193 protein-coding genes, 2 tRNA genes, 1 other RNA gene and 4 pseudogenes (1 of these 200 running past the window's edge) are annotated in these 229056 nt (G+C 66.6%); 76 read left to right on the forward strand and 124 right to left on the reverse strand.

All coding sequences use genetic code 11. From position 1 onward, the window contains the following. From truB to tpiA, 23 genes are all read right to left on the reverse strand, one after another. Nucleotides 1–507, reverse strand: the 5' portion of a protein-coding gene (gene truB / locus ACCQ04_RS12940; protein ID WP_226427600.1) for a tRNA pseudouridine(55) synthase TruB. 420 nt of this gene lie to the left of the window's left edge; only the first 507 of its 927 coding nucleotides appear in the window; it begins with the start codon at nt 505–507; its stop codon lies off the left edge, out of view. An 80-nt stretch (nt 508–587) separates the two neighbouring features. After that, entirely contained in the window at nt 588–980 is a 393-nt protein-coding gene (gene rbfA / locus ACCQ04_RS12945) for a 30S ribosome-binding factor RbfA (RefSeq protein ID WP_024937968.1), read from the reverse strand. A gap of 141 nt (nt 981–1121) precedes the next feature. After that, nucleotides 1122–3821, reverse strand: coding sequence for a translation initiation factor IF-2 (gene infB / locus ACCQ04_RS12950; protein ID WP_226427599.1), 2700 nt, complete (start codon nt 3819–3821; stop codon nt 1122–1124). A 95-nt stretch (nt 3822–3916) separates the two neighbouring features. Further along, on the reverse strand, nt 3917–5428 hold the full coding sequence (nusA, locus tag ACCQ04_RS12955; RefSeq protein WP_024937970.1) for a transcription termination factor NusA: 1512 nt from the start codon (nt 5426–5428) through the stop codon (nt 3917–3919). Between the two features lie 4 nt (nt 5429–5432). Further along, nucleotides 5433–6023 carry a ribosome maturation factor RimP gene (gene rimP / locus ACCQ04_RS12960; RefSeq protein ID WP_226427598.1) on the reverse strand — a complete coding sequence of 197 codons (591 nt, stop codon included), beginning with the start codon at nt 6021–6023 and terminating at the stop codon, nt 5433–5435. A gap of 210 nt (nt 6024–6233) precedes the next feature. Continuing rightward, a tRNA-Met gene (locus ACCQ04_RS12965) sits at nt 6234–6310 on the reverse strand. A gap of 202 nt (nt 6311–6512) precedes the next feature. Then, complete coding sequence (gene nuoN / locus ACCQ04_RS12970; RefSeq protein WP_024937972.1) at nt 6513–7973, reverse strand: NADH-quinone oxidoreductase subunit NuoN; 1461 nt, start codon at nt 7971–7973, stop codon at nt 6513–6515. A gap of 36 nt (nt 7974–8009) precedes the next feature. Further along, nucleotides 8010–9512 carry an NADH-quinone oxidoreductase subunit M gene (locus ACCQ04_RS12975; RefSeq protein ID WP_039526502.1) on the reverse strand — a complete coding sequence of 501 codons (1503 nt, stop codon included), beginning with the start codon at nt 9510–9512 and terminating at the stop codon, nt 8010–8012. 20 nt (nt 9513–9532) lie between these two features. Further along, complete coding sequence (nuoL, locus tag ACCQ04_RS12980) at nt 9533–11707, reverse strand: NADH-quinone oxidoreductase subunit L (protein ID WP_226427597.1); 2175 nt, start codon at nt 11705–11707, stop codon at nt 9533–9535. Between the two features lie 7 nt (nt 11708–11714). Then, complete coding sequence (gene nuoK, locus ACCQ04_RS12985; RefSeq protein WP_006450557.1) at nt 11715–12020, reverse strand: NADH-quinone oxidoreductase subunit NuoK; 306 nt, start codon at nt 12018–12020, stop codon at nt 11715–11717. Next, nucleotides 12017–12679, reverse strand: a complete 663-nt coding sequence (locus ACCQ04_RS12990; protein WP_172837831.1) for an NADH-quinone oxidoreductase subunit J — start codon at nt 12677–12679, stop codon at nt 12017–12019. Before ACCQ04_RS12990 ends, nuoK begins: the two co-directional genes overlap by 4 nt. Before the next feature lie 4 nt (nt 12680–12683). Further along, on the reverse strand, nt 12684–13172 hold the full coding sequence (nuoI, locus tag ACCQ04_RS12995) for an NADH-quinone oxidoreductase subunit NuoI (protein ID WP_002810206.1): 489 nt from the start codon (nt 13170–13172) through the stop codon (nt 12684–12686). A gap of 3 nt (nt 13173–13175) precedes the next feature. Then, nucleotides 13176–14267 carry an NADH-quinone oxidoreductase subunit NuoH gene (nuoH, locus tag ACCQ04_RS13000; protein WP_039522183.1) on the reverse strand — a complete coding sequence of 364 codons (1092 nt, stop codon included), beginning with the start codon at nt 14265–14267 and terminating at the stop codon, nt 13176–13178. Continuing rightward, entirely contained in the window at nt 14264–16498 is a 2235-nt protein-coding gene (gene nuoG / locus ACCQ04_RS13005; RefSeq protein WP_226427596.1) for an NADH-quinone oxidoreductase subunit NuoG, read from the reverse strand. Before nuoG ends, nuoH begins: the two co-directional genes overlap by 4 nt. Beyond that, a complete protein-coding gene (nuoF, locus tag ACCQ04_RS13010) occupies nt 16495–17829 on the reverse strand; it encodes an NADH-quinone oxidoreductase subunit NuoF (RefSeq protein WP_024937978.1) in 1335 nt (444 codons plus the stop codon). The genes nuoG and nuoF overlap by 4 nt, the downstream gene beginning before the upstream one ends. A 3-nt stretch (nt 17830–17832) precedes the next feature. Continuing rightward, nucleotides 17833–18360 (reverse strand): NADH-quinone oxidoreductase subunit NuoE, encoded by a 528-nt coding sequence (nuoE, locus tag ACCQ04_RS13015; protein ID WP_016902996.1) that lies wholly within the window; start codon nt 18358–18360, stop codon nt 17833–17835. Continuing rightward, nucleotides 18357–19664: an NADH-quinone oxidoreductase subunit D gene (locus tag ACCQ04_RS13020; protein WP_016902995.1), complete on the reverse strand. Its 1308-nt coding sequence runs from the start codon at nt 19662–19664 to the stop codon at nt 18357–18359. Before ACCQ04_RS13020 ends, nuoE begins: the two co-directional genes overlap by 4 nt. Next, nucleotides 19661–20413: an NADH-quinone oxidoreductase subunit C gene (locus ACCQ04_RS13025; RefSeq protein ID WP_016902994.1), complete on the reverse strand. Its 753-nt coding sequence runs from the start codon at nt 20411–20413 to the stop codon at nt 19661–19663. Before ACCQ04_RS13025 ends, ACCQ04_RS13020 begins: the two co-directional genes overlap by 4 nt. Before the next feature lie 36 nt (nt 20414–20449). Then, nucleotides 20450–21004, reverse strand: a complete 555-nt coding sequence (locus ACCQ04_RS13030; protein WP_016944318.1) for a NuoB/complex I 20 kDa subunit family protein — start codon at nt 21002–21004, stop codon at nt 20450–20452. Next, nucleotides 20995–21351, reverse strand: coding sequence for an NADH-quinone oxidoreductase subunit A (locus ACCQ04_RS13035; protein WP_003485539.1), 357 nt, complete (start codon nt 21349–21351; stop codon nt 20995–20997). Before ACCQ04_RS13035 ends, ACCQ04_RS13030 begins: the two co-directional genes overlap by 10 nt. A gap of 102 nt (nt 21352–21453) precedes the next feature. Next, a tRNA-Leu gene (locus ACCQ04_RS13040) sits at nt 21454–21538 on the reverse strand. Between the two features lie 49 nt (nt 21539–21587). Continuing rightward, complete coding sequence (secG, locus tag ACCQ04_RS13045; RefSeq protein ID WP_024937981.1) at nt 21588–22061, reverse strand: preprotein translocase subunit SecG; 474 nt, start codon at nt 22059–22061, stop codon at nt 21588–21590. A 33-nt stretch (nt 22062–22094) separates the two neighbouring features. Further along, the gene (gene tpiA, locus ACCQ04_RS13050; protein ID WP_016902991.1) at nt 22095–22850 is read right to left on the reverse strand and encodes a triose-phosphate isomerase; all 756 of its coding nucleotides are present in this window, start codon (nt 22848–22850) and stop codon (nt 22095–22097) included. A 113-nt stretch (nt 22851–22963) separates the two neighbouring features. Between tpiA and ACCQ04_RS13055 the strand changes: the two genes are divergently transcribed. Then, nucleotides 22964–23764 (forward strand): SDR family NAD(P)-dependent oxidoreductase, encoded by an 801-nt coding sequence (locus ACCQ04_RS13055; RefSeq protein WP_226427595.1) that lies wholly within the window; start codon nt 22964–22966, stop codon nt 23762–23764. A 281-nt stretch (nt 23765–24045) separates the two neighbouring features. Here ACCQ04_RS13055 and ACCQ04_RS13060 read toward each other — a convergent pair whose 3' ends face one another. The 10 genes from ACCQ04_RS13060 to trpB all read right to left on the reverse strand — a co-directional run bounded on the left by ACCQ04_RS13060 (nt 24046) and on the right by trpB (nt 34458). After that, entirely contained in the window at nt 24046–24474 is a 429-nt protein-coding gene (locus tag ACCQ04_RS13060) for a group I truncated hemoglobin (RefSeq protein WP_016902989.1), read from the reverse strand. After that, nucleotides 24474–25346 (reverse strand): DUF3034 family protein, encoded by an 873-nt coding sequence (locus ACCQ04_RS13065; protein WP_180969708.1) that lies wholly within the window; start codon nt 25344–25346, stop codon nt 24474–24476. The genes ACCQ04_RS13060 and ACCQ04_RS13065 overlap by 1 nt, the downstream gene beginning before the upstream one ends. Then, nucleotides 25343–27709, reverse strand: a complete 2367-nt coding sequence (locus ACCQ04_RS13070) for a putative bifunctional diguanylate cyclase/phosphodiesterase (protein ID WP_226427594.1) — start codon at nt 27707–27709, stop codon at nt 25343–25345. The genes ACCQ04_RS13065 and ACCQ04_RS13070 overlap by 4 nt, the downstream gene beginning before the upstream one ends. Continuing rightward, on the reverse strand, nt 27706–28398 hold the full coding sequence (locus ACCQ04_RS13075) for a methylamine utilization protein (RefSeq protein ID WP_226427593.1): 693 nt from the start codon (nt 28396–28398) through the stop codon (nt 27706–27708). Before ACCQ04_RS13075 ends, ACCQ04_RS13070 begins: the two co-directional genes overlap by 4 nt. 200 nt (nt 28399–28598) lie before the next feature. Continuing rightward, nucleotides 28599–29537, reverse strand: coding sequence for an isopenicillin N synthase family dioxygenase (locus tag ACCQ04_RS13080; protein ID WP_016902985.1), 939 nt, complete (start codon nt 29535–29537; stop codon nt 28599–28601). Nucleotides 29538–29660: 123 nt separating this feature from the next. Then, the gene (gene glmM / locus ACCQ04_RS13085; protein ID WP_024937989.1) at nt 29661–31010 is read right to left on the reverse strand and encodes a phosphoglucosamine mutase; all 1350 of its coding nucleotides are present in this window, start codon (nt 31008–31010) and stop codon (nt 29661–29663) included. An 82-nt stretch (nt 31011–31092) separates the two neighbouring features. Further along, entirely contained in the window at nt 31093–31977 is an 885-nt protein-coding gene (gene accD / locus ACCQ04_RS13090) for an acetyl-CoA carboxylase, carboxyltransferase subunit beta (protein WP_016902982.1), read from the reverse strand. A 207-nt stretch (nt 31978–32184) separates the two neighbouring features. Next, a complete protein-coding gene (trpA, locus tag ACCQ04_RS13095; protein WP_046343351.1) occupies nt 32185–32991 on the reverse strand; it encodes a tryptophan synthase subunit alpha in 807 nt (268 codons plus the stop codon). A 40-nt stretch (nt 32992–33031) separates the two neighbouring features. Further along, nucleotides 33032–33241, reverse strand: coding sequence for a hypothetical protein (locus ACCQ04_RS13100; RefSeq protein WP_016903690.1), 210 nt, complete (start codon nt 33239–33241; stop codon nt 33032–33034). Next, nucleotides 33241–34458, reverse strand: a complete 1218-nt coding sequence (gene trpB / locus ACCQ04_RS13105; RefSeq protein WP_016903691.1) for a tryptophan synthase subunit beta — start codon at nt 34456–34458, stop codon at nt 33241–33243. Before trpB ends, ACCQ04_RS13100 begins: the two co-directional genes overlap by 1 nt. Before the next feature lie 106 nt (nt 34459–34564). Here trpB and ACCQ04_RS13110 point away from each other — a divergent pair, with 106 nt between their 5' ends. Continuing rightward, the gene (locus ACCQ04_RS13110) at nt 34565–35485 is read left to right on the forward strand and encodes a LysR family transcriptional regulator (protein WP_102253853.1); all 921 of its coding nucleotides are present in this window, start codon (nt 34565–34567) and stop codon (nt 35483–35485) included. Nucleotides 35486–35632: 147 nt separating this feature from the next. On the opposite strand, the gene ACCQ04_RS13115 is transcribed toward ACCQ04_RS13110, so the two are convergent. The 9 genes from ACCQ04_RS13115 to prmB all read right to left on the reverse strand — a co-directional run bounded on the left by ACCQ04_RS13115 (nt 35633) and on the right by prmB (nt 44366). After that, a complete protein-coding gene (locus ACCQ04_RS13115; protein WP_016903693.1) occupies nt 35633–36301 on the reverse strand; it encodes a phosphoribosylanthranilate isomerase in 669 nt (222 codons plus the stop codon). Then, nucleotides 36298–37071, reverse strand: a complete 774-nt coding sequence (gene truA / locus ACCQ04_RS13120; RefSeq protein ID WP_016903694.1) for a tRNA pseudouridine(38-40) synthase TruA — start codon at nt 37069–37071, stop codon at nt 36298–36300. Before truA ends, ACCQ04_RS13115 begins: the two co-directional genes overlap by 4 nt. 38 nt (nt 37072–37109) lie before the next feature. After that, nucleotides 37110–37496 (reverse strand): VOC family protein, encoded by a 387-nt coding sequence (locus tag ACCQ04_RS13125; RefSeq protein ID WP_065031771.1) that lies wholly within the window; start codon nt 37494–37496, stop codon nt 37110–37112. Continuing rightward, on the reverse strand, nt 37493–39466 hold the full coding sequence (locus ACCQ04_RS13130) for a motility hub landmark protein FimV (RefSeq protein WP_372358539.1): 1974 nt from the start codon (nt 39464–39466) through the stop codon (nt 37493–37495). Before ACCQ04_RS13130 ends, ACCQ04_RS13125 begins: the two co-directional genes overlap by 4 nt. Before the next feature lie 220 nt (nt 39467–39686). After that, nucleotides 39687–40712: an aspartate-semialdehyde dehydrogenase gene (locus ACCQ04_RS13135; protein WP_039510062.1), complete on the reverse strand. Its 1026-nt coding sequence runs from the start codon at nt 40710–40712 to the stop codon at nt 39687–39689. 87 nt (nt 40713–40799) lie between these two features. Further along, a complete protein-coding gene (locus ACCQ04_RS13140) occupies nt 40800–41876 on the reverse strand; it encodes a 2-hydroxyacid dehydrogenase (protein WP_226427158.1) in 1077 nt (358 codons plus the stop codon). Continuing rightward, nucleotides 41869–42972 carry a chorismate synthase gene (aroC, locus tag ACCQ04_RS13145; protein ID WP_226427159.1) on the reverse strand — a complete coding sequence of 368 codons (1104 nt, stop codon included), beginning with the start codon at nt 42970–42972 and terminating at the stop codon, nt 41869–41871. The genes ACCQ04_RS13140 and aroC overlap by 8 nt, the downstream gene beginning before the upstream one ends. After that, nucleotides 42962–43450 (reverse strand): hypothetical protein, encoded by a 489-nt coding sequence (locus ACCQ04_RS13150; protein WP_226427160.1) that lies wholly within the window; start codon nt 43448–43450, stop codon nt 42962–42964. The genes aroC and ACCQ04_RS13150 overlap by 11 nt, the downstream gene beginning before the upstream one ends. Continuing rightward, a complete protein-coding gene (gene prmB, locus ACCQ04_RS13155) occupies nt 43440–44366 on the reverse strand; it encodes a 50S ribosomal protein L3 N(5)-glutamine methyltransferase (protein WP_226427161.1) in 927 nt (308 codons plus the stop codon). Before prmB ends, ACCQ04_RS13150 begins: the two co-directional genes overlap by 11 nt. A gap of 80 nt (nt 44367–44446) precedes the next feature. On the opposite strand from prmB, the gene ACCQ04_RS13160 reads away from it, so the two are divergent. Then, the gene (locus ACCQ04_RS13160; protein WP_054592520.1) at nt 44447–45097 is read left to right on the forward strand and encodes an SCO family protein; all 651 of its coding nucleotides are present in this window, start codon (nt 44447–44449) and stop codon (nt 45095–45097) included. Beyond that, entirely contained in the window at nt 45094–45942 is an 849-nt protein-coding gene (gene asd, locus ACCQ04_RS13165; RefSeq protein WP_102581415.1) for an archaetidylserine decarboxylase, read from the forward strand. Before ACCQ04_RS13160 ends, asd begins: the two co-directional genes overlap by 4 nt. Nucleotides 45943–46584: 642 nt before the next feature. Here the strand turns inward: asd and ACCQ04_RS13170 are convergent. After that, entirely contained in the window at nt 46585–48168 is a 1584-nt protein-coding gene (locus ACCQ04_RS13170; protein ID WP_226427162.1) for a transglycosylase SLT domain-containing protein, read from the reverse strand. 285 nt (nt 48169–48453) lie between these two features. Between ACCQ04_RS13170 and ACCQ04_RS13175 the strand changes: the two genes are divergently transcribed. Next, nucleotides 48454–49959: a helicase HerA-like domain-containing protein gene (locus tag ACCQ04_RS13175; protein WP_226427163.1), complete on the forward strand. Its 1506-nt coding sequence runs from the start codon at nt 48454–48456 to the stop codon at nt 49957–49959. A 51-nt stretch (nt 49960–50010) separates the two neighbouring features. Here the strand turns inward: ACCQ04_RS13175 and nudK are convergent, their stop codons facing one another. Continuing rightward, nucleotides 50011–50631 (reverse strand): GDP-mannose pyrophosphatase NudK, encoded by a 621-nt coding sequence (gene nudK / locus ACCQ04_RS13180; RefSeq protein WP_167709163.1) that lies wholly within the window; start codon nt 50629–50631, stop codon nt 50011–50013. Between the two features lie 356 nt (nt 50632–50987). Here nudK and ACCQ04_RS13185 point away from each other — a divergent pair, with 356 nt between their 5' ends. After that, the gene (locus tag ACCQ04_RS13185) at nt 50988–52262 is read left to right on the forward strand and encodes a hypothetical protein (RefSeq protein WP_226427164.1); all 1275 of its coding nucleotides are present in this window, start codon (nt 50988–50990) and stop codon (nt 52260–52262) included. Nucleotides 52263–52673: 411 nt separating this feature from the next. Here the strand turns inward: ACCQ04_RS13185 and ACCQ04_RS13190 are convergent, their stop codons facing one another. Further along, nucleotides 52674–54140 carry a rhomboid family intramembrane serine protease gene (locus tag ACCQ04_RS13190; protein WP_226427165.1) on the reverse strand — a complete coding sequence of 489 codons (1467 nt, stop codon included), beginning with the start codon at nt 54138–54140 and terminating at the stop codon, nt 52674–52676. Nucleotides 54141–54246: 106 nt separating this feature from the next. Here ACCQ04_RS13190 and greB point away from each other — a divergent pair, with 106 nt between their 5' ends. Continuing rightward, entirely contained in the window at nt 54247–54753 is a 507-nt protein-coding gene (greB, locus tag ACCQ04_RS13195) for a transcription elongation factor GreB (RefSeq protein WP_226427166.1), read from the forward strand. Nucleotides 54754–54878: 125 nt separating this feature from the next. Here greB and rimO read toward each other — a convergent pair whose 3' ends face one another. Then, nucleotides 54879–56252, reverse strand: a complete 1374-nt coding sequence (gene rimO / locus ACCQ04_RS13200; RefSeq protein ID WP_226427167.1) for a 30S ribosomal protein S12 methylthiotransferase RimO — start codon at nt 56250–56252, stop codon at nt 54879–54881. Between the two features lie 180 nt (nt 56253–56432). Here rimO and ACCQ04_RS13205 point away from each other — a divergent pair, with 180 nt between their 5' ends. The 4 genes from ACCQ04_RS13205 to ACCQ04_RS13220 all read left to right on the forward strand — a co-directional run bounded on the left by ACCQ04_RS13205 (nt 56433) and on the right by ACCQ04_RS13220 (nt 58396). Next, nucleotides 56433–57095: a dienelactone hydrolase family protein gene (locus ACCQ04_RS13205; RefSeq protein ID WP_016905084.1), complete on the forward strand. Its 663-nt coding sequence runs from the start codon at nt 56433–56435 to the stop codon at nt 57093–57095. Then, nucleotides 57092–57529 carry an HIT domain-containing protein gene (locus ACCQ04_RS13210; RefSeq protein WP_102596849.1) on the forward strand — a complete coding sequence of 146 codons (438 nt, stop codon included), beginning with the start codon at nt 57092–57094 and terminating at the stop codon, nt 57527–57529. The genes ACCQ04_RS13205 and ACCQ04_RS13210 overlap by 4 nt, the downstream gene beginning before the upstream one ends. Before the next feature lie 27 nt (nt 57530–57556). Then, nucleotides 57557–57724 carry a LiaI-LiaF-like domain-containing protein gene (locus tag ACCQ04_RS13215; RefSeq protein WP_006452352.1) on the forward strand — a complete coding sequence of 56 codons (168 nt, stop codon included), beginning with the start codon at nt 57557–57559 and terminating at the stop codon, nt 57722–57724. A 486-nt stretch (nt 57725–58210) separates the two neighbouring features. Then, nucleotides 58211–58396, forward strand: a complete 186-nt coding sequence (locus tag ACCQ04_RS13220; protein ID WP_024939537.1) for a LiaI-LiaF-like domain-containing protein — start codon at nt 58211–58213, stop codon at nt 58394–58396. Nucleotides 58397–58418: 22 nt separating this feature from the next. Here the strand turns inward: ACCQ04_RS13220 and dcd are convergent, their stop codons facing one another. Next, nucleotides 58419–58988 (reverse strand): dCTP deaminase, encoded by a 570-nt coding sequence (gene dcd / locus ACCQ04_RS13225; protein WP_010366727.1) that lies wholly within the window; start codon nt 58986–58988, stop codon nt 58419–58421. Between the two features lie 96 nt (nt 58989–59084). Continuing rightward, nucleotides 59085–59936 carry an iron-sulfur cluster carrier protein ApbC gene (gene apbC / locus ACCQ04_RS13230; RefSeq protein ID WP_024939536.1) on the reverse strand — a complete coding sequence of 284 codons (852 nt, stop codon included), beginning with the start codon at nt 59934–59936 and terminating at the stop codon, nt 59085–59087. A gap of 340 nt (nt 59937–60276) precedes the next feature. On the opposite strand from apbC, the pseudogene ACCQ04_RS13235 reads away from it, so the two are divergent. From ACCQ04_RS13235 to ACCQ04_RS13245, 3 genes and pseudogenes are all read left to right on the forward strand, one after another. Continuing rightward, nucleotides 60277–63268 (forward strand): annotated as a pseudogene (locus ACCQ04_RS13235) (TonB-dependent receptor plug domain-containing protein). A 380-nt stretch (nt 63269–63648) separates the two neighbouring features. Further along, the gene (locus tag ACCQ04_RS13240) at nt 63649–66732 is read left to right on the forward strand and encodes a TonB-dependent receptor (protein WP_226427169.1); all 3084 of its coding nucleotides are present in this window, start codon (nt 63649–63651) and stop codon (nt 66730–66732) included. 295 nt (nt 66733–67027) lie between these two features. After that, nucleotides 67028–67393 (forward strand): DUF6289 family protein, encoded by a 366-nt coding sequence (locus ACCQ04_RS13245; RefSeq protein ID WP_146009970.1) that lies wholly within the window; start codon nt 67028–67030, stop codon nt 67391–67393. Between the two features lie 178 nt (nt 67394–67571). Here the strand turns inward: ACCQ04_RS13245 and ACCQ04_RS13250 are convergent, their stop codons facing one another. Further along, on the reverse strand, nt 67572–69167 hold the full coding sequence (locus ACCQ04_RS13250) for a phytoene desaturase family protein (RefSeq protein ID WP_226427170.1): 1596 nt from the start codon (nt 69165–69167) through the stop codon (nt 67572–67574). 339 nt (nt 69168–69506) lie between these two features. Here ACCQ04_RS13250 and ACCQ04_RS13255 point away from each other — a divergent pair, with 339 nt between their 5' ends. From ACCQ04_RS13255 to ACCQ04_RS13265, 3 genes and pseudogenes are all read left to right on the forward strand, one after another. Continuing rightward, nucleotides 69507–71609, forward strand: coding sequence for a M13 family metallopeptidase (locus ACCQ04_RS13255; protein WP_054591555.1), 2103 nt, complete (start codon nt 69507–69509; stop codon nt 71607–71609). A gap of 140 nt (nt 71610–71749) precedes the next feature. Then, nucleotides 71750–72001, forward strand: a pseudogene (locus ACCQ04_RS13260) (M13-type metalloendopeptidase); the annotation flags it as partial. A gap of 171 nt (nt 72002–72172) precedes the next feature. Further along, nucleotides 72173–74185 (forward strand): M13 family metallopeptidase, encoded by a 2013-nt coding sequence (locus tag ACCQ04_RS13265; RefSeq protein WP_226427171.1) that lies wholly within the window; start codon nt 72173–72175, stop codon nt 74183–74185. 212 nt (nt 74186–74397) lie between these two features. Here the strand turns inward: ACCQ04_RS13265 and ACCQ04_RS13270 are convergent. From ACCQ04_RS13270 to ACCQ04_RS13300, 7 genes and pseudogenes are all read right to left on the reverse strand, one after another. Continuing rightward, nucleotides 74398–74544: pseudogene (locus ACCQ04_RS13270) on the reverse strand (rhomboid family intramembrane serine protease); the annotation flags it as partial. A 445-nt stretch (nt 74545–74989) separates the two neighbouring features. Then, the gene (locus ACCQ04_RS13275; protein WP_026064941.1) at nt 74990–75688 is read right to left on the reverse strand and encodes a rhomboid family intramembrane serine protease; all 699 of its coding nucleotides are present in this window, start codon (nt 75686–75688) and stop codon (nt 74990–74992) included. Nucleotides 75689–75728: 40 nt separating this feature from the next. Continuing rightward, nucleotides 75729–76136, reverse strand: coding sequence for an MGMT family protein (locus tag ACCQ04_RS13280; RefSeq protein WP_184625414.1), 408 nt, complete (start codon nt 76134–76136; stop codon nt 75729–75731). Between the two features lie 467 nt (nt 76137–76603). Continuing rightward, nucleotides 76604–77974 carry a glutathione-disulfide reductase gene (gorA, locus tag ACCQ04_RS13285; protein WP_046343417.1) on the reverse strand — a complete coding sequence of 457 codons (1371 nt, stop codon included), beginning with the start codon at nt 77972–77974 and terminating at the stop codon, nt 76604–76606. Beyond that, entirely contained in the window at nt 77971–79221 is a 1251-nt protein-coding gene (locus ACCQ04_RS13290; RefSeq protein ID WP_226427172.1) for an NAD(P)/FAD-dependent oxidoreductase, read from the reverse strand. The genes gorA and ACCQ04_RS13290 overlap by 4 nt, the downstream gene beginning before the upstream one ends. Before the next feature lie 7 nt (nt 79222–79228). Continuing rightward, nucleotides 79229–80473: a DUF418 domain-containing protein gene (locus tag ACCQ04_RS13295; protein ID WP_226427173.1), complete on the reverse strand. Its 1245-nt coding sequence runs from the start codon at nt 80471–80473 to the stop codon at nt 79229–79231. A 216-nt stretch (nt 80474–80689) separates the two neighbouring features. Then, the gene (locus tag ACCQ04_RS13300) at nt 80690–81169 is read right to left on the reverse strand and encodes an FKBP-type peptidyl-prolyl cis-trans isomerase (protein ID WP_024939526.1); all 480 of its coding nucleotides are present in this window, start codon (nt 81167–81169) and stop codon (nt 80690–80692) included. A gap of 73 nt (nt 81170–81242) precedes the next feature. Between ACCQ04_RS13300 and ACCQ04_RS13305 the strand changes: the two genes are divergently transcribed. Both ACCQ04_RS13305 and ACCQ04_RS13310 read left to right on the forward strand, forming a co-directional pair. Next, the gene (locus tag ACCQ04_RS13305) at nt 81243–81824 is read left to right on the forward strand and encodes a C40 family peptidase (protein WP_039512201.1); all 582 of its coding nucleotides are present in this window, start codon (nt 81243–81245) and stop codon (nt 81822–81824) included. A gap of 109 nt (nt 81825–81933) precedes the next feature. Continuing rightward, complete coding sequence (locus ACCQ04_RS13310) at nt 81934–82683, forward strand: C40 family peptidase (protein ID WP_016903983.1); 750 nt, start codon at nt 81934–81936, stop codon at nt 82681–82683. Nucleotides 82684–82880: 197 nt separating this feature from the next. Here the strand turns inward: ACCQ04_RS13310 and ACCQ04_RS13315 are convergent, their stop codons facing one another. The 3 genes from ACCQ04_RS13315 to ACCQ04_RS13325 all read right to left on the reverse strand — a co-directional run bounded on the left by ACCQ04_RS13315 (nt 82881) and on the right by ACCQ04_RS13325 (nt 85665). Next, the gene (locus ACCQ04_RS13315; protein WP_104607864.1) at nt 82881–83372 is read right to left on the reverse strand and encodes an acyl-CoA thioesterase; all 492 of its coding nucleotides are present in this window, start codon (nt 83370–83372) and stop codon (nt 82881–82883) included. Between the two features lie 106 nt (nt 83373–83478). Further along, a complete protein-coding gene (locus ACCQ04_RS13320; RefSeq protein WP_226427174.1) occupies nt 83479–84315 on the reverse strand; it encodes a class I SAM-dependent methyltransferase in 837 nt (278 codons plus the stop codon). Between the two features lie 9 nt (nt 84316–84324). Beyond that, nucleotides 84325–85665 carry a dicarboxylate/amino acid:cation symporter gene (locus ACCQ04_RS13325; RefSeq protein WP_039522251.1) on the reverse strand — a complete coding sequence of 447 codons (1341 nt, stop codon included), beginning with the start codon at nt 85663–85665 and terminating at the stop codon, nt 84325–84327. Nucleotides 85666–85807: 142 nt separating this feature from the next. Between ACCQ04_RS13325 and ACCQ04_RS13330 the strand changes: the two genes are divergently transcribed. The 5 genes from ACCQ04_RS13330 (at nt 85808) to ACCQ04_RS13350 (ending at nt 91675) form a co-directional block, all read left to right on the forward strand. Then, nucleotides 85808–87514, forward strand: a complete 1707-nt coding sequence (locus ACCQ04_RS13330) for an alkaline phosphatase family protein (protein WP_226427556.1) — start codon at nt 85808–85810, stop codon at nt 87512–87514. A 91-nt stretch (nt 87515–87605) separates the two neighbouring features. Beyond that, nucleotides 87606–88901: a tRNA lysidine(34) synthetase TilS gene (tilS, locus tag ACCQ04_RS13335; RefSeq protein WP_372358540.1), complete on the forward strand. Its 1296-nt coding sequence runs from the start codon at nt 87606–87608 to the stop codon at nt 88899–88901. Between the two features lie 31 nt (nt 88902–88932). Further along, nucleotides 88933–89196: an exodeoxyribonuclease VII small subunit gene (locus ACCQ04_RS13340; RefSeq protein WP_016903977.1), complete on the forward strand. Its 264-nt coding sequence runs from the start codon at nt 88933–88935 to the stop codon at nt 89194–89196. A gap of 1 nt (nt 89197) precedes the next feature. Beyond that, the gene (locus ACCQ04_RS13345; RefSeq protein ID WP_065032482.1) at nt 89198–90073 is read left to right on the forward strand and encodes a polyprenyl synthetase family protein; all 876 of its coding nucleotides are present in this window, start codon (nt 89198–89200) and stop codon (nt 90071–90073) included. Nucleotides 90074–90577: 504 nt separating this feature from the next. Beyond that, nucleotides 90578–91675, forward strand: a complete 1098-nt coding sequence (locus ACCQ04_RS13350) for a M35 family metalloendopeptidase (RefSeq protein ID WP_054591517.1) — start codon at nt 90578–90580, stop codon at nt 91673–91675. A gap of 70 nt (nt 91676–91745) precedes the next feature. On the opposite strand, the gene ACCQ04_RS13355 is transcribed toward ACCQ04_RS13350, so the two are convergent. Both ACCQ04_RS13355 and pmbA read right to left on the reverse strand, forming a co-directional pair. Beyond that, nucleotides 91746–92216, reverse strand: coding sequence for a DUF4870 domain-containing protein (locus ACCQ04_RS13355; protein WP_226427176.1), 471 nt, complete (start codon nt 92214–92216; stop codon nt 91746–91748). A gap of 97 nt (nt 92217–92313) precedes the next feature. After that, complete coding sequence (gene pmbA, locus ACCQ04_RS13360) at nt 92314–93681, reverse strand: metalloprotease PmbA (RefSeq protein WP_065032483.1); 1368 nt, start codon at nt 93679–93681, stop codon at nt 92314–92316. 52 nt (nt 93682–93733) lie between these two features. Between pmbA and yjgA the strand changes: the two genes are divergently transcribed. Then, nucleotides 93734–94315 carry a ribosome biogenesis factor YjgA gene (gene yjgA / locus ACCQ04_RS13365; RefSeq protein ID WP_104568237.1) on the forward strand — a complete coding sequence of 194 codons (582 nt, stop codon included), beginning with the start codon at nt 93734–93736 and terminating at the stop codon, nt 94313–94315. Nucleotides 94316–94466: 151 nt separating this feature from the next. Here yjgA and tldD read toward each other — a convergent pair whose 3' ends face one another. Then, a complete protein-coding gene (gene tldD / locus ACCQ04_RS13370) occupies nt 94467–95912 on the reverse strand; it encodes a metalloprotease TldD (protein WP_047128976.1) in 1446 nt (481 codons plus the stop codon). Between the two features lie 99 nt (nt 95913–96011). Between tldD and ACCQ04_RS13375 the strand changes: the two genes are divergently transcribed. Then, complete coding sequence (locus ACCQ04_RS13375; RefSeq protein ID WP_226427177.1) at nt 96012–96767, forward strand: DUF6065 family protein; 756 nt, start codon at nt 96012–96014, stop codon at nt 96765–96767. Nucleotides 96768–96890: 123 nt separating this feature from the next. On the opposite strand, the gene ACCQ04_RS13380 is transcribed toward ACCQ04_RS13375, so the two are convergent. The 3 genes from ACCQ04_RS13380 to ACCQ04_RS13390 all read right to left on the reverse strand — a co-directional run bounded on the left by ACCQ04_RS13380 (nt 96891) and on the right by ACCQ04_RS13390 (nt 103032). Continuing rightward, nucleotides 96891–100817 carry a YhdP family protein gene (locus ACCQ04_RS13380; protein ID WP_226427178.1) on the reverse strand — a complete coding sequence of 1309 codons (3927 nt, stop codon included), beginning with the start codon at nt 100815–100817 and terminating at the stop codon, nt 96891–96893. 143 nt (nt 100818–100960) lie between these two features. After that, a complete protein-coding gene (gene rng, locus ACCQ04_RS13385) occupies nt 100961–102460 on the reverse strand; it encodes a ribonuclease G (protein WP_016903751.1) in 1500 nt (499 codons plus the stop codon). Next, nucleotides 102460–103032, reverse strand: a complete 573-nt coding sequence (locus tag ACCQ04_RS13390) for a Maf-like protein (protein WP_226427179.1) — start codon at nt 103030–103032, stop codon at nt 102460–102462. The genes rng and ACCQ04_RS13390 overlap by 1 nt, the downstream gene beginning before the upstream one ends. A gap of 122 nt (nt 103033–103154) precedes the next feature. Between ACCQ04_RS13390 and ACCQ04_RS13395 the strand changes: the two genes are divergently transcribed. Continuing rightward, nucleotides 103155–103889 carry an SIMPL domain-containing protein gene (locus tag ACCQ04_RS13395; protein WP_016903753.1) on the forward strand — a complete coding sequence of 245 codons (735 nt, stop codon included), beginning with the start codon at nt 103155–103157 and terminating at the stop codon, nt 103887–103889. Between the two features lie 233 nt (nt 103890–104122). Here the strand turns inward: ACCQ04_RS13395 and ACCQ04_RS13400 are convergent, their stop codons facing one another. Next, nucleotides 104123–104362: a hypothetical protein gene (locus ACCQ04_RS13400; RefSeq protein ID WP_180969204.1), complete on the reverse strand. Its 240-nt coding sequence runs from the start codon at nt 104360–104362 to the stop codon at nt 104123–104125. On the opposite strand from ACCQ04_RS13400, the gene ACCQ04_RS13405 reads away from it, so the two are divergent. Beyond that, a complete protein-coding gene (locus ACCQ04_RS13405) occupies nt 104250–104858 on the forward strand; it encodes an energy transducer TonB (protein WP_506191517.1) in 609 nt (202 codons plus the stop codon). The genes ACCQ04_RS13400 and ACCQ04_RS13405 overlap by 113 nt on opposite strands. A 237-nt stretch (nt 104859–105095) precedes the next feature. Here ACCQ04_RS13405 and rlmH read toward each other — a convergent pair whose 3' ends face one another. Continuing rightward, complete coding sequence (gene rlmH / locus ACCQ04_RS13410) at nt 105096–105566, reverse strand: 23S rRNA (pseudouridine(1915)-N(3))-methyltransferase RlmH (RefSeq protein ID WP_016903756.1); 471 nt, start codon at nt 105564–105566, stop codon at nt 105096–105098. Between the two features lie 121 nt (nt 105567–105687). On the opposite strand from rlmH, the gene ACCQ04_RS13415 reads away from it, so the two are divergent. Continuing rightward, nucleotides 105688–107229 (forward strand): alkaline phosphatase PhoX, encoded by a 1542-nt coding sequence (locus ACCQ04_RS13415; protein ID WP_226427180.1) that lies wholly within the window; start codon nt 105688–105690, stop codon nt 107227–107229. Nucleotides 107230–107450: 221 nt separating this feature from the next. On the opposite strand, the gene ACCQ04_RS13420 is transcribed toward ACCQ04_RS13415, so the two are convergent. The 7 genes from ACCQ04_RS13420 to ACCQ04_RS13450 all read right to left on the reverse strand — a co-directional run bounded on the left by ACCQ04_RS13420 (nt 107451) and on the right by ACCQ04_RS13450 (nt 115295). After that, entirely contained in the window at nt 107451–108566 is a 1116-nt protein-coding gene (locus ACCQ04_RS13420) for a J domain-containing protein (RefSeq protein ID WP_226427181.1), read from the reverse strand. An 11-nt stretch (nt 108567–108577) separates the two neighbouring features. Continuing rightward, nucleotides 108578–108988 carry a ribosome silencing factor gene (rsfS, locus tag ACCQ04_RS13425; RefSeq protein WP_024939731.1) on the reverse strand — a complete coding sequence of 137 codons (411 nt, stop codon included), beginning with the start codon at nt 108986–108988 and terminating at the stop codon, nt 108578–108580. Nucleotides 108989–109045: 57 nt separating this feature from the next. Further along, complete coding sequence (gene nadD, locus ACCQ04_RS13430; protein WP_372358541.1) at nt 109046–109894, reverse strand: nicotinate-nucleotide adenylyltransferase; 849 nt, start codon at nt 109892–109894, stop codon at nt 109046–109048. Further along, nucleotides 109891–110919 carry a DNA polymerase III subunit delta gene (holA, locus tag ACCQ04_RS13435; RefSeq protein WP_047126816.1) on the reverse strand — a complete coding sequence of 343 codons (1029 nt, stop codon included), beginning with the start codon at nt 110917–110919 and terminating at the stop codon, nt 109891–109893. The genes nadD and holA overlap by 4 nt, the downstream gene beginning before the upstream one ends. Before the next feature lie 185 nt (nt 110920–111104). After that, nucleotides 111105–111746 carry an LPS-assembly lipoprotein LptE gene (locus ACCQ04_RS13440; RefSeq protein ID WP_024939734.1) on the reverse strand — a complete coding sequence of 214 codons (642 nt, stop codon included), beginning with the start codon at nt 111744–111746 and terminating at the stop codon, nt 111105–111107. 222 nt (nt 111747–111968) lie between these two features. Beyond that, on the reverse strand, nt 111969–114611 hold the full coding sequence (leuS, locus tag ACCQ04_RS13445; RefSeq protein ID WP_226427182.1) for a leucine--tRNA ligase: 2643 nt from the start codon (nt 114609–114611) through the stop codon (nt 111969–111971). 72 nt (nt 114612–114683) lie between these two features. Further along, nucleotides 114684–115295 (reverse strand): DUF998 domain-containing protein, encoded by a 612-nt coding sequence (locus ACCQ04_RS13450; RefSeq protein WP_039522279.1) that lies wholly within the window; start codon nt 115293–115295, stop codon nt 114684–114686. Between the two features lie 189 nt (nt 115296–115484). Here ACCQ04_RS13450 and trxA point away from each other — a divergent pair, with 189 nt between their 5' ends. The 4 genes from trxA to ACCQ04_RS13470 all read left to right on the forward strand — a co-directional run bounded on the left by trxA (nt 115485) and on the right by ACCQ04_RS13470 (nt 118384). Continuing rightward, nucleotides 115485–116342, forward strand: a complete 858-nt coding sequence (trxA, locus tag ACCQ04_RS13455; RefSeq protein ID WP_039522282.1) for a thioredoxin — start codon at nt 115485–115487, stop codon at nt 116340–116342. 121 nt (nt 116343–116463) lie between these two features. Further along, nucleotides 116464–116913: a DUF4442 domain-containing protein gene (locus ACCQ04_RS13460; RefSeq protein WP_372358542.1), complete on the forward strand. Its 450-nt coding sequence runs from the start codon at nt 116464–116466 to the stop codon at nt 116911–116913. Between the two features lie 171 nt (nt 116914–117084). Then, nucleotides 117085–117327: a DUF378 domain-containing protein gene (locus ACCQ04_RS13465; RefSeq protein ID WP_226427184.1), complete on the forward strand. Its 243-nt coding sequence runs from the start codon at nt 117085–117087 to the stop codon at nt 117325–117327. A gap of 151 nt (nt 117328–117478) precedes the next feature. Then, nucleotides 117479–118384, forward strand: coding sequence for a peptidylprolyl isomerase (locus ACCQ04_RS13470; protein WP_039523066.1), 906 nt, complete (start codon nt 117479–117481; stop codon nt 118382–118384). Between the two features lie 37 nt (nt 118385–118421). On the opposite strand, the gene ACCQ04_RS13475 is transcribed toward ACCQ04_RS13470, so the two are convergent. Next, nucleotides 118422–119309 (reverse strand): DMT family transporter, encoded by an 888-nt coding sequence (locus ACCQ04_RS13475; RefSeq protein ID WP_039522286.1) that lies wholly within the window; start codon nt 119307–119309, stop codon nt 118422–118424. 170 nt (nt 119310–119479) lie between these two features. On the opposite strand from ACCQ04_RS13475, the gene ACCQ04_RS13480 reads away from it, so the two are divergent. The 4 genes from ACCQ04_RS13480 to ACCQ04_RS13495 all read left to right on the forward strand — a co-directional run bounded on the left by ACCQ04_RS13480 (nt 119480) and on the right by ACCQ04_RS13495 (nt 122886). Then, nucleotides 119480–120415: a LysR substrate-binding domain-containing protein gene (locus tag ACCQ04_RS13480; protein WP_065032495.1), complete on the forward strand. Its 936-nt coding sequence runs from the start codon at nt 119480–119482 to the stop codon at nt 120413–120415. Nucleotides 120416–120732: 317 nt separating this feature from the next. Next, nucleotides 120733–121047 carry a metalloregulator ArsR/SmtB family transcription factor gene (locus ACCQ04_RS13485; RefSeq protein WP_024939743.1) on the forward strand — a complete coding sequence of 105 codons (315 nt, stop codon included), beginning with the start codon at nt 120733–120735 and terminating at the stop codon, nt 121045–121047. Nucleotides 121048–121077: 30 nt separating this feature from the next. Continuing rightward, nucleotides 121078–122511 carry a DUF2867 domain-containing protein gene (locus ACCQ04_RS13490; protein ID WP_102581381.1) on the forward strand — a complete coding sequence of 478 codons (1434 nt, stop codon included), beginning with the start codon at nt 121078–121080 and terminating at the stop codon, nt 122509–122511. Between the two features lie 81 nt (nt 122512–122592). Then, nucleotides 122593–122886, forward strand: a complete 294-nt coding sequence (locus ACCQ04_RS13495; protein ID WP_005994696.1) for a hypothetical protein — start codon at nt 122593–122595, stop codon at nt 122884–122886. Nucleotides 122887–123090: 204 nt separating this feature from the next. Here ACCQ04_RS13495 and ACCQ04_RS13500 read toward each other — a convergent pair whose 3' ends face one another. Then, nucleotides 123091–123900 (reverse strand): DUF4349 domain-containing protein, encoded by an 810-nt coding sequence (locus ACCQ04_RS13500; RefSeq protein ID WP_179465506.1) that lies wholly within the window; start codon nt 123898–123900, stop codon nt 123091–123093. After that, a complete protein-coding gene (locus tag ACCQ04_RS13505) occupies nt 123897–124304 on the reverse strand; it encodes an aldehyde-activating protein (RefSeq protein ID WP_226427186.1) in 408 nt (135 codons plus the stop codon). Before ACCQ04_RS13505 ends, ACCQ04_RS13500 begins: the two co-directional genes overlap by 4 nt. Before the next feature lie 46 nt (nt 124305–124350). On the opposite strand from ACCQ04_RS13505, the gene ACCQ04_RS13510 reads away from it, so the two are divergent. Continuing rightward, nucleotides 124351–126156 (forward strand): DUF885 domain-containing protein, encoded by a 1806-nt coding sequence (locus ACCQ04_RS13510; protein WP_226427187.1) that lies wholly within the window; start codon nt 124351–124353, stop codon nt 126154–126156. A gap of 254 nt (nt 126157–126410) precedes the next feature. On the opposite strand, the gene ACCQ04_RS13515 is transcribed toward ACCQ04_RS13510, so the two are convergent. The 6 genes from ACCQ04_RS13515 to ACCQ04_RS13540 all read right to left on the reverse strand — a co-directional run bounded on the left by ACCQ04_RS13515 (nt 126411) and on the right by ACCQ04_RS13540 (nt 135712). Then, nucleotides 126411–128243 (reverse strand): ABC transporter ATP-binding protein, encoded by a 1833-nt coding sequence (locus ACCQ04_RS13515; protein WP_102253798.1) that lies wholly within the window; start codon nt 128241–128243, stop codon nt 126411–126413. A gap of 177 nt (nt 128244–128420) precedes the next feature. Next, entirely contained in the window at nt 128421–129017 is a 597-nt protein-coding gene (locus ACCQ04_RS13520; protein WP_226427188.1) for a plasmid pRiA4b ORF-3 family protein, read from the reverse strand. A 188-nt stretch (nt 129018–129205) separates the two neighbouring features. Further along, nucleotides 129206–132277, reverse strand: coding sequence for an efflux RND transporter permease subunit (locus ACCQ04_RS13525; protein WP_226427189.1), 3072 nt, complete (start codon nt 132275–132277; stop codon nt 129206–129208). Further along, nucleotides 132274–133374 (reverse strand): efflux RND transporter periplasmic adaptor subunit, encoded by a 1101-nt coding sequence (locus ACCQ04_RS13530; protein WP_226427190.1) that lies wholly within the window; start codon nt 133372–133374, stop codon nt 132274–132276. The genes ACCQ04_RS13525 and ACCQ04_RS13530 overlap by 4 nt, the downstream gene beginning before the upstream one ends. Nucleotides 133375–133402: 28 nt before the next feature. Next, nucleotides 133403–134221: a MipA/OmpV family protein gene (locus tag ACCQ04_RS13535; protein WP_372358783.1), complete on the reverse strand. Its 819-nt coding sequence runs from the start codon at nt 134219–134221 to the stop codon at nt 133403–133405. A 36-nt stretch (nt 134222–134257) separates the two neighbouring features. Beyond that, the gene (locus tag ACCQ04_RS13540) at nt 134258–135712 is read right to left on the reverse strand and encodes an efflux transporter outer membrane subunit (RefSeq protein WP_372358543.1); all 1455 of its coding nucleotides are present in this window, start codon (nt 135710–135712) and stop codon (nt 134258–134260) included. Between the two features lie 106 nt (nt 135713–135818). On the opposite strand from ACCQ04_RS13540, the gene ACCQ04_RS13545 reads away from it, so the two are divergent. Both ACCQ04_RS13545 and ACCQ04_RS13550 read left to right on the forward strand, forming a co-directional pair. After that, complete coding sequence (locus tag ACCQ04_RS13545; RefSeq protein WP_104543368.1) at nt 135819–136508, forward strand: response regulator; 690 nt, start codon at nt 135819–135821, stop codon at nt 136506–136508. Then, nucleotides 136505–137698, forward strand: a complete 1194-nt coding sequence (locus tag ACCQ04_RS13550; protein ID WP_184550991.1) for a sensor histidine kinase — start codon at nt 136505–136507, stop codon at nt 137696–137698. The genes ACCQ04_RS13545 and ACCQ04_RS13550 overlap by 4 nt, the downstream gene beginning before the upstream one ends. A 62-nt stretch (nt 137699–137760) precedes the next feature. Here ACCQ04_RS13550 and ACCQ04_RS13555 read toward each other — a convergent pair whose 3' ends face one another. From ACCQ04_RS13555 to rraA, 3 genes are all read right to left on the reverse strand, one after another. Beyond that, the gene (locus tag ACCQ04_RS13555; protein ID WP_102581360.1) at nt 137761–139026 is read right to left on the reverse strand and encodes a cation:proton antiporter; all 1266 of its coding nucleotides are present in this window, start codon (nt 139024–139026) and stop codon (nt 137761–137763) included. 329 nt (nt 139027–139355) lie between these two features. Further along, nucleotides 139356–140948 carry a serine hydrolase gene (locus tag ACCQ04_RS13560; protein WP_226427193.1) on the reverse strand — a complete coding sequence of 531 codons (1593 nt, stop codon included), beginning with the start codon at nt 140946–140948 and terminating at the stop codon, nt 139356–139358. Nucleotides 140949–140970: 22 nt separating this feature from the next. Next, nucleotides 140971–141471 carry a ribonuclease E activity regulator RraA gene (rraA, locus tag ACCQ04_RS13565; RefSeq protein WP_024939752.1) on the reverse strand — a complete coding sequence of 167 codons (501 nt, stop codon included), beginning with the start codon at nt 141469–141471 and terminating at the stop codon, nt 140971–140973. A gap of 279 nt (nt 141472–141750) precedes the next feature. On the opposite strand from rraA, the gene ACCQ04_RS13570 reads away from it, so the two are divergent. Together ACCQ04_RS13570 and ACCQ04_RS13575 are read left to right on the forward strand one after the other, a co-directional pair. Next, the gene (locus ACCQ04_RS13570) at nt 141751–142584 is read left to right on the forward strand and encodes a DUF72 domain-containing protein (protein WP_226427194.1); all 834 of its coding nucleotides are present in this window, start codon (nt 141751–141753) and stop codon (nt 142582–142584) included. Nucleotides 142585–142621: 37 nt separating this feature from the next. After that, a complete protein-coding gene (locus tag ACCQ04_RS13575; RefSeq protein ID WP_016903967.1) occupies nt 142622–143569 on the forward strand; it encodes a DMT family transporter in 948 nt (315 codons plus the stop codon). An 88-nt stretch (nt 143570–143657) separates the two neighbouring features. On the opposite strand, the gene ACCQ04_RS13580 is transcribed toward ACCQ04_RS13575, so the two are convergent. The 4 genes from ACCQ04_RS13580 to ACCQ04_RS13595 form a co-directional block, all read right to left on the reverse strand. After that, nucleotides 143658–144782 (reverse strand): GGDEF domain-containing protein, encoded by a 1125-nt coding sequence (locus ACCQ04_RS13580; protein WP_202397395.1) that lies wholly within the window; start codon nt 144780–144782, stop codon nt 143658–143660. A gap of 74 nt (nt 144783–144856) precedes the next feature. Next, entirely contained in the window at nt 144857–145579 is a 723-nt protein-coding gene (locus tag ACCQ04_RS13585) for a pseudouridine synthase (protein WP_016903964.1), read from the reverse strand. A 48-nt stretch (nt 145580–145627) separates the two neighbouring features. Then, complete coding sequence (locus ACCQ04_RS13590; RefSeq protein WP_226427559.1) at nt 145628–148033, reverse strand: putative bifunctional diguanylate cyclase/phosphodiesterase; 2406 nt, start codon at nt 148031–148033, stop codon at nt 145628–145630. A 272-nt stretch (nt 148034–148305) separates the two neighbouring features. Continuing rightward, nucleotides 148306–150222, reverse strand: a complete 1917-nt coding sequence (locus tag ACCQ04_RS13595) for a DEAD/DEAH box helicase (RefSeq protein ID WP_184456384.1) — start codon at nt 150220–150222, stop codon at nt 148306–148308. Nucleotides 150223–150394: 172 nt separating this feature from the next. On the opposite strand from ACCQ04_RS13595, the gene ACCQ04_RS13600 reads away from it, so the two are divergent. From ACCQ04_RS13600 to ACCQ04_RS13615, 4 genes are all read left to right on the forward strand, one after another. Continuing rightward, nucleotides 150395–150895 (forward strand): RNA polymerase sigma factor, encoded by a 501-nt coding sequence (locus ACCQ04_RS13600; RefSeq protein ID WP_047126836.1) that lies wholly within the window; start codon nt 150395–150397, stop codon nt 150893–150895. Between the two features lie 27 nt (nt 150896–150922). Further along, nucleotides 150923–151570: a hypothetical protein gene (locus ACCQ04_RS13605; protein ID WP_226427195.1), complete on the forward strand. Its 648-nt coding sequence runs from the start codon at nt 150923–150925 to the stop codon at nt 151568–151570. Nucleotides 151571–151722: 152 nt separating this feature from the next. Beyond that, the gene (locus ACCQ04_RS13610; RefSeq protein ID WP_024939760.1) at nt 151723–151965 is read left to right on the forward strand and encodes an RNA-binding S4 domain-containing protein; all 243 of its coding nucleotides are present in this window, start codon (nt 151723–151725) and stop codon (nt 151963–151965) included. Then, a complete protein-coding gene (locus tag ACCQ04_RS13615; protein WP_104569780.1) occupies nt 151962–152282 on the forward strand; it encodes a hypothetical protein in 321 nt (106 codons plus the stop codon). Before ACCQ04_RS13610 ends, ACCQ04_RS13615 begins: the two co-directional genes overlap by 4 nt. 212 nt (nt 152283–152494) lie before the next feature. On the opposite strand, the gene ubiM is transcribed toward ACCQ04_RS13615, so the two are convergent. The 6 genes from ubiM to ACCQ04_RS13645 form a co-directional block, all read right to left on the reverse strand. Continuing rightward, nucleotides 152495–153673, reverse strand: a complete 1179-nt coding sequence (gene ubiM, locus ACCQ04_RS13620; protein WP_372358544.1) for a 5-demethoxyubiquinol-8 5-hydroxylase UbiM — start codon at nt 153671–153673, stop codon at nt 152495–152497. A gap of 31 nt (nt 153674–153704) precedes the next feature. Continuing rightward, nucleotides 153705–153780: non-coding RNA, sX9 sRNA (locus ACCQ04_RS13625), on the reverse strand. Between the two features lie 200 nt (nt 153781–153980). Then, nucleotides 153981–154382 (reverse strand): MAPEG family protein, encoded by a 402-nt coding sequence (locus tag ACCQ04_RS13630; RefSeq protein ID WP_102253783.1) that lies wholly within the window; start codon nt 154380–154382, stop codon nt 153981–153983. A gap of 25 nt (nt 154383–154407) precedes the next feature. Continuing rightward, nucleotides 154408–154917 (reverse strand): DUF4019 domain-containing protein, encoded by a 510-nt coding sequence (locus ACCQ04_RS13635; RefSeq protein WP_047126840.1) that lies wholly within the window; start codon nt 154915–154917, stop codon nt 154408–154410. Nucleotides 154918–155067: 150 nt separating this feature from the next. Next, a complete protein-coding gene (locus ACCQ04_RS13640; RefSeq protein ID WP_226427197.1) occupies nt 155068–155316 on the reverse strand; it encodes a hypothetical protein in 249 nt (82 codons plus the stop codon). Between the two features lie 64 nt (nt 155317–155380). Further along, nucleotides 155381–156550, reverse strand: a complete 1170-nt coding sequence (locus tag ACCQ04_RS13645) for a COG3904 family protein (protein ID WP_226427198.1) — start codon at nt 156548–156550, stop codon at nt 155381–155383. 148 nt (nt 156551–156698) lie between these two features. Here ACCQ04_RS13645 and ACCQ04_RS13650 point away from each other — a divergent pair, with 148 nt between their 5' ends. Genes ACCQ04_RS13650 through ACCQ04_RS13665 form a run of 4 tightly spaced genes read left to right on the forward strand, consistent with a single transcriptional unit; the run spans nt 156699 to nt 161405 of the window. Next, nucleotides 156699–158162 (forward strand): AlkA N-terminal domain-containing protein, encoded by a 1464-nt coding sequence (locus ACCQ04_RS13650; protein ID WP_226427199.1) that lies wholly within the window; start codon nt 156699–156701, stop codon nt 158160–158162. Beyond that, nucleotides 158159–158701, forward strand: coding sequence for a methylated-DNA--[protein]-cysteine S-methyltransferase (locus ACCQ04_RS13655; protein ID WP_102596843.1), 543 nt, complete (start codon nt 158159–158161; stop codon nt 158699–158701). The genes ACCQ04_RS13650 and ACCQ04_RS13655 overlap by 4 nt, the downstream gene beginning before the upstream one ends. A 36-nt stretch (nt 158702–158737) precedes the next feature. Further along, complete coding sequence (locus ACCQ04_RS13660) at nt 158738–160018, forward strand: alkaline phosphatase family protein (protein ID WP_226427200.1); 1281 nt, start codon at nt 158738–158740, stop codon at nt 160016–160018. Between the two features lie 43 nt (nt 160019–160061). Then, entirely contained in the window at nt 160062–161405 is a 1344-nt protein-coding gene (locus ACCQ04_RS13665) for a chloride channel protein (protein WP_054591548.1), read from the forward strand. Between the two features lie 256 nt (nt 161406–161661). Here the strand turns inward: ACCQ04_RS13665 and ACCQ04_RS13670 are convergent, their stop codons facing one another. Both ACCQ04_RS13670 and ACCQ04_RS13675 read right to left on the reverse strand, forming a co-directional pair. Then, nucleotides 161662–161844: a 30S ribosomal protein THX gene (locus tag ACCQ04_RS13670; RefSeq protein WP_016904806.1), complete on the reverse strand. Its 183-nt coding sequence runs from the start codon at nt 161842–161844 to the stop codon at nt 161662–161664. A 135-nt stretch (nt 161845–161979) separates the two neighbouring features. After that, complete coding sequence (locus ACCQ04_RS13675) at nt 161980–162396, reverse strand: MerC domain-containing protein (protein WP_024939915.1); 417 nt, start codon at nt 162394–162396, stop codon at nt 161980–161982. A gap of 163 nt (nt 162397–162559) precedes the next feature. Between ACCQ04_RS13675 and ACCQ04_RS13680 the strand changes: the two genes are divergently transcribed. The 5 genes from ACCQ04_RS13680 (at nt 162560) to ACCQ04_RS13700 (ending at nt 169801) form a co-directional block, all read left to right on the forward strand. Then, entirely contained in the window at nt 162560–164626 is a 2067-nt protein-coding gene (locus tag ACCQ04_RS13680) for a TonB-dependent receptor (protein WP_104543386.1), read from the forward strand. Between the two features lie 416 nt (nt 164627–165042). Next, nucleotides 165043–165471, forward strand: a complete 429-nt coding sequence (locus ACCQ04_RS13685) for a MarR family winged helix-turn-helix transcriptional regulator (RefSeq protein ID WP_226427201.1) — start codon at nt 165043–165045, stop codon at nt 165469–165471. Then, nucleotides 165468–166691, forward strand: a complete 1224-nt coding sequence (locus ACCQ04_RS13690) for an MFS transporter (protein ID WP_226427202.1) — start codon at nt 165468–165470, stop codon at nt 166689–166691. The genes ACCQ04_RS13685 and ACCQ04_RS13690 overlap by 4 nt, the downstream gene beginning before the upstream one ends. A 411-nt stretch (nt 166692–167102) precedes the next feature. Continuing rightward, the gene (locus ACCQ04_RS13695; protein ID WP_226427203.1) at nt 167103–169478 is read left to right on the forward strand and encodes a TonB-dependent receptor; all 2376 of its coding nucleotides are present in this window, start codon (nt 167103–167105) and stop codon (nt 169476–169478) included. 74 nt (nt 169479–169552) lie between these two features. Then, nucleotides 169553–169801, forward strand: coding sequence for a hypothetical protein (locus tag ACCQ04_RS13700; RefSeq protein ID WP_226427204.1), 249 nt, complete (start codon nt 169553–169555; stop codon nt 169799–169801). 7 nt (nt 169802–169808) lie between these two features. On the opposite strand, the gene ACCQ04_RS13705 is transcribed toward ACCQ04_RS13700, so the two are convergent. Beyond that, nucleotides 169809–170840: an aldo/keto reductase gene (locus ACCQ04_RS13705; RefSeq protein WP_226427205.1), complete on the reverse strand. Its 1032-nt coding sequence runs from the start codon at nt 170838–170840 to the stop codon at nt 169809–169811. 153 nt (nt 170841–170993) lie between these two features. After that, complete coding sequence (locus ACCQ04_RS13710) at nt 170994–172205, reverse strand: MFS transporter (RefSeq protein ID WP_184609013.1); 1212 nt, start codon at nt 172203–172205, stop codon at nt 170994–170996. A gap of 100 nt (nt 172206–172305) precedes the next feature. On the opposite strand from ACCQ04_RS13710, the gene ACCQ04_RS13715 reads away from it, so the two are divergent. After that, nucleotides 172306–173220 carry a LysR family transcriptional regulator gene (locus ACCQ04_RS13715; RefSeq protein WP_104543398.1) on the forward strand — a complete coding sequence of 305 codons (915 nt, stop codon included), beginning with the start codon at nt 172306–172308 and terminating at the stop codon, nt 173218–173220. Nucleotides 173221–174161: 941 nt separating this feature from the next. On the opposite strand, the gene ACCQ04_RS13720 is transcribed toward ACCQ04_RS13715, so the two are convergent. Next, the gene (locus ACCQ04_RS13720) at nt 174162–174365 is read right to left on the reverse strand and encodes a hypothetical protein (RefSeq protein WP_024939907.1); all 204 of its coding nucleotides are present in this window, start codon (nt 174363–174365) and stop codon (nt 174162–174164) included. A 233-nt stretch (nt 174366–174598) separates the two neighbouring features. Between ACCQ04_RS13720 and ACCQ04_RS13725 the strand changes: the two genes are divergently transcribed. After that, a complete protein-coding gene (locus ACCQ04_RS13725) occupies nt 174599–175507 on the forward strand; it encodes an AraC family transcriptional regulator (RefSeq protein ID WP_043088272.1) in 909 nt (302 codons plus the stop codon). A gap of 113 nt (nt 175508–175620) precedes the next feature. Here ACCQ04_RS13725 and ACCQ04_RS13730 read toward each other — a convergent pair whose 3' ends face one another. Then, on the reverse strand, nt 175621–176094 hold the full coding sequence (locus tag ACCQ04_RS13730; RefSeq protein WP_226427206.1) for a (R)-mandelonitrile lyase: 474 nt from the start codon (nt 176092–176094) through the stop codon (nt 175621–175623). A gap of 169 nt (nt 176095–176263) precedes the next feature. Here ACCQ04_RS13730 and ACCQ04_RS13735 point away from each other — a divergent pair. Next, a pseudogene (locus ACCQ04_RS13735) lies at nt 176264–176912 on the forward strand (LysR substrate-binding domain-containing protein); the annotation flags it as partial. 802 nt (nt 176913–177714) lie between these two features. Here ACCQ04_RS13735 and ACCQ04_RS13740 read toward each other — a convergent pair. From ACCQ04_RS13740 to ACCQ04_RS13755, 4 genes are read right to left on the reverse strand one after another with little or no spacing between them, the layout of a single operon-like run. Then, nucleotides 177715–178398 carry a TetR/AcrR family transcriptional regulator gene (locus tag ACCQ04_RS13740; protein ID WP_226427208.1) on the reverse strand — a complete coding sequence of 228 codons (684 nt, stop codon included), beginning with the start codon at nt 178396–178398 and terminating at the stop codon, nt 177715–177717. Beyond that, nucleotides 178391–179887 carry an efflux transporter outer membrane subunit gene (locus ACCQ04_RS13745; protein ID WP_226427209.1) on the reverse strand — a complete coding sequence of 499 codons (1497 nt, stop codon included), beginning with the start codon at nt 179885–179887 and terminating at the stop codon, nt 178391–178393. Before ACCQ04_RS13745 ends, ACCQ04_RS13740 begins: the two co-directional genes overlap by 8 nt. 1 nt (nt 179888) lies before the next feature. Continuing rightward, nucleotides 179889–183032 carry an efflux RND transporter permease subunit gene (locus ACCQ04_RS13750; protein WP_226427210.1) on the reverse strand — a complete coding sequence of 1048 codons (3144 nt, stop codon included), beginning with the start codon at nt 183030–183032 and terminating at the stop codon, nt 179889–179891. Between the two features lie 16 nt (nt 183033–183048). Then, entirely contained in the window at nt 183049–184275 is a 1227-nt protein-coding gene (locus tag ACCQ04_RS13755) for an efflux RND transporter periplasmic adaptor subunit (RefSeq protein WP_102584917.1), read from the reverse strand. Nucleotides 184276–184405: 130 nt separating this feature from the next. Between ACCQ04_RS13755 and ACCQ04_RS13760 the strand changes: the two genes are divergently transcribed. Next, a complete protein-coding gene (locus ACCQ04_RS13760; RefSeq protein WP_039526278.1) occupies nt 184406–185023 on the forward strand; it encodes a TetR/AcrR family transcriptional regulator in 618 nt (205 codons plus the stop codon). A 158-nt stretch (nt 185024–185181) separates the two neighbouring features. On the opposite strand, the gene rtcA is transcribed toward ACCQ04_RS13760, so the two are convergent. From rtcA to ACCQ04_RS13775, 3 genes are all read right to left on the reverse strand, one after another. Further along, complete coding sequence (rtcA, locus tag ACCQ04_RS13765; protein WP_226427211.1) at nt 185182–186357, reverse strand: RNA 3'-terminal phosphate cyclase; 1176 nt, start codon at nt 186355–186357, stop codon at nt 185182–185184. 30 nt (nt 186358–186387) lie between these two features. Further along, nucleotides 186388–187608, reverse strand: coding sequence for an RtcB family protein (locus tag ACCQ04_RS13770; RefSeq protein ID WP_039526275.1), 1221 nt, complete (start codon nt 187606–187608; stop codon nt 186388–186390). A gap of 561 nt (nt 187609–188169) precedes the next feature. After that, nucleotides 188170–189720: a VWA domain-containing protein gene (locus tag ACCQ04_RS13775; protein ID WP_226427212.1), complete on the reverse strand. Its 1551-nt coding sequence runs from the start codon at nt 189718–189720 to the stop codon at nt 188170–188172. Between the two features lie 187 nt (nt 189721–189907). On the opposite strand from ACCQ04_RS13775, the gene rtcR reads away from it, so the two are divergent. Then, nucleotides 189908–191518, forward strand: coding sequence for an RNA repair transcriptional activator RtcR (rtcR, locus tag ACCQ04_RS13780; protein ID WP_184456420.1), 1611 nt, complete (start codon nt 189908–189910; stop codon nt 191516–191518). Nucleotides 191519–191726: 208 nt separating this feature from the next. Here the strand turns inward: rtcR and ACCQ04_RS13785 are convergent, their stop codons facing one another. From ACCQ04_RS13785 to creD, 7 genes are all read right to left on the reverse strand, one after another. Beyond that, entirely contained in the window at nt 191727–192221 is a 495-nt protein-coding gene (locus tag ACCQ04_RS13785) for a Fur family transcriptional regulator (protein WP_167763960.1), read from the reverse strand. Nucleotides 192222–192236: 15 nt separating this feature from the next. Next, nucleotides 192237–193640 carry a glutamate--tRNA ligase gene (gene gltX / locus ACCQ04_RS13790; RefSeq protein ID WP_065032529.1) on the reverse strand — a complete coding sequence of 468 codons (1404 nt, stop codon included), beginning with the start codon at nt 193638–193640 and terminating at the stop codon, nt 192237–192239. A 67-nt stretch (nt 193641–193707) separates the two neighbouring features. After that, nucleotides 193708–194799: a DUF3616 domain-containing protein gene (locus ACCQ04_RS13795; protein ID WP_054592982.1), complete on the reverse strand. Its 1092-nt coding sequence runs from the start codon at nt 194797–194799 to the stop codon at nt 193708–193710. Nucleotides 194800–194971: 172 nt separating this feature from the next. Then, nucleotides 194972–195856 carry a carbon-nitrogen hydrolase family protein gene (locus ACCQ04_RS13800; protein ID WP_046343534.1) on the reverse strand — a complete coding sequence of 295 codons (885 nt, stop codon included), beginning with the start codon at nt 195854–195856 and terminating at the stop codon, nt 194972–194974. Nucleotides 195857–195902: 46 nt separating this feature from the next. Further along, nucleotides 195903–196514: a GNAT family N-acetyltransferase gene (locus ACCQ04_RS13805; protein WP_372358545.1), complete on the reverse strand. Its 612-nt coding sequence runs from the start codon at nt 196512–196514 to the stop codon at nt 195903–195905. A gap of 35 nt (nt 196515–196549) precedes the next feature. After that, nucleotides 196550–196972 (reverse strand): hypothetical protein, encoded by a 423-nt coding sequence (locus ACCQ04_RS13810; protein WP_226427214.1) that lies wholly within the window; start codon nt 196970–196972, stop codon nt 196550–196552. Nucleotides 196973–196979: 7 nt separating this feature from the next. Continuing rightward, a complete protein-coding gene (gene creD, locus ACCQ04_RS13815) occupies nt 196980–198299 on the reverse strand; it encodes a cell envelope integrity protein CreD (RefSeq protein WP_179465477.1) in 1320 nt (439 codons plus the stop codon). Nucleotides 198300–198734: 435 nt separating this feature from the next. Between creD and ACCQ04_RS13820 the strand changes: the two genes are divergently transcribed. Then, nucleotides 198735–199547, forward strand: coding sequence for a C1 family peptidase (locus ACCQ04_RS13820; RefSeq protein ID WP_104590091.1), 813 nt, complete (start codon nt 198735–198737; stop codon nt 199545–199547). Between the two features lie 262 nt (nt 199548–199809). Here the strand turns inward: ACCQ04_RS13820 and creC are convergent, their stop codons facing one another. Beyond that, nucleotides 199810–201258: a two-component system sensor histidine kinase CreC gene (gene creC, locus ACCQ04_RS13825; protein WP_226427215.1), complete on the reverse strand. Its 1449-nt coding sequence runs from the start codon at nt 201256–201258 to the stop codon at nt 199810–199812. A 48-nt stretch (nt 201259–201306) separates the two neighbouring features. After that, the gene (gene creB, locus ACCQ04_RS13830) at nt 201307–202011 is read right to left on the reverse strand and encodes a two-component system response regulator CreB (RefSeq protein WP_180969196.1); all 705 of its coding nucleotides are present in this window, start codon (nt 202009–202011) and stop codon (nt 201307–201309) included. 34 nt (nt 202012–202045) lie between these two features. Between creB and ACCQ04_RS13835 the strand changes: the two genes are divergently transcribed. From ACCQ04_RS13835 to ACCQ04_RS13880, 10 genes are all read left to right on the forward strand, one after another. Continuing rightward, nucleotides 202046–202954, forward strand: coding sequence for a 23S rRNA (adenine(2030)-N(6))-methyltransferase RlmJ (locus ACCQ04_RS13835; RefSeq protein WP_016902309.1), 909 nt, complete (start codon nt 202046–202048; stop codon nt 202952–202954). Nucleotides 202955–203146: 192 nt separating this feature from the next. Further along, a complete protein-coding gene (locus ACCQ04_RS13840) occupies nt 203147–203689 on the forward strand; it encodes a GNAT family N-acetyltransferase (RefSeq protein WP_039526258.1) in 543 nt (180 codons plus the stop codon). A gap of 570 nt (nt 203690–204259) precedes the next feature. Then, a complete protein-coding gene (mfd, locus tag ACCQ04_RS13845; protein WP_166770708.1) occupies nt 204260–207730 on the forward strand; it encodes a transcription-repair coupling factor in 3471 nt (1156 codons plus the stop codon). Between the two features lie 505 nt (nt 207731–208235). Beyond that, complete coding sequence (locus ACCQ04_RS13850) at nt 208236–208565, forward strand: STAS domain-containing protein (protein ID WP_016905011.1); 330 nt, start codon at nt 208236–208238, stop codon at nt 208563–208565. Between the two features lie 16 nt (nt 208566–208581). Continuing rightward, nucleotides 208582–210588, forward strand: coding sequence for a chemotaxis protein CheA (locus ACCQ04_RS13855; protein WP_102581329.1), 2007 nt, complete (start codon nt 208582–208584; stop codon nt 210586–210588). A 68-nt stretch (nt 210589–210656) separates the two neighbouring features. Continuing rightward, nucleotides 210657–212813 (forward strand): methyl-accepting chemotaxis protein, encoded by a 2157-nt coding sequence (locus tag ACCQ04_RS13860; protein WP_226427216.1) that lies wholly within the window; start codon nt 210657–210659, stop codon nt 212811–212813. 10 nt (nt 212814–212823) lie between these two features. Further along, the gene (locus tag ACCQ04_RS13865; protein WP_226427217.1) at nt 212824–213351 is read left to right on the forward strand and encodes a chemotaxis protein CheW; all 528 of its coding nucleotides are present in this window, start codon (nt 212824–212826) and stop codon (nt 213349–213351) included. 28 nt (nt 213352–213379) lie between these two features. Further along, the gene (locus tag ACCQ04_RS13870) at nt 213380–214663 is read left to right on the forward strand and encodes an EAL domain-containing response regulator (RefSeq protein ID WP_039519918.1); all 1284 of its coding nucleotides are present in this window, start codon (nt 213380–213382) and stop codon (nt 214661–214663) included. 1 nt (nt 214664) lies between these two features. Further along, nucleotides 214665–215471: a CheR family methyltransferase gene (locus ACCQ04_RS13875; protein ID WP_016904063.1), complete on the forward strand. Its 807-nt coding sequence runs from the start codon at nt 214665–214667 to the stop codon at nt 215469–215471. Further along, the gene (locus ACCQ04_RS13880; protein WP_026064711.1) at nt 215468–216595 is read left to right on the forward strand and encodes a protein-glutamate methylesterase/protein-glutamine glutaminase; all 1128 of its coding nucleotides are present in this window, start codon (nt 215468–215470) and stop codon (nt 216593–216595) included. The genes ACCQ04_RS13875 and ACCQ04_RS13880 overlap by 4 nt, the downstream gene beginning before the upstream one ends. 25 nt (nt 216596–216620) lie before the next feature. Here ACCQ04_RS13880 and ACCQ04_RS13885 read toward each other — a convergent pair whose 3' ends face one another. From ACCQ04_RS13885 to gpmA, 4 genes are all read right to left on the reverse strand, one after another. Beyond that, a complete protein-coding gene (locus ACCQ04_RS13885) occupies nt 216621–218183 on the reverse strand; it encodes a phospholipase D family protein (protein WP_104609052.1) in 1563 nt (520 codons plus the stop codon). Nucleotides 218184–218334: 151 nt separating this feature from the next. Beyond that, a complete protein-coding gene (locus ACCQ04_RS13890) occupies nt 218335–220434 on the reverse strand; it encodes a M13 family metallopeptidase (RefSeq protein ID WP_226427218.1) in 2100 nt (699 codons plus the stop codon). A gap of 249 nt (nt 220435–220683) precedes the next feature. Beyond that, the gene (locus ACCQ04_RS13895; RefSeq protein WP_226427219.1) at nt 220684–221001 is read right to left on the reverse strand and encodes a hypothetical protein; all 318 of its coding nucleotides are present in this window, start codon (nt 220999–221001) and stop codon (nt 220684–220686) included. Between the two features lie 165 nt (nt 221002–221166). Next, nucleotides 221167–221916: a 2,3-diphosphoglycerate-dependent phosphoglycerate mutase gene (gene gpmA / locus ACCQ04_RS13900; protein WP_016904068.1), complete on the reverse strand. Its 750-nt coding sequence runs from the start codon at nt 221914–221916 to the stop codon at nt 221167–221169. A gap of 103 nt (nt 221917–222019) precedes the next feature. Here gpmA and nfi point away from each other — a divergent pair, with 103 nt between their 5' ends. From nfi to ACCQ04_RS13915, 3 genes are all read left to right on the forward strand, one after another. Beyond that, on the forward strand, nt 222020–222733 hold the full coding sequence (nfi, locus tag ACCQ04_RS13905; protein WP_226427220.1) for a deoxyribonuclease V: 714 nt from the start codon (nt 222020–222022) through the stop codon (nt 222731–222733). 424 nt (nt 222734–223157) lie between these two features. Continuing rightward, nucleotides 223158–224048 (forward strand): pirin family protein, encoded by an 891-nt coding sequence (locus tag ACCQ04_RS13910; RefSeq protein ID WP_104553971.1) that lies wholly within the window; start codon nt 223158–223160, stop codon nt 224046–224048. A gap of 251 nt (nt 224049–224299) precedes the next feature. Next, nucleotides 224300–224761, forward strand: coding sequence for a hypothetical protein (locus tag ACCQ04_RS13915; protein ID WP_054592994.1), 462 nt, complete (start codon nt 224300–224302; stop codon nt 224759–224761). Nucleotides 224762–224852: 91 nt separating this feature from the next. Here the strand turns inward: ACCQ04_RS13915 and ACCQ04_RS13920 are convergent, their stop codons facing one another. Together ACCQ04_RS13920 and ACCQ04_RS13925 are read right to left on the reverse strand one after the other, a co-directional pair. Next, on the reverse strand, nt 224853–225284 hold the full coding sequence (locus ACCQ04_RS13920; RefSeq protein ID WP_226427221.1) for an OsmC family protein: 432 nt from the start codon (nt 225282–225284) through the stop codon (nt 224853–224855). Nucleotides 225285–225318: 34 nt separating this feature from the next. Beyond that, the gene (locus tag ACCQ04_RS13925; protein WP_184613420.1) at nt 225319–226176 is read right to left on the reverse strand and encodes a pirin family protein; all 858 of its coding nucleotides are present in this window, start codon (nt 226174–226176) and stop codon (nt 225319–225321) included. Between the two features lie 229 nt (nt 226177–226405). On the opposite strand from ACCQ04_RS13925, the gene ACCQ04_RS13930 reads away from it, so the two are divergent. Together ACCQ04_RS13930 and ACCQ04_RS13935 are read left to right on the forward strand one after the other, a co-directional pair. Next, nucleotides 226406–228478 (forward strand): carbon starvation CstA family protein, encoded by a 2073-nt coding sequence (locus ACCQ04_RS13930; RefSeq protein ID WP_226427222.1) that lies wholly within the window; start codon nt 226406–226408, stop codon nt 228476–228478. Beyond that, the gene (locus ACCQ04_RS13935) at nt 228478–228702 is read left to right on the forward strand and encodes a YbdD/YjiX family protein (RefSeq protein WP_016904074.1); all 225 of its coding nucleotides are present in this window, start codon (nt 228478–228480) and stop codon (nt 228700–228702) included. The genes ACCQ04_RS13930 and ACCQ04_RS13935 overlap by 1 nt, the downstream gene beginning before the upstream one ends. Nucleotides 228703–229056: the final 354 nt, after the last annotated feature.

Consider the following 229056-nt stretch of genomic DNA (forward strand, 5'->3'; position numbering starts at 1 on the left):
CTGCAGCCGCGGCGCGGCGTAACCGAGCACATCGATCGCATGCACATCGACCTCGCGCACCGGCGCCTCGATCACCTCGCCACGGCGAGCCTTGGCGTACAGCGGCTCGCCACCCTGCTTGAGCGCAGAATAGATCGGCGCCTGTTGGCGGATGCGCCCGATGAAGGGCGTCAGCGCTGCACGCAGCGCGTCTTCGCCCAGTGCCGGCACCGCACGCTCGCGCAACACCTGACCATCGGCATCGTCGGTATCGGTGGTGACACCCAGCACGATCTCGGCGTCGTAGGCCTTGGCCGAACCGAGCAGCAGGCCGGCAATCTTGGTGGCCTCGCCCAGACACAGCGGCAGCAAGCCGGTGGCCAGCGGATCCAGGCTGCCGGTGTGGCCGCCCTTTTCGGCACGCAACAAACGGCGCGCGGACTGCAAGGCCGTGTTGGAGCTGACTCCAGCCGGCTTGTCGAGCAACAGGATGCCGTGCAACGGGCGATAGACGATACGGGGTTTCAACAGATCGGTGCTCGAATCGGGCACTGTGCGTGCCCGTTGAAATCGGGGCCGCTGATCGACAGGCGGCGGGCCGGCAGCGCTCAGCGCTGCTCGGCGTCCTCGTCGCTGGATGCGGCCTCGGGGCCGACATCGTCCAGGTCACGCAGCAGGTTGTCGATACGCTCGCCGCGGTCGACCGAATCGTCGTAATGGAAATGCAGCTCGGGCACGTGGCGCAGCTTCATCGCGCGCGCCAGCTGCGTACGCAACTGACCGGCGATTTCCTTGAGCCCCTTGACCGCTTCGGCCGAACGCTCCTGCTGCAGCGCGGTGACGAACACCTTGGCATGCGCCAGGTCGCGGCTGATTTCGACGTCGGAAACGCTGACCGACGGCAGGCCGTGATCGCGCACGGCCGCGTGCACGATCGTGCCGAGGTCGCGACGCACCTGCGCCGAAACGCGGTCAGTGCGATGGAATGATTTGGTTGGCATGGTCATGGACCTGGTTGATTCGGAGGGCCAGTTGGCACCGAAGCCAAAAACGGACGCGGGCGGCCATGCCGCCCTCGCCTTGCAGAACTTGCCTTGCAACTCCGCCTGGCGGAGTCCGGGGCCCGCAGGCCCCGGCAGCCGTTACAGCGTACGGGCGACTTCGATACGCTCGAAGCACTCGATCTGGTCGCCGGCCTTGACGTCGTTGTAGGCCTTCACGCCGATACCGCACTCGGTACCGTTGCGCACTTCCTCGACGTTTTCCTTGAAGCGACGCAGCGATTCCAGCTCGCCCTCGAACACCACGACGCTGTCGCGGAGCACGCGGATCGGCTTGCTGCGCTTCACCACACCTTCGATGATCATGCAGCCTGCAACCGCGCCGAACTTGGAGCTGCGGAACACGTCGCGGACCTGCGCGATACCGATGATCTCTTCGCGGATTTCCACGCCGAGCAGACCGGAGGCCACCTGCTTCACCTGATCTATCACGTCATAGATGATCGAGAAGTAACGCAGATCGATACCGTTGGACTCGACGATCTTGCGCGCCGAGGCATCCGCACGCACGTTGAAGCCGATGATCGTCGCCTTGGAAGCAGCAGCCGAATTGGCGTCCGATTCGGTGATGCCGCCCACGCCGGAGTGGATCACGTTGATGCGGATGTCGTCGTTGGACAACGCCACCAGCGACTGCTTGAGTGCTTCCACCGAGCCCTGCACGTCGGCCTTGATCACCAGGTTCAGCACCTGCTGGCCTTCGCCCTTGCCCATCTGGGCCAGGATGTCTTCCATGCGGTTGCTGGCCGAGGCTACCAGACGCGACTCGCGGCGCTTGGTTTCGCGCTGCTGCGCCACGTCCTTGGCCAGACGCTCGTCGTCGACGACCACGAAGTCGTCGCCGGCTTCCGGCACGCCGGACAGGCCGAGCACCTGCACCGGGATCGACGGGCCGGCCGAAGCCGGCTGGTGGCCGGTCTCGTCGAACAGCGCACGCACGCGGCCGTACTGGATGCCGCACACCAGGTAATCGCCACGCTTAAGCGCGCCCTGCTGCACCAGCACTGTGGCCACCGGGCCGCGGCCCTTGTCCAGCGAGGATTCGATCACGGTGCCGCTGGCGCGGCCTTCGGCCACTGCCTTGAGTTCCAGCACTTCGGCCTGCAGCGAAATCGCGTCCAGCAGCGTGTCCACACCAGTACCGACCTTGGCCGACACTTCGATGAACTGGGTATCGCCGCCGAACTCTTCGGCCACCACGTTTTCGGCCAGCAATTCGTTCTTGACCCGCAGCGGATCGGCACCGGCCTTGTCGATCTTGTTCACCGCCACGATCAACGGAACGCCTGCCGCCTTGGCATGCGCCACCGCTTCCTTGGTCTGCGGCATCACGCCGTCATCGGCTGCAACCACCAGCACCACGATGTCGGTGATCTTGGCGCCACGGGCACGCATCGAGGTAAACGCGGCATGGCCGGGCGTATCCAGGAAGCTGATGACGCCACGGGCGGTTTCGACGTGGTACGCACCGATGTGCTGGGTGATGCCGCCGGCTTCGCCGGAGGCGATCTTGGTGCGACGGATGTAATCCAGCAGCGAGGTCTTGCCGTGATCGACGTGACCCATGATGGTCACCACCGGCGGACGCGGCGTGGCATCGCCCTGCGCATCCTCGGCATGTGCCAGCAGCGCATCCTCGAAGTCGGCATTGTCGGCACGCACGGCCTTGTGGCCGAGTTCTTCGGTCACCAGCGCGGCGGTGTCATGGTCGATGCTCTGAGTGATGGTCGCCATGACGCCCATCTTGAACAGCGCCTTGACCACGTCGCCGCCCTTGAGCGCGAGCTTCTGCGCCAGATCAGCCACGGTGATGGTCTCGCCGATCGCCACTTCGCGCACCACCGGTGCGGTCGGACGTTCGAATCCGTGCGGACCGCTGTTGCCCTGGTTGCCACCACGGCCATTGTCGTTGCCACGACGCGAGGACGACGAGCCCGGACGACCGGTCGGCTTGCCGCGCACGTTGGAACGGCGCGCACGATCTGCCGCGGACAGGTGCAACTGCCCGGCAAAACGCTTGGTCGCATCGTCGTCCTCGACACCGGCCACCATGACGTGCGAACCGCGCGTCTTGTGCTTGGCGGCATTGGAGCGGTCGTCCGGGCGCGCCGGCGTGGCCGGACGCGATGCCGGCGATGCGCCAGCCGGACGGGCCGGACGCGGCGCAGACGACGGCGACGGTGCGCGTGCGGCAGGCGCTGCGGGCGCAGCAGCCACCGGCGCCGGCGCACTGGCAGCCGCAGCGGCTTCCTCGGCAGCCTTGCGCTCGGCTTCGGCGCGGTCGCGCGCAGCCTGTTCCTCTTCACGCTTGCGCTGGATCGCTTCGTCGCGCAGGCGGTCGCTTTCGGCCAGTGCCTGCTGCTCGTCGAGATTGCGCTGACGCGAAGCGGCGAGCTTGGCCAGGATGTCGGCGCGCTCTTCGTCCGGCGTCATCGGCGCAGGACGGCCGCCGCCTTCGTTTTCGGACTTCACATAGGTGCGCTTCTGCCGCACTTCCACGTTGACCGTGGTCTTGGTGCGGCCGGCGCTGACCGTGACTTCCTGCAGCTTGCGCCGGTTGAGGGTGATCTTCTTGGCTGCTTCGCTCGCCGCTTCGGCAGGCGTCTCGGCCTTGCCATGCGTGCGACGCAGGAAGCCAAGCAGTTTCATCTTCTCGGTGCTGGTCACGACCTGGTCGGGACCGCTGAACTTCATTCCGGCCTCGGCCAGTTGAACCAGCAGTTTATCGACCGGCGTATTGACCAGTTCGGCAAGCTTGCGGATGGTGGTTTGCTGCGACATTCGGATCCTATGATCTGGTTGGCGCCCCCTCGCCCAGAGCAAGGGAAACGCTGATTCTAAGCCCTGATGGGGTCAGGGCGCGGTTCATTGCCGGCTCATTCGCCGCGCTCCAAACGGGCGATCTCCTCGGCGCGGGCCGCCAGGATCAGCGCCGCGGCGCGCTCCTGGGTCAGACCCTCGATGCCGAAGTCGACGATCTCGTCCGCTGCCAGGTCGGACAAGTCCTCGCTGGTGCGCACGCCGTGCTCGGCCAGAGCAAAGGCCGTTTCCTCGTCCATCCCCTCCAGCGCCAGCAGGTCCTCGGTGGGCTGAGTTCCTTCCAGGCCTTCTTCTTCTGCCAGCGCGGCGTTGAGCAACGCATCGCGGGCACGGGCGCGCAACTCTTCGACGATGTCTTCGTCGAAGCCTTCCACCGCCAGCAACTCGCCGACCGGCACGTAGGCGATTTCTTCGACCGTATTGAAGCCTTCGGTCACCAGGATCGCTGCGATTTCCTCGTCCACTTCCAGGCGATCCATGAACAACTGGCGCGCGGAGGTCTGCTCGGCTTCGGACTTGGCGGCCACCTGGTCGGCGGTCATCACGTTGAGCTGCCAACCGGTCAGGCGGCTGGCCAGACGCACGTTCTGGCCGCCCTTGCCGATCGCCTGGGCCAGGCGATCTTCCGCCACGGCCAGATCCATCGAGTGCTTGTCTTCATCGACGATGATCGACTGCACTTCGGCCGGCGCCATCGCATTGATGACGAAGTTGGCCGGGTTCTCGTTCCACAGCACGATGTCCACGCGCTCGCCATTGAGCTCGTTGGATACCGCCTGCACGCGCGAACCACGCATGCCGATGCACGCGCCGATCGGATCAGTGCGGGTGTCGTGCGCGATCACCGCGATCTTGGCGCGGTCGCCCGGATCGCGTGCGCATGCCTTGATCTCGACCAGGCCCTGGCCCACTTCCGGCACTTCGAGCTTGAACAGCTCGATCATGAATTCCGGCGCGGCGCGGCTGATGAACAGCTGCGGGCCACGTGGCTCCGAACGCACTTCGGCCAGATAGCCGCGCACGCGGTCGCCGGGGCGCAGCACGTCACGCGGAATGCCCTTGTCCTTGGGAATGAAGGCTTCGGCATTGCCGCCCAGATCGACAAAGATGTTGCCGCGCTCGGCGCGCTTGACCACACCGGTGATCAACTCGCCGACGCGATCCTTCCAGGCATCGACCACCTGCTGACGCTCGGCCTCGCGCACACGCTGCACGATCACCTGCTTGGCAGCCTGCGCCGCGATACGGCCGAAGTCCGGGTTTTCGATCTGTTCTTCGATGTAGTCTCCCACCTCGACGCCGTCGGCTTCGTCAACGGCATCCATCAGACGCACCTGGCGATCCGGGGATTCCATCACGACATCGTCGGCAACCACTTCCCAACGACGATAGGTTTCGTAGTTACCGTCCTTGTGGTCGATGGTCACGCGCGTCAGCACGTCCTGGTCGGGATAGCGCTTCTTCGCTGCGGAAGCCAGCGCGGCCTCGATCGCATCGAAGATCACTTCGCGCGGCACGCCCTTTTCGTTGGCCACCGCATCCACTACCAGCAAAAGTTCCTTGCTCATTTCGTCACTCCGCGCGCGGCTTGCCAGCCGCCGACTCGTTGGATGGTTTCTTCTTGTCGTGCCCGGGTTTTTTCGGGCCGGGCTTGTTCGGTTTTTGCGGGGCCAGGCCCAGGGCGACCCAATCCGGCAGGATGCGCGCCTTGTCGATGTTGTCGAAGCCGATCTGCACATCCTTGCCGTCGACGGCGAACACCACCGCATCCGTCTCGGAGTCGATCCGCACGATCTGGCCCTGGAAGCGGCGCCGGCCATCCTGCGCCAGCTTCAGCACGATCTTGGCGGACTCGCCAACGTGACGGGCGAATTGCTCCAGCGTGAACAACGGACGGTCCACACCCGGCGAGGACACCTCGAGCGTGTAGTTGCCGGTGATGGGGTCTTCGACGTCGAGCTGGGCCGAGACTTCGCGGCTCACACGCTCGCAGTCGTCGACGTTGATGACACGCTCGGGCTGTTCGGCCAGCGGCACATCGATGTACAGGCGCAATGTGGCGCCACCTGGAGCGGGAAGATATTCCACACCCAGCAGTTCCAAGCCCAAGGACTCAACCGTTGGACTCAGCAGATTCGCGATTTCGGTCGCTTTTTCGCTCACAGACTGCCCTGATCAGATGATTGCCAGTAGAACTCCGGCAACCGGCAGCAAACTTTCCGGTTCCGGAAAAAACAAGGGGCCCGATGGGCCCCTTGCGTGAAAAAAGCCCGACCTCTCAGGGTCGGCGCAAAGACGGGAACATGCGTCTTTGCGATCCAAGAAGCTGAAGGACTGCCCTAAGGCGTTGCATTAAAGCAGTACTTCAAAACTTGGTAGCGGGGGCAGGATTTGAACCTGCGACCTTCGGGTTATGAGCCCGACGAGCTGCCAGACTGCTCCACCCCGCAGCAGAAGCGGAATTATGAAGAACTTGAGCGGCAATTGCAAGCCCTAGTTTTTCATCGATTGAAAACCCCGGGGGGTCTTCAACGTCGCGGCAAATGATAACCGCATTGCAACAAAAACGAAACAGCAATCACGACTTTATTTCAGTCGGCCCATCAACAGTGCGTGTGCACATGTGCCGCGAGGTCATGCCACGACTGTGACTCAGGCAAGGCCTGCAAATGCACGCTGGCACCACACCATGATCGGGCTCCAGGCCAGGCCAAGCGCAAGCAACGCAAGCGCGTTGACACCGAGCACGGTACCCAGCACACGGTCGTTGTTGGCCGGCAACGGCTCGCCCACCGGCTCATCGAAGTACATGACCTTGATGACGCGCAGATAGTAGAAGGCGCCGATCACCGCGCAGAGCACACCGACCAGGGCCAGCCACAGCATGTCGCCATTTACCGCGGCGCTGAGCACCGCCAGCTTGGTCCAGAAGCCCAAGAACGGCGGGATACCCGCAAGCGAGGCCATGATGCACAGCACCAGGCCGGCCATCCACGGATTGCGTGCGTTGAGTCCCTTGAAGTCGTCAATGTTCTCGGCTTCGAAGCCGTTGCGCGACAACGCGATGATCGCGCCAAACGCGGCGGTCGACATGATGGTATAGCTCACCGCGTAGAACATCGCCGCGGCATAGCCTTCCTCGCCACCACCGGCCACGCCCATCAACAGAAAGCCGATGTGCGAGACGGTCGAGTACGCCAGCATGCGCTTGAGGTTGCTCTGCGCAATCGCCATCAGGTTGCCGATCACCAGCGACACCGCAGACAGGCCGCCGATCAACAGATGCCATTGCGGCGACAGCGGCCCCATGCCAACCTCGAGCAGGCGATACGCCATACCGAAGGCAGCGAGCTTGGGCGCAGAGCTGATGAACAAGGCGATCGGCGCCGGCGCACCCTGGTACACGTCAGGCAACCACATGTGGAACGGGGCAGCACCCAGCTTGAAGGCCACGCCGGCGATCATGAAGATGGTGCCGGTCAGCAGCAGCGTGCGCTCGTTGGAGCCTTCGATCGCGTCGTGGATGCCGCTCAGGCTCAGCGTACCGGTGGCGCCGTAGACCAGCGACATGCCGTACAGCAGCAGGCCCGAGGCCAGCGAACCGAGCACGAAGTACTTCATCGCCGCTTCGGTGGCCAGGCCGTTGTCGCGATTGGAGGCGACCAATGCGTACGAGCACAGCGCGAGCAGTTCCAGGCCCAGGTACACCATCAGCAGGCTGCCGGCCGAGGTCAGCAGCATCATGCCGGCGGTGGCGAACAACACCAGCACCGGGATCTCGCCCTGGTAGAGATTGCGTTCGCGCAGGTAGGTCCAGCCGTAGACCAGGCTCAGGCCACTGACCAGCACGATCACCGTCTTCATCACGTCGGCCGCAGTGTCGCGCACGAACATGCCGTGGAAGATCTCGCCCTGCCCGCCCGTACCGGTCGCCAACAGCGCGAACACCACCGCGAGCACGGCGACGGAGAACAGGTGGGTCCAGACCTTGTTCCGCTGGCTCACGAACAGGTCGAGCATCAGCAGTGCAAAGGCGCCGCCGATCAGCACCAGCTCCGGAACAAGCGGAGCCAGGTCAGCGGTGGTCAACGGCGCGAGCGTTGGCGTGGTCATCATCAAATCCTGGAAATCAAAACGTACGGCAAGCTGTTACAGCTTGGACGCGGCAATCTGGGTAGCCAGCTTGGCGATCGATGGTTCCATCAGATCGGTCAGCGGCTTCGGATACAGGCCCAGGGCCAGCACGCCAACGGCGAACACCCCCAGCACGAACGCCTCACGGCCATTGATGTCCTTCAGCTCGGCCACATGGGCATTGGCCACTTCGCCGAAGAACACGCGCTTGTAGAGCCACAGCGTATACGCGGCGGTGATCACCAGCGTGGTGGCGGCAGCGAAGGCAACCAGCGGATGCTTCTGGAAGCTGGCCAGGATCACCATGAACTCGCCGACGAAGCCACTGGTACCCGGCAGGCCGGCATTGGCCATGAAGAACAGCATGGAGAACGTCGCGAACCACGGCATCACGTTGACCACGCCGCCGTAATCGGCGATGCGGCGGGTATGCATGCGGTCGTACAGCACGCCGATGCAGGAGAACATCGCACCGGACACGAAGCCGTGCGAAATCATCTGCACCATCGCACCCTGCAGGCCCAGACGGGCAGCGTCGGTGCTGCCGTACTCACGCACCAGGGTGAAGGCGATGAAGGTGCCGAGGGTGACAAAGCCCATGTGCGCGATGGACGAATACGCCACCAGCTTCTTCATGTCGTCCTGCACCAGGGCCACCAGACCGACGTAGACCACCGCGATCAGCGACAGCGTGATCACCAGCCAGGCGAACTCGTGGCTCGCATCCGGCACGATCGGCAGGTTGAAGCGCAGGAAGCCGTAGCCACCGATCTTCAACGCGATCGCAGCCAGGATCACCGAGCCGGCGGTCGGCGCCTCGACGTGCGCGTCCGGCAGCCAGGTGTGCACCGGGAACATCGGCACCTTGACCGCAAACGCGATCAGGAAGGCGAAGAAGATCCAGGTCTGCTCCTTGGCGGTCAGCTGCAACGCGTACAGGTCGGCCAGCTGGAAGCTACCGCCCTTCAGGTACAGATAGACCAGGCCCACCAGCATCAGCACCGAGCCGAGGAAGGTGTACAGGAAGAACTTCATCGCCGCGTAGATGCGCCGCGGACCGCCCCAGACGCCGATGATCAGGAACATCGGGATCAACATGGCTTCGAAGAAGACATAGAACAGCATCGCGTCGGTCGCGGCAAAGATGCCGACCGTGACGCCTTCCAGGATCAGGAAGGCGGCGACGTATTGATTGACGCGCTTGTCGATCGAGCGCCAGGCGCCAATCAGGGCCAGCACCGTCACCAGCGTGGTGAGCACGATCAACGCGACCGCGATGCCGTCCACGCCCAGGTTGTAGCCAATGTTGTATGCCGGGATCCAGGCATGCAGTTCGATGAACTGCATGGCGTCATTGGCCGTGTCGTAGCCCAGCAGCGGCAGACTCAGCACAAAGGTCGCCACCGCCACCGCCAGCGATGCCCAGCGGGCAGTCTCGGCGTTGCGCAACGCAAGGATCAAGGCGCCACCGATAATCGGCAGCCAGATCAAGATAGACAGTAAAGGCCAGTTCGACACGTTTTCTTATTCCGTACAGGTCAACGCCAGAAATGCATCAGTACCGCCAACAAGGCGATCAAACCGATGATCATTGCGAAGGCGTAGTGATAGAGGAAACCGGATTGCGTGCGACGCAGCAGATTTGCAGCCAGGTCGATCAGTCGGGCAGAACCATTGACGACGACACCGTCGACCACATGGGTATCGATGGCACGTGACGCCTTGCCAAGGACCACGCCGCCACCGGCGAAGCCATTGATCCAGAGCTTGTCGAAGCCGTACTTGTTTTCCAGCAGCCACACCACCGGCGCGAACGCCTTGCGCGACTTGGTGGCCAGTTCCGGCTTCCACAGATAGAACAGCGCAGCCAGCAGCAGGCCGGCGACCGTCAGGAAGAACGGTGCCGCCATCATGCCATGCACCGCGAAGGCGACCGGGCCATGGAACTCTTCGGCCAGTGCGCCGACGGTGTCACGCGCCGGATCGTAGAAATCGACGATGCCGGTGAAGAACGACACTGCCTGCCCCTTGAGCGCATGCGCGGCGTGGTGGCCCTGCCAGTCGGTGCCGAACAGCATCGGACCGATGGTGAAGAAACCGATCGCCACCGACGGGATCGCCAGCAAGATCAACGGCAGCGTCACCACCCACTTGGATTCGTGCGGCTCGTGGGCACCATGGTGGCCATGACCATGGTCGTCGTGGCCGTGCGTATCGTGTGCATGCACGTCGTGCGCATGACTGTCGTGCGCGTGGACCTGCGCCTCGGCATCGGTGTGCGCACTGTCGTGGTGTGCATGCGCATCGTGCGCATGGGCATCGCGGAAGCGTTCCTTGCCGTGGAAGGTCAGGAACAGCAGGCGGAAGCTGTAGAAACTGGTCACCAGCACGCCGCCGAGCACTGCCCAATAGCCATAGGTCGCGATCCAGCTATGCGACTCGTGGGCATGGTGTGCGGCTGCCTCGATGATGGTGTCCTTGGAGTAGAAGCCGGAGAAGAACGGCGTGCCGACCAGTGCCAAGGTACCGATCACGCTGGTCCAGTAGGTCACCTTCATGTACTTGCGCAGGCCGCCCATCTTGCGCATGTCCTGCTCGTGGTGCATGCCGATGATGACCGAACCGGCCGCCAGGAACAGCAGCGCCTTGAAGAAGGCATGCGTCATCAGGTGGAACACGGCGGCCGAATACGCCGACACGCCCAGCGCCACGGTCATGTAGCCCAGCTGCGACAGCGTGGAATACGCAACCACGCGCTTGATGTCGTTCTGCACGATGCCGATCAGGCCGGTGAAGAAGGCCGTAGTCGCACCGATGAACAGGATGAAGTTCAACGCGGTTTCCGACAGCTCGAACAGCGGCGACATGCGCGCGACCATGAAGATGCCGGCGGTCACCATCGTCGCGGCATGGATCAGTGCCGAAATCGGGGTCGGGCCTTCCATCGAGTCCGGCAGCCACACGTGCAACGGCACCTGCGCCGACTTGCCCATCGCGCCGATGAACAGGCAGATGCAGATCAGCGTCATCACGCTCCACTCGTGGCCTGCGAACAGCTGCACCTTGGCACCGGCCATGGTGGTCGCATTGGCGAACACGGTGGAGTAATCCAGCGAGCCGAACCACAGCAGCACACCGGCAATGCCGAGAATGAAGCCGAAGTCGCCGACGCGATTGACCAGGAACGCCTTCATGTTGGCGAACACGGCGGTCGGGCGCTTGAACCAGAAACCGATCAACAGGTAGGACACCAGACCCACTGCTTCCCAGCCGAAGAACAGCTGCAGGAAGTTGTTGCTCATCACCAGCGTGAGCATGGAGAAGGTGAACAACGAGATGTAGCTGAAGAAGCGCTGGTAGCCCGGGTCTTCTTCCATGTAGCCGATGGTGTAGATGTGCACCAGCAGCGACACGAAGGTCACCACCACCATCATCATCGCGGTCAGGCGATCGACCATGAAGCCGACATGCGCCGAGTAGTTACCGACATCGAAGAAGGTGTACAGGTTCTGGTTGAACGGGCTGGCGCCCTGCTCCACCAGTTGATACAGCGTCAGGCACGACAGCACGCAGCTGACCGCCACGCCCAAGATGGTGACGTATTGCGCGCCCTTGCGCCCTACCTGGCGACCGAACAGGCCGGCGATGATGCTGCCGACCAGCGGTGCAAGCACCACCGCGATCAACAGACTCTTGGAGAGAGTGATTTCCATCTACAGGTCAGCCCTTCAACGTATCGACTTCGGCCACATTGATCGTGCGGCGCGTGCGGAACAGAGTCACCAGGATCGCAAGGCCGATCGCAGCCTCCGCGGCGGCAACGGTCAGGATGAAGAACACGAACAGCTGACCGGCGGGGTCGCCAAGCTCGCGCGAGAACGCAATGAAGTTGACGTTGACCGACAGCAGCATCAGCTCGATCGACATCAGCAGCACGATGACGTTCTTGCGGTTGAGGAAGATGCCGGCCAGGGAGATGCAGAACAGCACCGCGCCCAGTCCCAGCAGGTGGCCCAAGGTAATCAAGACTTCGCCTCCTGTCCGTCGGCCGCATCCAGCTTCGGCGCGACCTGTACCGGCTTTTCAACCGCCATTTTGACCATGCGCAGACGATCGCCCGCCTTCACCCGCGACTGCTCGCCCGCATTCTGGTGCTTGATGCCGGTGCGCTTGCGCAGGGTCAGCATCACCGCGGCCACCACGGCCACGGTCAGGATCACCGCGGCGAACTCGAACGGCAGCAGGAACTGGGTATAGAGGGTCTTGGCCAGCCAGGTCAGGTTCGACACGTCGGCGGCCTGCGCAGCGGCGTTATCGGCCGGGAACGGTGCGGCACTGCGCGCCTTGACCCCGATCAGGGTGACCATCTGCGCCAGCATGGCAACCGCCACGATGACACCGACCGGCATGTACTTGACCCACCCTTCGCGCAGGCGGCTGGTGTCGATGTCCAGCATCATCACCACGAACAGGAACAGCACCATCACCGCGCCGACGTAGACCAGCACCAGCGTCACGCCGAGAAACTCGGCGCCGACCAGCAACCAGATGCATGCCATCGAGAAGAAGGTGAGGATCAGGCACAACACGGCGTACACCGGGTTGCGCACGCTGATCACCGCACCGGCGGACACGACCGCGACGGCGGAGAAGGCGTAAAAAGCAATAGTGACCCAGTCCATCATGACCTCAACGGAAGGCGGCATCGGCAGCGCGACGCTCGGCGATCTCGGTTTCGAACCGGTCTCCGATCGCCAGCAGCTGCGGCTTGTTGACAATGTTCTCGCCACGCTTCTCGAAGTGGTACTCGAGGATGTGCGTCTCGACGATCGAGTCCACCGGGCAGCTTTCTTCGCAGAAGCCGCAGAAGATGCACTTGAACAGATCGATGTCGTAGCGCGTGGTGCGGCGCGAGCCGTCCTCGCGCTTGGCCGAGTCGATGGTGATCGCCAGTGCCGGGCACACCGCCTCGCACAGCTTGCAGGCGATGCAGCGCTCTTCGCCGTTGGGATAGCGACGCAATGCGTGCAGGCCACGGAAACGCGGCGACTGCGGGAACTTCTCCATCGGGTACAGCACGGTGTACTTGGGCTTGAACGTGTATTTCAACGTCAGCCACAGGCCGCCTAGCAGTTCGAGCAGGAGCAGGCTCTTGAAGTAATGGGTGATCTTGTTCATCAGTTACACGCCCTTCTGGATCACGCCGTAAAACACCATCAACGCCGTCACTGCGATCCACACGATCGTGAGCGGAATGAACACCTTCCAGCCCAGACGCATGATCTGGTCATAGCGGTAGCGCGGGAAGCTGGCACGGAACCAGATGTAGGCGCTGGCGAAGAAGAACACCTTCATCAGCAGCCACGGCCAACCGCCCTTCCACAACCAGTCGATCCACGGCGAGATATCCGCATTGACCCAACCCTGGATCGGGCTCAACCAGCCGCCCAGGAAGAAGATCGAGATCAGGAAGCTGACCAGGATCATGTTGGCGTATTCGGCCAGGAAGAACAGCGCGAACGCACCGCCCGAGTACTCCACCATGTGGCCGGCGACGATTTCCGATTCGCCTTCCACCACGTCGAACGGCGCGCGGTTGGTTTCGGCGACGCCGGACACCCAGTACACGATGAACAACGGGAACAGCGGAATCAGGAACCAGTCGAAGAAGCCGGAGCTGCCCGCCTGCGCGAACACGATCTGGCTCAAATTGACGCTGCCGGAAGCAATCATCACGCCGACCAGCGCAAAGCCCATCGCGATTTCGTAGCTGACCACCTGCGCGGCCGAGCGCATCGCACCCAGGAACGCGTACTTGGAGTTGGATGCCCAGCCGGCCAGGATGATGCCGTACACGCCCAGCGAGGTCATCGCCAGCAGATACAGCAAACCGACGTTGGCGTTGGACAGCACCAGCTGCGCGTCGAACGGCACCACCGACCAGGCCGCGAAGGCCGGCGCCAGCGTCAGCAGCGGCGCGATGATGAACATCGCCTTGTGCGAGCTGCTCGGTTGCACGATCTCCTTGAACAGGAGTTTGAACACGTCGGCGAAGGCCTGGAAGATGCCCATGCCCACGTACATCGGCCCATGACGCACATGCATCCAGCCGATCAGCTTGCGCTCCCAGACCACGTAGAAGGCCACCGACACGATCACCGGCACGGTGATCAGCAGGATCTTCAGCACGGTCCACAGCACTACGCCGCCATCGCCCAGACCGACAAACCACTGGTGCAAGGGATCGACCAGGTTCAACAGCAATTCGTTCATGCAGCCACCACCGTTACACGACCGGCACCGAGCGGCGCGGTTGCGCCATGGCCGGATTCGATCCACACCGTGCCCGGTGCGACGCGCTTGTCCAGCACTACCGGCAACGTCGCCTTACCGGCGTCGGTACCGACCTTGACCATCTGACCAGCGCCGACCTGCAACTGCGCGGCCTGCTCCGGATGCATCGCCACACACGGCGCGATGTTGAGCGGATGCGACTGCAGCGCGGCGGCGCGACGCACCACCGCATCGGTGCGATAGATCGCAGCGGTGGCGGCAACTTCCAGCCCGTCGCTGGCCGCAGCCGGCTGCGCCGAGGCGACAGGGCTGACGGAACGGTTCTGCATGCCGGCACGCAGGCCGACCAAATCGATGAATTCGAAACCGCCCAGACCCAGCTCGCCACCAAGTGCACGCAGTACGCGCCAGCCTTCGCGGGCTTCGACCGGCAGGCGACCGGCGGCACGTGCGGTCTGCACGCGGCCATCCAGATTGGTCAGCGATGCGTCGATTTCCGGCAGCGCACCGATCGGCAGGATCACATCGGCCACGTCGCGCGTCGAGGCGCAGGCGAACTGACTGAACGCGACCACCTTGGCACCCGCCAGGGCGCTGCGTGCGGCGGCGGCATCGGCGAAATCCAGACCCGGCTCGATGCCATACAGCACGTAGGCCTGGCGCGGCTGCGCCAGCATACCGGCGACATCGCGTGCGGTCGGCAGCACACCCTGCGACACCAGACCGACCGCGTTCGCACCCTGCGGGATGCGGCACAGCGAGGCGCCGGTTGCAGCGGCAAAGTCGCGTGCAGCGGAACGCAATGCGGCAGCCTGCGGGTGGTTTTCAGCCAGTGCGCCGACCACGATCACAGCGCGCGTGGCGCCCTTGACCGCATCGCGCAACGCCGCATCGTCCAGGGCACCGGCCAGCTGCGATGGCGCAACGACCGTGCGGCTTGCCTGGGTGAAGGCAAAATCGAAATCGACCGGGTTGACCGAATGGATCTGCGTTCCGTTCTGGATGCTGGCCTTGCGCAGGCGTGCATGCAGCAACGGCAGCTCGTGACGTACGTTGGTGCCGAACAGCACCACTACATCGGCGCGCTCGATCTCGGCCAGCGGCGTGGCGAACGCTTCGGCCACCGCGGCATCGGAGAAATCACGGTTGAGCAGGCGGTGATCCAGATTGCCGCTGTTCAGGCCTTCGGCCAGACGTGCGAGCAAGGCGCCCTCTTCGTTGGAGGTGGACGGATGCACCAGCACACCGAGCTGATCGCCGGCGTTGTCACGCAGGATCTGCGTCGCGGCGGCCAGACCTTCGGCCCAGCTCACCTCGGTCCACTGCCCGTTGACCTTCTTCAGCGGCTTGACCGCACGGTCTTCGGCATACAGGCCCTGATGCGAATAACGATCGCGATCGGACAGCCAGCACTCGTTGACCGCCTCGTTCTCGCGCGGCACGGTGCGCAGCACTTCGCCGCGACGCACGTGCAGGAACAGATTCGAGCCCATCGCATCGTGGTAGCCGAGCGACTCGCGCGCCATCAGCTCCCACGGACGCGCACGGAACTGGAACACCTTGTTGGTCAGCGCGCCGACCGGGCAGACGTCGATGACGTTGCCGGAGATTTCGGTGGTCAGCGGCTTGCCGTCGTAGGTGCCGATCTGCAGGTTCTCGCCGCGATACATGCCACCCAGCTCGTAGGTGCCGGCAATGTCTGCGGTGAAACGCACGCAACGGGTGCACTGGATGCAGCGGGTCATTTCGGTGGCAACCAGCGGACCGATGTCCTCGTCCGGCACCACGCGCTTGCGCTCGTTGAAGCGGCTGACCGAACGGCCGTAACCAAGCGACACGTCCTGCAGTTCGCACTCGCCGCCCTGATCGCAGATCGGGCAGTCCAGCGGATGGTTGATCAGCAGGAATTCCATCACGCTGCGCTGGTACTTCAGCGCCTTTTCGCTACGCGTGGTGACCTTCATGCCGTCCATCACCGGCGTGGCGCAGGCGGGCGACGGCTTCGGGGATTTCTCGACGTCCACCAGGCACATGCGGCAGTTGGCCGCGATCGGCAGCTTCTCGTGGTAGCAGAAGCGCGGGATCGGGATGCCGGCCTTGTCGGCCGCCTGAATGATCATCGAACCCTTCGGCACCACCAGGGACTGCCCGTCGATCTCGACGGTGACATGGTCCGGTGGCACGTTGGGGTTCACTGGTTGGGCGCTCATGCGGCCACTCCGACGTGCGTGTCGACGATCGAACGACCGTTGACGATGTAGTACTCGAACTCGTCCCAGAACTGGCGCAGGAAGCCTTGGATCGGCCACGCCGCCGCCTCGCCGAAGGCGCAGATGGTGTGTCCTTCGATCTGGCCGGCAACGGTGCGCAGCTGATGCAGGTCTTCCATCGTGGCCTTGCCGGCAACGATGCGCTCCAGCACGCGGTGCATCCAGCCGGTGCCCTCGCGGCACGGGGTGCACTGGCCGCAGGACTCCTTGTGGAAGAACTGCGAGATGCGGCAGGCGAAGCGCACGCAGCACACGCTGTCATCCAGCACCACGATCGCACCCGACCCCAGGCCGGTGCCGAGCGCACGCAAGGTGTCGTAGTCCATCTGCAGCCCGGCGACCTGGTCGGCCTTCAGCACCGGCATCGACACGCCGCCAGGCACCACGCCCTTGAGCTTGCGACCCGGACGCAGGCCACCGGCCATTTCCAGCAGTTCGTCGAAGGTGGTGCCGAGCGGCACTTCGAAATTGCCGCCCTTCTGCACGCAGCCGGACACCGAGAAAATTTTTGGGCCGCCGTTCTTGGTCTTGCTCAGCCCCAGGAACCACTCCGGGCCGTTGCGAATGATCGCCGGTACCGACGCATAGGTCTCGGTGTTGTTGATGGTGGTCGGCTTGCCGTACAGGCCGAAGTTGGCCGGGAACGGCGGCTTGTAGCGCGGCTGGCCCTTCTTGCCTTCCAGCGATTCCATCAGCGCGGTTTCTTCGCCGCAGATGTAGGCACCGGCACCCAGCGCACCGTAGATATCGATATCCACGCCGCTACCGAGGATGTTCTTGCCCAGCCAGCCGTTGGCATAGGCATCGGCCAGCGCCAGCTCGAAGTTCTCGAACGGCTCGTGATGGAACTCGCCACGCAGATAGTTGTAGCCCACGGTCGAGCCGGTGGCGTAGCAGGCGATCGCCATGCCCTCCACCACCGAGTGCGGGTTGTAACGCAGGATGTCGCGGTCCTTGCAGGTGCCCGGCTCGGATTCGTCCGAGTTGCACAGGATGTACTTCTGCATCGTGCCCTTGGGCATGAACGACCACTTCAAGCCAGTCGGGAAGCCTGCGCCGCCACGGCCGCGCAGGTTGGACGCCTTGACCATCTCGATGACGTCGGCCGGCGCGATCTTCTCTTCGAGGATCTTGCGCAGCGCGGCGTAGCCACCGGTTTTCAGATAGCTCTCGTACGACCACGGGGTGTCGTAGTGCAGCGTCGTGTAGACGACCTGATGCGGCAACGGCGCCGGACCGACCGGGCCTGAGGGTGCGTGATGATGTGCCATGTCTTACTCCAGCCCGTCCAGCAGCGCGTCGACCTTCTCTTTCGTCAGGTGCTCGTGGTAATGGCCGTTGATGACCATCATCGGCGCTGCAGAGCAGGCCGCCAGGCACTCTTCTTCGCGCTTGAGGTAGACGCGGCCATCGGCTGTCGACTGCCCCAGCTTGCAACCCAGTTTCTTTTCCGCGTGCGCCAGCAGATCTTCGGCGCCGTTGAGCCAGCAGCTGATGTTGGTGCAGAACGCCACGTTGTGGCGGCCGACCTTCTCGGTCTCGAACATCGAGTAGAAGCTGGCGACCTCGTAGGCCCACACCGGCGGCAGGTCCAGATACTTGGCAACGCCGACAATCAGCTCGTCGGTCAGCCAGCCCTGGTTCTGCTCCTGCGCAGCGTGCAGGCCCTGCAGCACGGCCGAACGCTTGCGATCGGGCGGGAACTTGCTCAACCAGTGATCGATGTGCGCTCGCGTCTTGTCGCTCAGCACCACCTGCGGATCGACGTCGCGCGCCGCTTCGAAATTACCCGTCGCCTTCATCGGTCAACCTCACCGAAAACCAAATCGTAAGTACCGATCATCGCCACGACGTCGGCCAGCAGATAGCCACGCACCACTGCGTCCATCGACGACAGATGCGCAAAGCCCGGCGCGCGCAGATGCACGCGGAACGGCTTGTTGGCGCCATCGGACATCAGATAGCAGCCGAATTCGCCCTTGGGCGCTTCGACCGCGCAATAGGTTTCGCCAGCCGGCACGCAGTAGCCTTCACTAAACAGCTTGAAGTGATGGATCAGCGCTTCCATGTCGTCCTTCATGCCTTCGCGGCTTGGCGGAGCGACCTTGAAATTGGTGACCATGACCGGGCCGGGGTTGGCCTTCAGCCACTTCACGCATTGCTTGATGATGCGGTTGGACTCGCGCATCTCGGCCACGCGCACCAGATAGCGGTCGTAGCAATCGCCATTGGTGCCGACCGGCACGTCGAACTCCACCGCGTCGTACTTGGCGTACGGCTGCTTCTTGCGCAGGTCCCATTCGATGCCCGAGCCACGCAGCATCGGGCCGGTCATGCCCCAGGCACGCGCCAGATCCGGGCTGATGATGCCGACGTCGACGGTACGCTGCTTCCAGATACGGTTATCGGTCAGCAGCGTCTCGTACTCGTCCACACGCGACGGGAACGTATTGGTGAAATCCTCGAGGAAGTCCAGCATCGAGCCTTCGCGCGCTGCATTGAGCTTCTTCAGTGCCCCGCCCTTGTGCCAGCGGGATTCCTTGTACTTGGGCATGCGATCGGGCAGATCGCGATACACGCCACCGGGACGGTAGTAGGCAGCGTGCATGCGCGCACCACTGACCGCCTCGTAGACGTCCATCAATTCTTCGCGCTCGCGGAACGCGTACAGCATCACCGCCATCGCGCCCAGGTCGAGCGCGTTGGAACCGACCCACATCAGGTGGTTCTTGATGCGGGTGATCTCGTCGAACATGGTGCGGATGTAGTGCGCACGCTCGGGCACTTCGATGCCCATCAGGGACTCGATCGCGCGCACATAGGCGTGCTCGTTGCACATCATCGACACGTAATCCAGGCGGTCCATGTACGGAACCGACTGGTTGAACGGCTTGGATTCGGCCAGCTTCTCGGTGCCACGGTGCAGCAGGCCGATATGCGGATCGGCACGCACCACGGTCTCGCCGTCCATTTCCAGGATCAGGCGCAGCACGCCGTGCGCCGCAGGATGCTGCGGGCCGAAGTTCATCGTGTAATTGCGGATTTCCTGCTTGCTTTCGACAGGATTGCTCGCGAAGGCATCGGTTGCCTGGCGGAACTCACTCACTTGGCGGTCTCCGACTTGCCCACTTCACCAGCGGCAGTCTCATAACGGGCGTCGTCGCGGATCACGCGCGGCACACCGACGCGCGGCTCGACCGAGGTCACCGGCTCGTACACGACACGCTTGCGCTCATCGTCGTAACGCACTTCGACGTTGCCGATCAGCGGGAAATCCTTGCGGAACGGATGGCCGACAAATCCGTAGTCGGTCAGGATGCGGCGCAGGTCCGGATGGCCATCGAAGACGATGCCGAACAGGTCGAAGGCTTCGCGTTCGAACCAGTTCACGCCGGGCCAGATATCGGTCAACGAGGCCACCATCGGTACCTGCTCGTCCGGTGCGTAGCAACGCACGCGCAGACGCTGGTTGTGCTGGTAGGAGATCAGCTGCGCGACCACCGCAAAACGCTGCTTGGGCATGTGCTGCGGATGGGCGCCGTCGGAGCTTTCCTGGCTGGGAAATTCGCCCCAGGCGAAACGACCGACGGCCTTGCCCTCGACGCCGCGGCTGAAGCCCTGCGACGACACGTCGGCGGTATCCCACTCGTCGCTGCCGTAGCCCAGGTAATCGACGCCGCACAGGTCGCTGAGCTGTTCGAAACCGAGCTCGTCGCGCAGGGCCAGACAGGTGGCGTGCCAATCGGCCGCAGCGACTTCCAGCGTCACTTCGCCGCGCGGCAATGCCACGGCGATCTGCGCACCGGCGAAACGTGCCGCAAGTCGGTCAGTGAAGGAAGATGCTTGCTCTGCCATGGGGGCTTGGCTGCTCTCAGTAGAAGAAGACGGGTGTCAGCGCGCGATGGTCTGGGTACGCCAGATCTTCTTCTGCAGCTGCAGGATGCCGTATACCAGCGCCTCGGCGGTCGGCGGGCAACCGGGGACGTAGATGTCCACCGGCACGATGCGATCGCAACCGCGCACCACCGAATACGAATAGTGATAGTAGCCGCCGCCATTGGCGCAGCTGCCCATCGAGATGACCCACTTCGGGTCCGGCATCTGGTCGTAGACCTTGCGCAGCGCCGGGGCCATCTTGTTGACCAGCGTGCCGGCCACGATCATCACGTCGGACTGGCGCGGCGACGGGCGGAACACCACGCCGTAGCGGTCCAGATCCAGACGCGCGGCGCCGGCATGCATCATCTCGACCGCGCAGCAGGCCAGGCCGAAGGTCATCGGCCACATCGAGCCGGTGCGCGCCCAGTTCAGCAGCGCATCGACGCTGGTGGTCACGTAGCCCTTCTCGAGCAGCGGGTTTTCGCCTTCCGGGCGCAGGATGTCTTCCACCCGGCCTTCCGGCATCGGGTTGGTCATCAGACGATCCAGGGTCTGAATCACTCCCATTCCAGCGCTCCCTTCTTCCACACGTAGATAAAGCCGAGGAACAACATGCCGACGAACAGGCCCATGGTGACCAGCGAACGTGCGCCGATCTCCATGAACACCTGTGTCCACGGCACGATGAAGATGATTTCCAGATCGAACACGATGAACTGGATCGCGATCAGGTAGTAGCGCACGTCGAACTTCATGCGCGCGTCTTCGAAGGCTTCGAAGCCACACTCGTAAGGCGAGAGCTTGCGCGGGTCCGGACTACGCGGACCGAGGAATCGACCGACCAGCATCAGCACGATGCCGATACCGGTGGCGACGATCAGAAACAGCAGACTCGGCAAATATTCGGCCAGCACAGCGATTCTCTCTTGCCTCTGCCCGCACGCGCCGCGTGCCGGCATGGGGTATAGGCAGACCCCGCGCGCGACCAGCGATGCGCAGGAACTGCAGCCAAACAATGGTGCCCAAGAGGGGACTCGAACCCCTACGACCTAAGTCGCTACCACCTCAAGGTAGTGCGTCTACCAATTCCGCCACCTGGGCATACGTTGCGCCGCTGGGCATCCCAGTGCGCAGCGTATTGTAACCGGCTTCAGCGTTTTTGTGCTGGTTCTGAAGCGTTTTCTTCGCGTGCCGCGGGCACCTGCTGTGCCGGTGCGGACTGCGCCGGCGTTGCAGCCGGAGTTGCGGCGGGCACTGGCTGCGAAGGAGCGGTCGGGACTGCGCCAGCGGCCGGTGCCTGCGGCAACGGCTGAGTCAGCTCGCCCGCGGCGGCGGGCGCCGGGGTGGCCGACTGCGACATCACGCCCAGGTTCTGGTCGGTCGGACGTGCGCCGTGGGTGGCGTACCACGCCATGAACAGGCTGATGCTGAAGAACACCACCGCCAGCCACTTGGTCGATTTGGACAGGAAGTTCGACGCGCCCTGCGAGCCGAACACGGTGCCCGATGCGCCGGCGCCGAAGCCGGAACCGGCTGCCGCACCCGCACCACGCTGCATCAGGATCAGCGCAATCATCGCCAGCGCGACCAGCACGTAGACCACATTGAGGATCAACATCAGCATTTCGAAATCCGTCCCCGGACAAAACTTAATGGGTTAACAAGCGGCCGCCGCACGCGCGATGGCCAGGAAATCCTCGGCGACCAGCGAGGCGCCTCCGACCAGCCCGCCATCGACGTCGGGCTGGGCAAACAGCTCGCTGGCGTTATCGGGCTTGACACTGCCCCCGTACAGGATGGGCAGAGAATCGGCGATTCTAGCATCCGCCTTCGCGACTTCGCCACGCAGGAACGCGTGCACCGCCTGCGCCTGCTCCGGGCTGGCGGTGCGGCCGGTGCCAATGGCCCAGATCGGCTCGTAAGCGAGCACGGCGCGGGCAAAGCCCGCGCTGCCCACCAGCGCCAGCACCGGCTCGAGCTGGGCGCGCAGCACCGCCTCGGTCTGGTCGGCCTCGCGCTGCTCCAGCGACTCGCCCACGCACAGCACAGGAATCAGCCCGGCATGCATGGCGGCGGCGAATTTATGCGCCACCAGCTCACTGCTCTCTCGATGGTACTGGCGCCGTTCGGAGTGGCCGACCAGCCCGTACTCGGCGCCGACATCGACCAGCATCGTGGCCGAGACTTCCCCGGTGTAGGCGCCCTTCTCGTTACTGCTGACGTCCTGGGCACCGAAACACAGATGGTGTTCCTCGAAATCCTCGATCAGGTCGCCCAGGTAAGGCAGTGGCGGCAGGATGACGACATCGACACCCTCCAGGGGCATGTGCGCGGCGATCTGGGCCACCAGTTCGGTGGCGAAGGCGCGGCTGCCATGCAGCTTCCAATTTCCGGCAACGATCTTTCGACGCATCAGGCGCAGGTTCCTGAGTGGAAGACAGGCGACAGAATAGCCCATGCCCTGTCGGCAGCCGGCACACTTCTGTCCATTGCCTGTCCTTCCCCCTCCTCCACCAGGAACCTGCCATGTCCGTTTCGCCTGTCTTCGCGCTGGTCACCGGCGCCTCCAGCGGCATCGGCCGCGAGATTGCGCGTGCCTATGCAAGGCGTGGCGTGCCGCTGATCCTGACCGCGCGCCGGGTCGACCGGCTGCAGGCGCTGGCCGAGGAGTTGCGGCCCTTGGTGCAGGTGGAAGTGGTGCCGGCCGATCTGGGCGATCCCGCCGCGGTCGAAGCATTGGTTGCGCAGATCCAGCGCAATGGCTGGACGGTGGGCACCCTGGTCAACAACGCCGGCTACGGCGTGCCGGGCCGCTATCTGCACAACGACTGGGCCATGCACGCACGCTTTCTGCAGGTGATGGTGGGCGCGGTGTGCGAACTGACCTGGCGGCTCTTGCCGATGATCCGCGCCAGCGGCCAGGGCCGCATCCTCAATGTGGCCTCGTTCGCCGCACTGACGCCGAGTGCCGACGGGCAGACGCTGTACGCAGCCAGCAAGAGCTTCCTGCTGCGCTTCAGCGAATCGCTGGCACTGGAGAACGCCGACTGCGCGGTCAAGGTCTGCGCGCTGTGTCCCGGCTTTGCCTGGTCGGAGTTTCACGATGTCACCGGCACCCGCGCGGCGATGTCCAGCCTGCCCCGCTGGGCGTGGCTGCAGGCCGACGACGTAGCCGAGTACGGCATTGCCGCACTGGAACGCGGCCAGGTGCTGGCCGTACCGGGCTGGCGCTATCGCCTGGTCAATGCGGCCTTGCGCGTGATGCCGCATGCGCTCGCACTGCGCCTGATGGCGCGCGGATCGCAGCGGGTGCGTCCGTTGCGGTGAGGCGGCTGCGCATCGGCTACCTGCGGCATCACGGGTGCGCAGCCACGCACCCGCGACTGCGCGGCGTTTGCAGCAGCCAGTTGGCCCGTTGCCATGGCCACGACCGATACCGGCCGCGGCCTCGCTCCTGTCTGCGGCGCAGGGCGACTGGCAACACGTCGCGAGCGGACGTCAGATGCCATGGACGCCTTCGCCAGAGCCGCAGTCCGTGGCTGTAAACATGTTGTTACGAGGAGCAACCATGCGCGCCCATCGCTGCGCGCAGCAGCGGTGCGACACCCTCAGTGATTGACGATTTCGCCATGCATGGCCGCCAACCGCGCCAGCAGACGGTTCTGCGTGCGGCGCGGAATCTTGCGCTGATCCATCGCCCAGTTCAGATCCTCCACCAGCGCATTGAAGTCGCCTTCGCGAATGGCCAGGTGCGCGTGCGCCTGCTGCATCGACTTGGCGGTATCCGGGCACGGGCCGTCGGCGACATGGCAGAACTTCTGTACCAGGCGCTCGTTGAGCATCACGATGTTGACGCGCGCGAACTTGTCGACGATGCGTTGGTCGTCGGCGATGCGCGACAACATGGTTTCCACCAGCGCTTCGATCCCGGCCTGCCCGCCGAGTTCATCGTAGAGCGTGGGGCGCGGTTGCGTGGTGGCGCAGGCACTCATCAGCGCCAGCATGCACAGCAAGGGCCAGCGCAGCCGTCGATTCATCAGAACGCCACCTGCAGGGAAAGATAGGGACCGCGCTGGTCGGTGAGCGTGGCGATGTCGCCAAGCTCGGCCCAGGCCGCGGTCAGGGACACATGCTTGCTGGGAAACCAGGCCACGAATGCATCCGCCCAGGCCTGCTCGCGGGCGAAGCCGAGGTTGTCGGGCTTGTCGCGATATTCCACGCCGACCACCCACGCCGGCGACAGCACCACGGCGGCGCTGGCTTCGCCGACCAGCCGATAGGCGTTGCGGCGATCGCCACCGAAACCGAGCAAGCCGGTCTGATTGGCGCGGGTCGCGCGCAGCGTGCCGTTGAGCAGCAGTTGATAGCCGCCCGCGGCCTGCAGGAACAAGCGGCTGGCACTGACATACACATCGGTACCGTGATCGTCGCGCGCGCCGATCGCCAGCGGCAGCGTGCCATTGCGCAGGCGTTTGTACTGCACGCCCACGCTGACCTGCGGCGCATGTCCGTAGACCAGATCGCCGTAGACCCGCAGCTTGGCGCCGAACACGTCCTGACCAAGCGCATTCCATGGCAGGCCCAGCCGATCCTGCAGGGTGCCCAGATCCAGCCGTTGCCGCGCCAGCGAAAGTTCCAGCCGGTTGCCGACCGTCAGCGCGGCACCTTGCGCGTCGAGCCGATAATCGCCGCTGTCCACATGCGTGGCGAACAGCACGCTGCCCAGTTCGTCGCGGGTGCCGTAGCCCGACAGCGTGGCCCACGGCACGATGCCGCCACCGCTGCTGCCTTCGATCATCGACACGCCACCGGTGGCGAGCAGGCGCCCGTCGCCGGCGATCGCCGACGCGGGTGCGCTGGCCAGCCCGGCCAGTGCCACAGACAGCAGCGCGCCCCGCCATTTGCTCATCGATGCACTCCTGCCTGCGCCGCCGGCGCCAGATCGAGTTGCCGCATGCACCAGGCGACCAGCGGCACTTCTTCCAGTGGCGGCGAATACAGATAGCCCTGCACCATGTCGCAGCCGTAACCGCGCAGCAGCCCCAGCGCGGTGGCGTTCTCCACGCCTTCGGCGATCACGCTCAAGCCCAGGTTGTGCCCCAGATCGATCGTGCTGCGCACGATGAACGCATCGTCGGTGCCCTCGGCCAGTTGCATGACGAAGCTCTTGTCGATCTTCAATTCGTTCACCGGCATGCGCTTGAGTTGCGCCAACGAGGAATAGCCGGTGCCGAAGTCGTCGATGGACAGACGCACGCCGACGCTGCGCAGCTGGTGCAGCATGTGCAGCGCCGATTCGACATCGCGCATCAGCGCGCTTTCGGTCAGTTCCAGCGTCACCGACTGCGCCGGCACCGCGTGATGCTCCAGACGGCCACGCACGTAATCCGGCAGGCCGGGATCGGACAGATCCAGTGCGGAGAGATTGATCGCCATGCCCAGTTCCAGCCCCTGCCTGCGCCATTGCGCCTGGCAGCGCAGCGCCTCGTCCAGCACGAAGCGGGTCAAGGGATGGATCACGCCGGAGTGCTCGGCCAGCGGGATGAATTCGTCCGGGCCGATCGCCCCGAGCACCGGATGCTGCCAGCGCACCAGCACCTCGACCTGTTCGACGCGATCGTTGCGCAGGCAGATCTTGGGCTGGAAGCGCAAGGTCAGTTCGTTGCCGCCGATGGCCTGACGCAGATCGCCGGTCAGGCGCAGCCGGCGCAGATGCTGCTCGTCCTGGCCCAGGCGATACACGCTGGCGCCGACGGTGGTGACGTTGCCGCCCTGGCGCCGTGCGATGTCCGCGCGCCGCAACAAGGTGTCCGGATCGGCGCCGTGTTCGGGAATCAGGGCGATGCCGATGCTGGCCTCCAGCTGGATGCGCGCCTGCGGCAACGCCAGCGGGCGGCGCAACTGCAGCAGCAAGCGCTGTGCGTCCTGCTGCACGGTGGTGACGTCGGTCTGCGCCACCACCACCATGAATTCGTCGCTGCCCAGCCGCCCGACGAGATTGGGTTCCTGCACCACGTCGGCAAGGCGGCGGCCTGCTTCGACCAGGACCTGGTCGGCGAAATCGTGGCCCAGGCTGTCGTTGAGTTCCTTGAAGCGTTCCAGATCCAGGATCAGCACTGCCGCCGTGCCGCCGGAGGCCACGGTCTGCTCCACCACGTCCTTCAGCCGCTCCAGCAACCAGATGCGATTGGGCAGACCGGTCAGGGCATCGTGGCGCGCCTGATGCAGGATGTGCTGCTCGCGGCTGGCGATCTGCTGCTGCATGCGCCCGAAGCTGTCGGCCAACTCGGCCAGTTCGCGCCCGGAGGGCACCTCGACCGCGGTGTGGTAGTCGCCACGCTGGATGCGCCGCGCTGCCTGCACCAGCTGCGCGACCGGCCTGCTGACGCTGCGCGCCAGGAAGATCGCCACACCCAGCGCCGCAGCCGTGGCCAGGCCCGCCAGCAGCAGGATGCGCAACTTGAGCACGCGGTACGGCGCCACCGCGCGATCCAGCGAGGCCTGCAGCGCGACCCGCACATGGCTGTCGCCCTGGATCGACTGCAGTTTGACCAGGTAACGCGATTCGGCCAGCGTCAACGCGACCGCCGCGCCCTGCGCGCGTTCGGCAGTCGGCAACTGCTGCGCGAACTCGGCGCGCGCGGCCGGCTCCAGCGTGGACGCCAGCACCCGCACCGGCGGACCATCGGTGAAGAAGGTCGCATCCAGCCCGGTGGTGGAACGGAAATCCTGCGCGAGACCGTCGCCGGATTCGTTGCCGATCGCGATCCAGCCCACCCGGCTCGGTGCCAGTACCTGCACCACCGCCAGCCGCACGATGCGTCGGTCCAGTGCGACCACGCCCACCGCACGCCCATCGCGCTGCGCCTGCTGCAGCAGGGTCTGCACTGCGCGCAGCTGTTCGGTTTGCGGCAGATCGGCAAGCCCGGTCAAAAATTCGCCATCCGGGGCCAGCAGCAGCGCGGTCTGCGCCGACATGCGCGCGGCGTGGTTGCGCAATGCCGATTGCATGGTCGGCACATCGCCGCTGGCCACGGCCGCACGGAAACCGAAGTCGTCGGCCAGCACCGAGGCCGACTGCAGCAGTTGTTCGTCGCGGCGCAGATTGATGCGTTGCCAGACGCGTTCGCCGATCTGCAGCTCTTCGCCGAGCTGCGCCTTGACGCTGCGCTCGGTGGCGACCTGCACCACGATGAAGGTCAACGCCTGCGTGGCGAGCACGACCAGCACCAGAAACGCCGCGATGCGGGTATGCAGGCGCATGGCCTTCATGGCTTGGGCTTCTGCGGGTCGGCGCGGCGGAACTTGTCCTGCAGCGCGCGCACGCGCGCATCCGGAGGTGCCACCGCCGGTGCGGCGCCCGTGGTCTGCAAGGTCACGCGCCGTTGCACGGCCTCGCGCGCAAGCGCCACCGGCTCGGCGAGTGCAGCGCCCTTGATGCGCGGATGCCAGACCCGCAAGGTGTAGTTCCCCGCCGGCGCGTCCAGCTGCACGCGACCGTCGCTGCCGGTCTTGCCGAAATACGGCGTGTCCAGCACCACGATATAGCCCAGCATCCAGTCGTGGATATTGCAGCCCACCGTCACCAGACCAGCCTGGTCAAAGCGCACCGGCGCGGCAGTGCTGCCCTGGAACAGCGGCAACTCAAAACGCTTTGCGGCAGAGAACGAATAGACCTGATGGCGAATCTGGTCGTTGTTGGGAAACCGCACCAGCGTGCCGGTACGCACCGCCAGCACCGCAGGCACGAACTGCGAATTGACCTGGTCCATCTCGACGGTTCTGGGCGCCCCGCTAGCGGCCACCGGACGTGCCGGCTCCAGACTCACCACCGCATCGACCAACATGCCGTTGGCATCGACGACGGTCACGCTGAGCGGCGTCGCCAACGCACAGCTTGCGGCGCTGTACGCCAGCGCCCCCGCAACCGGGCCGATCCGTTTGAACCACTGCGTCCGCATGCGCCCCCCAAGCCTAGTGCAATCGGCAGCGGGCGCCAGGCGAATCCGACGTCGCGCTAGCGATCAGACTGGGTTATCGGCTGAGGTGAATGCAAGCTTTAACCGGCCGCCAGCAGAATTTTATGAACCAAACTGTGGCGGAGGTCATCGCCGATGCTGCGAGCGCAGCCGCTGGCGGCGCTGCTGCGCCTGCGAACGGATTACTTCAGCTTGATCTCGCGCAGACGTTCTTCCAGAAAACCGTGCGCGGTAATCGGCTCGGGGTAGCGGCTCGGATTGTCGGCGGTGATGCACGAAGGCAGCACGTCGATGAGGAAATCCGGATTGGGGTGCAGGAAGAACGGCACCGAATAGCGCGGCTTGCGCGCCTGTTCGCCCGGCGGATTGACCACGCGATGGATGGTGGACGGATACACGTGGTTGGTCAGGCGCTGCAGCATGTCGCCGATGTTGACCACGATGGTGTCGGCGTCGGCAGTGAACGGCACCCACTCGCCATCGTTTGAGCGCACTTCCAGCCCGGCCGCGCTGGCGCCGACCAGCAGGGTGATGAAATTGATGTCGCCGTGCGCACCGGCGCGCACGTTGGGGATGTCGTCGCTGGTGATCGGCGGGTAGTGGATCGGCCGCAGGATCGAGTTGCCGTTGTTGGTCTTGTCGACAAAGTAGTCCTGCGGCAGGCCGATATGCAGCGCCAATGCCGACAGCACACGCGAGCCCAGCTGGTCCAGCTGCTGGTACAGCCGGTAGCCGCGCTCACGGAAACCAGGCACCTCTTCGGGCCACAGGTTCGGCGCCATCACCGCGCGGTACGGCGAATCGTCCGCAATCTCGCGACCGATATGCCAGAACTCCTTCAGATCGAAATGCTTGGAATCCTTGGCGGTCTCCACGCCGAACGCGGTGTAACCGCGCGCACCGCCGCTGCCTTCCACGTGATAGCGACGCTTGACCTCTTCGGGCAGGGCGAAGAACGCCTTGAACACGTCATACGCCGCGTCGATGTCGGCCTGCGCGATGCCGTGGTTGCGGATGCCGGCAAAGCCCCACTGCCGATAGGCCGCGCCGAGCTCGGCGACGAAGGCGTCGCGGTCGCTGTCGAAACGGGTGATGTCCAGGGTCGGGATGCGGGCGCTCATACGGATATCTGCAGTTGAAGTCGGAAGTCGAAAGGAAGGCCTGCCGCTCAGGACAGCAGGCGATACAACAGGTAGAACGTCGCGGCCTTGGCAAAGACCACGCACACACCAATGATCAGCGACTCACGCCGCGTCACGCACGGCTCCGGAAAGACGGTCGAGCGTGTCCTGCATCAGGCCGGCGTCGTCGGCTTCCACGGTCACGCGCACCACCGGCTCGGTGCCGGACGGACGCAGGAACGCGCGCCCACGGCCCTGCACGGCGGCCTGCGCCTGCTGCAGCGCCTGCTGCACGCCGGCGGCCTCCACGATCGCCTTGGCCGCCCCGCCTCCCAGCCGCACATTGACGGTCTTCTGCGGCACCTTGCTCAGGCTGCCCAGGGCCTCGCGCAGGCTCTGCCCGTCGCGCCCCAGTGCCTCGAGCACCTGTAGCGCACTGACGATCCCATCGCCGGTGGTGGCGCGATCCAGGCACAGCAGGTGGCCGGAGGTTTCGCCGCCCAGCGTGCCGCCGCCCTCGACCAGGGCCTGGTGCACGTAGCGGTCGCCGACCTTGGCGCGCTGGAACGGGATGTGCAATGCGGCCAGCGCCTGTTCCAGACCGTAGTTGGTCATCAAGGTGCCGACCACGGTGCCGGTGAGCCGGCCGCTGGCCTGCCAGGAGCGCGCGAGCACGTAGAGCAGATCGTCGCCATCGACCGGGTTGCCCTGGTCGTCGGCCATCAGCACGCGGTCGCCATCGCCATCGAAGGCGATGCCGAGCTGCGCACCGCTCTCGCGCACCTTGGCGGCGAGGTTGTCGATATGGGTGGAGCCGACACCGGCATTGATATTGAGCCCGTCCGGTGCGGCACCGATGACGACCACGTCCGCACCCAGCTCGCGGAACAGCATCGGCGCGATGTGATAGGTCGCGCCATGCGCGCAGTCCAGCACCATCTTCAGGCCGTGCAGGGTGAACCCGCGCGCCACGCTGGCCTTGCAGAATTCGATGTAACGGCCGATCGCATCGCGGGTGCGGATCGCCTTGCCCAGGCGCTCCGATTCCACGGTGTGGAACGGCTCGTCCAGCGCGGCCTCGATCGCCGCTTCGGTGGCGTCGTCGAGCTTCTCGCCTTCGGCAGAAAAGAACTTGATGCCGTTGTCGTAGTGCGGGTTGTGCGAGGCGCTGATCACCACGCCGGCGTCGGCGCGCAGGGTGTTGGTCAGGAAGGCGATGGCCGGGGTCGGCATCGGGCCGATCAGCTGCACGTCGGCGCCGGCGGCGACCAGGCCGGCTTCCAACGCGGCTTCGAACATGTAGCCGGAGATCCGGGTGTCCTTGCCGATCAGCACCAGCGGGCGCTTGCTGCGGCCCTGGGTGAGCACCCGACCGAGCGCATTGCCCAGCCGCAGCACGAAATCGGCCGAGATCACGCCCTGCCCGACCCGACCGCGGATGCCGTCGGTTCCAAAATACTTGCGACTGCTCATGCGTTGCGGTGTTCCTGCCTACGGGTGGACGCACGCGCAGCGGCGCGTGCGACGGTGTCGCGCATGCGCGCAACCACTGGCCTCATGCGGCCGCGTCCTGCGGATGCGGTTGGCGCATCATCATCGCGGTCAGATCGGCGATGCGGTCGCGCAGGTCGCGGCGGTCGCAGATCTGGTCGATGGCACCGTGGTCGAGCAGGAACTCCGAACGCTGGAAGCCTTCCGGCAGGGTCTCGCGCACGGTCTGCTCGATCACGCGCGGGCCGGCGAAGCCGATCAGGGCATGCGGCTCGGCGATATTGATATCGCCCAGCATCGCGAACGAGGCCGACACGCCACCGGTGGTGGGATGGGTCAGCACCGAGATGTACGGCAGACCGGCTTCGCGCAGGCGACCGAGCGCGGCGGAGGTCTTTGCCATCTGCATCAGCGAGAACAGGCCCTCCTGCATGCGCGCCCCGCCGCTGGCGGAAAAGCACACGAACGGGCAGCCGACTTCCAGCGCCACTTCGGCCGCGCGTGCGAAGCGCTCGCCGACCACCGAGCCCATCGAGCCGCCCATGAAGGCGAAGTCGAAGGCGGCGGCGACCAGCGGATTGCCCTTGAGCGTGCCGCGCATGGCGATCAGTGCGTCGTACTCGCCGCTGCTCTTCTGGCTGGCCTTGATGCGCTCGCCGTAGCGCTTCTGGTCCTTGAACTTGAGCACGTCGACCGGGCCCAGCTGGGCGGCGATCTCGGTGGTTGCGGTGTCGGGATCGAACAGCGAGTTCAGGCGCGCGCGCGCGCGGATCGCCATATGGTGGTCGCACTTGGGACACACCTCGAGGTTTTCCTCGAGCTCGGGGCCGTACAGCGCGCTGCCGCAGTTGCTGCACTTCTCCCACAGGCCCTCGGGGACGCTGCGCTTCTTGGCCGGGGTGTTCTCGGTGCGGATGCCGGAGGGCATCAATTTGCTGAGCCAGCTCATGCGTGTATGACAATCCATGCAGGGCGGCCATGTGGGCCGCAGAGGGGCGACAGTCTAACGCGCCGCGGGAAAGCCGAGGTAGCGCGGAGGCTAAATGCGGGGCCTGCATGGCCCGGCCAGCGCCTGCCGCGCCGGCGCTTGAGGGCAGGCGCGCCACATGGCGCGCAGGCCGCGCCGTCTCCCCCGGAGCAGAGAGCGGCGTTGGCTTCAGGCCTGGTCGAGCGCCTGGCGCAGTGGGGCCAGGAAGGCTTCGGCGCGTTCGCGGGCGCTGCGGACGTCGGTGGCTTCGGCCAGCGCAGCGACCAGGGCGCTACCAACCACCACCCCTTCGGCGTCGACGGCCATCGCGGCGGCGCTGGCGGCGTCCTTGATGCCGAAGCCGGCCACCACCGGAGCGCCGGCACGCCGGCGCAGCTGGCGCAGGCGGTCGCTGGCGGCATGGGTGTCGAGCAGATTCGAGGCGCCGGTGACGCCGGCGAAGCTGACGTAATACAGATACCCCTGGGCACTGCTGCACAGCATGTCCAGGCGCTGCTCGCTGGTGGTCGGCGAGGCCAGCGCGATCAGGGCCAGACCGACCTCGGTGAAGATGGTGCGGGTCTCGGCCGCTTCTTCGGGTGGCAGATCGACCAGGAGCAGGCCATCCACACCGGCAGCGACGGCGGCTTCGGCGAAGCGCCGGGTGCCGTGGATCTCGATCGGGTTGAGGTAGCCCATCAACACCACCGGCGTGGCGGCGTCTTCGCGGCGGAATTCGTGCACCGCCTCCAGCACGTAGGCCAAGCCGGCACCACGGCCCAGCGCACGCTCGGAGCTGCGCTGGATGGTGGGGCCGTCGGCCATCGGGTCGGAGAACGGCACGCCCAGCTCGATGACGTCGGCACCGGCACGTACCAGCGCGTGCATGACCGGTACGGTGGCTTCCAGCGACGGATCGCCGGCGGTGATGAAGGGGATGAGCGCCTTGCGGCCATCGGCGCGCAGGCGCTGGAAGGTTTCGTCGATACGACGCATTGAAAGACCTTGCAAGAAAGTTAGAGGCGGTGCGACCGCTTCAATGGATGTCCTGGTACATGGCAGGCGGCAGTTCGGTCAATGCCTGGGCCTCGACCTCGAGGTCGAAACTATCCAGGCAGCAGCCGCAGCCGCTGTTTTCCGAGCAGCTGCGGATCTGCGGCGCCCAGCGGTCGAGCCAGGCGAACAGCAGCTCCTGCTCGCCCGGTTGGTCGGCCAGCGCGGTCACCGTGACGCGCCGCAGTGGCATCAGACCTGCACGCCTTCGCGCGCGGCGATGGTGTGCACGTCCTTGTCGCCGCGGCCGGACAGGTTGCACAGGATCAGCGCGTCCTTGGGCATCTCGCGCGCGAGCTTGATCGACTGCGCCACCGCGTGGCTGGATTCGAGCGCGGCCAGGATGCCTTCGGTATGCGCCAGCAGATGGAAGGCGGCCATCGCTTCGTCGTCGGTGATGCCCTGATAGACCGCGCGGCCGCTGTCGGACAGGAACGAATGCTCCGGACCCACGCCCGGGTAATCCAGCCCGGCGGAGATCGAATGGGTTTCGGTGATCTGGCCATCGTCGTCGCAGATCACATAGGTACGGTTGCCATGCAGCACGCCGGGGCGCCCGGCCGCGATCGACGCCGCATGACGGCCGCTGGCGATGCCGTCGCCGGCCGCTTCGGCACCATAGATCTTGACGCCCGGGTCGTTGAGGAAGGCATGGAACAGGCCGATCGCATTGCTGCCGCCGCCGACGCAGGCGCTGATCGCATCCGGCAGACGGCCGAAGTCTTCCAGCATCTGCGCGCGCGCTTCGCGGCCGACAATCGCATTGAAGTCGCGCACCATGCGCGGATACGGATCCGGGCCGGCCACGGTGCCGATGATGTAGAAGGTGTCCTGCACGTTGGTGACCCAGTCGCGCATCGCCTCGTTGAGCGCGTCCTTGAGCGTGGCCGAGCCGGAGGTCACCGGGATCACCGTGGCGCCCAGCAACTTCATGCGGTAGACGTTGATCTTCTGCCGCTCGATGTCGGTGGCACCCATGTAGACCACGCACTCCAGGCCCAGCCGCGCGGCGACCGTGGCACTGGCCACGCCATGCTGGCCGGCGCCGGTCTCGGCGATGATGCGGGTCTTGCCCATGCGGCTGGCCAGCAGGGCCTGGCCGATGGTGTTGTTGATCTTGTGCGCGCCGGTGTGGTTCAGGTCCTCGCGCTTGAGCAGGATCTGCGCGCCGCCCACCTCGCGGCTCAGGCGCTCGGCGTGGTAGATGGGGCTGGGCCGGCCGACGTAATGCTTGAGATCCTTGTCGTACTCGGCAATGAAGGCCGGATCCTGGCGCGCCTGGTCGTAGGCGGCAGCCAGTTCCTGCAACGGGCCGATCAAGGTCTCGGCGACGAACCGGCCGCCGAACTTGCCGAAGTGGCCGGCAGCGTCCGGATAGGCGTGAAAGTCACTGATGGGCTGGGCCGACATGGGAATCCTCTGCAGCGATGCGGTCATACAAGAAGCATTACTGTAGCGCAGCCACGGCGCGCGATAAATCGATAAGATTGCCGCAACCTGTGACCTGGACTCACATATGAGCACCCTGCTTCCCCCGCTGGCAGCGCTGCGCGCGTTTGAATCCGCCGCGCGTCTGCAGAGCGTCAGCCGGGCCGCGCAGGAGTTGCACGTGACCCATGGCGCCATCAGCCGGCACGTGCGCTCGCTGGAACAGGCCCTGGGCGCGGCGCTGTTCACCCGCCAGGGTCGCGGCCTGGTGCTGACGCCTGCCGGCGTCCGGCTGCGCGATGCGACCGGTGAGGGCTTTGCGCTGATCGGTGACACCTGGGCGGCATTGCGGCGCCCCAGCAGCGAGGCGCCGCTGGTGCTGGGTTGCTCGGGCAGCCTGCTGGCGCGCTGGGTCATCCCGCGGCTGGGCCGGCTGCAGCGGGATCTGCCGCAGGTGCGCCTGCACCTGTCGGCCAACGAGCAGGCGCCCGGCCCGGATCTGGACGGCCTGGATGCGGCACTGCTGCTGGACACCCCGCCCTGGCCAGGCGACTGGCAGGTGCACGAGCTGGGGGTGGAGTGGATTGGTCCGGTGCTGAGTCCGCAGTTGGCATCGGCAACGCAGCTCGCTGGCAGAGCGCCTGCCGCCCTGCTCGATCACGCCTTGCTGCATACCCGCTCGCGCCCGCAGGCCTGGCCGGAATGGGCGCAAAGCCACGGCGTGGCAGCCGAAGCGCTGCGCTTCGGCACCGAATTCGAACATCTGGTCTACCTGCTGGAAGCCGCCGCCGCCGGCCTGGGCGTGGCGATCGCACCGCAACCGCTGGTTGCCGCGGACCTGGCCGCCGGACGCCTGCTGGCGCCCTGGGGCTTCACGCCAACCCGCGGCCGCTGGGTGCTGTGCGCCGCAAGGCGCAACCCGGACCCGCGTATCGAACAGCTCGCCGGCTGGTTGCGCAGCGCACTTTCAGAAGATCAGCAGCGCACCACGGATGCCGCAAGCGTCTGATTGGAACGCTCAGTGATCGGAGAGACTACGACTAAGCAATCAATCATTGGAGGACACGAAAAATCTAGGGCAATTAAAACAACGAAGCAGACTGCCTACTCCGATTCCCCAATCCCCAATCCCGATTCTCGAATCCCGATTCCCAACTCACCCCATCTCGTGACAATCGGCCCGGCGCACTTCTTCGACGAACTTGCGCATCATGTGGCCGTCCTTGATCCCGGGCGCCAGCTCCACGCCGCTGGACACGTCCACGCCCCACGGCAGCGTTGCCACGATCGCGTCGAACACATTGTCGGCGGTGATGCCACCGGCCAGCAGAAACGGGCGATGCAGGCCGGTCGGCAGGCGCGACCAATCGAAGGTCTTGCCGGTACCGCCGCCTGCACCGGGCGCATGGCTGTCGAACAGGAAACCGGCGGTATTGGGGAAGGCGAGCTGCAAGGTTCGCGCGTTGGCGTCCTCGCCGTTCATCCCGCCGCTGCCCATCGGCACCGCCTTCAGATACGGCAGGTTGAAGCTGCGGCAGAACGCGTCGTCTTCCTCGCCATGGAACTGCAGCAAGGTCGGGCGTACGGTGCGCACCACTTCGCGCACTTCTTCCTTGGAATTGTTGCGGAACAGCGCCACCACATCGACCATCGGCGCAGTGGCCTGGCGCATCGCGCGCGCTTCGGCTGGCGCCACGCGGCGCGGGCTGCCATGCGCAAAGATGAAACCTACCGCGTCCACACCCAGCTCGCCGGCCAGTCGGATATCACCGGCGCGAGTCATGCCACAGAACTTGATACGGGTGCGGTACAGCGATCGATTCATTGGGTTACCTCAGCGGGCAGATGCCACTCTGCGGGATACAGCGGCCCGACGAAGACCAGGCCTTGTGGCGGCGCTGTCGGCCCGGCCACCGTGCGGTCGCGACCGGCCAGCAACGTCGCGATCCAGTCGCCCGGTTGTTCCCCGGTTCCGATCAGGATCAGCGAGCCAACAATATTCCGCACCATGTGATGAAGGAATGCATTGGCCTGGACCTGCACCTCCACCACCTCGCCGATGCGTTGCACGCTGATGGCCTGCAGGTTGCGGCGTGCATGCAGGGCCTGGCACTGCACGCTGCGAAATGCGCTGAAGTCGTTCTCGCCCAGCAAGGCCTGCGCGGCTGCGTGCATGGCATCGGCGTCCAGCGGGCGCCGTTCCCAGCTCAAGGTCTGGCGATACAGCGCCGGGCGTATCTGCCGATTCAGCAGGCGATACCGGTAGCGGCGTGCGCGTGCGGAAAACCGCGCATGGAAGTCGGCGGCCGCCGGCACGCACCAGCGCACCGCGATCGAGGGCGGCAGGCGCGCGGTGGTGCCCAGCATCCAGCCACGCGGCTCGCGGCGCGCATCGCTGTCGAAATGCACCACCTGGCATTCGCCGTGCACGCCGGCATCGGTGCGGCCTGCGCACACCACCTGCACCGGGGCATCGGCCACCGAGGACAGCGCCGCCTGCAGGCTGGCCTGTACGCTCGGCCCGCCATGTTCCCCCAACTGCTGCCAGCCCTGAAACTCGCTGCCGTCGTACTCCACGCCCAGCGCGTAACGCATCGGAACCTGCCTGTTATCGAATCGATGGAGCGCGCGGACTAGCCGACCGTGCGCTCGGACCACACTGCCAGCGTGTTACCGCCCGGCTCGCGAAAATGAAAGCGGCTGCCGCCGGGAAAGCCGAATACCGGCTTGACGATCTCGCCACCGGCCGCGCGAACGCGCTCGGCCATGGGCTCCAGCGCGTCGGCATACAGCACGACCAATGGGCCAGCGTCTGCCGGCGCTACCGCGGTGGCGCGATAGAAACCGCCGTCCAGACGACCGTCGTTGAAGGCCAGATAATCCGGGCCATAGGCCTGAAACTGCCAGCCGAACACGGCTTCGAAAAAGGCGCGGCTGGCCTCCAGATCGAGCGAGGCGAATTCCACGTAATCGATGCGGCGCTCGCGCGCGGCGGCCATGCTGTCCAGCGCCGGGCTCATGCCAGGCGTTCCAGCAGTTCGGCGGCCTCGGCGCGGCTGGCCTCGTCGCCGGTTGCCGCGACTTCCAGCAACAGGCCGCGTGCGGTGTCCGTGTCGCCAAGGTCCATGTAGGCCACGGCCAGCTCCAGACGATCGCGCCCTGCCGAGACGAACTCCCTGCTGTTCACCGCGCTGGGCGCAGCGGCCGGCGCGATGGGGGCCGGATCGACATCCAGGCGGTCCTGCGTGGCGACCGACGCGGACGGCATGCCCGGCGGCAAATCGCTGCTGGCATGCGCAACGTCACCGTACGGCAGCGGGCCGTCTTCCGGCTGCGCGTGCGCGGACCTCGGCGGCTCCGGCACCGCGTCCTCGGGCGCGACGAACGCCGGCTGCTCTACCGGAGGGGCTGGCGGCGTTGCGCGCAGCGAGCGCCAGTCATCGCTGGTGACCACCGGCGGCGCGGCGGCAGGCTCGGACAACAACAGCGGCTCGCGGCGCAGCACATCGGACAGCGGTTGCTGCGTCTGCTGGGCGCGTTCTTCTTCGCGCAGATCGGCTTGTTCGAATTCGGGGTCGTGCAGCACATCGTGCTCGCTGGGCACGGTGGCCTGCGTATCGTCCTGCGGTTCGGCGGAGTCTGCCGCGGCACCGACCGGCACGAAATCGAACTGACGCCGCGGCAACGGCGGCAGCGGCGAGGGTTTGCGCCGGCGCGCCGCCAGCCAGGCGACGACCGCCGCGACGATCAACACCAGGCCACCGATCAGCCACAGCGGGAACCCGCTGCCCTGCTGTGCCGCAGCCGGCGTCTCCGACAGCCGCTTCTGCGCGGCCGCCAGGTCGGTGTCCTTCATGGCGATCAAGGCCTGTTGTTGCTGCTTGAGCTTTTCCAGATCGGCCACGCGGGTGCGCAGATCCTGTAATTCCGCATCGCGGGTGGCGATGTCTTCCCTGGCCTGTTGCAACTGTTGGTTGGCCGCCATGTCGCCCTCGCCTTCGGCACTGGTGCCGGACGTGGCGCCGGCGGTGTTGGTTTGACTCGCCACTGCAGGGGCGATCTCGAGCCGCGCGCCGGCACCCGCCGATGCCGCCGCTGCGGCAGGCGCGGGCGTTGCGGCCGCAGCGCCGGCCTCGGCAGGCTGCGGCATCGCCGAGCGCGCCTGCCGCCACTGCGCGGCCTGCTCGCGCACCATCACCGCCGCTTCGGCGGCGCCGACCTGCGCCAGCGCATCTTCCTGCGGGGTGCGCAGCACTGCGCCCTGCTTCAATCGATTGATGTTGCCGCCGATGAAGGCGTCCGGGTTGGTACGCAGCAGCGCCAGCATGGTCTGGTCGAGCGAATACCCGCTGGAACGGGCCACCGCGGCAGCGATCTCCGACAAGGTCTGGCCCGAGCGCACCGCCGGCAACGCATCGCCGGCCGGCACCGGCGCGGCAGCGCGCGTGCTGGAACGTGCGCCAGGCGCCGCCGCGTCGGCGGCCTGTCCGGCGCGTTCGGCGGCGGTTGCGGGCGCGGCGGCCGGCGCGCGTGCGATGGCATTGCTGGCCCCGGCGCGCGGCGCCTCGATGCCTGGCTCGGCGATCGCCGCGGCGGTGTTGGGCGCATCGACCAGTGCGGAATACTCGCGCACCAGCCGGCCCTGGCCCCACTCCACCTCGATCAGGAAGTTGATCGCCGGCTGCTCCACTGCCTGGCTGCTGGTCACACGGATCACCGCACGCCCGCGCGCGTCCTGCGCGAACTGGAACTGCAGGTTGCTGACCAGGCCCTGCGGGCGCTCCAGGCCGACCCGTGCAAACGTGGTGGCCGATGCCAGCGCCACGCGTGCGTTGTCGAGTTCGCCCGGCTCGTTGGAAATGACCGGGATCTCGGCCACCAACGGCTGCCCGGGCCTGGACAGCACCCGGATATCGCCCAAGCCCAATGCCATGGCAGCGCCGCTGCAGGCCATCAGCAGCAGCGCACCTATCCCTTGTATCGGACGCATCGCGCCCCCGCCCCTATGTTTCATGGGCATCAATATAGCCGCTGCATGAGCGAAAAAGTCGGCGACCCGACGCAGAGCGCAGATGCCGCCGCGATGCCGCGATGCGACATCCATGCTGCAGCTCATCGGCAACGCATTGGTAGGAGCGCGCTTGCGCGCGATGAGGCTTCACTGGGAGAGCTTCATCGCGCGCCAGCGCGCTCCTACGGGACTACGGCGATCAGCCTTCCTGTGCGACCAGCTCGGCCAGCTGCACGGCATTGAGCGCGGCGCCCTTGCGGATGTTGTCCGAGACGATCCACAGATTCAGGCCGCGCGGATGCGACAGGTCCTCACGGATACGGCCGACGAACACCGCGTCCTTGCCGGAGGCATGCGTGACCGGCGTCGGGTAGCCGCCAGGCTTGCGCTCGTCCACCACTTCCACGCCGGGCGATGCGGCCAGCAGCGCACGCGCGTCTTCGACGCTGATCTTGTCGCGGGTTTCGATCGCCACCGCTTCGGAGTGACCGTAGAACACCGGCACGCGCACCGCGGTGGGATTCACCTGGATGGAGTCGTCGCCCAGGATCTTGCGCGTCTCCCAGACCAGCTTCATCTCTTCCTTGGTGTAGCCGTTGTCCTGGAAGTCGTCGATATGCGGAATCAGGTTGAAGGCGATCTGCACCGGGAAACGCTGCGGGTCGATCTGCTGGAAGCTCAGCAGCTCGCTGGTCTGCTTGCCCAGCTCTTCCATCGCCGAACGCCCGCCGCCGGAGACCGACTGGTAGGTCGCCACATTGATGCGCTCGATGCCGTACTTGCGGTGGATCGGGCCGAGCGCGACCAGCATCTGCATGGTCGAGCAATTGGGGTTGGCGACGATGCCGCGCGGGCGCTGCTTCAGCGCTTCGGGGTTGACCTCCGACACCACCAGCGGCACGTCGTCGTCGTAGCGGAACGCGGAGGAATTATCGATCACCACCGCGCCGGCGGCGGCGAACTTGGGGCCGTACTCCTTGGACACGCTGCCGCCTGCGGAGAACAGCGCGATGTCCACGCCGGTGGGATCGAAGTCGGCCAGGTCCAGCACATCGACCTTGCCGCCATTGAACTCCACCTGCCCGCCGGCCGAGCGCGCCGAGGCCAGCGCGTACAGGGTGGCGACCGGGAAGTTGCGCTCGGCCAGGATGCTCAGCATGGTCTCGCCGACAGCGCCGGTGGCGCCCACGACCGCGACGTTGAAACGACGGTTTTCGTTGCTCATGAGATTGTCTTTATCGAATAAGAAAAGAGGGGGAACGCGCTTGCGCAGTGGGTTCGGGGAACCTCCAAAGCTGGCCGCGGAGGTTCCCTATCGTTTGGTCGTGATGGCTTTGCCGGTGCCGGTGCTGGTCGCTCCGCCAGCGCGCGCGCCGCCCTGTTTGGCAGCAGCCACCGCATCGGCATTCAGCGCGCTCGGCGGATGGCCGGCATTGGCGCCTTTGCCCAGCGCGGCAATCAGGTTGTCCACCGCCAACTGCACCATCGCGCGGCGCGTGGCCAGGCTGGCGCTGCCGATATGCGGGGTGAGCACGACGTTGCGCAGGGCCAGCAGCTCGGGACGGACGGACGGCTCGCCTTCGTAGACATCCAGGCCGGCACCGGCCAGGCGCCCGTTGGCGAGCGCATCGGCCAGCGCGATTTCATCGACCAGGCCGCCGCGCGCGATGTTCACCAGCGTGGCGGTAGGGCGCATCTTGCCCAGCGCCGCGGCATCGATGATGTGGTGCGAGTCCCTGGTGTACGGCAGCACCAGCACCAGGTGATCGGACTGCGCCAGCAACGTGTCGAGGTCCACGTACTGCGCGCCGAGCGCCTGTTCGGTGGTGGCCGGCAGCTGGCTGCGGTTGTGGTACAGCACGCGCATGCCGAAGCCATGCGCGCCGCGGCGGGCGATGCCCTGCCCGATCCGGCCCATGCCCAGGATGCCCAGCGTGCTGCCGTGAATATCGGCGCCGAGCATGGTCTTGAACGACCACTGCCCCCACTGCCCGTCGCGCAGCCAGCGCTCGGCTTCGGTGATGCGGCGTGCGGTGGCCATCAGCAAGGCAAAGCCGAGATCGGCGGTGGTCTCGGTCAGTACATCCGGGGTGTTGCTGGCCAGGATGCCGGCTGCGCTGAGCGCATCCAGATCCAGGTTGTTGTAGCCCACGCCGACGTTGGCGATCGCGCGCAGCTGCGGCGCAGAGGCGATTTCCGCCGCGCCGATACGCTCGTTGAGGGTGATCAGCGCACCGTCCAGCGATGCCAGCCGCGCAGCCAGCTCGGCCGGCGAATACGCGGTGACGCGCGCGGTGGTGGTCAGCTCGAAATGCTCGCCCAACTGCGCGACGACATCGTCGAACAGCGGCTGGCTGACCCACACCTTGGCGCGGGGCGACTCAGACATCGGCCTGACCGGGAATGCGTGGCGCCACCTCGCCGACATCGCCGCACTGGGCGCGATGACGCAAGGCCTGGTCCATCAACACCAGCGCCATCATCGCCTCGGCGATCGGGGTGGCGCGGATGCCGACGCAGGGATCGTGGCGGCCGGTGGTGATCACATCGACCACCGCGCCGTCCGCGTCTACGGTCGCGCCGGGCAGGCGCAGGCTGGAGGTCGGCTTGAGCACCATCGAGGCGGTGATCGCCTGGCCGGTGGAAATGCCGCCCAGGATGCCGCCGGCATGATTGCTGAGAAAGCCTTCCGGGGTGATCAGGTCGCGGTGTTCGGTGCCCTTCTGCGCGGCGCTGGCGAAGCCGTCGCCGATTTCCACGCCCTTGACCGCATTGATGCTCATCAAGGCGGCGGCCAGTTGGGCATCGAGCTTGCCGTAGATCGGCTCGCCCCAGCCCGCCGGCACGCCACCGGCCACCACGTCCACGCGCGCACCGACCGAATCGCCGGACTTGCGCAGCGCGTCCATGTAAGTCTCCAGCTCCGGTACCTGCTCGGCATGCGGCCAGAAAAACGGGTTGTCCTCGACCGCATTCCAGTCGAAACCGGTCGGGCGGATCTCGCCCAGCTGCGATAGAAATCCGCGCACCAGCACGCCGTAGCGCTGCCTGAGCCACTTCTTGGCGATCACCCCGGCGGCCACGCGCATGGTGGTCTCGCGCGCGGACGAACGCCCTCCGCCGCGCGGATCGCGGATGCCGTACTTCTGCCAATAGGTGTAGTCGGCGTGCCCGGGACGGAACTGCTGGGCGATGTTGCTGTAGTCCTTGCTACGCTGATCGGTGTTGCGGATCAGCAGGCCGATCGGCGTGCCGGTGGTCCGGCCTTCGTAGACGCCGGACAGGATCTCGATCTCGTCGGCTTCGCGGCGCGCCGAGGTGTGCCGGCTCTTGCCGGATGCACGCCGCTGCAGATCGTGGGTGAATTCTTCCGGCGCGATCTCCAGGCCCGGCGGGCAACCGTCGACCACGCAGCCGATCGCCGGCCCGTGCGACTCGCCGAAGGTGGTGACCGTCAACAGGCGGCCGAAACTGTTACTGCCCATGACGGCATCCTCTCAACATTGCAGCAGGTGGCGTGGCGCGCAGGATGCGCGGCAGATGACGTGCCGCCACCAGCATCGGTGCCACCGCCAACAGGCCGCTGAACACCAGCGCAAAGACATCCAGCTTAATGCGCCCACTCAGCAGCCAATCGGCGAGCAGGTGCAGCGCAACGCCAGTTCCGACCAGCAGGCCGAGTGCCACAATGAGCGTGCGGCACCGATGCGCACGCAAGGCCGCATCCGAACTGACCACCACGATCCACGCCGAAACCAGGCCGAAAAACGCCATCAGGCCGAAGCCGATCTCCGCCCCCGCCCTAAACAAGCGCTGTGGCAAGGGACCGCCGTACATCGGGTCGAACAGGCGGTACACCACGTCGATCAAACTGAGCGGAATGCCGACGCCGAAGATGGACACCGGCACCAGCAACAGCAGATCGCTCAGCTGCGGCCGCGCGATGGACGATTCAGCGCGCACTAGCCAGCTCGGCGATGCGCGCGCCGTGCGCGATTAGCTCGCGGCATTCGACCGCGAAGATGCCCATCTGCCCCACCTTGAACTCGACCCAGGCCAGATCCACTTCCGGCAGCAGCTTGATCAGGTGCTGCTCGGACTCGCCCACTTCGCAGATCAGCAGGCCATCTTCGCTGAGATGCTGCGACGCATCGCGCAGGATCTTCAGCACCAGATCCAGGCCGTCGTCGCCCGCACGCAGACCCAGCTCCGGCTCGTAGGAATACTCCTGCGGCAGCGCGTCGGTTTCGTCGTTGGTGACATACGGCGGATTGGTGACGATCAGGTCGTACTGGCGGCCACCCAGCCCGGCGAACAGGTCCGACTTGAGCAGGGTGACATTGTCGGCATGCAGGCGCGCCTTGTTTTCAGCGGCCAGTGCCAGCGCGTCGTCGCTGATGTCCACGCCGTCCACGTCCCACTGCGGGTTGTAGTGGCCCATGGCGATCGCGATGCAGCCCGAACCGGTGCACAGGTCCAGCGCGCGGGTGACTTCGCGGCCGCCCAGCCAGGGTTCGAAGCCGGCCTCGATCAGCTCGGCGATCGGCGAACGCGGCACCAGCGCGCGTGCATCGCTCTTGAAGCTCAGCCCGGCGAACCAGGCCTCGCCGGTCAGGTACGCCGCCGGCACGCGCTCGTTGATGCGGCGCTCGAACAGGCCCAGCACCTGCTCCTTTTCCGAGCGCAGCAGGCGCGCCTGGCCATAGGCCGGGCCCAGATCGTGCGGCAGATGCAGGCTATGCAGGACCAGCTGGGTGGCCTCGTCCAGCGCATTGTCGTAGCTATGGCCGAAGGTCAGACCGGCTGCATTGAAACGGCTGGTGCCGTAGCGGATCAGGTCGATGATGGTGTGCAGTTCGTCGGCCGCGGCGGCAGTCATGGCAACAACTAAAGAGGAATCGGCCCACGATTATAGAGGTCGGATCGGTATCATGAGCGTCCGTTGCACTGGAAACCGCCATGTTCAATCGCAATACCGGCATCGTGCTGCTGGTGGCGCTGGCCGCCGGCCTGGGGCTGTTGCTGGGCCAGAAGTTTCTTGGCGCCGCGCCCAGCTCGCCCTGGCCGCCCACCCGCACCATTACCTTCTATCCGCAGCCACGCACGCTGCCGCAGTTCAGCCTGCGCCAGTCCGATGGCACCCAGCTGGTACCCGGTGAGCTGCAGGGACATTGGACGCTGGTGTTCCTGGGCTTCACCTTCTGCCCGGACGTCTGCCCGACCACGCTGACCGATCTGGCGGTGGCGCAGCAGCAGTGGGAAAGCATCCCCGATGGCCTGCGCCCGCGCGTGCTGTTCGTGTCGGTAGACCCGCAGCGCGACCCGCCGGCGCGCCTGGGCGAATACGCGCATGCCTTCCACAAGGACACCCTGGCCGCCACCGCCGAGGTGCCGGCGTTGCAGCGCTTTGCCACCGCGCTGGGCTTCGTGTTCCAGAAAGTGCCGGGCAAGGGCTTTGCGGACAATCCCAACGACTACAGCATGGATCACTCGGCCGGCATCGCCGTGCTCGACCCGCAGGGCCGTCTGGCCGGGCTGATCCGTCCCCCGCTCGACCCCAAGGCGATCGCCGCCGACCTCCAGCAACTGACCAAGGTAACCGCTCCGTGAGTCTCGTCACTTCCCTGACCTACGTGCTGCCGCACCGGTTGCTGTCCTCGCTGGCGCGTGCGCTGGCCTATTCCGATACGCCGTCCACCAAGCAGTGGTTGATCGACACGGTTACGCGCAAGTTCGGCGTGGACCTGGGCGAGGCACTGGAACCGGACCCGCGCGCCTATCCCACCTTCAATGCATTCTTCACCCGCGCCTTGAAGCCGGGCGCACGCGTGCCCGACGCCGATCCTGCGGCGCTACTGATGCCCGCCGACGGCCGCATCAGCCAGCTCGGCCCGATCGAGAACGGCCGCATTTTCCAGGCCAAGGGGCAGTCGTTCACTGCCGCCGAATTGCTCGGCGACGCCGAAGCGGCGCAGCCGTTCAACGACGGCCTGTTCGCCACCGTCTACCTCTCGCCCAAGGACTACCACCGCGTGCATATGCCGTGGACCGGCACCCTGCGCGAGACTGTGCACGTACCCGGCCGCCTGTTCAGCGTCGGCCCGGATGCGGTGCGCAATGTGCCTCGGCTGTTCGCGCGCAACGAGCGCCTGGTCTGCCACTTCGACACCGACTTCGGCCCGATGGTCTCGGTGATGGTGGGTGCGCTGCTGGTGTCGGGCGTGGAAACGGTGTGGAGCGGCGTGGAGATCCCGCGCTACGGCGACCGCATCACGCGCAAGGACTATCGCGGCAAGGGCATCGTGCTGGAGCGGTTTGCGGAGATGGCGCGCTTCAATTACGGCTCGACCGTGATCGTGCTGCTGCCGCCCGGTGTCGCAAAGCTCGATGGCGGACTTGCCGCGGAGACATCGGTGCGCCTGGGACAGGCGCTCGCCCGTCGCCAGGTGGGCTGATCACCGCCGCGCGCCTGCGATGACCGCTTCGGTTGCAAGTGATGCAACAGCGACGCCCTCGTAGGAGCGGGCCTGACCGCGACAGGGCCTTCTCGACGACGTTCAATGCGCAGGCGCATGTCGCCCTCCCAGCTTTCGATGCAGAGCGTCTCGCCTACGTTGGAACTACCCGGACTGGTTCGTCGCGGCCAGGTCCGCTCCTACCACGGCGCAGCCCGGCGCAGTGCCCCGATGCGGTGCGCCTGCCTGCGCTGGCCGACGATCTCCGCTGATCAGTTCGATGGCCTACTCCGATGCAGGAGCATGGGTCTGCGACGAAAACGCCGCCGCGACGGTGTCATTGCCGCCAGGCTCGCTCGCTACAAGACCGATGCCCACTCCGGCTCCCAACAAGACGATGCGGGCGTAGGAGGGGGCCCGACCGCGACGTGGCATGCGCAGTGAGGCTGGGGGCTTGCGCCTTTGGCACGCCCAGCCCCCGATTCGGAGCCGCCTTGCCTGTGCTGGGGCTACCCGGACTGCTTCGTCGCGGCCAGGTCCGCTCCTACGGGGCGGCCTACCGCTTCCAACGGAGCGCGGCCCAGCGCAGCTTGCCGAAGCAGCTGGCCGATGCTCTAACCCACGCGGTACGGCAAGCGCTGCTCAGCGATCGCAGCCGGCCAGCTTGATGCTCTGCCCTGGCTTGAGCGCATACGACGGTGCCTTCAGGCCATTGGCCTTGGCCAGCTCCTTGATCTCGCACTGATACTTCTGCGCGACGCGGCCGAGCGTGTCGCCCCTGGCGATGGTGTAGCTGCGCGCCTGCTTGGCCTTGGGCTTGGCGATCGCCGGCTGGCCGGTGGCCACGGTGGTCGGCACGCCGGCCATCGGGCTGACATCGCCCACCGCCACACTGGGCACGTACTCGGGGGCGTTGCTGCTGCGCACGATCGCGCTGTTGAGATCGGCGGTGATCAGCGTGCGTGCCAGGTCCGCGCGCGGGCCGTTCACGCAGTAGCGCGTGTACAGGCTGGCGATGCGGTTGGTGGCGTTGATGACGGTGCCGGCCGGGATCCAGCCATCGGATTCATAGCGCGGGTTGAGGTTGCGCAACGCACGCATGTAACCGTCGCGCGTGCCCATGCTGCCCAGGCAGATGGTGAGTTCGTAGATGGTGGTCGACTTGGCCAGCTTCAGCGTGGCCGGCTGCGCGTCGAGCTTGGCGAAGTCCACACCGTACTGGCGCGGGTGCAGGAAGATCCACGCCGCAGCTATCACCATCGGCACATAGTCCTTGGTTTCGGCCGGGAACTGGTTGTAGACATCCTGCTCCCAGAACCCGCGCCCGCCGCTCTGCGAGAACACGCGCGCGGCACGACCTTCGCCACCGTTGTAGGCGGCCAGCGCCAGTTCGATGTTGCGGTTGAGCCCGGCCATGCGCTCGTTGAGGTAGGCAGCGCTGGCTTCGGCGGCGCTGCGTGCATCGAAGCGCGTGTCGAAGCCGGTGCCATCCGGGCCCAGCCCGAAACGGCGCCCGGTGGCGGGCATGAACTGCATCAGCCCGGCCGCACCGGCACGCGAACTGGCGTGCACCTTGCCGTTGGATTCCTTGGCCATGATGCCGAACAGCAGTGCCTCGGGCAGGCCGCGCTTCTGCCATTCCGGCCACATCACCCCGCGCAGGTTGCTGTAGTTCTCGTAGCTGGTCAGCAGCGCCGGGCGCATGTCGGTCAGCCAGCGGCGGATGCCGGCCTGCACGGCAGGGTTGTACTGCACCATCTTGTCGAAATCGTGGCGCTGGTCGTTGAGCAGCGTGGCGGCACGCGCCGCCTCGGGCACGCCGTTCGCCGCCGGGCCGAGGTGGTCCGGGTCGGCCTGCAGCAGGGTGTCGTCGTCCTGCGGATCTTCGGCAGCCGGCGCTTCGGCATCGGCGCGCGCCTTCAGCAGGCGCTTGTAGGCGGCCAGCTGATTGGCGACCAGGCAGCCGCGCTGCTTGATGCAGGCGTCGATGACATCTTCCATGTCCTCCAGCGCGGCATCGCCTTCGGCGGTGCCCTTGGGGTCGGAGTTGTTCACCAGCACCAGCGCATCGCGGTAACGCTTTTCGGCGGCGGCCATGCGGGCATCAAGCACGGCGGCCTTCTCCGTGTCGCGTTTGGAAATGGCGTGGGCAGCGGGGACGACAGACATCAGCGCCACCACGACCAGAACCGGCCATGGGCGCAAACCAAAATGAGCGAGCGGCATCGTAGGCAGTACAGCGGAAAGGCAGGCAGGGTAGCCGCCGGGGCGACACCGGGGCAAGGCGGCGGGGCCGGCAGGGTCAGTGGGCCGTTAGCTTGGCAGTGGCGCAGCGGGCCTGGAATGCCTGGGCAAACGGCGGCAAGCGGCTGGCACACCGGCTGCGTCATTGCACCGCCTGTCGGCCGCCGGCAGCCGGACAGCGCGGTCGAAATCCGGGGTCAAGCGCCCGCCCGGTTTGTCCGGCCGAATTGCCCGCTAGAATCCGGCGTTTCCCACCGGATCTGCGCTATGGCCTCGTTCCTGCTCGGCAAAGGCGTCACCGACGACATCCCGGTCGTGCTGGAAGGGCGCTTCGGCAATCGCCACGGACTGGTGGCCGGCGCCACCGGCACCGGCAAGACCGTGACCTTGATGACCCTGGCCGAAGGCTTCTCGCGCATGGGTGTCCCGGTGTTCCTGGCCGACGTGAAAGGCGATGTCGCCGGACTGGCGGTGGCAGGCGACGGCGCCGCCGGCGTGCTGCAGCGCGCCACGGAGATCGGCACCGCCGATTACGCGCCGGCCGCCAGCCCGGTGGTGTTCTGGGATCTGTACGGCCAGCTCGGCCACCCGGTGCGCACCACCGTCAGCGAGATGGGCCCCACCCTGCTGGCGCGCATTCTGGAACTCAACGACACCCAGTGCGGCGTGCTCGACATCGTGTTCAAGCTGGCCGACGACCGCGGCCTGCTGTTGCTGGACCTGGACGACCTGCGCGCGCTGCTCGGATTGGTGGTGGAAGAACGCAAGGAACTGTCCACCAGTTACGGGCTGGTCTCCAGCCAGTCGGTGGCCGCGATCCAGCGCGCCCTGCTGCGGCTGGCGCAGGACGGTGGCGAGCACTTCTTCGGCGAGCCGGCGCTGGAGCTGGCCGACCTGATGCGCGTGTCTGCGGACGGCCGCGGTGTGATCGGCATCCTGGCGGCCAATCAACTGGTGCTCAAGCCGAAGCTGTATTCCACCTTCCTGCTGTGGCTGCTGTCGGAACTGTTCGAGCGTCTGCCCGAGGTGGGCGACCTGGAACACCCCAAGCTGGTGTTCGTGTTCGACGAAGCGCATCTGCTGTTCGACGATGCGCCGGCTGCGCTGGTGCAGCGGATCGAGCAGGTGGTCCGGCTGATCCGCTCCAAGGGCGTGGGCGTGTATTTCTGCTCGCAGTTTCCCGACGACATTCCGGACAACATCCTCGGCCAGCTCGGCAACCGCGTGCAGCATGCCCTGCGTGCGTTCACCCCGCGCGACCAGAAGGCGGTCAAGACTGCGGCGCAGACCTTCGTGGCCAATCCCAAGCTCGATGTGGCCACGGCGATCTCCAGCCTGGGCACCGGCGAGGCGCTGGTGTCGCCGCTGCAAGGCAAGGGCATGCCGGCACCGGTGCAGCAAACGCTCATCGCCCCGCCGCGCTGCCGCATGGGCGCCATCAGCGAGACCGAACGCGCGCAGGTGCGCGCGGCCAGCCCGGTCGGCACCCGCTACGACACCGCGATCAACCGCGAATCGGCTGCCGAGCTGCTGGCGCGCCGGGTCGAACGGGCCGCCGAACACAACGCCGCACCGCCGGCACGCACCCGCGAGGACGAGGAAACGCAGGACAGCGGTTTCGGAAAAGCCGTCAAGGATGCCGTGTTCGGCACCGGCCGCCGTCAGGGCATGCTGGAAACGATGGCAAAGCAGACCTCGCGCACCATCGGCAGCAAGATCGGCCAGCAGATCGTGCGCGGCATCTTCGGCAGCATTTTTGGTGGGAAGCGTTGATCAGCTTGACCGCCGCTGACACGTCTCGATGACACCGTCGCCCCTGAAGGGCTACCGCGTGTTGGCGTGGACGGACTCCAACACACCATGCAACTTGGCGTACTGCAACAGCATGATGGTCTTGGCATCGGCGATTTCGCCCGAGCCGATCATCGCCAGCGCTGCATCCAATGACAGTTCCAGCACTTCGATCTCTTCGCCGTCTTCTTCAAGCCCACCGCCCTCGCTGACCTTGTCGCCGTCGAAGTATTCGCCAACGAAGAAATACAGACGCTCGGTCACCGAACCCGGGCTCATGAAGGCCTCGAACACCTTGCGCACGTTGTCGATGCGGTAGCCGGTTTCTTCTTCGGTTTCCTTGCGGATGCAGGTCAGCGCATCGTCCTGGTCGAGCAGGCCGGCGCAGGCTTCGATCAACATGCCGTCGGGATTGCCGTTGAGCAGCGTGGGCAGTCGGAACTGGCGGGTGAGCATCACCGTCTGTTTGGCGCGGCTATACAGCAGGATGGTGGCGCCATTGCCACGATCGTAGGCTTCACGTGACAGGGTCTGCCAGCGGCCGTCCTTGCGCTGGAAATCGAACGTGACCTTGCGCAGCACATACCAATTGTCCGAGAGCACATCGATGCTGCGAATGCGGACCTGCGGGTTGCCGGTGGCAGAAGGATTCAAGCGACACTCCCTGTGATGCGAGCGACGGCAATGCCAGGGGCGCGGCGCGCCCGGTCACTCGTATGGGCCGCAAGATTGCGGCGGGCCATTATTTTACCTATCGCCTCCTCCGGTGCGTCGGACAGATCACGCACGCAACGCATCGGTGGTCTGTCGCTGCGCGTCCGATGCTATCGGACACAGCGAGCTTCGATGCAATGCCGGCACTGATGCACGGCCTGGCCAGCAGTATCCGGACCATGCCCGCGACATGTCCCCGGTCGCCGGCGATCCAGGTTAGTCGGCGTCCCTCCCCCAATTGCGTGACGGCACGCACCACCGCACAATCCGGTCACATCACACGCCTGGGGAGCGTCATGGAAGACCGTTTTCGCGCACGCAAGGTTGCCGCGCAGGCCGCGCCGGCACCGTTCTGGACCCGCATTCCCGCCATTGCCACCTATCCGCTGCGCGGCTCGGCGCTGTACGCATTGATCGCGCTGACGCTGTGCAGCGCGCTGCTGGTGCTGCCCGGCATTCTGAAACTGGTGGTCGCCGGCGTGCTGGGCATGGCGACCTACACCTATGCCTTCGACATCCTGCGCCATACCGCCGACGGGCAAGCCGACGCGCCCCGGCTGGGCTACAACAGCTTCGACAGCGCGGTGCTGCGGCTGATCCTGCTGGCGCTTGCGCTGGGCATCGTCATTGGTGCCGCTGGCGTGCTGGCGGGCAAGCCTGGCCTGACCATCGCCTATCTGGCAGTCCAGCTGCTGCTGCCGGGCATGATGATTGCGCTGGCCATCGATGGCAGCCTACGCCGCGCCCTCAATCCGGCCGTGTCGATCGACATGGCAGTGCGCATCGGCTGGCCGTACCTGGCTGCATACGGTTTGCTGTACGTGATCCAGGGCAGCGCCACTGCGGCGATCTTCATTGCGGTGAAGTATCTGCCGCCGATCGTGCGCGAGGCGACGATGGTGATCGCCTCGATCTGGAGCCTGTTCGCCAGCTTCCACCTGATGGGGTATCTGGTCTACCAGTACCACGAAGACCTCGGCTACGTGCCCAGCGGCGATGCCGCGTTCGAGCGCGAAGACCCCGATCAACGCCTGCTCGACGAAGCCGACCAGTACCTGCGCGACGGACATTCCGACGAGGCGTTCCAGGCCCTGCGCGGGGCGGTGCGTTCGCGTGCGGTGAGCCTAGCGGTGCACGAGCTGTATCAACGCCTGCTGCGTCAACACCATCGCAACGACGAACTGCGCGAGCACACCCGCCAGTACATCAACCGCCTGCTGCAGGAAAAACAGGAGCGTCGCGCTCTCGCATTGCAGCGCGAAGCGCTGGACGGCGACTCCACGTTTACCCCGCTGACGCCAGAGCACGCCACCTTGCTAGCCGAGCGCGCCAAGATGGCCGGGCAATTCCAGCTGGCGACCGACGGCTTGCTTGCGGCAATCGCCGCATGGCCGCGCGATCGGATGATGCCGGCCTGGTCGCTGGATGCCGGCCTACTGTTGGGCGAACGGTTCGGCCGCGATGAGCAGGCGCGCGCAGTGCTGCAAAACGCACTGGCTCAATGCGACGACGATGCACTACGCGCGAAGCTGGAAGCCGCGCTGAAAGCGGTGGCGATTCAACCAGCTTGAGCAGCCAACTAACTTTCTAAGGCGCAGATCAGATGCTCCACCATCGGTCCGTCGTGCGACGTGCACTGCTCGCAGCCCTGCACACCGACCATCCCGACTGGTCCTTGCCCGCCCACCGTCGCAGGACCTTACGCGGCATGGATGCCGCGTAAGAGCCTACATGGACGTACTTGCGGCGTGTCCTGCGATGGTGGGCGGGCAAGGACCCTGCAGCAAGGTCGAAGATCGACTGCTCTGCAATTGATCCATCCGCGCTAGACAATTCTGCTCGCGGCAGAAGAAACAACAGCAACCCGGAACTCGCGTAGCAGTGTCTTTCAAGTCCAGTCAAATGCCAGTCAAAAGCTCGGTGAGTCGAGCGCGCGGTGCCCTCACCGCTTGCTTTGGCAACACGGATCAAGCAGAAACCACTCATCCGTTCTCGAGCAAAAAGCGCGCCTTGCTGGCCTGTGCCTGCTCGGGAAACTGCTCCAGCAGCTGACGCAGCAAGCGCGCACGCTGCGCGCCGTCCTGCAGCTCGCCGTGCCGCAGCGCCAGCACGAACCAGTGGTGCGCCAGCTCGGCGCGCGGCATCCCCGACTCGCCTTCCTTCAACAGACGTTCGGCATCGGCCAACAATCCCGTGCGCAGGCATGCGCCGATCAGTGCCATGCGTGCCGATGACGCGTACCCGATCCCGGCCTTGCTCAGTTCGGCAGCGACTGTCAGCTGGATGCGCGTCTGCTCGACGTGGTGGGTGTGCAGTTGCAACAGCGTCTGCGCGTGCTGCAGGCTGTCCTGGTTGCGGCCGGCATTGCGCGCGGTGCGGTAGCGCGCCAGCGCCACGTCCAGGTTATGCGGTTGTTCGCTGGCCAGCTCCGCCAACAGTCGCTCGGCTTCCACGTTCTCCATGCGTCCCAGGTGCCGCTGCGCGCGCTCCCAGCGATCGTCCACCAGCACTGCCTCGCTCTCCTGCATGAAGGCCGGGCGCGTGCGCCGCAACAGCACCAGTACGACACCGAGCACGGCGCCACTGACCAGCCCACCGGCGTGTGCCTCGAAGGCGACGCTACCGTTGTCGCTCCATAGCAGGCTGTACAGCTCCCAGCCCAGCCACAGCGGCAGCAGCAGGATCGCCGGCCCGCGGACGTAATCGAATACCACAAAGAACCAGTAGAAGAAGCGCACCTTGCGCCTGCCCCAGACCACGCAGAACGCGCCCATCAAGGCAGCGATCGCACCGGAGGCGCCCAGGCCGCCGCCCGGCGCGCCCCAGCGCCACCACAGGCTGGCCGCGCTGGCACCGAACCCGCCGAGCAGATACAGCAGCAGGAACCAGCCGCTGCCGATCGCACCTTCCAGCAAGGTGCCCAGCGCCAGCAGAAACAGCATGTTGCCCAGCAAATGATCGAAGCTGCCATGCAGGAAGGTGGCCGTCAGCATCCTCGCAGGTGACCACTCGGAGCTACGCTGCAGATGCCGCAACGTGAACACCTTGGACAGGCGCGCATCGTAGGGCACGCGCAATGTGCGCCATTCGCGCAGACGCTGCTCATCCTTGAACAACGCGCCGCTGCGCAATGCCTCTGTAAAGGCCAGGTCGTGCATCGTCAGCTGCGCCAGATACGCAAGGCGTTGCCGCGCAGGCACGCTGCCCAGCCTGGCCTGGCGCGCAGCGCGCAACCTGGTGTCGTCGGTCTGCTGCAGATAGCGCTCGTGGGCTTGCGCCTCCACTGCACCGAGGCCGGACTCGACGTAGTAGCGCACCGCGTTTTCGACCAGCGCGTCGTCCTTGCGCTGATAGCCCAGGTACACCACCACATTGACCAACACCAGCAGCAGCGTCACGCAGGGAATGTTCTGGCGCGACCAGGGTTTGTGCAGCGGCATCAGCAACATGACAACGTCCGTGTCCCAGAAAACGCAAAGCTTCGCCGTGCGACGGCAGATGCGCAAGCCGGCCATGCGCGCTAGCATCGCGGCCCCGCTGCCCGATACACCGCCCATGAGCCGCTGGCGCCCGCCCGCCGAAAAAAGCACCGCACTGATCACGCCCGACGGCTATGCCCGGCTCAAGGCCGAGCTGGAAGAGCTCTGGCGCGTGCGTCGGCCGGAGGTGGTGCGTGCGCTGGCCGCCGCAGCGGCCGAAGGCGACCGCTCGGAAAACGCCGAGTACACCTATCGCAAGAAGCAGCTGGGCGAGATCGACCGCCGCGTGCGTTATCTGAGCAAACGGCTGGAAGCGCTACGTGTGGTGGATACCGCACCGACCGATCCGCGCGCGGTGTTCTTCGGGGCACAGGTCGAACTGGAGGACGCCGACAGCGGCGAGCTGCTGCACTACCGCATCGTCGGCCCGGACGAAACCGACGCCGGACGTGGCTGGATCAGCATCGACTCGCCCTTGGCACGCGCGCTGCTGAAAAAACGCGTGGACGACGAGTTCGAAGCGCAGTTGCCGTCGGGCAAGCACACCTTCGTGGTGGTGTCGGTGAAATACGCCAGCCAGTAGGCGAGTGATCGCACTCTGCTGACCTGCATGTAGGAGCGCGCTTGTGCGCGATGGGGCGTTATCGATAAGGCCTCATCGCGCACAAGTGCGCCCCTACGGACAGGTGTGCAAGAACCAGCGTCCAGTTACACCATCTGCAGATTCAACGGACGTCCCTGCTGGATTGTGACATTGGCCGGCAATGCATCGCCGAACAGATCGTGCTCGTCGCTGTCGGTGATTTCCACATCGACCAGGTCGCCGACCTTCAAGCCGCGCTCGCCGCCATTCTGGATATGCACCAGGCCGTCGATTTCCGGTGCGTCCGCGCGTGAGCGCGCCACCGCGATATCGTCCTCGATCAGGTCGACCAGGCATTGCTGCACGCTGCCGATCTTGGCCTCCAGCCGCGCGGCGGAAATCTCCGCCTGCCTGGCCATGAAGCGCGCCAGACGCTCCTGCTTCACTTCTTCCGGCACCGGGTCCGGCAACGCGTTGGCGCTGGCACCTTCCACCGGCGAATACGCAAACGCGCCGACGCGATCGAGCTGGGCCTGATCCAGGAAGTCGAGCATGGATTCGAATTCGGCATCGGTCTCGCCGGGGAAGCCGACGATGAAGGTGGAGCGCACCGTGATCTCCGGGCACATCGCCTTCCAGCGCTGCACGCGCTCGAGGGTTTTTTCCACCGCACCGGGCCGCTTCATCAGCTTGAGAATGCGCGGGCTGGCGTGCTGGAACGGGATGTCCAGGTACGGCAGCAGCTTGCCTTCGGCCATCAGCGGAATCACATCGTCCACGTGCGGGTACGGATACACGTAGTGCAGCCGCGTCCACACGCCCAGCTCCGACAGGCCTTCGCACAGCGCCTTCATGCGGGTCTGGTACATGCGATCGCGCCACGGGCGCTCGGCATATTTCAGGTCCACGCCGTAGGCCGAGGTGTCCTGCGAGACCACCAGCAATTCCTTGACCCCGCCACGCACCAGGCGTTCGGCTTCGCGCAGCACCTCATCGACCGGACGCGAGGCCAGATCGCCGCGCATCGAGGGAATGATGCAGAAACTGCAACGGTGGTTGCAGCCTTCGGAGATCTTCAGGTACGCGTAATGGCGCGGGGTCAGCTTGATGCCGTAGTCGGGCACCAGATCCACGAACGGGTCGTGACGCGGCGGCAATGCGGCGTGCACCGCCTCCATCACGCTCTGGTAGTCCTGCGGGCCGGACACCGCCAGCACCTGCGGGTAGGCCTCGCGGATCTGTTCCGGGCGCTTGCCCAGGCAGCCGGTGACGATCACCTTGCCGTTGGCGTTCATCGCCTCGCCGATCGCATCCAGCGACTCGGTCACCGCCGAGTCGATGAAGCCGCAGGTGTTGACCACCACCACGTCGGCAGCGTCGTAACTGGGCACGATGTCGTAGCCCTCCACGCGCAACTGGGTGAGGATGCGTTCGGAGTCGACGAGCGCCTTCGGGCAGCCAAGGCTGACGAAGCCGACTTTAGGGTTCAGCTGGGACATGGAAGCAGGAGCCTGGGAACGGAGCGGCCTGGGGCCTGAGTGGAGCAATTATAGCGGCGCGCGGGCAGCGCTCTGAACCGCGCTGCAGGCAGGCAAGGTCATCTTAGCGAGACCCTCACCTGCAGCGCCGCCGATCCGGTCGATAATGCGCGCCTTCCCCCTACCGCAGCAGGAGTTCCCATGGGTCACTGGACCACGCTCGACACCCCCGACGGCCAGGTCGCCGCCTGGCACGCCACCCCGACCTCCAGCCCGCGCGGCGGCCTGGTGGTGATCCAGGAGATCTTCGGCGTCAACGAACATATCCGCGCGGTGGCCGACGATTACGCCGCACGCGGCTACGAAGTGCTGGCGCCGGCCTTCTTCGACCTGGAAGAGAAGGACGTGCAGCTGCCCTACGACCAGGAAAGCCTGCAGCGCGGCCTGGCACTGGCCAATGCGGTCGGCCTGGAGCGCGCGGTGGAGGTGGTCAAATCCGCCGCCACCCTGCTCGGCCGCGCCGGCAAGGTCGGCACCGTGGGCTATTGCTGGGGCGGCTCGGTGGCGCTGCTGTCGGCGATCCGCCTGGGCCTGCCCTCGGTGAGCTACTACGGCGGCCGCAACACCCAGTTGCTGGACGAAACCCCGAAGGCGCCGGTGATGTTCCACTTCGGCGAGCAGGACACCAGCATTCCGCCCGAGGCGATCCAGGCCCACCGCGAGAAGCTGCCGCAGATGGAAACTTTCGTGTATCCGACCGGCCACGCCTTCAATCGCAGCATCGACCCCACCCACTACGACGCCGACAGCGCCGAGCGCGCCCTGGAGCGCACCCTGGGCTTTTTCGAAGCGCATCTGGGATGAGCGGGACTGCAGCCGGCATGTCCGGGGCGAGCGGCTTCCAGCTCGATGCGCGGCTGGCCGCAGACAGCGTGTTCGTCGCCGACGGACCGCTGTCACAGGTGCGGCTGATGGACGACAGCCGCTTCCCGTGGCTGGTGCTGGTGCCGCGCGTGGCCGATGTCAGCGAGTGGATCGATCTGGATGGCGGCCAGCAGCGTCTGTTGCTGGCCGAGATCAATCAGCTCTCGCAGTTGCTGCGGGTCGAGCCCGGGGTCGCCAAGCTCAATATCGGCGCGCTGGGCAACATCGTGCGGCAGCTGCACGTGCATCTGGTCGGCCGGCATCCGGGCGATGCGGCCTGGCCTGGCCCGGTCTGGGGCAGCGGCAGCGCGCAGCGCTTCGAGGCCGACGCGCTGCACCAGCATGTCGCTGCATGGGCGCAGCGGCTACGATAGGCGCCCGTCTCACAACCACCTGTCCGCATGAAATCCAATGTCGTCGCCGCGCTGATCCTGATCCTCGTCGGCCTGCTGTTCCTGGCCAACAACCTGGGCTGGACCAATGTCAGTCTTGGCCGGCTGATCGCCACGTGGTGGCCGGCGGCGCTGGTCGCCTGCGGTGTGGGGATGTTGTTTGGGCGGGGCAAATAGCCGGGAATCGGGAATCGGGATTGGGGAATCGTAAGAGCGCGCTTCTGGCGCTGTTGGTTCCCTAACTATCCGGCCGTAGCTGCTGATCTGTCATTGATTGAATGCGGCAATGCGCCTTGAGGCGCGGCTCTCGCCCGTGCGCGTGATGGGCGCTAGCGCCCATGAATATGGAATGGAGCGATTCCAGCAGTCGATCAGCCCCAGCGCCGGGTCAGAGCGCCGACATCCCTTCTCCCATCGGGAGAAGGTGCCCCGAAGGGGCGGATGAGGGTACGCACAAAACCTAATGCGCTAGCCGACTGCACCCCCGCCCGCAGAAAGCCAGGGCTTCTGTATCCCCGGGACTGCCAGCGAACACGACACGGCCCCCAATGCAGCCATGACCTGGCCGACATGACGTTTGTCATCTGCAAGTGTTGACTTCCGGCACCTGATCGGTGGGTGTATTGCGCGCAGCATGGGCGCACACCTACCGAGGACATCGCCATGCACTATCGCCTGATTCCCGCCCTGTTCCTGATCACGCTGGGCACGCTGTTTCTGCTGGACAACCTCGGGCTGGCCCGTATCGACCTGGGCAACCTGGTGTCGACCTGGTGGCCGGCGTTGCTGATCGCCGCCGGCGTGCGCCAACTGCTGCGCTACCGCGAACGGGCCACCGCAACCTGCTGAAGGCCGCGGCTGCTCCACTGCATCAGGTGCGCGGCAGGGTCACGCCGGTCTGGCCCTGGTACTTGCCGCCGCGGTCCTTGTACGAGGTCTCGCAGACTTCGTCGGACTGGAAGAACAGCATCTGCGCCACGCCTTCGTTGGCGTAGATGCGCGCCGGCAGCGGCGTGGTGTTGCTGAATTCCAGCGTGACGTGGCCTTCCCACTCCGGCTCCAGCGGGGTCACGTTGACGATGATGCCGCAGCGCGCATAGGTGCTCTTGCCCAGGCACACCACCAGGGTGTCGCGCGGGATGCGGAAGTATTCCACCGTGCGTGCCAGCGCGAAGCTGTTGGGCGGGATGATGCACACATCCGATTCGATATCGACAAAGCTGCCCGGATCGAAGTGCTTCGGGTCGACGATGGTCGAGTTGATGTTGGTGAAGATCTTGAACTCGCGCGAGCAGCGCACGTCGTACCCGTAGCTGGAAGTGCCGAAGCTGACGATGCGCTGGCCGGCGGCATCGTGCTTGATCTGGCCGGGTTCGAACGGCTCGATCATCGCGTGCTGTTCGGCCATGCGCTTGATCCAGCGGTCGCTCTTGATGCTCATGCGGTGTTCCTTGAAGACGGAAGGCGGCAGGCCGAGCGGCCCGCGCGAAAGGCAGCGAATTCTAGCAAGCGGCCGGCACCAGCGCCGGCCTGCGCGCTACAGCAGCGACGCCGAAATCGGGATACTGGCGCGCGGCCGCTTGCCCAGCTCCTCGGACAGGCGCGCGGCAGCGGCCAGATAGGCCTGCGCTGCCGCCGACTCCGGCGCGGCCACCACGATCGGCTGGCCTGCATCGCCCTGCTCGCGGATCGCGATCGCCAGCGGCAACGACCCCAGCAAGGGCACGCCGTACTGGGCGGCCATGCGCTCGCCGCCGCCTTCGCCGAACAGGTGCTCGCGGTGGCCGCACTGGCTGCAGGTGTGCACCGCCATGTTCTCGACGATCCCGAGCACCGGCACCTCGACCTTTTCGAACATCTTCAAGGCCTTGCGCGCATCCAGCGTGGCGATGTCCTGCGGCGTGGTGACGATGACCGCGCCGGCCACCGGGATCTTCTGGGACAAGGTCAGCTGGATGTCGCCGGTGCCCGGCGGCAGGTCGATCAGCAGGTAATCCAGGTCGTCCCACAAGGTGTCGTTGAACAGCTGGGTCAATGCCGAGGTCGCCATCGGCCCGCGCCAGATCATCGGCGTGTCCTGATCGACCAGCAAGCCGATCGACATCGCTTCGATTCCGAACGCGCGCAAGGGCTCGATCGACTTGTTGTCCGGGCTGTCCGGCCGCCCGCTCAGGCCCAGCATCGCCGGCACGCTCGGCCCGTAGATGTCCGCGTCCAGTACGCCGACGCGCGCGCCCTGCTGACGCAAGGCCAGCGCCAGGTTCACCGCGGTGGTGGACTTGCCCACCCCACCCTTGCCGGAGCCCACCGCGATCACATTGCGGATGCGTGGATGCGGCGCCAGCGCCCCCTGCACCGCATGCGCGGGGATTCTGCGCTCGCCGCTCATGCGCGTGCGCTCCGGGAGGGGTCGATCGCCTTGCTTGAAGCGTATTGCACCATCGTCGTCATTGCCTGCCTGATTCGTCGTGCGCTGCCAACACAGCGATGGCTGCATCGCCAGCCGCAGCGCATGGGAAGACCGGCAGTTTACCGGCTCGGCCACAGGCAGATGCGTTTCAAGCTGCCACCAGACATCGGCGCTGCTCGCTTACTTATGTGTCAAATGGCGACAAATTTCACAAATGTGGACACATGATTAAGGAATTGTTACGTTCGGGATTCAGTTCAGCCAGCGCTCAGCGAGCACAGCTGTGCCGCAAAATCCCCCGCAAGGAATCTGCAAGCGCATGTCGAGTCGCCTTCTGCAACCCACCCAGCGTCATCGTCTGAGCACCGCGCTGTTTGCCGTGCTGGCCGCTTCTGCCGGCCACGCTGCCGCGCAGTCAGAAAACGGGGTCGCACCCGGCACCACCGATCTGGACAAGGTTACTGTCACCGGCTCGCGCATTGCGCGTACCGGCTTCGTCACGCCCTCGCCGGTCACCGCGATCAGTGCCGAGGAAATCCGCGCCACCGGCGCGACCACCATCAGCGACCTGATGGCGCGCATGCCGGCGCTGGCACCGAGCTACACGCTGGGCAATTCCACCCGCTTCATCGGCACCGCCGGCCTGGGCCTGCTCGACCTGCGCGGCATGGGCGTGGACCGCACCCTGGTGCTGGTCAACGGCCGTCGCCACGTGGGTTCCAGCCCGGGCTCGACTGCGGTGGACGTCAACACGATTCCGGTGGAATGGGTGGAACGCGTCGAAGTCATCACCGGTGGTGCCTCGGCCGTCTACGGCGCCGACGCAGTGGCCGGCGTGGTCAACTTCATCCTCAAGAAGACCTTCACCGGATTCGAGACGCGCGCGCAGACCGGTCTGGCCGATGAGGGCAACTACAACCGCTCCTTCGCCAGCTTCTCGGCAGGCAGCGACTTTGCGGACGGCCGTGGCAACATCGCGGTGTCGGGCGAATACAGCAAACAGGACCGCTTCGGTCGCGGCAACCGCGCCATCGGCCGCGAGTACCTGGTGTCGGTTCCGAACCCCGCGTTCGATCCGAGCCAACCGCCGAGCGAGCGCAATCCGCAGAACGTGCTCAGCGGCCCGGGCGGCAATCATTCCACGTCCTACGGCGGCACCTTCAACCTGGGCACCTTCGATTTCCGCAACCCGGCCAGCTATGGTAACCGCTACCTGTTCAATCAGGACGGCAGCTTCCGCCGCAACCGCTACAACGGCACGGTGGTCAGCAACACCTCGTGCGTGGACTGCGATTTCGTCGATCTGAATGCGGTCGCCGACCTGCAGCCCGGCTTCGATCGCAAGAGCGTCAATACCATGATCAACTTCGAGCTCAGCGAGAACCATCGCCTGTTCTTCGAAGGCAAGTACAGCGAGACCGATTCGGAATTCTTCGGCCAGCCGGCCTTCGACAGTTCGCTGCGCGTGCGTCGCCAGAATCCGTATGTCAGCCCCGAACTCGGCGCACTGATGGATTCGCGCGGTGCCACGCAGATCCTGATGAACCGCTTCAACGTCGATGCCGGCCGTCGCGGCGAGAACATCGAACGCAAGACCTATCGCGCAGTGCTCGGTGCCGAAGGCAACTTCACCGACAACTGGAGCTATGACGTATCCGCCAACTACGGCAAGACCACGGTCGACCGCCTGAACCTCAACAACCGCATCAACGAGCGCTGGCAAGCCGGTATCGATGCCGCACGCGATGCCAGCGGCAACATCGTCTGCCGCACTGCGCTGGATCCGAACGCGATCAATCCGCACACCAATCGCGTCTATTCGGCGCTGGCGCGCGAAGGCTGCGTGCCGTTCAGTGTGTTCGGCAATGGCGCGGTGACCCCGCAAGCAGCGGCATGGTTCAACACCACCGCGCGCTCGCAGGCCAAGATCCAGCAGACCGTGTTCAGCGCATCGGTGGCCAACAGCAACCTGCTGTCGCTGCCGGCCGGTGACATCGGGTTTGCCGGTGGCGTGGAATACCGCAAGGAACAGAGCGAGGAAATCACCGATCCGCTGGCGGCCTCGGGCGCGACCTTCCTCAACGCCATCCCCAACAGCGGTGGCGAATATACCGTCAAGGAAGTCTTCGTCGAGAGCACCATTCCGTTGCTTGCCGGCCTGCCGGGCGTGGACCGGTTGGCACTGGATGTGGCAGGACGCTATTCGGACTACGACAGCATCGGCTCGACCAAGACCTGGAACGTGGGCCTGGACTGGACCATCATCCCGTCGCTGCGTCTGCGCGGCACCGTGGCACAGGCAGTGCGTGCGCCCAGCATCGGTGAGCTGTACGACTCGCAGAGCGAAAACTTCGCGACCATCAACGACCCCTGCAACTACCTGCCGACCAACACCAACCGCCCCGGCACCGCAGGCGATGTGGCATTGCGCCAGGCCAACTGCAGTGCGCTGGGTGTGCCGGTGGGCTGGATCGATACCTTCACCTCCACCCGCCCCGGCGTGAGCGGCGGCAACCCGGAACTGAAGCCGGAGCGCGCGCGCAGCCTGTCCTATGGCCTGGTGTGGCAGCCGGAGTTCTTCGACGGCTTCGGCATGTCGATCGACTACTGGCGCATCGACCTGCAAGATGCGATCGGCACCGTGACCGCAGAGACCAATGCCACGCGCTGCGTGGACAACCCAGGCGGCATCAACAACAGCTTCTGCGGCTTCGTGCAGCGCGCCCCGCTGGGTGGATTCACCGACCCGCAGGGCCGGCATCTATCCCGAGCACAGCATCATCGGCTGGCAGGCGCTCAACGAAAACCTGTCACGCTCGCGGCGTGTGGGCGTGGATCTGGAAATGGACTATCGCTTCCAGCTCGGCGAAGGCAACACCGTGCTGCGCCTTGTCGGTACGCGCCTGATCCAGTCGCGCGAATGGGTGTTCCAGGACTTCCCGGCAGAGTACGACGAGTACGTGACATACGTGACCGACCCGCGCTGGCGCGCGCAGTTCCAGACCAAGTACAACTGGAACGAATGGCGTGCCTCGTGGGACATGAACTATGTGGACGGCAACCTGCGCGTGACGCCGGAAAGCTACAACAGCAATCCGGGCTCGGCCAGCCCGATCAAGAACGGCTCGTACACCTACCACAACGTCCAGTTCGGCTATCAGTTCCCCGGCTCGAAGATCGACGTCTACCTCGGCATCGACAACGCCTTCGACAAGGATCCGCCGCGCAACTACTTCGGCTCGGACTTCACCTCCGCGCTGTACGACAACATCGGCCGGTTCTTCTACCTGGGTACGACTGTCAGGTTCTGAGCGCTGTTGACGATGCATCGAAAAGACCCCGTTCGACGGGGTCTTTTTTTGACTTCATGTTTCATATGAAACCAGTAACTCTGGACGCGACACTCTCAAGATGAACGCGGCGCCATGTAGCGTTCGGTTAATCGGCGCAATGTCATGCCGCATCGCACGCACTGACAAAAATGAATACTCGTGCCGCACACGTCCGCGATTGTTCGCATGCCCTGCAATTTGTGCGCAGATCCGCATATTTGATGCGGATCTCGCCCTTTTCATTAACCAATCATTCAAACCGCTTGCGACCCAGACCACACATTCATTACGTTCGGGTTAAGGCCATCTGACTCTCCGGTGACCGCCACTTCTCCCGATACCCAGCTGAAAGGTTAGGAATGAGCAATCAAATTCGTCGCCATGTCCTCAAGCGCACCGCTCTGGCTGTTGTGCTCGGCGCCTGTCTCGCCAATGGCGCGGTCTACGCACAAAGCACCACCGGCAGCATCTACGGTAGCGCTCCCTCGGAAGCCGGCAGCACCATCGTCGTTCAAAGCGACACCGGTCTCAGCCGGACGATCACCATCGACGCCAACGGCCGTTACAACCTCGGCTCGTTGCCGGTCGGCGCTTACACCGTCACCTTGAAGCGTGGCGATCAAGTCGTCGACACCCGCAAGAACGTGCAGCTGCGCGTGGGATCCGGCACCGAGGTGTCGTTTGCTGGCGCAGCTGCCAGCGGCAGCACCGATGCAACCACGCTCGGCGCGATCACGGTCACTGCCGCCAATGCACCGAAGATCGACGTCAGCTCCACCAGCTCGCGATCGGTGATCACGTCCGAACAGCTGGCAACCCTGCCGCTGGGACGCAGTGCAGAAGCGATTGCGCTGCTTGCTCCCGGTGCTGTCTCGGGTGCCGGCGCATTCAACAACGGTTCGCGCTCCGTCGTGTCTTTCGGCGGCTCGGGCGTTACCGAAAACGCGTATTACATCAACGGCTTCAACGTCAGCAATCCGCTGAGCAACTTGGGCGGCGTCAGCCTGCCCTATGGCGCCATCGACCAGCAGGAAACCTATACCGGCGGCTATAGCGCCAAGTACGGCCGCTCCACAGGCGGCGTGATCAACCAGCTCGGCAAGCGCGGCACCAATGAATGGCATTTTGGTGTGCAGACCGTTTGGGAGCCAGATTCTCTGGCGAGCTCGCGTGGTGACGTGTGGTATCCCAATGCAGCGCTCCCAGATGGGTACGAATACGATACGCCAGACCAACCGGGCACCTTGTACCGCGCCGGCAAGGACAACAAGCAAACGCGCACTGTCTACAGTGCCTACGCTGGCGGCCCGCTGATCGAGGATAAACTTTTCATTTTTGTGGCTGGTGAAAGTGAAAAAGTTGACGGAGTAGGCACGAACGCCAGCAATGCAAGCATCCAGGCCCGTAATAATTACGAATACAGCACTCCAAAGTTTTACGGAAAAGTCGACTGGAACATCAACGACAGCAACATCCTTGAATACACGCGCGTTCAAAATACTGATCGCCGTAGTGGCTACTACACCTCGTTTGATTACGATGGCCTAGTGAGTGGCGATCGCACCGGAACCTATCCAGATACATTCAAGATCAAAGACAGCTACGACATCTTCAAGTACACAAGCTACTTGACGGACGATCTGACCTTGAACGCTACATGGGGACGCAGCAACCAGCATAATCAGCAATTCAACCCATTTGTTTCCGACCTGCCGTTCCTTGGGAGCGTCACTAGCCAGAACCCTGCACTGAACGGCGGTACGCCGATCCGCAACAATCAGACGACCAACCGCGCGAAGGCAGAGGATCCGATCAACAAGACTCGCAGCCTGCGTCTGGAGTTGAACTATCGATTGGGTGACCATGACATCACCGCCGGCGTGGACAACATGTACTTCAATGCCTATGACGAGGGCGTACGCACCACCGGCCCCGGCTACCAATGGATCTATGGACGCGCCCTCACAGAGCAGACACCAGTACGTCCAGGACTGGGCGTCGGTGCTCCCGGAGCTGGCTCCAACGGGTTCTACGCCCAACAACGTATTTTCACCACCACCACAAGCATGGCAGTGGAGCAAAAAGCGTATTACTTGGAAGATCGCTGGCAGGTTAACGACAACTGGCTGCTGACGCTGGGCATCCGCAATGACCAGTTCACCAACTTCAACAGTGATCATGTCGCCTACGTGGATAGCGGTGACCAGTGGGCTCCGCGTCTCGGAGCGAGCTGGGATGTCTTTGGCGACTCATCTTTGAAGATATTCGCTAATCTCGGCCGTTACTACCTGGCGCTTCCTAATAGCGTTGCCATCCGTGGCGCGTCGGCATCGACCTATACCGATCAATATTTCACCTATACCGGCATCGACGCCAACGGCGAACCAACTGGCTTGACGCCGTTCGGGCCGGGACCGGTTTCAGCCAACGGCGAGTTTGGCCAAGCACCCAACCCAGGAGCATTTGCTCCAAGCGACTTGAAGTCGCAGTACCAGGATGAGTTGATTCTTGGCTTTGAAAAGACGATTGGTGAAAGTTGGAACTCCGGCGCCAAGGCAACGTATCGGAAGCTGGAAGCGGCAATCGACGACGTCTGCGACATGCATAACGATGACTACACCGCACGTGGCGACCTGAAACTTGCATCGCAAGGAATTGATCCCAGGACCATCGACACTCCGTATTGCGTTATTTTCAATCCGGGCAAGACCAACACCTATAATCTCGCAAATCGCGATGGATCGGGCTTTACCCAGCTGCAAATGTCCCAATCGGACTGGGGCTTCACCGATAAGGCCAAGCGCAGTTACATTGCGGTTGACCTCTTTTTGGAACACCCGTTCGATGAGAAGTGGTACGGCCGCATCGATTACACCTGGTCACATAGCTATGGTAATACCGAAGGCCAAGTCAAGTCCGATATCGGGCAATCTGACGTTTCTAAAACGCAGGACTGGGATGCGGCGGCGTTGATGTACTATGCAGGCGGCAGCTTGGCAAATGATCGTCGCCATCAACTGAAAGCGTTCGGCGCCTATCAGATCACGCCAGAATGGATGGCATCAGCTACCCTGCGTGTCATGTCAGGCACACCCGTTTCCTGCCTGGGCTATTTCAACGATCCAGAAAACCCGGATCCGATCAGCTACGGATCGGCTTATCACTATTGCGGCGGCCAGCCTTCGCGACCCGGTGATGCTGGCCGGACCCCCTGGATTAAGAACGTCGACCTGGGCGTGACATATCGTCCTTCGTTCGCCGAACACAAGTTTGCTCTGGGGCTCCAGGTATTCAACGTCCTTAATGATCGCGCTGTCACTCGCATCGACGGAGTTTATGAAACAGATCCCGGCCTGGTTTCAAATACATATGGAATTGGCCTAGAAAACTATAGCTACAACACTCCGCGCTATGTGCGCCTGTCTGCATCCTACGACTTCTGATCGCAACCACCGGAAGCGTCGCTTTGACGCTTCCGGTGAATTAATGGATCTTGATTAGTCCCGACTCTTAATCACAGCGACTCTGTACCTCTTGCTCTTTAAACTATCCCACCTCGCTTTGCCCATAAATTTCCGACTGAAAAACGTGGACTGAGCGACACCGGGGTTGGACATGCTAGAAACGCAAGGGGAAATGGCCCCATCTGCAAAACTACAAGCTATTCGTCAGGACTAGTCAGGAAAAGGGTACGACCTACGCCTCAAGGGATTTGAGGCACAACAAGGAGCCAGTTGAATGAAAACGGTACTTTTGGCGGCAGTCTCTTTGGCAATAAGCGCACTTGCTGTCACCACTGAAGCAAACGCAGCGACGCAGTACGGCCGTACCTGGATGTGGTTCGACGCTAACGAAAACCTAGTTGGCCAAAGCATCCTGTATTGCAGTAATCAGACTGAGCATCAGGGCACGACGTCGACCGTCAAGCGCGTCGTCATCAGCTATGCATGCGATACGCGCAACGTGAACTCGATCGCCTACACCGAGGTGTCGCAGCAGTTACGCGCTGACTTTTGCGATACGTGGGGACAGGGAATGTGTGAAGACGGCCCATGGCCTAACGGCTACTTGACCAGCCCGTGGCAGCGCGGTTTGTACAACTGATAATCGAAGATCTGGCTGAGGCCGGCCTTGCTTTCATTTGATTAGCCCTGACGGTTAGTTGCAGGAATTCCGCGCCTTCCCTAAGTCAGCCAATCAGTTAGTGCATTGCTCCAAGGCCCTGGTTCTCCAGGGCCTCCTTATCTGTTTGCAGGGGCAGAGTGCGCCTTGAAGATAGATGTCAATCACCCAAAATCACCCGCGCCGCATTATGCCCAGGCGCTCCGGTCACTCCGCCACCGGGGTGCGTGCCGGACCCGCATAGATACAGCCCGGCAATCGCGCCGCGATAGGCGCCCTGCCCCAGCATCGGGCGTGCGCTGAAAAGTTGATTGAGGCTGAGGGCGCCGTGGAAGATGTCGCCGCCGATCAGCCCGAAGATGCGTTCCAGATCGAGCGGGCTGAGGATCTGCCGGCCCAGTACCGAGGCCGCGAATCCGGGTGCATAGCGCTCGACCGTCGCGATCATCAACTCGGCAACCTCCTCGCGATGATCGTCCCAATGCCGGCCATCCGGCAGCTGCGGTGCCACGTGCTGGCAGAACAGGCTGGCCACGTGTTGACCGGGCGGTGCCAGCGTGTCGTCCAGCGTGCTGGGAATCAGCAACTCGACCACCGGTTCGCGTGACCATCCCGAAGCGCGCGCATCCTCCCAGGCACGGTCCATGTAATCCAGGCTGGGCGCCAGGATGATGCCGGCAGTCAGATGATCGCCCGTGCCCGGCAAGGCGGTGAAATCCGGCAGCCGCGAGAGCGCGACATTCATGCGGAAGGTGCCCGATCCGCAACGGTAATGCGCCATGCGTTCGCGTGTCGCCGCGGGGACATCGTCCGGCTGCATCAAGCGCTGATACAGCAGCTTCGGATTGACATTGGCCACCACTGCACGCGCACGCAGCGTCTCTCCTTGAGCGGTGATGACACCGACCGCACGCCCCTGCTCCACCAGCACGCGCGCCACTGCGCAGCCGGTGCGAATCGTCACGCCAGAGTCGCGCGCACTGGCGGCCATCGCCTGGGTGATCGCGCCCATGCCGCCGATGGCGTGCCCCCAGGCGCCTTTGACACCATTGCTTTGCCCGAACACGTGATGCAGCAACACGTAGGCGGTGCCCGGCGTGTAGGGGCTGGCGTAATTGCCGACGATGCCGTCGAAACCGAATAGCGCCTTGATCGGTGCGCTTTCGAACCAGCGATCCAGATACTCGGCGGCCGAAATCGTGAACAAGTCGAGCAGCTCCTGCCGCAACGCGAGCGGTAGCTCCTGCAGCTGCAGCCCCAGCTTGCCCGCGCGCCATAGCTGCGGCAACGCGCGCAGCCATCCACCATCGCTGACATCCGGCGGTGGCTGCAATGCCAGCGCACGCAAGACATCGGCCAGTTGCTCCAGGCGCGCTTCATAGGCAGGCAATGCAGCGGCATCGCGCGCGGAGAACTTGCCGACTTCCAAGGCAGTACGCCCCGCGCCGGCCAGCAGGTACTCGCCAGTGGGCAATGGCAGAAAGTTGTTGATGCGGCGCGCCACCACGCGCAGGCCATGTCGCTCCAGGTCAAGATCGGCGATGACCTTGGGTTGCAGCAACGACACCGTGTACGCCGCCACCGAGTTGCGAAACCCCGGATGGAATTCTTCGGTGACCGCTGCGCCGCCAACGACGTCGCGCGCTTCCAGCACCACTACCCGCTTGCCGGCTTTGGCCAGGTAGGCGGCGCAGACCAGGCCATTATGGCCAGCGCCGATGATCAGGGCATCCAACGGTTCGGAGGCGGTAGGCATGCGCTTGTATATAGCACTGCTTGCACAGCAGAAGCATTCAGGTACTCGCCCCTCTCGACCGCCGCCCGCGCAACGACACAGACTGCCAGACCAGGTAAGCACAGCCTCAAGCCACAGCGCACAGGACGCGAAAACACCGGGCCGCCACTGCGCTGGTGCCCTGCGCAGGACTGCCGCCCATCCGGACACCGTCGGGCCGGTTCACCTACACATGCCGCACCCATGACCTTCGACACCATGCCATCCGGCTGGCGAGGCGTAGAGTGCCGGCCACAGCCCCGGCGACGGGGCTTCCCACATCTGCTCCTGGAGCCCTTTGTGATTCGTACACCTCATTTGTTGACCCTGTCCCTGGCCGTGGCCGCCGCGCTGAGCGGTTGCAAGAAATCCGAAGACGCCGCGCCGGCCGCGCCCGCGGCCGATACCGCCACAACCACCCCGGCGGCTCCCAAGGCGCTGACCCTGGACCAGAGCAAGCTGCCGGCCGTGAACCAGTTCACCGCCGCCGACCTGGATACCAACGGCAACGCCTGCACGGATTTGAATGCGTACGCCAACGCCAAGTTCCTGGCCGCCAACCCGGTGCCGAGCGATCGCACCAGCTGGGGCGCGTTCGAGATGCTCGACGAGCGTTCCAATGCGATCCAGCAGCAGTTGGTCGAACAGGCCGCGGCCGACACCAGCGCCACCGGCGTGGAAAAGATCGTCGGCGACCTGTGGTCCACCGGCATGGACGAGGCCAAGATCAACGCCCAGGGCATCGAGCCGCTGAAGCCGGAACTGGCCGCGATCGACGCCATCAACGACCAGGCCAAGCTGGTCGACTATCTGCGCAGCAGCGCCGCCAAGGGCAACAACGAGCTCTTCAGCTTCGGCGCCGAGGCCGACTTCAAGAAATCCAGCCAGAACATCGCCTATGCCATGCAGGGCGGCCTGGGCCTGCCGGATCCGGAGTACTACACCAGCGCCGCCAACAAGGCCAAGCTGGAGGCCTACCAGGCGCACGTGGCCAAGGTGCTGGAACTGTCCGGCGTGGCCGCGGCCGATGCCGCCGCGCAGGCCAAGCAGGTGGTCGCGTTCGAGACACGTCTGGCCAAGGTCTCCAAGACCAGCACCCAGATGTCGCGCGATGCCTCGCTGGCCTACAACCCGATCTCGCCGGCCGATGCCGACAAGCTGACCCCCAACTGGTCGTGGACCGAGTTCTTCAAGTCGCAGGGCGTGGCCACGCCGGAGATGTTCTCGCTGGCGATCCCGGCCTTCCACCAGGAAGTGAGCAAGATGATCGCCGACACCGATCCGGCGATCTGGCGCGCCTACCTGCGCTTCCACACCGTCGATGGTGCCTCGCCGTTCCTCAGCCAGCCGTTCGTCGATGAGAACTTCGCGTTCTACAACCAGACCCTGCGCGGGCAGAAGCAGATCAAGCCGCGCTGGAAGCGCGTGCTGGCGACCATCAATGGCCAGACCGGCGAAGCGCTGGGCCAGATGTACGTCAAGGTTGCCTTCCCGGCAGATTCCAAGGCCAAGATGGAAACCCTGGTGACCAATCTGCGCACCGCGCTGAAGGCCCGCATCGAAAAGCTGGACTGGATGAGCCCGGAGACCAAGACCAAGGCGATCGCCAAGTGGGAAAGCTTCACGCCCAAGATCGGCTACCCGGAAAAGTGGCGCGAGTGGAACGGCTTGAACACCAGTCGCGACAGCTACCTGGGCAACGTGATGGCCGCGTCCGAGTACAACTACAAGTGGAACCTGTCCAAGATCGGCAAGCCGGTGGACAAGACCGAATGGGGCATGAGCCCGCAGACGGTCAACGCCTACTACAACCCGTTGCAGAACGAGATCGTGTTCCCGGCCGCGATCCTGCAGCCGCCGTTCTTCGACCCGAATGCGCCGGAGGAAATGAACTATGGCGGCATCGGTGCGGTGATCGGGCATGAGATGACCCACGGCTACGACGACCAGGGCAGCCGCTTCGGTGCCGATGGCAACTTCATCGCCGATCCGGGTTGGTGGACGCAGAAGGATCTGGACGCCTTCAAGGCACGCACCGGCAAGCTGGTCGCGCAGTTCGACGGCTATCGCACCCCGGCCGGCGACAAGGTCAAGGGCGACCTGACCCTGGGCGAAAACATCGCCGACCTGGGCGGCCTCAACACCGCCTACGACGCGATGAAGACCGCCACCGCCGGCAAGGACGACCCCAAGACCGACGGCATCACCCGTGACCAGCGCTTCTTCCTCAACTGGGCCACGGTGTGGCGCCGCAACTTCACTCCGGAAGAACTGGTGGTGCGCCTGAAGACCGATCCGCACGCGCCGGCCAACTTCCGCGCCATCGGTGCGCCGTCGAACATGCCGGCGTTTGCCGCCGCGTTCTCGTGCAAGGCCGGCGATGCGATGGTGCGTCAGGGCGATCAGCAGGTCGTGATCTGGTAATTGCGCAAGTGCGGTAGTTCGGGCGGGCGGCGATCGAAAGATCGTCGCCCGTTTTTTTTTCCTTCGGTTTTTCTGTTGCGTCCGCGGGGAAATCACGGCCGGCCACATGCATCGCCATCGCCGTCACTGCATCCAGCCGCCACCCCGAACACGCGCTGACGATCGATGGATACCGCCCGGAACGACACTTCTTCCCGGGCTTTGCGCGCAACTGGCGCGAACAGATCCGCGAGCAGCAGCAACTGGTCTATCTGGCCCCGGGCCCGCATGCGCCCGGCAGCCTGCGTGCCACTGCCGTCCCTTCGAACATGCCGTCCTTCGCACAGGCCTCCGTATGCAAGGCAGGTGCTCCGATGGTGCGTGCCGAAAAAGACCGCGTGGTGATCTGGTAGGCGGCTGCAAGCGCTTTCAGCTCGATCGCAACACGCACAGGCCCGCACCCGCGGGCCTGTCGCGTTCATGCAAGCGGCCGGCACCGAGGATCGACGGCAGCTCGCGCTCGCCTGCACGGGGCGCAGCCTTGCTAAACTCCGCCGACTTCAATCTGGCCACCCTTCTTCTCGATGCCCACCATTCGTCCGCTTGCCCTCGCTCTTGGCTTCAGCCTGATCACGCTGCTGTCCGCCCCCGACGCCGACGCCGCTCGCAAGAAGAAGGCCGCTCCCAAGGCCCCGGCCGTGTCGGCGGCCTGCACCGATTTCTACGATTACGCCAATGCCGGCTGGCTCAAGGCCAACCCGGTGCCGCAGGCCGGTGCCGTCACCGCGCTGGGCCAGCTGTCCGAGCGCGCACTGCAGCAGCAGCGCGAGTTGCTGGATGCGTCGATGAAGGCGCCGCAGGGCAACGTGCAGAAATTGCTCGGCGACTTCTGGGCCAGCGGCCTGGACGAGGCCTCCGTCGAGAAGGACGGCTCCAACCCCATCGCCCCCTTGCTGTCGCGCATCGACGCGATCAAGAAGGCCAAGGATGTGCCCGCTTCCATCGCAGCACTGCATCAGGTCGGCATCCCGGTCGGCTTCAACTTCGGCCCCGACGTGGACCTGAAGGCGCTGGATCGCCACATCGGGTATTTCATGCAGGGCGGCATGGGCCTGCCGGACCCGGCGTTCTACACCCGCACCGACGCCGACACCCAGGCGCTGATGGGCCGCTACCGCGCCTACGTCAAGCAGATCCTGGCGCTGACCGGCACCCCGGCCGACAGGCTCGACGCCGATGCCGCCTCGGTGCTGCAGATCGAGACCGCGCTGGCGCGCAGTGCGCAGTCGGTGCAGGGCATCAACAACCCGTTCAACAACTACGCCCCGATCGCCACCAAGGAGCTGACCAAGCAGTACAAGAATCTGCGCCTGGCCGACTTCCTGGAGGCACAGGGCGTCAAGGACGACCTGGTGTCGATGGCCGACCCGGCCATGTTCAAGCAGCTCGACAGCATGATCGTCAGCATCAAGCCGGACCAGTGGAAGGCCTATCTGCGCTGGCGCGTGGGCGATGCGATGGCGCCGTACCTGTCCAAGAGCTTCCACGATGCCGAGTACCAGTTCCGCGGCCGTCTGCTGCGTGGCGATGCGCTGCCGCCGCAGCGCTGGCAGCAGGTGCTGGACGCGATCAATATCGCCGCCGGCCCAATGCTCGGCCGCGAATACGTGGCGCGTTACCTGAGCAGCGACACGCGCCGCCAGGCCGAAGCGATCGCCGACCAGGTACGCGACGCGCAGCTGGCCGCGCTGGAGCGCACCGGCTGGGGCAACGGTGAAGTGATCGCCGAAGCCAAGGCCAAGCTGGCGGCGATGAAGATCGAAGTCGGCGCACCGCGTCGCGATCTGGATTACACCGTGCAGCCGATGGGTCGCGGCAGCTTCGGCGGCAACATGCTGATCGCCTCGACCTGGCGTCACCGCGAGGAGATGAAGCGCATCGGCAAGGGCAACGCCGACCGTCGCTGGGACGTGTTGCCGCAGCAGCCGGCAGTGGCCTACGACATCGCACAGAACCGCCTGATCATCACCGCCGCCGTGCTGCAGGCACCGGTGCTCACCGCCGGCAGCACCCCGGCCGCGCAGTACGGCGCTTACGGCGCGCTGGTCGCCCACGAAATGACCCGTGCCATCGACGCCAAGGGCTCGCTGGTGGATGCCAAGGGCGAGTTGCGCAGCTGGTGGACGCCGGCCGAGAAGAGCAGCTGGACCATGCTGACCGGCAAGGTGGCCAGCCAGTTTGGTGCCTACCCCTACCCGGGCGTGCCCAACGTCAAGGTCAACGGTGCGCAGACCGCCGAAGAAAACCTGGCCGACCTGGCCGGCGTCGAACTGGCCTGGCAGGCCTTCAGCAAGCCACAGCCAGCGGCCACCGAGGCCGACAAGCAGGCATTCTTCACCGCCTGGGCCGGTTTGTGGGCCCAACAGCTGTCGCCGAACGAAGCGGTGCAGCGTGCCAGCGCCGACATCCGGGCGCCGGGCCAGTGGCGCACCAACGGCCCGCTGTCCAACCTGCCGGAGTTCGGTGCGGCATTCAGCTGCAAGGCCGGCCAGCCGATGCAGCGCGTGGATGCCGAGCAATTGAAGATCTGGCGCTGAGTCAAGCGCCAGGAAGTCACTGGCAATCAACACGCAGTGGCAGGCAATAAAAAAGAGCGCGTACTCCGCGCTCTTTTTTTGTGCCTGGCATTTAGTCCATCCCAACATTTGGTAGGAGCGGCCCCGGCCGCGATGAGGCGTTATCGGTAACGCCCTATCGCGGCCAGGGCCGCTCCTACGGATCAGCGTGGATCCGCCTCTCCGAGACTACCTCAACGCACCACACGCAGCGGCGGCTTGCGCCCCTTGCCACCACCCTTCCTGCCGCCGCTGCCGCCAAACGGCGACTGCCCACGCCAATAACGGATCATCAGCCAGCCGAACAGCATGCTGCCCAGATGCGCAAAGGGGCCTCGCCCGGCTGCCCGTCATCCATCCGCTGCTTGCCTGACAACGCACGCTTGGTAGGAGCGGCCCCGGCCGCGATGAAGCCTTACCGGTAACGCCTCATCGCGGCCGAGTCCGCTCCTACGGATCAGTGTGGATCTGCCTTTCCGCGACTACCTCAACGCACCACACGCAGCGGCGGCTTGCGCCCCTTGCCACCACCCTTCCTGCCGCCGCTGCTGCCGCCAAACGGCGACTGCCCGCGCCAATAACGGATCATCAGCCAGCCAAGTAGCATGCCGTCCAGATGCGCAAAGGGGCCTCGCCCGGCTGCCCGTCATCAATCCGCTGCTTGCCTGAAAACGCACGCTCGGTAGGAGCGGCCCCGGCCGGGATGAAGCCCTACCGGTAACGCCTCATCGCGGCCGGGTCCGCTCCTACGGATCAGCGTGGATCTGCCGCCACACCGCGACTATTTCAACGCACCACACGCAGCGGCGGCTTGCGCCCCTTGCCACCACCCTTCCTGCCGCCGCTGCCGCCAAACGGCGACTGCCCGCGCCAGTAGCGGATCATCAACCAGCCGAACAGCATGCCGCCCAGATGCGCAAAATGGGCCACGCCCGGCTGCCAGCCGGTCGCACCCAGGAACAGTTCAATTGCACCGAACACGATCACGAAGGTGCGTGCCTTCATCGGGATCGGCGGAAACAGCAGCATCACCCGCTGATTGGGGAACAGCATTCCGTAGGCCAGCAACAGACCGAACACCCCGCCCGACGCCCCCACCACCGGCGCCCCGCTCTGGGTGAACCAGGCCATCAGCAACTGGCACACGCCGGCACCGGCCACGCACACCAGGTAATAGGTCAGAAAGCGCTTCTGCCCCCAGGTCTGCTCCAGCGCCGCGCCGAACATGAAAAGCGCCAGCATGTTGAAGAACAGATGGTTGAAACCGCCATGCAGGAACGCATAGGTCAGCAACTGCCACGGCATGAAGCTGGCGCCGGGCGAGAACGCATCGAAGCCATTGGAAATCGGCCATAGCATCAACGAGGACAGCGCCGCATCGGAGGGCAGCACGCCGGCGCCGAGGTCGCCCAGTGCCCATTGCAGCAGGAACAAGCCAATATTGGCGATCAACAACGCTTTGGTGACGGGCGGCAGTTGGGGCATGACGGCATCCTTCGGAATGCCAACCATCATAACGGCAGGCTTATGAAGGTCCCCACACGGCGGCATCCAGCCGCTGCGCGGCACTGGCACGGCGCACCCGGCCCTGCTCGACCACCACGCCTTCGGCACGCAGCCGCCGGCATTGCTCACGGTAGCCGGACGAGCCTTCCGGCAACGCGATCCGGCCATCGCTGCGCAGCACCCGGTGCCACGGCAGCTGCGGATCATCGTTGCCGCTGAGCACGCGCGCCACCAGCCGCGCCCGCCCGGGCAGGCCGGCGCGCAGTGCGACCTCGCCATAGCCGGCAACCTGGCCGGAAGGAATTGCACGAATCGCCGCAAGAATGCGCAGCCGCGCCTGTTCGCCGGAGAGCAGCTCGGCGTTGGAGGCGGCAGGCGCAGATGGATCGGTGGATCGACGCGTCGTTGGTTTGCGGGGCTTGGACATCGCGCAAGGATGCCAGCTATGGGATTGAAATCCCTCTTCCGTCCGAGCGAGGAGGCAGTGTTTGCGCGCTCTCGGTGCGCGTGTCTTGACGCGCCTTGGCTGACAGCGCGAAGCGGGATTGAGGTGAGGGTTCGGGCGGCACGAGGCACGGCGGACAAGAAGCGCGGTCAACTTCCACGCATGGCCGGATGAGGCATGGCCGGCTGGGACGGAAGATCGGCAGTTGAGTGATGCATCACTTTACCAAACCCTCACCCCAACCCCTCTCCCGAGGGGAGAGGGGCTTTGATCCGTTTGCTTGCAGGGCCCTGGCCTGCGTCAAGCGCACTTACGTCGGGTGCAGGAGTGGTGTGCAGTGTTGCGCGGGGCTGCCGCAAGTTGTGACACGCAGGGGCCGACGCCAGTCCCTGCATCCGGCAGGGCGCTGATGCCCTCGTCGGCCCGGTCACAACTGCCGCACCAATGCATCAGTGCATCAACACGATCTCTTCCGACGAGGTGGGATGGATCGCCACGGTCTCGTCGAAGTCGCGCTTGGTCGCACCCATCTTCACTGCCACCGCAAAGCCCTGCAGCATTTCGTCGGCGCTCTCGCCCAGCAGATGTACGCCGACCACGCGCTCCTGTTCGCCCACGCAGACCAGCTTGAACAGGCTGCGCTGCGGCGCGTCGGCCAGCGCGTGCAACATTGGGCGGAAGTTGCTGCGGTAGACGCGCACCGCGCTGCCATGCCGCGCGCGCGCCTGCTCCTCGGTCAGTCCGACCTGCCCGAGCGGCGGATGCGAGAACACCACGCTCGGCACGCCTTCGTAGTCCATGCGCGCATCCGGCTGCTTGCCGAACAGGCGATCCATCAACTTGCGTCCCGCCGCGATTGCCACTGGCGTCAGTCCGACCTTGCCGCCGACATCGCCGATGGCATGAATGTTCGGCACGCTGGTGGTCTGGCCTTCGTCCACCACCACCTCGCCCTTGTCGCCCAGGCGCACCCCGACCTCTTCCAGACCCAGCCCCGCCGTGTTGGCGCGCCGGCCGGTGGCGAAAAACACCTTGTCGAAGACGTCGTTGCCCTGCTCGCTGGGGTGCGCGGGATGACCATGCACGCGCAGCCTGCCTTCTGCATCGCGCTCCAGGCCGGTGGTGGAAAACCCGAAATGCAGGCGCACGCCCAGGTGCCGCAGGTTGTCGGCCAGTTGCAGGGTCAGCTCGGCATCGAAGCGTTCCAGCAACCGCTCGCCCTGCACGAACAGATGCACCCGGCTGCCCAGCGCCTGCAGCAGGCCGGCGATCTCCACCGCGATATAGCCGCCGCCGACAATCGCCACCTGCGCGGGCGCATGACAGAGATTGAAGAAATCGTCGGACACCTCACCGTGCTCGGCACCTTCGATGTCCGGGCGCAGCGGATGCGCACCGGTGGCGATCACGATGTGCTCGGCGGTCACCGGCACGCCGTCGCCGCCCATGATGGTATGGCGATCCTGCAACACACCGCGCTGCGGAATCATGACCACGCCATCTTCGTCGAGGCGGCGCCGATAACTGGCGTGGATGTTGCCGATGTAGCCCTGCCGGTGGGTGACCAGTTCCTGCCACGCCAGGGTCGGTCGCGGCACATCGAAACCCAGCGCCCCGGCCAGCTCGATCTTGCCGGCCAGATCGGCCGCCAGCCACATCGCCTTCTTCGGAACGCAGCCGAGATTGACGCAGGTGCCGCCCAATTCGTTCGGCTCCATCATCGCCACGCGCGCGCCATACTTGGCCGCGCGAAACGCAGCGGCCAGTCCACCGGAGCCGCCTCCCAGGATCACCACGTCGTAGTCGTACCGGGCACTCATGCGAAGCGCTCCGCCCGGTAGGGATGCGGGTCCAGCGCAGGTGCGCGGCCCGTGATCAGGTCGGCCATCAGTTGTCCGCTTGCAGTGCTCATGCTGATGCCGAGCATGCCATGTCCGGCTGCGAGCCAGACGTGAGGACGGCCCGGCACCGCGCCCAGCACCGGCACGTCGTCCCAGGTCATCGGCCGCCATCCATACCAGCGCTCGATCACGGCCGGACCGGCCGGCGCATGCAGATAATCGGCCGCTGCGCGCTCAAGTGCCGCCAGGCGCGTGGGGTTGAGGTGGGTGTCGTGCCCGGAGAATTCCATCGTGCTACCGATACGCAGACGATCGCGCCATGGCACCACGAACACCCAACGGTCTTTCAGCACCACCGGGCGACGCGGCATCAGCGCCGGGGCGGTATAGGTGATCGAATAGCCCTTGCCGGCCTGCACCGGCAGACGCAAGCCCAGTTGCGCCGCCAGCAGCGGCGACCATGGGCCGGTTGCGATGACCACCTCGCGCGCCTGCAGTCGCCCACGCGCGGTGTGCACGCACGCGCCACGTGCGTCCGGCACCACCGCATCGACGCGGCACTGCGCATGGATCACCGCACCGCGCGCGCGCAGCACTCTTGCCAGTTCTGCGGTGTAACGCTCCGGGCGCAGATGCGCATCGCCGGGGAAATGGATCGCACCGGCAATGCCCGCGCGGAATGCCGGATCCTGGCGCACGTAGTCGGCACCGTCGATCATTTCGGCCTGGATACCCCACTGCGCAAGCACGTTGCACTCGTGGCGATAGTGCGCAAAGCGGCGCGGATCGGCAAACACGTAGTCCAGCCCATCGCTGCGAAATTCGCAGTCCAGCGCATAGCGCTCGACCCAGTCGTCGAAGCGTTGCCGCGCATCGCCCAGCAACGCCGCGCGCGCCTGCGCGCTGGCCTGCCAGTGACGCGTATTGCAGCGCTGCGCGAACTGCAGCAACCAGCGCCACAGCGCCGGGTCCAGACGTGGCCGGATATACAGCGGCGCGTCCGGCGTCAGCATCCACTTCAGCGCCTGCGCGATCATGCCCGGCGCTGCCAGCGGCGGCGCATGGCTCGGCGTGATGGTGCCGCAGTTGCCGTAGGACGTCGCCGCACCCACCGCGCCGGCGTCGAGCACGTGCACCTGCCGGCCCGCTTCGACCAGTGCCAGCGCAGTCGCCAGCCCAATGGCGCCGGCACCGACCACCACCACATCGACAGGCGCGGCGCTCATGTGCGCACTACCCCACGCGCGCGTCGCTGCGGCGCATCGGCGGCACACGCAGATAGGTCACGCTGCGCCATAGCCATTCCATCGGCCCGAAGCGGAACCAGCGCAACCACCATTGGCTCAGCACCACCTGCAACGCAAACAGCGCCAGCGCGAACGGCAGCTGCCATACGCGCGGCAGCTGCTCGAAATAGCCCAGCCCGTAACCGTAGAAGATCCACGTGCACACCAGCGACTGCAGCAGGTAGTTGCTCAGCGCCATGCGTCCGGCAGGCGCAAGCCAGGCCAGGCGCGGCGCCAGGCGCACCACCCAGGCCGCATAGCCCAGGCTCATCAGCGGGCCGGCAATCAGCGACAACCCGAACGCACCCGACAAGCGCAGATCCAGCCGCGCCGGATCGATCCACGGCTCCAGCGCGTAACTCACCCCCATCACGCCCAGCCCGAGCGGCAGCACCAAGTAGCGCAGGGCCCGAAACAGGCGCGGGAAGCGCTCGGGCGCGGCGATCGCGCCACTGCGCACAAACCAGCTGCCCAGCAGGAACATGCCGAGCATCGCCGGGCCATTGATGCTCAGCCCGGTCATCGCGTGCTGCAGGTCGTGCCAGCGCTCCAGCGTGGCCTGCGCATAGCTGCCGCTCCCGAAGGCGGCGCGCTGCGCCTGCACGTTCGCTGCCGCCTGTTGCGCCGCATCGGCCATCGCGGCCTTCCATTCCACGGCAACCGCCGGATCGAGCTGCGTCAAGGTGCCTGCGACGCCGTACAGCAGCGTCAACGCGGGCGCGCAACAGTAGACCAGCGCGGCAAACCACGGCAGCGTCACCGTCGGCACCGAGCGCGTGGCCAGCAGCAACAAGGCCAGCAAGGCGTAGGTGACCAGCACATCGCCGGACCACAGCAGCAGTGCGTGCAGCAGCCCGATCACCAGCAGCCCGACGGTACGACGCAGATAGGTACCGAACAACCCGCGCCCGGCCTGCGCGGCGCGTTGCGCCATCACCGCAAACCCCATGCCGAACAGCAACGAGAACAGCGTATAGAACTTGCCCTGCACCAGCAGGTACACCAGCGCATCGGCAACCCGGTCGGCGCCGTGCCAATGCGGCTCCACGCCGGTGACCGCCAGATCGAGCGGGCCGACGAAGGCTTCGATATTCATCAGCAGGATGCCCAGCAGCGCAAAACCGCGCAGCACGTCGAGCACCGCGATTCGCTCGCTGATTGCGATGGGCAGCAAAGGATCGCGCGGGGTCATCTCAGCTCGGGCAGCGCTGCGCGGCGATCGCGGCGATCGCGGCGCGTAACATGCAAACAGCCCGCCGAGATGGCGGGCCGCGGAAACACATCCAGCCGACGCTGGTCACACACACACGATCGGCGCGTGCAAGCCGGCATCACCGTGCGGTGCATGCCGATCCTGCAGGTTGCCCGCATCGGTCCGCCTGCCACACAGGCCGCGTGACGACTGCGCTCAGTGGTGATGGCCGCCTTCGCCATGCACATGCCCGTGGTCGCGCTCTTCCTGGGTGGCTTCACGCACCTCGATGATCTCCACGTCGAAGTGCAGGTCCTTGCCGGCCATCGGGTGATTGAGATCGACGTCGACCACGCTCATGCCGACCTTCTGCACCGTCACTGCGCGCGGGCCGAAGTTGGTCTGCAGCACCACCTGGGTGCCCGGGACCAGCTTGGTGGCGCCGAAGTGCTTCTTGGGCACGCGCTGGCTCAGGCCTTCGCGGTATTCGCCGTAGGCTTCGGTGGCCTTGACGTCCACGCCGAAGCTGTCGCCGGCTTCCTTGTCCATCATGGCCGCTTCCAGGCCCGGAATGATGTTGCCGTGGCCGATCATGATCGCCAACGGGTCACGCTCCTTGGAGCTCTCGATCGGCTCCTGGCCGAGCTCGGAAACGGTGTAGTGGAAGCGGACGACGCTGTCTTTTTCGATCTTCATGCCTGGCTCTGGATAGGCTGCCCGGTGGCAGACGGTGGAGGACGGCTTGTCGGCCGCCGGGTGCGCCGCCATCATGGCGACCTTTCGAACCGCCCATTATCCCGGCTCCATGCATATCACGCCAGTTTTCGCCGCCCGCGCCCGCCGCGCCGCGGCCAGTTCGTTGCTGGGCCTGCTCGTGCTGCTGGGCGGTTGCGCACAGGCGCCGGTCCGTCGACCGGCCGCCACCCCGCCACCGGCACCGCGTGTCTGGCCACAGGTGCCGCCGTCCAACCCGGCTGCCGCCAACAACATCCTGATGCGTGCGCTGGGCCTGGTCGGCACGCCGTACCGCTTCGGCGGCAATACGCCGGAAACCGGCTTCGACTGCAGCGGGCTGGTCACCTATGTCTACAAGGATGTGCTGGCACTGTCGCTGCCACGCACCTCGCGGGAGCTGGCCGCGGTGCAGGGCCCGCGCATCCCTCCGGAGCAGTTGACCACCGGCGACCTGGTGTTCTTCGGCTCCAGTGGCAACGTGACCCATGTCGGCATTTATGTCGGTGAAGGCCGCTTCGTACATGCTCCGAACACCGGCGGTACCGTCCGCTTGGATTTCCTGGATGGCGCCTACTGGCGTGACCATTATTCAGGTTCAAAACGGGTTTTGCCCTGATATGTGATGCGCATCACATTTCATAAAACGGAAATTTAACCTTTTTTGAACGTAACGATTCTTTCACCAAGGCATCATCCCGCATCGACAGCAGAATTGTGATTCCCGCGTGACGAACGACGAACAGATCAACACTGGCGCCGCACCGCTTCCGCCCCGGAAACCGCTCCGCCTGCTATGCGCCACCGCTCTTTGGCTCGCAGCCCTACCCGCCCTGGCCCAGACCGCCAACGGCACCGCATCCGCTCCGCAGACGACCACGCCAGACAGCGCCGTCGCCGCCGAGAAAGCCGCAACCCGCAGCCGCGCCGACGCCGCTGCCACCGCAACACTGGCCGCCCTGCTTCCGCACCTGGCCGCCAACGACGCCATTCCGCTGATGGACCGCTCGGCGATGTTCGCCGGTGACCTCAGCCGCCTGCTGGCCAATTACGACGTCTCCCAGAGCGCAGCCAATGCTGCCCAGAACGCCGTGGCTGACAGCCGTGTGCAGGTGATCCTGCAACGCGCCATGGCCCTGCTCGGCACCCCGTACGTCTGGGGCGGCGAGTCCACCGAAGGTTTCGACTGCAGCGGCCTGGTCGGCTATGTGTTCAAGACCGCTCTGGGCATCGACCTGCCGCGCGTGTCGCGCGACATCGCACGCGACGAATCTGCTGAACTGATCAAGGACCCCAACGCGCTCAAGGCAGGCGATCTGGTGTTCTTCGGCAGGCGTGGTCGCATCGACCACGTGGGTCTGGTGGTCGGCGATGGCAAGTTCCTGCACGCGCCCAGCCGCGGCAAGGACGTGCGCGTGGATTCGCTGGCCAGCGGTTACTGGAGCGAGAAGTTCATCCAGGCACGTCGGGTGCTGTGATCCCGAGCAGCTGATCCACTGCACGACAGAAAGGCCGCGGAGATCCCGCGGCTTTTTTTTTGCGACGCTGTTGCCCGACGTGACTGAGTGAGCAACACGATCAATTGCCTAACGCTGGGCGGCAAGTGCGGCCAGCCTCCTCGCGCCCTGCATGGCGACCGCGGGATACCAGCCGTGCCCCACCCGCGCAGCACCGGTTACCGCGCCGTGTCGGCCTGGTAATGCGCCATGGTGTCCTCGATGCCCTTGCTCAGTTCCATCACCTTGAGCGCGTATTCGGCCAGGCGCTGATCCTCGGGCGTGCCCGGCCGCCAGGAAGGCACTTCCACCGGCGTGACACCATCCGGGTCCATGGCCACGAACACGATGATGCAATGCGTGCAGAGCCGCGAGTCGCCGCCCATCGGGCTGCGCGCTCGCACATCGATGGCGAAGTGCATGCTGGTGCGTCCGGTGTAGACCAGCTTGGCCGACACCGCGACCAGATCGCCGATCCGCACCGGCGCCACGAAGCGGATGCCGCCCACCGCCACGGTGACGCAGTAATGCCCGCTCCAGCCACTGGCTGCGGCAAAGCCGACCTGGTCGATCCACTTCATCACCACGCCGCCATGCACCTTGCCGCCGAAGTTGACGTCGCTGGGCTCGGCCAGAAAACGAAATGTCAGATCACGCTGTTGGCCAATCACCGCCCGCCCCCGTCAATGGATGAGCTGGCAGTGTGCCATGCGGGTGGGACGTGAGCGCGCCCGAGGCAAACGCCTGACGCCGCGTCCGGCAGGGCCGACGCTTCACTCAGGAACGCAGCGCATCCAGGTTGTCCTGCCTGCGCAGACACAGCCACGGAAAGTGGGGTTGTTTCATCCTGAGCATCCGCCGCAGGCGCGCACCCGGGCGGCGCGGGTCGAACAGTCGCTGCACCACAAAGCGCTCGAAGCTGGCGTAGGTGTGCTGGTGGTAGTGCGCGGCCAGCGCCGGAACGCCCAGTTCGGTGAAGTAGCGCAGGCTGCGCGCGGCGCTTGCGTTGGCGGCTTGCGCATCTGCATACAGCGGGCTGTCGAGGATGTGCAGCTCGCCGCCGTCGCGTAGTTGGGCGAGCAGGCGCACGACCAATGCCGCAGGGTCGGCAAAATACTGGATGCAGGCCGGGATCACGATGACGTCGAACAGATCGCGTGGCAGCGCCAGGGTCTGGATGTCGGCGGCGATGAAACTCAGGCGCTGGTCGTGGCCGAACACGCGCGCGGCCTGGGTCAGCTCGGTACGGTTGACGTCGATGCCGCAGACGTCGCGCTGCAGCGACTGCGCCAGCAGCTGCGACAGCCAGCCGTTGCCGCAGCCCAGTTCGGCAATGGCGCCCTCGCCTGCCTGCGCGCGCAGGTGCTGGACCAGCAAGGCGCTGGACAGCGCACGCACCTGCCATTCCAGACTGGCGCCGAGTTTGCCGCCGGGACGCGGCAGGCTGCGCACCTGTGCATCGGTGTAGAGCCGGCCTTCCTTGCGCCGAACCTGCAGATACTGCTGCTCGAACGGGTCGTCGGCCAACGACCGCTGCACCAACACGCCGTCGACGCAGTGCAACTCGGGCAGTTGCTGCAGGCGGTCGCGCAGCGTGGGAAATCCAGCGCGCATCGGCGGCAGTCAGCGCTGCGTCGGCGCGCGATCTGTCAGCGGATCTTCCAGGCCCACGTTGGTCGAGGCCGACTCATAGACCGCCTTGTCGAGCAGGCCGGTTTCCTTGGCCACCAGCACCGGCACCAGCATCTGCCCGGTCACGTTGGTCATGGTGCGCATCATGTCGAGGATGCGGTCGATCGCGTACAGGTAGCCGATCACTTCCAGCGGCAGATTGGCCGCACTTAGCACCACCGTGGCCATGATCACCGCGGTGCCAGGTACGCCGGCGGTGCCGAAGCTGCCCAGCACCGAGGCAATCAACACCACGAAGTATTGATTCGCGGTCAGCGGCACGCCGGTGTACTGCGCGATGAAGACCGCGCACAGGGCCGGGAAGATCGCACCGCAGCCATCCATCTTGATGCTGGCACCCAGCGGCACTGCAAACGCGGCGTAGTCCTTGCTGACGCCCAGGTTGTGCGTGATCGAGCGCATCGCCACCGGCATCGCGGCAAAGCTCGATGAACTGACGAAGGCCACCTGCATGCCCGGCGCCGCGCCGCGGAAGAACTTCCACGGATTCAATCCATGCAGCAACAACAGGCTGCTGTAGACCACCACGATATGGATCGCGCAGGCCACATACAGCGCCAGCACGAAGTTGCCGAACGGCAGCAGTTTCTCGAAGCCATAGCTGCCGACCAGGCTGGCGATCAGCCCGAAGGTGCCGAGCGGGGTCATCTCCAGCACGAAGCGGGTGACCTGGATCATGATGTCGCTCAACTGCGCGGTGAGCTTGCGTGCCTCGGCCACGCGCTCGCCGAGCTTGACCATCGCAAAGCCCAGCAGCGCGGCGAAGAAGATCACCGGCAGGATCGATCCGCGCCCGGCGGCCAGCACCGTTTCGCCGGCCGCATTGGTCTTGGTGCCGATGCCGGTCAATGCGTAGAACGGGTTGGAGGGCACCACGTCCAGCAGCACCTTGATCGGGCTGGGCACATCGCGCGGTTTCCAGGCCGAGTCCACGCTCAGGCTGAAATGGCCGGCGCCGGGTTGCATCAACGTACCCACCGCCAGGCCCACGCCCACCGCCAGCGCGGCGGTGATGACGAACCACAGGAAGGTACGCCCACCGAGCGCGGCGACGGATTTTTGCCCGTGCAGCGAAGAGATCGCATTGATCACCGCAAAGAACACCAGCGGGATCGCGATCATCTTGATCAGGGTGACGTACAGATCGCCGAGCGGACCGAACCACACATCGGCCGCCGGCCCCATGGCCCAGCCGGCCAGCGCGCCGAGCACGAAGCCGGCCACCACGCGTTGCCAGAACGGAATGCGCAACCAGGCCGAGACCAATGTCATGCGTCGAATCATCCGGGGGGAGAGTGCATGCACCATAGCCCAGGCCCGCGTCGCCCGCGAGGCCACGACTGGAACAGCGGCGTGTCATCTGTGTGACACCAGGCATCCCGGCATAATGCGCGCTGATTCAGTCACGAGTTCGATGCCGATGCGTTACCGCCTGCCTGCCCTCGCCGCCCTGACCACCGTGTGTGTCGCCGCCTGCGCCTCCAGCGCCGGCACCAGCGTATCCGCGCCCACTGCCGTGCGCGTGGAGGTGCCGCAGGTGGCGCATCCCGCCGGCGAGACGCCGCAATGGTGGTACCGCTCGGGTGCCGCGCGCGCAGCCGGTAACGGCGCCATGGCCGGGCGCGCGCGCAATGTGATCCTGTTCCTGGGCGATGGTATGAGCCTGACCACGGTGGCGGCAGCACGCATCCTGGATGGCCAGCGCAAGGGCGGGCCGGGCGAGGAGAACCTGCTGTCCTGGGAGCAGTTCCCGGCCACCGCCTTCAGCAAGACCTACAACACCGATTCGCAGACGCCGGATTCGGCCGGCACCATGACCGCGATCACCACCGGGGTGAAAACGCATATGGGCGCGATCGGCGTCAGCAGCGGCAACCGCAGCGACTGCGCCGACAGCCTGGGCAAGGGCCTGTTGAGCTGGCTGCAGCTGGCCGACAGCGCCGGCATGGCCACCGGCATCGTCACCACCACCCGCCTCACCCACGCCACCCCGGCGGCGACCTATGCGCATTCGCCGGACCGCAACTGGGAAAACGACACCGACCTGCCCGAGTCCGCGCGCACTGCCGGCTGCCAGGACATCGCCCAGCAGTTGCTGTCCAGCGCGCGCTTCGGGCGTGGCCCGCAGGTGGTGCTGGGCGGCGGACGCAGCCAGTTCCAGACCGTGCAGGAGCGCGATCCGGAATACGACGACAAGGTCGGCCTGCGCCTGGACGGCCGCGACCTGGTCGCCGAGTGGAAGCAGGCACACCCACAGGGCGCCTACGTCTGGAACGAACAACAGTTGCAGGCGGCCACCGGCGCGCCCGCACTACTGGGCCTGTTCGAGCCGGATCACATGCAGTTCGACCACGACCGCAATCGCACCGCTCAGGGCGAGCCCAGCCTGACCGAGATGACCCGTACCGCGATCCAGTCGCTGTCGCGCGACCCGAACGGCTTCGTGCTGATGGTCGAAGGCGGCCGCATCGATCACGCCAACCACGCCGGCAATGCCTACCGCGCGCTCGACGAAACCGTCTCGCTGTCCGATGCAGTACGCACCGCCGTGCAGACCGCGCCGCCGGACACGCTGATCATCGTCACCGCCGACCATTCGCATACGCTCAACTTTGTCGGCTACCCGGTGCGTGGCAACCCGATCCTGGGCAAGGTGCGCGGCACCGGCGGCGAAGAAGGCGACCGCAGCCAGCTGGCCACCGACCTGGCCGGCCAGCCCTACACCACGCTGAGCTACGCCAACGGCCCCGGCTACACCGGCGCCAGCAACGCGCAGCCGGCCGGCCCCAAGAAGTACCCGCACGAACCCAGCAACAGCGAGCCGGCCGCCGGCCGCCCGGACCTGACCCATGTCGACACCGAGGCGCCCAGCTACATGCAGGAATCGCTGGTGCCGACCAAGTCCGAAAGCCATGGCGGCGAAGACGTCGGCATCTGGGCCACTGGCCCGGGCAGCGCAGCCTTCCGCGGCACGCTGGAAGAGAACGTGATCTACCACGTCATCGTGCAGGCCACCCCGCGCCTGCGCGAGCGCCTGTGCAAGGCCGGTACCTGCGACAGCACCGGCGTGCCGGTGGAGTTGCCGCAGTCGGCCACGTTCGAGACTGCGGCCAAACGCTGATGGACAGGCTGCGCGCAGCGCGGACGGTGGCGGCGCGGCATGCCCCGCCGCCCGCGTGCGGATGCAGCGTCGCAGCACGCCATCTGCATCGATGACCGGATTGCTGCCACCCGCGGCGCCGCCCGGCCCGGTGCTGGTCGCCTACAGCGGCGGCGTGGATTCGAGCGTCTTGCTGCACCTGCTGGCAGCGACGCCGCGTTGTCGCGACACGGGGCTGCGTGCGGTGCATGTGCATCACGGCCTGCATGCCGATGCCGACGCCTGGGCCGCGCATTGCCAGCGCCAGTGCGATGCCTTGCAAGTCCCCCTGCAGATTGCGCACGTGCAGGTCGCGCGCGACAGCGGCCTGGGGCTGGAAGCGGCGGCACGCCATGCACGCCACGCCGCGTTTGCCGCCGCACTGGCGCCAGGCGAATGGCTGGCGCTGGCGCACCATCGCGACGATCAGGCCGAAACCTTCCTGCTGCGCGCATTGCGCGCTTCCGGCCCGGACGGCTTGGCGGCGATGCGCGCGCAGCGTCCCTTCGCCGCCGGCATGCTGTGGCGCCCCCTGCTGGCGCATGCGCGCGCCGAGGTGCTGGCGTATGCGCAGGCACATCGCCTGCAGTGGATCGAAGATCCCAGCAACGCCGACGCCCGCCACAACCGCAACTTCCTGCGTACTCAGCTGATGCCCGTATTGCAGCAGCGCTGGCCGCAGGCCGCCGAGGCACTGGCGCGCAGCGCGCAGCTGAGCGCCGATGCCAGCGACCTGCTGCTGCAGGAGGACACCGCGCTGCTGCCCGGCCTGCTGACCGCCGCCGGCGCACTGGATCTGCAGGCCTTGCGTGCGCAGCCGGCAACACGTCGGCCGCGGCTGCTGCGCGCCTGGGTGGCGGCAGCGCAGGCGCCACCGCTGCCTGCGCACGGCGTTGCCGCCCTGGAGCAGGAAGTCGACGACGACGCGCCGGATCGGCAGGCCTGCTTTGCCTGGCAACAGGTGCAGGTGCGGCGCTGGCGCCAGTGCCTGTACCTGCTGCGTCCGCACAGCGCGTGGCCGGCGTCATGGCAGGCCTGCTGGGATGGCACGTCCCCGCTGCCACTGCCGGATGGCGCGCAGCTGCAGTTGCACGGCGCACCCGGCCTGCGCTTCGCGCAACCGCTGCTGGTGCGCGCACGCCAGGGTGGCGAACGCATCGTGCTGCCGCAGCGCGCGCATTCGCATCGGCTCAAGCACCTGCTGCAGGCGCTGGATCTACCGCCCTGGCAACGCGCACGCCTGCCGGTCCTGTGGGACGACGGTCAGGTGCTGGCAGCCGGCGACCGCATCGTCTCGGCGGCATTGAACGACTGGCTGCGCGCGCATGGCGCATCCCTGCGATGGCGCGACCACGCCAATGCGAATTGACCCGCCTGCCTGCGCGCCGCACACTTTGACGATGGTCAAAAAATCCTTGAACGAAACATCCCCGGTCGCCCGCTTCGAACAGTCGCTGGAAGAACTCGAGCAACTGGTGCAGAAGATGGAAGTCGGCGACCAGAGCCTGGAGCAGTCGCTCACCGCCTACGAGCGCGGCATCGGCCTGTACCGCGACTGCCAGCAGGCACTGGAACAGGCCGAACTGCGCGTGCGCATGCTGACCGACCCCGCGCGCCCCGATCTGGCCGAAGACTTCCAGGCGCCGTCGCAGGACGGCGGCTGAGGTGAGTTCGGCGTTGTTCGAGCACTGGATCGGCCGCACCGAACGCAGCCTGGAGGCCAGTCTGCCAAGTCCCACCCTGGCGCCGCAGCGACTGCACGCCGCGATGCGGCACGCGGTGCTGGGCGGCGGCAAGCGCATGCGCCCGCTGCTGGTGTATGCGACCGGCGCGCTGTTCGGCGCCGACGAGGACCGCCTGGACACGCCCGCGGTGGCGGTGGAGCTGATCCACGCCTATTCGCTGGTGCACGACGATTTGCCGGCAATGGACGACGACGCCTTGCGCCGTGGCCAGCCCACCGTGCACATCGCCTTCGACGAAGCCACGGCGATCCTGGCCGGCGACGCGCTGCAGACGCGCGCCTTCGAGCTGCTGGCTGCGGCCCCGGTCAGCGCGGAGCTGCGGGTCGGCTGGCTACAGAGTCTGGCCACCGCCGCAGGCGCTGCCGGCATGTGCGGCGGCCAGGCGCTGGATATCGATGCCACCGGCCAGTTGCAATCGCTGCGCGATCTCGAGCGCATGCACGCCCTCAAGACCGGCGCGCTGATCCGCGCCGCGGTGCGCATGGGCGCGCTCACAGGCGCTGCCGCAGCCGACGACCAGCAACGCCTGGATGCGTTTGCCGATGCGCTGGGCCTGGCGTTCCAGGTCCGCGACGACATCCTGGATGTGGAATCGAGCTCGGCGCAACTGGGCAAGACCGCCGGCAAGGACGCCGCGCAGGCCAAGTCCACCTATCCGGCCCTGCTCGGAATGGACGGCGCCAAGGCCAAGCTGGCCGAACTGGCCACCCGCATGCACGACATCCTGCAGCCCTACGGTGCGCCCGGCGACACGCTGGCAACGCTGGGCCGGTTTGCGGTGGACCGCGCGCACTAGCGCTCCGCGTTCGTGTGAGCTGCCGCACAGGCGCGCCGGGCGCCTCGTGCGCCGATGCCTGGCGACATGCACAGGCTCCGCCGATGCGCAAGGGCGAGCGGCCGCGCAGCCGGCTTCAACGCCACCACGCACGGCGACTACGGCAGCGCGTTCGACTTCAGCAGCCCGCAGAGATCAGGCGCTCGCACCGGCCTTTGCGCATACCGTGCGCCAGCGCACGGTGCGGCTGCAGCACACCGCCCTGCAAGCGCTGCGCTGCGTCACAGAACGTAACTTCTCCTTCCATACATTTTTCACATGAAAACTTCGGCAGGGCGGCAATAAAGTGCGGACTAATTCACACTTCCAGGCTGAATTGTCGCCATCGGTGTCCGCATTTGTCATTGCCTGACTGCCGGCAGGCCAAAAACCACATCAATCGGTTCTCTTGTTGCGTCTGCTCGCTCTGCCTAGGTTGACCTGCCCGCGTCCGCGGACATCCCCCGACCACATGGAGAGTCACTGGTGAAGAACGTTTTTCTCGCATCGTTTGCAGCAGGCACGCTGGCCGTTGTTGGCGTGCTCGGTTCGGCGCAGGCGCAGTCCGTGCGCGGCCCGGTCCCGTTGACCATCGAACTGGCGCCAGTCGCCGATCAGGCCGGGCGACACCAGGGCAAGATCGCGGTGACCGTCACCAACAACGGCAGCCAGATCGCCCGCGTGCCGACCTATCAGCTGCCGCTGCAGACGCTGGACAACGGCATCCTGGAAGTGAGCCGCGATGGTGTGCCGGTGACCTACACCGGACGCCTGGTCAAGCGTGGCCTGCCCAAGGCGGCGGACTTCACCATCCTCAAGCCGGGCCAGAGCGTCAAGGGCGAGGTCGATCTGGCCGGCGCCTACGATCTGTCGACCAGTGGCAACTACACCATCCAGGTCCGTTCGTCGCTGCAATATGCCTCGCTGTCCGATGGCAGTCTGATGAAGGCCGCCAACGGCCAGCCGGCCGTGGCCACCAGCACGCCGCTCACGGTCTGGCTGGACGGCGCGCGTCGCGGCGTGCAGCGCCAGCTCGCAATCGGTCCGACCGCCGTGGTTAATGGCATCAACTACCTCAACTGCAGCACCACCCGCACCAATCAGGCGGCCAGTGCCGTCACTGCCGCGCGTACTTACTCGCAGAACGCGCGCAACTACCTCAATGCCGGCAGCACCGGTGCGCGCTACACCACCTGGTTCGGCGCCTACAACGCCTCGCGCTACAGCCGGGTCAGCTCGAACTTCGTCAACATCGACAACGCGCTGGACCAGAACAACGGCCAGCTGACGATCAACTGCAGCTGCGAAGCGGATCTGGCGGACGCCTTCGCCTACGTCTATCCGAACCAGCCGTACGAGATCCATGTCTGCAATGCGTTCTGGAGTGCGTCGACAACCGGTACCGACTCCAAGGCCGGCACGCTGGTGCACGAGACCAGCCACTTCACGGTCGTCGCCGGCACCCAGGACCGTGTCTACGGCCAGTCCGGCGCGCGCAGCCTGGCGATCAGCAACCCGGCCCAGGCGATCACCAACGCCGACAGCCACGAGTACTTCGCCGAGAACACCCCGGCGCAGAACTGATCGCATCATCGTCTGAAACGACGAAGGCCCGGCATCGCTGCCGGGCCTTCGTCATTTGCACCGCGCCGGATTACTTGATCAGGCGCAGCGTGAACGGATAACGGTAGTGTTCGCCGTTGTTGGCCTTGACTGCGGCCAGGATGCACAGCACCAAGTTGGCGATCCACACCAGCGTCGGCACGAAGAACAGGATGCCGAACGACACGATGGTCAGGATCACCGCAGCCACGTAGGCAATGATCACGGTGATCTGGAAGTTCAACGCCTCCTTGGCCTGATCGGTGGCGAACGGCTTGGACGGGCTGGCGTCCTTGCTGATCAGCCAGATCACCAGCGCGCCGATGAAGGACGTCAGGATGCCGAGCAAGTGCGCGGCCAGCGCCAGGGTGCGCTCCTCCGACGGTGTGCTGGTCCCGATCGGCGGCGGCGGCGGCGGCGGTACGGCGTGTGACTCGAATTCGCTCATCATGTCTCCCCATGCATGGTTGTGGTGCGGCGGACTATAACAACGATTCAGCCAGCTACCAGTGCGGGAAGACATGGTCTCGGCGGTGCACGGCGGTTGCCGCCAGGCAGAGCGGCAAGACGCGTGCGCGCCGGGCCTGTGCTGTTGGCGGAGCAGCCCTGCTCAGCCGCGCTCAGCTATCGCCTGCCACCGTCATGCGGTTGACCAGCACCGAGCCGATCTTGACGTGCGAGCGCGGATCGACATCGCTGCCGACCGCCTCGATGCCGGCGAACATCTCGCGCAGATTGCCGGCGATGGTCAGGCCGTCGACCGGGTAGGCGATCACGCCGTTCTCGATCCAGAAGCCACCGGCGCCGCGCGAATAATCGCCGGTCACCGGATTGACGCCGTTGCCCATCAGCTCGGTGACCAGCAGGCCGCGCGACATGCCGGCAACCAGCGAAGCCAGGTCGCCGGCGTTGGCGGTGACCTGCAGGTTGTGCACGCCGCCGGCGTTGGCGGTGGTCTGCAGGCCCAGCTTGCGCGCCGAGTAGCTGCCCAGCACATAGCGCTGCAGCACGCCGTCGCTGATCAATGCCGAACGCCGCGTCGCCACGCCTTCGCCATCGAAGGCGGCCGAGCGCAGGCCGCGGCGCAGGTGCGGCAGTTCTTCGATGTTGAACCAGTCCGGAAACAGTTTGCTGCCGACACTGTCGAGCAGGAAGCTGGCGCGGCGATACAGCGCGCCGCCGGAGACCGCGCCGAGCAGATGCCCGACCAGCGAGCGCGCCACTTCCGGCGCGAACAGCACCGGCAACTGACCGGTCGGCAACGAGCGTGGCTGCAGCCGCGCCAGGGTGCGTTCGGCGGCATGGCGGCCGATCGCTTCCGGCGCCTCCAGATCTTCGCGCGCCAGCGCGCTGCTGTACCAGCCATCGCGCTGCATGCCGTCGCCCTGGCCGGCGATCAGCGCGCAGCTGATCGAATGGTGGGTGCCACGCTCGCGGCCGATGAAGCCATGCGAGTTGGCGTAGACCGACAGGCTGAGCCCGGTGCTGGCCGAGGCGCCGTCGGAGTTGCTGATCCGCGCATCGGCATCACGTCCGGCGCTCTCGCAGGCCAGCGCCAGGTCCACCGCGGTGTCGGCGTCCAGCGCCCACGGGTGCCAGCTGTCCAGCTCGGGAAAGTCACGCGCCATCAGCTCCGGGTCGGCCAAGCCGGCAGCGACATCGTCCTCGGTGTAACGGGCGATCGCGCAGGCCTGGGCAACGGTCGATTCCAGGCTGGAATCCTGCAGATCGGCGGTGCTGGCGCTGCCCTTGCGCTTGCCGAAGTACACGGTGACCGCAATGCCGCGGTCGCGGGTGGATTCCACCGTCTCCACGTCACCCAGGCGCACGTTGACGTCCAGGCCGCGCTCTTCGCTGCAGCTCACTTCGGCCTGGGTGGCGCCGGCGGCACGGGCGCGCTCGAGCAGGCGCTGCGCGATGTCGGTGAGCGCATCCAGGCGCTGCAGGCTGTCGTCCTGGACACGTGTTTCGGAGGAGAGTGCGTTCAATGCTTTATCCTAGTCTCAATGATGAATAACTTCTTGTTTCGGATGGATGGCAATGCGCGGACGCGACGAAGACACCGGTGAATTCCGCGGCGCCAGCCGCAGCCAGCAGCGGCGCGAGGCGCTGGAAATCTTCGACCTGGGCGAAAAGCTGGTGGCGCTCACTCCGGCGCAGCTGGCCAAGTTGCCGGTGCCCGAATCGCTGATCCCGCATATCGAGGAGAGCAAGCGCATCACCTCGCATATCGCGCACAAGCGCCAGCTGGCGTTTCTGGCCAAGCACATGCGCCGCGAGGACGACGAAACACTGGCCGCAATCCGCGATGCGCTGGATGCCAACAGCGACACCGCGCGCCGCGAAGTGGCCGCGATCCACCGCGTCGAGCGCTGGCGCGAGCGCCTGCTCGCCGAAGGCGACGTGGCGCTGGCCGAACTGCTGGAAACCTACCCGGCCGCCGACCGTCAACAACTGCGCCAGCTGGTACGCAACGCCATCCACGAGCGGGCCAAGAACAAACCGCCGCGCGCCTACCGCGAGCTGTTCCAGGTGCTGCGCGAGCTGTCTCAGGAGCCGGGATTGGAGAGTGGGGATTCGGGATTGGAAGACGACGAATCGGCGTCGGACGCCGACGAATAAGGCTCCGCCCGATCCATCCAGCCCCGCAACGGCCATCCCGGCCGTTGCCAATCCCAGATCCCGGCTCCCGGATCCACCCAAGCGCAACCCACCACACCCCGCAGTCCCCGCTGTTGCGAATCCCGAATCCCGATTCCCAAATCCCCGCATCTCAGGCCTGCGTTCCACCAACGGTAATGCCGTCGATCAGCAGCGACGGCTGGCCGACGCCGACCGGCACGCTCTGCCCGTCCTTGCCGCACACGCCCACGCCTTCGTCCAGCGCCAGGTCGTTGCCGATCATGCGCACCTTCTGCATGGTCTCCGGGCCGTTGCCGATCAGCGTGGCGCCCTTGACCGGCGCGGTGACCTTGCCGTCTTCGATCAAGTAGGCCTCGGTGGCCGAGAACACGTACTTGCCGCTGGTGATGTCGACCTGGCCGCCGCCGAAGTTGACCGCGTAGATGCCCTTTTTCACCGAGCGGATCATTTCCTGCGGATCGTGCTGGCCGGCGCGCATGTAGGTGTTGGTCATGCGCGGCATGGTCAGGTGCGCGAACGATTCGCGCCGGCCGTTACCGGTCGGCGCCACGCCCATCAGGCGCGCGTTGTGGGTGTCCTGCATGTAGCCAACCAGCACGCCATCTTCGATCAGCGTGGTGCACTGGGTGGACGTGCCCTCGTCGTCGATATTGAGCGAGCCGCGGCGGCCATCCAGGGTACCGTCATCGACGATGGTCACGCCGGGCGAGGCCACGCGCTCGCCAATGCGACCGGCGTAGACGCTTGTGCCCTTGCGGTTGAAATCGCCTTCCAGGCCATGCCCTACCGCCTCGTGCAGCAGCACGCCGGGCCAGCCCGGGCCGAGCACCACCGGCATCACGCCGGCCGGAGCCGGAATCGCATCCAGGTTGACCAGCGCCTGACGCAGCGCTTCGCGGGCGAAGCCTTCGGGGCGGCCATCTGCGAACAGTTCGGCATAGCCGTAACGGCCACCGCCGCCGGAGTAACCGGACTCGCGCCGCCCGCCCTGCTCGACGATCACCTGCACGTTCAGCCGCACCAGCGGGCGCACGTCGGCGGCGAGCACGCCGTCGCTGCGCGCGATCAGCACCGTGTCCACCCCGCCGGACAGGCTCACCATCACCTGCTTGACGCGCGGGTCGGCGGCGCGCACGTACTGGTCGATACGGCGCAGCAGATCGACCTTGGTCGCGCTGTCCATGTCGTCGATCGGGTCGGTGGCCGGGTACAGCGCACGGCCGTTGCCGCGCACCAGCGAGCGGGTGGATTGCGCACCACCCTCGCGCGAGATTGCGCGTGCGGACTGCGCCGCCTCCAGCAAGGCCTCGCGCTGGATGTCATCGGAATAGGCGAAGCCGGTCTTCTCGCCGGCAATCGCGCGTACACCCACGCCCTGTTCGATGGAATGCGCACCGTCCTTGACGATGCCGTCTTCCACGCTCCAGCTCTCGCGTCGCGAATGCTGGAAGTACAGGTCGCCGAAGTCGATGCCCGGGCCCAGCAGGGCGCCGAAGGTGCGGTCGAGATGGCCGGTGTCCAGGCCGGAAGGAAGCAACAGCCGGGTTTCGGCCAGAGTGAGAGCGTTATCGGTCATGCAGTCAGGATGGGGCCCGCGCGCCGGGGAGACAAGTCGTTCGGCTGAACATGCGGCACGGCTATCATCGCGGGCCCATCGCCACGCCGACGCCCGCGCATGAAGCTCACTGCCCACGTCCTGGATGGCCATACGCTGGACATCCGCCCCGCTCCGCACGAGCGCGACTGGATGGACGCCACCGACCAGCGCTATGCCTACCGCTGCCTGCCGCTGGCGATCGCCAATGCGCATGGCTGGGAGCTGCTGTGCCAGGCCGGTTTCGAGGCGAGTTGGGACGGGCGCGACAGCCTGGATGCGATCCGGATCAGCGCCGATGCCGGCGCCGCCTCACCGGCCATCAGTCACTTCGGCTACGGCGTGCTGACCTTCCACGTGCCCTGCCTGTTTCGCACCGATGCCGGCATGGATCTGTTCGTCACCGGGCCATTGAACCGGCCCAAGGACGGCATCGGCGCGCTGAGCGGCATGGTCGAAACCGACTGGAGCCCGTACACCTTCACCATGAACTGGAAGTTCACCCGGCCCGGGCAAGTGCGCTTCGAGGCCGGCGAGCCGTTCTGCCATCTGTTCCCGCTGCCGCGCCAGCTGATCGAACAGGTGCAGCCGCAGTGGAAGCCCTTGTCCGAGGCGCCGCAACTGGCGCAGCAGCATGCCGACTGGACGCGCAGCCGCACGCAGTTCCTGCAGGAACTGCCGGATGCGCAGTCGGCCGCCGCGCGCGAGAAATGGCAACGCGGCTATTTCCGTGGCGTCGCCGATGCCGATCAGGCGCCGGTGCAGGGCCACCGTTCGCGCCTGCGTCTGCCGATGTTCGTGCGCGCCGACAGCGACGGCGACAGTCCGCTCGACTGAGTGCATCGGCGCACCGGACGTGCCCGCTGACGCGCGTGCCGCGTTCTATCGACTTGCCGTAAGGCCTGAGTGCCCGCGACGACTCAGCACCAGCACACGCCAACGCGCCCGCAACCGGACGCGTCAGCGTGGCGACCGACCGGGCGTGGCTGGCGTTGCCGTGGGCGCGCCTTCTGCAGGCGGCTTGCCGGGCGCCCGCTCGCGCACTTCGCGCTCCACCACGTCCACCTGCGGATCCTTCCACGGCCCGGTGACGTGATAGGTCTTGGCGCCGATCGCCCCGAGCGGTTTGCCGAGCACCGCATTGGCGGCCGCGCCCACCGCCGCTCCGACCGGGCCGCCGGCCACGGCGCCGACCACGGTGAGCAGATTGCCGGCCTTGGGATTCACGTCCACGGTCTGGTCGAAGGTCTGCGCGCGCAGGTCGGTCTGCCCCCGGATGGCGATGTCGGCGGCCGGGCCTTCGATGCGGATCGCATCGGTGCGCGCGAAGCCCTCGCCGAAGCGCACCTGGCCGTCCAGCTTGTTGAAGGCCAGCCCCTTTGAGAAGAAATCGCGGAAGTCGAACATCAGCCGGCGCGGCAACTGCGCCACGCTGAGCAGGCCGAGCACGCGACCGGCACCGGGGTCCACTTCCAGCAGCTGGCCGTTGCGCACGTCGATCTTGAGGTCGCCATCCAGCGAACCGAGCGCAAACCCGGTCGGCGAGCCCTGCCAGCCGGCATTGAGTTCCAGCTGGCCTTCGCCCCCGCGCAGCTGGCCGCCCAGGGTGAGGTTCTGCAGCAGATTGCCGAGATTGCGGCTGTCCACGCGCGCCGACAGGCGTGTGCTGGCAGCCTCGCCCTTGCCGCGCCAGGCGCCGGTCAGGCCGATGTTCTGGTCGTTGGAGCGCAGTTGCAGCTGGTCCACCTGCATGCCGTCGGTCAGCCGGCTGCTGCGCAGGGTGGCCGCGCCCAGGGTCATCTTGCCGACCTGCAGGTCGTCGACGTCCAGCGACAGCGGCGGGATCGAGACCGGGTCGAACTCGGCCACCGCGCGGCGCGCCGGTTCCGGCAAGGCACCGGCCAACGGATCGCCCGGCTCGGGCGCGGCCGGCTCGGCAGGTGCGGCCACCGGCTGCCAGTGCACCGTGCTCAGCTTGCCCTGCACGGCGGCGCCATCGGTATTGGGCACGCTGAGCTGGCCGGCCAGCGACGGGCCGTCCAGGGTCACCGCCACCGCGTCACGGGTCGGCCGCAGGCGCAGGCGCGTCTGCGGGAACACGCCGCCGATCATCAGCAACCGGTCGGCCTGCACATCCACCTGCTGCAATGGCACGGCGTCCTGCTTCGGTGCTGCCGGCTGGCCCGGCAGTGGCGGCATGTCCGGCTCGCTGCTGCCGCGCGCCAGGCTGATCCAGTCGATCGCATCCAGCGAGGCAGTGCGGCCGGTGACCACCAGGCCGTTGGCGGGCGGCCGCTCGGTGACCGTATCGGTACCCATGACCACGCGCACGCCGGTCTGATTGCCCTGGCTGCTGGCCTTGAGCGCAACCAGCTTGCCGAAGGCCACGTCGATGTCGCCATCGCCCACCGGCAAGGCCACCCTGACCTGCGTGTCCAGCGGCTGCGTGGCCGCCTTGTCCAAGGGTGCAGGCAAATCCAAAGTGATGCCGACCAGCTGCGAGCGCAGCGTCAGCAACGCCTGCGCGTCGGCCTGCCCCGGCGAGGTCAGCGGCACGTCCACGCCCACCTGCCACGGTGCGCTGCCATGCACGTAGGGGCGCAACCATTCCATCTGCGGCGCGCGGTCGAACAGCTCTTTCGCATCCAGGGTAGCGCCGAAGCGCGCCTCGAAGGCCTGCTTGGGGTCCTGCACGAAGCCACCGGCACGCAACGACAACTCGCCGCTGCGGCCCTGGTGCTGCACGCTCAGGCGCTCGGCGGCAAAGCCGCTGTCGCGGTACTCGGCCTGCCCGCTGACCTGGTCGAAGGCCAGGTTCCAGCGTGCATCGCCCAGCCTGGCGCCCTGCAGCGCGACCGTGCCCTGCAGATGGCCGCCCACACCGCCGGTGCGCAGGGGACGCAGCAGGTCGAAGCTCACCGCTGCCGGGCCGGACACCGTGAGGTTGCGCAAGGTATCGCCGTAGCGCTGCTCCAGCGGGCTCTTGCGCAACATGCCAAGCAGCTGCGCGGCATCGGCCCGGGTGGAGGCGCGCACGTACAGCTCGGAGGTGGCGAAGCTGGGAATGCCCGCTTCCAGCGATGCGATCGGCGCACCGGCCAGCTCGCCCTTGCCCTGCAGGGAAAATCCGTTGCCGATGAAGCGCAGATCGGCCTGCACCTGCTCCATCGCCGGCCAGCCCGGATTGAACGGGATCACGCCGTCGCGGATCTGGCCGAAGGCCTCGAACCGGCCGTCGTTGTTGTCGAACGGCCAGTCGTCCAGATCGCCGCTGACCAGGCCGGTGCCGCCGGTGATCACGCCACCGGCAACCGCCGTGTCCAGCCAGTCGATGGCCGCCTTGCTCATCTTGGAGCGGATCCAGAACTTGCGCGCCACCGGCAGGGCGACATCGTCCAGTTGCGTGGCCAGCTGGATGCGCGGGCGGCTGCCATCGTTCTGGAACCACAGCCCGCCGCGCACGCTGGCGCCATAGTCCCTGGCCTGCACGCGCAACGCCGGCGTGGCGACCTGCCAGCCGGCGCCGTCGCGCCAGCCCACGATGCTGCCGGCCAGCTGCAACTCGTGCACCACCCCGAAACCGGTCGGCCAGTCGAAGCGCAGCGTGGCATCCGCTGCGGGGTCGAGCTGGATTGCCTGCGCATCGCCATCGATCCGGCCGCGCAGGCCGCTGATGCCCGGCGCGTTGCCCACCGGCAGAAAGCCCAGTTCCTCGATCCGGCCCTGCGCGCGCACCGCTCCGCCCTGCTCGCCGGCGATCTGCAGATCGGCCAGGCGCAACTGCGGCCGGGACAGGCTCAGCCAGCGCCGCAGGCCAGGCGACAGTTGCTCGCTCAAGGCGGCCGCCGCGATCAGGCCCGAGACATCGAGGTGGTTGCCCACCACCGCATAACGGCGCCCGCCGGCAATGCTCAGCCCGTCCAGCCGCTGCAGCCTGGCCGCCTGGCCCAAGCGCAGCAGCGGCGCATCCATGCGCCAGCCGCCGTCGATGGTCTGCCAGCGCGCGCGCGCCTGCAGCCGCTCCCACACCAACGTGCGGCGTGCGGTCTGCTCGGGCAATGCCGCCCCGGACAATCGCAGTTGCTGCAGATCGGCATCCACGGTGACTGCAGTGATCCGGCGCGCGCGCAACTGCGCCCAGGCCTGCAGGCGTCCGCCGCCGCCGTCCACGCGCATGCCGCCGAACTGCAGCAACGCCGCCCAGGCGGCCAGATCGGCCGGATCTGCTTGCGCATAGGCGCTGCCGTCGCCGCTGTCGCGATCGAACGCGATCACCGTGGTCAGCGGTGCGCGCTGCAGGTCGATCCAGGCGCGGCTGCCGACCTTCACCGTCGAGCCGTTGACGCGCAGGCGCAGGTCGATGCGCGGCAGCGTGGTGTCCACGCCGATCGACGGCGCGGCTACGCGCAGGCGCGCCTCGGCCACCTGGATCTCGCCGAGCCGGCGCAACGCTTCCAGCGGGTCCGAACGCCGCCCGGCCGGCAGACCCTGCACCGACCATACGCCATCGTCGCTACGTTGCAGCGTCAGCGCCAGGCCACGCAGACGCACCTCGGTCAGCGAGTGGCCGGGCAACAGGCCGGCGTACATCGCCAGCAGGATTTCGGCCTGGCCCACACGCACCTCGCCATGCGGGCCGATCCGCAAGCCATCCAGCCGCAGCAACGGCCCGCGCCGGGTCCATTCGGTCTGCAGGCGATCGAACGCGATCGGCTGGCCGGCGCGCTCGCTCAGCCATGCGGCGATCTGCTGCGGCCGCTGCTCGGCCAACGGCAACGCCTGGCTGGCCGCACCCACCAGCAACGCGATCGCCACCAGCGCAAGCGCGGTGGCAGTGATCGCATAGCGGCGAAACAGACGGAGACGGCGGCGCAGCGGGGTGGGCATCAGGGGCGGGGATTGGGCATTGGAGATTGGGGATTGGTCAAAGCAAAGCCGCGCACGGTGCCGTCAAGCGCCATTATCGGACCAAGCCACGCTACCAGAGCCGGCGTTGACCAATCCCGAATCCCGACTCCCCAATCCCGGACTCACAGCAGCACCACATCGAACTGCTCCTGCAGATACTGGTCGTCGGACTGGAAGCGGATGCTCTTGCCGAGGAATTCCTCCAGCTCGGCCACCGCGGCCGACTCTTCGTCGGTGATGCGGGCGACCACCTTCGACGAGGCGATCACCAGCAGCCGCGCCGCATCGAACTGGCGTACCGCGCGGGTGATCTCGCGGAAGATCTCGTAGGTCACCGTTTCGGCGGTCTTGATGGTGCCGCGCCCGCTGCACTGGCCGCAGGTTTCCGACAGCTGCCGCTCCAGGCTCTCGACGGTGCGCTTGCGGGTCATCTCGACCAGGCCCAGCGGCGAGAATTCGTACACGGTGGTCTTGGCGTGATCGCGCGCCAGCGCTTTCTCCAGCGTGCGCAGCACCTGGCGGCGGTGCTCGGCATCGTCCATGTCGATGAAGTCGATGATGATGATGCCGCCCAGGTTGCGCAGCCGCAGCTGCCGCGCCACCGCCTGCGCGGCCTCCAGGTTGGTGCGGAACACGGTCTCCTCGAGATTGCGCTGGCCGACGAACGAACCGGTGTTGACGTCGATGGTGGTCATCGCCTCGGTCTGGTCGATCACCAGGTAGCCGCCGGACTTGAGCGGCACCTGCTTGTTCAGCGCGCGCCCGATCTCGTCCTCGACCCCGTACAGGTCGAAGATCGGCCGGTCGCCGGTATACAGCTCCAGTCGCTCGGCCAGCACCGGCATGTACTTGGCCACGAAGGCCTGCAACTGCACGAAGGTCTCGTTGGAGTCGACCTTGACCTTTTCCACGTCGCGGCGGATCAGATCGCGCACCGCACGCAACGGCAGGCTCAGGTCTTCGTAGATGATGCTGCACGGCGGCGCCTCGCGGCCGCGCCGCTCGACCACGTTCCAGACCCGCGACAGGTAGGCGATGTCCTCGGCCAGCGCCTCGGCCGGCTGGCCTTCGGCGTTGGTGCGGATGATGTAGCCAAAGCCGCCGTGCTGGGCCGAGACCTCGCTGACGATGGTCTTCAGACGCAGCCGCTCGGCCTCGTCCTCGATCCGCGCCGACACCCCGACGATCTTGGACTGCGGCAGCAGCACCAGGTAGCGCGAAGGAATGCTGATCTGCGTGGTCAGCCGCGCGCCCTTGGTGCCGATCGGGTCCTTGACCACCTGCACCACGATCTCCTGCCCGTCGCGCAGCAGCTCCACGATCGGCACCGCGGCCGCCGGCGGCGGCGGGATCGGGGTCTCTTCGGTATCGACCACGCTGGCCGGTGCCGGCGCCGGGCGCACCACGTCGTTGGCGTGCAGGAACGCGGCGCGCTCCAGGCCCAGCTCGACAAATGCCGCCTGCATGCCCGGCATCACCCGTTGCACCTTGCCCTTGTAGATATTGCCGACCACGCCCCGGCGCCAGCCGCGCTCGATATGCAGCTCCTGCAGCATGCCGTTCTCGATCACCGCGACGCGGGTTTCGCGCGGGGTGACGTTGACCAAGATCTCTTCCGACATCAATGCGCTCCGAGGGCTGTGAGCAACTGCGAGGTGTGAAACAGCGGCAATCCCATCACGCTGGAATAGCTGCCGGACAGATGGCTGATAAAACGTTCGGCGCGGCCTTGGATTGCATACGCGCCGGCCTTGCCCATCGGCTCGCCGGACGCCACGTACGCGGCGATCTGCGCAGCATCGAGTGGCGCGAAGATCACCTCCGACACCACCAGCGTCTGCACCGGGGCGCGTTGCGCGCAGACTAGAACCACGGCCGTGAGTACCTGGTGGGTACGCCCGGACAGCAGGCTCAGCATGGCGATCGCATCGTCCGCATCGACCGGCTTGCCGAATACCCGTTCGCCCAGCACCACCTCGGTATCGGAGCCGAGCACGATCGCATCGGGGTCGCTGGCCTGCACCTGCGCCAGGCCGGCACGCGCCTTGTCCAGCGCCACGCGCTGCACGTACTGCGCAGGCGATTCGTCGGGCGCGCGCAGTTCGGGCACGTCCAGTTGCAGGGTCTGGAAAGGCACATCCAAGCGTTGCAGCAGTTCTTGCCGGCGCGGCGACCGGGAGGCGAGATAGAGCATCCGTCCAGCATACCTGTTGCCCCTCCCCGCCCGCTTGCCGATCCGGGCGGCAGTGGTCGCGTTCGACTCACAACATGTTCATCGAACCGGCAACACGCTTCCCCTACAGACAAGGAGATCTCATGCGTACCACCCTCAAACCGTTGTTGCTGGCCCTGTCCATCGCTGCCGGAACCGCCATGACCGCCCACGCCCAGACCGCTCCGAGCTACACCATTCCCAATGACGGCACCCTGCTCAACGTGTCGGCCGAAGCGGACGCCAAGCGCATACCGGACATCGCCACGCTGTCGGCCGGCGTGGTCACCCAGGCCGCCGACGGCAACGCCGCCATGCGCCAGAACGCCGACCAGATGAGCAAGGTCATGGCCGCGATCAAGGCCGCCGGCATCGCCGACAAGGACGTGCAGACCACCGGCATCAACCTCAGCCCGCAGTACACCTACAAGGAAAATGAGGCGCCCAAGATCAACGGCTACCAGGCCAGCAACACGGTCAGCCTCAAGGTCCGCGACATCTCGCGCCTGGGCAAGGTGCTGGATGCATTGGTCGCCCAGGGCGCAAACGACATCAACGGCCCCAGCTTCTCGGTCGACCAGCCCGAACCGGCCTACGACGAGGCCCGCGTGGCCGCGCTGAAGAAGGCCCAGGCCCGCGCCGACACCTATGCCAAGTCGCTGGGCCTGAAGGTGCGCCGCATCGTCAGCATCTCCGAAGGCCGCAGCGGCGGCGGCGTGCGTCCGATGATGATGGCCGCCTCGATGCGCTCGGCCAAGGCCGAGATGGACACCCAGGTCGCCCCGGGCGAGAGCACCTTGTCGATCAACCTGGACGTGACGTTCGAGTTGGGTCGTTGACCTGACCGCAACCGCGTTCGGTTTGCTTTCCAGACTGCCCTCCCCGAGGGCAGTTTTTTATTGGGCACGCCAAAAGTTGTGTTGCCTCGCCTTGCGATGACACCTGCCCCGCTTCCGACACGAGTCAGACGTGCCAAATGTGTGCGGATCGATGGGACCGGGGCGAATCGACCAGCCGACCTCCAGCGCGTCGAAATCGCTTGTGCCCGCGCAAGGCTCGCGGTAAACCTACGCTACCGGATGGTGTAGTGCGTCCGGGTCGCGCTGGTCCTTTCCGCAGTTCCGTTGAGGAGGTGGATGATGGTTCGCACGCAATCGCAGGTTTCTTCCCGATCCACCGGCATCGACACGTCGCGCGTTCTGGCGATGAGCACGGCGGTGGCCTTGCATCTGCTCGCCGGCGGGTTGTTGTTGATACCGCTCTCGTACCGGGCAATTCCGCAGCAGCCCGCACCGAAAGAACGCTGGGTCATGCCCATCACCATCGAGACGCCGCCGCCACCGGTGTTTCCGATCGAGGTGAAGTTCAAACCGAAGGCAACGCATACATCGCCGACCACGGTGCCGGTGCAGGTGCAGACCCCGGTGATCAGTGAGCCCGCGGTGGTCGACAACGCAACGTTCGCCTTGCCTGCGGTCTCGGAAGCGGTGTCTGACAGCGCGCCGGCGATTGCCGCACCCAGCGGCCCGGTCGAGGCAGGCCAGTTGCAGTATCTGAGTTCACCGGCGCCGAGTTACCCGGTGGCGGCACTGCGTGCCGGGCAGCAGGGCACGGTGCTGCTGCGCGTGTTGGTCGCCACCGATGGGCGCCCGGCCGAGGTGAGCGTGCAGACCAGCAGCGGTCATCGCGCGCTCGATCTGGCGGCTCGTAGCCAGGTGCTGCGCAACTGGCGCTTCCAGCCGGCGATGCAGAACGGCCAGGCCGTGCAGGCCTACGGCCTGGTGCCGGTGAGTTTTTCGTTGAACTGATGCGTCATCACCTGCGGCGACCCGGATGCCCGGTCGCCGCATGGTCTGGCGTTGCGCAGCCGGCTACTGCAAGACCACGGTTTCAGCTGTTGCATGCGCATCGTTGCAGTGCGCCTTGCGTGCACGCGACGACGTGCGGTCTCGCAGATCGGGTTGAGGATGCGTCCGGCTACTCGCCCGCACATCCTTCTCGAAAGCGCAGCGGCGACGCGCAGAATACTGCCGTCGCGATGCCGCTTAGGCGCGGTGGTACGGATGATTAGCCAGCATCGCCGCAGCGCGGTACAGCTGCTCGGCGACGATCAGGCGCACCAGCATGTGCGGCAGGGTCAGCGGGCCGATCGACCAGCTTTCGCTGGCGGTTTTCAGCACCTCGGCGGCGTGGCCTTCGGGGCCGCCGATCAGGAACGCCAGATCGCGGCCCTGCCCGCGCCAGTGCTCCATGCGCTGGGCCAGCTGTTCCGAACTGAGCGGGCGGCCCGGGATATCCAGCGCAACCACGTAGGCGTTCTTGGGCAGCGCGGCGAGCACACGGCGGCCTTCGTCGTCGATGGCGCGTTGTGCATCGCGGCCCTTGCCACGCAGGCCGGGTTCGATCTCGACCAGCTCCAGCGGCATCCAGTGCGAGAGACGTTTCTGATATTCGGCAAAGCCCTGCGCCACCCAGGCCGGTGCGCGCTCGCCGGTAGCGATAAGTCGGCATTTCATGACCACATGATATCCGCGTCACAGCTTGGGCATCGGAACCGGGGCGATCACAGCGGTGTCATGGTGCGGTTACAGCGAGCTTCTAGGGTCGGCGCACTACCCAGCCCGCAGGAGTCGTTCGATGCCGATTTTCGATCCCGCCCGCCGCCAGGTGCTCAAGGGCAGCGCTGCCGTGATGGCCGCCGGTGCGCTAGGCAGTTTGAGTGCGCTGCAGTCGCGCCAGGCCCAGGCCGCCAACAGTTCCTCGCCGCCGCTGCAACTTGCCCCGGTGCCCAGCCGGTACGGCCCGCTCGCGCCGGTCGCCGACCAGAGCACCGGACTGCCGCTGCTGCAGCTGCCGCGCGGTTTCAGCTACCGCTCGTTCGGCTGGAGCGGCGACCGCATGGACGATGGCCAGCCCTGCCCCGACCGCCATGACGGCATGGCCGTGGTCGGCCTGCGTCGGCCCGACTGGCGTCCGGGCAGCGATCCGCTGCGCGGCCTGGAATACGTGCTGATCCGCAACCACGAACGCGGTGCGACCACGCCGTTCCGCGCGCCGGCGATGTACGACACCGGCATCGTCAGCGGCACCCAATCCGCCGGCGGCGGCACCACCACACTGAGTTACGGCCGCCGCGGCTGGGGCAGCCTGGAGCCCAGCCTGGGCGGCACCCTGGTCAACTGCGCCGGCGGCCCGACCCCGTGGGGCACCTGGCTGAGCTGCGAGGAGATCAAGACCAACGCGGTATCCAGCACCGGCCGCAAGCACGGCTATGTGTTCGAAGTGGACCCGGACAGCCAGCGCACCACCGGCCGCCCGCTGCTCGGGCTGGGCCGCTTCAGCCACGAGGCGGTGGCGATCGATCCGCGTACCGGCATCGTCTATCTCACCGAGGACGACCGCAACAAGGCCGGGCTGTACCGTTTCATTCCCAACGACCGCCGTGGGCGCAATGGCTCGCTGGAAAACGGCGGCCGGATGCAGGCCGCACGCGTGCGCGGGCGGCGCAATGCCGATCTCACCGTGGCTAGCATCGGCCAGCAGTTCCAGCTGGAATGGGTGGACATCGAAGAGCCGGATCTGGACAGCATCGCCGCGCCGGCCGGCTTTGCCGACATCGGCGCCAACGACACCCTGAGCGGGCCGTTCGCGCAGGCCTGGGCAGACGGTGCGCTGCGCATGAGCCGTGGCGAAGGCATCTGGTACAGCTACGGCAAACTGTTCATCGTCGACACCAGCACCGGCGTGGATGCGCAGGGCCGGCGCGGTTACGGCAATGGCGCGGTATGGGTGCTGGACCTGTTCACCCAGCGCCTGAGCGCCCTGTTCGTCAGCGGCAATCAGCTGGCCGCGCACAACCCGGACAACGTCACCGTCAGCGCGCGCGGCGGCGTGGTGCTGTGCGAAGACGGCGGCGAAAGCCCGGACGAATACGGCCCCGGCGCGCGGCTGCTCGGGCTGACCCGCGGCGGCGAGTCGTTCTATCTGGCCAAGAACAATGTGCAGCTCACCTCGCAGCAGATCGCCGATGCCGGCAAGACCATTGCCGAGGGCGACTACCGCGATACCGAGTTCTGCGGGGCCTGTTGGGATCCGCTGGCGCGCACCCTGTTCGTCAACATCCAGACCCCGGGCATCACGCTGGCGATCACCGGCCCGTGGGAGCGCGGGCCGTTGTGAGCCTGCGGCCCTGAGCTGGCTGTCTTAGGCACAGGGCAACGGCCAGCGCTGCCGAACGGACCGGCCTCCGTTCGGCAGCGTCGCTCCGGCCGCCGGCACAACGCCAGGCATGCACGCGTTCCGATTACACGGCTGGCAGCGAGTCAAGCCGAGACTGCGCGCAGCATGCGCGCGCCCCCGATGGCGGATGTGCAAGCCGACAACCACCATAAAGGCCGGGATCAGAACCAGGGCGCGTCGGGCGCGCCCGCCATGGCGCGCTGCCGCTTCAACCAGCGCTTGAACGATTGCGGGTCTTCCAGCTCGCGCAGGCCACGGCGCGCGTCCAGCAGGTCGTCTTCGACCTCGCGCTTGAGTTGGGCCATCAAACGGCCCAGTCGCTCCGGCTTGGGGCGCGACGGCAACTCCAGCCCGTATTCGGCGCAAAAGTCGTCCGACTGCCGCTGCACCTGCTGCTGCAGCTGCCTGCACTGCCGATCCAGCTCGCGGTTGTAGTCCTGCAGGCGCGCGGCGCTCATCGCATCCACGCCTTGGGCGTCCATCAGACCAATCTCGGCCTGCAGTTCGAGCAGACCCAGCAGATCGCCGGCCTTGTAGGCCGCGTTGAGCCGCTGCATCAGGATGGTGCGCGCGGCATGGTCGTCGACGCCCTTGGCGCGATCCGGATGCAGATTGCCGGCCAGCTTGCGATACAGCTCGCGCAACGGAGGCGGCTCGGCATTCTCCACCACTGCCTTGTGCTCGGCACGCTTGCGCCGTTGCGTGTGGCGTTGCTGTTGCTGCGCACGCTCCTGCTGCAGGCGCTCGCTGACGCGCTCGTAGAGCTGTTCGGGCGAATCGATGCCATCCAGCTCGTCGGCATCCAGCCCGTAGGCCTGGCCGAGGATCTGCTTCATCAGCGCATCGGATTCGGCGACTTCCTGGTCGTAACCGGCTGCGCTGTGGCGATCGTAGATCGGGCGCAGTGACGCGTGGCCGGCCTCGATCAGCGGGGCGGCGATATCGCACAGCAACTCGGACAGGAAGGCGCGGTCGGCCTTACCCAGTTTGACCGTGGCATACGCACGGTCGAGCTCTTCGACCAGGGCGATGTCGGCCGCGCGGCGGTGGTCGAGCAAGGGCTGCAATTCGGCGTGGTAACGCTCGCGCCACTGCGACAGTGCAAGCTGCCAGGCCTGCAGGTCGGCACGATGCCGTTCCAGGTCGCGCAGCAATCGGTCGAAGCGCTTGCGTGCCGGCGACAGCGGCGCGCCGGAGGCGTGTGCGCCCTGGCTGCGCAGCTGTTGCAGCGCCTGCGAGGCAGGCGCATCGGTCGGGGGTCGGGCATTGCGTGGCATGCCCGGCTCACTCACTCTTCGGGATCGGCATCCGCATCGTCCGGACGCTGGTCGCCCACCGTCCACAGACGTTCCAGCGCGTAGAACTCGCGCACGCGCGGCAGCATCACATGCACCACCACGTCGCCCAGGTCCACCAGCACCCACTCGGCCTCGCGCTCGCCTTCCACGCCCAGCGGCATCACGTCCAGGCGCTTGGCGAACTTGACCACTTCTTCGGCGATCGACTTCACGTGGCGGGTCGAGGTACCCGAGGCGACCACCATGTAATCGCAGACGCTGGACTTGCCGCGCACATCGATCTCGACCACGTCCTTGGCTTTCAGCTCCTCCACGGCCTCGCGCACGGTGGCCAGCAGGGCCGGCACGGACGGCGGCGGATTCGGGATGGAGGTCTTGATGACTTGGGCTTGGGTGGTCAAAGCGGGCAACTCGATGGAATTGGCGCGAATTATAGGCCGGTCCGGCCGGCTGCGTGTTCAGCTAGTCGGCTGGGCGCAGCCGTAGAGGCCTTCGTGCGCGATAAATGCCGCCACCGATGCCGGCAGCAGCGCTTGCCAGTCACCGCCGGCGGTGATGCGCGAGCGCACCGCGCTGGCCGATTCACCGCGCAACGGCTGCTGCAGCGACCACAGGCGGCCGGCCGGCGAGATGCCCAGCTCGCCCGCCTTGGCGGCCCAGCGGCCCTGCACTGCCGCGGCGAGCTGCGGCGCATCGGCCAGGTCCAGCGGCGTGCCCGGACGCGCGGCAATGACGAAATGCGCCAGTTCGAACAAATCTTCCCACTGATGCCAGCTGCTCAGTCCGACGAAGGCATCGGCACCGAGCAGCCAGGCGATCGGTGTCGTGGGGCCGAGCTCGGCGCGCAGCGCGCGCAAGGTGTCGACGGTGTAGGACGGCGCATGGTCGCGGCTGGCGCGTTGCAGCTCGCGGCTGTCCAGCGCCAGCCCGGGGGTGTCGGCCAGTGCCAGCTCCAGCATGCGCGCGCGCTGCGCTGCGGTGGCGCCGGGTGCGGGACGGTGCGGCGGATCGGCGGCCGGTACCAGGTGCACCAGCGCGCCCAGTTCGTCGCGCGCGGCGCAGGCGATGGCGAGGTGGCCCAGGTGGACCGGATCGAAGGTGCCGCCGTAGTAGAGGTGGAGCTGGGATTGGGGAATCGGGATTGGGGAATCGGAAGAGCGTGGGTTCGGCGCTGCCGGGTGTGATTCGGTGGGCGGCGAGGTGCGGGCTGCGCTGCTAGAGATGGCCGCAGCTGCGGCCTGGTCGGGGGTTGCGCTGCTTGGGGAGGCGGGTCGCGCGTCGCCGTCGGCGGCATCGCCGGCTTTCACGCCAGCAATCTCACCGCGCGGGATTCGGCCACGGCCACCAGCAGGCGTTCCAGGCCGACCCAGGGGTCGCCGTCGGCACGGCCCTTGGCCATGCGGTCGACCCGCGAGGCTTCGGCGACGAAGCGCTCCCAGCGGCGTGGTTCGGGGTGCCGTTGCAGCGCGCGCTTGAACGGCGCCTGGCGTGATTCCCACAGGCCCTGCGCCTTCATTTCGGCAGCGAGGTTGCCGCCGTTGGCCTGCACCTTGGCCAAGGACGCAGTGCGCAGCAGTTCCTTGATCAGGATCGGCATCAGCGCGGCCACCGCCTCGCCTTCGGCGCGCAGGCCGGCGAGCATGCGGATCGCTGCGGCCGGCTGCCCGGAGAACGTGGTTTCGGCCAGGCGGAACACGTCGTAGCGCGCGGCATCGGCGACCAGCGACTCCATCGCCTCCAGGTCCAGCACCTTGCCATCGGCCAGCAGCACCAGCTTGTCGATTTCCTGCGCGGCGGCCAGCAGGTTGCCTTCCACCCGCTCGCTCAGGCGCTGCACCGCCGCGGCGTCGGCACGCAGGCCGTGACTGCGCAGGCGGCGCTCGATCCAGTCCGACAGCTCGTGCGGCTTGATCGCCCAGGCCACCGAAATGGTGCCGATGCGGCCGATCGCATCGGCCCATTTGCCCTGGTGCGCCTTGCTCCAGTCGTTGGCGGTGATCAACAGCACCACATCCGGCGGCGGGTTGGCGCAGAAGCGGGTGATGACCTCGGCGCCGTCCTTGCCCGGCTTGCCGCTGGGCAGACGCACTTCCACCAGCCGGCGCGGACTGAACAGGCTGGGCGCGTTGAAGGTCGCATCCAGCTGGTTCCAGTCGAACTCCCGGCCATCGGCATCGAAGACCTCGCGCTCGCTGATGCCTTCGGCGCGCGCGCGTGCGCGCACCGCATCGGCCGCCTCCAGCACGCGCAAGGTCTCCGGACCGGCGATCAGGTAGACCGGCTGCAGCGGCTGATTGGACTGGCCGGCGAGCTGTTCTGGGCGAAGTTCCATGACTAGGTAAGTTCCGTCACTACAAAGGCACGCGCCACTGCACCGTCACGCACAAGACGGCGTCGGCAGCGATCGTCGGGGCATGCTCGCCGCGGAGCAAGCGCGACATGCGCCTGGCGCACGCCACCTCCGCACAGCGTGCGCGGTTGTCCGGCAGATGCGCGGACGGGACGATCACCAGTTGCTCAGTTATTCGACGAAGACGCGGGCGGCAGCGAGGCCGGCACGCTCGATTCCGGCGTGGACGGCTGCACCGGCGGTGTGGTGGCCGGCTGCAGCGGCGCGCTGGGCGTGCTTTCCAGCGTCTCGCCGCGCTCCACGCGCGCGCGCACGACGCTGTCGATGCGACGCAGGATCGAGGCCGACATGTCCTTGCGCAGTTCGTTGGCGAGGATCTCGCGCTCGGTCGCGGTGCCGGTGGCATCCACCGGTGGCGACACGTAGTCGCGCGACAGCTCGATCACCTGCTGCGGCACCAGCACCGAGCCGTTGGCGGTGGTGACGGTGAAGATGGCCGCATAGCGCAGGCTGTATTCCTGCGCGCGGCCCTGGCTGTCGATGGCGATCGGCAGATCGCCCCAGCGCTCGGACAACACCTGCACCTGCGCAAAGCCGGTCTTGGCATCTTCGTCGGCCAGGGTGGCGCCGGCGGCCTTGAGGCCACGCCGCAGCAACTTGGCCAGCTCGCTGTACTGCACCGCGGACTGCACCTTCACCGCGGGCGTGTCCGGCGGCAGCGCCAGCGAGTTGCGCAGATGGAAGCCGCAGGCGGTGAGGCTCGAGACCAGCACGAGGGACGCAGCGAAGGCAGTAGGAAATCGAATCATGGGCACAGTCTGGATGAGCGCCCCGGCGGCGGCAACAGGCGGCTAGCCTGCCCGACACCGCGTGAACGGGGCTTGAGAGGGCGCCGCGAAAAACGCGGCGCCCGGGAATGACAAACGCGTCGCCACGCGCCGGTGAAATGAATGACCACACGCCACTGCGGCAATCTCATCTGCGCGTCGCCACACCGGTCCGCGACACTGCCCGGACCGGCGTGGCAACGATCAGCCCGCCACGATATTCACGATCTTGCCGGGCACGATGATGATCTTGCGCACGCTCAGCCCTTCCAGGAACTTGGCCGCGTTCGGCTCGGCCTGGGCCAGCGCTTCGATCTGCTCGCGTCCGACATCGGCGGCCACCTCGATGGTGCCGCGCAACTTGCCGTTGACCTGCACCGCCAGGGTCAGCGCGTCGCGCACCAGCGCGGCGGCATCGACCTGCGGAAACGCGACATCTTCCAGCAGCGTCTCGCCGTGGCCCAGCACCTGCCACAGGGTGTGGCTGGCGTGCGGGGTGATCGGGTTGAGCAGCAGCACCATCGCCTCCAGGGCTTCCTGGCGCACCGCCCGGCCCTGCGCACTGGCATCGTCGAACTTGGCCAGCGCGTTGGACAGTTCCATCACCGCGGCGATCGCGGTGTTGAAGCTGTGGCGGCGGCCATAGTCGTCGCTGACCTTGCCGATGGTTTCGTGGGTCTTGCGGCGGATCGCCTTCTGCTCGGCGCTCAGTGCGGCGGCGTCCAGTGCAACGGCGGCGCCCTCGCCCACATGCTTGTGCACCTGCACCCATAGCCGGCGCATGAAGCGCGCCATGCCATCGACGCCGGCCTCGTTCCATTCCAGCGACTGCTCCGGCGGGGCGGCGAACATCGAGAACAGCCGCACCGTGTCGGCGCCGTACTTGGCCACCATCGACTGCGGGTCCACGCCGTTGTTCTTGGACTTGGACATCTTCTCGGTGCCGCCGATGTGCACCGGCTGGCCGTCGGCGATCAGCACCGCGCCGGTGACGCGGCCGCGCTCGTCGCGCTGGATCTCCACGTCGGCCGGATTGATCCAGTCCTTGCCGCCGTTATCGGCATCGCGATAGAAGGTGTCGGCGATGACCATGCCCTGGGTGAGCAGGTTGGTCACCGGCTCGTCGCTGTCCACCAGCCGCGCGTCGCGCATGAGCTTGTGATAGAAGCGGAAGTACATCAGGTGCAGGATCGCGTGCTCGATGCCGCCCACGTACAGGTCGGCCGGCATCCAGTAGTTGGCGCGGCGGTCGACCATGTCGCGTGCGTTGGGGCTGGTGTAGCGCGCCACGTACCAGCTCGACTCCATGAAGGTGTCGAAGGTGTCGGTCTCGCGCTCGGCCGGGCCGCCGCAATCCGGGCAGGTGGTCTGGCGCCAGGTCGGGTCGGTCTTGATCGGCGAACCGGTGCCGGCAAATTCCACGTTCTCCGGCAGCACCACCGGCAACTGGTCTTCCGGCACCGGCACCGCGCCGCACTTGGCGCAATAGATCACCGGGATCGGGCAGCCCCAATAGCGCTGGCGGCTGACGCCCCAGTCGCGCAGGCGGTAATTGACCCGGCGCTGGCCCTGGCCCTTGCGCTCGAAACGCTCGGCCAGTGCCTCGAAGGCGCCGCCGAAATCCAGGCCGTCGAACTCGGCCGAATTGATCAGCTCCAGCGGGCGGCTCTTGTCGGTGTACCAGTCGCGCCACTGGCTGGCGTCCCAGCGCTGCTCGTCGTCGTTGCGCGGCTCGCGCAGCTTGACCACCTGCACGATCGGCAGCTTGTACTTGTTGGCGAACTCGAAATCACGCTGGTCGTGGCCGGGCACCGCCATCACCGCGCCGGTGCCGTAGCCCATCAGCACGAAGTTGGCCACCCACACCGGCACCTGCTCGCCGCTGATCGGATGCACCGCGGTCAGGCCGGTGGCCATGCCGCGTTTTTCCTGGGTTTCCAGCTCGGCTTCGGAAACGCCGCCGTGCTTGAGCGTTTCCAGCAGCGCGGCCAGCTCCGGGTTGGATTTGGCCGCATGCAACGCCAGCGGATGCTCGGCGGCGATCGACACGAAGGTCACGCCCATCAGCGTGTCCGGGCGGGTGGTGAACACGCGCAGCGGGTCCAGTGCAGCGCCATCGGTGTCGCGCACGTCGAACTGGATCTCCAGCCCTTCCGAGCGGCCGATCCAGTTGCGCTGCATGGTCTTGACCGAATCCGGCCAGCCGTCCAACTGGTCCAGGCCGTCGAGCAGTTCCTGCGCGTAGTCGGTGATACGCAGGAACCACTGCGGGATCTCGCGTTTTTCCACCAGCGCGCCGGAGCGCCAGCCGCGGCCGTCGATGACCTGCTCGTTGGCCAGCACGGTCTGATCGATCGGGTCCCAGTTCACCACCGCGTTGCGGCGATAGGCCAGGCCCTTGCGCATCAGCCGGGTGAACATGCGCTGCTCGTGCACGTAGTACTCGGGCGTACAGGTGGCGAACTCGCGCGACCAGTCGATCGCATAGCCCAGCGATTTGAGCTGGCCGCGCATGTGGTCGATGTTGGCGTAGGTCCACTTGGCCGGCGCGGTCTTGTTCTTGATCGCCGCGTTTTCCGCCGGCAATCCGAACGCGTCCCAGCCCATCGGCTGCATCACGTTGTGGCCGGTCATGCGCTTGTAGCGGCTGACCACATCGGAGATGGTGTAGTTGCGCACATGGCCCATGTGCAGCGCACCGGACGGGTACGGCAGCATCGACAGGCAATAGAACTTCGGCTTGTCCGAAGTTTCGTCGACCTGGAAGGCGTGGGTGGCATCCCAGAACTGCTGGGCGGAGGTTTCGACCTGCTGCGGGTCGTAGGCGTTCGGTTCGACGGTGGACATTGGGAGCGGATGCTCGGGCGGTGCAAAGCGGCACAGGGTACCGCAGTGCAGCAGGTGCTCCAAACGCTTGCCTCAGGTGGCAGGTCTGGCCGGCCAGCGCCAGGCCGCCACCGCGAGCCAGCCGACCCAGGCCAGGAACGCCAGGCGCTGGGCGATCGCCTGCCGCAGCAGGCCCGGCGGGCCGAACGCCAGCACCGCCACCAGCAGCCCCGCGCCCAGGCTCAACCACGCCAGTGCGCGGGTGCCGGGCTGGTTGAGCAGCGCGGCGGCAAGCAGCAACATGCCCGGCACGAACGCCACCGCCCACAACAGCCAGGCGGTGGCATGGGCCTGGCTGGCGCGCCCGTCCAGATCGGTGGGGTCCAGGGGCAAGGCGCCCATGCCGAGAAAGGCCAGCCCGGCCAGCACGATCAGCTGCCCGCCCACGCGCAGGCTCCAGCTGGACCTGGCCGGCATGCGCGCCAGCAGGCTGACCCCGGTGGCCATGCCGAGCGCACCGACCAGCACGAACGCCAGCAGGTTGAAGCCCAGCGCATGCGGCACCCCGTTGGCACCGAGCAGCGCAACCGGATGGCTGGCCTGCAGGTAACCGGGCAGTGCCACGCCGAAGCCGGCCACCGCCAGCACGAAGACGGTTGCGGCGACCAGGCCCAGGTAGCGCTGGGTGCCATCGATGCGTGTCATTGCCTTGCTCCAACGCGGGGCGCAGGCTGCGCCACCAGGACGCAGCATTGTCGTGCCGGGCGCGCGTGGCGTGAACCCCTGCCAGGGTGACGGCCGGCCACGCGCCATGCGCCCGGGCCGGCCAGCCTTGTGTCGGCCCGGTTTGCCACCATTACCTCCCACTGTTGCCGCAATCACTTCTGGAAGCCCATGTCCGACAAGCCGCACGTATTCGATGCCACCACCGACACCTTCGAGACCGAGGTCCTGCAGAAATCGTTGACGACACCGGTGCTGGTCGACTTCTGGGCCACCTGGTGCGGCCCCTGCAAGTCGTTGACGCCGATCCTGGAAAAGCTCGCCGCCGACTACAACGGTGCGTTCGAGCTGGCCAAGGTCGATGTGGACAAGGAACAGCAGATCGCCGCCGCGTTCCAGATCCGCTCGGTGCCGACGGTGTTCCTGGTCAAGGGCGGCGAGCTGGTCGACGGCTTCCCGGGCGCGATGCCGGAAGGCCAAGTGCGCGAATTCCTGACCCAGCACGGCGTGCTGCCGGCCGAGCCGCAGGTCGCCGAAGCACTGCCGCCGGCCCCGCTCGAGCCGCAGGACCAGGTCGCCGCGCTGCGTGAGGCGATCGCCGCCGAGCCGGACAAGGACGAGCTCAAGCTGGACCTGGCACTGGCGCTGCTCAAGACCGGCGACACCGCCGAGGCCGAGCAGTTGATCGACGCCCTGCCCGCCAACCTGGCCACCGACGACCGTGCGGTGCGCGCCAAGGCCCGGCTGAGCTTTGCCAATGTGCTCAAGGACGCGCCGGATGCCGACGCGCTGCAGGCCGCCGTTGCCGCCAACGGCGCCGACCTGCGCGCGCGCCATCTGCTTGGCGTGCGCCACCTGCTCGACGGCCACGACGAGGCCGCGCTGGAGCAGTTCCTGGAAATGCTGCGGCAGGACCGCGCCTTCGACGACAACCTGCCGCGGCGTAGCCTGATCGATGCGTTCCGGGTGATCGAGGACGAAGACCTGGTCGGCCGCTACCGCCGCAAGATGTCGTCGCTGGTGTTCTAAGCAACCGCCGGTACCACGGCGCCCGGTCTGCAAGCCGGCCGGGCGCTGCCGTCACCGCCACAGCTTCCATACGCATGCGAATGGTATGCTACGGGCCCGCCCCGCCATGGACCCTGGCCGCATGCGTGCTTCACTGTTCAAGCTCGGTATCAACCTGTGGCCGCCGTACCTGTTCGCCGGGATCCATGTCACCGCGTTGTCGGCCGACTACCGCTACGCACGCGTGGAACTGCGCCAGCGGCCGTGGAATCGCAATTACGTCGGCACCCACTTCGGCGGCAGCCTGTTCGCGATGACCGACCCGTTCTGGATGCTGCTGACCATGCAGAACCTGGGACGAGACTACTACGTGTGGGACAAGGCCGGCAGCATCGAGTTCGTCAAACCCGGGCGCGGCACGGTGAGCGCGGAGTTCGTCATCGACGACAGCGTGCTGGCCGAGTTGCGCGCCGCCACCGCCAATGGCGAAAAACACCTGCGCTGGTTCGAAAACGTGGTGCACAACCGCCGGGGCGAGGTGGTGGCGCGCGTGCGTAAGCAGTTGTACGTCAGGCGCAAACCGGCACGCTGACACTGCGCCGCCGGCGCGCTGCCGGATGGCCAGCACACCGCGTCGGTTTCATGCGCGTCGGCTGGACGTGATCGTGGCGTGCGCAAGCCCGTCATGCCCTCGCGCACGCTCACGAGGTGTTGCGCGCGGCATGCGGACTCTGGGGTCTCCCAACCCACACGGACTGTCTTCATGAAAACGCTCAACGTCATCACCCTGGTGCTTCTTATCGTCGGCGGCTTGAACTGGGGCCTGGTCGGCCTGTTCCAGTTCGATCTGGTCGCCACGCTGTTCGGCGGCCAGGATGCCCTGCTGTCGCGTGTGGTCTACACGCTGGTCGGCATCTCTGCGTTGTGGCAGCTGGTTCCGCTGTTCCGCAGCGACCATGGCGCCAACGTTCACCACACCAGCCCGCACGTGCGCAACAACCCGTAAGCGCACAGCTGCGGCAGGCATGCGCGTGACAGCAGGACGCCGGCGCATTCCGCCAGCGTCCTGCTGTGCGTACATGCATTCTGTGTCCAGGCGCTTTGCGTCCGGGCGCGTGGTCGGCAAGAATCGGGCATCCCTCCCGCTGGCTGCCTTCATGCTTCTGCGCACTGTTGCTTCCGCCTGCCTGCTTGCCCTGGTGTTACCCGCTGCCGCCAACGCGGCCTATCGCAGCCCGCAGCAGATCCTGGATGCCTCGCCGGCCAGCGCCTGGCGCGTGCTCGACCCCGAGCGCACGCTGTACCTGGAACTGGATGGCGGACGGGTGATCATTGAGCTGGCGCCGCAGTTTGCGCCCGCGCACGTGGGCAACATCCGCACCCTGGCGCACGAGCGCTTCTGGGACGGGCTCAGCATCTACCGTTCGCAGGACAACTTCGTGGTGCAGTTCGGCGATCCGGATGGCGAGACGCCGGCCAAGGCCAAGTCGCTGGGCTCGGCGAAGACGCACCTGCCGGCCGAATTCGAGCGCCCGTCGCAGGGCCTGGACTTCCAGCGCCTGCCCGACAGCGATGGCTGGGCGGCGCAGGTGGGCTTTGTCGACGGCTTCCCGGTCGGGCGCGACAGCGCCAGCGGCAAGACCTGGCTGGCGCATTGCTACGGCACCCTGGGCGCCGGCCGCAACAACGACGAAGACAGCAGCATTGGCGCCGAGCTGTATGTGGTCACCGGGCAATCGCCGCGCCAGCTGGACCGCAACATCACCGTGGTCGGCCGCGTGGTCAAGGGCATGGAGTTGCTCAGCGTGATCCCACGCGGCCCGGACCCGATGGGTTTCTACGAAGACCCCGCGCAGCGCTCGCCGATCCGCGCCATTCGCCTGGCCAGCGAGGTGCCCATGCCCGAACGAACGCCACTGCAGTTGCTGCGCACCGACAGTCAGACCTTCCGCGATGTGGCCGAGGCGCGCCGCAATCGCAAGGACGATTTCTACAAGCGCCCGGCCGGGCATATCGATCTGTGCAATGTGCCGTTGCCGGTGCGGACGCCGCCGGCTGGCTGAGTCGGGAATCGGGAATCGTAAAGCGGCGCGCGCGTGACTAGCGGGCGCGCTGGCTGAAGGCGACGCTGCCCAGGATCAGCACCGCGGCCACCAGCATGGTCCAGGTCAGCGGCTCGCCCAGCAGCGACCATGCCAGCAGTGCGCCGAACACCGGCACCAGATAGGTCACCGTGGAGGCGCGTGCCGGGCCGATGCGCTGGATCAGGCGGTAATACATCAGGAACGCCAACCCGGTGCACACCACGCCCAGCGCGGTGGCGCAGGCCCAGGCCACTGCCGGCACCGGCGTGGTTGGCCACTGCAACCAGGCTAGCGGTGCCAGCAGCAGCGCGCTGCAACCCAGCGTGGACGCCGCCGATGCGGCCGGCGGCAAATCGCCCATGTGGCGCTTCACCAGGTTGTAGCCGATGCCGTACAGCAGCGACGCGGTGGCGCCCGCCAGTGCCGCCGGCCCCACGCTCAACCCGGCCGACTTGCCGGTGGCCAGCACCAGCACGCCGATGAAACCGATCAACAAGGCCAGCGCGCGACGCGTGCCGATCTTCTCGCCGAAGAACAGGAAGGCGATCAATGCGGTGAACAGCACCGTCATCGCATTGCAGATCGCACCGATCGCGGCCGGCGCGTGTTGCGCGCCCCAGGCGAACAGCAGGAACGGCAACGCGGAGTTGAGCACGCCGATCGCCGCCAGCATCGGCCAGCGACGCAGCGGGAAGCGTTCGCGCGCCAGCCACAGGAACGGCAACAGCACCAATGCACCGAGCGCCAGGCGGATTTCCACCAGCGCCACGGTGCCGAACCTGGGTGCGGCCACGCGCATGAACAGGAACGAGCAACCCCAGACGATGCCGAGAAACCCCAACTCCAGCGGGGTGCGCCATTCGCGTGCCGCAACCGCTGGCTGCGTCGCCGGCTGCGCGCTCATGGCCGCACCTGCGCACGCTGCCGTGATGTGCTGAAACCGCAAGAGACAACATCAGGCAAGCAGACGGGCATGGCACGATCATCGCGATGGGGTACTGCAGCATCGGTTGCAACCGCAGGCGCGACAAGCGCGTAGTATCGAGGCGAGCCACAAATCTCACTCATGCCTCGATGAACCTGCGCCCCACCCTGCTGCCCGCGCTGGGCGTGTTCGCCGCCGCCGCGCGCCACCAGAACTTCGCGCATGCCGCCGAAGAACTGCATCTGACCGCCAGCGCGGTCAGCCACCATGTGCGCAAGCTCGAAGCGCTGCTCGGCGTGACCCTGTTCCAGCGCTTGCCGCGCGGGGTCAAGCTCACCGCCGAGGGCCGCCAGCTGGCCGACGCCGCCACCGCTGCATTGGCCGAGATCGCCTCGGTGGCCGGCAACCTGCATCCGCGCGAAGACGCCATCCCGCTGCGCGTGACCACCTTGCGCTCGCTGTCGTACTGCTGGCTGTTGCCGCGGCTGCCGCGCTTCTGTCGCGCGCATCCGCATATCCGCATGGATCTGCAATCGGACGCGGCGTTTTCTCGCTTCGAAGAAGGCGGCCCGGATCTCGGCATCCGCTATGGCCAGGGCGCCTGGCCCGGATTGACCTCGCATCATCTGATGGACGACGAACTGTTTCCGGTGGCCTCGCCGTCACTGCCGGAGGTCGCTGCGCTACGCACGCCGGCGCAGATCGCGCAATTGCCGCTGCTCACCGACATGTCGCCGCAGGGCTGGCGCGACTGGTTCCGTGCCGCCCAGGTGCGCGGCACCACGCTGCCGCCGATGCACACCTTCAACGACAGCACCGACGCGATGCGCGCTGCCGTCTATGGCCTGGGCGCGGTCCTGGCGCGCAAGCACATCGCCCAACCGTACCTGCAGCGTTACGAGCTGGTGCGCCTGCCCGGCCCCACCCTCAAGGCACGCTACGCCTACTACATCGTGCACCCCAGTCACCGCGTCCCCGGCCCTGCGGCAATGGCGTTTATCGATTGGCTCAAGCGCGAGGCGCTGGACGAACGCACCCCGATGCCTGCCTTGCCGGCAGAGCTGCTGGCACTGCCTGCGGTCTGAGGGCGCCTGCTTGCATCACTGCGACCTTGCATGCCGGGCCCTGCCTGGAGGACTTGAGCGCGGTGCCTGAGCCGGTGCTGCCGGACTGATCTGGCATGCCTGGGCTGCAGGCCGCCACCCGCAAAAACCTTCAGCACCTATCGGCTGCGACCTGCCCCGCGGGCAGATCCCGCGCGCCAGAAACCTGGGCATCCCCCATCACGGCAACGTTGGCGACAGCCGCCAGCCGCGCCCGACCACCGCCGACCGAAAAGGCGCTTGACATCGGCCGCCATAAAATCAATTAATTAGCTAATTCGTTAATTGCCTAATTCCTTATGTCCATCGACCGCATCTTCGAAGCCCTTGCCTCCCAGCCCCGCCGCAAGATGCTGGCGTGCCTGGCAGACCAGGAACTCACCGCCGGCCAGATCGGGCAGTTGTTCGAAATGAGCGCGCCAGCCATCTCGCGGCATCTGTCGGTGCTGGAAAGCGCCGGGCTGGTATCCAGCGAACGGCGCGGCCAGTTCGTGGTCTACCGGCTCACCCCGGACAACATGGTCAACACGCTCAGCAGCTTTGCCTTCGAAGTCTGCCCGGCCTCGGCGCCGCTCAAGCGCAAGGCGCGCGCCTTGACCAAGAAGACCTCCTGACCCTCCTCCGGCCGCAAAGGACTCCTGCCGATGTTCAGCACGCCCCAGCAACGCCCTGCCGATGCACAGGCAGGTTTTCCGTCAGTCCGTCTGGAGTCCTACAGCGGCGGTCTGCCGGTGGAGGTCACGCTGATCGCACAGCTGGGCGTGGGCGCAGGCAACCCGTTGATCGAACAGGCCTGCCGCCGCCAGCGCGCGCATCCCAGTTTTCACGATGCGCTGGACGAGCCATCGGCACGCTTGGCCGGCACCGACTTTGCGCACGGCGAATCGACTGCCCTGTTCTCGTTTGCGGTGGGCGCCAACGGCCACCCGTTCCATCGCCACGCCGGCCATCGCATGTTCACCGCCATCACCGGCAGCAGCGGCGCGCAACTGCGCTTCTGCACCGCCTCGATGGAGCAGATCGAACAGGATCCACAGCACTTTCTGGCGGCGTTGCGGCATATCGATCTACCGGCCGACTGCCTATTCACCGTGCGCTTTGGCGGCGGCACCTGGCATCAGTTCGCACCGCTCAAAGCGCAAGCCGCACACCCGGCATTTTTCGCACTGTCCTGCCACAGCGACGAGGCCGGCGGCGCGTTGAGCGATGCGGTGCGCGCACGCGTGCTGTCCGGCACCGCCGATATCGCCACGCTCACCGAAACGCTGCCGGAGGCGGTGATCGGGCTACTGGCCTCGGCGCAGGCACGCGCGCTGCAGATCCCCACCGTACGCCTGTCGTTGGCCGCATCGCCAGGCAGCAGCAGGTCTGCATGGTGCGGCCGACTGCGCGCGCTCAGCGGCAGGCTGCGCCAGGCAGTGAGCCGGCTGCGTCGACCGGTGGGGTTCGTTGCAATGGCACCGCAGCTGGCGCAGGTCAGCGTGCATGCCGAGCCCAAGCCCGGCTCGCTGCTGACCCGGCACCTGCAGGGCTTCGATCATCAGGACAGCGTACGTCTGCGCCTGCAGCCGCATGAGTTGCGTCAACGCGGTGCGCACACTTTGATGGCGTTGCTGCTGGAGGGGTTCACCGAGCGCGCGCCGCGCGGCGTGACCTGGTTGATGCGGCTGCGCAATGCGCTGGTGGCGCCGCTGCAGTTGCGAACTTCTCCGCTGGGCTGCCCGGTGTCTTCGTTGCTGTCGGCACAGCGCGACTGCCTGTTCGCAGGGCGATTCCCGGTACTTGCGCAAGACAACGCGCCACTGGATCGACGCGTGCAGGTATTGCTGGGCGCCGACGACCGCCACCTGGTCTTCCGCAGCAGCGTGGGCGTGGAAGTGCTGGAGGATGGCAGCGTGGAGCTCAGCCTGGAGACGCGCGTGGCCTGCCGCAACAGGTTTGGCCGCGTTTACATGGCCCTGGTGGACGGCGTGCACCATCGCTACATCGCACCGGCGCTACTGCGCACTGCCGCCCAGGCCCTGCTGGTGCCGGTACTGGAGACCACCGCAGCACAGGCAACCGCGCGGCGCCCGTGAGCGGCCAGCGCACGCGGCCATCACCCGATCTTGCCTGACGGCTGCCTAGTCTTTGGGTCCCCAATCCAAGGAAGCTTTCCCATGCCGACTCTTCGCATGCGTATCACCGGCACCGACGACGACGCGCGTGCCATCGCCAACCTGCTGCAGAGCATCGAAGGCATCGAGCACGTGGAAGAAGTCGACGACCTGATGCCGCACCTGGACGACGACGATTCCAGCTCGGCCGGCCTGTCCGACGACGAAGGTCCGGGCAGCCACGAGTTCGAAGTGGAAGCCGGCAACGATGCCACTGCGCAGAAGGTGCGCGACGCCGTGCAGGAGCTGGCCCTGCAGCTGGACGTGTTTGTCGAGTACGAATTCGACGAAGGCTGAGCCGGCTGCGTACCGACTGCGCTGCACTTGCGCGCAGTCGGTGTCTGGAGATGTTGCACACCACGTGCTGTACCGCGATCGCGTGCAAGCAGCGCAATCGGGATCGACGTGCTACCGCGCAACGCGTCGAGTAGCTGCGTGAAGTAATCGCCCTTCCCAAACATGCGCAGCTAATGCGGCATCGCCGACCAGCTACGCAGTGGATCAGGACATCCGGCGTCGCCGCGCACGCCAGCGCCATGCCTGCAGCAGCAGCCAGGCGACGATCCCCCCCAGCACCAGCACCGGCAGCAACGCCGCCACCGCGCGGATCACGAAGGCCACGCTGGATGCGAAGACCTGGCCGAACTCGGCTGCCGCCTCGGCAATCTCGCCCCTGCCCTGCTCGCCACCGGTGCCGCGGAAATTGAGCGTCAGCAACTGCGTGCGCACGCGCCGTTGCTGCTGGGCGGCGTCCTGCTGGGTCTGCTGCGCTTCGGCCTCGATCTCGGCAAGCCGCTTGGACAGGGCCAGCAGATCGGTCACGGCCAGGTCGCGGCGCTGCTGCAGTTCGAGCAGGCGCGCATGTTCTTTCTGCAGGCGCGCCTGTGCCAGCCCGGTATCGGCGATCTGCTGCGCCAGATCCTCGGCACGCGTGCTGCGCGCGGCGACATCGCCATGCTGGCCGGCCAGTTGCACCATCGGCTCGATGCCGTCCGGAGCTAACCGCACGCTGACGCTGCCGCTGGGGTCGCGCCCACCGGTTTGTTCCACCGCCAGCAGCGCGCAGTCGCCGAACTGCGCCGACTGGCAGGCAGTGCGTACCGCGGCGATGCGTTGATCGATCTGATCGGCCGGCAGCTCGATGCGTACATCGTGCTCATACGCCAGCGCATTGCCTTGCGCGGCGGGCGGTGCCGGCGCCGGCGCCGGCGCGCCGCCGTCTGCCGCCATCTCGCCCGACGGCCTGGCACATCCGCTCAGCGCCCAGCCCAGCAACAAGCCGACCGCGTACCACTGCATCCGGCGCCTCATCGGCTGGCTCCATCGGCCACGTGCATGCTCTGCACGGCCAGACCCGGCGCGGACACACCGCGCAGTTTGACCGCCACACTGGCCTCGCCAGTCCTGCAACGCACGCCCGTGCTGAAAGGCGCACTGCCGCGCTGCGGGAAGTGGTGGTGATTGGCATGCTGCCGGTTGAAGCGATGGATTCCCGGCATCTCGGGCGCCGCCTGCAGGCGCAATGGCGCGCGCATGCGGGGCCGCAGCAGGCCGCCACGGCGACGGCATGACGCACACGGGCGCTCGCACGCCTCGGGGTTCGGCGCATCGGTGTGCGGGTCGAACGCGATGCGTCCGCAATGACAGCTGTGGGCGTCGTGCATGGTGATCCTCCTTGAAAGCGGCCACTCTAAACCAATGGCGGATGCGGACAAGCGCGCACATGCCTATGCTGGCGGATTGCTTCCATTGGAATCCACCATGCGTCAACGTCTGCTTGTCCTCGCCCTGCTCGCCGGCCTGAGCGCCTGCCAGCAGCAGCCCGAATCGCCGCGCGCCGGCAGCCCCGATGCCGCGACGCAGGCTGCGCAGACGCCGGATGCGCGCTTTGCGGCGCTGTCCAAGCGCGCGCTCGACACCTGGATGCAGCTGTCGCCGGTCACCGCCACTCAGACCGGCGATCACCGTTTCGATACGCAGATCGACGATCTGAGCAGCGCCGGCCGCCAGCGCAGCCTGGAGGCCGGCAAGAAGCTATTGAGTGAGCTGGATGCCATCGAGGTGGCCAAGCTGTCGCGCGAGAACCAGGTCGATGCGGCCATTTTGCGCAACCAGCTGCAATCGGAAATCTGGAACACCGAGGTGCTGCAGAGCTGGGCCTGGGACCCGCAGGTCTACAACGGCCTGGCCGGCAGCGCGCTGTATGGCCTGATGGCGCGCGACTTCGCGCCGCTGTCCGAGCGCCTGAGCTCCGCCACGCAGCGCATGGAGAAGATTCCCGGCATCTTTGCGCAGGCGCGCGCCAACATGGACCCGGCCCGCGTGCCGAAGATCCATGCCGAAACGGTGGCCAAGCAGAACAAGGGCATCCTCAGCATCGTCGATACCTTCATCGCGCCCAATATCGGCCAGCTCGGCCCGATTGAAGCGGCCCGCGCGCAGGCCGCCATCGACGATCTGCGCAAGGCCGTGGCCGAGCAGCAGACCTGGCTGGATACCGTGCTGGTGCCCAATGCCAAGGGCGATTTCCGCGTCGGTGCGCAGATCTACGACCAGAAGCTGAAATTTGCGCTGCTGTCTTCGCTGTCGCGTGCCGAGATCAAGCAGCGCGCCGAGTCCGAGCTCAAGCGCGTCCGCAGCGAGATGTACGGCATTGCCCGCACGGTACTCAAGGACAAGCCCGGCGCACCCAAACTGCCCGAGACGCCCAACGACGACCAGCAGCAGGCCGCGATCGAGGCGGCGCTGGAACTGGCCTATGCCGACAAGCCGGCACGCGACAAGGTGGTCGACGACGCCAAGGCCGCACTGGCGCAGTCCACCGAGTTCGTGCGCCAGAAGGATCTGATGACGCTGCCCGATTCGCCGGTGGACATCATCCTGATGCCGGAATTTCAGCGCGGCGTGGCGGTGGCGTACTGCGATTCGCCGGGCCCGCTCGACAAGAATCTCAAGACCTTCTATGCGGTCTCGCCGATTCCCGACGACTGGAACGACAAGCAGGTCGATTCGTTCCTGCGCGAGTACAACAGCCGCATGATCCACCTGCTCAGCATCCACGAAGGCACCCCGGGCCATTACCTGGAAGGCTGGCATTCGGCCAAGTTCCCCTCCACGCTGCGCGCGGTGCTGCGCTCGGGCATGTTCGCCGAAGGCTGGGCGGTCTACACCGAACGCATGATGCAGGAACAGGGCTATCTGGATAACGACCCGCTGTTCCACCTGGTGCAGCTCAAGTTCTACCTGCGCACCATTGCCAACGCCATCCTCGATCAGGGCGTGCATGTGGATGGCTGGGAGCGCGACAAGGCGATGCACCTGATGACCCACGATACCTTTCAGCAGGAAAGCGAAGCGGCGGGCAAGTGGGTGCGTGCGCAGCTGTCGTCCGCGCAGCTGCCGACCTACTTCGTCGGCGTGCAGGAACATCTGGACACGCGCAAGGCGGTGCAGGACAAGCTGGGCAAGGACTTCAACCTGAAGGCGTACCACGACCAGATGCTGTCCTACGGTGCCCCGCCGGTGCGCTTTGCACGCGAGTTGATGCTGGACCAGCCGATCGAGTGATTGATCCGTCTCGCACACGCGCAAGAGAAGCTCCTGCAAAGCTCCTGCGGATTCCCCCCCTCTCCCGCATGCGGGAGAAGGTGCCCCGTAGGGGCGGATGAGGGTACGGGCGAAGCCTCGTATGGCCGACCAGCGCGTGGCTTCGCCCCGTACCCTCACCCCATCCCTCTCCCGTATGCGGGAGAGGGGCTAGATCTCGAAGTTACTACGCCCGCCTGCGACCGCTCGCATCGAGCACTCAAGCATCGTTCGCCTCACCCATCCGCCGCAACAAATCCGCCGGTCTGCCGCGCCCACAGACGTGCATACAGGCCGCCCTGCGCGATCAGTTGCGCATGCGTGCCGGTCTCGACGATGCGTCCGGCATCCATCACCACCAGCCGGTCCATGCGCGCGATGGTGGAGAGGCGGTGCGCAATCGCAATGACGGTCTTGTTGCCCATCAACGCGTCCAGGCTGTCCTGGATCGCAGCTTCCACTTCCGAGTCCAACGCCGAGGTGGCCTCGTCCAGGATCAGGATCGGCGCATCCTTCAGCAGCACGCGCGCAATGGCGATGCGCTGCCGCTGACCGCCCGACAGCTTGACCCCGCGTTCGCCCACATAGGCATCGAATCCGCGCCGGCCTTCGCCATCGACCAGCGTGTCGATGAAGCCTTCCGCGCGCGCCTTGCGCACCGCTTCCAGCATCTGCGCGTCGCTGGCCTGCGGCCTGCCATACAGCAGGTTGTCGCGGATCGAACGATGCAGGAGCGAAGTGTCCTGGGTGACCAGGCCGATCTGCCCGCGCAGGCTTTCCTGGGTGACCTGGGCGATGTCCTGCCCGTCGATGAGGATGCGCCCCTGCTCCAGGTCGTACAGCCGCAGCAGCACGTTGACCAGGGTCGACTTGCCCGCGCCCGACGGCCCGACCAGGCCGATCTTCTCGCCGGCACGCACCTGCAGGTCCAGCCCGGCGATCACCCCGCCGCGCTTGCCGTAATGGAAATGGATGTGCTCGAACTGCACCTGGCCGTGCGTCACCTGCAGCGGCACGGCGTCGGGCGCGTCCTGCACCAGCACCGGCTGCGAGATGGTCTGCATGCCGTCCTGCACGCTGCCGATGTCTTCGAAGATGCCGTTGACCGTCCACATGATCCAGCCGGACATGTTGTGGATGCGGATCACCAGGCCGGTGGCCAGCGTGATCGCGCCCACGCTGATCTGGCCGCGGCTCCACAGCCACAAGGCCAGCCCGCAGGTGCCCACGATCAGGAAGCCGTTGGCCACCGCAATGGCGGTATCCATCGTGGTGGTCACGCGCGTCTGCCCGCGATGCTTCACCGCCAGCTCGTCGATCGCATCGCGCACATAGGCCTGTTCGCGGCCGGCATGGGCGAACAGCTTGAGCGTGGAGATATTGGTGTAGCCGTCGACGATGCGCCCGGTGGCCTTGGAGCGTGCATCCGACGCGATCCACGCGCGCGCCTTCATGCGCGGCACGAAGAACGCCATCAGCGCGACATACACCACCAGCCAGATCAGCAGCGGCAGCATCAGCCAGGGGTCGGCCTGCGCAAACAGCCACAGCGCGCTGCCGGTATAGACCACGATGTACCAGAGCGCATCGACCATCTGCACTGCCGATTCGCGCAGCGAGGTCCCGGTCTGCATCACCCGGTTGGCGATGCGGCCGGCGAAATCGTTGTTGAAGAAGCCCAGGCTCTGCCGTACCACGTAGTTGTGCATCAGCCAGCGCGAGCGGTTGCTCAGGCCCGGCACGATCGCCTGGTTGACCAGCAGGTTGTGCAGCCCGGTGAACAGCGGGCGCGCCACCAGTGTGATCGCCGCCATCCAGAGCAATTCGCCGGCATGCCGGCGGAAGAAGTCCGCTCCCGGTCGCTCCGCCAGCATGTCGACGATGCGCCCGAGGAAGTCGAACATCGCCACTTCCACCAGGGCCAGCAACAGCCCGGCGATCAGCGTGGCCAGCAGGATCGGCCATAACGGCCGCAGATAATGCAGATAGAACCGCCACACGCTACGCGGCGGCATTTCCCGCTCGATCGGCGGGAAGACATCGATCAGGGATTCGAACCAGCGGAACATCGCAGACACTTTCGGGAAAAACCGGGAGATCAGGCTAGCTGATCGCGCGTCAAGCTGCAGTGGCGCTGGCGTCGGGTTGCTGCAGCATCACCCGCACGGCAGGCTGCGCTGTGCGCGGCAGGCAACCGGCCCGTCGCATCGGTTCCGGTTGCCCGGGTCATGCGGCGTCGGTCGCGCTCATTCGCGGACACGTGTGAGCAGGCGGTTGACCTCGACCAGATCGAAATGGCCCGGATCGAAGCGCCCGCCCAGGGTGGCCAGCTCCTGCACATGTTGCGCATGCTCCGGGTCGGCGACGATCCGCAGCAAGGCCTGGTAGCTGTCGATTCCTTCGCTGCTCTCCGGCGGGCAGGCATTGGCGCCGTCCACGCAACGGGCCGCGCGCAGGCTCGCGTCCGCCGGCAGGATCGCCTCGACCTGAACGCGGTGCTGCCAACCCGCGCCGGCACCGTAGAAATAGTCGAAACGCTCCAGCTCGCCCACCGCGCTTTCGATACTGACCCGGGCGGCATGCTTGAGCCGTGGCCGCTCCGGCACATCCAGCCCGGACTCGCCGTAGCGGCCGCCGCCCAGGTCGAATTCGTACGGATGCGCACCGTTCCAGCCCATCAGCGGTTGCAATACACGATGCAGCGTGGCCAGGCGCAGCGCTCCGGCCACCAGCACGCGGCGCCAGATCAACGGCGCGCTGTCCACTAATGAAACATGCAGCTGATATACCGGCGCAGGCGTGGGTACCGCCTGCTGTGCAACTTTCTTCTTGGCCTTGGTCATCGGGTCTTGGTCGTGTCTCTCAGTCGCCAGTATGGCGGCAGCGGCCCGCGCCTGCATGGCCCGCCCCGTCAGCGCTGCACCATGCGGTGTGCGGTGTGCGATGTGCAGCATGTCGCGCGATCACGCATCGACGATGCCGCCCACTATCTCGCCAGCATCATTGCGCCGCTGCCCTCGCCCGCCCGGATTTACGCCACACCCGCTGCACGCGCCGGCAGTCGCAGGCCGAACAACAGGTCATACAGGATCGGGATCAAGCCCAGCGTCACCAGCGTGCCCAGCGCCAGGCCACCGATCATGGTGATGGCCATTCCGGTCCACAGCGGCCCGGCAAACAGCATCAGCGGAATCAAGCCGACGATGCAGGTGAGCTTGGTCATCACGATCGGGCGCAGCCGCTTGACCGCTGCGGCGATCACCGCCTCGCGGCGTGGCAGGCCATCGGCAAGCTCGGCTTCGATGCGTTCCAGCAGCAGCACCGCGTTGTTGACGATGATGCCGGCCAGCGCCAGCAAGCCGAAGGTCGCCATGAAACCGAACGGATAGCCGGTGATCACCAGGGCCAGTGCCGCACCAATCAGCACGAACGGGACTGCCGACAGCACGATCAGCAGCTTGCGGAACGAGTTGAACTGCCACACGAACAGCAGCAGGATCGCGCCCAGTGCGTGCGGCATGTATTGGAGCAGGGCCTGGTTGGCCTCGGCAGAATCCTCGAGCTCGCCACCGATCTCCAGCCGATAACCGGGTGGCAGCTTGAGCGCGGCCATCGGCACCGACAGGCGCTCGACGATCTCGGTCGCGGTCAACTGCGGGTTGCGTGCGGTCACGGTGATCGCACGGCTCAGGTTGCGCCGCTGGATCGCCGACGGCTCGCTGTCGTGCAGCACCGTGGCGACCGCCGCCAGCGGCACTGGCGCACCGCCGGCTTGCGGGTACACCAGGGTGTCGCCAGGTGTGCCGTCGGCGGCGCGTTCCTGCGCACTGCCACGCCACACCACGGCCACCGAGCTGCCATCGTCGCGCAACAACGAGGCATCCACGCCGCTGTAGCGCGCCTGTAGCGCCTGCGCAATGTCCTCGCTGCTCACCCCGGCACGCCGCGCCCTGAGCTGGTCCACCTGCACCACGTAGCGCGGAATGCGCGCCTGCCAGTCGTCCTGCACATCCACGGTGCCCGGCAACGCGCGCAGCGCCTTTGCAATCGCAGCGGCGCTGCTGCGCAGTACTGTCTCGTCGGGGCCGACCACGCGATACACCGCCATCCCGGCTTCGGTCGCGCCCAGCGAAAACCGCTTCGGCTCGGCGCGCACGGTGGGGAAGTGGCTGCGGACATGCGCACGTGCCCGCGCTATCACTGCATCGAGATCGGTGCCTGGGCGCACGCTCACGGTGAAGTACGCCATGTTGGCCGCCGGCAGCGGGGGATTGAGACCCAGCACGATGCGCGGGCCGCCATCGGCGACATAGCCGATGCTGTCCACCACCTCCGGGTTGGCGCGCCGATCGGCAAACCAGCGGCTCAGCGCACGCACCGTGCGCAGGGTTTCACGCGTATCGCTGCCTGCCTGCAAGGTCACCGGCATCTGGAACTGCAGACGATCGGACTTGGGCAGAAAATCGTAGGGGATCGACACCAGCACCGCGACCGCCGCCGCCAGCATCGCCACCATGCCGGCGATAAACAGCGCCTTGTGCATCAGCACGCGCTCGATGAGGCGGCGGTAGCCACGATAAAAGCGCGACGGCTCCTGTTCGCTGCCGTGTGCGACATGTGCCTTGGCGAAATACATGCACAGCAGCGGCGTCACCGTGATGCTGAGCAGCCACGAGCCCAGCAAGGTCACCCCGAGCACGGTAGCCAGCGAGCGCAGATATTCGTTGGTGCTGGTCTGGCCGAAGAAGAACGGCGAGAACGCCAGCACGATCACCAACGATGAGGTCAGCAACGGGGTGGCCAGGGAGCGGCCGGCGTCGATGCAGGCCTGACGGCGCTGTTCTCCGGCAACCAGGCGGCGTTCGATGTCTTCGGCAATGACAATACCGTTGTCCACCAGCAGGCCGAGCGCCAGGATGATCGCCGCGATCGACACCGTCTGCAGCTCCACGCTCAGCACGCGCATGACGATCAGCGAGGCGAAGATGGTCAACGGCACGATCGCGCCGACGATCAGGCCGGTGCGCCAGCCCAGGAACAGCATCACTACCGCCATGACGATGACGATGGTCTCGCCCATGACGTGGTGCATCTTGCCCATCTCGCGCTCGACCACGTCGGCCTGGAAGGTGACCACGTGCTGCGCAAAACCTGCGGGCAATTCCTCCGCGGTCTGGCCCAGCTTGGCGCGCAGCGTTTTGCCGAAGTCGGCGATATTGCTGCCGGGCTTCATCGAGACCGACACCACCACCGCCGGCTGGCCCTGGTAGACGGCAGCGCTTTCCGGCGGATCGGCAGGCATCACCTGTACCTGCGCCAGCTCGCCCAACGCCACTTCGCGCACGCCATTGGCATTGGGTGTCGGCAAGGTCAGCAACAGGTTCCGCAACTGCGCAGGCGAGCGTATCTCCCCGGAAGTCGCAACCGTCATCGCCAGCCCGGACACCGTCGCCAGCCCGCCGGAGGCCACCACATTCTGCGAGCGCAACTGCGCCATCACGCTGGCAGGGCTCAGTCCGGTCGCCAGTAGCCGCGCGCGATCGAACGCCACATACACGCGCTCGTCCTGCAGCCCGTACAACGCCACCTGCTCCACGCCAGGCAGGGTATACAGCTGCTCGCGCAGGCGCCGCAGCGGCCCACGCATCTCGCTCATCGAATAGCCTGGTGCGGTGACTGCGATCGAGGCCACCGACACCCGTCCGAAGTCATCGTCGACCAACGGTCCCTGCGTGCCCGCAGGCAGTTGCGCACCCGCCTCGGCGGCCTTGGCCCGCACGCGCTGCCACAACGCCGGCAGATCCTGCACATCGTCGTAGGCGGTCAGCTGCACGATCGCGCTGCCTGGCCGCACCGTGCTCACGATGCGCTTGATGCCGGCCAGTTCGCGCAGGCGCTCTTCGAGGGGGCGCGCCAACAGGGTTTCCACCTGCTCGCTGGGCATGCCCGGAAACGCCACCGACACAATGGTGTCGCGCACGGTGACCGAGGGTTCTTCCTGCGAGGGAAAACCGACGAACGCCACGATACCGCCGAGCAGGATCATCACTGCCGCGAACAAGGTCAGCCGGCTCGACCTCATCGCCATCCGGGTCAGCATCATGGCGCCTGCCCTCCGCTCAGCTGCGTCTGCATCTGCAACGGCGCCACCGGCTGGCCATCGATCAAGAAGCCCACGCCTGCGCTGACCACCTGATCGCCGGCCTGCAGCCCGCGCCGGACCTGGATGCGGCCGCCGACGATCGACCCGAGCTCGACTGCGCGCTCGCGCACGATCCGCTGTGCCGGCTGATACACGAACACGCTGGCCCGTTGGCGATTGAGCCTGGGCAGTACTGCAGAAAGCGGCACGCTGGGCGTGCTCGCAGCCTGCGCGGGCAACTGCAGCAACACACTGTCGCCACTGCGCATCGCGTGTGGCGCGCGCACCACCTCCAGAATCGCCAGCGCAGTGGTACCGTTATCCAGCCGGCTGGACAGGCTGCACAGGCGTAACGTCAGCGGCACCGCAGGCTCGTCGGCCAGCGTGGCCTGCACGGTCTGCCCAGGCGTCAGCCCTGCGGCAGCAACAGGCGGCAGATTGGCGAGCAATTGCAGATGCGCCTGCCCTTCCAGCTGCAACACTCCCTGCCCCGCCCCCACATCGGCCTGCGGTTGCTGCAGGCGTGCGACCACGGCGCCATCGAAGGGTGCGCGCAGCTCGCCAAGACGCGATGCACGCCGCGCCAGCGCCAGGTCGGCCTTTGCCACCTGCAGTTGCGCGGTTGCCGCATCCGCCGCCGCGCGGGCGGCGGTCAGCGTCGCCGCGGAGCTGGCACCATCGTCGAACATGGCGTGCTGCTGGTGCAGTTGCAGCTGCCGCTCGCCGGACTGCGCCATCGCCGCGCGCAGGTTGGCGTCGGCCTGCTGCTGACGCAATTGCAGCGGCTCGGCATCCAGGCGTGCCAGCACCTGCCCTTTCTGTACGCGGTCGCCCACATCCACCAGCACGGCGGCGATGCGTCCGCCGCTCTCGAACGCCAACTCGGCCCGTTGTTGCTGACGCGCCATTGCCGGCACCTGCAGCCACCCATCGCGGCCGGAGCCGAAGCGCTCCAGCTTGACCGCCCGCGGGGTCTCGGCCGCCGGCGCATCCGGCCGGCTGCAGCCGGCCAGCACCAGCAACAGACCGCAACACACCATGGTGCGAAGAACATCCATCATCACGCTATCCCCTGCCATGTGCCGCTCAGCGGCTGTAGGTCACTGCAACCGTGCCGCCGACAAAACTGCGGCGTGCAACCAGCGGGCTGTCCGTGGCGTTGTCCGCATAGCGGGTGCCGGTCACGCTCACGGTGGTGGCCCAGTGATCGCCCAGCGCATGCGTCCAGCTGCTGCCCACCGCGGCGGCATACACGCCGGATCCGGTACTGAAGGCCTGCCAGCGCGTCCGCGCCGCCTGCGCGTCGGTGACCCCGAAGTAGGCCTGGTTGAAGCGACGATCGCCGGCATGCACATCCAGATCCAGCGTCACCGTGTCGCTGGCGCCATGCAGCAGGGTGAACTCCACGCCGGCGCGATAGCGGTTGCGCCGCGCGTCCTGTTTGAGCGCGAATTCGGCTTCCGCGTTGACGTTCATGTACGGCGTGATCCGCTGCATCACCAGTGTGCGTGCGGTGACCGACCCCGGCACATCGCCCATGCCGGCCAGCATGCGCGAACCCGGACGCCAGTCGCTGTCGCGTTGCAGGCGGCCCAGGTCGTAATACAGCGACTGCGACAAATAGAAGCCGGAATCGCTCTGGAACTGCAGACCCGCGCCACGCGCGGTGTCGAAGAACAGCATGCCACGCTGGACCACCAGCACCGGGTTGGCCTGCACGCGCGCGCGCTCGGCGCCGGCATACCGCGGTGCCGCAACCGCTGCCGCGCCCGCGGTGAGATCGGTGTGGTCGCCCAACAGCCGCGAGCTGCCGGTCAGATCGGTCTGCGCGTGCGCAAGGCATGGCAGCAGCAGGCTGGCAACGAACGGCCAGGCACGCAGTGTGGTGTCACGAGGCAGCTGCATGAAAAACAGGATGGCCATGAAAATCTCCGTCAGCGATCAGGAAAGGGATGGCAGGCAAACGCCGTAGAACGCCTGAAACAGGGCAATCCGGCTCAACAGGCGTTGGCGTGCGGTGGTCAGGTAATCCAGTTGCACCTGCGTGGCGCGCAGGCGCTCGGTCAGCAGCGTGGTGCGATCTTCCAGGCCTGCGTCCACGCGCCTGCTGAGCCGTGTCATGCGCGATTGCTCACGCTCGGCCTGCGCACGTGCACGCGGTTCGGAGTCGGCCAGGGTGGCGTGCGCGTCGAGCGCATCGGCGACCTCGCGGAAGGCGGACTGGATCGCCTGTTCGTAGGCCACGACATCGGCGCGCTGGCGCAGCTGCGCCAGCGCGAGATTGGCGCGGTTGCGGCCGCCGTCGAACAACGGCAGGTTCAATTGCGGGCTGAAGCTCCACATGCCGTGGCCGGCGGAAAACAGCCCGTTCAAGCCATCGCTGGCGGTGCCCACGCTGCTGCTCAGGGTGATCGATGGAAAGAACGCGGCGCGTGCTGCGCCGATGTCGGCGTTTGCCGCGCGCAGTTCCAGCTCCGCCTGCTGGATGTCCGGGCGTTGCAGCAACAACGAGGAATCCAGCGCACGCCACGCCGTGCTGGGTGTATCTGCGGCAATCAGGCGCTGCAGGTCGCCCGGCACCGGCAAGCTGTCGTAGCCAACCAGCAGTTGCAGCGCGCGCAATGCCGCAGCGTGGTCGTCGGCGCCCTGCAAGGCCGCAGCATGGGCCTGATCGGCCTGATGCTGCTGGCCATCGCGCTGGTCGCGCGCGATCAGCCCGATCCGGTACTGCCGCTGTGCGATCGCCAGCAGCGCAGCACTGTCGGCATCGGCTGCTTGCAGCTGCTGCAGCGCCTGGCTGCTTGCGCGTTCGGTGGTGTAGGCGCGCAGCACCTCGGCAACCAGCGCGCCCCGGGCCGCATCGCGCCCATGGGTGCTGGCCAGATAGCGCTGCCGCGCCGCCTCGGACATGGCCTGCAGCTTGCCGAAGAAGTCCAGCTCGAGATTGCCGATGCCGGCGTTGGCAACGACCAGATCCTGCCCGTAGCGCGCGTCCAGGGCCGGATCGTCGAAGCGCTGCCGCACCTGTTGTGCACCCACGCCGATGCTTGGCACGCGCGCGGCGCGCTCGATGCGGTACTGCGCCCGTGCCTGCTCCACCTGCAAGGCGGCGCGACGGAAGTCGCTGTTGTGCGCAAGCGCGCGTTGCAGCAACGGCCGCAGATCGCGATCCGGTGCGAACGCCTGCACGAACGCGCGTTCCTGCAGATTCAGCTCGATCCCCACCGGCTCGCTCGGTCCCCCAGCGGCCACCGCCTGCTGGCTGCCGAAGGTGCCCGGCACGGTCACCGCCGGTCGCTGGTAAGTCGGCGTCAATGAACAGCCGCCCAGCAACATGGCGATTGCCGCATTACGCAGGGCGCGGAAACAACGAGGCGCGGTCATTTGTGGAATCATGATGTCGGAGCACACGAGCCAATCTCGACCGACATCCTCGACCTGCAGCGTCCAGGTTGTTTTCGGGAATTATCCAGATTTGATCGAGACGACAGGGCACCACGCCATGACAGGCAAAAAGGTTCTGCTGGTGGAAGACGATGCAGACAGCGCCAGCATCCTGGACGCCTATCTACGCCGCGACGGCTTCGACGTTGCCATCGCCGGAGACGGCGAGCGGGCGATTCACCTGCATCGTCAGTGGGCGCCGGATTTGGTGCTGCTGGATGTGATGCTGCCAAAGCTCAGCGGTATCGAAGTGCTGTCGGCGATCCGCCGCGCCAGCGATACGCCGGTCATCATGGTCACCGCCATCGGCGACGAGCCGGAGAAGCTGGGCGCACTGCGCTATGGCGCCGACGACTACGTGGTCAAGCCGTACAGCCCCAAGGAAGTGGTGGCGCGCGTCCATGCAGTGCTGCGCCGAAGCGTGGCGGTGCGTGCGCCGGGCGAGCCGCTGCGGCATGGCCGCCTGAGTGTGGACCTGGCTGCAGTGGTGGCCACCGTGCACGACCCGGCCGGGGCTCAGCTGGCACTGGACCTGACCCCGACCGAATTCAACCTGCTCGCCATCCTGCTCAAGACGCCGTTCAAGGCATTCACCCGCAGCGAACTGCTCGATGCCTGCCTGCCCGACAGCGATGCACTGGAACGGGTGGTGGATTCGCACATCCACAACCTGCGCCGCAAGCTGGAGGTACACGGCATCACCGGCGTGCTGGTCACCGTGCGCGCGGTGGGATACCGCTTCCAATGAATGCCCTGCGGCGCTTCAACGCCTGGCGCCGGCAAGCGCCGCTGTGGATGTGGGTGGGCGTGCGGATGAGCGCACTGGCAGTGGTGACCGTGGTGGTGATCGCCTTCGGCATGTGGTGCTACTTCAACCTGCGCGACAGCCTGATCCTGGGCAAGCTGCCGGCGGCGGCCCGCACCGAAATCGAACAACTGCGCGAACAGCCGGTCGCCAACGAGGCACGTCTGTGGCAACTGCTGCAGCAGTACTACGATGTGGAAAATTTTCTGCCCGGGCTGGCCAACCCTGACTGGTGGACGCTGGGGGCCATGGTCGCCCTCTCCATCCCGGTGATCCTGGTCTGCGGGCTGCTTGCATCGCGTCCGTTGTCGCGGCAATTTTCCCAGGTAGCCAGGGCCGCGCATCGGGTCAGCGATGGCGACTTCGGCGCACGCGCGCAGGTGGTGGCAGGCGCACCGGACGAGCTCACGGCGCTGGCGGACGACTTCAACGCCATGGGCGGCAAACTGCAGCAGTACGAACGCGAACTGCGCGAGTCCAGCGCAATGCTGGCACACGAACTGCGCACCCCGCTCAACGCAGCGATGGGCCGCGTACAGGGCATGCTGGACGAGGTCTTCCCGCGCGATCCCGAGCAGCTGCGCCTGGTCCATCGCCAGCTGGAACAGATCAATCGGCTGATCGGCGACCTGCATCTGGTGTCGCTAGCGCGTGCCGGCCAGCTGGTGCTGGAGCCGGACAGTTTCGATCTGCATGAGCTGATTGCCGAGCGGGTGGAATGGGCAGGCCCGACAATCCGCGCGTTGCAGACGACGGTCACCGCGCCGGCACCTTCCGGGCTACGCGTCTGCGCCGACCGCCATCGCCTGGGCCAGGTGTTTTCCATCCTGATCGACAACGCACTGCGCTACGCCGCCGCAGGCAAGGTGCTGGATATCGAGCTGCGCCGCGATGGTGCGCATGTGCTGGTCACGCTCGGCGACCGCGGCCCCGGCGTGGAGCCTGCGCAGCTGCCGCACCTGCTGGACCGCTTCTGGCGCGCGGACAGTTCACGCGCGCGCCATTCCGGTGGCAGCGGCCTGGGCTTGGCGATCGCCTCGGCCATCTGCCAGGCGCACGATGGCCGCTTGATCCTGGGCAATCGCGTCGGCGGCGGGTTGTCGGCCAGCGTGCAACTGCCGTTGTCGCGCTGAGGCGTTGGCGCGGTTGCGCCGCAGCGTTTGCGGCTGCCTGGCATGCCAGGCCGCTGCGAGCATCAACGCTGCTGCAGGCTCGGCACCGCAGCGGTCACATCGGCATGGCGACGCATGATCCAGTTGAACAGCGGCGTGGCCATCAGCGTGGAGAGGATCGCCATCAGCACCAGCACCGAGAACAGGCCTTGTTCGATCACGCCGGCCTGCAACCCGATGTTGATGATGATCAGTTCCATCAAACCGCGTGCATTCATCAGCGAGCCGATCGCCATCGCATCGCGGTTGTTCTCGCCGGTGATGCGTGCGGCGGCCCAGCAGGCCAGTCCCTTGCCGATGAACGATGCGGCCAGAATCGCCACGCCGGCCAGCATGATCTGCGGCTGCAGCAACACGCTCAGTTGCGTCTTCAAGCCGGAATAGGTGAAAAACATCGGCAGCAGGAACACCACCACGAACGGCTGCATCATCTCGCGCAACTTCTCGGTCAACGCGCCCCTGGGCAGGCAGACGCCGAGCAGGAAGCCGCCGAAGACTGCATGGATGCCGATCGCATCCATCGCCCAGGCGCTGAGGCAGAACAGCATCAGGATGACTGCCAACACGCCATTGCTCAGCGGTTGGTCCTGCACCACGTAACGCTCGAGACGACGCAGCAGATGCCGGCCGACAAAGATCATGAACGCCGCATACGCAACGCCGCCGCCGATGGCCAGATAGGCGCTGCCCCAGCTGCCGCCGAAGCTGGCCAGCACCACGGCAAGAATGCACCAGGCCGCCGCATCGTCGAACGCACCTGCGGTGAGCGCCAGCGTGCCCAACGGGCTATTGGTCAGCCCGCGCTCGTGGATGATGCGCGCCAGCATCGGGAAGGCGGTGATCGCAATGGCCGCGCCCAGGAACAGCGAGGCCTCCATCAACTTGGCCTTTTCCGAAAACAAGCCGTCCACGTTGATCAGCCACGGACACATCGCAAAGGCCAATGCGAACGGCACCGCGATCCCGGCCAGCGACACGCTCATCGCACTGCGATAGCGTGCGCGGAAATGATCGCTGCGGAAGTCGGTGCCGACCAGGAACATGTACAGGCCCACGCCGAACTGGGCCAGCACATACAGCACGTCCAGCGTCTGCTTGGGAAACAGCGCCGCCTGCACATCCGGCAGTAATATGCCGAACAGCGACGGACCCAACGCCACGCCGGCAATCATCTCGCCCACCACCTGCGGCTGCCCCACCCGCTTGGCCAGCAATCCCACCAGACGACAGATCAGCAGGATCACCGCAGCCTGCAAGAAGAAATACACCGACATCTGCGGAGTGGTCATGCGTTGGGCAACATCCCTGAGAAGTGCGCGGATCATAACGAGCCGTGCCGGCCGGCGATAGCATCGTGCAGCTGGCGCCAACGCGCCGTCGGGCGTCGGCACGCCTGCCTGCACCGGCAGGCCCGACCACGTGACGCATGCCCGCCGAGCCCGGTTGCCGGCACGCGCCGTGATCAATCCTCCTGCAGCGCGCATTGCGGCGCAGATGACACGCCAAAGCATCGCAATCGGTTGGGGATGGCGTGGACGCCACACCGATACTGCACTGGCCGCCGGCCACTACACGCCCCGTGCAGTGACCGTGCCCCGCTTGCAGGACGAGTGATGTGTCACTTGTGTCCCGTTTGCTCCGCTGCCACCGGCGTCAACACCAGGTCCTGGAAATCGAAGCTGAAATCGGTCAGCGGCGAGATCGCCTCCATCCGCATCTCGCGCACCGCGCCATCCGGGGTCAGCGCGAAATTGACGAACGCATCGGCATTCAGGCTGCGATCGTCCCAGCGCACGATGAAGCTGTCGTGTTGCCAATGCTCCAGCGTGCCGATCAATTGCGCGGTCTTGGAAAACTGCAGACGCAGGCGCTTGCCGTCCTGACGGATCACCACGTCGCCGTACCACGGGTCGCGATAGGTCGCCGCATAGCTGCGCAGCGGCAGCGACGGCGTGGAGCGCGCCACGCGTGCGTCCCGATGCTTCTTCCAACTGGTGTCCGCATCGCCATCGGCCTTGGCCACCGCCTTGGCATAGGCAGCGGTCCAATCGGTGGCCGGCACCTGCAGGAATGCATCCAGCACCTGCAGGGTCACCGCATTGAAGGCCGCACCGATCTCCTGATTGGTCAGCACCACCACGCCCAGCTGCTGGTCGGGCACCAGCGTCAGCCGCGACACCATGCCCGGCCAGCCACCGGTGTGCCACACCAGCCGATGTCCGCGGTAATCGCTCAGGCTCCAGCCCTCACCGTAGCCGGCAAAATTGGGGCGTGCCGCCGTCAGCTCCGGCACGGCCGGGTCGGCAATCGCAATCGGCGTGATCATCGACCACATCTCCTGCTGCCGTTTGGCACTGAACAGCGGCGTGCCATCGGGCAGGACGCCGCCGGCCAGTTGCACCTTCATCCACAACGCCATGTCGTGCGCGCTGGAATAGATGCCGCCGGCACCGGAGTTGTTGGACCAGGTCAGCGGCGCGACCGTGCGCAACTCGGTGAAGTCGTACTTGGCATGGCCCACGGCCGCGTTGTCGCCCGGTTGCAGATGGTCGGCATTGAAGCGCGTACCGCGCATGCCCACCGGGGCGAAGATGCGTTGCTGCAGAAACGCCGCATAGGTCTGCCCGGAGACCTGCTCGATCACCTTCTGCGCCACCGCATACAGGATATTGTCGTAGGCGTAGCGATCGCGGAAACCGCCCTTCAGCGGCACCTTGGACAGGCGCTGCACCACTTCGTCGGTGCTGTAGCTGGTGGTCGGCCAGAACAACAGATCGCCCGCGCCCAGGCTAAGGCCGCTGCGGTGCGCGAGCAAATCGCGCACACGCATCTCGCCGCTGACGTACGGGTCGGACATGCGGAACCACGGCAGGTGGTCGATGACCTTGTCGTCGAGCGAGAGCTTGCCCTCGTCGGCCAGGATCGACAGCGATGCGGCAGTGAAGGCCTTGGTGTTGGAGGCGATCGCAAACAGCGTGTCGGCCTGCACCGGCGCAGGCTTGCCGATCTCGCGCACGCCGTAGCCGCGCTCCAGCACCACCTGCCCATCCTTGACGATGGCCACCGCAATGCCGGGCACATCGAACTGCTTGCGCACGCGTTCCATCTGCGCGTCGAACTGCTGCATGCCGGCGGGAAGCTCGGCCGCCTGCGTCGTCACCAAGCTTGCCAGCATCAGCACGCCTCCACTCAGCCATCGGTTCACGGTCACTGTCGCACGTCCTCTGGTTCGCTCAGGTCGATCCGCCGGCACTGTCCAGCGACAGCGGCAGCGGTGCCACCAACACGCCGTTGCCATCGGCATACAGCCAATGGCCGGGCACGAAGGCCACGCCGGCAAAATTCACCGGCACATCCACATCACCCAGATCGCGGCGCTCGGTGCGGCGGGGGCAGGCGCCCAGCGCCAGCACGCCCAGCGGCAGCGTGGCCAGGATCTCCACATCGCGCACGCAGCCGTGGATCAACACGCCGGCCCAGCCGTTGGCGACCGCCTGCATCGCGATCTGGTCGCCCAGCAGCGCGTGCTTCAACGAACCCTGCCCGTCCACCACCAGCACGCGGCCGTCGCCAGGCGTGGAGGCCAGCTCGCGCACCCGCGAGTTGTCCTCGAAACAGCGCACGGTGACGATCGGCCCGGAGAATGCCGCACGTCCGCCATAGGAGCGGAACAACGGTTCGGCGATGCTCACCTCGGGAAAGCGGTCACACAGATCGGGCGTGGTCCAGGTCATCGCTGCGGTCCGAAAGTGGCGATCTCCGATGGTAGCGGCATGGCCGCGTCCGCGTAAGCGCCGATCGCCCAGCCGGCTGGCAGGACTGTGCCTGCATCGAGTGCACAACGCCTGCATGCCGCCCCGCGCCAACGGCCGCGCCTGCCTGGCAGTGCGCGCAAGCGTTTGGGGCAGCGCTGCTTCGCCGCGGAGCCGGCGGGGCTATCATCTGGGCGGCTTGCCACATCTGTGCGTCTGCGAACATGCCAGGCGCGCGCTCACGCCAACGTGGAATCTGTCATGACCGATCTGTTCGCCGCCACCCCGCCCGCGCTCGATGGCATCCACGTCGGTATCGGCGGCTGGGTGTATGCGCCATGGCGGGAGGGGATGTTCTATCCGCAAGGGCTGGTGCAGCGCCGCGAGCTGGAATACGCAAGCCGCCACGTCACCGCCATCGAGATCAACGGCACGTATTACGGGACGCAGAAACCGGCCACCTACGCGAAGTGGCGCGACCAGGTGCCGCCCGGGTTCGTCTTCTCGGCCAAGGCACCGCGCCGCATCACCCAGTCGCGCAAACTGGCCGGCACCCAGGCGCAGGTGGACGACTTCATCGGCGGCATTGTCGAGCTCGGCGATACGCTGGGGCCGCTGGTGTGGCAGTTCGAACAAGGGCATCGGCTGCAGGCCGACGACCTGGACGCCTTCCTGTCGTTGCTGCCCAAACGCGCCGGCAAGCGCGTGCTGCGCCATGTGCTGGAAATCCGCGACCACGACGCGGTGGATGCCGCGCTGCTGGCATTGGTGCGCCGGCATGGGGTGGCCACGGTGTTCACCGACTCGGACGAGCATCCGTCCTTTGCCGATCTGTCCACCGACTTTGTCTATGCGCGGCTGATGCGCAGCCAGGCGCGCCTGCATGCCGGCTACCTGGCGCCGGCACTGGCGCGCTGGGCCGAGCGCATCCAGGCCTGGCGGCGCGGCGACGATGTGGCGGACCTGCCGCATATCGACGCATCGATGCACGCCGCAGCCACGCCGCGCGAGGTGTTCGTGTTTTTCATCAGTGCTGCCAAGGAGCGCAATCCGGCCGCGGCGATGGCGTTGCTGCAGGCGTTGGGGGCGCGCTGACAGGGGCGTTGCGTCGCGTCTTCGGCGACAATGGCGCATGCCCACGACCGACCTGCGCAAGGCGCAACTGCAAATCCATTTCTGCGTCCTGCTCTGGGGCATCACCGCGATCCTGGGCAAGCTGATCACGCTGCCCGCGTTGCCGTTGGTGTGGTGGCGCATGTTGATCGTGGTGGTGGCGCTGGCGCTGTTGCCGCGGGTGTGGCGCGGATTGCGCGGGCTGTCCGGCCGCGTGGTGCTGGGCTATTGCGGCATCGGCGCCCTGGTGGCCCTGCACTGGCTGACCTTCTACGGCGCGATCAAGCTGGCCAATGCCTCGGTGGCGGCGACCTGCATTGCACTGGCGCCGGTGTTCACCGCCGTGATCGAGCCATGGGTGACGCAACGCCCCTTCCGCCCGCGCGAATTGCTGTTCGGCCTGGCAGTGCTGCCCGGCGTGGCGCTGGTGGTCGGCGGGGTGCCGGATGGCATGCGCGCCGGCGTGGTGGTCGGCGCGATTTCGGCGGTGTTCGTCGGCCTGTTCGGTTCGCTCAACAAGCGCATGGTGGCGCATGCCGACCCGCTCACCGTCACCGCACTTGAGCTTGGCGCCGGCACCTTGACCCTGACGGTGCTGGCGCCGGCCATGCCGCTGTTGCTGCCGTCGCTGCATGGCGACCTGATGATCATCCCCAGCCTGCACGACGGCGTCCTGCTGCTGGTGCTGTCGCTGGCCTGTACGCTGCTGCCGTTTGCGCTGGCCCTGGTGGCACTGCGCCATCTCAGCGCCTACTCGGTGCAGCTGGTGACCAACCTGGAACCGGTCTACGCCATCGTGCTGGCGATCGCCCTGCTCGGCGAGCAACGCGAGCTGACCGTGCAGTTCTATCTCGGCGTGGCGATCATTCTCGGCGCGGTGTTCCTGCATCCGGTGCTGGAACGCCGGCGCAAGATCGTGCATCCGGAGCTGCTCGGCACTGCCGAGGCGAAGAACATCGTCGACTGACCGCACGGCGCAACCAACAAACGCCACCGTCGCAGCGGCCCAGGCCGCGACCGACCTTATCGATGACGCACCCGCGTGCGCACGCCACCTACCCCAACGCCACCACCTGGTCGCGCCCGCCACGCTTGGCCGCATACAGAGCCTGGTCGGCGCGCTTGATCACCGCGTCCACGCTTTCCTGCGGATGCAGCGTGGCCACGCCGATACTCACCGTCACCGGCAGCGCGATCGTCATCACCGCCACGCTCTGGCGCAGGTATTCGCACTGCACGCGCGCCTGCAGCAGATCCACGTTGGGCAGCAGCAGCACGAACTCCTCGCCGCCATAACGCGCAATGGTGCCGGCACCGGCCACATGCGCACGCAGCAACGCCGACAGTTCGCGCAGCACCACGTCGCCCTGGTCGTGCCCATGCACGTCGTTGACGGTCTTGAAGTGGTCCACGTCCAGCAACGCCACCGACAACGGCTGGCCTGCCGCACGCGTCTGTTCCATGGCCGCGGCCAAGGCCACTGAAAACGCGCGTCGATTGGGCAAGCCGGTCAGCGGATCGGTGCGGGTCTGCTCGACCAGATCGGCATTCAGCGCGTCCATCTGCGCGTAATAGCCGGCCAGCTGCTGCTCGTACCATTCGCGCTCGTGCAGTTGCTGGCGCAGGCGCTTGCCGGCCAGGCGCAGTTCCAGCAGATGCGCGGCCTGCCGCGACAATGCCTGCAAGGCGGCACGCTGTTCTTCGCGCAGATGCGCCGGGGTCTGGTCGAAGACGCAGAGCGAGCCCAGCGCCATGCCCTCGCTGGTCACCAACGGCGCGCCGGCATAGAAGCGTACCGCCGCGCTGCCGGTCACCATCGGATTGTCGTGGAAGCGCGGGTCGAGCAAGGTGTCGTCGACCATCATCACTTCATCCGGGCGCAGGATCGCATGCGCGCAGAACGAGATGTCGCGCGATGCTTCGCTGCGCGGCGCGCCATGCGCGGACTTGAACCATTGCCGCTGTTCGTCGACCAGCACCACGGCCGCCATCTGCGTCTCGCACAGCGTGGACGCAATCATGGTGAGGTCGTCGAAGGCACGCTCGGGCGGCGAATCCAGCACTTCGTACTGACGCAGCGCTGCAAGCCGCTCGGCTTCGTTGTCCGGCAATGTCGGTTTGATCACTCTGCCCGCTCCCCAGCTGGCTGTCGGCGGCGGAAGTATGACCGAGCCGGTCATGCACGGCCATCGGGTTGCGCCTGCGCAGCCGATGCACCGTGCTGTTGCGGTTCAGTCCAACGCGCGAGAAACGCTCACCAGTCGGTGCGTTGCGGCAGCAGTCCACGCAACTCCGCATCGCTGAGGTTGCGCCACTGCCCGGGCTTGAGCGCGGCCAGCTTGATGTTGTCGATGCGCACCCGGCGCAGCTGGGTCACGCGGTAGCCGAATTCGGCGGACATCAGGCGGATCTGCCGGTTCAGGCCCTGCTCCAGCACGATGCGGAAGCCGAACTTGGCGATGCGCGCGGTGCGGCACGGCAACGTGGTCTCGTTGTGGATGCGCACGCCACGCGCCATGCCGCGCAGGAATTCGTCGGTGACCGGCTTGTTGACCGCCACCAGATATTCCTTCTGGTGGCGATTTTCCGCGCGCAGGATCTCGTTGACGATGTTGCCGTTGCTGGTCATCAGGATCAGACCTTCTGACTCCTTGTCGAGCCGGCCGACCGGGAAGATGCGCTGCTCGTGGCCGACGAATTCGACGATGTTGCCCTTGACCGAACTTTCGGTGGTGCAGGTGATGCCCACCGGCTTGTTGAGTGCGATGTAGACATGCTTGCGGCCACCGGGCTTGCTGGCGGCGCGCGTGCGCAGCGGCTGGCCGTCCACCAGCACGGTGTCGTCCTCGCCCACCACCGCACCGGTGCCGGCAGCCACGCCATTGACGGTGACCCGGCGTTCGCCGATCAGGCGATCGGCCTCGCGGCGGGAGCAGAAGCCGGTTTCGGCGATGTATTTGTTGAGTCGGGTCGTCATCGGCCGATTATCGGCGATTTGGAGCGGCGCGCGTGCACCAATCTGCGATCAGGACAGCGCCAGCAGCGGCTGCCCGGCGTGCAGCAGCTCGTCCAGCGGGCATGGACGATGCAGGCTGAAACCCTGCACCTGGCCGACACCGGCCTCGCGCAGGCCGGGAATGTCCGCCTCCGACTCCACGCCCTCGGCCACCACTTCGATCCCCAGCGCAAGGCCCACCTGCGCGATCGAGTGCACTGCCGCGCGGTCCACCGCGTCATGCGCGTAGTTGCGCACGAAGCCGCAATCGATCTTGAGGACATCCACGGTGAACTGCTTGAGATAGCCGAACGAGGCCAGGCCGTTGCCGAAATCGTCCAGCGCCACATGGCAGCCGCGCGCACGCACGCTCTGCACGAAGCGCTGCGCGTGCTCCAGATCGCCGATGACCGCGGTCTCGGTGATCTCCATGCACAGCTTGGGCACCAGGCTCGGGTAGCGCTCGAACAAGGACCACACGAAATCGAGAAAATCTGGCTGCGCGATCGACTGCGCAGACAGATTGACGTGGCACAGGTCCAGCGTGGCCACATGCATCGGACTGGCCGCCAGCTGCGCGCACAGCGTTTCCAGCACATGCACGTCGACCATGCGCCCCAGGCCGTAGCGCTCCACCGCAGGCAGGAATTCGCCCGGGCTCAGCACCCGCCCGTCGCGCGCGCGCATGCGCACCAGCACTTCGTACTGCAGGCGTTCCGGATCGCTCAACACCTGGATCTTCTGCGCATACAGCAGCAGCCGGTCTTCGGCGATCGCCTGCTGCACCGCGCTGATCCAGCCACCGTCGTGGCGCCGCCGCGCCAGCGCCAGATCGTTTTCGCCGAAGCAGCGAATGCGGTTGCGCCCTTCTTCCTTGGCCGCGTGGCAGGCCAGATCGGCGGCGGTCATCAAGGCATTGACGTCGCTGGCGCCCTGGCGGATTTCCACCACGCCGAAACTGCAGCTCGGCGTCAGCGGCCGTCCGCCCTGGTGGCTCCACGGCTGACCCAGCACCGCATGCATGCGCTCCAGCAAGGACTGCGCCTGTGCCAGATCGGTATTGGCCAGCAGGATCGCAAACTCGTCGCCGCCCAGCCGCCCCAGCCAGTCGCCGGGGCGCAACTGCATGGTGATCACATCGGCGAAGTGGCACAGGAACTTGTCGCCCACCGCATGCCCGAAGGTGTCGTTGACCAGCTTGAAGTGATCCAGGTCGACGAAGCACAGCGCATGGCAGAGCTGCGGCGATTGCGGCGGCTCGATCAGGCGCAGCAGCCGGCGTTCGATCTCGCGGCGGTTGATCAGGCCGGTCAAGGCATCGTGGCGCGCATGGAAGGCGACTTCGTCGGCCAGCTCGTGCGCATGCGAGACGTCTTCGATCACTGCCAGCACCAGGGTCGGCTCCTCCGGGCCGGGCTCCACCAGCGACGCGCTCCAGCGCCCCCACATCACCCCGCCGTCGGCGCGCAGCAAGCGCCGCTCGCCCGACTGCAGCAGTGTCGGCCAGTCGATCAGGCCGCGGCTGTCCAGCGCGATATGGTCCGGATGCAGCACCTCGGCCAGCGTGCAGGCCTGCAGTTCCTCCGGCCGGTAGCGCAGGATGTTGGCCATCGCGGCATTGGCATCGAGCACGCGGCCGCGCAGGTCGAACTTGACCATGCCCAGCGCCGCCTGCTGAAACGCGGTGCGGAAGCGTCCTTCGTGCGAGAGCAGATAATTGCGGATGCGGCGCATCGCCAGCACGCAGGTGATCAGCACCAGCAACAGGGTCGCCAGGCTGCAGACCACCATCACATCGTGCAGCAACCGCGCGCAGCGGACCAGCAGCGCCTGGAACTGCGCGGTATCGCCGCGCATGCGGCCGTCGAGCAGGTGCAGCTCGTCGCGCAGGGCCTGCAGCGCGCGCGGATCCGGGCGGCTGGCGGCCTGCACGGAGGCGGCCCGGTCGGCCAGGGTGCTCAGTTGCAGCAGGTCGGCGTCGGTGTGTTTCCACATCGCGATGGCGTCGCCCAGATACGGAAAGACATGGCCGTAGCGATACAGCCGCACCATTTGCGGCATGTCCTCACGGGCATTGCGGCCGGCGGCCAGCCCGGCATGGACCGCAGCCCAGTCGATCACCGGCTGCTCGACTGCCTCGCGTGCGGCGCGGTCGCCGAGCGGCACTTCCAGCGCGCGGCAGGCGGCCTGCAGGTCGGCCGGATCGCCGCTGCCCAGATAGCGCTCCAGCCAGTACACCGACTCCTGCTGGGCATTGGACCAGTGGCTCTGGCCGACGATCCAGGCCATTGCCCCGGACTGGATCTCGATCACTAGTGCCGAGAGCACCGCCATGCCGACGGCCATGCCGATCAACAAGGCCAAGGGAAGCGTCAGCCAGCCGCGCATCAGATGCATGGTCCGCGTACCGCTCGTGCCGCCCGCCATCTGCGCCATTGTCATCCTCGCCCCCCCTGCTGCTGCCCATGCGATTCAGGCGCCCAGTGGGCGCCTGAAGGCAGTAGCGGCCGCAACGGCGCAGTCTGTATGGCTGCGCCCGCCCGGCCACGGTCGGCGCGGAACTTAGCATGGCTAACAGGATGCCGCCGACAATCGCTGCGGTGCCGACGCGTGACGCGCGTACACCGCTATGCATTGATAAGCATAGCGACTGCGGCGACCGGCCGGATCGGCCGGGCAGCCGCACGCCGCCGGGTTGTCAGCGGTGCTTACTCGCCGCGGGGCTTGGGCGGGCCCTTGCGATGCGGCGCGCCGGCGCGGTCCATCGGACGGTTCGGGCCATTCGGGCGACCGGACGGCTTGCCGCCGCGCGGGAAGCGCGGCTTGGACGGCGACGCGGCCGCTTCGCCTTCTTCCAGCTTGCGCATGTTGAGCTGCTGGCCGGACACCCAGACCTTCTTCAGGTGCGTCAGCAGTTCGCGCGGCATGTCGGCCGGCAGGTCCAGGATCGAATAATCGTCCTGGATGTCGATACGGCCGATATAGCGGCTTTCCAGGCCGGCTTCGTTGGCGATCGCGCCGACGATGTTGGCCGGCTTCACGCCGTGGGTGTGGCCCACTTCGATGCGGTAGCTCTCCATGCCGAACTCCGGCTCGCCACGCGGCGCAACCGGATCGCGACGCGGACGCTCGGCGCCCGCGCCATCGCTGGCGAACGCCGGACGTTCCGCACGCGGCGGGCGTGCCGCACGCTCGCCATCGGCACGCGGGCCACGCTCGAACTTCGGCTCGAAGCGCGGACGCTCGCCGCGATCGTTGCGCTCGCGCGGTGCAAATTCCTCGCGTGCACCGCGCACCGGCGGGGTCAGCAGGAACGGCGCATCGCCCTGCAGCAACTTGGCCAATGCTGCAGCGATATCGATCGCCGGTACGTTGTTCTCGCTCTCGTAGCGCTGCAGCAGATCGCGATACATCTCGATCTGGCCGCCGGCCAGGGTCTCGGTGATGCGGGTCATGAAACGTGCCACGCGGGTGTCGTTGACCGCATCCACGCTCGGCAGCTGCATTTCTTCGATCGGCTGGCGGGTGGCGCGTTCGATCGCGCGCAGCATGCCCTTCTCGCGCGGGGTGACGAACAGGATCGCATCACCGTTGCGGCCGGCACGGCCGGTACGGCCGATGCGGTGCACGTAGCTCTCGGTGTCGTACGGGATGTCGTAGTTCAGCACATGGCTGACGCGCTCCACGTCCAGGCCGCGCGCAGCCACGTCGGTGGCGACCAGGATGTCGAGCTTGCCGTCCTTGAGCTGGGCAATGGTCTTCTCGCGGGCGGCCTGCTGCATGTCGCCGTTGATGGCCGCCGCGGCCATGCCGCGTGCCTGCAGCTTCTGCGCCAGCTCTTCGGTGGCAGCCTTGGTGCGCGCGAAGATGATCATGCCGTCGAACGGCTCGACCTCCAGGATGCGGGTCAGTGCGTCCAGCTTGTGCAGGCCGCTCACCCACCAGTAGCGCTGGCGGATGTTGGCCGAGGTGGTGGTCTTGGCCGCGATGGTGACTTCGGCCGGGTCCTTCAGATAGGTCTGCGCAATGCGGCGGATCGCCGGCGGCATGGTCGCCGAGAATAGCGCCACCTGGCGCTTCTCCGGCAACTTCTTCAGCACCGCTTCGACGTCGTCGATGAAGCCCATGCGCAGCATTTCGTCGGCTTCGTCCAGCACCAGCGTCTTGAGCTGGGACAGGTCCAGCGTGCCGCGGTCCAGGTGATCGATCACGCGGCCGGGGGTGCCGACCACCACATGCACGCCGCGCTTGAGCGCGCTCAGCTGCTGGGCATAGGGCTGGCCGCCGTAGACCGGCAGCACGCGGAAGCCGGGAATGGCTTCGGCATATTTCTGGAACGCCTCGGCGACCTGGATGGCCAGCTCGCGGGTCGGCGCCAGCACCAGCGCCTGCGGCTTGAGCTGGTTGAGGTCGGCATTGGACAGCACCGGCAGCGCGAACGCGGCGGTCTTGCCGGTGCCGGTCTGCGCCTGGCCGAGCACGTCGCGGCCGGCCAGCAGCGCGGGGATGGTGGCGGCCTGGATCGGCGACGGCGACTCATAGCCGACGGCGGCAACCGCCTTCATCACAGCGTCTGAGAGGCCGAGGTCTGCAAACAGCAGCGGCGCGGGAGATTCTTGGGTCATTGGGTAACTCCGGAGGCGCCGCACGGAGCCGGCAGGCGCAAAGCAGCATAGTGTGCGCCCTCAGGCCCCCTGCTGTCGAAATTTCCGTGACAGTCCGTTCAGCTTGTGAGGATTTGCCCGCTGCGGCGAATCATCTCCTCGACCCTTGTCATCCACCCACCCGGCCGGAGCCATGTCCCTGGAAACAGACCTGCACACCCGCTTCAACGCTCTGCTGCAGCAGCACCGCGGCATCGTCCTGAAGGTCGCGGCCAGCTATTGCTGGAACCCGGACGACCGCGCCGAGCTGGCGCAAGACATCACCGTGCAGTTATGGCGCGCATTCCCCGGCTACGACGCCGGCCGGCGCTTTTCCACCTGGATGTACCGCATTGCCTTGAACGTGGCGATCAGCGATCTGCGCGGCCGCAGCCGCGCGCCGCAGGACCCGCTCCCGCTGGAGGCGGTGGCCGACAGCATCGCCGACCCGCTGGCGCGCGACCCGGCACACGCGCAGCAGGTCGCCGCACTCCATGGCTTCATCGCCCAGCTGCCGCCGCTGGAACGCGCCTTGATGCTGCTGTACCTGGACGCGCACAGCTACCGCGAGATCGGCGAGGTGCTCGGCATCAGCGAGACCAATGTCGCCACGAAACTCAGCCGCCTCAAGGCGCGCATCCGCGCCGAACTCTGACCACCCACTTCGCCCAAGGAACATTCGATGGAACTCGACGACATGCAACGCGCCTGGCACGCGATGGAACACCGTCTGGATCAGCACGGCACGCAGATCGGCCACATCGTCGGCCAGGTGCGTGGCCATGCGGCGCGCACCAGCCTGCGCCCGCTATGGCTGAGCCAATCCGCGCAACTGCTGTGCGCCGTGGCGCTGCACGTCGTGATCGCGCGCAGCTGGCTTGCCCACACCGATCAGGCTGCAGCCATCATCGGCGGCGTGCTGCTGCAGCTGTGGAGCATTGCACTGGCGATCTCCGCACTACGACAGCTGCAGCTGCTGGCGCAGCTGGACTTTGCCGGACCGCTGCTGCCGACGCAGCGCGCGCTCGCGCAGCTGCGGCGCTGGCGCACGCGGGTGGCCCCGTGGCTGGGCGTGGCGTTCTGGGTGCTGTGGGTGGCCGTGGCCGACGCCGGCTGGCGCGGGCTGACCGGCCTGACCCTGCCGCACGACTGGCTGCTGCTCAATCTGTTGGTGGGTGTATTCGGCGGCATCGGCACCTGGCTCGGCTATCGACGGCTGCAGCGCAAACGCCATCCGTGGCTGGAGCGCATCGACAACGCGCATGCCGGGCCCGGCGTCGTGCGCGCCGAAAGCATGCTGGACGAGATTGCACGCTTTCGACGCGGATAAGCGTACCGCCCCGCACCGCGCCTCCGGCGTCGTGTCCGCCGCTGGCGCGCATGCGTCGCGCACGACTCCACCTGCCGGGGCTGCGTTCGGCACGGTGGTGTTGCCGGCTGCGACAGGCGGATAATCGCCGTCTTCCTGTCACCGAGCGCACCATGCAATTTCTGGAATTCGACCTGGACGGCGAGTACATCGAACTCAACCAGTTGCTCAAGCTGGCGGGTATTGCCGACAGCGGTGGGCAGGGCAAGGCGATCGTCGCCAGCGGCGCGGTCAGCGTCGATGGCGTGCAGGAACTGCGCAAGACCGCCAAGATCCGCCCCGGCCAGTGCGTGCAACTGGACGATGTAGAGATCCGCGTGCTGGCGCTGGACCCCGATGCGGAGCCGGCAGAATGAGCGTGGTGCAGGTCAGCTGGCGCAACAACGCGCCCTCGGCTGAAGACCCGGACCACGATGTCTATATTTTCTCGATCGACGTCGATTCACCCACACCGTTCTGGTTCGAGCAGTCGATCCGTGGCGGTCACGCCGAGCGCGGCGGTTGCAGCATGCTGGCCTTGCACGAGCTGGAAGCCTGGCCCGGCGGCTGGCGCGCAGACGTGACCAAGGCCGGCTGCGCCTGGGTGATTCCACTGCTGGAAGACGCCTTGCGCAGCGGCGATGCGCGCAGCGCGATCGATGCGATTCTTGCGCGGGTCAACGCGCCGGCCTGATGGCTGCGTGCCCGACTGCGGCGCGCCTGACGAAAGCCGACCTCATGCAAATCCGGCCTGATCGAGCCCATCCGATTGCCGAACGAGCACCCGCGAACGGGCCGCTAACCGCATTGCCCGCCCGCATGTCGAACACCGTTACAAGCCACTGCGCGTGAGGACCACAGCGCAGCGCTGCACGCACTGTGCCTCCCTGCTCCCACTTCGATACGTCAGACGCTGCGCTGGGTCAGATGCGCCGCAATCGCCTGCTTGAACGGCGCCACCGCATGCGCCGCACGCAAGGCACCACGTCGCAGCAGGCGGGCCGGCGCACGGTCGTCGGTATACAGCGCGGCCAATGCGTTGGTCGCTTCATACAGCGGCCGCGTCGCCAGCCGGTGCGCCCGCTCGTAGCCCTGCAGCAGGGCCGCAGCCCCGATGTCGCGCCCAGCGGCGGCAGCGGCGCGCACACGCTCGGCCAGGCGCGCCTGGCTCTGCAATCCGAAATTAAAGCCGTGCGCGGTGACCGGGTGCATGCCCACCGCCGCATCACCGATCAACGCGGCACGCTCGGCGATAAAGCGTTGCGCATAGGCCGCCACCAGCGGATAGGCATGCCGGCTGCCGTCCTGCTGCATCGGCCCGAGCCGATGCTCGAACGCCTCGGTCACCGCCGCACTGAAGTCCACCGCCTCCATCGCCAGCAAGGCCTCCACCTGTCGCGGCGGCAGGGTCAGCACCGCACCGGCCCGATTGCCCTGCAGCGGCAACAACGCCAGCGTCTTGCCGTAGCCAAACCACTCCCAGGCGGCATGCCCGTGCGGCAGCGCATGCCGCATCCGGCACACCAGCATGGTCTTGCCGAAATCACGCAGCTGCGCACCGATGCCGAGCAGGCGCCGGGTGCTGGAAAAGCGACTGTCGGCCGCCACCAGCAGGCGCGCCGATACCGTTTCCCCATCGGATAACTGCAGCACCACGCGGTCGCGCTGCTGCTGCACGGCCTGCGGCGTGCAAGAGCAGCGCATCTCCAACGCAGCTTGCGCCTGCACCGCCTGCCAGGCCGCGCGACGGATCAGATGATTGGGAACCAGCCAGCCCAGATCGCCGGCACCACGCGCGGAGGCGGCGAAGGTCAGCGCGAAGTGCGAATGTCCGTCCATGACGCGGGCGTCGCGCAGCGGCGAGATCGCATCGGCGGGAAATTGCGGCCAGATGCCCAGTTGCTCCAGCAACGCACGCGAGGCATGGGTCAGCGCGATTTCGCGTCCGTCGAAGGCCGGCTCGGCCAGTTGCGCGCGCGGCTGCTGGTCGACCACCAGCACCGACAGGCCACTGCCGGCCAACGACCGCGCAAAACTCAGGCCGACCGGCCCGGCACCAATGACTGCGACATCCACCGATTGCATGCCACGCTCCTTCACCACCAAGACCCAGAGGAGCTAACAAGACCTCGCATGCAATGGTCAGCTGGATGCGGTCGGCGCAAAGCAACCGGCATGTCCGCGTGGCACCTGCCGCATCGGGCACGCACACCTGGCGGTGAGCGCAGCCGTCTTGGTAGCGGCTCTCAGTTTAATGGCAGTGGTGCTGGCCGGACTTGATCAGGATCAAGCAGTGACCGAACCAGGCAGCCCAACGCAGTCGCAGGCGCGATCTGTCGCTGCGTTTTCGCAGCCACTGCCCACCGGCTACGCGCACGCAGCCCAGCCTGCGTCACCAGCCCAGCAACGCCCGCACCAGCTTGACGATGCCCCAGAACGACACCACCCAGATTGCGCTGCGCAGATAGGGAATGCCTGCCGCATACACAGGCACGTAAGCCACGCGCGCCCAAAGGTACAGCTGCACGCCCAGTGCGGTGTCTGCATTGGTACGCCCGGCAACGCTCACCGCCAGTACCGCAGCAGCGAAGATCGGGAACGTCTCCTGATAATTGCGGAAGGCGCGATCCAGCCGCGCCGCGACGCCGGTCAGGGGCTTGGGGTCGCCATCGCGGGCGCTGGCATTCCATTTGGTCCCGCGCTGGGCGGTCATGCTGGCCGAGGCGGCCAGCAGTTGCACCAGACCGAGCACCATGGCCCAGCCCAGCATCTGTAGTTCGATGGTCAGTTCCACACGGGTCTCCCGATGAGCTGCAAGATCACTTGATCGACGCGCGCAGGCTGTAACCGGCGAGACGCCAGGTCTTGTCCTCGTCCAGGCGGAACGACACCAGCTCGCGCACCGGCTGCTGGGCCTTGGCAAACCGGGTCGGGAAGCTAACGTTGACGTACAGGCCTTCGGGCACCTGCGCGCCGGCAGCGTATTTGACCCGTGTCACCGAGCCCTGCCCGCGTCCGACCACCGCCCCCAGGCGCGCACGTTCGGCGCCGATCTGGCTCACGAAGACATCGCGCTTGACCGCGGTCTTGGCGACGCTGGAGGCGCCATCCCACAGTGAGGCCACCTGGTTGGCGTCGACCATCTGCGCCACCCGCAATGCCGCCTGGGTCATCTCGGTGTTCTGTTTGGTCAGCTGCGCCTGCTGCGCCGGGCTGGCCGTGGGCGCCGCCTGGGGAGCGGCGGCCGGACGTGCAGCCGTCTGCGGCTGTTGTGCCAGGACCAGCGAGGGAGCCAACAGCAGTGCGGCAAGCAGACGAGGACGGAACATGGGGCAGATGACCTTGTGCGTAGCAAACGGATGGGAACCGCCGCAGAGTTTGCGACGAGCGCGGCAGTTTAAGACCTGCGCTGCATGGTGAGGTGAGTGTGCAAGCGACGCGCGAGCCAGGTGCCGGGAACCCACGCCTTGACTCAAAAATCAGATGTCGCCGCCGGGCGGAACCACCGCGACACCACGCGGCCGCCACAGTCGCCAACTGACCCACAGTGCGCGCGCGATGGCCGCGATCAGGGCCGCCAGGCTCAGCCACACTGCCAGCGTCGCCGGCCACTGCACATGGCTGGCCGCAGCGATCACCTGCAGCAGTTCGGCCACGCCAAACCCGGCCAGCACCAGCAGCGCCGATGGCAGATATGCCAGCGCAACGCCTTTCGTCTTTCCAAGCATGTCGCCCCCCGGCTCCGTGGTATGCCGCGACCATAGGCAGCCGGCAGTGCGGTGGGTGTGAAGCTCAGCCCTCGCCCTGGGCGGGGTCCGGCGCGGGTTCGGCAGCCGACTCTGCGGCAGGTGCCGCAGCTGGCGCTCCTGCCTCCGCGTCGGCCGCCGGCGCGGCCTGCGCTGCGGCGGTGGCCGGCAGCGCGGCGGCATCGGTTTCGGCCAGCGGGCTTTCTTCCGGGCAGGCCGCATCCGGGAAGCCGAAGCGCTGCTTCAAGGCCAGGCCGCAGGCATTGACCGCCTCCAGATCGGCGCCCTCGCCCTTGCACTTCTGGTCGAAGGCAACCAGAAACGCGTCCTTGCGGCGCACGAAGGCGTCGCCGCACTTGCGCATCTGGCGGATGCGCTCCAGGTCGTCCTGCACCGCGTTGGTGCCATCCAGCCCGTACTCGCGCAGCTCGTCCATCGTCAGCAGGCGCAGGCTGCGGTTGGGCACGGTCATCATCAGGTCGGCCACCGCCACCGCCACGCCGTTGCGCTCCAGATAATCCTTGACGTTGCCGTAGACCTCGCGCAATTCGCGATTGAGTTCCGCGCGCGAGGTGGCCTTGGAACTGATCCGCATCATGCGATGGATGCCGACCTTGCCGGCCACCAGCCGGTTGTCGCCGGCGGCCAGCACGAACACGCAGGCGCTGTGGCAGATCGAGCCTTCGCGCACCCAGATGGTCCAATTGGATTCGCCGATGACATCGCCGGCGCGAATTGCCGCTTCCACCTGCCCGCCGCTGGAGTCCAGGTCCAGGATGCGATGCGGCAGCCGCAGTTGCTCGGCCACCGCGGCCAGCCGCCACACCAACGCAGCGAAGCCGGCGTTGATCTTGCCGGCGTAGCGCACCCGCAGCAGGCCTGTGTCGCGACACGGCGCCAGCGCCGCCTCCACGCTGGCGCGGTCCAGCGCAGGCAGCAGCGTGCCGTCGCCGGCTTCGCTGCTGTAATCGGTGGCGCAACTGATCCAGGCCTTGCCCGCGTCCAGCTCCGCCTGCGGCCAGCCGGCTTCGCCGGCCTGTGCACGCGGCCGCGGCGGCGCCACCGGCTCGGGCGTATCCACCGACACCATATGGTCGCCATCGCCCTGCCCCGCGCCGCTCTGCTGCGTCGCGGCGGCATCGGCCGAGGTACTGGTGCGTTCGCAGGCCGCCAGCGCCAGCACGCATGAAAGGGACAGACAGAGCAGTTTCAGCATGATGTCAGGCAACGGACCGCGACGGAGATCACCCTCAGTCTATGGCTGAATGGGCGAAGCGTTTGACCCTGCCATGAACGCGGCGGCCCGGTGCAACCCTGTCCGAAAACGGCCAGCCCGGGCCGGGGCGAGCGCATAGACTGGCGCCATGCAGACCGCCACGCCCGACCGACTCCAATGCGACCGCGCCCGCCTGGCGCGCGATGCACGCTTCGACGGGCTGTTCTTTACCGCAGTGCGCAGCACCGGCATCTACTGCCGCCCGGTCTGTCCGGCGCCGCCACCCAAGCCGGGCAACATCAGCTATTACCCCAGCGCGGCGGCAGCCAGTGCCGCCGGCTACCGGCCCTGCCTGCGCTGCCGCCCCGAGCTGTCGCCGCAGGCGCAGCAGCATCTGGGCGAAGAGAGCGTGCAACGCGCACTGGCGATGATTGCCGACGGTGCCCTGCAGGAGCAGCCGGTGCAGACCCTGGCCGACGCAGTGGGCCTGAGCGCACGCCAGCTGCAGCGGCAGTTCGTGCAGCAGCTCGGTGCCACCCCGATCCAGGTGCACGGCACGCGCCGGCTGCTGCTGGCCAAGCAACTGCTGACCGAGACCGCATTGCCGGTCACCGAGGTCGCGCTGGCGGCCGGCTTCAACAGCCTGCGTCGCTTCAATGCCGCATTCCTGGAAGGCTGCGGGATGCCGCCATCGGCGCTGCGCAAGCAGCGTACCGAGGTCCCGGGTGGCGAGTTGACCCTGCGCCTGGGCTACCGCCCGCCGCTGGATCTGCCGGCGATGCTGGCATTCCTGCAACGCCGCGCGATTCCCGGCATCGAGCAGGTCGACGCCAGCGGCTACCGGCGCGTGATCGGCACGCCGGGCAACGCAACGCTGATCGAGGTCAGCGCGGCGCCGCAGCGTGCGGAGTTGTTGCTGCGCATCGGCGCCACCGACCCGCGCCAGATTCCGCAGATCGTGCGGCGGGTGCGCCGGCTGTTCGATCTGGATGCAGACCTGCAGGCGGTGCACGCCACGCTGGCGACCGAGCCGCTGCTGGCCGAGGCGATCGCGCGCCGCCCCGGCCTGCGCGTGCCGGGTGGCTGGGACGGCTTCGAAGTGGCCGTGCGCGCCGTGCTGGGCCAGCAGATCAGCGTGGCCGGCGCGGCGACGCTGGCGGCGCGGCTGGTCGACCGGCATGGCGGCCATCATCTGGAGATGCCGCCCGGCCTGGACCGCATCTTTCCGACCCCGGCACAGCTGGCCGAGGCGCCGCTGGAACAACTCGGCCTGCCGCGGGCGCGCGCGGCCACGCTGCGGGCGCTGGCCTCGGCCTGCGCGCAAGGGCGGCTGCATTTCGGCGCCGGCCAGCGCCTGTCCGAGTTCGTCGCCGCCTGCACCGCGTTGCCCGGTATCGGGCCGTGGACCGCGCATTACGTCGCCATGCGTGCGCTGTCGCATCCGGACGCGTTTCCGGCCGGCGACCTAATCCTGCAGCAGGTGCTCGGCACGCCCGAGCGCCTGAGCGAGTGTGCCACCGAAGCGCGCTCGCAGGCCTGGCGGCCGTGGCGCGCCTACGCCGTATTGCACCTGTGGCATTTCGCTGTCGATCGCAAGGACACCCGCTCATGAGCACGTTGTATTACGACACCTTTCCCTCGCCGATCGGCGCGCTCAGCGTGGCCGCCGATGCTGCCGGCGTGCACCACATCCTGTTCGCGCAGAACCGCTACGACGCGGTCGGCCGCGCGCGTTGGCAGCACGACCCCGATGCGCCGCTGGTGCGCGAGGCGCGCGAGCAATTGCTCGACTATCTGTATGGCGGGCGGCGCAGCTTCGATTTGCCATTGACCCCGACCGGCACGCCGTTCCAGCTGCAGGTCTGGCATACGCTGGCGCAGATTCCGTTCGGGCAGACCTGGAGCTATGCGCAGCTCGCGCATGCGGTGGGACGCCCCGCCGCCAGCCGCGCGGTCGGCGCTGCCAATGGGCGCAATCCATTGCCGATCGTGCTGCCCTGCCACCGCGTGATCGGCGCCAATGGTGCGCTGACCGGCTTCGGCGGCGGTCTGCCGACCAAGCAGGCCTTGTTGCAGCTGGAAGGCTGGTCACCGCGCCAGGGCGCAGCGGCCGACGATCTGTTCGCCGCATCCGCCGCCGGCACGCGCTGACTTCGCGACGTCATTGCCAGGCCGTAAACTGGCGCGATGATCGATCGACGTTTTGTGTTTGCCGCGCTCGCACTGCTCGCGGCCTGCAGTTCTCACGCCCCTTCGCGCAGTACGCCAGCGCCCGCGCCGGCCGGCGCACCGCACAGCGATGTACCGCACAGCGTGCTGCTGATCTCCATCGACGGGCTGCGCGCGGACATGCTCGATCGCGGCATCACACCGACGCTGTCGCAACTGGCACACGACGGCGTACGTGCGCGCTGGATGACGCCGTCGTACCCGTCGCTGACCTTTCCCAATCACTACACGCTGGTCACCGGCCTGCGCCCGGACCACCACGGCATCGTGCACAACAGCATGCGCGATGCGACGCTGGGCGGCTTCTGGCTGAGCAAGCAGGATGCCGTCGGCGATGCGCGCTGGTGGGGCGGCGAGCCGCTGTGGGTGGGCGCGGAAACGCACGGCCTGCACGCCGCGACCTGGTCGTGGCCGGGCAGCGAGGCGGCGATCGGCGGCGTGCGCCCCACGCGTTGGCGCCATTACGAAGAAGGCACCAGCCTGGACGCGCGCGTGGACGAAGTGCGGGGCTGGCTGGCCGCCTCCGGCGCCGACCGCAACCGCCTGGTCACGCTGTATTTCGAACACGTGGACGAAGCCGGCCACGACCACGGCCCGGAATCGCGCGAATACGCCGACAACGTGCGTGCGGTGGATGGCGCGATCGGCCGGCTGCTGGCCGGCATGCAGCGCGACGGCACGCGCGAGCGCACCAATATCGTCGTGGTCTCCGACCACGGCATGGCCGAGGTGGCGCCCGGGCATGCGATCAGCGTGGAAGACATGGCGCGCCCGGACATCGCCACTGCCGTGACCGACGGGCAGGTGATCGGCTTTGCGCCATTGCCGGGACAGCAGGCCCGCGCCGAAGCCGGCCTGCTCGGTGCGCATGCGCAGTACGACTGCTGGCGCAAGGCGGAGCTGCCGGCACGCTGGCACTACGGCACGCATCCGCGCATTCCGCCGATCGTGTGCCAGATGCACGAAGGCTGGGATGCACTGTTCCCGGACAAGCTGGCCAAGCGCCCGCGCGATCAGATGCGCGGCTCGCACGGTTTCGATCCGGCGCTGCCGTCGATGCGCGCGGTGTTCCTGGCGCAGGGCCCGGATCTGGCGCAGGGCAAGAGCTTGCCGGGCTTCGACAACGTCGATGTGTATGCGCTGATGACCCGGCTGCTGGGCATTCCTGCCGCGCCCAATGATGGAAATCCCGCCACGCTGCTGCCGGCTCTGCGCGTGCCGCCGGCCGCCGGCCGCTGAGTGACGCGTCGCGGCCGCGCTGTGCGGATGCGACAATGGCGCCATGTCTGCTCCTGATCCCTCGCCGCGCCGGCTTCGGCTGCGGCCGTTGTTATCCAGCCAAGGCTGGCGTCGTCGCGCCGCACTCTGGGGTGGCGCAATTGCAGTAGCACTGGTGGCGATCGTGTTCGCCAAGGCCAGCGACGCCGCCTTCCAGTTGTTCCAGCGCATCACCGCGCATTCGATCTGGTGGGCACTGCTGCTGACGCCGGGCATCTTCGCCCTGCTGGCCTGGCTCACCTCCGGCGCGATGCGGCCGACGCGTGGCAGCGGCATCCCGCAGGTCATCGCGGCGCTGGAACATGACGACGCGGCGTTCCGCCAGACCAATCTGTCGCTGCGCGTGTCGATCGGCAAGCTCGCCCTGACCACCCTGTCGCTGCTCGGTGGCGCCTCGGTCGGACGCGAAGGCCCCACCGTGCATGTCGGCGCCAGCCTGATGCATGTGTTCGGGCGCTGGTTCGGGTTTCGCGATCCGCGCGAGCTCTCGCATTTTCTGCTCGCCGGCGGCGCGGCCGGTATCGCCGCGGCGTTCAACACGCCGCTGGCCGGGGTGGTGTTTGCGATCGAGGAATTGAGCGGGCGCTTCGAGCACCGCTTCTCCGGCACCTTGCTGACCGCGGTGATCGTCGGTGGCGTGGTGTCGCTGGGCCTGTTGGGCAACTACACCTACTTCGGCAAGGTGGCGGTGGCCTTGCCGCTGGGTCAGGCCTGGCTGGCGATCGCGCTATGCGGCAGCGTGGCCGGCCTGCTTGGCGGCATCTTCGCGCGCCTGGTGCTGGCCAGCGTCAGCGGCAAACCGCGCTGGCTGGCAACGCTGCGCCAGCGCCATCCGGTGCTGCTGGCCGCCCTGTGCGGGGTGGCCTTGGTCGGGCTGGCACTGGTGTTCGGGCAAGGCGCGTTCGGCACCGGCTACGAGCAGGCGCGCAGCCTGGTGCAGGGCCATGCAGTGGTCGGCCACGAATTCGGGCTGATGAAGCTGGTGGCCAACCTGGTCTCCTACCTGGCCGGCATTCCGGGCGGGCTGTTCTCGCCGGCGCTGGCGGTGGGTGCCGGCATCGGTCACAACCTGTCGGTGCTGATGCCGGGCGTGGACCCGCGCACCTTCGTGCTGCTGGGCATGTGCGCATACCTGACCGGCGTGACCCAGGCGCCGTTGACCTCGGCGGTGATCTCGCTGGAACTGACCGACACCAGCCAGATGCTGTTGCCGATCCTGGCCACCGTGCTGATCGCGCGCGCAATGTCCGGGCTGGTGTGCAAGACGCCGATCTATCGCGGCCTGGCCGAACAGTTGCTGGCGCCGACGCCGTCCCGCACCTCGCCGGCTACGGCGACGACGCACTGAACATCCCAGGCGGGAGAGCGGCGCAGGGCCGACCGACCGCAGTGTGCAGCTGCCGGCCGTGACCGCCGCGCACTGCGGCCGGCGCTGCCGTGCCATGCGCGAACCGACGCCAGCGGCGCGCAGGTCGCCGCTTCGACGCAGGCAGGTAGCGGAATTGCTGCTCGGGCGAGCGCTGCAGCGCGCGTCTACGCCGATGCCGGACATAAAAAAACGCGGCGCAAGCGCCGCGTTCTGGTGTCGCGAAGCGGGCTAGGGATCAGCCGGCCTTGGCAACGGTCTTCTTGGCAACAGCCTTCTTGGCCGGCGCCTTGACCACGCCCTTCTTGGCAACCGGGGCAGCTGCACCCACGACAACCTTGCTCACCGCGTGCGAACGCGAATTGCCGTAGCTGGAATTGTAGCGCTTGCCCTTGGCGGTCTTGCGGTCACCCTTACCCATGTTCGTCGACTCCTGAATGTGAATACTGAATACAAAATCCCCGCGCTGAACACGGGTCTGGCGAGGTTTACGCCGGCGGCGCCCTCGCGCAAGGCCGGCAAGCCTACCACGTAGGCCCTGCCCGCGCAGCCCGGGCTAGTGCGCGCAGCTGGCGTCGTGGACGTGGGCGTGCCCGTGGTTCAGACGCAGGTTGACCAAGTGGGCGATGCCGACCAGCGCGCCGCCGAGCGTCATCACCACTGCATGCGGCACCACCGCGTGGTGCAAGGGGTCGTAGAGCAGGCCGGCCCACAGCAGCAACAAGCCCGGCAGCAACAGTGCCAGCGCGTGCAGCGCCTTGTGGCGGCGATAGCCCAGCACCAGGCTGAACAGCCCCAGCAGCGTCACGAACACCACGATGGCCAGTTCGACCCCATCGCCCAGCCAGAACGACAGGCCCAACGACGGGGCCAGGGCCAGCACCAGCGGCAGCACCGCGCAATGCACGGCGCATAGCAGCGAACCGGTCGCACCGAAGCGGTCGAGCACATGGCGAAGGGACGGTAGAGGCATGACTTCCAGCAGGGGCTCGCGGCGACGTGGAATAATATAACATCTTCCTTGTTCCAGACCCGCACCGCTGCATCGCGCAGGTGAGCGGGTCCTGCCGTCGGCACAGCAGCCAAGCTGCGCCTTATCATTGATATACAGTAACAATCACAGAGTCCGGCCCGCCATGCACCCTCGCCTCGCTTTCTCGTTCCGCCGCTCCACGCTCTCGCTGGCGCTGACCAGCCTGCTGACGCCCGCCCTGGCCATGGCCGAGGACGCACCGGCAGCCGCCGACCCGCAGACCCCGCCCAGCTCGGACACGCGCCACGACGCCACCGCTTCCAGTGGCCGCCATATCAAGGACCTGGACAAGGTCGTGGTCACCGCCAGCCCGTTGCGCGATGCGGCCGGCGAGTTGAGCCGCCCGGTCGAGGTACTGGCCGGCGAGCGTCTGGACGAGGTACGCAGCTCCAGCCTGGGCGAGACCGTGGCCAGCCTGCCCGGCGTGCAGAGTTCCAACTTCGGCCCCGGCGTCGGCCGGCCGATCATCCGTGGCCTGGACGGCCCGCGCGTGGCGGTGCTGCGCGATGGCCTGTCGACCCAGGACGTGTCCACGGTCAGCCAGGACCATTCCCCGGCGATCGAGCCGTTCCTGGCCAACCAGATCGAGGTGCTCAAGGGCCCGTCCACGCTGCTGTACGGCTCCGGCGCGATCGGCGGCGTGGTCAACGTGGTCGACGGGCGCATTGCCGAAACCCCGGTGGACGGCTTCAGCGGCCGCGCCGAAGTGCGCTTCGACGGCGGCGACAAGGACGGCAACACCGACATGTTCCGCGTCGATGCCGGCAATGGCAGCGGCCTGTCGATCCATGCCGACGGCGTGTACCGCAACCAGAACGATTACGACACCCCGCAGGGGCGCCAGCTCAACAGCTGGATCGACTCCAAGGTCGGCTCGGTCGGCGCCTCGCTGTCCGGCGACTGGGGTTTCGTCGGCCTGTCGGCCTCGCGCTTCCGTGACAACTACGGCAACCCCGGCGAGCCGGGCGACCCGACGATCGGCGAGCGCGGGGTGTCGTTGAAGCTGCAGCAGGACCGCTACGACCTCAAGGGCGGGCTGACCGACCCCTGGGGCGAAGGCAGCGCACTGCGCTACAGCTTCGGCCACACCGATTACGCGCACACCGAGTTCGAAGGCGCCGAAGTCGGCACCGTGTTCACCAAGCGCGCCAACGAAGGCCGCGTGGAAGCCTCCTTCACCTTCGGCGGCGGCTGGCAGACCGCGTTCGGCCTGCAGGGCAGCGACACCACCTTCCAGGCGATCGGCGAGGAATCCTTCGTGCCCAAGACCGATACCCGCTCGCTCGGCGTGTTCGGCGTGGCGCGCAACAGCTGGGAGCGCGTCACCGCCGAAGTCGGCGCGCGCGTGGACAAGGTCAAGTACCGCACCGACATCGGCGTGGACCGCGACTTCACCCCGACCAGCTTCTCGGCCAGCGGCGGCTTCCGTTTCAACGAACAATGGCGCCTGACCGCCAACCTCGACCACGCCGAACGCGCACCGGCCGAGGAAGAGCTGTTCGCCAACGGCCCGCACATCGCCACCCTCGCCTACGAGATCGGCGATGCCGATCTGAAGACCGAAAAGGCCAACCAGGCCGAGCTGGGCCTGAACTTTCAGAACGCATGGGTGGATGCCAAGATCGCCGCGTACTACAACCGCTACAACGACTTCGTCTACATCGTCGATACCGGCGGCCAGTGGTTCAACGAAGAAGACAACGACTTCCTTCCGATCCGCCAGTGGACGCAGAACGATGCGGTCTTCCACGGTTTCGAGGGCGAGGCCACCTTCCATCTGGCCGACAACGACACCGGCGCGTGGGATCTGCGCGTGTTCGGCGACACCGTGCGTGCGCGCCTGAAGGATGGCGGCAACCTGCCGCGCATCGCACCGGGCCGGGTCGGCGCGCAGATGCGCTGGAACGCCGATGCATGGCGCGCCTCGCTCGGCGCCACCCGCACCATGAAGCAGGACAAGGTGGCGGTGAACGAAACCCCGACCGATGGCTATACCTTCGTCGATGCGCATCTGGCCTACCACGTGGACCGTGGCAGCAACGCGTGGGAAGTGTTCCTGGACGGCAACAACCTGACCAACCAGGACGCACGCGTGCACACCTCCTTCCTCAAGGACGACGTGATGCTTCCCGGCCGCAGCGCATCGTTCGGCGTGCGCCTGTTCTTCTGACGGTACCTCTCTCCCGCCGTCATAAGCGAGGCCGCCTCCGGGCGGCCTCGTCATGTCCGGCGGCAGGACTGCCGGCCTCGGCGTTCTGCAGTGCTGCGCGTACCAGCGGGGCGATGGCAGCCCTGCCCTGCAATGCTGCTCGCAGCGAATAGCCGATGCCCTGCATTGCACGAGCTGACTAGACGCCCCGCTCACCGATCAAGCTCGATGCCGCTTGCCGGCGTCGGCCGATAGCAAGGCTGCCGGTGCACACCAACGCATGTACCAGTGCCGACATTGGCGCGGGTTGAGCGGTATGCGATTGCCTTGCAGACTCGATCGAGCGTACGTCGACGGACAAGCGCCCCAAGTTCGCCATGCGCTTGCCAATAGGTGCATATGCACGCAAAGTGCGAACATCCTCGTGGAGCATCGCCATGTCCGGGACCGGCCCCTGCACCTGCTTCCAGCTGCGCCGCGCCGCACGGCGTACCTCGCAGCTGTACGACCATGCCCTGGCGCAGGTGGGCCTGAGCCTCAACGAATACTCGATCCTGCGCCGGCTGATCAGCGCACAGCCGTTGGGCGCGTTGGCGCACTCGCTGGGCATGGATCGCACCACGCTGACCCGCAATCTCAAGCCGCTGCTGGCAGCGGGCTGGGTGCAGGCACGTCGCGGCGAGGATGCGCGTCAGAAACTGGTGGTACTGAGCCGCAGTGGGCGCGGGCTGCTGGTGCGCGCCTTGCCGCATTGGCAACGCGCACAGACGCAGCTGGAAACGCTGTTCGGCAGCGCTTCCACCGCGCAGTTGCACGCCACCTTGATGCAACTGGATGCGGCCCTGGACGCGGAGGCAGCACCATGAATACCTCTGCGAGCGCCCGCACCAGCGCGCAGTGGGGATTGCTGCTCACCGCCTCGGCCATGCTGATGCTGACGATGGGCGCGCGCCAGACCACCGGCCTGTTCGTGGAGCCGATCCATCGCCAGACCGGGATCGGCATCGCGTCGATCAGCTTCGCGCTGGCGGTGGGGCAACTGGTCTGGGGCGCGGTGCAGCCGGTATTCGGCGCGATCGCCGATGCGCGCGGGCCACTGCCGGTGCTGCTGTTCGGCGGCGTGCTGTTGTCGCTGGGCCTGGGACTGAGCCCGTGGCTGGCCAGCGAGTGGGGCCTGATCGTCTCGCTGGGCATCCTGGCCGCCGCCGGTGCGGGCGCCGGCAGTTTTTCGGTGCTGATCGGTGCCACTGCCAGCCGGCTCGCACCGGAGCGGCGTTCGTTCGCAGCCGGGCTGATCAATGCCGGCGGCTCGCTCGGCCAGTTCGTGTTTGCGCCACTGGTGCAGCTGATGATCGGCGCCGCCGGTTGGGCCAGGGCGATGACCGGCCTGGCGATGATCTCCTTGCTGACCTTGCCGCTGGCCTGGCCGCTGCGACGCAGATCGCCGCCGCCGGGCATGCACATGCCGATCGCAGACGGCGACATTGGCCTGCGTGCGCAACTGCAGGTTGCCGTGCGCGATCGCAGTTACTGGTGCCTGCATCTGGGCTTTTTCACTTGTGGGGTGCATATCGCGTTTCTGGTCACGCACCTGCCCGGCGAGATCGCGCTGTGTGGCCTGCCCGCCAGCGTGTCGGCGGTGTCGATCGCGTTGATCGGCCTGTTCAACGTGGCCGGCAGCCTGGTCGCCGGCAAGCTCGGCGAACGCATCCGCATGAAGTGGCTGCTGTGCGCCTTGTATGCCAGCCGTGCGGTGCTGATCGGCTTGTACCTGATCGCGCCGCCGACGCCGCTGACCTTCTACCTGTTCGCCGCGGCACTGGGCTTTACCTGGCTGGGCACGGTACCGCCGGCGGCAGGCTTGATCGGCAAACTGTTCGGCCCGCGCTACCTGGGCACCTTGTTCGGCCTGACCTTGTTGTCGCACCAGATCGGCGGCTTCTTCGGGGCGTGGCTGGGCGGGCTGGCGCTGGAGCGCTTCGGCGACTACAGCTGGATGTGGTACGCCGACATGCTGCTGGCAGTCATCGCCGCACTGATCAACCTGCCGATCCGCGAAGCCGCGCCGGTACGCGCAGCAGCGTAAAGCAGGCGCAAGCGCGCGCCTGCCTGTCGGCTTGCGTGCAGCGACATCGCTGCGCCATTGCATGGTGCCTGGCAGCACATGCGCAAAGGCCATCGTGCCGCGACGATGGTTCGCATCGGCTGCCGCTGTGGTGCGCGTTGAACGGCGCCACACGCAGCCCGATAGCGACACACGTGCACTGCGCACGCGCGGTCCGGCGCCTTGCCACATTGATCGATGGCGAGCACGTCGCCTGCGCCGAGTGCCGCAGCGCACAACAGCTTTTGCCGGCAACTCCGTTAGAACAACAGCGCGACGTGTGTCGCTGCGTTGCGCGACCGGCCACTGTGACGTGCTGCCGGTCACCCTTTGGCGGCGCGTGTACGACGCGCGCATTGCCGCCAGCTGCGACGTCATCCCAGGAGAGCTTTCATGACCGCATCGATGCCCCGCTATGCCCTGTCCCTTGCCATCGGCGCCCTGCTTGCGCCTGGCGCGCATGCGCAGACGTCCACCGCCGAGCCACGCAGCGAGGCCACCACGCTGGATGCAGTGATCGTCAGCGGCACCGCGCGCTTCAAGGGCCTGGCCAAGCGCGATGCCAGCTTCTCGATCACCACCGCCAGCCCGGAGCAGATCCAGCAGGCCGTGCCGCAGAGCACTGCGGACCTGCTGAAGATCGTGCCCGGCGTATGGGCCGAGCCCAGCGGTGGCGGCACCGGCGCCAATATCTTCGTGCGCGGCATGCCGTCCGAAGGCGATGCGCCGTTCGTGACCATGCAACTGGATGGCTCGCCGCTGTTTCCGCCGCCGACCCTGTCGTTCCTGGAAAATTCCACGCTGTTTCGCGTCGACGACACGGTCGAGCGCATGGAGGTATTGCGTGGCGGCTCTAGCCCGATCTTCTCCAACGGCCAGCCGGGTCTGACGGTCAACTTCATCCAGAAAAAAGGCCAGGACGAGCCCGAAGGCAGCGTACGCCTGACCGGCGGCAACAACGCGCTGCGCCGCATCGATGTCTTCAACAGCGGGCCGATGGGCAACGGCTGGTACTACAGCGTGGGCGGTTTCTTTCGCGAAACCGACGGTGTGCGCGACCCGCAGTTTTCCGCCGACAAGGGTGGCCAGTTCAGCGCCACCTTGAGCAAGCGCTGGGACAGCGGCGAGCTGTCGTTCTACGCGCGGCACACCGACGACAACAATGCCTTCTATACCGCCATTCCGCTGCTGTCGCGCAACAACGGCAACGACCTGTCCAGCTTCCCCGGCCTGAATGCGCAAACCGGTACCCTGCTCGGCCGCGACTTCCGCAATGTCGATCTGCTGGTCGGGCCGGATGGACAGACCATCCGCCGCGACCTGGCCGACGGCCGCGGCGTCAACATCGATGTGTTCGGCGGCGAACTGAACTGGGAGACCGGCGACTGGACCATTGCCGACCGCTTCAACGTGATGAGCGGCAGCGCACCGACCTATGCGTTGTTCACCGGCGATGCGCCAGTGCGATTGAGCGATTTCATCACCAGTTACGGCACTACCGGCAGCGGTAGCTTCACCAATGGCGGCGGCGTCGTCGATCCGAATCAGCAAGTGCTGGAAGCCGGCTGGTGGTCGGTGGACAAGCGCCTGAATTCGGTCACCAACGATTTGCGCCTGAGCCGCGAATTGTTTACGGGCAACACGCTCACCGTGGGCGCGTACTACGCCAAATATTCCTCGGCAGACACCTGGTACCTGGGCAACACCATGCTGCTTACCGCGCAGAACAACGCGCGCCGGATCGATCTGGCGCTGGACAACGGCCAGCAGGCCACGCGCCAGGGTTTCACCAGCACCGCGTTCTTCAACCTGCGCGCCAACTACGATGGCGAGAACATCGCCGCCTTCGTCGCCGACGAATGGGAGCTCAACGCGCGGCTGCGCCTGGACCTGGGCGCCCGCTACGAACGCCAGAGCGTCACCGGCGATGTGCACGACACCGCCACCGTCGATCTGGACGGCAACCCGGACACGCTGTACGACAACGCCACCTCGCTCGCCCTGGCCAGCACGCGCCGCATCGACCAGGACGATGAGGCGTTCTCCTGGACGGCGGGGCTGAACTTCACGCTCGATACCCACAACAGCCTATTCGCACGCGTCAATTCAGGGGTGAAGTTCCCCGGCTTCGACAATCTGCGCGATGGCCAGAATCGCGTGCAGGAAGTGGATCAGTACGAACTCGGGCTCAAGTCCGGTGCCAGCAGCTACGACCTGTACCTGACCGCGTTCTACAACACCTTCAAGAACTCGCCGTTCCAGGCGTTCCTGGCCAATGGTGAAAACTTCACCACCGTTGGCGACTCGCGTGCGCGCGGGCTGGAGGTGGAAGGTGCCATCCGCCCGTTCGGCGGCTTCGAGCTGGCCGGCACCGGGGTGTGGCTGGATGCCAAGTACCGCAACTACCGCGAGTTCACCGGCAACCAGGTGATGCGCCAGCCCAAGCGCCAGTTCCGCATCACGCCCAGCTACTACTGGATGCTGCCGTTCGGCGACCTCAAGGTGTTTGCCACCTATTCCTACATCGGCGACCGCTTTGCGGACCTGGCCAACAGCCAGCGGCTGCCGTCCTACGACATGCTCGACATCGGCGCCAACCTGCATGTGGGCGAGCACTGGGAAGTGACCGCCAGCGGCAGCAACGTCACCGACACGCTGGGCCTGACCGAAGGCAATGTGCGTGTCCCGGGTGCAGCGACCGGCGGCGTGTTCATGGGCCGGCCGATCGCCGGACGGCAGTACCAGATGTCGGTGGCGTATCGCTGGTAAGCAAGCCAAGACGTCATCCCGCGCGGCAGTCCACGGCTGTCGCGCGGTCCACGTCCGAGCGCGCGGCCACGTCCTTGAACGCGCAACGCGGAAGCGCAGGCCCGGCGCATGCCTGCCTGTGGCAGTTGTCCAGCTGCTACGCCTTCGCGACCATGCGACCACTGCGCTTTCTCACCGCCGGCATCGGCTGCGCAACCGCGCACCGGGAGCCGATCGACGCCCTGTCGCATCCGCCATTCAACCCGGATGCGCTCTTCCGGCTCTTTCGAGACATCGAGGTGCCCTATCCCGAGGTAGTTCCGCGCACGGCACGGCCATTGTGAAGCGGCATCACACCGGCAGCGGGCTGCGTTCGGCAAAGTGCCCGCGCCAGTACGGGTAGTACGGATACGGCGGCTCCACCGCGCTCACCGCATCCAGGCGCGCGCGTTGCGCGTCCGTCAGCGACCAGCCCACCGCGCCCAGATTCTGGCGCAGCTGCGCTTCGTCACGTGCGCCGATCAGCACCGTGCTCACGGTGGGCCGTTGCAGCAGCCAGTTGATGGCGATCTGCGGCACGCTGCGGCCGGTCTCGTCGGCAATCGCGTCGAGCACATCGACGATGTCGAACAGGCGCTCGTCGCTGATCGCCGGGCCGGCGGCCGCGGTGGCATGCAGGCGACTGTGTTCGGGCAACGCCTGGCCACGTCGCAGCTTGCCGGTCAGACGCCCCCAGCCCAGCGGACTCCACACCACCGCGCCCACGCCCTGGTCGATGCCCAGCGGCATCAGCTCCCATTCGTAGTCGCGCCCGGCCAGCGAGTAATAGGTCTGATTGGCGACAAAGCGGCTCCAGCCCTGCGCATCGGCCACCGCCAACGACTTCATCAGCTGCCAGCCGGCGTAATTGGACGCACCCAGGTAGCGCACCTTGCCCGCGCGGACCAGCCCATCCAGCGTGGACAGGGTTTCTTCCACCGGCGTCATCGCATCGAAGGCATGCAGTTGCAGCAGATCGATATAGTCGGTGCGCAGGCGCCGCAACGAGGCATCCACCGCGCGCAACAGGCGGAAGCGCGAGGCACCGGCGTCGTTGGGCCCGTCACCCAGGCGCAGGCCGGTCTTGGTCGAGAGGATCACCTGATCGCGGCGGCCCTGCAGCGCCTGGCCGAGGATCTCTTCAGAGGCGCCGTCCGAATACACATCGGCGGTGTCGAACAGGTTCAGGCCCGCCTCCAGGCACAGGTCGATCATGCGCTGCGCCTGCGCCACATCGGTATCGCCCCATGCAGAAAACAGCGGCCCCTTGCCGCCAAAGGTGCCGGCCCCCAGACCGAGCATCGGGACCTTGAAACCGGAACGGCCGAGAAAACGTGTCTCCATCGCAATACTCCTTGAAACCGAAGGAAAATCTGCGCGCTGCCGGTCGATCTGGCCATGCGCGATGCCAGGCGCCAGGCTCCGCTCGCCGACCACCCGCGCGATCGCGCAGGGCTGCCGGTTGCGCGGTCACTGCGCTCGTGCCTAAGAAACGAATCAACCTGCCGGCGCACACACACCCGGCGCGGCGGCACGCCGGCGTTGCAGTTGCACGCTCCACAACGCGATCCCCAGGCCGAGCGCGCTCAACAGCGCGGCGACCCAGGGCGTGGCGACCAGGCCGGCATGGGTGGCGATCACCACGCCGCCCAGCCAGGCGCCCAGCGCATTGCCCAGATTGAACGCGGCGATATTGAGACTGGAAGCCAGGTTCTGGCCGGCACCGCGTGCATGCTCGAGCACGCGCAACTGCAGCGGCGCCACGGTGGCGAAGGCGGCCACGCCCAGCAACCCGACGAACACCACCATCGCGGTCTTGTTGTGCAGGACCAGGCCCATCGCGGCGAGCACCACCACCAATGCCGCCAGGCTGCCCAGCAACGCGGCGGTGGGACGCCGGTCGGCCAGACGCCCGCCCAGCAGATTGCCCACGATCATGCCGACGCCGAAGACCAGCAACACCGGCGAGACCGCCGTCTGCGCGAAACCGCTCACGTCCACCAGCAACGGCTGGATATAGGTGAATACCGCGAATACGCCGGCATAGCCCACCACCGTGATCGCCAGGGCCAGCAGCACCTGCCCGCGTCCCAGCACCGCCACTTCCTGGCGCCACGACACCGGCGCGGCCGCGCCTGCGTTCGCCGGTACCCACAGTGCCACCGCGGCCGTGGCCAGCACGCCGACGACCGCAACCGCCCAGAACGTCGCCCGCCAGCCCAGCTGCAGACCCAGCCAGGCGCCGGCCGGCACGCCCAGCAGGGTGGCCACCGTCAGGCCGGCAAACATCAGCGAGATCGCCGAGGCACGGCGCTCGGCCGGGACCAGCGAGGTGGCCACCACCGCGCCCACGCCGAAGAAGGTGCCGTGCGCCAGCGAGGTCAGCACGCGCGCAACCATCAGGCTGGTGTAGTCCGGCGCCAGCGCACAGGCCACGTTGCCCAGGGTGAAGATCGCCATCAAGCCGACCAGCACCGCCTTGCGCGGCAGCCTCGCACTGGCCAGGGTCAGCACCGGCGCCCCGACAAACACCCCCAGCGCATAGCCGCTGATCAGCAGGCCGGCAGCGCTGAGCGACACGCCCAGGTCGGTGGCCACCTGCTGCAGCAGGCCCATGATCACGAACTCGGTGGTACCGATGCCGAAGGCACCGATGGTCAGCGCCAGCAGCGCTGGCGGAAAACGGGAAGAACGCGCGGAAGCGGACATGGGCATGGACCAGGGAGGACAACCCACAGCCTGCGCTCCAGCGTCCTTAGCAAAAACCCCTGTTATCCTGATTCACTATCGAGCAATCATTGAGAATCGCATGGACCGCCTTGGCGATATCGCGCTGTTCCTGCGCGTGCTCGACTCCGGCTCAATCACTGCCGGTGCGCGCAGCCTGGACCTGTCGGTAGCGGTCGCCAGCCAGCGCCTGAAGCGGCTGGAGCGCGACCTGGGCGTGCGCCTGCTGCACCGGACCACACGCCGGCTGCACCCGACCCCCGAAGGCCAGCGCCTGGCCGAGCGCGGCCGCGTGCTGGTGCAGGATCTGGATGCGCTGGCCGACGATCTGCGCGAGAGCGCACACGCGGTCGGCGGCATCCTGCGCATGACCATGTCGGCCTCGTTCGGGCGGCAGTACGTCTCGCCCTTGCTCCCGGAATTCCAGGCCCGTCATCCGCGCGTGCACATCAGTGCGCACCTGAGCGACGACCTGGTGGACCTGGTCAGGCAAGGCTTCGACCTGGCGATCCGCATCGGCCCGCTGGACGACTCCGGGCTGGTGGCGCGGCGCATCGCCGACAACCGCCGCACCCTCGCCGCCTCGCCCGATTACCTGCAGCGCCATGGCACCCCGCGCACGCCTGACGACCTGGCCGGGCATGCCGGCGTGCTGCTGATGGGCCGCGACGGCCGCCAGGATGTCTGGCAGTTGCAAACGCCGGAGGGCGGCCTGGTGCGCGTGCGCATGCAGAGCCGCTTCGAAAGCAATTTCGGTGAGTTGATCCGCGATGCGGCTGTCGCCGGCCAAGGCATCGCGTTGCATTCGTACTGGCATATCGCCGAGGAGCTGCGCAACGGCCGGTTGGTCGAGGTACTCCCCGATTACCCGCCGCCAACCTCGCAGATCAACGCGGTGATGCCGGCGCGCCAGCTGCAGCCACCGCGTGTGCGTGCATTCGTGGATTTTCTGCAGGAACGCCTGGGCGACGTGCCGCCGTGGGAGCTTGGCGGTTGAACGCGAGCGCGTCGGTCGCGTCGGCCGATGCCGGCTGGACGCGGATCGATGCGTGGCTGCGAGGCGACGTCTTGGTTGGTTAGTGGCTGGATGGCACGTTGCAAGGCGGAGAGCCCGATATGCGGGTTTGCGGATAGATCAGCTGTAAGGCAGGCGATCTGCCGCTTTGCTGCAGGGCCCTTGCCCGCCCACCATCGCAGGACATGCTTCGAGGCAGGGTGGGCAATCCACGGCATTGCAGATAGGTCAGCTGTAAAGCAGGCGATCTGCAGCTTGGCTGCAGGGCCCTTGCCCGCCCACCATCGCAGGACATGCTTCGAGGCAGGGTGGGCAATCCACGGCATTGCAGATAGGTCAGCTGTAAAGCAGGCGATCTGCAGCTTGGCTGCAGGGCCCTTGCCCGCCTACCATCGCAGGACACGTCGCAAGTACGTTCCTGTAGGCTCTTACACGGCATCCATGCCGCGTAAGGTCCCGCGACGGTAGGCGGGCAAGGACCTGCCTGGATGGTCGGTGTGCACGATTAAAAGCAGTGCCAGATGCGCGTTGTTTGATGCCGATGTGCCAGCTCACCGCCCGATGCATCTCTAACGACAACCAGTCGGGATATTCGGTGCGCATAGCTAAGAGCAGTACGTCATGTGCATTTTTGGATAGCGATGTACCTGCGCGACCCAACAGTCAACGACCAATGCACTTCGCGAGACAAGCAGCTCTTATGCGAGCACCGACCACCTTTCTGGTGCGGTGTCCTCGCCGGTTGCGGGACCCTTGGCGGCATGGATGCCGCCAAGGAATCTCCACGGATGGATTCACGGCGCGTCCCGCAAGTGGTGAGGGCACCGCGCACTCGACTCACCAATCAATAAAGCGCGTGCGGCCGGCACGTTGGCACCGTCGCTCTAGGGTCAAGGATGTCGCTGGCGCCCTAGCGCCCTCGTTTAGCGCCCTGCACGCAGCAAGCGCCGGTGCAATCCACGCCGCTGCGCTTCGCTGAGCAGATGCCCATGCGTGTTCAACAATCCAAGGATTTGCTGATGCGCTTGCGCCGTGCGGCGCGCAAGTTCGGCCGTGGCGGCAGCCTCGAGCGCCTTCCAGTCGGCCGGGCTTGCCGGTGCGGGGATGGTCGAACGTTTTGCGGGCATGGGACGGGGTGGTCACGGGAACAGACACCCATGATACGGCGCGTGTGTGAGCGCAGGATCGTGTCTGGCCTGCGATTGTCGGGCGTCGGTCGCGCGGGCCTGCCCGCCGGTGCCGGCGCCACCCGGCGCTGCCTTTGCCGCTGCTGCGGTCGGCATGTGGGCTCCATGACAGTGGGTCTTGTACGATCGACGGCATCGCGGCCGAGCCGCCTGGTGCCACCGCCGAGTCCTGCATGTCCGCCTTGACCGAGATGACCGACATCCTGCTGCGCCATGCTCCTGGCGACGGCATGCACGCCACCCGGATTGCCGGGCTGCAGATCATGCGCAGCGCCTCGCCCACCGTGTCGGTGCCCACGGTCTACACGCCGATGTTGTGCCTGGTGGCGCAAGGCCGCAAGCAGGCGATGCTGGGCGCGGCGGCGTATCTCTATCACCCGCAGATGTATCTGGTGGCCTCGGTGGATCTACCGATCGTCGGTTCGGTGATCGAGGCCAGCGCCGCGCAGCCGTATCTGTGTTTCTGCCTGGATCTGGACACCGCCGTGCTGAGCGACCTGGCCGTCAGCCACCCGGAGCTGGTCGAGCCGCAACGCGATGCGGCGCAGGCCGGCTTGTTGCTCAACCACAGCACCCCGCCATTGCAGGACGCTGCAGTGCGGCTGGCGCGTCTGCTCGATCAACCGCAGGAGATCGCCGCGCTGGCACCGCTGGTCCTGCGCGAAGTGCTCTATCGCCTGATGGCCGATCCGGCCAATGCGGTGGTCCGCCAGATGGCCATCGCCGACAGCCGGCTCAACCAAATTTCCAAAGCCATTGTCTGGCTGCGAGAACACTACGCACAGCGCTTCCGCATCGAGCAGATCGCCGATCTGTCGGCAATGAGCCGCTCCACCTTTCATGCGCATTTCAAGGCGGTCACCTCGATGACGCCGCTGGAATACCGCTCGCATCTGCGCGTGCACGAAGCGCGCCGGCTGATGCTGGCCGAAGCGCTGAATGCCGCCGATGCCGGCTTTCGCGTCGGTTACGAAAGCGCCTCGCAATTCAGTCGCGACTACGCACGCATTCTTGGCGCGCCGCCCGCACGTGACGCACAACGGTTGCGTGCCGGAGCACAGGCTGCGACACAAGCGGCGTAAGCTCATTCGTGCGCAGTGACGCAGCGGAGCCTAGTCACGCGCTCCTGCACTAAGCGACATGCATCACCCACGATGACGCGGCAGACCGCACCACGTCACCGTTGAGCGCCGTGTCACTCGGCCGCGTACTGCGTCTCGCTGACCTGCTCCAGCCAGGTCACCGGCGAGCCGTCCTGCGCTTCGGCGATGGCGATATGCGACATCGCCACGGTGGCGTTGGCACCGTGCCAGTGCTTGACGCCCGGCGGAATCCACACGATGTCGCCCGGACGGATCTGCTGCGCCGGCTTGCCCCATTCCTGCACGCGCCCGGCACCGGCGGTGACGATCAGCGTCTGCCCCAGTGGGTGGGTGTGCCAGGCGGTGCGCGCGCCAGGTTCGAAAGTCACCGTGGCGCCGCCCACCCGCGCCGGCGCGTCGGCCTGGAAGGGCGCATCGATGCGCACCTTGCCGGTGAAATAGTCGGCCCGGCCGGCCGCAGATGCGGCGCCACCGGCCTTGCTCACCCTGATCGCCTGTTGCTCTTCACCACCGGGCGTGACGGCGGCCATCATCGACAGCGACATCGCAGTTGCGAACAGATTCATGGCAGTGCTCCTCGATCCAAGTGCCTGCACTGTAGCGCGCGTGTGCGCCGGCATTACCCGGGCAACCGCGCATGCACCTAGAAACACAGCGCATCAATGCGGCAATGACATCTCGGATTTGAAGCCATCACGCACCATCGCGCAGCATGCAGCGGCATGAATGGCATGCGCGCTCACCGACTTCCGCGACAAGCCGGCCGGCACCATCCGTATCACCACCGCCGGCCACGCCGCCGATGCCTATATCTGGCCGGGGTTGTCGAACGTACTGCCCGACTATCCCGACCTCAAGATCGAGGTCACCGTCGATTACGGGCTGGCCGACATCGTTGCCGAGCGCTACGACATCGGCATCTGGCTGGGCGACCAGGTCGCCAAGGACATGATCGCGGTGCCGATCAGCCCGATGCAGTGCATGGCGGTGGTGGCGGTGCCGGACTACTTCGTGCACCACACCATCCCCGCCGCGCCGGCCGAGCTGGCCCGGCACAACTGCATCGGCTTGCGCCTGCCCACCCATGGCGGCCTGCTGCCCTGGGATTTCGAAAAGGACGGCCGCGAGGTCAAGGTGCGCGTGGACGGCCAATGGACCGTCAACGGCAGCAGCGCCATCCTGCGTGCCGCGTTGGCCGGCGGCGGACCCGCGTTCTTGCCGGAAACCATGGTGCTAGGGCACATCGCCGCCGGCCGGCTACGCCGCGTGCTGGAGGACTGGTGCGAGCCGTTCGATGGCTCACGCCTATTACCCCAGCCGCCGCCAATCCTCGCGCGCACTCAAGGTAGTGATCGATGCGTTGCGGCACGACCTGGCGCGCTGACACACCCGTGTAGGAGCGTGCCTGCGCGCGACCAGGCCTTCTCAGTAACGCCCCATCGCGCGCGGGCACGCTCCTACGACAGCGTCGGCTTGCGGACGGGTTGAAGGGGGGTGATCGACGCATTGCGGCTTGACCTGGTGCGGTGACACGCTCGTGTAGGAGCGTGCCTGCGCGCGACCAGACCTTCTCGGTAACGCCCCATCGCGCGCGGGCGCGCTCCTACGACAGCGTCGGCTTGCGGCGGGTTTGAAGGGGTGATCGCCGCATTGCGGCTTGACCTGGTGCGGTGACACGCTTGTGTAGGAGCGTGCCTGCGCGCGACCAGGCCTTTCTCGGTAACGCCCCATCGCGCGCGGGCACGCTCCTACAACGGCGTCGGTTTTTGCGGCGGGTTTGAAGGGGTGATCGACGCATTGCGGCTTGACCTGGTGCGGTGACACGATCGTGTAGGAGCGTGCCTGCGCGCGACGAGGCCTTCTCGGTAACGCCCCATCGCGCGCGGGCACGCTCCTACAACGACCTCGGCTTGCGGCCGGGTTGAAGGGGGTGATCGACGCATTGCGGCTTGACCTGGTGCGGTGACACGCTCGTGTAGGAGCGTGCCTGCGCGCGACGAGGCCTTCTCGGTAACGCCCCGTCGCGCGCGGGCACGCTCCTACGACAGCGTCGGCTTGCGGCTGGGCTGAAGGGGTGATCGACGCATTGCGGCACGCTCCGGCGCGCTGACACACCCGTGTAGGAGCGTGCCTGCGCGCGACCAGCCCTTCTCGGTAACGCCCATTGCGCTGCCCTGCCGCCGCAGCTAGAACCCGCTCGGTACCTCGCGCTTGCCTTCCGCTGTCACCACCGGCGTTTGCGGCCGATACGCGCGCAGGAACAGCGCCACCGCACTGGCGACATACCCGTGCTGCGTGGCGGCCGGTGCCTGCCACGTGTCGCCACGCAGTGCCGCGTTGGCCGGCATCCCGGTCATCAATCCGAAGAAATGCACCGAGGCATCCGGCAGATTGTCGATGACCAGGCTGCCCTGCTCCACTTCGCGCGCCAACACCGCACGCATCGTGGTGTCGTAGCGTTCGAAGCCCAGCGTCCACATCTCCTCGCGTATCTGGCTGGGCAGTGCCGGCGGCCGCACCAGGCCATAGGCGGCATCGCCCAGTGCATTGCTGGCCGCCATGCGCACGACCGCGTCGGCGATGGCGAGCAGACGCACGGGCAGCGGCCCGCGCATGTTCAACAGCGCCTCCCAGGGATTGGGCGACTGATGCGCCAGCGCCTCCAGGGTGGTACGGAACAGCACCTCCTTGGACGCGAAGTGCGCATACACCGTGGCCTTGGATACCACTGCGCGCTCGGCGATGCTGTCCATGCTGGTCTTGTCGAAGCCCTGGCGTGGAAACAGCTCGGCTGCCGCGCGCAGGATCGCGCCACGCTTGTCGTGCGGTGCGCGCCTGGGCGCCGGGACCTCGGCAGCGGCGTCATCCACGTGGCTGCCCCGTCGCCGTCGTGGCCACCGCCGGGTCGGCCGATTGCAGCCAACCGCCGCCCATCGCCTTGTAGAACGTCGCCAGATTGGTGAAGCGCGACAGCTGCGTGGTGATCAAGTTCTGCTGCGCGCTGTACAGCGCGCGCTGCGCATCCAGCGCCTGCAGGTAGCTGTCCACGCCGCGTTCGAAGCGTGCCTGCGACAGCCGGTAGCTGTCGGCGGTGGCATCGACCAGGGCCTGTTGCGCCTGCAACTGCCGGCCCAGGGTCTCGCGTTGCGCGAGCGCATCGGAGACCTCGCGGAACGCGCTCTGGATCGCCTTTTCGTACTGCGCCACCTCGATATCGCGGTTGGCCTTGGCCATGTCCAGGTTGGCGCGGTTACGCCCGGCGTTGAAGATCGGCAGCGTCAGCGTGGGCACGAAGCTCCAGGCGCGGGTGCCGGAATCGAACAGGTTGGACAGGCTGCTGCTGGACGAGCCGGTCGATGCGGTCAGGCTGATGCTCGGGAAGAACGCCGCGCGTGCCGCACCGATGTTGGCATTGGCCGCACGCAGGTTGCGCTCGGCCTCCAGGATGTCCGGGCGGCGCTGCAGCAACTGCGACGGCAAACCGGCCGGCACGCTGGCCAGCACGTTGCCGTCCACGCTGGCGCCATCGGGCAAGGCACGCGGCAGCAATTCCGCCGGCACCTGCGTGCCGACCAGCAGCACCAGGGCATTGCGGTCCTGCGCCACTTGCGCGGTATAGCGCTCCACATCCACGCGTGCGGTTTCCACCGTGGTCTGCGCCTGGCGCAAGCTGAGCTGCGAGGCCACACCCAACTCGAAACTGCGTTGCTGCAGGCGATAGCTGTCGCCCTGGCTGCTCAAGGTGGACTGCGCCAGCTGCAGCAACTGCTGATCGGCCGCCAGCGTCAGATAGGCAGTGGCCACTTCGGCCACCAGGCTGATATGGGTGCTGCGGCGTGCCTCGGCAGTGGACAGGAACTGCTGCAGCGCCTGTTCCTTGAGGCTGCGCACACGCCCGAACAGATCCAGCTCGTACGCACTGACGCCGATGTTGGCACTGTAGGTACGGAACACCTGCGGCTGGCCGGGAATGGCCAGCTCCGACGGCGTACGCGCGTTGTTGGCGGTGCCGGTGCCCTGCACGGCAGGCAGCAGCGCGGCGCGCTCCACCCGGTACTGCGCACGTGCCACCTCGATGTTGAGCGCGGCCACGCGCAGGTCGCGATTGTTCTCCAGTGCCAGCGCGATCACCTGCTGTAGCGCCGGGTCGGTGAACACCTGCCGCCAGCCGATGTTGGCGATATCGATCGCCTGCCCGGGGATGGCCGTATCGGTGGTAGTGGATGCCGTCGAGAGCTCGGTGCCGGCAAAGCGCTCGGGCACCGGTGCGTCGGGCCGTGCATAGCGCGGCATCAGCGTGCATCCGGACAGCACGCCGGCCACCGCGATCGCGGTCAATGTCATGCGGATCGGTGTCATCTCAGTGTCCTGCCGGTTGCGGTGCGGGCGAAGTGGGCTGTGCGCGGCGGGTGAACAAGCCGCTGATCAGCACGAAGAACAACGGCACGAAGAAGATCGCGAGGATCGTGCCGGACAACATGCCGCCGATCACCGCAGTGCCCAAGGCATGCTGCGCGCCTGCACCGGCACCACTGCCGAGCACCAGCGGCACCACGCCCAGGATGAAGGCCAGCGATGTCATCAGGATCGGCCGCAAGCGCATGCGCGCCGCTTCCAATGCGGACTCGATCAGGCTCTTGCCGCTTTCATGCAGTTCCTTGGCAAACTCCACGATCAGGATCGCGTTCTTCGATGCCAGGCCAATCGTGGTGAGCAGGCCCACCTGGAAGTACACATCGTTCATTTTCCAGGTCAGCATCGCGCCCAACAGCGTGCCGAACACGCCCAGCGGCACCACCAGGATCACCGAGAACGGAATCGCCCAGCTTTCGTACAACGCGGCCAGACACAGGAACACGATCAGGATCGACAACCCGTACAACAGGCCGGTCTGGCCGGTCGAGGATTTCTCCTGCCGCGACAACCCGGTCCACTCGTAGCCGATGCCCGGCGGCAACTTGGCCGCCGCCGCTTCGACGATCTGCATCGCCTCGCCACTGGACGCAGCACCCGGCATCGCCATGCCCAGGATCTCCACCGACGGCACGCTGTTGTAGCGCTCCAGACGCGGCGAGCCGGAACTCCAGCTGGCAGTGGCGAAGGCGTTGAACGGCACCATCGTGCCGGCGCTGTTGCGCACGAACCAGCGGTCGATGTCCTGCGGATTCATGCGGTACACCGCATCGGCCTGCAGCATGACTTTCTTGACGCGGCCCTTGTCGATGAAGTCGTTGACGTAGGTACTGCCCCAGGCGCTGGAGAAGGTGTTGTTGATATCGGCGATCGACACGCCCATGGCCTGCGCCTTGTGCGAATCGATTTCCAGCTTGAACTCGGGCGTGTCTTCCTGCCCGTTCGGGCGCACCGCCACCAGCCGCTTGTCCTGCGACAGCTCGGCCAGCAACTGGTTGCGTGCCTGCATCAAGGCCTCGTGGCCGAGGTTGGCGCGGTCCTGCAGCATCAGGTCGAAGCCGGTCGCATTGCCCAGCTCGGACACCGCCGGCGGTGCGAACGCGAACACCTTGGCATCGCGGATGGTGCTGAAGAACGCACCGGCTTTGCCCGCCACGTCGGTGACGCTCTGGCCCTTGCCGGTGCGCTCGTCCCACGGGCGCAACTTGACGAAGGCAAAGCCCACGTTCTGGCCGGTACCGGCAAAGCTGAAACCGGAGACCGCAAAGATGCCGGCGACCGAGTCCTTCTGATCGACCAGGAAGTGATGCTCCACCTGCTTGAGCACCTCGCCGGTGCGCGCATCGGTGGCACCGGGCGGTAACTGCACCAGCACGAACAGCGTGCCCTGGTCCTCGTCCGGCAGGAAGCCCACCGGCAGCTTCATGAAGCCGAACACCACCAACGTCAGCAACACCGCGTAGGCCAGCATGTAGCGCCAGCCCTTGCTCAGCATGTGCCGCACCACGCCCTGATAGCCGTTGTTGCCGCGATCGAACATGCGGTTGAACCAGCCGAAGAACCCGGTGGTCGCCAGACCATGGCCCTTCTCCACCGGCTTGAGCAGGGTGGCGCACAGGGCCGGGGTCAGGATCATCGCCACCAGCACCGACAAGGTCATGGCCGAGACGATCGTGATCGAGAACTGCCGGTAGATCACGCCGGTGGAACCGCCGAAGAACGCCATCGGCACGAACACCGCGGCCAGCACCAGGGCCACGCCGACCAGCGCGCCGGAGATCTGGTCCATCGACTTGCGCGTGGCGTCCTTGGGCGACAACTGCTCCTCGCCCATCACGCGTTCGACGTTTTCCACCACCACGATGGCATCGTCCACCAGCAGGCCGATCGCCAGCACCATCGCGAACATGGTCAGCGTGTTGATGGTGAAGCCGAACGCCGCCAGCACGCCGAAGGTGCCGAGCAACACCACCGGCACCGCGATGGTCGGGATCAAGGTCGCGCGGAAATTCTGCAGGAACAGGTACATCACCAGAAACACCAGCACCACCGCTTCGATCAGCGTATGCACCACCTGCTCGATGGAGATGCGCACGAACGGCGTGGTGTCGTACGGCTTTTGCACCTTCATGCCGGGAGGGAAGAATTTCTCCTGCTCCTCCAGGCTCTTGTCGATCGCGCGCACCGTATCCAGCGCATTGGCGCCGGTGGCCAGCTTGATCGCCAGACCGGCGGCCGGCTTGCCGTTGTAGCGGCCCACCGTGTTGTAGCTCTCGCTGCCCAGCTCGATGCGTGCCACATCGCGCAGGCGCACCTGCGAGCCATCGGACTGCGTGCGCAGCAAAATGTTCTCGAACTCCTCGGCGGTCTTCAGCCGGGTCTGCGCGGTGATGGTGGCATTGAGTTGCTGGTTGGGCACCGCCGGCAACGCGCCCAGCTGGCCGGCGGAAACCTGCGCGTTCTGCGCCTGGATCGCGGTGCGCACATCCACCGGAGTCAGGCTGAAGTTGTTCAACTTGTTCGGGTCCATCCATACCCGCATCGCGTACTGCGAGCCGAACAAGGTGGTGTCGCCCACGCCTTCGACGCGGCTGATGGTTTCCTGCACGTTGGCCGCCACGTAATCGGACAGGTCCGAATCGCTCATGCTGCCGTCTTCGGAAGTGAAGGCCAGCACGTTGAGGAAGTTGGTGGCCGACTTGGTCACCGTCACGCCCTGCTGCTGCACTTCCTGCGGCAGCAACGGCGTGGCCAGCGACAACTTGTTCTGCACCTGCACCTGCGCGGTGTCCGGATCGGTGCCGTTGTCGAAGGTCAGCGTGATGGTCACCGCACCGCTGGATTCGCTGGTGGAGGCCATGTAGCTGAGGTGGTCCAGCCCCTTCATCTTCTGCTCGATGACCTGGGTGACGGTGTCTTCCAGGGTCTGCGCCGAGGCGCCCGGATAGTTGGCGGTGATGGCGACGGCCGGCGGCGCGATGCTGGGGTATTGCGCAATCGGCAAGGTGGCGATGGACAGGATGCCGGCCAGCATCACGATGATGGCCAACACCCAGGCGAAGATCGGACGATCGATAAAGAAGCGTGCCATGACGTGTGATCCCGCCTCAGTTGGCCGCACGCGGTGCGGTCGGGGCGGAAGGAGTGCCGGCGGCTGCATTGCCGGCACCGGCGGCCGGCCTGCCCTTGGGCTGCCACGGCACGGTCTTGACCTCGATGCCGTCGCGGGCGCGCGAGACGCCTTCGACCACCAGCTGCTCGCCGGCCTTCAGGCCGCTGCGCACCAGCCATTGGTCGCCGACTTCGCGGTCGGTTTCCAGCACGCGCAGGTGCAGCTTGTGGTCGGCGCCGACCACGAACGCGGTCGGCTTGCCGGCGCCATTGCGCGAGACCGCCTGCTGCGGCACCAGCACGCCCTGCTCCTTGATGCCTTCCTGCAGCACCGCGCGCACATACATGCCCGGCAACAACTCCGCATTCGGGTTCGGGAACACCGCGCGCAAGGTGATCGAGCCGGTGTTCTGGTCGACGGTGACATCGGAGAACGCCAGGTGGCCCTGCAGCGGATAGGTGCTGCCGTCTTCCAGCAGCAGCGACACCTTGGCCGCGTCGTCGCCGGCCTTCTCCAGCTCGCCGCGCGCCATCGCCTGCTTCAGGCGGAGCAAGGCCGCGCTGGGCTGGGTGACGTCGATGTAGATTGGGTCCAGTTGCTGGATGGTGGTCAGTGCGGTGGCCTGGTTGGCGGTCACCAAGGCGCCCGGGGTGACGCTGGAGCGGCCGATGCGGCCGGAGATCGGTGCGTCCAGGCGCGCGAAGGCCAGGTTGATGCGCGCGGTTTCCACGCTGGCCTTGCCGGCGGCCACGTCGGCCTCGGCCTGGCCCAGCGCGGCGGCGGTGTCGTCGCCATCCTGCTGGCTAATGGCCTTGATCTGCACCAGTTCGGTGTAGCGCTCGGCCTTGAGTCTGGCGGTGCGCAGGTTGGCCTGCGCCTTGGCCAGGGTGGCCTGGGCGCTGGCATAGCTGGCGCGGTAGGTCGCCGGATCGATCTGGTACAGCGTCTGCCCGGCCTTGACGTCGCCGCCCTCGGTGAACTGGCGCGACTGCACGATGCCGCCCACCTGCGGGCGAACTTCGGCGATCAGGTAGGGAACCGTGCGTCCAGGCAGCTCGGTGGTCAGCGTCACCGGCTGCGGCCTGACGGTCAGTACGCCCATTTCGGGCATGCCCTCCTCCGGCGGCGGGCCGCCCGGCGGGCTGCCGCAGGCACTGAGCAGGACGGTGGCAGCAACGGCAGCAGCGAGCAGGGGCAGGCGAAACGAGGCATGAGGACGCACGAGGAGGTCTCCGACGGGACGCAGGATGGTTAAATCTAAACGGTACGGTTCGGTATCCTAATAAGCGCATCAGCGGCCGTCAAGCATTCCTGCCCAGTCGGTATACTTAAGCACCCAAGGGAGTCAGTGGATGCGGGTCAGAACCGAAGAAAAACGCGACGCCATCGTGCAGGCGGCCAGCGAGGTGTTCCTCGAACTGGGCTTCGAAGGCGCCTCGATGTCGCAGATCGCCGCCCGCGTCGGCGGCTCCAAGCGAACGCTCTACGGCTATTTCCCGTCCAAGGAGGAGTTGTTCGTGGCGTTTGCCAAGGACATGTCCGACCGCTACATCGACCCGCTGCTGGACGCGCTTTCGCAGAGCAACGGCCCGGTCGCCGAGACCTTGCAGCGCTTCGGCGAGGACATCCTCGGTTTCCTGTGCGCGCCCAGCTCGATCACCATCTGGCAGACCATCATCGGCGTGTCGGGGCGGTCGGACGTGGGCGCGCTGTTCTTCAATTCCGGTCCGGAAGAAGGCGTGCAACGCATGGCCGATTACCTGCAGACGCAGATGGATCGCGGCGCGATCCGCTGCGCCGACGTCCTGATCGCGTCGAGGCAGTTCGGCGGGCTGCTGGAGGCGGAAACCCTGATGCCCTGCCTGTTCGGCGCACTCAAGGACCCGTCGCCCGAGTATCTGCGCGGCGCCGCGCAGCGCGCGGTGGAGATGTTCCTGGCGGCGTATGCGCTCGAGTCGGCACCGGGTTGATGCATCGGGCAGGCATGGCGCGAAAGCGCACTCCTGCACTGCGCACGCTCGTCAAAGGGCATCGCCCAGTGCGGCAATGCCGTTGTGCATGACACTGGTTTTCAGGTGTCCCACGCCGGGCGCGCAGGCGCTGCCGGCAACGCCACGCCTGCCCCACTTCAGCGATACACAGACACGCGCCACTGACCATCTGCCATCGGCAGCCAGGTGATCTCCACCGGCAGGAACTTCTCGATCAGCCGGGCATTGCTGGCCAGATGCTTACTGATGGCATCGGTGGTGAACCCGCCACTGCCGGCCAGCGCCATCGGCAGCAGTAACTGGTCCGACAGATACTCGCCAACGCAGGCGCCACCATCGAGATACCGCTGCACCTGATCGGCAAGGCGCTCGCCCACCCGCTCGGCGGGCACACCGCGCTCGCCGTAGCCGGCAAAGGTCTCGACATGCGCTGCATGGCGCACACGCACAAGCGCAACATTGCCCGGTCCCAGCGCAGGACGCACGCTTTCCACATGGCGCGGGCTAGGGTCCACGCCCAGACGTGCAGCCAACACGCGTAACTCGCGATGCCCAATCTTGGTCGACAACCCGGAAATCAGGATCTTCGCCTCAATCGACTCCAACGCCCCACGTGCATCGAACACGGCGTGCTGGAGCTGCGCACAAGGCTCCACCGCCACCCGCAACACTCCGCCGCCGGCCGGATAGAAGCCATGGCGCTCCAGCACCGCCGACACGCGCACGCCCATTCGCTGCAAGGCAGGCAGATAGCAGTCGGCGATGAAGTCCACATTCGGCGCCAACGGGTTGTGCGTCCCGCCTTCGAAGGTCAGGCTGGAAGGGGTTGCTGCCTGCCAAAGCGCAGGTAGCACCGTCTGCAACACCAGGGTGGCAGAGCCCGCACTTCCGGTCGCAAAGCGATACGTCCCCGGCAACACCTGGCCCGGCTCGAACCGCAATGCCGTCGCGCCGATCTGCGCGCCATGCGTCCGCGCCTGACCAATCGCCGCCGCCGCATTGACGGCCGTCAGGTGCTGACGCATCAAGCCCGGGCGTGAACGTGCTCCGCGGATGTTGTGCATGACAAAGCCGGTTCCGGTGCACAGGCTCAACGTCAATGCGGTGCGCAACAACTGTCCACCGCCTGCCGCTCCATCGATTTCAATCATGTCCATGACGCACGTCCATTCAAATAAACGCCCCGATGTCGAGATCGGGGCTGTCAATACCTTGCCGGCGCAGTGTAGGTGGATCCAATACCCAGGCGGCGCCCGCTGGCTGCACCTGCACTGCAGCGGAGTGTCCGATGCCGCAGCGTCGATGCAACGCATCGCCAGGGCTGCGGCAACCGATGCGCAGGCCTATCCCTTGACGCAGACCACCTGCCGAAGCGTATGCACGATTTCCACCAGGTCGCGCTGTGCATGCATCACCGCCTCGATCGGCTTGTACGCCGCGGGCGACTCGTCCACCACGTCCTGATCCTTGCGGCATTCCACATGCGCCGTGGCCTTGATGTGGTCGTCGAGGCTGATGCGCCGCTTGGCCTCGGTGCGGCTCATGACCCGGCCGGCACCATGGCTGCAGCTATGGAAGCTGTCGGCATTGCCGAGCCCGCGCACGATGAAACTCTTGGCGCCCATGCTGCCGGGAATGATGCCCAGCTCGCCCTTGCGGGCACTCACCGCCCCCTTGCGCGTCACGAACACGTCCTTGCCGAAGTGGTGCTCGCGGCTGACGTAGTTGTGGTGACAGTTGACCGCCTCCGCCTGCGCCTCGAACGGCTTGGCGATGACCGTGCGCACGGCCGCCACCACGTGCCGCATCATGATTTCACGATTGATTCGCGCATAGCGTTGCGCCCAATCCACTGCAAACACGTAGTCGGCATAGTGCTCGCTGCCTTCCGGCAGGTAGGCCAGGTCCTGGTCCGGCAGGTTGATCATCCAGCGCCGCATTTCGTTCTTGGCGAGCTGGATGAAATGGTTGCCGATGGCATTGCCGACGCCGCGCGATCCGGAGTGCAGCATGAACCATACGCGCTGCGCCTCATCCAGGCAGACCTCGACGAAATGGTTGCCGGTTCCCAGCGTTCCCAGGTGCTGCAGGTTATTGGTCTTCTGCAACCGTGGATGGCGCTCGCAGATCAACGCAAAATCGCTCGCCAGCTGCGACCAGCCATCGATCGCATGCCCCGGCGGGGTCTGCCATGCCCCCTTGTCGCGCGCACCCGGCGTGCGCCCGTGCGGCACCGCGCGCTCGATCGCGCTGCGGATCGCGGCCAGGTTGTCCGGCAGGTCGCTGGCCACCAGCGTGGTACGCGCTGCGATCATGCCGCACCCGATATCCACGCCGACTGCGGCAGGCACGATCGCGCCGATAGTCGGCACCACCGACCCCACCGTAGCCCCCTTGCCCAAATGCACGTCGGGCATGACCGCGATCCAGCGGTGGATGAAAGGCAGCTTGGCGATGTTCTGCAACTGCTGGCGTGCTTCGTCCTCGAGCGGAACGCCGCGCGTCCACAGCTTGATCGGGGCCGCACCCGGCTGGGCAATCACATCGTAGTGTTCGATGCTCATGGAGATACTCCTTGTAAATGACTGAATAAAAGCGCGGTGACAAAAGTGATGGAACGCTCTGCGGAACGCCGGCGTTAACCGGCGTGACACAGCGGGAATCGAACCCAACCCAATCAGGGGAACCAAAGTAGTTCCATCGGCATTCACCGCAAAACCAAACCACGTTGCCTGCGACAAGATCAATGAAACGCACGCTCTACCACTGAGCTACCGTCGTGACGGGCGGGATTCGAACCCGCGACAATGGAGTTTCACTTGCATTCGCACGACAACGCAGACAACAAGACCGACGGCGACCACGACAACGGAGATGAAACATCCTGCTCTAACCAGCTGAGCTACCACCCCACACAGGGTGGGCGGGACTCGAACCCGCGACCTGGAGCGTAAGAGGCTGTAGTTTCATCGGCATTCGTGACCACCGACGGCGAAACCTGTAGGTGGCAACCAGACCATGACACTGCTGCCAGGTCAGTCGCTACCGATTGTTCAACACATAGCATTCCTGCCACCACCCGGCGGGCCCCATTGCCCGCCGGGTCTGCACACGTCCGTGTGTGCTCACAGCTCGATCGAGCCGATCCGCTCGACCCAGCGCGTCGCACCCGCACCCTGCGCTGCGAACGTCGCGATCAGGTCGAACACCGCATCGCTGAAACCGCCGACATGCAGGATGTCGTCGCGCTCCAGCGTCTGGCTGGTCGCGACCGGCTGCAAGTCGATGCACACCATGCGGGCCTGCGGACAACGCGCCTTCAACCGCGTCCATTCCTGCATGGTTGCCGTTGCCGCACCGCTGCGGGTATCGCGCCAGCTTTCGTTGTCCGACACCAACACCAGCAGATCCACCTGAGCCCGCATTGCGTTCAAGTGCGCCAGCGGCGCACTGACGCTGGTGCCGCCACCGCATTGCGCCGCCAACTGCTGCGCCTGGGTGAGCACGCTGTCGCGTGGATTCGACCGCAGCGAACGCACCTGCGTGTCGAACGGCAGCACTGTGGCTTGCGGGTTCGTACGCTGCACGCACGCGGCGATCAAGGCCGCCACATCCACGCAACGCACGCTGGTGGTCGCCCCCTTGCGGTAGCCGGTGACCGGCGATGCCATCGATCCCGAGACATCGACCGCCACCACCACCTTGCCCTCCAGCACCGGCACCTGCCGGGTCGCGACCTCCATCGCATCCTGCAAGGCAGCACCGATCTGCGGCGGCAACTGGCTGGCCGCGGTGTAGGCCACCTGCAATTGATACGGAAACACACGGGCACGCTGGATCTGCTCCGGATCGCGCAGGCGTGCGGCCACCTTGGCCACCATCGTCGCATCGGCAAACACGCCATGACGCGCAAACGTATTGAGGTTCATCCTTAACGTCTGCCACGACACCCGCTCTGCCAGCAGTGCCCAGTGCGCCCGCGTCAACGGCACTGCCGTGTAGTACTGGAACGGCAGATCCGGCAACGCCTCGCCCGGCGCACGCTTGAACGCTTCGTACGCCTGCAGCACCGCCGGCAATGCGGTTTCCTGGTAGGGCTTGCCGATCACCCACGCATACAGGGCCTCGCGCTCGGCATCAGCCGGCTTCGGGTGCACCATGCGGATCACGTCGGCCAGCGACGGCTGCTGCCCGATCGCCGCCTGCACGATGGTGGCCACCGACGCCTGCTGCAACCACTGCCGCACCATGCGCTTGGGCAGCGAACCCAGCGACTTGCGCCCGACCTGACCGCTGCGCATGATCTGCACGAAGTTGCGCAACAACCGGCCGTTGTCGACCACGCGGGGAAACGCACGGGCAAACACCTCCGCGTCGCGGGTGGTCAACGTCGCCAGCAACAATGCCGGCATGTCCTTCATGTGCGCTACCTGACGTGCATAGATCGCGGTCTGCGCAACGAATGCCGGCGGGACCCGCTCGCACAAGGTCAGCATCTGCTGCAACTGCGCGTCGGCGCTCGCATAGTAGGTGCCGTTCAAGCAGCCGGTAGCCGCATACAACGCCAGCGCACCACGCGGCGTGCGCTCATAGGCGCAACCGCCGGCCTCGTTCTGGGCAGCCGCCTTGGGCAGCAATGCGCCACGCGGCGAGGAGAAGAGTTGAAGATTGGCCATGTCAGGCTCCTGGCGGGAACTGCCCACGGTGGGGCGATGAGCCATACTCAGCAATGCGCGTGCCAACTTTGGCAGCCAATGTATAAGGCACTGTTTTACAAGGGTTTAATTTTATTTCCATGACACGCCGGCACGGCGAGTTTGATATTTTTCGTATACTCCAGGCGCGCTATTTATCTGGATGGATATGGACAGGACCAAGGTCATTTTCGGCATGCTCGGCGTGCAGCTGGATGCCGGCACCGGGCCGGGACGCTGGGAAAAGTGGAGACCCACCGTGTCACTGGGCATGCACGACGACTTTTTGGTTGGCCGCGTCGAACTGCTCGCCGATGCGCGCCGCCATGCAAAATTGGCGAGCGTGGTCTGCAACGATCTTGCCCAGGTGTCGCCAGACACCCAGGTGCAACAGCACGACACCTACCTGGCCGACCCTTGGGACTTCGAGGGCGTGTACGCCACCCTGCACGACTTCTTTGCCAGCTATACGTTTGCGCCGGAAGATGAGGACTATTACCTGCACATCACCACCGGCAGCCACGTCAGCCAGATTTGCTGCTTCCTGCTGACCGAGAGCCGGCACTTCCCCGGCCGGCTGCTGCAGACCTCACCGCCCCGCAAGCAAGGCAGCGGGGAGGCGGGCAGCTATGCGGTGATCGATCTCGACCTCTCCCGCTACGACCGCATTGCGCAGCGTTTCGCGCAACAGCAGATGCAGGACCGCGCCCTGCTCAAGAGCGGCATCGCCACGCGCAACCCCGCGTTCAACCGGATGATCGAGCAGATCGAGACGGTAGCCACGCGCTCCAAGGCGCCGATGTTGCTGATGGGACCCACTGGCGCCGGCAAGAGCCAGCTGGCCAAGCGCGTGTTCGAGCTGAAAAAGCTCAAGCACCAGCTGGGCGGACGCTTCGTTGAGGTGAACTGCGCCACGCTGCGCGGCGACGGCGCCATGAGCACGCTGTTCGGCCACACCAAGGGCGCCTACACCGGCGCGATCAGCGATCGCCCCGGATTATTGCGCTCCGCCCACCAGGGGCTGCTATTCCTGGACGAAATCGGCGAACTTGGGCTGGACGAACAGGCCATGCTGTTGCGCGCCCTGGAGGAGAAGCGCTTTTTGCCGGTCGGCAGCGACAAGGAGGTGGACAGCGAGTTTCAACTGATCGCCGGGACCAACCGCGACCTGCAGCAGCAGGTGCTGCAAGGGCGCTTCCGCGACGACCTGCTGGCACGCCTGAATCTGTGGACCTACCACTTACCGGGACTGGCCGAGCGCATGGAGGACATCGAGCCGAACATCGATTTCGAACTGGAGCGGTGGTCGCGCGAACAGCATCAGCGGGTCGCCTTCAACCGCGAGGCGCGTGCGCGCTACCTGGCCTTCGCGACCAGCGCAGAAGCGCGCTGGAACGGCAACTTTCGCGACCTCAGCGCCTCGGTCATGCGCCTGGCGACCCTGGCCAATGCCGGCCGTATCCAAACCGAACTGGTGGACGAGGAAATCATTCGCCTGCGCCAGCAATGGAATGGTGCACAAGCGGCGTCGCCGCTGGAGGCCTTGCTGGGCGATGGCGTGGCGCAGCTGGATCGCTTCGATCGCGTACAGCTGGAAGACGTGGTGCGCCTGTGTGCGCGCAGCAGGTCGCTGTCGCAGGCTGGCCGCGAGCTGTTCGCGGTTTCGCGCGGACAGCGCGCCAGCACCAACGACGCCGATCGCCTGCGCAAGTACCTGGCGCGCTTCGGCCTGGACTGGGAACAGGTGAAGACGAGTCCAGATACCACAGCGCAACGCTGAGGCCACAAGGCCTCAGCGTTGCGAGGCAAGCTGCTGCGCGAGCATCACTCGCCCTGTAATGCCCCCGTTATTTCCGGGACGCGAGCGCGCGCTACCTACACGCTGCACCCGGAATCGCACTCTGCTCGGCATTGCCGCAGCAGAACCAGGCACCGCCTGCCCACGACAACGACAACTTTGTCGGTCAGCGACTGCCGCGCGCCGGCGGTCAGCCGGCCACCGCGCACTTGGCGCACAGGCCGTGTACTTCCAGCGTCTGCGCCTGCGGCTGGAAGCCCAGCGCCTTGGCGCGCGCTTCCAGTTGCGCCACCACCTCGCGGTCTTCCAGTTCCACCGCGCTATGGCAGCGGTCGCAGATCAAGAACGGCACCGAGTGCTGGGCGCTGTTGGGGTGGTGGCAGGCGACGAAGGCGTTGACCGACTCGAGCTTGTGCACGAAGCCGTTGGCCATCAGGAAATCCAGCGCGCGGTACACCGTGGGCGGAGCGTCGGCGCCAACGCCCTTGCCTTCGCGCACCCAGTCCAGCAGTTCGTAGGCCTTGACCGGCTTGCCGGCGTCGGCGATCAGCCGCAGCACATTGGCGCGGATCGGCGTCAGCCGCAGGCCGCGCTCGCTGCAGGCGCGCTCCACCGCGCGCACGAAGCCGTTGGCGTCGTCGACATGGTGATGCGGTGCAGTGCAGGCGTGTTCGTTGGTTTTCATCACAGGCTCCGGCGGTCAGCCCGCCCCTATCTTGATGAGTGCTGCATCGATGCGTTTCAAGGCGCCCTCGCGTCCGGCCAGGTACACCGTCTGCGAAATGTCCGGGCTGACCTGGGTGCCGGTGATGGCCACGCGCAGCGGCTGGGCCACCTTGCCCATGCCCAGCTCCAGCGCGGCGGCCGCGTCGTGCAACGCGGCCGAGACGGTCTCCACGCTCCATTCGCTCTGTGCCGCCAGCAGTTCGCGCGCCTTGCCCAGCGGCACTTCTGCGCCCAGCTTGAGGTGCTTCATCACCGCCGCTTCGTCGTAGGTTTCCAGCGGCTGGTACCAGACCACGGCTTTTTCGGCCATTTCCTTCAAGGTCTGCACGCGTTCGCGCAGCGCCACCACCACATCGGCGGCGGCCGGGCCGGCGGCGACATCGATGCCCAGCCTGGCGAGCTGGTATTCCAGCTGCGGGGCGATGCTGGCCGGGTCGTCGGTCTTGAGGTAGTGCTGGTTGACCCAGCCCAGCTTGGCCATGTCCAGCCGCGCGGCCTTGGAATTGACGTTCTTCACGTCGAACAGGTCGAGCAGTTCCTGCCGACTGAACAACTCCTGGTCGCCGTGCGACCAGCCCAGACGGGCCAGGTAGTTGATCAGCGCATGCGGCAGATAGCCGGCGTCCTTGTACTGCATCACGTCGGCCGCGCCGGTGCGCTTGGACAGCTTGGCGCCCTGCTCGTCCAGGATCATCGGCATGTGCGCGAACTTCGGCACCGGGGCGCCCAGCGCCTCATAGATATTGATCTGGCGCGGAGTGTTGTTGATGTGGTCGTCGCCGCGGATCACCTCGGTGATGCCCATGTCCCAGTCGTCCACCACCACCGCGAAATTGTAGGTGGGGAAGCCGTCCGGGCGGAAGATCACCATGTCGTCGAGCTCGCTGTTGGCGATCTCGATGACGCCCTTGATCAGGTCGTCGAACACCACTGTGCCGCCGACCGGATTCTTGAATCGGATGACCCGGTTGGGGTCGTCGCGGTACGGCAGGTTCTGCTCGCGGGCGGCGCCGTTGTAGCGCGGCTTTTCCTGCCTGGCCATCGCGGCCTCGCGCATGGCGTCGAGCTCCTCGCGGGTTTCGTAGGCGTAATAGGCCTTGCCCTGGGCCAACAGCTGCTCGGCGACCTCCTGGTAGCGGGCGACGCGCTGGGTCTGGTAGATCGGGCCTTCGTCGTAACCCAGGCCCAACCATTCCATCGCCTCCAGGATGGCGTCGATCGCGGCCTGGGTGCTGCGCTCACGGTCGGTGTCTTCGATGCGCAGCACGAACTGCCCGCCGCGGCGGCGTGCCTCCAGCCAGCAATACAGGGCGGTGCGGGCGCCGCCGATGTGCAGGTAACCGGTGGGGCTGGGGGCAAAACGGGTGCGGCAGGTCATGGAGCGCTCGGCAAAACGGGAGTCGGCCGATTTTACCTTGACCAGCGCAGACCTGCCCGCGCGCGGCTCAGCGGTTGCGTAACAGGTCGCCGTAGACCACGTCATCGCCGCCGCTGCGCGCCGGGCCGGGCGCGTCGTACAGCACCAGCCAGCTGGGCGTGTCGCCGGCCAGGTGGCTGGGAAGATTGCAGATCGCCTCGGCGCGGTCGCTGTCGGTGCCGTGCGGCAACACCGCCGATTCCAGCAGCGCGTGCTGAAAGCGCACCGGCGCCTGGTTGGCGGCCAGCACTGCACGCGCGCCCGGCCATTTGAACAGGCGGATTTCGCCGTTCAGCACCATGGTCGGGCCAGCCAGCAGGTACAGGTCGTCGCCGGAATAATGCAGGTCGCGGATGCCCAGCCCGCCCAATTGCAGGAAGTGCTTGCGCAGCAGCGTGCCGTCCTCGTCCAGCGGCGCCAGGCGCAGGTGGTCGCCATGCGCCTGCACCCGGATCTCCAGCAGCGCCGACCAGCCGCGCAGCACCGGCCCGCGCAGGCCCAGCAGCAGGCGCTCGCCGTCCACCACGATGCCTTCGATATCGAAGCCGTTGTCCTTGCCCGGGATCTTCAGGAACGGGCCGAAGTGCGGGTCGTCGGCCAGCAGCTCGGTGAGCTGGTTGTGTTTGGCATCGCCCTTGAGCCGCAGCGCGCGACGGCCGTCGGCGGCTTCGCGCACCAGGCGCGGGGTGCCGTCGGCATCGCGCTCGATCGGCAGGCAGGCCAGCAGGCGGCGGTTGGCGTCGAGCTTGAGCTTGGTCAGGCGTTTGGCGTTTTCGGCATCGTCGCGACTGCGCTTGGCATTCTTGCGCTTGAGCCCATGCGAGCCGATCACCCAGAGGAATCCCTCCGACAGCGCCATGCCTTCCAGATCCGCCTCCTCGGCCGCCTCGCCGGGCAGGTCCAGCAACTCGGCCAGCGCAAAGCTCTGCCCCTGGCCGAAGCGCAGCGTCTCGCGCTGCACGGGGTCGAGCCTGCGCAGGCGATCCACCGCGCAGGCCTCGTCGCCGGCCACCCACAGCCAGTCGTCGGTGAAGGCCGCACCGGACAGATTGCTGTGCACCAGCGCGCCAGGCGCGAACTCGAGACGGACGCTGTGCGGAATCAGGGTTTTCTTGGCCATGGGAACCTGGTGGGAGGTATTGCAAGGGATAAAAGTGGCTGAGGTACCGTAGCGCGCGGTCACCACTTGAGGCACGGCGCGTGAACGTTGCAGCGTACGTATGGCAGTGCCGTCGCGAACACCGGCTGCGCTCGCCCGACGATGAACATCGTCCTTTGAGGACCACGCTCTATCAGTCGAACGTCGCCAGCCTGGCACGTGCAACGTGAGCGCCCAATTGACCGACCCAATCGCGATCGTTGGCGACCTGCGCCTGCGCGCGGCTGGCCTCGAAGGCGGCGAAATCCAGCTCTGCATAGGCCCACACGGCAGTGCCCTGGGTCTGCGCCAGCACGCCATCGGCCGGGAAGCCGACATCCATCGGTGCGAACACCGCCGCTTCGCCGGTATTGACGTCCAGCGCCGGGCTCCACGGTGCTTGCCCGGCCGTGACCGATTGCGCGACGAACACACGGTTTTCCAGCGCGCGCGCCAGGCAGCCGACCCGTACCCGCATCGCCCCGGCGGCGGTGTCGGTGCAACTGGGCACGATCAACAGCCGCGCGCCGGCCTCGTACTGCGCGCGCACCGGCAGCGGGAACTCGCTGTCGTAGCAGATCGCGATCGCCGCACGCACGCCATCCAGGTCGAACACCTTCAGCGCATCGCCCGGCTCGATCAGCCCGGTGGCCTTTTCGAAGCCGGTCAGCTGCAGCTTGTCCTGCCAGCCGTGCCGGCCATCGGGGGTGAACCAGTCGCTGCGATTACGGTAACGGCCCTGGCCCAGGTCCAGCAGAAAGCTGCCGGCCACCAGATGCAGCTGATGCTGGCGCGCCAGGCCGGCAAACAGCTCCAGCCACGGCGCACGCAGCGCCTGGATCGCCGCCAGCGACTCCGGCAACCCGGCAGAAATCTGCGTACCGAAGGTCGCGCCCAGCTCCAGCGACAGATACTCCGGCAGCACCAGCAGGCGTGCGCCAGCGGCGGCAGCCTCGCCCACCAGCGCCGACTGGCGTGCGGCGAACGCGGCAAAGTCGGCAGGTTTGCCGATCGGGTATTTGGCGACGGCAATTTTCATCTACGGGCCTGGTTGCGATTGATCGATGGCGTAAGAAGTGACTCGGTCACGGCGGCAGTGGCCGCGTCCATACCCGCAGACTGTGGTCGATCTCGCCGTGTTGCAACTCTGTCCATGCCAATTGCACGCGCATGTCTGCTTGCGGTGCATAGCCACGCTTGCGCCAGAACACGTCGTTGGGTCGATGGTCGGCCGGCTTGCGCGGATCGTCTTCTGCGCGTTCCACCGCGCAGAACGCAGTGAGCGCGAAGCGGCCCAGTGCACGCGCATGCGCCTCGCGCTGGTCGAAAAATGCGTGGCCGATTCCCTGCCCGCGATAGTCCGGCAGCAGCACCGATTCGCCGAAATAGAACACGCTGGCCGGGTCGATGCCGGCCGCACGGAACGGCGCATGGAAGGCTTCGCTGTCGTCGAGCAGCGGCAGCCCGGTGGAGGCGCCGATCACCGCATCGCCATCGCGTGCCAGCACGAACACGCTGTCCGGCGAGGCCGCGTAGGCGGCCAGATAGCCGCGCTCGTAATCGGCGTCGCCGTCGTACAGATACGGCCAGGCGCGGAACACCGTGATGCGCAGTTGCGCCACCGCAGCCAGATGCGGCAGCACCTGCGTGCCGCGCACCGTTTCAACGATCAGGGAGGAGCCGCTCATGCCGGGCATGGTAAGCCAGCTTGGCGCAGCTGCGCCGCCGCACGTCAGCGCAGCCAGCCGCCATTGCCCGGAGCCGCCGCAGCCGGCTGCTGCCACAGCAACCACACCGCCGCCTCCTCGCTGGCCAGCAGCACACCGAGCAGTGCATCGGTGCTGCGCGCCCAGTAGCTGCCGTTGCTCAACCGCTGCCACGGCCCGTAGCGGCGCGGACGCGCGTTGTCTGCCGCCGCGTCCTGCCGCTGCGCCGCCTGCAGGAAGCCGCTGCCACCCAGGCGCAACGCCTGTGCGGTGCCTGCATGCAGGCGCAGGCCGATCACGCCGCGGCGTCCGTCGCGGCGTAAGGGCAAGGCCGACAACGGCGAAGCGTCCCAACACTGCGGCAGCGCTGCGGGAAGCAGCGCCACCGTGTCGATCCCGGCGGGCAGCAAACGCTGCGCCCGCCGGTGCAACTGTGCGTGAGCGCGCATGCCGGCCTCAGCGCAGGCTGTTGCCAAGCTCGTACCAGTCGAGCTTGCGGGTCACCCACATGATGCTGGCCAGGATGCCGAACAGCAGCAACGATCCCATCAGCAGCGAGTTGTCTTCGGAGATCAACAGGCTGTAGAGCACCCCGTACAACGCCGTGAGCATCGCCGAGAACCCGGCTGCACGCGCCCAGCTGCGCAACACCCCGGACAGATAGAAGAACTGCAGGCCAATACATGCCGCGGCGGAGACCAGATACGCCTGCCAGAACGCGATGTGCTCGGACAGGCTCAGCAGCAGCAGGAAAAAGATCGCCAGCGCCAGACCCACCAGCAGGTATTGCAGCGGATGGATCGGCAGACGCTTGATCAACTCGAACAACACGAACGCCACAAAGGTCAGCACCACGAACAGGATGCCGTACTTGCTGGCCCGATCGGCCTGGGTATACACGTCCACCGGATCGACCAGCCGCACCTCCAGCGTATCCAGCGACGACTGGCTGGACTGTAGCTGGGTCTGTGCACCGGTGGCCAGCGACGACAGCGACCAGCTCGCATCGAAACCGCGCGCACCGATCGTCGGCGCATTCGGCAGGAAGCGCCCGCCGAACAGCGGATGCGGCCAGGCCGAGCGCAGCGCGATGTCGTTGTTGTCGGCAATCGGTGCGATCGCTAGGCTGCGGGTGCCGTCCAGCACGAACGACATCTCCACCAGCTTGCCATCGCCCAGCGTGCCGGCCAGCGCATCGCCCAGCGGCTGCAGATCGGCATGGATACCGGCCGAGCGCCCCACCAGGCCGCCGGCCCCGCTCTCCAGCGGCAAGCTGCGGCCGTCCACCCGCAGGCTCGGCGTGCCGACCAGGCCGCGTACATCGGAAATGCCTACCGCCAGATGCGGCCGGCCATAGCGGCGACCGGCCATGGCCGGATACTCGAACGGGTCGAACTCGGCCTTGAGCCTGGCCTTCCACGAATACACCTGCACACGGAACAGGCCGATCTTGCGCTCGGACGGGGTCAGCTCGCCGCTCAGGGTGAGCGTGCGCGGGGTCTGCAGCAACTGGCCGTCGCGCTTGCGCCAGACCTTGCGCGGGTTGCCTTGCTCGTCCGGCTCGGTGACCTGTACGTCCTCGGTAAACGGCAGCACCCGCACCGGCGCGATGAACTGCTGCTCACCGGCCTTGCTCTGCGCCACCCGCTCCACCGCCTCGTCGCGGTAACGCGCACGGTCCTGCACCGTGCCGCGGATCAGCAGCAATGGAATCAGCAGCAACAGGATCAATCCGCCAATGGTGGCGAAGCGCAACAACAGTTTCAGGGATTTCATCGACCTTCCTCAGTCTGGGAGGTCGCCAGGGTGCGTTGCGCCGGTGTCGCAGGTTTGAGGCGAATTTGAAGCGAATGTGAAGTGGGCGATCGGCAGGCTCGGCGGCCGGCACTGTGATCCCGTTAGGAAATGCAGGTTTTGCCCTGCAAAAATGCAACAGAGGCCCAGGACACGCTTCCGTTGCATCGCCAGGGTTTCGCATCACCGCCGCGCGCTTCGCCGCCAAGCGCAACGATGCCAGTGCAGTTGCGCATCACGGGGCCATTGCTTTTCTCGCGTCTGCGTTGATCACGGCGTTCCAGTTCCGTGGTTCCGCGGCATCCGCATTCAACGTTACGCGCCGCAGCGGCGGTGTCGCACACGCTTGCCCGCTTGCAGGCCGTGGTTCCACAAACGCGCACGACTGCATTCCTCTCTCGCCTGGAGTTTGCCTTCATGACCAAGCAACGTTCGCTCACGCTCTGCCTGCTCGCTGCCCTGAGCCTGTCCTCCGCCGCCGCACAGGCGGCAATGCACGGGATGGGCCTGAAACCCTCGTCGTTGATGCAGCCGGTCACTCCGTTGTTCGGCATTGCCAGCGCCGCCAAACCCCTGCCCGCCACGGTCGACCTGACGGCCTGGGCAATTACCCCGGGCGACCAGGGCCAGGTGGGGTCGTGTGCGTCATGGGCAACCGCCCACACCCTGACCGGTTGGTATGCCAACGCCAACAAGCAGGCGCAAACCCGCTTTGCCCCGATGTATCTCTACAGCCAGGTCAACGGTGGCGTCGATGAGGGCTCCACGCTGGAAGCGCCGCTGGACGTCGCGCTGGCCCAAGGCATCGACACCGAGCAGCATTATTCGTGGGGCAACTACAACTGGAAGAACCCACCCACCGCGGCCGACCGCGCCAACGCAGCCAAGAACCCCACGCCGTACCGCAAGTACACCGTGCTGTATTCGGGTGACGGCAATGGCGGGCGGGCCCTGATCGAACAGATCAAACTCGCGCTGGCCTCGTCCACGCCGGTGGCGATCGGCTTCTATGTCAGGCAGGGGTTCGAAGACCTCACACCAAAAAACCAGGTCGACTATGACACCAAGACGCCGATCCTGGGCGGGCACGCCGTGATCGCGCTGGGCTACGACAGCGAAGGGCTGCTCGTCGAAAACAGCTGGGGCACCGAGTGGGGCAACAAGGGCTTTGGCAAGCTGTCCTGGTCGGTGGTCGCCAAGGACGTCATCGGGGCCGACGTGGTGCACTGACACACAGCAGCTGCGCACGGTAAGGCGCGGCTGACGCGGATGCGGCATGTGCCTGGCGCATGCCGCTTGCGTGCCACCGCGATGCCGCCGCCGTCGGCCGCCGGCCTGTGCACTGACGGCACGCAATGCGGTTCAGAGCCGCCGACACATCTGCTGCACAGCCGCCAGGCGGGCGCGGACGGCGCGCGGAATCGGCGCGTACCACTCGGTTGCTGGACCCAGCTGACGACTGCTCGCTACGTTCTGCGGTTTGTAAGCGCGCTTAGCCGATGGGCAGGCGCAGGGTCGCGATCGCGCCGCCACCCTCGCGGTTGCCCAGCGTGGCCTCGCCACCATGCAGGCGCGCCACTTCGCGCACGAACGGCAGGCCAAGGCCGGAGCTGCGTTGTCCGGTCTGCGGGCGGGCCAGCGAATAGAAACGTTCGAACACCCGTTCCAGTGCGTAGTCCGGCACGCCGCTGCCGCGGTCCTCAACCACCAGCTGCAGCTGTTCCTCCAACACCTGCGTACGCAGCTGGATGGTGCTGCCCTGCGGTGAAAACGCGACGGCATTTTCCAGCAGGTTGATCAGCGCCTGGCGCAGCAGGAATCCATCGCCCAGCACGTACTGCCCGCGCGCGGTGTCGGATGCGGCATCGCGTTGCAGCAGCACGCCGGCCGCTGCCGCGCGCGGCAGCACGGCATCCACGGCCGCCTGCAGCAGGCCAGCCACCGCGATGCGCTCGCGCGTCTGCAGCCAGCCGTGCTGCTCCACCTCGGCCAGCGCCAGCAGCTTGTCGATGGTTTCGGTCAGGCGCAGCTCCTGCGCGCGGATGCTGGCGACAAAGTGCTGGCGATCGGCTTCCGGCAGTGGCTCGCTCAACAGTTCGGACGCGCCACGGATTGCCGCCAGCGGGCTCTTCATCTCGTGCGTCAGCGACTGCACGTACTGCTCCACGTAGGCCTTGCCTTCCAGCTTGCGCCGCATGCTTTCCAGCGCCTGACCGAGGTCGCCGATTTCATCGCCGCGCGGCTCCGGCGGCGGCACCGGCACGCCGGCGCTCACCGCCTGTGCGTAGCGATTGAGCCGGCCGATGCCGCGCATCAGCCACCAGGTCATCCAGATGCCGATCAGCGCGGAAATGCCGATCAGCCAGGCACCGCGCTGCAGGATGTTGCGCTGGCTGGCCTCGATGAACGGGTCGATGCTGCGATTGGGCTGCGCCAGCGTCAGCACGCCGATCAACTTGGCCGGCTCATTCGGTGCGTAGATCGGTGCGGCCACATGCATCACCGTGGCGGTCGGGTCGCCATCAACCTCGGGGCTGGAACGCGCGCCGTATTCGCCGCGCAAGGTGCGATAGACATCGTTCCAGCGAGAGTTGTCGCGGCCCACATCGCGGCCCAGCGAGTCGAACACCACCACGCCGCGCGCATCGGTGACGGTGACGCGGTAGGCCACATCGTTCTTGCGGAACCGCCACACCCAGGCCTTGGGGTCGCGCCGCTGCGCCTGCGCCACGTTGCGCGCAAAGCTGCCGCTGGCGATGGTGCCAGCAGCCAGCTCGCTGCTGGCCATTTCCGCCAGCACATTGGCCGCGTCCACCAGCGTGGATTCCATCGCCTGGCGCACACCCGGCTTGACCTCGTTGACGAACACCCGCATCACGAAGAACGCGGCCAGCCCGACGATCAGGAAGAAGCCCAGGAACAGCTTGAGACCGAGCCGCATCTCAGGCCCTCATCCCGACAACAACGCGATGCCTGCATGCGGCCATCGCTATAGCTCCAGCGCGTAGCCGAGGCCACGGTGGGTGCGGATCGGGTCGGCCGGCACGCCGGCCTGGCGCAGCTTGCCGCGCAGCGTCTTGATATGGGTGTCCACGGTGCGGTCTGCGCTGTCGGCAGTGGCGTCCCAGCCGCGGTCCATCAGCTGCGCGCGGCTCAGGATCGCGCCGGGGCGCTGCAACAGCGCCGACAGCAGCGCGTACTCGTAGCGGGTCAGCGGCAGCAGCGCATCGCCGTAGCGGATGCGGCTGCCCTCGCGGTCGATCGCAAACGCGCCATGCGGCTGCCAGCCCGGCTCCGCCACGACCGCCACACTGCGACGACGCAGCCGCGCGCGCACCCGCGCCACCAGCTCGCGCGGGGAGAACGGCTTGGCCATGTAGTCGTCGGCACCCAGTTCGAAGCCGAGCACGCGGTCGATCTCGTCGTTGCGCGCGGTCAGGAAGATCACCGGCACGTCGCTAAACCCGCGCAGCGTGCGGCACACCTCGAAGCCGTTGATATCCGGCAGGCCCACGTCCAGCACCACCACATCGGCCGGATCGGCACGCAGGCGTGCCAATGCGTCACGGCCCAGCAGGCAGTGTTCGGGCGCGTAGCCTTCGCTGCGCAGCGCGTACAGCACGGTATCGGCAATGGCGGCTTCGTCTTCGACGACGAGCACGCGGGCGGGGGACTCGGACATGGCGCGCAGCATAGCCGCATGCTGGCGCGGCCCGTACACTGCCGCGATGAACTATCGCCACGCCTTCCATGCCGGCAACCATGCCGACGTGCTCAAGCACATCGCCTTGCTGGCGCTGATCGACACCCTCAAGCGCAAGGACACGCCGTTCTTCGTGCTCGACACCCACGCCGGACGCGGGCGCTACCAGCTCGGCGGCGAGGAAAGCCGCAAGACCAACGAGGCCGATGCCGGGGTGATGCGGCTGATGGCCGAGTCGACCCTGCCCGAGGTGGTCGAACGCTATCTGCGCGCGGTACAGGCCGACAACCACACCGTCGCCCGCCCGGCCACGCCCGGCCAGAAGCCGGCGCGCCCCACCGCCGGCATCCAGATCAACCATTACCCCGGCTCGCCGTTGCTGGCGGCGCAGGCGCTGCGCGAACAGGACCGCATGGCGTTCTGCGAGTTGCAGCCGGAAGAGGCCGAGGCGCTCAAGCGCCTGTTCGCCAGGGACAGCCGCGTGCGCGTGCATGCCGGCGATGGCTACGAGGCGATTCGCGCCTTCGTGCCGCCGCGCGCGGGCGAGACCAAGATCGGCCGCGGGCTGGTGCTGATCGACCCGCCCTACGAGGCGCAGGAAGCCGAATACCCGCAGGTCATCCACAGCGTGCGCGAGACGCTGGCGCGCTGGCCACAGGCGATCTGCATGGTGTGGTACCCGATCAAGCTGCGCCGCAGCCTGCAGCCGTTCATGCGCAAGGCGGCTACGCTGCCGGCCAAGTCGGTGCTGGTGGCCGAGCTGCAGGTGCGCCCGGACGACTCGCCGCTGCGCCTGACCGGCAGCGGGCTGCTGATCGTCAATGCGCCATGGCAGTTCGACCAGGTGCTGGCGCCCGCGCTGCCGGTGCTGAAGCAGCACCTGGGCGAGGCAGGTGCCTCGACCCGGCTGGAGTGGCTGCGCCAGGACGCCTGAGTTGCCTGTACCGGGCGCCTGCTCGCGCTGGCGAACGCGGCTGCATACTCACGACTGGATCACGGTATCGCTCGGTACAGTGATCAGGGAAGCACTGCCACCCCCTGACGACCCCCAGCGGCGCACCGGATTCATTCACGGTTGTGCGCTGGGCGGGTGCCAGAATCTTCCGATCTTTAAGGAACACCGGTCATGGCCATTCGCAATCGCATGCCTCCCTGGCATGAAAACTTCAGTCTGCCCAATGGCCGAACACTCCTGCTCCGTCCGATCCGTCCCGAGGACGGTCCGCCGCTGCAGGGTGCTTTCAGCCTGTTGGGGCCGGAGGAAATCCGCGCGCGCTTCGTGCGCTCCTCCGCCGAAATCACCCCGGAGATGGTGCAGCGCCTGACCCATCCCAACCCCAAGAGCGAAATCGTGCTGGTGGCCGCCGAACAGCTGCCCCCGGGCGAAGCCCTGGTAGGTGCGGTGGCGCGTGCGGCACTGGTGCCGGGCACCCGCCAGGCCGAGTACACCATCCTGGTCAGCAGCTTCGTCGCCGGCCAGGGGCTGGGACGGCAGCTGATGCGCAAGCTGGTCAAGTGGGCACGGCGCAAATACCTGGATTGCCTGTTCGGCGACGTGCTGCAAAGCAATGTGCCGATGCTGCAGCTGGCCGAGTCGCTGGGCTTCAAGCCACAGCCGCATCCGGAGTCGCCGGAGTTGGTGCGGATGGTTCTCGAGCTGGATGCCTGAGGGGCTGGGATTTGGGATTGGGGATTGGGGATTCGTGAAGCGGCGTTGAGCGGTTGGTTTGCGACTTGGCTGCAAGGCCCTTGCCCGCCCACCCTCGCAGGACACGCCGCAAGTACGTCCTTGTAGGCTCTGGCGCGGCATCCATGCCGCTCAAGGTCCCGCGACGGTGAGCGGGCAAGGACCGGTCGGGATGGTCGGTCCGCATACTGCGAGCAGCACGGTCTCAGGCAAGAACGTGTCCGCTCGTTTTCGCAAGAAAGCCAGTGCAGCGGACCAGCTTTTCAAACAACCGACCAACTGTCTGGTGCGGTGTCCTCGCCGATTGCGGGACCGTGTGGCGGCACGGATGCCGCCACCGAGCCTCCACGGACGGATTCACGGCGTGTCCCGCGAGCGGTGAGGACGCCGCACCCTCGACTCACCTGGCTTTGATTGTTGATCTGTCGGGATGGTCGGTATGCAGATGGCGAGAGCGCCGCACATCCGATCAACGCGGCGCAGGTGGCCCGACGCCGCTTTTCACGCCAGATGGACCGGCCGCGGTGGGGGCTCTGATAAAATTGCCGGCTGATGCCGTCGCCAACCACCTTCCCCTCTCCGCCGCTGCCCAAGTCCGGCCAGCTCCGCGCCTATTGGCGCGCTCCGTCTTCGCCGACTGCGCTGGCCTGGTCGATCGCACGCGCCGCCGAGGCGCATGCCGGCCCGCTGCTGGTGATCGCCCGCGATAACCAGAGCGCACATCAGATCGAGGCGGATCTGCATGCCTTGCTCGGCGAGCACGCGACGCTGCCGGTGGTGCCGTTTCCCGATTGGGAAACCCTGCCCTACGACCAGTTCAGCCCGCACCCGGAGATCATCAGCCAGCGCCTGGCCGCACTGCATCGGCTGCCCGCACTGAGCCGTGGCGTGGTGATCGTGCCAGTGCAGACGCTGATGCAGCAATTGGCACCGCTGAGCTACATCGTCGGCGGTAGTTTCGATCTCAAGGTCGGCCAGCGGCTGGATCTGGATGCAGAAAAACGCCGCCTGGAAAGCGCCGGCTACCGCAACGTGCCGCAGGTGATGGACCCGGGCGATTTTGCAGTGCGCGGCGGCCTGCTCGACGTGTTCCCGATGGGCGAAGCCACGCCGTTGCGGATCGAGTTGCTGGACGAGGATATCGACTCGATCCGCGCCTTCGACCCGGAATCGCAGCGCTCGCTGGACAAGGTCGAGGCCGTCAAGCTGCTGCCCGGCCGCGAAGTGCCGATGGACGATGCCAGCGTGGAGCGTGTGCTGGCCTGCCTGCGCGAGCGTTTCGACGTGGACACCCGGCGCAGCGCGCTGTACCAGGATCTGAAATCGGGGCTGGCGCCGTCGGGGGTGGAGTATTACCTGCCGATGTTCTTCAGCAAGACCGCCACCTTGTTCGATTATCTGGACAAGCGCGTGCTGCCGCTGGTCGCCACCGGCGTTTCCAATGCGGCGGACACGTTCTGGGCGCAGGCGCAGGACCGCTACGAGCAACGCCGCCACGATGTGGAGCGCCCGTTGCTGACGCCGGACGAGTTGTATCAGTCGCCGGACGCACTGCGCGAGCGGCTCAACAAGCTGGCGCGCATCGAAGTCTGGGCCAGCGACCATCCGCGCATCGACGAGGCCGCCGCGCTGGGCGACCAGCCGTTGCCGCCGCTGCCGGTGGCGGCAAAAGACGCCCCGGCCGGTCAGGCGCTGGCCTCGTTCCTGGGCCATTACCCTGGCCGCGTGCTGGTGGCCGCCGATACCGCCGGCCGGCGCGAAGCCTTGATGGAAGTGCTGGCCGCCGCGCAGCTGAAGCCGGAGGTGGTCGCCGACCTGCCCGCCTTCCTGGCCGCGCCCAAGCTGCGCTTCGGTATCACCGTGGCGCCGCTGGAAGACGGCTTTGCGCTGGACGCCCCGCAGATTGCGGTGCTGACCGAGCGCCAGCTGTTTCCCGAGCGCGCCAACCAGCCGCGCCGCAGCCGCCGGGTCGGACGTGAGCCGGAAGCGATCATCCGCGATCTGGGCGAGCTGTCCGAAGGCGCGCCGATCGTGCACGAGGACCACGGTGTGGGCCGCTACCGCGGTCTGATCGTGCTCGACGCCGGCGGCATGCCCGGCGAGTTCCTGGAAATCGAATACGCCAAGGGCGACCGGCTGTATGTGCCGGTGGCGCAGTTGCATCTGATCAGCCGCTATTCCGGCGCATCGGCCGAGACCGCGCCGCTGCATTCGCTGGGCGGCGAGCAATGGACCAAGGCCAAGCGCAAGGCGGCCGAAAAGGTCCGCGACGTGGCGGCCGAACTGCTGGAAATCCAGGCCCGCCGACGCGCGCGTGCCGGCCTGGCGCTGCAGGTGGACCGGGCGATGTACGAGCCGTTCGCGGCCGGCTTTCCGTTCGAGGAAACCGGCGACCAGCTGGCGGCCATCGATGCGACGCTGCGCGATCTGGGCAGCAGCCAGCCGATGGACCGCGTGGTCTGCGGCGACGTCGGCTTCGGCAAGACCGAGGTGGCCGTGCGCGCCGCATTTGCCGCCGCCAGCGCCGGCAAGCAGGTCGCCGTGCTGGTGCCGACCACGCTGCTGGCCGAGCAGCATTACCGCAACTTCCGCGACCGCTTCGCCGATTACCCGATGAAGGTGGAAGTGCTGTCGCGCTTCAAGAGCACCAAGGAGATCAAGGCCGAGCTGGAGAAGGTCGCCAGCGGCGAGATCGACGTCATCATCGGCACGCACCGGCTGCTGCAGCCGGACGTCAAGTTCAAGGACCTGGGCCTGGTCGTGGTCGACGAAGAGCAGCGCTTCGGCGTGCGGCAAAAGGAAGCGCTGAAGGCGATGCGCGCCAACGTGCATCTGCTCACGCTCACCGCGACCCCCATCCCGCGCACGCTGAACATGGCCATGGCCGGGCTGCGCGACCTGTCGATCATCGCCACCCCGCCGCCGAACCGGCTGGCGGTGCAGACCTTCATCACCGCCTGGGACAACGCGCTGCTGCGCGAGGCCTTCCAGCGCGAGCTCAGTCGCGGCGGGCAGCTGTACTTCCTGCACAACGATGTGGAAAGCATCGTGCGTATGCAGCGCGAGCTGTCCGAGCTGGTGCCGGAGGCGCGCATCGGTATCGCGCATGGGCAGATGCCCGAGCGCGAGCTGGAGCGGGTGATGCTCGACTTCCAGAAGCAGCGCTTCAATGTGCTGCTGTCGACCACGATCATCGAATCGGGCATCGACATCCCCAATGCCAACACCATCATCATCAATCGCGCCGACCGCTTCGGCCTGGCGCAGTTGCACCAGCTGCGCGGCCGCGTCGGCCGCTCGCATCACCGCGCCTATGCGTACCTGGTGGTGCCGGATCGTCGCTCGATGACCTCCGATGCGGAAAAGCGCCTGGAGGCGATCGCCTCCATGGACGAGCTCGGCGCCGGCTTCACCCTGGCCACCCACGATCTGGAGATCCGCGGTGCCGGCGAGCTGCTGGGCGAAGACCAGAGCGGGCAGATGGCCGAGGTCGGTTTCAGCCTGTACACCGAGCTGCTGGAACGCGCGGTGCGCAGCATCCGCCAGGGCAAGCTGCCGGACCTGGATGCCGGCGAGGAGGTCCGCGGCGCCGAGGTCGAGCTGCATGTGGCCGCGCTGATTCCCGAGGATTACCTGCCCGACGTGCACACGCGCCTGACGCTGTACAAGCGCATCTCCAGCGCACGCGATGCCGATGCGCTGCGCGAATTGCAGGTGGAGATGATCGACCGCTTCGGCCTGCTGCCGGACCCGGTCAAGCACCTGTTCGCGATTGCCGAGCTCAAGCTGCAGGCCAATGCGCTGGGTGTGCGCAAGCTGGACCTGGGCGAGAACGGTGGCCGGCTGGTCTTCGAGGCAAAACCGGCGATCGACCCGGTCGCGGTGATCCAGATGATCCAGAAGCAGCCCAAGATCTACACCATGGACGGCCCGGACAAACTGCGCATCAAGCTGCCGCTGCCGGAAGGCGCGGACCGTTTCAACGCCGCACGCGGCCTGCTGACGATGCTCGCACCCAGGTAGAAGCGCGCGCCGGGCGGTTGCGCCTGCTTTACGCAGCGTGCTGGACCGTGCAGGACGCAAGGATGCGTCGAGCGCGTCGCAGGCGGGGGCCGCTGCGAATCCAAGCCGATGCGGCATTTTCACTAACGCCCAACGCCGCAGACGATGCCGGCGCCGTCCCATGTTGCCTGTTTCATGCGTGTTCCCCGCTGCGGTCACGCACATGCGCCCGACGCAGCGAGTGAAGAAGTCGGCTGAAAGGTAGCGCGGTGTCCTGCACGACTGTCCGGGACACCGGCTTCCTGAGTCTGCTTGCGACAAAGCTGAGCAGTTAATACGCGGGAAGTGATGGGTTTCGCAAATCCGTCACCGCGGTGAATTTGGCCTAAATATTCCTGCCGCGCGCCGATACCTGCATGGACCGACGTGATCGCCGTGTGCAGAGCTGCCCATGCGACCCCGCGCCGGAGCGACCTTTTCCGCGTCAGGCACGCATCCGTGCGCCACCGCATCGCTTGAGGCATCCATGAACACGCCACTGTCCGATCTACCCGCGCCGCTGACGCTCGCCCTGGAAGGCGAGATGACCATCCGTCGTGCTGCCGAACTCAAGCCGCTGCTGCAGCCGGCCTTGCTGCATCCGGGCGGGTTGCACCTGGACCTGGGGGCGGTCAGCGAGATCGACACCACCGGCCTGCAGTTGCTGCTGGCGACCAAGCAGGCGATCCAGGCCGACGGCCGGCCGTTTTCGCTGACCGACTCCAGCCGCGCGGTGGTCGATGTGATCGAACTGCTCGGCCTGCTCGAAGCCTTGTACCCGCATGCGGTTGCGGGTATCGGCGAACGCATTCACTAAGGGACCGGCAACGCGTATGGATATGAACCAGCTGATGCAGACCTTCCTGGCCGAGAGCCGGGACCTGCTCGAAGACATGGAACGTCACCTGCTCGAAGCCGAGCGTGGCGAGTCCTCGCCGGATGCGGTCAACGCGATCTTCCGTGCGGCGCACACCATCAAGGGCTCGGGCGGCCTGTTCGATCTGCCGCAGCTGGTCGGCTTCACCCATGTCGTGGAAAGCGTGCTGGACCTGGTGCGCGACGATGCGCTGACGCTGAGCTCGGAACTGATCGCGCTGCTGCTGGTGTGCTGCGACCATATTCATGCCCTGGTGGAAACCGCCGCCGACCCCGCTCACGCCGATGCCGACGCACTGGCGGCAGAGGCCGACCCCCTGCTGGCACAACTGCAGACCTACCTGCAGGCCAGCGCATGCGGTGTCACCGCCTCCGCCATCCAGCACAGCACCCCGGAAAAACAGAGCGGTTACTGGCGCATCACGCTGAAACTGTTCGCCGACGCGCTGCGCTACGGCAACTCGCCGCTCAAGCTGATCCGCAACCTGCGCGGGCTGGGCTCGGTCGAGTCGATCAGCACCGACGTCAGCCAGCTGCCGAGCTTCGAAGCGCTCGATCCGGAAGCCAATTACCTGGGCTTCCAGATCCTGCTGCGCAGCGATGCCGACCGTGCCGCGATCGAGGACGTGTTCGAGTTCGTGCGCGAGGACTGCGACCTGGAGATCCTCTCGGTGCCGGCACCGATGGACGCCAGCGCCGTGCCTGCCAGCGAGCCGGTCGTGGCTGCCGCGCCGGTGGTCGGCGCGCTGGCTGCCGTCCCGGCCGCAACGCCGGCACGCGCGCCGCAGGACACCGGCGCACGCAACCCCGACGCGCGCTCGATCCGCGTCGATGCCGACAAGCTCGATCGCATGATCGATCTGGTCGGCGAACTGATCATCGCGGTGGCCGGCACCAATGCCAACGCACAGCGCACCGGCGACGCGCAGTTGCTGGAATCGGCCTCGATCCTGGCCGGCCTGGTGGAAGAGGTACGCGAAAGCGCCCTGCAACTGCGCATGGTCAAGATCGGCGGCACCTTCAGCCGCTTCCAGCGCGTGGTGCACGATGTGGCGCGCGAACTCGGCAAGGACATCGCGCTGGTGGTGGCCGGCGAGGACACCGAGCTGGACAAGTCGGTGGTGGAAAAGATCGGCGACCCGCTCACCCATCTGGTGCGCAATGCCATGGACCACGGCATCGAACCGGCGGACGTGCGCGTGGCGCGCGGCAAGCCCGCACGCGGCACCGTTGGCCTCAACGCGTATCACGACTCCGGCAGCATCGTCATCCAGATCACCGACGACGGCGGCGGCCTGAACCGCGACCGCATCCTGGCCAAGGCGCTGGAACGCGGCCTGATCGAGCCGGGCCGCCAGCTCAGCGACCGCGAGGTGTTCGCGATGATCTTCGAGCCGGGGTTCTCCACCGCCGAAAAGGTCACCAACCTGTCCGGGCGCGGCGTCGGCATGGACGTGGTCAAGCGCAACATCACCGCGCTGCGCGGCACCGTGGAAATCGACAGCAGCGCCGGCGTGGGCACCACCATCTCGGTGCGGTTGCCGCTGACGCTGGCCATCATCAACGGCTTCCAGGTCGGCGTCGGCAAGTCGGTGTTCGTGGTGCCGCTGGACGTGGTGGAGGAATGCGTGGAGTTCACCCCCGACTACGCCAGCGACTACATCGACCTGCGTGGCAGCGTGCTGCCGTATGTGCGCCTGCGCGAACTGTTCGCGCTTGGCGGCAGGACGCCGGCGCGCGAAAGCATCGTGGTGATCCGCCAGGGCGCCCAGCGCTTCGGCCTGGTCGTGGACACCTTGCTGGGCGAATGGCAGACCGTGATCAAGCCGTTGTCCAAGGTCTTCGCGCAGGTCAAGGGCATCAGTGGCTCGAGCATCCTGGGCAGCGGCGATGTCGCGCTGATTCTCGATGTGCCCAGCCTGCTGCAGCAATTGCATCCAAACCAGGACGCCCTGGCGGCCTGAGTCACCACACCAGCACTCCCCACATCACCGCGTCATTCGTTGTTCCCTGAGCCCAGGAAGCTGCCGCCATGTCACACCGTCTCCCGATCGCCACGCAGTTGTGGTTCACCGCCGCCCTCGCCCTCGCCTTGCCCGTCGTGGTGGTGGTCGCCGGCTTTGCGCTGACGCTGTCGCACGGCGCCCTGCTCGCCGCCAGCGTCCTGGCCGCGCTCGTCAGCGGCGCGTTGCTGTTCCATGCGATCCGCATCGCGACCGGCTCGCTGCAGCTTGCCACCACTACGCTGGATGCCTTCGCGCGCGGCAACTTCGCCGTCGCCTTGCCGCAGCTGCGCGATGAGCAGGCCTGCGAGGTGCTGCGTGCGCTGCGCAAGGTGCAAGGCAACATCGCCCACGTCAACGAGGAGATCAATCGCGTCTCGCAGGAACACGATGCCGGCGAGATCGATGCACGCATCGACGTGGCGCGTTTCGACGGCGACTTCCGCACCATGGGCGAAGGCATCAACCGCATGGTCGCCAGCCACATCGCGGTCAAGAAGCAGGCCATGGCGTGCGTGGCCGAGTTCGGCCGCGGCAACTTCTCCGCCGAGCTGGAACGCCTGCCGGGCAAGAAGGCCTTCATCAACGAGATCGTCGAGCAGATCCGCGGCAACCTCACCGGCATGGTCGCCGAGGTCAACCGCATGGCGGCCGAGCACGACGCCGGCGATATCGACGTGGTCATCGACAACCAGCGTTTCAGCGGCGATTTCCGCCGCATGGCCGAAGGCATCAATGCGATGGTGGCCAGCCACATCGCGGTCAAGAAGCAGGCCATCGCCTGCGTGGCCGAATTCGGCCGCGGCAACTTCACCGCGCAGCTGCCGTTGCTGCCGGGCAAGAAGCGCTTCATCAACGAAACCCTGGAACAGGTGCGCGGCAACCTCACCGGCCTGATCGCCGAGATCAACCACATGTCGGCCGAGCACGAGGCCGGCGACATCGACGTGGTGATCGACAGCAGTCGCTTCGACGGCGATTTCCGCAGCATGGCCACCGGCATCAACCAGATGGTGGGCGCGCATATCGCAGTCAAGAAACTGGCGATGGGCGTGGTGGCCGAGTTCGGCCGCGGCAACTTCGAGGCACCGCTGGCGCAGCTGCCGGGCAAGAAGGCCTTCATCAACGACACCGTGGAGCGTGCGCGCGGCAACCTGCGCAGCATTTCCGAAGTGATCCAGGTGATGGGCGCAATGGCCGACGGCGACCTCACCCACACCGTGGAAGGCCGCTACGAAGGCGCGTTCGCCGACATGCAGCGCTACGTCAACACCACCATGAGCCGGCTGACCGAGATCGTCGATGAGGTCAACCGCAACGCCGAGAACCTGGCCAGCGCCTCCGAACAGGTCAGCGCCACCGCGCAGGCGCTGGCCCAGGCCGCCAGCGAACAGGCTGCCGGCGTGGAAGAGACCAGCGCCTCGCTGGAACAGATGACCGCCTCCATCGCGCAGAACACCGAGAACGCGCGCGTCACCGACAGCATGGCCGCCAAGGCCGCCAGCGAAGCCGCCGACGGCGGCGACACCGTGCGCGCCACCGTGGTGGCGATGAAGGACATCGCCAAGAAGATCGGCATCATCGACGACATCGCCTACCAGACCAATCTGCTGGCGCTCAATGCCGCCATCGAGGCCGCGCGTGCCGGCGAACACGGCAAGGGCTTTGCGGTGGTCGCAGCGGAAGTGCGCAAGCTGGCCGAGCGCAGCCAGATCGCCGCGCAGGAGATCGGCGAGGTGGCCGGCTCCAGCGTGGACCTGGCCGAAAGCGCCGGCCGCGTGCTCGGCGAGATGGTGCCCTCGATCCGCCGCACCTCCGACCTGGTGCAGGAAATCGCCGCCGCCTCCGAAGAACAGACTGCGGGCGTCAGCCAGATCAACACCGCCGTCGGCCAGTTGAACCAGACCACGCAGTCGGCCGCGGCCAATGCCGAAGAGCTGGCCGCCACCTCGGAGGAAATGAGCGCGCAGGCCGAACAGCTGCAGCAGTTGATGGGCTTCTTCCGGCTCGGAAACGGCTCGCGTGCGGCGGCGTCGACCAGCAGCAAGCCTGGCCCGCGCCGGATCGCAACGCATGGCAGCAGCAGCGCGGTCAGCGCACCGCCGCGTCGCAGCAACGTGCGCCAGATCAGCGCGGTGGCGACCACCGCCGATGCGATCGACGAATCGCAGTTCGCCAGCTTCTGAGGAAACGACGATGCAACCGCACAGCGCAGCCATCACCACCACACGCACCGTTGCGCCGTCATCGACGGCTCCGCAGCAATACCTGACCTTTCTGCTGGGCACGGAGATGTTCGGCCTGGGCATCCTCGGCATCAAGGAAATCATCGAATACCGCGCGCCCACCGATGTGCCGATGATGCCGCCGGCCCTGCGCGGCGTGATCAACCTGCGCGGCGCGGTGGTGCCGGTAGTGGATCTGCAGCAACGCTTCGGCCGCGACGCCAGCGCGATCACCAAGCGCAGTTGCATCGTGATCGTGGAGATCGCCCATGGCCAGACGCATCAGGTGCTCGGCCTGCTGGTGGACGCGGTGAGCGAAGTACTGGAAATCGCACCCGACGCCATCGCCGGCGCCCCCAGTTTTGGCGCCGGCATCGCACGCGAATGCATCCATGCGATGGCCAGGATCGGCGAGCGCTTCGTGATCCTGCTCGATGCCGACGCGGTGCTGGGCAACGACGCACTCGCCCAGCTGCCTGTCGCCGAGCTGGCAGCCTGACATGTCCAGCATGCACGCAAGGACTCCCATGCGCCCCACCCTTCTCTCCTGCAGCTGCGCGCTGGACGGCCCCGTGTTGGTCGTCGACGACAGCGTGGTCCAGCGCGAACACGCGATGGCGCTGTGCCGCCAGCTCGGCGCCGTCGCGGTCGATGGCGCGGTCGACGGCCACGCCGCGCTGGCCTGGCTGGGCAGTGCGATTTCACCATCGCTGCTGCTGATCGATCTGGAAATGCCGGGCATGGACGGCGTGCAGCTGCTCGATGCGCTGGCACGCGGCAAGTACAGCGTGCCGGTGGTGGTGGTCTCGCAGCGCGGCGGCGCCCTGATCGATGCAGTGATGCAGCTCAGCCGCAGTGCCGGCGTGCGCGTGCTCGGCGGCATCGAAAAGCCGATGCATCTGCAGGACCTGGCCAATGTGCTGGAGTGCGAACCGGGGCTGGCCACGAACGCGCCTGCGTTTGCACAGCCGGCGATATCGCCGCTGATGTCCAGCGGTGGCGCGGCGGCATCGCGGCTGGACCGGGCCATGCGCCGCGGCGAAATCCGCGTGGCCTACCAACCCAAGCTCGATCTCAGGGATGGCCGCCTGCGCGGTGTGGAAGCACTCGCGCGCTGGCGCCGCCCGCAAGGCGACATGATCGGGCCGGAGCGCTTCATTCCGCTGGCCGAACGCGAAGGCCTGATCCATGCCTTGACCCAGCAGGTGATCGACCTGGCGGTTGCGCAGCTGGTGGACTGGCGCGCAGAAGGCTTCGAGCTGAGCCTGGCCTTGAACCTGTCGCCCAACCTGCTCAGTGAGCAGGGCTTTCTCGAACAGCTATGCGGCAAGCTGAGCGACAACGGCCTGAGCCCTGCCGATCTGGTGCTGGAACTCACCGAAAGCGCCATCGTCGAGCCAGCCAATGCCCTGAGCATGCTGGCGCGCCTGCGCCTGCATGGTTTCGGCCTGTCGATCGACGACTACGGCACGGGGTTTTCCTCGCTGCAGCGCCTGGCCAGCATTCCCTTCACCGAACTCAAGCTCGATCGCAGCTTCGTGCATGCCGCCCATCGCAGCCGCAGCCAGCGCACCGTACTCGAATCCACGCTGGAACTGGCGCACCGGCTCGACCTCACCGCCGTGGCCGAAGGGGTGGAAACCCCGGACGACTGGCGCCTGCTGCGCGAGCTGGGCTGCGACCTGGCGCAAGGCTACCTGATGGGCTCGCCGATGCCCGGGCCGATGCTGTCGGAATGGTGGCGCGAACACGCCGTGCGCATCGCCCGCCTGTGCGGCAACGCACTGCCCAGCGATGCGGATGTCGCCTGACATGAGCACGGCCACCGCCATCACCGAACAGGAATTCGGCCGCTTCCAGCGCTTCATCTTCGAAGCGGCCGGCATCAGCATTTCCTCGGGCAAGAAGGCCATGTTGTGCGGCCGCCTGGGCAAGCGCCTGCGCGAACACCAGTTCAGCAATTACACGCAGTACCTGCAATTGCTGGAAAGCCGCCAGGACCGCGCCGAGATCCAGACCGCGATCGATCTGCTGACCACCAACGAGACCTACTTCTTCCGCGAGCCCAAGCACTTCGAGTTGCTGCGCAAGCTGGCCGGCGAACATCGCGGCGGCCTGCCGTTCCGCTGCTGGAGCGCGGCCAGCTCCAGCGGCGAAGAGGCCTACAGCATGGCGATGGTGCTGGACGACGCCTTGCAGGGGCGGCCGTTCGAAGTAGTCGGCAGCGACATCAGCACCCGCGTGCTGGCCAAGGCGCGCACCGGGCACTACGCGCTGCAACGTATCGACGGCATTCCGCAGGCGTATCTGAAGCGCTATTGCCTGCGTGGTCAGGGCGAGTACGACGGCACCTTGCTGGTGGAGCGCCGCCTGCGCGACCGGGTCAAGTTCGTGCATGCCAACCTCAACACGGCCCTGCCGATGCTGGGCAGCTTCGATGCGATCTTCCTGCGCAATGTGATGATCTATTTCAACGGCCAGACCAAGCGCGAGGTCATCCTGCGCGTGCTGTCCAACCTCAAGTCGGGCGGATATTTCTGCATCGGTCATTCGGAAAGCCTGAGCGAACTCGACATCGATCTGGTCCAGGTGGCACCCTCGATCTTCCGCAAGGCCTGAGCCAAGGATCCGCCGTGTCGATAGCCCTCAACCGCCCTGCCGCCAGCCCCAGTCCCATCAAGGCCATGGTCGTCGACGACTCGGCGGTGGTGCGCCAGGTGCTGGTGGGCGTACTCAACGACGCGGCCGACATCGAGGTCATCGCCACCGCGGCCGACCCGTTGCTGGCGATCGAGAAGATGCGCAAGCAATGGCCGGACGTGATCGTGCTGGATGTGGAAATGCCGCGCATGGACGGCATCACCTTCCTGCGCAAGATCATGAGCGAGCGCCCCACCCCGGTGGTGATCTGTTCGACGCTCACCGAAAAAGGCGCACGCGTCACCATGGACGCCCTAGCCGCCGGTGCGGTGGCCGTGGTGACCAAGCCGCGACTGGGGCTCAAGCAGTTCCTCACCGACTCGGCCGAGGAACTGGTCAATACGGTGCGCAGCGCCGCACGCGCCAACGTCAAACGGCTGGCCGCGCGGGTTGCCGCAGCGCCGCTGGAAGCGGAGGTCAAGCACACCGCCGATGTGATCCTGCCGGCGCAAAGCGGGCGCGCGCTGGCGCAGACCACCGAGCGCATCGTCGCCATCGGCACCTCCACCGGCGGTACCCAGGCGCTGGAAGAAGTGCTGACCGCCTTGCCGCGCGTCTGCCCCGGCATCGTGATCGTGCAGCACATGCCGGAGAAATTCACCGCCGCCTTCGCCGCGCGCCTCAACGGCCTGTGCCAGATCGCAGTGAAGGAAGCGGCCAACAACGACCGGGTGATGCCGGGCCGCGCACTGATCGCGCCCGGTGGCAAGCATCTGCTGCTGCGCCGCAGTGGCGCGCAATACTTTGTCGAAGTGATGGAAGGCCCGCCGGTCAACCGGCATCGGCCGTCGGTGGATGTGCTGTTCCGCTCGGCCGCACGTGCGGCCGGCAGCAATGCGCTGGGCATCATCATGACCGGCATGGGCGACGACGGCGCCGCCGGGCTGCTGGAAATGCGTCAGGCCGGCGCGCGCACGGTGGCGCAGGACGAGCACACCAGCATCGTATTCGGCATGCCCAAGGAAGCGATCAAACGCGGCGGCGCCGACCGCATCCTGCCGCTGGGCGCGATGGCGCGCGAGATCGTGACACAGCTGCAGTAGCGCGCTGCACGCGCGCGCCGCGGAACTACAACTGCGACTCCAGCGGCAACCAGCCCATCACCGTCGCCGCGCCACGCCGCCACACACTGGCTGCCGGCTCCTGCGACCACACCTCGGGCGGTTGCGCCGCATCGTCGTGCCAGCGCAACTCGCCCTGCTCCAGGGTCACGCGGTAACTCACCGGCGCACCGATCTTGCGGTTGTAGACCTGTTCCAGTTGCGCGGCCACTGCGCGATCGTCGAACAGCAGGCCCATCTCGGTATTGAGGTTCATCGAGCGCGGATCCAGATTGAACGAGCCGATGAAGCCGCTGCTGTCGTCCACCACGAAAGCCTTGGTGTGCAGGCTGGCCCCGCTGGACCCGAACAGGCTGCCGTCCGGCTTGCCCATCGGCTTGAGCTCGTACAGGCGCACGCCCTGGGTGAGCAAGGGCACGCGGTAACCGGCGTAACCGCTGTGGACGGCAACCACGTCGTTTGCCGCCAGCGAATTGGTCAACACGCTGACGCGCACATTGCGCCGGCGCAACTGGCCGATCCAGCGCATGCCTTCCTCGCCCGGCACGAAGTACGGCGAGATCACCTTCAGCTCGCGCTGCGCACGCGCCATCTCGCCGATCAGGATTGGCGTCATCCAGTCCGCCTGCGGTGGTGCGCCTTCGGCCTTTTCCGGCGGGTCGGAGACGATGCGCGCCTGCTCCAGCCAGTGCACCTGGCGCTGGCCCTGCGTCAGGGCCTGCACGCTCGGCGACTGGCGCAGCCGCTCCACGTAGGGATGCGCGCGTGCCGATGCCAGGCCGGCGTCCAGACTGCCGCGCAACGCATCCAGTGCCTGCGGCCGTGCGGTCACCAGCGCGTCCAGCGGCAAGGCATTGGGGCTGTTCCAGTACGCATCGAAGACCTGCTCGGCCTGGCCCACGGCCGGCCCCATCAATGCCGCATCCATGTCCATGAAGTTGGTGTCGCGCGCCGCATCGAAATACTCGTCGCCGACATTGCGGCCACCCACCACCGCCATCCGGCCATCGGCAATCCAGGCCTTGTTGTGCATGCGCCGATTGATGCTGAACATGCGCAGCACCATCTCCACGCCGCGCATCAGCGTGCCTTCGCGCGCACGGGTGGGATTGAACAGCCGGATCTCGATCAGCGGGTGGCTGTCCAGCGCCGCCAGCACCGAATCGCTGCCGTGGATGTTCATGTCGTCCAGCAGCAGGCGCACGCGCACGCCGCGATCGGCCGCATGCAGCAGCTCGTTGTGCAGCAGGTTGCCGGTGAAGTCCGCATGCCAGATGTAGTACTGCAGATCCAGGCTGCGCCCGGCCGCACGCGCGGTGAGCGCGCGCACTGCAAACGCGTCGACATTGTCGGGCAGGATCACCATGCCGGTCTGGCCGGCATGTGCCTGCTGCAGCGGCGCGACGACCCGATCGATCGGCGTGGCGATCGCCGTGGCAGGCAGCGCATGGCTCACCGCACCGCGTTGACGATCGGCAAAGCGCCCGTATCCGTACAACGACAGCACGCTGCCCAGCACCAGGATCAGCACACCGATCGCGATCGCCTTGAAGATCTTTCGCCTTGTCACTGCCGCTCCCCGCCGGTCGAAGCGCGGCAGTCTAGACGCTGCATAGGCAGCCCGATGTGCAGACGCAGCCGCAAGCAGGCTCTACAAAGCCGCTAAAACGCGGCAACTGCAGCACGCGCGGTCGCAACCGCACGTGCTGCAGTTGCGCCGATCACCAGATCGCAACGCGTTGCTTGTCCCCACGCACCATCGCATCGCCGGGCTTGCACTGGAATGCCTGCGCGAATGCCGGCATGTTCGACGGCGCGCCATTGGCGCGGAAATTGGCCGGCGCATGCGGATCGGTGTTCAGGCGCACGCGCAGTTCGCCGTCGGTGAAGTTGCGGCGCCACACCGTGGCCCAGTTCATGAAGAAGCGCTGGTCCTGGGTATAACCGTCGATGTCCTTGCCGGCGTCGGGCTGTTCCTGCAACGCCATCTGCAGCGCGTCGTAGGCCACGGTGAGCCCGCCCAGGTCGCCGATGTTCTCGCCCAGGGTCAGCTTGCCTTTGACATGTACGCCGGGAATCGCCTCATAGCCGTCGAACTGCGCCACCAGCTGATCGGTGCGCTGGGTGAACAGCTTGCGGTCCGCATCGGTCCACCAGGTATCGAAGTTGCCCTTGGCATCGAACTGGCTGCCCGAGTCGTCGTAGCCATGCATCATCTCGTGCCCGATCACCGCGCCGATACCGCCGTAGTTCAACGCCGGGTCGGCCTTGGGATCGAAGAATGGCGGCTGCAGGATCGCCGCCGGAAACACGATCTCGTTGCGCGTGGCGTTGTAGTACGCATTGACCGTCTGCGGGGTCATATGCCACTCGCGCTTGTCGACCGGCTTGCCGATCTTGTCCAGCATGTAGCGGTAGTTGAACGCCTGCGCGGCCTGCATGTTGGCCAGGAAGCCATCGCCACGGGTTTCCAGGCCCGACCAGTCGCGCCATTGGTCTGGGTAGCCGATCTTGGGCGTGAAGCTGGCCCACTTTTCCAGCGCGCGCTGCTTGGTTTCCGCGCTCATCCAGTCGAGTTTTTCCAGCCGCGCCTTGAGCGCCGCCGAGAGGTTCTGCACCAGTTGCTGCATCTGCTGCTTGGACTCGGCCGGGAACGCAGACTGCACGTACAACTGGCCCAGGGCCTCGCCCATCGCCTCGTTGACCGCGTTCAAGGTTCGCTTCCAGCGCGGCAGCATGTCCTGCTGGCCACGCAGCGTCTTGGCATAGAAATCGAAGTTGGCCTGCTCGAACGGTTTGGCCAAGTACGGCGCTGCCTCATCCACGCTGTGGAAACGCAGGTAGGCCTTCCAGGTATCCACCGGCGTGTCGGCCAGCATCGCATCGAGCTCGGCGAAGTAACCCGGCTGGCTCAGCGAGAAGGTCCCGGCCGGCACCTTGAGCGCGCTGAAGAACGCCTGCCAGTCGAAATGCGGGGTGACCGCATTGGCGCCGGCCACATCGACCGGGTTGTAGCGCTTGGCCGGGTCGCGCAGTTCGATGCGCGACAGCGAGGCATTGGCCAGGCGCGTTTCGAACGCCATCACCGCCTTGGCCTGGGTTGCCGCCTGCGCTGGCGCAACGCCGGACAATTCCAGCACGCGCGCGATGTAGGCCACGTACTGCTCACGGATCTTGGCCTGCGCCGGATCGGTGTAATAGCCCTTCTCCGGCAGCCCCAGACCGCCCTGGCCTGCGTAGGCGATCATCTGCTCGGAATTCTTGTAGTCGGCATTGGCGCCGAACGAGAACACGAAGCCCTGGCCCTTGGCATAGCTGTCGCGCAACCACGCGGCGATGGACGGCGCATCGGTCAGCGCATCGATCGCCTTCAGCTGCGGCTGCAGCGGCGTGATGCCGGCCTTGTCGATCGCCGCTTCGTCCGAGCCGGTGCGCCACAGGTCGGCGATCTTGGCATCCACCGAGCCGGCCGACAGGTTGCCGCGCGCCAGTTGCTCCACCAGCGCGTGCTGGATGGTCAGCGAACGCTCGGCCAGCACTTCGAAACTGCCCCAGCTGGTGCGGTCCGATGGCACCGGATTGGCCTTGAGCCACTTGGCGTTGACGAAGCCGTTGAGGTCCTGGCACGCGTTGATGGCCGGATCCAGATCGTTGATGCCGAAGGCCACGATCGGTGCATCGAGCTTGGACACATCCACCCTGGTCGGTGCGGCCGGCGTTGCGGCCGGTGCCGGCTTGGCGCTGTCGTCGGAACTGCCGCACGCCGCGAGCGTCACCGCGATGGCCACCGCAAGCGACAGTGGCGCGAATTTGCTCAACATCTTTCCATTCTCCAAGGCAGACGACCGCGTCGGACGCAGTCAAAAAAGTAGGCAATCAGCGCAGACACACCAACCACACCATCATCGCAACGGCACCGCAACGCCCTGACGTCCGGTGCCGCGCCTTATCGAAGAACGCACAACGACCGACAAGACACTGCCCGTCAGCTGGGCACGCGCGTGCCAGCGCCATCTACCGCCGCGGAAATCACCCAGCAGTCCAGCGCAGCAGCGCGCCATCGACTGCCATCATTTACGTGCATACACCGGCGCCATCAACAGATACACCGGATACGCCAGTGCCATCATCACCAGCGCGACCTCATGCCCGGACGCTGCCTCCGCCCAGGATTCCATCTGCCGCGACGGCCCCAGGAAACCGAACATCAGCAGCGCCACACCCATGACGCAGATCAGCAGCGCCACGCCGATCGCCGAGGCGGACACGCTGCCCCAGGCCAGCACCGCGAACGCAGCGCTGCCACCGGCCAACAGCAAACCCAACGTGACCAAATATGCGCGGCAGTAGGTGGCACTCATCTGTTGCCTATTACGCTTGCTGGACATCATGTCTCCCCTGCAAGAACACACGCATGCGGTCCTGCGGTACCCGTTCGATCCGCGAACAGGCGCCGCCTGCGTGTCAAACCCGCACGCCTCGTTCAAGCGCGCATTGCGAAACCCACGCCACGCTGCGCGCCATGCACGCAGCGCAGCCGGCGGATGCGGCGATTACTTCGCCTTGCCCTGGTTGGCCACCGCTTCGGCGGCACGCTTGGCCGCTTCCGGGTCGCCCAGATAGCGGAAGCTTTGCACCTGCAGGTTGTCGTCCAGCTCGAACAGCAACGGGATGCCGGTCGGGATGTTGAGCTCCAGGATCTGCTCGTTGGAGACATCGTTGAGGTATTTGTACAGCGCGCGCAGCGAGTTGCCGTGCGCGGTCACCAGCACGGTCTGCCCGGCCTTCAACTGCGGTGCGATCGCGTCGTGCCAGTACGGCAGCACGCGCACCAGCGTGGTCGCCAGCGACTCGGTACCCGGCAACGCATTGCGGTCCAGGGTGGCATAGCGGCGGTCGTGACACGGATGCCCCGGATCGTTGACGTCCATCGCCGGCGGCGGGATGTCGTAGGAACGGCGCCAGATCTTGACCTGTTCTTCGCCGTGCTTGGCTGCCGTCTCGGCCTTGTCCAGCCCCTGCAGGCCGCCGTAGTGGCGCTCGTTGAGGCGCCAGCTCTTGGACACCGGCAACCAGTCCTGGTCGAGTTCCTTCAACGCGCCCTGTAGCGTGTGGATGGCGCGCTTGAGCACCGAGGTGTGCGCCACATCGAACTGCAGGCCTTCGTCCTTCATCAGCTTGCCGGCCGCAGCGGCTTCCTGGCGGCCTTGCTCGGTGAGTTCCACATCCACCCAGCCGGTGAAACGGTTGTCCAGGTTCCATTGGCTCTGGCCATGGCGCAGCAGTACGAGTTTGCGGGTCACTACGGTTCTCCGATTGGGGGCCGATCAGCCTGCGATTGTAACGGCAGCCAGCGCATCGCAGGCGTGCACGACACCGCCACGCCCGGCGCGCGATGCTGCAGCCATGCAAACGATCGATCCCGTCTTTGCCGGTTGGGATGGCAGCGTCATCCAGGCGCGACAGTTGCAACAGCAACTGGCACACCGCGTGGTGCTGCAGGACCAGGCCGGCGCAACACCGCAGCTTCTCGCCGGCTTCGACGTCGGCTTCGAAGACGACGGCCAGACCACACGCGCAGCCGCGGTGCTGCTGGATGCAGACACGCTGCTGCCGCTGGAAACGCATGTCGCGCGCGTGCCCACCTCGATGCCCTACGTACCGGGGCTGCTCAGCTTTCGCGAGCTGCCGGCCTTGCTGCAGGCGCTGGCACTGCTCTCGCGCCCGCCCGATCTGGTCTTCATCGACGGCCAGGGCATCGCGCATCCGCGCAAGCTCGGCATCGCCGCGCACTTTGGCGTGGTGACCGGCTTGCCCAGCATCGGCGTGGCCAAGCAACGCCTGGCAGGCAGCTTCGTCGAGCCGGGACCCGAGTGCGGCGACCACAGCCCGATCCTGCTGGGCGGCACGCAGATCGGCTGGGCGTTGCGCAGCAAGCTGCGCTGCAATCCGCTGATCGTCTCGCCTGGCCATCGCGTCTCGATGCAGGGCGCGCTCGACTGGACGCTGCGTACCCTGCGCGCCTATCGCCTGCCCGAGCCCACGCGCCTGGCCGATCGGCTGGCCTCGCGGCGCGGCGAGATCGCCATGGACACCACGGCGCCCGCACAACTGTTCTAGCGCGCGACGGTCAATCGCGATCGACCTGCTGCGTGCCTGCAGCCGTCGTCCGCGACGAACGAGCTCGGCGCGCCCGCGCTGGCCGCCAGCGCGCCATGCAACGACGTTCCAACGCGCGGCATTCAGGCACGGCGCGCATCGGCGCTAGCGATACCGGCGCGAACTCTTTCGCAACCGAGCGGTGATGCTTGCTGCGACAAGGCACGTCATCGTCGCGAAAGATTTCATTCCTCCCATCAATGCAGCACATCGCTGCACGCGGCTCGACTGCCATCGCGCGGCATGCACCGCTCGCCCTTGAAAACACGTCGCCCGCCTCGTACGTGACACTGCCTCCGGGACGATCTGTCTTGGTGGAGCGCTCGCCCGGCCGCGTGCGCGCATGCAAAGCTGGCGACCACTCCAGCCACCGCGAGCCGCCGCCATGACCACCTTGATCGCTCCCCGCGTGCACGACATCGGCGGGCTGGAAGTCCGCCGCGCCGTGCCCACGCTGCAGGCGCGCAGCGTCGGCCCGTTCGTGTTCGTCGACCACATGGGCCCGGCGGTGCTGGAGCCGGATCACGGCATCGACGTGCGTCCGCATCCGCATATCGGCCTGGCCACGGTCACCTTCCTGTGGTCCGGCGAGATCGGCCACCGCGACACCTTGGGCTCGGACCAGGTGATCCGCCCCGGCGACGTCAACTGGATGACCGCCGGCCGCGGTATCGCCCACTCCGAGCGCACGCCCGGCCCCGAGCGCGCCCGCACGCATGCGCTGCACGGCATGCAGACCTGGATCGCACTGCCGCGCTCGGCCGAGGAAACCGCGCCCGCCTTCCATCACCACGCCGCCGCCAGCCTGCCGCAGCAACGCCGCGATGGCGTCTGGCTGCGCGTGATCGCCGGTCGTGCGTACGGCGAGGAATCGCCGGTGCAGGTGTTCAGCGGCACGCTCAATGTCGCGCTGGATCTGCAGCCGGACGCGGAGATCGACCTGGACACCGGCCATGCCGAACGTGCGCTCTACATCCTGGAAGGCGAGGCGCAGCTGGATGGCGCCGATGTGCCCGCGCGCCACCTGATCGTGCCCTCGCCCGGCAGCCGCGGGCGCCTGCGCGCCAGGACGCCGCTCAAGGCGATGCTGCTCGGCGGCGAGCCGCTGGATGGCCCGCGCCACTTGTGGTGGAACTTCGTCTCCAGCTCCAAGGAGCGCATCGAGCAGGCCAAGCACGACTGGCAGGCCGGTCGCTTCGGCAGCATTCCCGGCGACGACAAGGAATTCATTCCGCTGCCGGAAACCCCGGCCCCCAAACCGGTCAACTACCCCTGACCGCAGGCTGTCGCGCGAGCGCCGCGCAACCCACCCAGGTCTCGAAACGGAAGTGCCGGTGTGCACGACCGATTGCAGCCCAGTCTGCGAATTGCGCTTGAGCTTGCAGCCACACCTGTGGTAGTGATGTCCCCATAGGTTGGGGACAGGTTGCGTGCGGGCACAGCCGGGCGGGGAGCGCACGGGCTGATGCGGCGACACGCGCGACGACGCTGTCCCTGCGCAGACATCCAACGCCGGGGAACACTTGAATGAAGTCCGCATCCTGCCTTGTCGGCCTGAGCCTGTTGCTGGCCGCCGCCACCGTTCACGCCCAAACCTCACCGGTCTGCCCGCCGCTACCGCCAGCCTCCGGGCTGCAGTGGAGCGAGCTTGCAGGCGCGGACTATCTGGTCTGCAAGGCCATGACTGCCGACGGTCGCCAGGTGGTCGGGGTGATGCTGACCACCCGCGACCCGGCGATGACGCTGGCGCGCGACCGACGCGCGGAGAAAGGCCAGATCCAGCAGGAGGAGTTCTACTGGTACAAGCTCGACCTGGGCGGCCGCGAGCTGCCGGGCATGGAGTCGCGCCGCGTCACCGTGGTCGAGCTGGGCAAGAAGCGCTACGCGCAGCTATGGATCGACGGCGCCAACAGCGAGGAACTGGCCTCGATGCAGTCGCTGGTGCAGAACATGGACCTGCAGCCGGCCAGCCTGGCACTGCAGCGCTGAGGCAAGCGGTCGTGACGCGCCAGGGCCGGCTCGCCTGACGCGGTCTTTCAGGCGAGCCGGCGGAGCACCCGCATGCGGCTCGCCTGCGCTTTCAGACGTCCGCCGCCGCAGATGACGCGTCGCCGTCGCCCTGCAATGCCGTCTCGATCCGCACCTCGCCGGTGAGCAGGCGATGGATCGGGCACTTGTCGGCCACCTCCAGCAGGCGCGAACGCTGCGCATCGTCCAGCGTGCCTTCCAGCTCGACCTGCCGCGTGATCCGCGTGCCCGCAGCGCCGCGCTGGGTGTAATACAGATGCACATGCACCGCCGTCAACGGCCACTGCTTGCGCGCGGCCACCATCGACACCGTGATCGCGGTGCAGGCGCCCAGGGCGCCCAACACCTGCGACTCCGGATCCGGCCCGGCGTCGGCGCCGCCATTGGCCGGCTGGGTGTCGCCGCTCCAGCTATGCCGACCATCATGGATGCTCACGGTGTACGGCACCGCGCCGGTGCTGACACTGACAGGCCGGTCACTCATGCCGCTAATCCCGCGGTGGCTGCAGCGCGCCGGCTCAAAACCGGCCTTCCTGGAAATCGACGAAGGCCTGCATCAGTTCCTGCTTGGTGTTCATCACGAACGGGCCGTGCCGCATCACCGGCTCGTTGAGCGGGCGGCCCGCCACCAGGATCAGCTGCGCACCGTCTGCACCAGCCCGCAGCGTCAGGCGCTCGCCGCCACCGAGCACCGCCAGTTCCTGCGCCGGCAGCACACGCGCGGCATTGCCCTCGCCCACCGTCACCGCGCCTTCGAATGCGTAGGCAAACGCGTTGTGGCCGCTGGGCATTACATAGTCCCAGGCCGCATCCGGCGCCAATGCGATATCCAGGTACACCGGTTCGGTGGCCGGTTGCACGATCGGGCCACGCACCTCGCCCACCGCGCCGGCGATCACCTTGACCGTGACGCCAGGCGCCGGCTGGGCGACCGGAATACGTTCCGGGGCGTACTCCTGGTATTTGGGCTCGGTCATTTTGTCGCGCGCCGGCAGGTTCACCCACAGCTGGAAGCCGCGCATGCGCCCGGATTCCTGCTCGGGCATTTCCGAATGGATCAGCCCGCGCCCGGCGGTCATCCACTGCACGCTGCCCGGGGTCAGCAGCCCCTCGTTGCCGTGGTTGTCCTTGTGGCGCATGCGCCCGTCCAGCATGTAGGTCACCGTCTCGAAGCCGCGGTGCGGATGGCTGGGAAACCCGGCCAGATAGTCTTCGGCCTTGTCGGTGCCGAACTCGTCCAGCATCAGGAACGGGTCCAGGTCCGGCAGCTGCTGGGTGCCGATCACGCGGGTCAGCTTGACTCCGGCACCGTCGGAGGCGGGCATGCCACGGATGGTGCGCAGCACGTGCGCCGCTGCGGTGGTGGTGGTGCTCATCGACCTCTCCCTGCGTGAATGACTGGCCCGAATAATGGATGCAGCCGGCACGCCGCCCAACCGCGACCGGCGCAACCGATCGTTCCAAAACCCGCCGGCACCGCCGCGCGATCCGGCAGGCGGCGCCAAGACGCTCTACAACTAAAGTTTTACCCCGGCCCGGAACGGCGCCATTGACCCCGGGCGGGCAGAGGGTGACCCTTGGGTGAATCGTTCCTGAGGGGCATGCATGAAAGGGTTCTCGAAGCTGGCCTGGGGCGCGCTGGCGCTGCTGGCCGCGTTCTGTCTGGGCACCGTGGCGCTACGCCGCGGCGAACACATCAACGCGTTGTGGATCGTGGTGGCGGCGGTGTCGATCTATCTGATCGCCTACCGGTTCTACAGCCTGTTCATCGCCAACAAGGTGATGCAGCTGGACGTCACCCGCGCCACGCCCGCGGTGGCCAACAACGACGGCCTGGACTACGTGCCCACCAACAAGCATGTGCTGTTCGGCCATCATTTTGCCGCGATTGCCGGTGCCGGGCCCCTGGTCGGCCCGGTGCTTGCCGCACAGATGGGCTACCTGCCCGGCCTGCTGTGGCTGGTGGTCGGCGTGGTGTTCGCCGGCGCGGTGCAGGACTTCGTGGTGCTGTTCCTGTCCAGCCGCCGCAACGGCCGCTCGCTGGGCGATCTGGTGCGCGAGGAAATGGGCCAGGTGCCCGGCACCATCGCGCTGTTCGGCGCCTTCCTGATCATGATCATCATCCTGGCGGTGCTGGCGATGGTGGTGGTCAAGGCGCTGGCGGAAAGCCCGTGGGGCATGTTCACCGTCATCGCCACGATGCCGATCGCGCTGATGATGGGCGTGTACATGCGCTACATCCGGGTCGGCAAGATCGGCGAGATCTCGGTGGTCGGCCTGATCCTGCTGCTGGGCGCGATCTGGCTGGGCGGCAAGGTGGCGGCGGATCCGAGCTGGGGCCCGGCGTTCACCTTCACCGCCAAGCAGATCACCTGGATGCTGATCGGCTACGGCTTCGTCGCGTCGGTGTTGCCGGTATGGCTGCTGCTGGCGCCGCGCGATTACCTGTCCACCTTCCTCAAGATCGGCACGATCCTGGCGCTGGCGATCGGCATCCTGGTGGTCATGCCGGATTTGAAGATGCCGGCACTGACCCAGTTCGCTTCCACCGGCGACGGCCCGGTCTGGAAGGGCGGCATCTTCCCGTTCCTGTTCATCACCATCGCCTGCGGCGCGGTTTCCGGTTTCCATGCGCTGATTGCTTCGGGCACCACGCCCAAGCTGCTCGCCAATGAAGGCCACATGCGCTACATCGGCTACGGCGGCATGTTGATGGAATCTTTCGTGGCGGTGATGGCGCTGGTGGCCGCATCGATCATCGAGCCGGGCATCTACTTCGCCATGAACAGCCCCGCTTCGCTGGTCGGCAGCGACACGGTGGCGGTGGCGGCCAAGGTGTCCGAATGGGGCTTTGCGATCACGCCCGATGTGCTGGAAGCCACGGCACGCGACATCGGCGAGCACAGCATCCTGGCACGCGCCGGTGGTGCGCCCACCCTGGCGGTGGGCATTGCGCAGATCCTGCACCAGCTGCTGCCGGGCGAAGACACCATGGCATTCTGGTACCACTTCGCGATCCTGTTCGAAGCATTGTTCATCCTGACCGCCGTGGACGCCGGGACGCGTGCGGGCCGCTTCATGCTGCAGGACCTGCTGGGCAACTTCATCCCGGCGCTGAAGAAGACCGAATCGTGGGCGGCCAACATCATCGCCACCGCCGGTTGCGTGGCGTTGTGGGGCTACCTGCTGTACACCGGCGTGATCGATCCGTTCGGTGGCATCCAGACCCTGTGGCCGTTGTTCGGCATCTCCAACCAGATGCTGGCCGGGATCGCACTGATGCTGGGCACGGTGGTGCTGTTCAAGATGAAGCGCGACCGCTACGCCTGGGTCACCCTGGTGCCGGCGGTGTGGCTGCTGATCTGCACCACCTATGCGGGGCTGATCAAGATCTTCGACAGCAACCCGGCGCAGGGCTTCCTGGCGCAGGCGCACAAGTATCAGGACGCCATCGCCAGCAACACCATCACCGCGCCGGCCAAAACGGTGGCCCAGATGCAGCAGATCGTCACCAATGCCTACGTCAATACCGGGCTGACCGTGCTGTTCCTGTTCGTGGTGGGTTCGATCCTGATCTACGCGATCAAGACCATCGTGATTGCGCGCCGCAATCCGCAACGTAGCGACCGCGAAACCCCGTACGTGGCCTTGCAGCCACACCAGATGGCGGATCTGTAATGGGCACCCAACTCGTTCTCGCCAGCCAATACCAGGTGCATCGCCGCATCTGGCGGCGGCTGATCCAGACCGCACGCCTGTGCTGCGGCATTCCCGATTACGACAACTACGTGCGCCACATGCTGGAAAAACACCCCGACAAACCGGTGATGGACTACCCCACCTTCTTCCGCGAGCGCCAGGACGCGCGTTACGGCGGCAAGAGCGGTTTTCGCTGCTGCTGACCGGATGATCGGATAGGTGGCGAGTCGGAACGCAACAGGGCGCGATGCGAATCGCGCCCTGTTGCGTTGATGGCTTGGGGTTGGCGACAGGATTCTTGCCCGCTCACCATCGCGGGACACGCCGCAAGGCAGAGCGGCTGATCTGCGGCTTCGCTGCAGGGCCCTTGCCCGCCCACCCTCGCGGGACACGCCGCAAGTACGTCCGTGTAGGCTCTTACGCGGCATCCATGCCGCGTAAGGTCCCGCGACGGTGAGCGGGCAAGGACCCGTCGAGAGAGTCGGTGTGCGTGGTTGCAAGCAGTGCATGAGGTGCATTGGTCGGATCGGTGTGCGTCGACCAGCGTCTCACCACCC

It is taken from the genome of Xanthomonas sp. NCPPB 2866 (assembly GCF_041475745.2).
In the GTDB taxonomy this organism is placed as follows: Bacteria; Pseudomonadota; Gammaproteobacteria; order Xanthomonadales; family Xanthomonadaceae; genus Xanthomonas; species Xanthomonas arboricola.

What these genes read in the sequence shown, in the direction of transcription:
- rbfA (WP_024937968.1), bottom strand. Translation starts at nt 980, where the DNA reads ATGCCAACCAAATCATTCCATCGCACTGACCGCGTTTCGGCGCAGGTG.
- infB (WP_226427599.1), bottom strand. Translation starts at nt 3,821, where the DNA reads ATGTCGCAGCAAACCACCATCCGCAAGCTTGCCGAACTGGTCAATACG.
- nusA (WP_024937970.1), bottom strand. Translation starts at nt 5,428, where the DNA reads ATGAGCAAGGAACTTTTGCTGGTAGTGGATGCGGTGGCCAACGAAAAG.
- nuoN (WP_024937972.1), bottom strand. Translation starts at nt 7,973, where the DNA reads ATGACCACGCCAACGCTCGCGCCGTTGACCACCGCTGACCTGGCTCCG.
- nuoL (WP_226427597.1), bottom strand. Translation starts at nt 11,707, where the DNA reads ATGGAAATCACTCTCTCCAAGAGTCTGTTGATCGCGGTGGTGCTTGCA.
- ACCQ04_RS12990 (WP_172837831.1), bottom strand. Translation starts at nt 12,679, where the DNA reads ATGATGGACTGGGTCACTATTGCTTTTTACGCCTTCTCCGCCGTCGCG.
- nuoI (WP_002810206.1), bottom strand. Translation starts at nt 13,172, where the DNA reads ATGAACAAGATCACCCATTACTTCAAGAGCCTGCTCCTGCTCGAACTG.
- nuoH (WP_039522183.1), bottom strand. Translation starts at nt 14,267, where the DNA reads ATGAACGAATTGCTGTTGAACCTGGTCGATCCCTTGCACCAGTGGTTT.
- nuoG (WP_226427596.1), bottom strand. Translation starts at nt 16,498, where the DNA reads ATGAGCGCCCAACCAGTGAACCCCAACGTGCCACCGGACCATGTCACC.
- nuoF (WP_024937978.1), bottom strand. Translation starts at nt 17,829, where the DNA reads ATGGCACATCATCACGCACCCTCAGGCCCGGTCGGTCCGGCGCCGTTG.
- nuoE (WP_016902996.1), bottom strand. Translation starts at nt 18,360, where the DNA reads ATGAAGGCGACGGGTAATTTCGAAGCGGCGCGCGACGTCGATCCGCAG.
- ACCQ04_RS13025 (WP_016902994.1), bottom strand. Translation starts at nt 20,413, where the DNA reads ATGGCAGAGCAAGCATCTTCCTTCACTGACCGACTTGCGGCACGTTTC.
- ACCQ04_RS13030 (WP_016944318.1), bottom strand. Translation starts at nt 21,004, where the DNA reads ATGGGAGTGATTCAGACCCTGGATCGTCTGATGACCAACCCGATGCCG.
- secG (WP_024937981.1), bottom strand. Translation starts at nt 22,061, where the DNA reads ATGCTGATGTTGATCCTCAATGTGGTCTACGTGCTGGTCGCGCTGGCG.
- tpiA (WP_016902991.1), bottom strand. Translation starts at nt 22,850, where the DNA reads ATGCGTCGAAAGATCGTTGCCGGAAATTGGAAGCTGCATGGCAGCCGC.
- ACCQ04_RS13055 (WP_226427595.1), top strand. Translation starts at nt 22,964, where the DNA reads ATGTCCGTTTCGCCTGTCTTCGCGCTGGTCACCGGCGCCTCCAGCGGC.
- ACCQ04_RS13060 (WP_016902989.1), bottom strand. Translation starts at nt 24,474, where the DNA reads ATGAATCGACGGCTGCGCTGGCCCTTGCTGTGCATGCTGGCGCTGATG.
- ACCQ04_RS13065 (WP_180969708.1), bottom strand. Translation starts at nt 25,346, where the DNA reads ATGAGCAAATGGCGGGGCGCGCTGCTGTCTGTGGCACTGGCCGGGCTG.
- ACCQ04_RS13070 (WP_226427594.1), bottom strand. Translation starts at nt 27,709, where the DNA reads ATGAAGGCCATGCGCCTGCATACCCGCATCGCGGCGTTTCTGGTGCTG.
- ACCQ04_RS13075 (WP_226427593.1), bottom strand. Translation starts at nt 28,398, where the DNA reads ATGCGGACGCAGTGGTTCAAACGGATCGGCCCGGTTGCGGGGGCGCTG.
- ACCQ04_RS13080 (WP_016902985.1), bottom strand. Translation starts at nt 29,537, where the DNA reads ATGAGCGCCCGCATCCCGACCCTGGACATCACCCGTTTCGACAGCGAC.
- glmM (WP_024937989.1), bottom strand. Translation starts at nt 31,010, where the DNA reads ATGAGCAGTCGCAAGTATTTTGGAACCGACGGCATCCGCGGTCGGGTC.
- accD (WP_016902982.1), bottom strand. Translation starts at nt 31,977, where the DNA reads ATGAGCTGGCTCAGCAAATTGATGCCCTCCGGCATCCGCACCGAGAAC.
- trpA (WP_046343351.1), bottom strand. Translation starts at nt 32,991, where the DNA reads ATGCGTCGTATCGACGAAACCTTCCAGCGCCTGCGCGCCGATGGCCGC.
- ACCQ04_RS13100 (WP_016903690.1), bottom strand. Translation starts at nt 33,241, where the DNA reads ATGCCACTGCGGCGCGTCACGGTGACCGCGCTGGCCGACCAACCGGGC.
- trpB (WP_016903691.1), bottom strand. Translation starts at nt 34,458, where the DNA reads ATGTCGGCCCAGCCCATCAGTGACTTTCACGCCTATCCGGACGCTGCC.
- ACCQ04_RS13110 (WP_102253853.1), top strand. Translation starts at nt 34,565, where the DNA reads ATGAGCACCCTGCTTCCCCCGCTGGCAGCGCTGCGCGCGTTTGAATCC.
- ACCQ04_RS13115 (WP_016903693.1), bottom strand. Translation starts at nt 36,301, where the DNA reads ATGAATCGATCGCTGTACCGCACCCGTATCAAGTTCTGTGGCATGACT.
- truA (WP_016903694.1), bottom strand. Translation starts at nt 37,071, where the DNA reads ATGCGTTACGCGCTGGGCGTGGAGTACGACGGCAGCGAGTTTCAGGGC.
- ACCQ04_RS13125 (WP_065031771.1), bottom strand. Translation starts at nt 37,496, where the DNA reads ATGAGCCCGGCGCTGGACAGCATGGCCGCCGCGCGCGAGCGCCGCATC.
- ACCQ04_RS13130 (WP_372358539.1), bottom strand. Translation starts at nt 39,466, where the DNA reads ATGCGTCCGATACAAGGGATAGGTGCGCTGCTGCTGATGGCCTGCAGC.
- ACCQ04_RS13135 (WP_039510062.1), bottom strand. Translation starts at nt 40,712, where the DNA reads ATGAGCAACGAAAACCGTCGTTTCAACGTCGCGGTCGTGGGCGCCACC.
- ACCQ04_RS13140 (WP_226427158.1), bottom strand. Translation starts at nt 41,876, where the DNA reads ATGTCTGAGTCGCCCCGCGCCAAGGTGTGGGTCAGCCAGCCGCTGTTC.
- aroC (WP_226427159.1), bottom strand. Translation starts at nt 42,972, where the DNA reads ATGGGCAGTAACAGTTTCGGCCGCCTGTTGACGGTCACCACCTTCGGC.
- prmB (WP_226427161.1), bottom strand. Translation starts at nt 44,366, where the DNA reads ATGACTGCCGCCGCGGCCGACGAACTGCACACCATCATCGACCTGATC.
- ACCQ04_RS13160 (WP_054592520.1), top strand. Translation starts at nt 44,447, where the DNA reads ATGTTCAATCGCAATACCGGCATCGTGCTGCTGGTGGCGCTGGCCGCC.
- ACCQ04_RS13170 (WP_226427162.1), bottom strand. Translation starts at nt 48,168, where the DNA reads ATGCCGCTCGCTCATTTTGGTTTGCGCCCATGGCCGGTTCTGGTCGTG.
- ACCQ04_RS13175 (WP_226427163.1), top strand. Translation starts at nt 48,454, where the DNA reads ATGGCCTCGTTCCTGCTCGGCAAAGGCGTCACCGACGACATCCCGGTC.
- ACCQ04_RS13185 (WP_226427164.1), top strand. Translation starts at nt 50,988, where the DNA reads ATGGAAGACCGTTTTCGCGCACGCAAGGTTGCCGCGCAGGCCGCGCCG.
- ACCQ04_RS13190 (WP_226427165.1), bottom strand. Translation starts at nt 54,140, where the DNA reads ATGTTGCTGATGCCGCTGCACAAACCCTGGTCGCGCCAGAACATTCCC.
- greB (WP_226427166.1), top strand. Translation starts at nt 54,247, where the DNA reads ATGAGCCGCTGGCGCCCGCCCGCCGAAAAAAGCACCGCACTGATCACG.
- rimO (WP_226427167.1), bottom strand. Translation starts at nt 56,252, where the DNA reads ATGTCCCAGCTGAACCCTAAAGTCGGCTTCGTCAGCCTTGGCTGCCCG.
- ACCQ04_RS13205 (WP_016905084.1), top strand. Translation starts at nt 56,433, where the DNA reads ATGGGTCACTGGACCACGCTCGACACCCCCGACGGCCAGGTCGCCGCC.
- ACCQ04_RS13210 (WP_102596849.1), top strand. Translation starts at nt 57,092, where the DNA reads ATGAGCGGGACTGCAGCCGGCATGTCCGGGGCGAGCGGCTTCCAGCTC.
- ACCQ04_RS13215 (WP_006452352.1), top strand. Translation starts at nt 57,557, where the DNA reads ATGAAATCCAATGTCGTCGCCGCGCTGATCCTGATCCTCGTCGGCCTG.
- ACCQ04_RS13220 (WP_024939537.1), top strand. Translation starts at nt 58,211, where the DNA reads ATGCACTATCGCCTGATTCCCGCCCTGTTCCTGATCACGCTGGGCACG.
- dcd (WP_010366727.1), bottom strand. Translation starts at nt 58,988, where the DNA reads ATGAGCATCAAGAGCGACCGCTGGATCAAGCGCATGGCCGAACAGCAC.
- apbC (WP_024939536.1), bottom strand. Translation starts at nt 59,936, where the DNA reads ATGAGCGGCGAGCGCAGAATCCCCGCGCATGCGGTGCAGGGGGCGCTG.
- ACCQ04_RS13240 (WP_226427169.1), top strand. Translation starts at nt 63,649, where the DNA reads ATGAGCAATCAAATTCGTCGCCATGTCCTCAAGCGCACCGCTCTGGCT.
- ACCQ04_RS13245 (WP_146009970.1), top strand. Translation starts at nt 67,028, where the DNA reads ATGAAAACGGTACTTTTGGCGGCAGTCTCTTTGGCAATAAGCGCACTT.
- ACCQ04_RS13250 (WP_226427170.1), bottom strand. Translation starts at nt 69,167, where the DNA reads ATGCCTACCGCCTCCGAACCGTTGGATGCCCTGATCATCGGCGCTGGC.
- ACCQ04_RS13265 (WP_226427171.1), top strand. Translation starts at nt 72,173, where the DNA reads ATGCCCACCATTCGTCCGCTTGCCCTCGCTCTTGGCTTCAGCCTGATC.
- ACCQ04_RS13275 (WP_026064941.1), bottom strand. Translation starts at nt 75,688, where the DNA reads ATGCCCCAACTGCCGCCCGTCACCAAAGCGTTGTTGATCGCCAATATT.
- ACCQ04_RS13280 (WP_184625414.1), bottom strand. Translation starts at nt 76,136, where the DNA reads ATGTCCAAGCCCCGCAAACCAACGACGCGTCGATCCACCGATCCATCT.
- gorA (WP_046343417.1), bottom strand. Translation starts at nt 77,974, where the DNA reads ATGAGTGCCCGGTACGACTACGACGTGGTGATCCTGGGAGGCGGCTCC.
- ACCQ04_RS13290 (WP_226427172.1), bottom strand. Translation starts at nt 79,221, where the DNA reads ATGAGCGCCGCGCCTGTCGATGTGGTGGTGGTCGGTGCCGGCGCCATT.
- ACCQ04_RS13295 (WP_226427173.1), bottom strand. Translation starts at nt 80,473, where the DNA reads ATGACCCCGCGCGATCCTTTGCTGCCCATCGCAATCAGCGAGCGAATC.
- ACCQ04_RS13300 (WP_024939526.1), bottom strand. Translation starts at nt 81,169, where the DNA reads ATGAAGATCGAAAAAGACAGCGTCGTCCGCTTCCACTACACCGTTTCC.
- ACCQ04_RS13305 (WP_039512201.1), top strand. Translation starts at nt 81,243, where the DNA reads ATGGCGACCTTTCGAACCGCCCATTATCCCGGCTCCATGCATATCACG.
- ACCQ04_RS13320 (WP_226427174.1), bottom strand. Translation starts at nt 84,315, where the DNA reads ATGCGCGCTGGATTTCCCACGCTGCGCGACCGCCTGCAGCAACTGCCC.
- ACCQ04_RS13325 (WP_039522251.1), bottom strand. Translation starts at nt 85,665, where the DNA reads ATGACATTGGTCTCGGCCTGGTTGCGCATTCCGTTCTGGCAACGCGTG.
- ACCQ04_RS13330 (WP_226427556.1), top strand. Translation starts at nt 85,808, where the DNA reads ATGCCGATGCGTTACCGCCTGCCTGCCCTCGCCGCCCTGACCACCGTG.
- tilS (WP_372358540.1), top strand. Translation starts at nt 87,606, where the DNA reads ATGACCGGATTGCTGCCACCCGCGGCGCCGCCCGGCCCGGTGCTGGTC.
- ACCQ04_RS13340 (WP_016903977.1), top strand. Translation starts at nt 88,933, where the DNA reads ATGGTCAAAAAATCCTTGAACGAAACATCCCCGGTCGCCCGCTTCGAA.
- ACCQ04_RS13355 (WP_226427176.1), bottom strand. Translation starts at nt 92,216, where the DNA reads ATGTCTTCCCGCACTGGTAGCTGGCTGAATCGTTGTTATAGTCCGCCG.
- yjgA (WP_104568237.1), top strand. Translation starts at nt 93,734, where the DNA reads ATGCGCGGACGCGACGAAGACACCGGTGAATTCCGCGGCGCCAGCCGC.
- tldD (WP_047128976.1), bottom strand. Translation starts at nt 95,912, where the DNA reads ATGACCGATAACGCTCTCACTCTGGCCGAAACCCGGCTGTTGCTTCCT.
- ACCQ04_RS13375 (WP_226427177.1), top strand. Translation starts at nt 96,012, where the DNA reads ATGAAGCTCACTGCCCACGTCCTGGATGGCCATACGCTGGACATCCGC.
- ACCQ04_RS13380 (WP_226427178.1), bottom strand. Translation starts at nt 100,817, where the DNA reads ATGCCCACCCCGCTGCGCCGCCGTCTCCGTCTGTTTCGCCGCTATGCG.
- rng (WP_016903751.1), bottom strand. Translation starts at nt 102,460, where the DNA reads ATGTCGGAAGAGATCTTGGTCAACGTCACCCCGCGCGAAACCCGCGTC.
- ACCQ04_RS13390 (WP_226427179.1), bottom strand. Translation starts at nt 103,032, where the DNA reads ATGCTCTATCTCGCCTCCCGGTCGCCGCGCCGGCAAGAACTGCTGCAA.
- ACCQ04_RS13395 (WP_016903753.1), top strand. Translation starts at nt 103,155, where the DNA reads ATGCGTACCACCCTCAAACCGTTGTTGCTGGCCCTGTCCATCGCTGCC.
- ACCQ04_RS13400 (WP_180969204.1), bottom strand. Translation starts at nt 104,362, where the DNA reads ATGACCCAGCGTTCTTTCGGTGCGGGCTGCTGCGGAATTGCCCGGTAC.
- rlmH (WP_016903756.1), bottom strand. Translation starts at nt 105,566, where the DNA reads ATGAAATGCCGACTTATCGCTACCGGCGAGCGCGCACCGGCCTGGGTG.
- ACCQ04_RS13415 (WP_226427180.1), top strand. Translation starts at nt 105,688, where the DNA reads ATGCCGATTTTCGATCCCGCCCGCCGCCAGGTGCTCAAGGGCAGCGCT.
- ACCQ04_RS13420 (WP_226427181.1), bottom strand. Translation starts at nt 108,566, where the DNA reads ATGCCACGCAATGCCCGACCCCCGACCGATGCGCCTGCCTCGCAGGCG.
- holA (WP_047126816.1), bottom strand. Translation starts at nt 110,919, where the DNA reads ATGGAACTTCGCCCAGAACAGCTCGCCGGCCAGTCCAATCAGCCGCTG.
- ACCQ04_RS13440 (WP_024939734.1), bottom strand. Translation starts at nt 111,746, where the DNA reads ATGATTCGATTTCCTACTGCCTTCGCTGCGTCCCTCGTGCTGGTCTCG.
- leuS (WP_226427182.1), bottom strand. Translation starts at nt 114,611, where the DNA reads ATGTCCACCGTCGAACCGAACGCCTACGACCCGCAGCAGGTCGAAACC.
- ACCQ04_RS13450 (WP_039522279.1), bottom strand. Translation starts at nt 115,295, where the DNA reads ATGACACGCATCGATGGCACCCAGCGCTACCTGGGCCTGGTCGCCGCA.
- trxA (WP_039522282.1), top strand. Translation starts at nt 115,485, where the DNA reads ATGTCCGACAAGCCGCACGTATTCGATGCCACCACCGACACCTTCGAG.
- ACCQ04_RS13460 (WP_372358542.1), top strand. Translation starts at nt 116,464, where the DNA reads ATGCGTGCTTCACTGTTCAAGCTCGGTATCAACCTGTGGCCGCCGTAC.
- ACCQ04_RS13465 (WP_226427184.1), top strand. Translation starts at nt 117,085, where the DNA reads ATGAAAACGCTCAACGTCATCACCCTGGTGCTTCTTATCGTCGGCGGC.
- ACCQ04_RS13470 (WP_039523066.1), top strand. Translation starts at nt 117,479, where the DNA reads ATGCTTCTGCGCACTGTTGCTTCCGCCTGCCTGCTTGCCCTGGTGTTA.
- ACCQ04_RS13475 (WP_039522286.1), bottom strand. Translation starts at nt 119,309, where the DNA reads ATGAGCGCGCAGCCGGCGACGCAGCCAGCGGTTGCGGCACGCGAATGG.
- ACCQ04_RS13480 (WP_065032495.1), top strand. Translation starts at nt 119,480, where the DNA reads ATGAACCTGCGCCCCACCCTGCTGCCCGCGCTGGGCGTGTTCGCCGCC.
- ACCQ04_RS13485 (WP_024939743.1), top strand. Translation starts at nt 120,733, where the DNA reads ATGTCCATCGACCGCATCTTCGAAGCCCTTGCCTCCCAGCCCCGCCGC.
- ACCQ04_RS13490 (WP_102581381.1), top strand. Translation starts at nt 121,078, where the DNA reads ATGTTCAGCACGCCCCAGCAACGCCCTGCCGATGCACAGGCAGGTTTT.
- ACCQ04_RS13495 (WP_005994696.1), top strand. Translation starts at nt 122,593, where the DNA reads ATGCCGACTCTTCGCATGCGTATCACCGGCACCGACGACGACGCGCGT.
- ACCQ04_RS13500 (WP_179465506.1), bottom strand. Translation starts at nt 123,900, where the DNA reads ATGAGGCGCCGGATGCAGTGGTACGCGGTCGGCTTGTTGCTGGGCTGG.
- ACCQ04_RS13510 (WP_226427187.1), top strand. Translation starts at nt 124,351, where the DNA reads ATGCGTCAACGTCTGCTTGTCCTCGCCCTGCTCGCCGGCCTGAGCGCC.
- ACCQ04_RS13515 (WP_102253798.1), bottom strand. Translation starts at nt 128,243, where the DNA reads ATGTTCCGCTGGTTCGAATCCCTGATCGATGTCTTCCCGCCGATCGAG.
- ACCQ04_RS13520 (WP_226427188.1), bottom strand. Translation starts at nt 129,017, where the DNA reads ATGACCAAGGCCAAGAAGAAAGTTGCACAGCAGGCGGTACCCACGCCT.
- ACCQ04_RS13525 (WP_226427189.1), bottom strand. Translation starts at nt 132,277, where the DNA reads ATGATGCTGACCCGGATGGCGATGAGGTCGAGCCGGCTGACCTTGTTC.
- ACCQ04_RS13530 (WP_226427190.1), bottom strand. Translation starts at nt 133,374, where the DNA reads ATGGATGTTCTTCGCACCATGGTGTGTTGCGGTCTGTTGCTGGTGCTG.
- ACCQ04_RS13535 (WP_372358783.1), bottom strand. Translation starts at nt 134,221, where the DNA reads ATGCAGCTGCCTCGTGACACCACACTGCGTGCCTGGCCGTTCGTTGCC.
- ACCQ04_RS13540 (WP_372358543.1), bottom strand. Translation starts at nt 135,712, where the DNA reads ATGATTCCACAAATGACCGCGCCTCGTTGTTTCCGCGCCCTGCGTAAT.
- ACCQ04_RS13545 (WP_104543368.1), top strand. Translation starts at nt 135,819, where the DNA reads ATGACAGGCAAAAAGGTTCTGCTGGTGGAAGACGATGCAGACAGCGCC.
- ACCQ04_RS13550 (WP_184550991.1), top strand. Translation starts at nt 136,505, where the DNA reads ATGAATGCCCTGCGGCGCTTCAACGCCTGGCGCCGGCAAGCGCCGCTG.
- ACCQ04_RS13555 (WP_102581360.1), bottom strand. Translation starts at nt 139,026, where the DNA reads ATGACCACTCCGCAGATGTCGGTGTATTTCTTCTTGCAGGCTGCGGTG.
- rraA (WP_024939752.1), bottom strand. Translation starts at nt 141,471, where the DNA reads ATGACCTGGACCACGCCCGATCTGTGTGACCGCTTTCCCGAGGTGAGC.
- ACCQ04_RS13570 (WP_226427194.1), top strand. Translation starts at nt 141,751, where the DNA reads ATGACCGATCTGTTCGCCGCCACCCCGCCCGCGCTCGATGGCATCCAC.
- ACCQ04_RS13575 (WP_016903967.1), top strand. Translation starts at nt 142,622, where the DNA reads ATGCCCACGACCGACCTGCGCAAGGCGCAACTGCAAATCCATTTCTGC.
- ACCQ04_RS13580 (WP_202397395.1), bottom strand. Translation starts at nt 144,782, where the DNA reads ATGACCGGCTCGGTCATACTTCCGCCGCCGACAGCCAGCTGGGGAGCG.
- ACCQ04_RS13585 (WP_016903964.1), bottom strand. Translation starts at nt 145,579, where the DNA reads ATGACGACCCGACTCAACAAATACATCGCCGAAACCGGCTTCTGCTCC.
- ACCQ04_RS13590 (WP_226427559.1), bottom strand. Translation starts at nt 148,033, where the DNA reads ATGGCGCAGATGGCGGGCGGCACGAGCGGTACGCGGACCATGCATCTG.
- ACCQ04_RS13595 (WP_184456384.1), bottom strand. Translation starts at nt 150,222, where the DNA reads ATGACCCAAGAATCTCCCGCGCCGCTGCTGTTTGCAGACCTCGGCCTC.
- ACCQ04_RS13600 (WP_047126836.1), top strand. Translation starts at nt 150,395, where the DNA reads ATGTCCCTGGAAACAGACCTGCACACCCGCTTCAACGCTCTGCTGCAG.
- ACCQ04_RS13605 (WP_226427195.1), top strand. Translation starts at nt 150,923, where the DNA reads ATGGAACTCGACGACATGCAACGCGCCTGGCACGCGATGGAACACCGT.
- ACCQ04_RS13610 (WP_024939760.1), top strand. Translation starts at nt 151,723, where the DNA reads ATGCAATTTCTGGAATTCGACCTGGACGGCGAGTACATCGAACTCAAC.
- ACCQ04_RS13615 (WP_104569780.1), top strand. Translation starts at nt 151,962, where the DNA reads ATGAGCGTGGTGCAGGTCAGCTGGCGCAACAACGCGCCCTCGGCTGAA.
- ubiM (WP_372358544.1), bottom strand. Translation starts at nt 153,673, where the DNA reads ATGCAATCGGTGGATGTCGCAGTCATTGGTGCCGGGCCGGTCGGCCTG.
- ACCQ04_RS13635 (WP_047126840.1), bottom strand. Translation starts at nt 154,917, where the DNA reads ATGTTCCGTCCTCGTCTGCTTGCCGCACTGCTGTTGGCTCCCTCGCTG.
- ACCQ04_RS13640 (WP_226427197.1), bottom strand. Translation starts at nt 155,316, where the DNA reads ATGCTTGGAAAGACGAAAGGCGTTGCGCTGGCATATCTGCCATCGGCG.
- ACCQ04_RS13645 (WP_226427198.1), bottom strand. Translation starts at nt 156,550, where the DNA reads ATGCTGAAACTGCTCTGTCTGTCCCTTTCATGCGTGCTGGCGCTGGCG.
- ACCQ04_RS13650 (WP_226427199.1), top strand. Translation starts at nt 156,699, where the DNA reads ATGCAGACCGCCACGCCCGACCGACTCCAATGCGACCGCGCCCGCCTG.
- ACCQ04_RS13655 (WP_102596843.1), top strand. Translation starts at nt 158,159, where the DNA reads ATGAGCACGTTGTATTACGACACCTTTCCCTCGCCGATCGGCGCGCTC.
- ACCQ04_RS13660 (WP_226427200.1), top strand. Translation starts at nt 158,738, where the DNA reads ATGATCGATCGACGTTTTGTGTTTGCCGCGCTCGCACTGCTCGCGGCC.
- ACCQ04_RS13665 (WP_054591548.1), top strand. Translation starts at nt 160,062, where the DNA reads ATGTCTGCTCCTGATCCCTCGCCGCGCCGGCTTCGGCTGCGGCCGTTG.
- ACCQ04_RS13670 (WP_016904806.1), bottom strand. Translation starts at nt 161,844, where the DNA reads ATGGGTAAGGGTGACCGCAAGACCGCCAAGGGCAAGCGCTACAATTCC.
- ACCQ04_RS13675 (WP_024939915.1), bottom strand. Translation starts at nt 162,396, where the DNA reads ATGCCTCTACCGTCCCTTCGCCATGTGCTCGACCGCTTCGGTGCGACC.
- ACCQ04_RS13680 (WP_104543386.1), top strand. Translation starts at nt 162,560, where the DNA reads ATGCACCCTCGCCTCGCTTTCTCGTTCCGCCGCTCCACGCTCTCGCTG.
- ACCQ04_RS13685 (WP_226427201.1), top strand. Translation starts at nt 165,043, where the DNA reads ATGTCCGGGACCGGCCCCTGCACCTGCTTCCAGCTGCGCCGCGCCGCA.
- ACCQ04_RS13690 (WP_226427202.1), top strand. Translation starts at nt 165,468, where the DNA reads ATGAATACCTCTGCGAGCGCCCGCACCAGCGCGCAGTGGGGATTGCTG.
- ACCQ04_RS13695 (WP_226427203.1), top strand. Translation starts at nt 167,103, where the DNA reads ATGACCGCATCGATGCCCCGCTATGCCCTGTCCCTTGCCATCGGCGCC.
- ACCQ04_RS13705 (WP_226427205.1), bottom strand. Translation starts at nt 170,840, where the DNA reads ATGGAGACACGTTTTCTCGGCCGTTCCGGTTTCAAGGTCCCGATGCTC.
- ACCQ04_RS13710 (WP_184609013.1), bottom strand. Translation starts at nt 172,205, where the DNA reads ATGTCCGCTTCCGCGCGTTCTTCCCGTTTTCCGCCAGCGCTGCTGGCG.
- ACCQ04_RS13715 (WP_104543398.1), top strand. Translation starts at nt 172,306, where the DNA reads ATGGACCGCCTTGGCGATATCGCGCTGTTCCTGCGCGTGCTCGACTCC.
- ACCQ04_RS13720 (WP_024939907.1), bottom strand. Translation starts at nt 174,365, where the DNA reads ATGCCCGCAAAACGTTCGACCATCCCCGCACCGGCAAGCCCGGCCGAC.
- ACCQ04_RS13725 (WP_043088272.1), top strand. Translation starts at nt 174,599, where the DNA reads ATGTCCGCCTTGACCGAGATGACCGACATCCTGCTGCGCCATGCTCCT.
- ACCQ04_RS13730 (WP_226427206.1), bottom strand. Translation starts at nt 176,094, where the DNA reads ATGAATCTGTTCGCAACTGCGATGTCGCTGTCGATGATGGCCGCCGTC.
- ACCQ04_RS13745 (WP_226427209.1), bottom strand. Translation starts at nt 179,887, where the DNA reads ATGACACCGATCCGCATGACATTGACCGCGATCGCGGTGGCCGGCGTG.
- ACCQ04_RS13750 (WP_226427210.1), bottom strand. Translation starts at nt 183,032, where the DNA reads ATGGCACGCTTCTTTATCGATCGTCCGATCTTCGCCTGGGTGTTGGCC.
- ACCQ04_RS13760 (WP_039526278.1), top strand. Translation starts at nt 184,406, where the DNA reads ATGCGGGTCAGAACCGAAGAAAAACGCGACGCCATCGTGCAGGCGGCC.
- rtcA (WP_226427211.1), bottom strand. Translation starts at nt 186,357, where the DNA reads ATGCGTTGCATCGACGCTGCGGCATCGGACACTCCGCTGCAGTGCAGG.
- ACCQ04_RS13770 (WP_039526275.1), bottom strand. Translation starts at nt 187,608, where the DNA reads ATGAGCATCGAACACTACGATGTGATTGCCCAGCCGGGTGCGGCCCCG.
- ACCQ04_RS13775 (WP_226427212.1), bottom strand. Translation starts at nt 189,720, where the DNA reads ATGGCCAATCTTCAACTCTTCTCCTCGCCGCGTGGCGCATTGCTGCCC.
- rtcR (WP_184456420.1), top strand. Translation starts at nt 189,908, where the DNA reads ATGGACAGGACCAAGGTCATTTTCGGCATGCTCGGCGTGCAGCTGGAT.
- ACCQ04_RS13785 (WP_167763960.1), bottom strand. Translation starts at nt 192,221, where the DNA reads ATGAAAACCAACGAACACGCCTGCACTGCACCGCATCACCATGTCGAC.
- gltX (WP_065032529.1), bottom strand. Translation starts at nt 193,640, where the DNA reads ATGACCTGCCGCACCCGTTTTGCCCCCAGCCCCACCGGTTACCTGCAC.
- ACCQ04_RS13795 (WP_054592982.1), bottom strand. Translation starts at nt 194,799, where the DNA reads ATGGCCAAGAAAACCCTGATTCCGCACAGCGTCCGTCTCGAGTTCGCG.
- ACCQ04_RS13800 (WP_046343534.1), bottom strand. Translation starts at nt 195,856, where the DNA reads ATGAAAATTGCCGTCGCCAAATACCCGATCGGCAAACCTGCCGACTTT.
- ACCQ04_RS13805 (WP_372358545.1), bottom strand. Translation starts at nt 196,514, where the DNA reads ATGCCCGGCATGAGCGGCTCCTCCCTGATCGTTGAAACGGTGCGCGGC.
- ACCQ04_RS13810 (WP_226427214.1), bottom strand. Translation starts at nt 196,972, where the DNA reads ATGCGCGCTCACGCACAGTTGCACCGGCGGGCGCAGCGTTTGCTGCCC.
- creD (WP_179465477.1), bottom strand. Translation starts at nt 198,299, where the DNA reads ATGAAATCCCTGAAACTGTTGTTGCGCTTCGCCACCATTGGCGGATTG.
- ACCQ04_RS13820 (WP_104590091.1), top strand. Translation starts at nt 198,735, where the DNA reads ATGACCAAGCAACGTTCGCTCACGCTCTGCCTGCTCGCTGCCCTGAGC.
- creC (WP_226427215.1), bottom strand. Translation starts at nt 201,258, where the DNA reads ATGCGGCTCGGTCTCAAGCTGTTCCTGGGCTTCTTCCTGATCGTCGGG.
- creB (WP_180969196.1), bottom strand. Translation starts at nt 202,011, where the DNA reads ATGCTGCGCGCCATGTCCGAGTCCCCCGCCCGCGTGCTCGTCGTCGAA.
- ACCQ04_RS13835 (WP_016902309.1), top strand. Translation starts at nt 202,046, where the DNA reads ATGAACTATCGCCACGCCTTCCATGCCGGCAACCATGCCGACGTGCTC.
- ACCQ04_RS13840 (WP_039526258.1), top strand. Translation starts at nt 203,147, where the DNA reads ATGGCCATTCGCAATCGCATGCCTCCCTGGCATGAAAACTTCAGTCTG.
- mfd (WP_166770708.1), top strand. Translation starts at nt 204,260, where the DNA reads ATGCCGTCGCCAACCACCTTCCCCTCTCCGCCGCTGCCCAAGTCCGGC.
- ACCQ04_RS13850 (WP_016905011.1), top strand. Translation starts at nt 208,236, where the DNA reads ATGAACACGCCACTGTCCGATCTACCCGCGCCGCTGACGCTCGCCCTG.
- ACCQ04_RS13855 (WP_102581329.1), top strand. Translation starts at nt 208,582, where the DNA reads ATGGATATGAACCAGCTGATGCAGACCTTCCTGGCCGAGAGCCGGGAC.
- ACCQ04_RS13860 (WP_226427216.1), top strand. Translation starts at nt 210,657, where the DNA reads ATGTCACACCGTCTCCCGATCGCCACGCAGTTGTGGTTCACCGCCGCC.
- ACCQ04_RS13865 (WP_226427217.1), top strand. Translation starts at nt 212,824, where the DNA reads ATGCAACCGCACAGCGCAGCCATCACCACCACACGCACCGTTGCGCCG.
- ACCQ04_RS13870 (WP_039519918.1), top strand. Translation starts at nt 213,380, where the DNA reads ATGCGCCCCACCCTTCTCTCCTGCAGCTGCGCGCTGGACGGCCCCGTG.
- ACCQ04_RS13875 (WP_016904063.1), top strand. Translation starts at nt 214,665, where the DNA reads ATGAGCACGGCCACCGCCATCACCGAACAGGAATTCGGCCGCTTCCAG.
- ACCQ04_RS13890 (WP_226427218.1), bottom strand. Translation starts at nt 220,434, where the DNA reads ATGTTGAGCAAATTCGCGCCACTGTCGCTTGCGGTGGCCATCGCGGTG.
- ACCQ04_RS13895 (WP_226427219.1), bottom strand. Translation starts at nt 221,001, where the DNA reads ATGTCCAGCAAGCGTAATAGGCAACAGATGAGTGCCACCTACTGCCGC.
- nfi (WP_226427220.1), top strand. Translation starts at nt 222,020, where the DNA reads ATGCAAACGATCGATCCCGTCTTTGCCGGTTGGGATGGCAGCGTCATC.
- ACCQ04_RS13910 (WP_104553971.1), top strand. Translation starts at nt 223,158, where the DNA reads ATGACCACCTTGATCGCTCCCCGCGTGCACGACATCGGCGGGCTGGAA.
- ACCQ04_RS13915 (WP_054592994.1), top strand. Translation starts at nt 224,300, where the DNA reads ATGAAGTCCGCATCCTGCCTTGTCGGCCTGAGCCTGTTGCTGGCCGCC.
- ACCQ04_RS13920 (WP_226427221.1), bottom strand. Translation starts at nt 225,284, where the DNA reads ATGAGTGACCGGCCTGTCAGTGTCAGCACCGGCGCGGTGCCGTACACC.
- ACCQ04_RS13925 (WP_184613420.1), bottom strand. Translation starts at nt 226,176, where the DNA reads ATGAGCACCACCACCACCGCAGCGGCGCACGTGCTGCGCACCATCCGT.
- ACCQ04_RS13930 (WP_226427222.1), top strand. Translation starts at nt 226,406, where the DNA reads ATGAAAGGGTTCTCGAAGCTGGCCTGGGGCGCGCTGGCGCTGCTGGCC.
- ACCQ04_RS13935 (WP_016904074.1), top strand. Translation starts at nt 228,478, where the DNA reads ATGGGCACCCAACTCGTTCTCGCCAGCCAATACCAGGTGCATCGCCGC.